Origin of the sequence: Pseudoalteromonas sp. 2CM37A (genome assembly GCF_023161885.1) — a bacterium.
In the GTDB taxonomy this organism is placed as follows: Bacteria; Pseudomonadota; Gammaproteobacteria; order Enterobacterales; family Alteromonadaceae; genus Pseudoalteromonas; species Pseudoalteromonas atlantica.
In genome coordinates this window covers 346,367-577,052 of sequence record NZ_JALNTJ010000002.1, presented here as the reverse complement: position 1 = coordinate 577,052, position 230,686 = coordinate 346,367, and the positions used below count along the sequence as shown (strand labels likewise).

The 230,686-nt window shown below is 40.3% G+C and carries 204 protein-coding genes and 2 pseudogenes (2 of these 206 cut by a window edge); 78 read left to right on the top strand and 128 right to left on the bottom strand.

Features of this window, described 5'->3' with window-relative positions; all coding sequences use genetic code 11:
• The 6 genes in view from glgC to MTF68_RS06225 are tightly spaced (at most 14 nt apart) and all read right to left on the bottom strand, a layout consistent with a single transcriptional unit that may run on beyond the window.
• A protein-coding gene (gene glgC, locus MTF68_RS06250; RefSeq protein WP_248462012.1) for a glucose-1-phosphate adenylyltransferase crosses the window boundary here: on the bottom strand, positions 1-817 show its 5' portion. It extends 485 nt beyond the left edge of the window; 817 of the gene's 1,302 nt are visible here — the first part of the coding sequence; its start codon is at positions 815-817; the stop codon falls past the left edge of the window.
• Between the two features lie 14 nt (positions 818-831).
• Positions 832-3,369, bottom strand: a complete 2,538-nt coding sequence (locus MTF68_RS06245; RefSeq protein WP_248462011.1) for a glycogen/starch/alpha-glucan phosphorylase — start codon at positions 3,367-3,369, stop codon at positions 832-834.
• The gene (gene glgX / locus MTF68_RS06240; RefSeq protein WP_248462010.1) at positions 3,362-5,425 is read right to left on the bottom strand and encodes a glycogen debranching protein GlgX; all 2,064 of its coding nucleotides are present in this window, start codon (positions 5,423-5,425) and stop codon (positions 3,362-3,364) included. The genes MTF68_RS06245 and glgX overlap by 8 nt, the downstream gene beginning before the upstream one ends.
• Complete coding sequence (glgB, locus tag MTF68_RS06235; RefSeq protein WP_248462009.1) at positions 5,418-7,637, bottom strand: 1,4-alpha-glucan branching protein GlgB; 2,220 nt, start codon at positions 7,635-7,637, stop codon at positions 5,418-5,420. The genes glgX and glgB overlap by 8 nt, the downstream gene beginning before the upstream one ends.
• Complete coding sequence (gene malQ, locus MTF68_RS06230; protein WP_248462008.1) at positions 7,630-9,627, bottom strand: 4-alpha-glucanotransferase; 1,998 nt, start codon at positions 9,625-9,627, stop codon at positions 7,630-7,632. Before malQ ends, glgB begins: the two co-directional genes overlap by 8 nt.
• Positions 9,628-9,636: 9 nt before the next feature.
• The gene (locus MTF68_RS06225; protein ID WP_004586437.1) at positions 9,637-9,939 is read right to left on the bottom strand and encodes an isoamylase early set domain-containing protein; all 303 of its coding nucleotides are present in this window, start codon (positions 9,937-9,939) and stop codon (positions 9,637-9,639) included.
• 372 nt (positions 9,940-10,311) lie between these two features.
• Between MTF68_RS06225 and MTF68_RS06220 the strand changes: the two genes are divergently transcribed.
• The gene (locus MTF68_RS06220; RefSeq protein ID WP_248462007.1) at positions 10,312-11,235 is read left to right on the top strand and encodes a hypothetical protein; all 924 of its coding nucleotides are present in this window, start codon (positions 10,312-10,314) and stop codon (positions 11,233-11,235) included.
• A gap of 72 nt (positions 11,236-11,307) precedes the next feature.
• On the opposite strand, the gene MTF68_RS06215 is transcribed toward MTF68_RS06220, so the two are convergent.
• Both MTF68_RS06215 and MTF68_RS06210 read right to left on the bottom strand, forming a co-directional pair.
• Positions 11,308-12,480 carry a cellulose-binding family II protein gene (locus MTF68_RS06215; RefSeq protein ID WP_248462006.1) on the bottom strand — a complete coding sequence of 391 codons (1,173 nt, stop codon included), beginning with the start codon at positions 12,478-12,480 and terminating at the stop codon, positions 11,308-11,310.
• A 128-nt stretch (positions 12,481-12,608) separates the two neighbouring features.
• Positions 12,609-13,037, bottom strand: coding sequence for an Lrp/AsnC family transcriptional regulator (locus MTF68_RS06210; protein ID WP_004586440.1), 429 nt, complete (start codon positions 13,035-13,037; stop codon positions 12,609-12,611).
• Positions 13,038-13,219: 182 nt separating this feature from the next.
• On the opposite strand from MTF68_RS06210, the gene MTF68_RS06205 reads away from it, so the two are divergent.
• The 6 genes from MTF68_RS06205 (at position 13,220) to MTF68_RS06180 (ending at position 20,238) form a co-directional block, all read left to right on the top strand.
• Positions 13,220-14,425 carry an aspartate aminotransferase family protein gene (locus tag MTF68_RS06205; protein ID WP_248462005.1) on the top strand — a complete coding sequence of 402 codons (1,206 nt, stop codon included), beginning with the start codon at positions 13,220-13,222 and terminating at the stop codon, positions 14,423-14,425.
• A gap of 45 nt (positions 14,426-14,470) precedes the next feature.
• Positions 14,471-15,505 (top strand): arginine N-succinyltransferase, encoded by a 1,035-nt coding sequence (gene astA / locus MTF68_RS06200; protein ID WP_024031782.1) that lies wholly within the window; start codon positions 14,471-14,473, stop codon positions 15,503-15,505.
• A 7-nt stretch (positions 15,506-15,512) separates the two neighbouring features.
• The gene (gene astD, locus MTF68_RS06195) at positions 15,513-16,979 is read left to right on the top strand and encodes a succinylglutamate-semialdehyde dehydrogenase (RefSeq protein ID WP_248462004.1); all 1,467 of its coding nucleotides are present in this window, start codon (positions 15,513-15,515) and stop codon (positions 16,977-16,979) included.
• A 27-nt stretch (positions 16,980-17,006) separates the two neighbouring features.
• Positions 17,007-17,810 (top strand): DUF1338 domain-containing protein, encoded by an 804-nt coding sequence (locus tag MTF68_RS06190; RefSeq protein ID WP_248462003.1) that lies wholly within the window; start codon positions 17,007-17,009, stop codon positions 17,808-17,810.
• Positions 17,811-17,866: 56 nt separating this feature from the next.
• Positions 17,867-18,721 (top strand): transporter substrate-binding domain-containing protein, encoded by an 855-nt coding sequence (locus MTF68_RS06185; RefSeq protein WP_121638485.1) that lies wholly within the window; start codon positions 17,867-17,869, stop codon positions 18,719-18,721.
• 293 nt (positions 18,722-19,014) lie between these two features.
• Entirely contained in the window at positions 19,015-20,238 is a 1,224-nt protein-coding gene (locus MTF68_RS06180) for a type III PLP-dependent enzyme (RefSeq protein ID WP_248462002.1), read from the top strand.
• A gap of 159 nt (positions 20,239-20,397) precedes the next feature.
• Here the strand turns inward: MTF68_RS06180 and MTF68_RS06175 are convergent, their stop codons facing one another.
• Entirely contained in the window at positions 20,398-21,678 is a 1,281-nt protein-coding gene (locus MTF68_RS06175; protein WP_248462001.1) for a flavohemoglobin expression-modulating QEGLA motif protein, read from the bottom strand.
• A gap of 146 nt (positions 21,679-21,824) precedes the next feature.
• Here MTF68_RS06175 and MTF68_RS06170 point away from each other — a divergent pair, with 146 nt between their 5' ends.
• From MTF68_RS06170 to MTF68_RS06140, 7 genes are all read left to right on the top strand, one after another.
• The gene (locus tag MTF68_RS06170) at positions 21,825-22,082 is read left to right on the top strand and encodes a DUF3081 domain-containing protein (RefSeq protein ID WP_024031788.1); all 258 of its coding nucleotides are present in this window, start codon (positions 21,825-21,827) and stop codon (positions 22,080-22,082) included.
• A complete protein-coding gene (locus MTF68_RS06165; protein ID WP_004586449.1) occupies positions 22,082-22,387 on the top strand; it encodes a hypothetical protein in 306 nt (101 codons plus the stop codon). Before MTF68_RS06170 ends, MTF68_RS06165 begins: the two co-directional genes overlap by 1 nt.
• A gap of 414 nt (positions 22,388-22,801) precedes the next feature.
• A complete protein-coding gene (gene betI, locus MTF68_RS06160; RefSeq protein WP_024031790.1) occupies positions 22,802-23,377 on the top strand; it encodes a transcriptional regulator BetI in 576 nt (191 codons plus the stop codon).
• Between the two features lies 1 nt (position 23,378).
• Positions 23,379-24,842, top strand: coding sequence for a betaine-aldehyde dehydrogenase (betB, locus tag MTF68_RS06155; RefSeq protein ID WP_248443520.1), 1,464 nt, complete (start codon positions 23,379-23,381; stop codon positions 24,840-24,842).
• Positions 24,843-24,852: 10 nt separating this feature from the next.
• Entirely contained in the window at positions 24,853-26,520 is a 1,668-nt protein-coding gene (gene betA / locus MTF68_RS06150) for a choline dehydrogenase (RefSeq protein WP_248462000.1), read from the top strand.
• A gap of 146 nt (positions 26,521-26,666) precedes the next feature.
• Entirely contained in the window at positions 26,667-27,884 is a 1,218-nt protein-coding gene (locus tag MTF68_RS06145; protein WP_004586453.1) for a BCCT family transporter, read from the top strand.
• A gap of 9 nt (positions 27,885-27,893) precedes the next feature.
• Positions 27,894-28,595, top strand: a complete 702-nt coding sequence (locus MTF68_RS06140; protein WP_248461999.1) for a TorF family putative porin — start codon at positions 27,894-27,896, stop codon at positions 28,593-28,595.
• 179 nt (positions 28,596-28,774) lie between these two features.
• Here the strand turns inward: MTF68_RS06140 and MTF68_RS06135 are convergent, their stop codons facing one another.
• From MTF68_RS06135 to fdxA, 3 genes are all read right to left on the bottom strand, one after another.
• On the bottom strand, positions 28,775-30,682 hold the full coding sequence (locus MTF68_RS06135; RefSeq protein WP_248443518.1) for a GGDEF domain-containing phosphodiesterase: 1,908 nt from the start codon (positions 30,680-30,682) through the stop codon (positions 28,775-28,777).
• A 223-nt stretch (positions 30,683-30,905) separates the two neighbouring features.
• Entirely contained in the window at positions 30,906-33,152 is a 2,247-nt protein-coding gene (locus MTF68_RS06130) for a DUF5916 domain-containing protein (protein ID WP_248461998.1), read from the bottom strand.
• A gap of 140 nt (positions 33,153-33,292) precedes the next feature.
• Positions 33,293-33,616, bottom strand: coding sequence for a ferredoxin FdxA (fdxA, locus tag MTF68_RS06125; RefSeq protein ID WP_024031795.1), 324 nt, complete (start codon positions 33,614-33,616; stop codon positions 33,293-33,295).
• A 191-nt stretch (positions 33,617-33,807) separates the two neighbouring features.
• On the opposite strand from fdxA, the gene MTF68_RS06120 reads away from it, so the two are divergent.
• Positions 33,808-35,415: an NAD(P)/FAD-dependent oxidoreductase gene (locus MTF68_RS06120; protein WP_248461997.1), complete on the top strand. Its 1,608-nt coding sequence runs from the start codon at positions 33,808-33,810 to the stop codon at positions 35,413-35,415.
• 125 nt (positions 35,416-35,540) lie between these two features.
• Here the strand turns inward: MTF68_RS06120 and MTF68_RS06115 are convergent, their stop codons facing one another.
• From MTF68_RS06115 to MTF68_RS05980, 28 genes are all read right to left on the bottom strand, one after another.
• Positions 35,541-36,842, bottom strand: coding sequence for a DEAD/DEAH box helicase (locus tag MTF68_RS06115; RefSeq protein WP_004586461.1), 1,302 nt, complete (start codon positions 36,840-36,842; stop codon positions 35,541-35,543).
• 68 nt (positions 36,843-36,910) lie between these two features.
• Positions 36,911-37,342, bottom strand: coding sequence for an excinuclease ABC subunit A (locus tag MTF68_RS06110; RefSeq protein WP_096042945.1), 432 nt, complete (start codon positions 37,340-37,342; stop codon positions 36,911-36,913).
• A gap of 1 nt (position 37,343) precedes the next feature.
• Positions 37,344-38,147, bottom strand: coding sequence for a MipA/OmpV family protein (locus tag MTF68_RS06105; RefSeq protein ID WP_082430525.1), 804 nt, complete (start codon positions 38,145-38,147; stop codon positions 37,344-37,346).
• Between the two features lies 1 nt (position 38,148).
• The gene (locus tag MTF68_RS06100) at positions 38,149-39,378 is read right to left on the bottom strand and encodes a beta-ketoacyl-ACP synthase (RefSeq protein WP_248461996.1); all 1,230 of its coding nucleotides are present in this window, start codon (positions 39,376-39,378) and stop codon (positions 38,149-38,151) included.
• Positions 39,378-40,103 carry a 3-oxoacyl-ACP reductase FabG gene (fabG, locus tag MTF68_RS06095; RefSeq protein WP_248461995.1) on the bottom strand — a complete coding sequence of 242 codons (726 nt, stop codon included), beginning with the start codon at positions 40,101-40,103 and terminating at the stop codon, positions 39,378-39,380. The genes MTF68_RS06100 and fabG overlap by 1 nt, the downstream gene beginning before the upstream one ends.
• On the bottom strand, positions 40,103-40,558 hold the full coding sequence (locus tag MTF68_RS06090; RefSeq protein ID WP_055019093.1) for a hypothetical protein: 456 nt from the start codon (positions 40,556-40,558) through the stop codon (positions 40,103-40,105). The genes fabG and MTF68_RS06090 overlap by 1 nt, the downstream gene beginning before the upstream one ends.
• A 3-nt stretch (positions 40,559-40,561) precedes the next feature.
• Positions 40,562-41,731 carry a beta-ketoacyl-[acyl-carrier-protein] synthase family protein gene (locus tag MTF68_RS06085; RefSeq protein ID WP_248461994.1) on the bottom strand — a complete coding sequence of 390 codons (1,170 nt, stop codon included), beginning with the start codon at positions 41,729-41,731 and terminating at the stop codon, positions 40,562-40,564.
• Between the two features lies 1 nt (position 41,732).
• Positions 41,733-42,221, bottom strand: a complete 489-nt coding sequence (locus MTF68_RS06080; RefSeq protein ID WP_248461993.1) for a DUF3261 domain-containing protein — start codon at positions 42,219-42,221, stop codon at positions 41,733-41,735.
• A 77-nt stretch (positions 42,222-42,298) separates the two neighbouring features.
• A complete protein-coding gene (locus tag MTF68_RS06075; protein WP_248450271.1) occupies positions 42,299-43,564 on the bottom strand; it encodes an NAD(P)/FAD-dependent oxidoreductase in 1,266 nt (421 codons plus the stop codon).
• Positions 43,564-45,900 (bottom strand): MMPL family transporter, encoded by a 2,337-nt coding sequence (locus MTF68_RS06070; protein ID WP_248461992.1) that lies wholly within the window; start codon positions 45,898-45,900, stop codon positions 43,564-43,566. Before MTF68_RS06070 ends, MTF68_RS06075 begins: the two co-directional genes overlap by 1 nt.
• Entirely contained in the window at positions 45,869-46,453 is a 585-nt protein-coding gene (locus MTF68_RS06065) for a hypothetical protein (protein WP_248461991.1), read from the bottom strand. The genes MTF68_RS06070 and MTF68_RS06065 overlap by 32 nt, the downstream gene beginning before the upstream one ends.
• Complete coding sequence (locus MTF68_RS06060; protein ID WP_248450276.1) at positions 46,443-46,871, bottom strand: acyl-CoA thioesterase; 429 nt, start codon at positions 46,869-46,871, stop codon at positions 46,443-46,445. The genes MTF68_RS06065 and MTF68_RS06060 overlap by 11 nt, the downstream gene beginning before the upstream one ends.
• A gap of 14 nt (positions 46,872-46,885) precedes the next feature.
• A complete protein-coding gene (locus MTF68_RS06055) occupies positions 46,886-48,436 on the bottom strand; it encodes an aromatic amino acid ammonia-lyase (protein WP_248450278.1) in 1,551 nt (516 codons plus the stop codon).
• 20 nt (positions 48,437-48,456) lie between these two features.
• Positions 48,457-49,446, bottom strand: coding sequence for a family 2 glycosyl transferase (locus MTF68_RS06050; protein ID WP_248461990.1), 990 nt, complete (start codon positions 49,444-49,446; stop codon positions 48,457-48,459).
• A 15-nt stretch (positions 49,447-49,461) separates the two neighbouring features.
• Positions 49,462-50,199 (bottom strand): glycosyltransferase family 2 protein, encoded by a 738-nt coding sequence (locus MTF68_RS06045; protein WP_248461989.1) that lies wholly within the window; start codon positions 50,197-50,199, stop codon positions 49,462-49,464.
• 12 nt (positions 50,200-50,211) lie between these two features.
• On the bottom strand, positions 50,212-50,568 hold the full coding sequence (locus tag MTF68_RS06040; RefSeq protein WP_248461988.1) for an acyl-CoA synthetase: 357 nt from the start codon (positions 50,566-50,568) through the stop codon (positions 50,212-50,214).
• Positions 50,561-51,901, bottom strand: a complete 1,341-nt coding sequence (locus tag MTF68_RS06035) for an AMP-binding protein (protein ID WP_248461987.1) — start codon at positions 51,899-51,901, stop codon at positions 50,561-50,563. The genes MTF68_RS06040 and MTF68_RS06035 overlap by 8 nt, the downstream gene beginning before the upstream one ends.
• On the bottom strand, positions 51,885-52,292 hold the full coding sequence (locus MTF68_RS06030) for a hypothetical protein (RefSeq protein WP_248461986.1): 408 nt from the start codon (positions 52,290-52,292) through the stop codon (positions 51,885-51,887). Before MTF68_RS06030 ends, MTF68_RS06035 begins: the two co-directional genes overlap by 17 nt.
• Positions 52,293-52,450: 158 nt before the next feature.
• Complete coding sequence (locus MTF68_RS06025; protein WP_055019171.1) at positions 52,451-52,705, bottom strand: acyl carrier protein; 255 nt, start codon at positions 52,703-52,705, stop codon at positions 52,451-52,453.
• Between the two features lie 51 nt (positions 52,706-52,756).
• Complete coding sequence (locus tag MTF68_RS06020) at positions 52,757-53,014, bottom strand: phosphopantetheine-binding protein (RefSeq protein ID WP_055019106.1); 258 nt, start codon at positions 53,012-53,014, stop codon at positions 52,757-52,759.
• Positions 53,007-53,801, bottom strand: coding sequence for a lysophospholipid acyltransferase family protein (locus tag MTF68_RS06015; RefSeq protein WP_248461985.1), 795 nt, complete (start codon positions 53,799-53,801; stop codon positions 53,007-53,009). Before MTF68_RS06015 ends, MTF68_RS06020 begins: the two co-directional genes overlap by 8 nt.
• Complete coding sequence (locus MTF68_RS06010; protein WP_248461984.1) at positions 53,780-54,511, bottom strand: beta-ketoacyl synthase chain length factor; 732 nt, start codon at positions 54,509-54,511, stop codon at positions 53,780-53,782. The genes MTF68_RS06015 and MTF68_RS06010 overlap by 22 nt, the downstream gene beginning before the upstream one ends.
• A gap of 82 nt (positions 54,512-54,593) precedes the next feature.
• Positions 54,594-55,118, bottom strand: coding sequence for a hypothetical protein (locus tag MTF68_RS06005; protein WP_248461983.1), 525 nt, complete (start codon positions 55,116-55,118; stop codon positions 54,594-54,596).
• A complete protein-coding gene (locus MTF68_RS06000) occupies positions 55,119-56,204 on the bottom strand; it encodes a beta-ketoacyl synthase N-terminal-like domain-containing protein (RefSeq protein WP_248461982.1) in 1,086 nt (361 codons plus the stop codon). It lies immediately after the preceding gene.
• Positions 56,204-56,476 (bottom strand): hypothetical protein, encoded by a 273-nt coding sequence (locus tag MTF68_RS05995; protein ID WP_055019111.1) that lies wholly within the window; start codon positions 56,474-56,476, stop codon positions 56,204-56,206. The genes MTF68_RS06000 and MTF68_RS05995 overlap by 1 nt, the downstream gene beginning before the upstream one ends.
• Positions 56,467-57,630 (bottom strand): ABC transporter permease, encoded by a 1,164-nt coding sequence (locus tag MTF68_RS05990; RefSeq protein ID WP_248461981.1) that lies wholly within the window; start codon positions 57,628-57,630, stop codon positions 56,467-56,469. Before MTF68_RS05990 ends, MTF68_RS05995 begins: the two co-directional genes overlap by 10 nt.
• Complete coding sequence (locus MTF68_RS05985; protein ID WP_248461980.1) at positions 57,624-58,547, bottom strand: ABC transporter ATP-binding protein; 924 nt, start codon at positions 58,545-58,547, stop codon at positions 57,624-57,626. Before MTF68_RS05985 ends, MTF68_RS05990 begins: the two co-directional genes overlap by 7 nt.
• A 43-nt stretch (positions 58,548-58,590) precedes the next feature.
• Complete coding sequence (locus tag MTF68_RS05980; RefSeq protein ID WP_248461979.1) at positions 58,591-60,624, bottom strand: NADPH-dependent 2,4-dienoyl-CoA reductase; 2,034 nt, start codon at positions 60,622-60,624, stop codon at positions 58,591-58,593.
• 240 nt (positions 60,625-60,864) lie between these two features.
• Between MTF68_RS05980 and MTF68_RS05975 the strand changes: the two genes are divergently transcribed.
• Positions 60,865-61,683 (top strand): HEAT repeat domain-containing protein, encoded by an 819-nt coding sequence (locus tag MTF68_RS05975; RefSeq protein WP_248461978.1) that lies wholly within the window; start codon positions 60,865-60,867, stop codon positions 61,681-61,683.
• A 54-nt stretch (positions 61,684-61,737) separates the two neighbouring features.
• On the opposite strand, the gene MTF68_RS05970 is transcribed toward MTF68_RS05975, so the two are convergent.
• A complete protein-coding gene (locus tag MTF68_RS05970; RefSeq protein ID WP_055019116.1) occupies positions 61,738-62,178 on the bottom strand; it encodes a DUF2141 domain-containing protein in 441 nt (146 codons plus the stop codon).
• A gap of 82 nt (positions 62,179-62,260) precedes the next feature.
• Between MTF68_RS05970 and MTF68_RS05965 the strand changes: the two genes are divergently transcribed.
• The 4 genes from MTF68_RS05965 to MTF68_RS05950 are packed head-to-tail and all read left to right on the top strand — an operon-like array spanning position 62,261 to position 65,772.
• Positions 62,261-63,181, top strand: a complete 921-nt coding sequence (locus MTF68_RS05965) for a dialkylrecorsinol condensing enzyme (RefSeq protein WP_248461977.1) — start codon at positions 62,261-62,263, stop codon at positions 63,179-63,181.
• A gap of 9 nt (positions 63,182-63,190) precedes the next feature.
• Entirely contained in the window at positions 63,191-64,345 is a 1,155-nt protein-coding gene (locus MTF68_RS05960; RefSeq protein WP_248461976.1) for a beta-ketoacyl-ACP synthase III, read from the top strand.
• 12 nt (positions 64,346-64,357) lie between these two features.
• The gene (locus MTF68_RS05955; RefSeq protein WP_055019119.1) at positions 64,358-64,759 is read left to right on the top strand and encodes a hypothetical protein; all 402 of its coding nucleotides are present in this window, start codon (positions 64,358-64,360) and stop codon (positions 64,757-64,759) included.
• An 8-nt stretch (positions 64,760-64,767) separates the two neighbouring features.
• Complete coding sequence (locus MTF68_RS05950) at positions 64,768-65,772, top strand: BtrH N-terminal domain-containing protein (RefSeq protein WP_248461975.1); 1,005 nt, start codon at positions 64,768-64,770, stop codon at positions 65,770-65,772.
• A 79-nt stretch (positions 65,773-65,851) separates the two neighbouring features.
• Here the strand turns inward: MTF68_RS05950 and dapA are convergent, their stop codons facing one another.
• Complete coding sequence (dapA, locus tag MTF68_RS05945; RefSeq protein WP_248450309.1) at positions 65,852-66,766, bottom strand: 4-hydroxy-tetrahydrodipicolinate synthase; 915 nt, start codon at positions 66,764-66,766, stop codon at positions 65,852-65,854.
• Between the two features lie 172 nt (positions 66,767-66,938).
• Between dapA and MTF68_RS05940 the strand changes: the two genes are divergently transcribed.
• Complete coding sequence (locus MTF68_RS05940) at positions 66,939-67,592, top strand: DUF6058 family natural product biosynthesis protein (protein WP_248461974.1); 654 nt, start codon at positions 66,939-66,941, stop codon at positions 67,590-67,592.
• 112 nt (positions 67,593-67,704) lie between these two features.
• On the opposite strand, the gene MTF68_RS05935 is transcribed toward MTF68_RS05940, so the two are convergent.
• From MTF68_RS05935 to MTF68_RS05925, 3 genes are all read right to left on the bottom strand, one after another.
• Entirely contained in the window at positions 67,705-67,992 is a 288-nt protein-coding gene (locus MTF68_RS05935) for a putative quinol monooxygenase (RefSeq protein ID WP_248461973.1), read from the bottom strand.
• 65 nt (positions 67,993-68,057) lie between these two features.
• Positions 68,058-68,873 (bottom strand): 2,5-didehydrogluconate reductase DkgB, encoded by an 816-nt coding sequence (gene dkgB, locus MTF68_RS05930; protein ID WP_004586484.1) that lies wholly within the window; start codon positions 68,871-68,873, stop codon positions 68,058-68,060.
• Between the two features lie 155 nt (positions 68,874-69,028).
• A complete protein-coding gene (locus MTF68_RS05925; protein WP_248461972.1) occupies positions 69,029-70,201 on the bottom strand; it encodes an MFS transporter in 1,173 nt (390 codons plus the stop codon).
• 114 nt (positions 70,202-70,315) lie between these two features.
• Between MTF68_RS05925 and MTF68_RS05920 the strand changes: the two genes are divergently transcribed.
• Together MTF68_RS05920 and MTF68_RS05915 are read left to right on the top strand one after the other, a co-directional pair.
• The gene (locus MTF68_RS05920) at positions 70,316-71,203 is read left to right on the top strand and encodes a LysR family transcriptional regulator (RefSeq protein ID WP_024031800.1); all 888 of its coding nucleotides are present in this window, start codon (positions 70,316-70,318) and stop codon (positions 71,201-71,203) included.
• A 265-nt stretch (positions 71,204-71,468) separates the two neighbouring features.
• Complete coding sequence (locus MTF68_RS05915; protein ID WP_248461971.1) at positions 71,469-72,512, top strand: metal-dependent hydrolase; 1,044 nt, start codon at positions 71,469-71,471, stop codon at positions 72,510-72,512.
• 189 nt (positions 72,513-72,701) lie between these two features.
• Here the strand turns inward: MTF68_RS05915 and MTF68_RS05910 are convergent, their stop codons facing one another.
• Positions 72,702-72,968: a hypothetical protein gene (locus MTF68_RS05910; protein ID WP_248461970.1), complete on the bottom strand. Its 267-nt coding sequence runs from the start codon at positions 72,966-72,968 to the stop codon at positions 72,702-72,704.
• A gap of 224 nt (positions 72,969-73,192) precedes the next feature.
• Here MTF68_RS05910 and MTF68_RS05905 point away from each other — a divergent pair, with 224 nt between their 5' ends.
• Together MTF68_RS05905 and ykgO are read left to right on the top strand one after the other, a co-directional pair.
• Positions 73,193-73,456: a type B 50S ribosomal protein L31 gene (locus tag MTF68_RS05905; protein WP_004586488.1), complete on the top strand. Its 264-nt coding sequence runs from the start codon at positions 73,193-73,195 to the stop codon at positions 73,454-73,456.
• Positions 73,456-73,590 (top strand): type B 50S ribosomal protein L36, encoded by a 135-nt coding sequence (gene ykgO / locus MTF68_RS05900; RefSeq protein ID WP_004586489.1) that lies wholly within the window; start codon positions 73,456-73,458, stop codon positions 73,588-73,590. Before MTF68_RS05905 ends, ykgO begins: the two co-directional genes overlap by 1 nt.
• 51 nt (positions 73,591-73,641) lie before the next feature.
• Here ykgO and MTF68_RS05895 read toward each other — a convergent pair whose 3' ends face one another.
• Positions 73,642-74,028 carry an OsmC family protein gene (locus tag MTF68_RS05895; RefSeq protein ID WP_248461969.1) on the bottom strand — a complete coding sequence of 129 codons (387 nt, stop codon included), beginning with the start codon at positions 74,026-74,028 and terminating at the stop codon, positions 73,642-73,644.
• A gap of 200 nt (positions 74,029-74,228) precedes the next feature.
• Complete coding sequence (locus tag MTF68_RS05890; protein WP_248461968.1) at positions 74,229-74,618, bottom strand: cytochrome b562; 390 nt, start codon at positions 74,616-74,618, stop codon at positions 74,229-74,231.
• 613 nt (positions 74,619-75,231) lie between these two features.
• On the opposite strand from MTF68_RS05890, the gene MTF68_RS05885 reads away from it, so the two are divergent.
• Positions 75,232-78,078, top strand: a complete 2,847-nt coding sequence (locus MTF68_RS05885; RefSeq protein ID WP_248461967.1) for a TonB-dependent receptor — start codon at positions 75,232-75,234, stop codon at positions 78,076-78,078.
• A gap of 105 nt (positions 78,079-78,183) precedes the next feature.
• Here the strand turns inward: MTF68_RS05885 and MTF68_RS05880 are convergent, their stop codons facing one another.
• From MTF68_RS05880 to MTF68_RS05850, 7 genes are all read right to left on the bottom strand, one after another.
• The gene (locus tag MTF68_RS05880; RefSeq protein WP_004586493.1) at positions 78,184-79,962 is read right to left on the bottom strand and encodes a sugar phosphorylase; all 1,779 of its coding nucleotides are present in this window, start codon (positions 79,960-79,962) and stop codon (positions 78,184-78,186) included.
• A 24-nt stretch (positions 79,963-79,986) separates the two neighbouring features.
• Entirely contained in the window at positions 79,987-81,210 is a 1,224-nt protein-coding gene (locus MTF68_RS05875; RefSeq protein WP_248461966.1) for a glycosyl transferase, read from the bottom strand.
• Positions 81,203-82,948, bottom strand: a complete 1,746-nt coding sequence (locus MTF68_RS05870; RefSeq protein WP_248461965.1) for an HAD-IIB family hydrolase — start codon at positions 82,946-82,948, stop codon at positions 81,203-81,205. Before MTF68_RS05870 ends, MTF68_RS05875 begins: the two co-directional genes overlap by 8 nt.
• A 136-nt stretch (positions 82,949-83,084) precedes the next feature.
• Positions 83,085-84,323 (bottom strand): uracil-xanthine permease family protein, encoded by a 1,239-nt coding sequence (locus MTF68_RS05865; RefSeq protein WP_248461964.1) that lies wholly within the window; start codon positions 84,321-84,323, stop codon positions 83,085-83,087.
• 9 nt (positions 84,324-84,332) lie between these two features.
• Positions 84,333-84,965 carry a uracil phosphoribosyltransferase gene (upp, locus tag MTF68_RS05860; RefSeq protein ID WP_004586497.1) on the bottom strand — a complete coding sequence of 211 codons (633 nt, stop codon included), beginning with the start codon at positions 84,963-84,965 and terminating at the stop codon, positions 84,333-84,335.
• Between the two features lie 144 nt (positions 84,966-85,109).
• Positions 85,110-86,069, bottom strand: a complete 960-nt coding sequence (locus MTF68_RS05855; protein WP_248461963.1) for an ecdysteroid 22-kinase family protein — start codon at positions 86,067-86,069, stop codon at positions 85,110-85,112.
• 277 nt (positions 86,070-86,346) lie between these two features.
• Complete coding sequence (locus MTF68_RS05850; protein ID WP_248461962.1) at positions 86,347-87,321, bottom strand: transposase; 975 nt, start codon at positions 87,319-87,321, stop codon at positions 86,347-86,349.
• 86 nt (positions 87,322-87,407) lie between these two features.
• Here MTF68_RS05850 and MTF68_RS05845 point away from each other — a divergent pair, with 86 nt between their 5' ends.
• On the top strand, positions 87,408-87,728 hold the full coding sequence (locus MTF68_RS05845; RefSeq protein WP_248461961.1) for an IS30 family transposase: 321 nt from the start codon (positions 87,408-87,410) through the stop codon (positions 87,726-87,728).
• Between the two features lie 46 nt (positions 87,729-87,774).
• Here MTF68_RS05845 and MTF68_RS05840 read toward each other — a convergent pair.
• The 3 genes and pseudogenes from MTF68_RS05840 to MTF68_RS05830 form a co-directional block, all read right to left on the bottom strand.
• Positions 87,775-88,155, bottom strand: a pseudogene (locus tag MTF68_RS05840) (transposase); the annotation flags it as partial.
• 200 nt (positions 88,156-88,355) lie between these two features.
• Positions 88,356-88,964: a hypothetical protein gene (locus MTF68_RS05835; protein ID WP_248461960.1), complete on the bottom strand. Its 609-nt coding sequence runs from the start codon at positions 88,962-88,964 to the stop codon at positions 88,356-88,358.
• Between the two features lie 106 nt (positions 88,965-89,070).
• Complete coding sequence (locus MTF68_RS05830; RefSeq protein WP_248461959.1) at positions 89,071-89,661, bottom strand: hypothetical protein; 591 nt, start codon at positions 89,659-89,661, stop codon at positions 89,071-89,073.
• A 263-nt stretch (positions 89,662-89,924) separates the two neighbouring features.
• Here MTF68_RS05830 and MTF68_RS05825 point away from each other — a divergent pair.
• A pseudogene (locus MTF68_RS05825) lies at positions 89,925-90,841 on the top strand (integron integrase).
• A 379-nt stretch (positions 90,842-91,220) separates the two neighbouring features.
• On the opposite strand, the gene MTF68_RS05820 reads toward MTF68_RS05825, so the two are convergent.
• The 5 genes from MTF68_RS05820 to MTF68_RS05800 form a co-directional block, all read right to left on the bottom strand.
• A complete protein-coding gene (locus MTF68_RS05820) occupies positions 91,221-93,476 on the bottom strand; it encodes an acyl-CoA dehydrogenase (RefSeq protein ID WP_029771965.1) in 2,256 nt (751 codons plus the stop codon).
• 265 nt (positions 93,477-93,741) lie between these two features.
• Positions 93,742-94,770, bottom strand: coding sequence for a zinc-binding dehydrogenase (locus MTF68_RS05815; protein WP_248461958.1), 1,029 nt, complete (start codon positions 94,768-94,770; stop codon positions 93,742-93,744).
• Between the two features lie 14 nt (positions 94,771-94,784).
• A complete protein-coding gene (locus MTF68_RS05810; RefSeq protein WP_248461957.1) occupies positions 94,785-96,194 on the bottom strand; it encodes a TolC family protein in 1,410 nt (469 codons plus the stop codon).
• Positions 96,187-99,339: a multidrug efflux RND transporter permease subunit gene (locus MTF68_RS05805; protein WP_248461956.1), complete on the bottom strand. Its 3,153-nt coding sequence runs from the start codon at positions 99,337-99,339 to the stop codon at positions 96,187-96,189. The genes MTF68_RS05810 and MTF68_RS05805 overlap by 8 nt, the downstream gene beginning before the upstream one ends.
• Positions 99,340-99,348: 9 nt before the next feature.
• A complete protein-coding gene (locus MTF68_RS05800) occupies positions 99,349-100,515 on the bottom strand; it encodes an efflux RND transporter periplasmic adaptor subunit (RefSeq protein WP_024032205.1) in 1,167 nt (388 codons plus the stop codon).
• A gap of 120 nt (positions 100,516-100,635) precedes the next feature.
• Here MTF68_RS05800 and MTF68_RS05795 point away from each other — a divergent pair, with 120 nt between their 5' ends.
• Positions 100,636-101,574, top strand: coding sequence for a LysR substrate-binding domain-containing protein (locus MTF68_RS05795; protein ID WP_004588705.1), 939 nt, complete (start codon positions 100,636-100,638; stop codon positions 101,572-101,574).
• 8 nt (positions 101,575-101,582) lie between these two features.
• Here the strand turns inward: MTF68_RS05795 and MTF68_RS05790 are convergent, their stop codons facing one another.
• From MTF68_RS05790 to MTF68_RS05760, 7 genes are all read right to left on the bottom strand, one after another.
• A complete protein-coding gene (locus MTF68_RS05790) occupies positions 101,583-102,620 on the bottom strand; it encodes a GGDEF domain-containing protein (protein WP_248461955.1) in 1,038 nt (345 codons plus the stop codon).
• Positions 102,621-102,763: 143 nt separating this feature from the next.
• The gene (gene moaA / locus MTF68_RS05785) at positions 102,764-103,735 is read right to left on the bottom strand and encodes a GTP 3',8-cyclase MoaA (RefSeq protein ID WP_248461954.1); all 972 of its coding nucleotides are present in this window, start codon (positions 103,733-103,735) and stop codon (positions 102,764-102,766) included.
• An 83-nt stretch (positions 103,736-103,818) separates the two neighbouring features.
• Positions 103,819-106,110, bottom strand: coding sequence for a molybdopterin cofactor-binding domain-containing protein (locus tag MTF68_RS05780; protein WP_248461953.1), 2,292 nt, complete (start codon positions 106,108-106,110; stop codon positions 103,819-103,821).
• A 12-nt stretch (positions 106,111-106,122) separates the two neighbouring features.
• A complete protein-coding gene (locus MTF68_RS05775) occupies positions 106,123-106,611 on the bottom strand; it encodes a (2Fe-2S)-binding protein (RefSeq protein ID WP_248461952.1) in 489 nt (162 codons plus the stop codon).
• Positions 106,612-106,805: 194 nt separating this feature from the next.
• Positions 106,806-107,414 (bottom strand): nucleotidyltransferase family protein, encoded by a 609-nt coding sequence (locus tag MTF68_RS05770; RefSeq protein WP_138579075.1) that lies wholly within the window; start codon positions 107,412-107,414, stop codon positions 106,806-106,808.
• Position 107,415: 1 nt separating this feature from the next.
• The gene (locus MTF68_RS05765) at positions 107,416-108,435 is read right to left on the bottom strand and encodes an XdhC/CoxI family protein (protein ID WP_248461951.1); all 1,020 of its coding nucleotides are present in this window, start codon (positions 108,433-108,435) and stop codon (positions 107,416-107,418) included.
• Between the two features lie 417 nt (positions 108,436-108,852).
• Positions 108,853-109,713, bottom strand: a complete 861-nt coding sequence (locus MTF68_RS05760) for a DUF6279 family lipoprotein (protein WP_248461950.1) — start codon at positions 109,711-109,713, stop codon at positions 108,853-108,855.
• A 596-nt stretch (positions 109,714-110,309) separates the two neighbouring features.
• On the opposite strand from MTF68_RS05760, the gene MTF68_RS05755 reads away from it, so the two are divergent.
• Positions 110,310-111,035 (top strand): tetratricopeptide repeat protein, encoded by a 726-nt coding sequence (locus MTF68_RS05755; protein ID WP_024032214.1) that lies wholly within the window; start codon positions 110,310-110,312, stop codon positions 111,033-111,035.
• Positions 111,036-111,106: 71 nt separating this feature from the next.
• On the opposite strand, the gene MTF68_RS05750 is transcribed toward MTF68_RS05755, so the two are convergent.
• The 9 genes from MTF68_RS05750 to dnaK form a co-directional block, all read right to left on the bottom strand.
• Positions 111,107-112,525: a coniferyl aldehyde dehydrogenase gene (locus MTF68_RS05750; RefSeq protein ID WP_248461949.1), complete on the bottom strand. Its 1,419-nt coding sequence runs from the start codon at positions 112,523-112,525 to the stop codon at positions 111,107-111,109.
• A gap of 154 nt (positions 112,526-112,679) precedes the next feature.
• Positions 112,680-114,404 (bottom strand): ATP-binding protein, encoded by a 1,725-nt coding sequence (locus MTF68_RS05745; protein WP_248461948.1) that lies wholly within the window; start codon positions 114,402-114,404, stop codon positions 112,680-112,682.
• A gap of 171 nt (positions 114,405-114,575) precedes the next feature.
• On the bottom strand, positions 114,576-114,842 hold the full coding sequence (locus tag MTF68_RS05740) for a hypothetical protein (RefSeq protein WP_004588716.1): 267 nt from the start codon (positions 114,840-114,842) through the stop codon (positions 114,576-114,578).
• A gap of 186 nt (positions 114,843-115,028) precedes the next feature.
• Positions 115,029-115,280, bottom strand: coding sequence for a hypothetical protein (locus MTF68_RS05735; protein ID WP_004588717.1), 252 nt, complete (start codon positions 115,278-115,280; stop codon positions 115,029-115,031).
• 156 nt (positions 115,281-115,436) lie between these two features.
• Positions 115,437-115,805 (bottom strand): response regulator, encoded by a 369-nt coding sequence (locus tag MTF68_RS05730; RefSeq protein WP_024031358.1) that lies wholly within the window; start codon positions 115,803-115,805, stop codon positions 115,437-115,439.
• A 57-nt stretch (positions 115,806-115,862) separates the two neighbouring features.
• On the bottom strand, positions 115,863-116,267 hold the full coding sequence (locus tag MTF68_RS05725; RefSeq protein WP_096042912.1) for a DUF1761 domain-containing protein: 405 nt from the start codon (positions 116,265-116,267) through the stop codon (positions 115,863-115,865).
• Between the two features lie 119 nt (positions 116,268-116,386).
• Positions 116,387-116,848, bottom strand: a complete 462-nt coding sequence (gene ybaK / locus MTF68_RS05720; protein ID WP_248461947.1) for a Cys-tRNA(Pro) deacylase — start codon at positions 116,846-116,848, stop codon at positions 116,387-116,389.
• A gap of 301 nt (positions 116,849-117,149) precedes the next feature.
• Positions 117,150-118,292, bottom strand: coding sequence for a molecular chaperone DnaJ (dnaJ, locus tag MTF68_RS05715; protein ID WP_024031901.1), 1,143 nt, complete (start codon positions 118,290-118,292; stop codon positions 117,150-117,152).
• Positions 118,293-118,493: 201 nt separating this feature from the next.
• Entirely contained in the window at positions 118,494-120,413 is a 1,920-nt protein-coding gene (gene dnaK, locus MTF68_RS05710; RefSeq protein WP_024031902.1) for a molecular chaperone DnaK, read from the bottom strand.
• Between the two features lie 241 nt (positions 120,414-120,654).
• On the opposite strand from dnaK, the gene MTF68_RS05705 reads away from it, so the two are divergent.
• Complete coding sequence (locus tag MTF68_RS05705; RefSeq protein ID WP_248443891.1) at positions 120,655-121,476, top strand: thioesterase family protein; 822 nt, start codon at positions 120,655-120,657, stop codon at positions 121,474-121,476.
• Positions 121,477-121,500: 24 nt separating this feature from the next.
• On the opposite strand, the gene MTF68_RS05700 is transcribed toward MTF68_RS05705, so the two are convergent.
• The gene (locus tag MTF68_RS05700) at positions 121,501-122,226 is read right to left on the bottom strand and encodes a transporter substrate-binding domain-containing protein (protein WP_096042910.1); all 726 of its coding nucleotides are present in this window, start codon (positions 122,224-122,226) and stop codon (positions 121,501-121,503) included.
• A gap of 167 nt (positions 122,227-122,393) precedes the next feature.
• Here MTF68_RS05700 and MTF68_RS05695 point away from each other — a divergent pair, with 167 nt between their 5' ends.
• The 3 genes from MTF68_RS05695 to MTF68_RS05685 are packed head-to-tail and all read left to right on the top strand — an operon-like array spanning position 122,394 to position 125,820.
• Positions 122,394-123,560: a paraquat-inducible protein A gene (locus MTF68_RS05695; protein WP_248443958.1), complete on the top strand. Its 1,167-nt coding sequence runs from the start codon at positions 122,394-122,396 to the stop codon at positions 123,558-123,560.
• Positions 123,557-125,212 carry an intermembrane transport protein PqiB gene (gene pqiB, locus MTF68_RS05690; RefSeq protein WP_029771939.1) on the top strand — a complete coding sequence of 552 codons (1,656 nt, stop codon included), beginning with the start codon at positions 123,557-123,559 and terminating at the stop codon, positions 125,210-125,212. Before MTF68_RS05695 ends, pqiB begins: the two co-directional genes overlap by 4 nt.
• Positions 125,212-125,820, top strand: coding sequence for a PqiC family protein (locus tag MTF68_RS05685; RefSeq protein WP_024031907.1), 609 nt, complete (start codon positions 125,212-125,214; stop codon positions 125,818-125,820). Before pqiB ends, MTF68_RS05685 begins: the two co-directional genes overlap by 1 nt.
• Here the strand turns inward: MTF68_RS05685 and MTF68_RS05680 are convergent.
• On the bottom strand, positions 125,817-126,317 hold the full coding sequence (locus MTF68_RS05680; protein WP_029771936.1) for a GNAT family N-acetyltransferase: 501 nt from the start codon (positions 126,315-126,317) through the stop codon (positions 125,817-125,819). The two genes, MTF68_RS05685 and MTF68_RS05680, sit on opposite strands and share 4 nt — an antisense overlap.
• 286 nt (positions 126,318-126,603) lie before the next feature.
• Here MTF68_RS05680 and MTF68_RS05675 point away from each other — a divergent pair, with 286 nt between their 5' ends.
• Positions 126,604-127,986, top strand: a complete 1,383-nt coding sequence (locus MTF68_RS05675; RefSeq protein WP_248461946.1) for a Na+/H+ antiporter NhaC family protein — start codon at positions 126,604-126,606, stop codon at positions 127,984-127,986.
• Between the two features lie 118 nt (positions 127,987-128,104).
• Here the strand turns inward: MTF68_RS05675 and MTF68_RS05670 are convergent, their stop codons facing one another.
• Entirely contained in the window at positions 128,105-130,996 is a 2,892-nt protein-coding gene (locus MTF68_RS05670; RefSeq protein WP_248461945.1) for an insulinase family protein, read from the bottom strand.
• 167 nt (positions 130,997-131,163) lie between these two features.
• Between MTF68_RS05670 and MTF68_RS05665 the strand changes: the two genes are divergently transcribed.
• Positions 131,164-131,583 (top strand): MAPEG family protein, encoded by a 420-nt coding sequence (locus tag MTF68_RS05665; protein ID WP_004588731.1) that lies wholly within the window; start codon positions 131,164-131,166, stop codon positions 131,581-131,583.
• A 48-nt stretch (positions 131,584-131,631) separates the two neighbouring features.
• Here the strand turns inward: MTF68_RS05665 and MTF68_RS05660 are convergent, their stop codons facing one another.
• Positions 131,632-132,390 (bottom strand): peptidylprolyl isomerase, encoded by a 759-nt coding sequence (locus MTF68_RS05660; RefSeq protein WP_248461944.1) that lies wholly within the window; start codon positions 132,388-132,390, stop codon positions 131,632-131,634.
• Positions 132,391-132,685: 295 nt separating this feature from the next.
• Between MTF68_RS05660 and ushA the strand changes: the two genes are divergently transcribed.
• Entirely contained in the window at positions 132,686-134,308 is a 1,623-nt protein-coding gene (gene ushA / locus MTF68_RS05655; protein ID WP_248461943.1) for a bifunctional UDP-sugar hydrolase/5'-nucleotidase UshA, read from the top strand.
• Between the two features lie 41 nt (positions 134,309-134,349).
• On the opposite strand, the gene MTF68_RS05650 is transcribed toward ushA, so the two are convergent.
• Positions 134,350-135,294 (bottom strand): hypothetical protein, encoded by a 945-nt coding sequence (locus MTF68_RS05650; protein ID WP_248461942.1) that lies wholly within the window; start codon positions 135,292-135,294, stop codon positions 134,350-134,352.
• Positions 135,287-136,168 (bottom strand): hypothetical protein, encoded by an 882-nt coding sequence (locus tag MTF68_RS05645; RefSeq protein WP_004588735.1) that lies wholly within the window; start codon positions 136,166-136,168, stop codon positions 135,287-135,289. Before MTF68_RS05645 ends, MTF68_RS05650 begins: the two co-directional genes overlap by 8 nt.
• A 233-nt stretch (positions 136,169-136,401) precedes the next feature.
• Between MTF68_RS05645 and MTF68_RS05640 the strand changes: the two genes are divergently transcribed.
• Both MTF68_RS05640 and MTF68_RS05635 read left to right on the top strand, forming a co-directional pair.
• Positions 136,402-137,247 carry a S1/P1 nuclease gene (locus MTF68_RS05640; protein ID WP_248461941.1) on the top strand — a complete coding sequence of 282 codons (846 nt, stop codon included), beginning with the start codon at positions 136,402-136,404 and terminating at the stop codon, positions 137,245-137,247.
• Positions 137,248-137,577: 330 nt separating this feature from the next.
• Positions 137,578-140,694: a TonB-dependent receptor gene (locus MTF68_RS05635; protein ID WP_248461940.1), complete on the top strand. Its 3,117-nt coding sequence runs from the start codon at positions 137,578-137,580 to the stop codon at positions 140,692-140,694.
• Positions 140,695-140,908: 214 nt separating this feature from the next.
• On the opposite strand, the gene MTF68_RS05630 is transcribed toward MTF68_RS05635, so the two are convergent.
• The gene (locus MTF68_RS05630; RefSeq protein WP_248461939.1) at positions 140,909-141,334 is read right to left on the bottom strand and encodes a MarR family transcriptional regulator; all 426 of its coding nucleotides are present in this window, start codon (positions 141,332-141,334) and stop codon (positions 140,909-140,911) included.
• Positions 141,335-141,749: 415 nt separating this feature from the next.
• Between MTF68_RS05630 and hmgA the strand changes: the two genes are divergently transcribed.
• Positions 141,750-143,048, top strand: a complete 1,299-nt coding sequence (gene hmgA / locus MTF68_RS05625; RefSeq protein WP_248462126.1) for a homogentisate 1,2-dioxygenase — start codon at positions 141,750-141,752, stop codon at positions 143,046-143,048.
• A 5-nt stretch (positions 143,049-143,053) separates the two neighbouring features.
• Positions 143,054-143,683, top strand: coding sequence for a maleylacetoacetate isomerase (maiA, locus tag MTF68_RS05620; protein ID WP_248461938.1), 630 nt, complete (start codon positions 143,054-143,056; stop codon positions 143,681-143,683).
• Here the strand turns inward: maiA and MTF68_RS05615 are convergent.
• Complete coding sequence (locus MTF68_RS05615) at positions 143,680-143,913, bottom strand: TIGR02647 family protein (protein ID WP_004588741.1); 234 nt, start codon at positions 143,911-143,913, stop codon at positions 143,680-143,682. The genes maiA and MTF68_RS05615 overlap by 4 nt on opposite strands.
• A 117-nt stretch (positions 143,914-144,030) precedes the next feature.
• Between MTF68_RS05615 and MTF68_RS05610 the strand changes: the two genes are divergently transcribed.
• Positions 144,031-144,333: a DUF1496 domain-containing protein gene (locus tag MTF68_RS05610; protein WP_004588742.1), complete on the top strand. Its 303-nt coding sequence runs from the start codon at positions 144,031-144,033 to the stop codon at positions 144,331-144,333.
• A 54-nt stretch (positions 144,334-144,387) separates the two neighbouring features.
• Entirely contained in the window at positions 144,388-144,696 is a 309-nt protein-coding gene (locus tag MTF68_RS05605) for a VF530 family protein (protein ID WP_004588743.1), read from the top strand.
• 38 nt (positions 144,697-144,734) lie between these two features.
• Here MTF68_RS05605 and MTF68_RS05600 read toward each other — a convergent pair whose 3' ends face one another.
• Positions 144,735-146,354, bottom strand: a complete 1,620-nt coding sequence (locus MTF68_RS05600) for a diacylglycerol kinase family protein (RefSeq protein ID WP_248461937.1) — start codon at positions 146,352-146,354, stop codon at positions 144,735-144,737.
• A gap of 455 nt (positions 146,355-146,809) precedes the next feature.
• Between MTF68_RS05600 and MTF68_RS05595 the strand changes: the two genes are divergently transcribed.
• From MTF68_RS05595 to MTF68_RS05570, 6 genes are all read left to right on the top strand, one after another.
• Positions 146,810-147,334 carry a sigma-70 family RNA polymerase sigma factor gene (locus tag MTF68_RS05595; protein WP_024031922.1) on the top strand — a complete coding sequence of 175 codons (525 nt, stop codon included), beginning with the start codon at positions 146,810-146,812 and terminating at the stop codon, positions 147,332-147,334.
• The gene (locus MTF68_RS05590) at positions 147,331-148,014 is read left to right on the top strand and encodes an anti-sigma factor (RefSeq protein ID WP_248461936.1); all 684 of its coding nucleotides are present in this window, start codon (positions 147,331-147,333) and stop codon (positions 148,012-148,014) included. Before MTF68_RS05595 ends, MTF68_RS05590 begins: the two co-directional genes overlap by 4 nt.
• A 389-nt stretch (positions 148,015-148,403) precedes the next feature.
• Entirely contained in the window at positions 148,404-149,996 is a 1,593-nt protein-coding gene (locus MTF68_RS05585; RefSeq protein ID WP_029771656.1) for a DUF4331 domain-containing protein, read from the top strand.
• Positions 149,997-150,006: 10 nt separating this feature from the next.
• On the top strand, positions 150,007-150,519 hold the full coding sequence (locus MTF68_RS05580) for an Ig-like domain-containing protein (RefSeq protein ID WP_138579117.1): 513 nt from the start codon (positions 150,007-150,009) through the stop codon (positions 150,517-150,519).
• A gap of 56 nt (positions 150,520-150,575) precedes the next feature.
• Positions 150,576-151,604: a tetratricopeptide repeat protein gene (locus MTF68_RS05575; protein ID WP_248461935.1), complete on the top strand. Its 1,029-nt coding sequence runs from the start codon at positions 150,576-150,578 to the stop codon at positions 151,602-151,604.
• On the top strand, positions 151,601-152,704 hold the full coding sequence (locus MTF68_RS05570) for a HupE/UreJ family protein (RefSeq protein ID WP_248461934.1): 1,104 nt from the start codon (positions 151,601-151,603) through the stop codon (positions 152,702-152,704). The genes MTF68_RS05575 and MTF68_RS05570 overlap by 4 nt, the downstream gene beginning before the upstream one ends.
• Positions 152,705-152,746: 42 nt before the next feature.
• Here the strand turns inward: MTF68_RS05570 and MTF68_RS05565 are convergent, their stop codons facing one another.
• From MTF68_RS05565 to MTF68_RS05535, 7 genes are all read right to left on the bottom strand, one after another.
• Positions 152,747-153,373: a TetR/AcrR family transcriptional regulator gene (locus MTF68_RS05565; protein WP_024031928.1), complete on the bottom strand. Its 627-nt coding sequence runs from the start codon at positions 153,371-153,373 to the stop codon at positions 152,747-152,749.
• A gap of 78 nt (positions 153,374-153,451) precedes the next feature.
• Entirely contained in the window at positions 153,452-154,867 is a 1,416-nt protein-coding gene (locus MTF68_RS05560; protein ID WP_248461933.1) for an efflux transporter outer membrane subunit, read from the bottom strand.
• Positions 154,864-157,998, bottom strand: a complete 3,135-nt coding sequence (locus tag MTF68_RS05555) for an efflux RND transporter permease subunit (protein WP_054981829.1) — start codon at positions 157,996-157,998, stop codon at positions 154,864-154,866. Before MTF68_RS05555 ends, MTF68_RS05560 begins: the two co-directional genes overlap by 4 nt.
• A gap of 12 nt (positions 157,999-158,010) precedes the next feature.
• Positions 158,011-159,180, bottom strand: coding sequence for an efflux RND transporter periplasmic adaptor subunit (locus tag MTF68_RS05550; protein WP_064386607.1), 1,170 nt, complete (start codon positions 159,178-159,180; stop codon positions 158,011-158,013).
• Positions 159,181-159,438: 258 nt separating this feature from the next.
• Entirely contained in the window at positions 159,439-160,719 is a 1,281-nt protein-coding gene (locus MTF68_RS05545) for a hemolysin family protein (protein ID WP_096042894.1), read from the bottom strand.
• A 115-nt stretch (positions 160,720-160,834) separates the two neighbouring features.
• A complete protein-coding gene (locus tag MTF68_RS05540; protein WP_121638431.1) occupies positions 160,835-161,545 on the bottom strand; it encodes a transporter substrate-binding domain-containing protein in 711 nt (236 codons plus the stop codon).
• 120 nt (positions 161,546-161,665) lie between these two features.
• Positions 161,666-162,775 (bottom strand): arginase family protein, encoded by a 1,110-nt coding sequence (locus tag MTF68_RS05535; protein WP_248461932.1) that lies wholly within the window; start codon positions 162,773-162,775, stop codon positions 161,666-161,668.
• A 434-nt stretch (positions 162,776-163,209) separates the two neighbouring features.
• Here MTF68_RS05535 and udp point away from each other — a divergent pair, with 434 nt between their 5' ends.
• Positions 163,210-163,965, top strand: a complete 756-nt coding sequence (udp, locus tag MTF68_RS05530) for a uridine phosphorylase (protein ID WP_004588758.1) — start codon at positions 163,210-163,212, stop codon at positions 163,963-163,965.
• An 81-nt stretch (positions 163,966-164,046) separates the two neighbouring features.
• Here udp and cdd read toward each other — a convergent pair whose 3' ends face one another.
• A complete protein-coding gene (gene cdd / locus MTF68_RS05525) occupies positions 164,047-164,973 on the bottom strand; it encodes a cytidine deaminase (RefSeq protein WP_121638428.1) in 927 nt (308 codons plus the stop codon).
• Between the two features lie 107 nt (positions 164,974-165,080).
• Positions 165,081-167,726 carry a phosphoenolpyruvate carboxylase gene (ppc, locus tag MTF68_RS05520; RefSeq protein ID WP_248461931.1) on the bottom strand — a complete coding sequence of 882 codons (2,646 nt, stop codon included), beginning with the start codon at positions 167,724-167,726 and terminating at the stop codon, positions 165,081-165,083.
• Between the two features lie 120 nt (positions 167,727-167,846).
• On the opposite strand from ppc, the gene MTF68_RS05515 reads away from it, so the two are divergent.
• The 6 genes from MTF68_RS05515 to MTF68_RS05490 all read left to right on the top strand — a co-directional run bounded on the left by MTF68_RS05515 (position 167,847) and on the right by MTF68_RS05490 (position 172,803).
• Positions 167,847-168,245: a DUF393 domain-containing protein gene (locus tag MTF68_RS05515; protein ID WP_248461930.1), complete on the top strand. Its 399-nt coding sequence runs from the start codon at positions 167,847-167,849 to the stop codon at positions 168,243-168,245.
• The gene (locus MTF68_RS05510) at positions 168,242-168,964 is read left to right on the top strand and encodes an SDR family NAD(P)-dependent oxidoreductase (protein ID WP_248461929.1); all 723 of its coding nucleotides are present in this window, start codon (positions 168,242-168,244) and stop codon (positions 168,962-168,964) included. Before MTF68_RS05515 ends, MTF68_RS05510 begins: the two co-directional genes overlap by 4 nt.
• 9 nt (positions 168,965-168,973) lie before the next feature.
• Positions 168,974-169,585 (top strand): flavin reductase, encoded by a 612-nt coding sequence (locus MTF68_RS05505; RefSeq protein WP_004588763.1) that lies wholly within the window; start codon positions 168,974-168,976, stop codon positions 169,583-169,585.
• A gap of 158 nt (positions 169,586-169,743) precedes the next feature.
• Positions 169,744-170,964: a Xaa-Pro peptidase family protein gene (locus MTF68_RS05500; RefSeq protein ID WP_248461928.1), complete on the top strand. Its 1,221-nt coding sequence runs from the start codon at positions 169,744-169,746 to the stop codon at positions 170,962-170,964.
• 110 nt (positions 170,965-171,074) lie between these two features.
• On the top strand, positions 171,075-171,734 hold the full coding sequence (locus MTF68_RS05495; RefSeq protein WP_248461927.1) for a DsbA family oxidoreductase: 660 nt from the start codon (positions 171,075-171,077) through the stop codon (positions 171,732-171,734).
• Between the two features lie 337 nt (positions 171,735-172,071).
• Positions 172,072-172,803, top strand: coding sequence for a MauE/DoxX family redox-associated membrane protein (locus MTF68_RS05490; protein ID WP_029771692.1), 732 nt, complete (start codon positions 172,072-172,074; stop codon positions 172,801-172,803).
• Between the two features lie 61 nt (positions 172,804-172,864).
• On the opposite strand, the gene MTF68_RS05485 is transcribed toward MTF68_RS05490, so the two are convergent.
• From MTF68_RS05485 to MTF68_RS05465, 5 genes are all read right to left on the bottom strand, one after another.
• Positions 172,865-173,143, bottom strand: coding sequence for a peptidylprolyl isomerase (locus tag MTF68_RS05485; protein WP_004588770.1), 279 nt, complete (start codon positions 173,141-173,143; stop codon positions 172,865-172,867).
• An 87-nt stretch (positions 173,144-173,230) separates the two neighbouring features.
• On the bottom strand, positions 173,231-173,653 hold the full coding sequence (locus tag MTF68_RS05480) for a DCC1-like thiol-disulfide oxidoreductase family protein (protein ID WP_248461926.1): 423 nt from the start codon (positions 173,651-173,653) through the stop codon (positions 173,231-173,233).
• Between the two features lie 18 nt (positions 173,654-173,671).
• Positions 173,672-174,199 (bottom strand): response regulator, encoded by a 528-nt coding sequence (locus MTF68_RS05475; protein ID WP_248461925.1) that lies wholly within the window; start codon positions 174,197-174,199, stop codon positions 173,672-173,674.
• Positions 174,196-175,437 (bottom strand): ATP-binding protein, encoded by a 1,242-nt coding sequence (locus MTF68_RS05470; RefSeq protein WP_248462125.1) that lies wholly within the window; start codon positions 175,435-175,437, stop codon positions 174,196-174,198. The genes MTF68_RS05475 and MTF68_RS05470 overlap by 4 nt, the downstream gene beginning before the upstream one ends.
• A 43-nt stretch (positions 175,438-175,480) precedes the next feature.
• Positions 175,481-175,885 carry a nuclear transport factor 2 family protein gene (locus MTF68_RS05465; RefSeq protein ID WP_248461924.1) on the bottom strand — a complete coding sequence of 135 codons (405 nt, stop codon included), beginning with the start codon at positions 175,883-175,885 and terminating at the stop codon, positions 175,481-175,483.
• Positions 175,886-176,253: 368 nt separating this feature from the next.
• Between MTF68_RS05465 and MTF68_RS05460 the strand changes: the two genes are divergently transcribed.
• Positions 176,254-177,333, top strand: a complete 1,080-nt coding sequence (locus MTF68_RS05460; protein ID WP_121638415.1) for a ketoacyl-ACP synthase III — start codon at positions 176,254-176,256, stop codon at positions 177,331-177,333.
• Positions 177,334-177,416: 83 nt separating this feature from the next.
• On the top strand, positions 177,417-177,803 hold the full coding sequence (locus tag MTF68_RS05455; protein WP_248461923.1) for a VOC family protein: 387 nt from the start codon (positions 177,417-177,419) through the stop codon (positions 177,801-177,803).
• Between the two features lie 17 nt (positions 177,804-177,820).
• On the opposite strand, the gene MTF68_RS05450 is transcribed toward MTF68_RS05455, so the two are convergent.
• Positions 177,821-179,182, bottom strand: a complete 1,362-nt coding sequence (locus tag MTF68_RS05450) for a leucyl aminopeptidase family protein (RefSeq protein WP_248461922.1) — start codon at positions 179,180-179,182, stop codon at positions 177,821-177,823.
• Between the two features lie 82 nt (positions 179,183-179,264).
• A complete protein-coding gene (locus MTF68_RS05445) occupies positions 179,265-179,687 on the bottom strand; it encodes a hypothetical protein (RefSeq protein ID WP_024031949.1) in 423 nt (140 codons plus the stop codon).
• 597 nt (positions 179,688-180,284) lie between these two features.
• Here MTF68_RS05445 and MTF68_RS05435 point away from each other — a divergent pair.
• Positions 180,285-182,864, top strand: coding sequence for a TonB-dependent receptor (locus MTF68_RS05435; protein WP_248461920.1), 2,580 nt, complete (start codon positions 180,285-180,287; stop codon positions 182,862-182,864).
• A gap of 86 nt (positions 182,865-182,950) precedes the next feature.
• Positions 182,951-184,378: a sulfotransferase gene (locus MTF68_RS05430; RefSeq protein WP_248461919.1), complete on the top strand. Its 1,428-nt coding sequence runs from the start codon at positions 182,951-182,953 to the stop codon at positions 184,376-184,378.
• Positions 184,379-184,388: 10 nt separating this feature from the next.
• On the opposite strand, the gene MTF68_RS05425 is transcribed toward MTF68_RS05430, so the two are convergent.
• Positions 184,389-185,291: an alpha/beta fold hydrolase gene (locus tag MTF68_RS05425; protein WP_248461918.1), complete on the bottom strand. Its 903-nt coding sequence runs from the start codon at positions 185,289-185,291 to the stop codon at positions 184,389-184,391.
• A 128-nt stretch (positions 185,292-185,419) separates the two neighbouring features.
• Here MTF68_RS05425 and rlmF point away from each other — a divergent pair, with 128 nt between their 5' ends.
• Together rlmF and ltaE are read left to right on the top strand one after the other, a co-directional pair.
• Positions 185,420-186,352, top strand: coding sequence for a 23S rRNA (adenine(1618)-N(6))-methyltransferase RlmF (gene rlmF, locus MTF68_RS05420; RefSeq protein ID WP_138579159.1), 933 nt, complete (start codon positions 185,420-185,422; stop codon positions 186,350-186,352).
• A gap of 49 nt (positions 186,353-186,401) precedes the next feature.
• Positions 186,402-187,406, top strand: coding sequence for a low-specificity L-threonine aldolase (gene ltaE, locus MTF68_RS05415; RefSeq protein ID WP_248461917.1), 1,005 nt, complete (start codon positions 186,402-186,404; stop codon positions 187,404-187,406).
• Here ltaE and MTF68_RS05410 read toward each other — a convergent pair.
• The 6 genes from MTF68_RS05410 to MTF68_RS05385 all read right to left on the bottom strand — a co-directional run bounded on the left by MTF68_RS05410 (position 187,389) and on the right by MTF68_RS05385 (position 196,141).
• Positions 187,389-187,973, bottom strand: a complete 585-nt coding sequence (locus MTF68_RS05410) for a thymidine kinase (RefSeq protein ID WP_004588785.1) — start codon at positions 187,971-187,973, stop codon at positions 187,389-187,391. The genes ltaE and MTF68_RS05410 overlap by 18 nt on opposite strands.
• A 101-nt stretch (positions 187,974-188,074) precedes the next feature.
• On the bottom strand, positions 188,075-188,869 hold the full coding sequence (locus MTF68_RS05405; RefSeq protein ID WP_248461916.1) for an amino acid ABC transporter substrate-binding protein: 795 nt from the start codon (positions 188,867-188,869) through the stop codon (positions 188,075-188,077).
• A gap of 67 nt (positions 188,870-188,936) precedes the next feature.
• Entirely contained in the window at positions 188,937-189,407 is a 471-nt protein-coding gene (locus MTF68_RS05400; RefSeq protein WP_248461915.1) for a methylated-DNA--[protein]-cysteine S-methyltransferase, read from the bottom strand.
• On the bottom strand, positions 189,404-190,759 hold the full coding sequence (locus tag MTF68_RS05395) for an AlkA N-terminal domain-containing protein (RefSeq protein ID WP_248461914.1): 1,356 nt from the start codon (positions 190,757-190,759) through the stop codon (positions 189,404-189,406). The genes MTF68_RS05400 and MTF68_RS05395 overlap by 4 nt, the downstream gene beginning before the upstream one ends.
• Positions 190,760-190,887: 128 nt before the next feature.
• Positions 190,888-191,373 (bottom strand): GNAT family N-acetyltransferase, encoded by a 486-nt coding sequence (locus MTF68_RS05390; protein WP_004588789.1) that lies wholly within the window; start codon positions 191,371-191,373, stop codon positions 190,888-190,890.
• Positions 191,374-191,383: 10 nt separating this feature from the next.
• Positions 191,384-196,141 carry a PAS domain-containing protein gene (locus tag MTF68_RS05385; RefSeq protein ID WP_248461913.1) on the bottom strand — a complete coding sequence of 1,586 codons (4,758 nt, stop codon included), beginning with the start codon at positions 196,139-196,141 and terminating at the stop codon, positions 191,384-191,386.
• Positions 196,142-196,563: 422 nt separating this feature from the next.
• On the opposite strand from MTF68_RS05385, the gene MTF68_RS05380 reads away from it, so the two are divergent.
• The 3 genes from MTF68_RS05380 (at position 196,564) to bfr (MTF68_RS05370) (ending at position 198,751) form a co-directional block, all read left to right on the top strand.
• A complete protein-coding gene (locus tag MTF68_RS05380; RefSeq protein WP_248461912.1) occupies positions 196,564-197,634 on the top strand; it encodes a PepSY-associated TM helix domain-containing protein in 1,071 nt (356 codons plus the stop codon).
• A gap of 166 nt (positions 197,635-197,800) precedes the next feature.
• The gene (gene bfr, locus MTF68_RS05375; RefSeq protein WP_024031963.1) at positions 197,801-198,274 is read left to right on the top strand and encodes a bacterioferritin; all 474 of its coding nucleotides are present in this window, start codon (positions 197,801-197,803) and stop codon (positions 198,272-198,274) included.
• A 12-nt stretch (positions 198,275-198,286) separates the two neighbouring features.
• A complete protein-coding gene (bfr, locus tag MTF68_RS05370) occupies positions 198,287-198,751 on the top strand; it encodes a bacterioferritin (RefSeq protein ID WP_004588793.1) in 465 nt (154 codons plus the stop codon).
• A gap of 72 nt (positions 198,752-198,823) precedes the next feature.
• Here bfr (MTF68_RS05370) and MTF68_RS05365 read toward each other — a convergent pair whose 3' ends face one another.
• Complete coding sequence (locus MTF68_RS05365; RefSeq protein ID WP_004588794.1) at positions 198,824-199,018, bottom strand: (2Fe-2S)-binding protein; 195 nt, start codon at positions 199,016-199,018, stop codon at positions 198,824-198,826.
• Between the two features lie 703 nt (positions 199,019-199,721).
• Here MTF68_RS05365 and MTF68_RS05360 point away from each other — a divergent pair.
• Both MTF68_RS05360 and MTF68_RS05355 read left to right on the top strand, forming a co-directional pair.
• Entirely contained in the window at positions 199,722-200,090 is a 369-nt protein-coding gene (locus MTF68_RS05360; protein ID WP_248461911.1) for a transposase, read from the top strand.
• Between the two features lie 16 nt (positions 200,091-200,106).
• Complete coding sequence (locus MTF68_RS05355; RefSeq protein ID WP_248461910.1) at positions 200,107-200,631, top strand: IS110 family transposase; 525 nt, start codon at positions 200,107-200,109, stop codon at positions 200,629-200,631.
• Between the two features lie 145 nt (positions 200,632-200,776).
• Here MTF68_RS05355 and MTF68_RS05350 read toward each other — a convergent pair whose 3' ends face one another.
• The 8 genes from MTF68_RS05350 to MTF68_RS05315 all read right to left on the bottom strand — a co-directional run bounded on the left by MTF68_RS05350 (position 200,777) and on the right by MTF68_RS05315 (position 209,284).
• Positions 200,777-202,201: a S41 family peptidase gene (locus MTF68_RS05350; protein ID WP_248461909.1), complete on the bottom strand. Its 1,425-nt coding sequence runs from the start codon at positions 202,199-202,201 to the stop codon at positions 200,777-200,779.
• 146 nt (positions 202,202-202,347) lie between these two features.
• A complete protein-coding gene (locus tag MTF68_RS05345) occupies positions 202,348-203,472 on the bottom strand; it encodes a helix-turn-helix domain-containing protein (protein ID WP_248461908.1) in 1,125 nt (374 codons plus the stop codon).
• A 591-nt stretch (positions 203,473-204,063) separates the two neighbouring features.
• Positions 204,064-204,861 (bottom strand): hypothetical protein, encoded by a 798-nt coding sequence (locus MTF68_RS05340; protein ID WP_248461907.1) that lies wholly within the window; start codon positions 204,859-204,861, stop codon positions 204,064-204,066.
• Between the two features lie 125 nt (positions 204,862-204,986).
• Complete coding sequence (locus MTF68_RS05335; protein ID WP_248461906.1) at positions 204,987-205,772, bottom strand: hypothetical protein; 786 nt, start codon at positions 205,770-205,772, stop codon at positions 204,987-204,989.
• Positions 205,773-205,893: 121 nt separating this feature from the next.
• Positions 205,894-206,046: a hypothetical protein gene (locus MTF68_RS05330; protein WP_248461905.1), complete on the bottom strand. Its 153-nt coding sequence runs from the start codon at positions 206,044-206,046 to the stop codon at positions 205,894-205,896.
• Positions 206,047-206,656: 610 nt separating this feature from the next.
• A complete protein-coding gene (locus MTF68_RS05325) occupies positions 206,657-207,175 on the bottom strand; it encodes a DUF6436 domain-containing protein (protein ID WP_248461904.1) in 519 nt (172 codons plus the stop codon).
• The gene (locus MTF68_RS05320; RefSeq protein ID WP_064387029.1) at positions 207,159-208,625 is read right to left on the bottom strand and encodes a methyl-accepting chemotaxis protein; all 1,467 of its coding nucleotides are present in this window, start codon (positions 208,623-208,625) and stop codon (positions 207,159-207,161) included. Before MTF68_RS05320 ends, MTF68_RS05325 begins: the two co-directional genes overlap by 17 nt.
• Positions 208,626-208,729: 104 nt before the next feature.
• Positions 208,730-209,284 carry a hydrolase gene (locus MTF68_RS05315; RefSeq protein ID WP_248461903.1) on the bottom strand — a complete coding sequence of 185 codons (555 nt, stop codon included), beginning with the start codon at positions 209,282-209,284 and terminating at the stop codon, positions 208,730-208,732.
• A gap of 133 nt (positions 209,285-209,417) precedes the next feature.
• Here MTF68_RS05315 and MTF68_RS05310 point away from each other — a divergent pair, with 133 nt between their 5' ends.
• The gene (locus tag MTF68_RS05310) at positions 209,418-213,953 is read left to right on the top strand and encodes an EAL domain-containing protein (RefSeq protein WP_348983611.1); all 4,536 of its coding nucleotides are present in this window, start codon (positions 209,418-209,420) and stop codon (positions 213,951-213,953) included.
• On the opposite strand, the gene MTF68_RS05305 is transcribed toward MTF68_RS05310, so the two are convergent.
• A complete protein-coding gene (locus MTF68_RS05305; protein ID WP_029774437.1) occupies positions 213,950-214,846 on the bottom strand; it encodes a cation diffusion facilitator family transporter in 897 nt (298 codons plus the stop codon). The two genes, MTF68_RS05310 and MTF68_RS05305, sit on opposite strands and share 4 nt — an antisense overlap.
• 198 nt (positions 214,847-215,044) lie before the next feature.
• Between MTF68_RS05305 and MTF68_RS05300 the strand changes: the two genes are divergently transcribed.
• The 3 genes from MTF68_RS05300 to MTF68_RS05290 all read left to right on the top strand — a co-directional run bounded on the left by MTF68_RS05300 (position 215,045) and on the right by MTF68_RS05290 (position 218,043).
• The gene (locus tag MTF68_RS05300) at positions 215,045-216,496 is read left to right on the top strand and encodes a diguanylate cyclase (protein WP_248461901.1); all 1,452 of its coding nucleotides are present in this window, start codon (positions 215,045-215,047) and stop codon (positions 216,494-216,496) included.
• Positions 216,497-216,602: 106 nt separating this feature from the next.
• Entirely contained in the window at positions 216,603-217,559 is a 957-nt protein-coding gene (locus tag MTF68_RS05295) for an SPFH domain-containing protein (protein ID WP_029774439.1), read from the top strand.
• Between the two features lie 28 nt (positions 217,560-217,587).
• On the top strand, positions 217,588-218,043 hold the full coding sequence (locus MTF68_RS05290; RefSeq protein ID WP_029774440.1) for an NfeD family protein: 456 nt from the start codon (positions 217,588-217,590) through the stop codon (positions 218,041-218,043).
• A 4-nt stretch (positions 218,044-218,047) separates the two neighbouring features.
• Here MTF68_RS05290 and MTF68_RS05285 read toward each other — a convergent pair whose 3' ends face one another.
• On the bottom strand, positions 218,048-218,920 hold the full coding sequence (locus MTF68_RS05285) for an SMP-30/gluconolactonase/LRE family protein (protein ID WP_248461900.1): 873 nt from the start codon (positions 218,918-218,920) through the stop codon (positions 218,048-218,050).
• Between the two features lie 355 nt (positions 218,921-219,275).
• Between MTF68_RS05285 and MTF68_RS05280 the strand changes: the two genes are divergently transcribed.
• On the top strand, positions 219,276-220,112 hold the full coding sequence (locus MTF68_RS05280; RefSeq protein ID WP_055253856.1) for a patatin family protein: 837 nt from the start codon (positions 219,276-219,278) through the stop codon (positions 220,110-220,112).
• On the opposite strand, the gene MTF68_RS05275 is transcribed toward MTF68_RS05280, so the two are convergent.
• From MTF68_RS05275 to MTF68_RS05265, 3 genes are read right to left on the bottom strand one after another with little or no spacing between them, the layout of a single operon-like run.
• Entirely contained in the window at positions 220,109-220,345 is a 237-nt protein-coding gene (locus tag MTF68_RS05275; protein ID WP_248461899.1) for a hypothetical protein, read from the bottom strand. The two genes, MTF68_RS05280 and MTF68_RS05275, sit on opposite strands and share 4 nt — an antisense overlap.
• Positions 220,342-221,937, bottom strand: coding sequence for a PepSY-associated TM helix domain-containing protein (locus tag MTF68_RS05270; RefSeq protein ID WP_248461898.1), 1,596 nt, complete (start codon positions 221,935-221,937; stop codon positions 220,342-220,344). Before MTF68_RS05270 ends, MTF68_RS05275 begins: the two co-directional genes overlap by 4 nt.
• Complete coding sequence (locus MTF68_RS05265; RefSeq protein ID WP_154944927.1) at positions 221,934-222,221, bottom strand: hypothetical protein; 288 nt, start codon at positions 222,219-222,221, stop codon at positions 221,934-221,936. Before MTF68_RS05265 ends, MTF68_RS05270 begins: the two co-directional genes overlap by 4 nt.
• Before the next feature lie 448 nt (positions 222,222-222,669).
• On the opposite strand from MTF68_RS05265, the gene MTF68_RS05260 reads away from it, so the two are divergent.
• The 3 genes from MTF68_RS05260 (at position 222,670) to MTF68_RS05250 (ending at position 225,365) form a co-directional block, all read left to right on the top strand.
• Positions 222,670-222,891: a hypothetical protein gene (locus MTF68_RS05260; RefSeq protein ID WP_024032720.1), complete on the top strand. Its 222-nt coding sequence runs from the start codon at positions 222,670-222,672 to the stop codon at positions 222,889-222,891.
• 180 nt (positions 222,892-223,071) lie between these two features.
• Positions 223,072-225,099, top strand: a complete 2,028-nt coding sequence (locus MTF68_RS05255) for an ATP-binding protein (RefSeq protein ID WP_248461897.1) — start codon at positions 223,072-223,074, stop codon at positions 225,097-225,099.
• Positions 225,100-225,116: 17 nt separating this feature from the next.
• Complete coding sequence (locus MTF68_RS05250) at positions 225,117-225,365, top strand: hypothetical protein (protein WP_248461896.1); 249 nt, start codon at positions 225,117-225,119, stop codon at positions 225,363-225,365.
• Between the two features lie 111 nt (positions 225,366-225,476).
• Here MTF68_RS05250 and ahpF read toward each other — a convergent pair whose 3' ends face one another.
• Complete coding sequence (gene ahpF, locus MTF68_RS05245) at positions 225,477-227,060, bottom strand: alkyl hydroperoxide reductase subunit F (protein ID WP_248461895.1); 1,584 nt, start codon at positions 227,058-227,060, stop codon at positions 225,477-225,479.
• Between the two features lie 156 nt (positions 227,061-227,216).
• Positions 227,217-227,786 carry an alkyl hydroperoxide reductase subunit C gene (gene ahpC / locus MTF68_RS05240; RefSeq protein ID WP_004587118.1) on the bottom strand — a complete coding sequence of 190 codons (570 nt, stop codon included), beginning with the start codon at positions 227,784-227,786 and terminating at the stop codon, positions 227,217-227,219.
• A 254-nt stretch (positions 227,787-228,040) separates the two neighbouring features.
• Here ahpC and MTF68_RS05235 point away from each other — a divergent pair, with 254 nt between their 5' ends.
• The 3 genes from MTF68_RS05235 to MTF68_RS05225 all read left to right on the top strand — a co-directional run bounded on the left by MTF68_RS05235 (position 228,041) and on the right by MTF68_RS05225 (position 229,754).
• A complete protein-coding gene (locus MTF68_RS05235; RefSeq protein ID WP_054981772.1) occupies positions 228,041-228,460 on the top strand; it encodes a DUF3429 domain-containing protein in 420 nt (139 codons plus the stop codon).
• A gap of 67 nt (positions 228,461-228,527) precedes the next feature.
• On the top strand, positions 228,528-228,926 hold the full coding sequence (locus MTF68_RS05230) for a hypothetical protein (RefSeq protein ID WP_029774450.1): 399 nt from the start codon (positions 228,528-228,530) through the stop codon (positions 228,924-228,926).
• A 3-nt stretch (positions 228,927-228,929) separates the two neighbouring features.
• On the top strand, positions 228,930-229,754 hold the full coding sequence (locus MTF68_RS05225; RefSeq protein ID WP_248461894.1) for a class I SAM-dependent methyltransferase: 825 nt from the start codon (positions 228,930-228,932) through the stop codon (positions 229,752-229,754).
• On the opposite strand, the gene MTF68_RS05220 is transcribed toward MTF68_RS05225, so the two are convergent.
• Positions 229,749-230,686 carry the 3' portion of a GMC family oxidoreductase N-terminal domain-containing protein gene (locus tag MTF68_RS05220; RefSeq protein WP_248461893.1) on the bottom strand. Its footprint extends 673 nt past the window's final position, so 938 of the gene's 1,611 nt are visible here — the last part of the coding sequence; the start codon falls outside the window, past its right edge — the gene reads right to left on this strand; its stop codon occupies positions 229,749-229,751. The two genes, MTF68_RS05225 and MTF68_RS05220, sit on opposite strands and share 6 nt — an antisense overlap.

The window sequence follows — 230,686 nt, the reverse complement described above, 5'->3', positions numbered from 1 at the left end:
CTAACGTTCCTACATCGCGCCAATAAGGTTGCCCTTCTTGCATGGGATCTCTAAACGGAAACGCATACACATTGTGCTCTTCTATAATTGCCGGAATAATATCGTGCCCAAAGTCGCGGCCAGAACCTTCATTTTCAGCATCTTTTTTTAGCTGCTCAAATAAAAACTCAGTATTAAACACATAGTTGCCCATAGAGGCTAAGCAGGTACCTGGCTTACCAGGGACAGAGCTGGGGATCGAAGGTTTCTCATCAAAGCGACATACCCGATTTTTTTCATCAACAGTCATTACCCCAAAGGTATCTGCAGCCTCTTCAACAGGTACTTCAAGGCAACATACTGTCATGTCGGCGCCTTTTTGCACATGCTCGGCTAATAAAGCGCCGTAATCCATTCGATAAACGTGATCGCCTGACAAAATCATCACATATTTTGGCAGTTCGTGGCGAATAATATCCATGTTTTGAAAAACCGCATCGGCAGTTCCACAATACCACTCATCACCATTACGCTGAGATGCGGGTAAAATTTCAACCGACTCCCCCAGCTCTTTTTTAAAATGGCCCCAGGCGCGATTAACATGGCGAATCAAAGAGTGCGATTTATACTGTGTGGCTATGCCTACACGCCTCACACCCGAATTGATACAATTTGATAATGGAAAATCGATAATACGGTGCTTACCGCCAAAATAAACAGCGGGCTTTGCGCGCCAATCTGTCAATTCGTGTAAGCGTGAGCCGCGTCCACCAGCCAGTATTAACGCGTACGTATCTCGGGTTAAGCTACTTATGTAACGATTTGCATAACTAGGCATAATACTCTCTCCGTTTAGTCTTTGCTCTTAGTGGCATGGCTCGTAGTTGCGTGTAAGTCTGTTTCACTAATAGTTAGGGGGGTTAGGTGCCAAATATCTTCACTGTATTGGCTTATGGTTCTATCGCTTGAAAATATGCCGCTTGCGGCCGTATTTAAAATACTCATTTGCGTCCAATGCGTTTGGTCTTGATACGCAGCCTCTACCTGCTTTTGCGCTGCCACATAGCTTTCAAAGTCATGTGCAACCAACCACGGATCGTGAGGGCTTTTAATAGCATTAATAATGTCGTCAAATAAATTAGGCTCAAACAGGTTAAATTGCCCGCTTTCGAGTAACTGCATTACATGGCTTAGGTCGCTGTTTTGCTCTATTAAATGAGAAGGGTTATATCGCGATTTAATATCATCAATTTGATGAGCCTGCGCACCAAACAAAAAGAAGTTATCAGCGCCAACAGCGTCTCTAATTTCAATATTCGCCCCATCTAACGTGCCAATAGTAAGCGCACCATTCATCATAAACTTCATGTTACCAGTGCCTGATGCTTCTTTACCTGCGGTCGATACTTGCTCTGATAAATCGGTTGCAGGGCAAATAGTTTCCATTGCGGTTACATTATAATTTGGCAAAAAGGCAACTCGTAAATAAGGCGCTGCAAGTGGGTCTTTATTAATAACCTCAGCTACGTTATTAATTAACTTAATTATTTTTTTAGCCATGTAATAACCAGGGGCGGCTTTACCCCCTAGCAGCACACAACGTGGTACTAAGTTTGTGGTATCGCCTCGGCGTATACGATCGTATAAATGAATAACATGAAGTACATTTAATAACTGGCGTTTGTATTCGTGAATACGTTTAACTTGTACGTCAAACATCATCTCTACATCAAAATCAACACCACAGCGCTCTTTCACTAAATCGACGAGACGTTGTTTATTTTCGCGTTTAACATTTTGCCATTGCTGATGAAACGCGGTGTCGTCGAAGTAGCGGCGTAATTGGCTTATATCTGCAAAATCGCTAACCCATTTTGAGCCAATTTTTTCTGTAATTAAATGACTCAAGGCCGGGTTGCAGTGTGCTAACCAACGCCTTGGGGTAACCCCGTTGGTTTTATTATTAAACTTGTTAGGCCAAAGCTCGTAAAAGGTTTTAAATAGCCCTTCTTTTAAAAGTTGGGTATGTAGTGCGGCCACACCATTTACCGAATAGCTACCCACAATCGCTAAATAAGCCATGCGTATTTGCGGCACGTCGCCTTCTTCAATTAACGAAAGCGCGCGCTGTTTACTTGCATCGCCAGGCCAATGCTGTGCCACTTGCGCTAAAAAGCGGGCGTTTATTTCATAAATAATTTCTAAAATTCGCGGCAATAGTTTCGCAAAAAGCGGCACTGACCATTTTTCTAATGCCTCTGGCAATAGCGTGTGGTTAGTGTAAGCCATTGTGCTGGTTGTAATTTCCCACGCGTTATCCCAATCAAGCTCGTAGTCATCAACTAAAATGCGCATTAACTCTGCCACGGCAATACTTGGGTGCGTATCGTTTAATTGAAATACATGATGTGCAGCAAAGTCACTAAAGTCTTCGCCGTATTGTTCAACCCATTGCGATACGATATCTTGAATACTCGCTGATGATAAAAAGTACTGTTGGCGCAATCTAAGCTCTTTACCATTTTCACTGCTGTCATTTGGGTAAAGCACCATTGTGATTTGTTCTGCTAGGTTTTTTTGCGCTACCGCTTCTGAATAACTCCCCGCATTAAACTCGGTTAAGTTAAATTCGTCGGTCGCTTCTGATTTCCATAGCCTTAGCGTATTAACAATGTCGTTTTTATAACCAGGAATAGGCACATCATATGGCACAGCTAATACGTCGTGACAACCAACCCATTGACGGTGTTCGCGCCCATGTTTGTCGGTATAACTTTGTACGTGCCCAAAAAACTTCACTCGTTGTGATTGCTCAGGCGCGGCAAGCTCCCACGGGTGCCCCTCACGAAGCCAGTTATCGGGTTGCTCAACTTGGTGGCCATTTTTTAATGATTGGTTAAACATGCCGTATTCGTAGCGAATACCGTAACCAACCACGGGAAGCGCAAGGCTTGCACAACTATCTAAAAAGCAGGCAGCTAAACGCCCAAGGCCACCATTACCTAGCCCTGCATCGTGCTCTGCCTGGGCTACGGTTTCAATTGTGGTGCAATACTCTTGCAGTGCACTGGAGACTTGTTCGTCTAAGTCGAGATTTAAAATTGCATTACCAAGTGCTCTACCCATTAAAAATTCTAGAGATAGGTAAGCTGTTTTACGGCGTTTTTCTTGCTTGATTTGTTGTTTGGTTTCTCTGCAACGTGCAACCAGCCGATCTCTGATTGTCAGCGCAAGCGCATGATATAAATACAGTTGCGACTCACCCACTTTGTCACGCCCTAAACTGTAATAAAAGTGCCGAGTTAAATCATCTTTTAAAGTGCTTTCATCAATTACAGGGCCTTCTTGCCACCCTTTTACCACACACACATTTTCGTCTTGCTTAGACATGACCATCGTCCTCTAAATTTGCACTAAAAACCCAGCTGCTTTGTGCTGAAATTTCGACTATTGCATCCTCTTTACTGCTTAGCGATGCGTTATGTACACTTGATAAAACCATGTCCCATTGCGCCGCGATAGGCGATGGGGGTAACTTACAAAAAACTGTTTTTTTACTCGCATTTAAAATGATTAATAAGGCGTATTTATTTTGCTTATCTAACAAGCTATACATTAAAAACTGGCGCTGCGGTTCGTGCCAATGCTCGTTGGTCATTTTTACGCCTTGCTCGGTAAACCATTTAACCGTAAAGCGCTCGTCAATATCTTCTGAGAACACACTGTGTTTAAACGCACTGTGACCACGCCTTATTTTTAGTGCATCGTCAATAAATCGGGTTAGTGAATGATTTAGCTGTGAGTCTTTCCATGCCAACCAACTGGTGCGGTTATTTTGACAATACGCATTATTATTGCCCCCTTGCGAGTGACCCATTTCACTGCCTGAGGCAATCATAGGCACCCCTTTTGAGAGTATTAGCGTAAGTAAAAAGTTCTTTTGTTGCTGCAGCCTCAGGGCAATAATTTTGGCATCATTAGTAAATCCTTCAACACCACAATTGGTGGAATGATTAGCGCTGTGGCCATCGCGATTTTGCTCGCCATTCGCTTCATTATGTTTATGCTCATAACTCACCAAATCGGCAAGCGTAAAACCATCATGGCTGGTAATAAAATTAATACTGTTTAGCGGCCCGCGCTGGCTGTGCTCAAAAATATCAAATGAGCCATGAATACGTTTTGCTACATTTGCAATAACGCCTTCTTCGCTTTGCCAAAATCGGCGTATTACATCTCTGTATTGGTCATTCCACTCTCGCCAAGGTGCAGCAAAAGCCCCCAGTTGATAACCTCCTGGCCCTATATCCCAGGGCTCACTAATAAGCTTTACACGGCTTAATACAGGGTCTTGTTCAATGGCTTGAAAAAACGCATGGGCGCTATTAAAACCATGGGCATTTCGGCCTAAAATGGTGGCTAAATCAAACCTAAATCCGTCTACTCCCATTACTTGCACCCAATAACGTAAGCTATCAAGTACCAGCTTTAAGGTTTTAGGATGATCAATATTAATGGTGTTACCACAGCCTGTATCGTTTATATACACCTGTGGCTTATCAGCCACCGTTCGGTAATAAGCTAGGTTATCTAGCCCTCTGAGAGATAAAATCGGCCCATCGGCGCCCGCTTCTGCGGTGTGGTTATAAACCACATCTAAAATAACCTCTATATCCGCTTTATGAAGCTCGCTAACCATGCGCTTAAATTCGTTAATGTCATCATCAACTAAATAATCTTTATGCGGGGTAAAAAAGTTAAGCGTGTTGTAGCCCCAATAATTTTGCAGCCCTTTTGCTGTTAAAAACTGCTCACTTATAAAAGCATGTACAGGGAGCAGCTCTAGTGCGGTAACCCCTAAATTATGCAAATGCTCAATAAAGCTAGGGTGGCTTAGACCTAAAAACTTGCCTTGCAAATTTTTAGGAATATTAGGGTGTCGGCACGTGGCGCCTTTTACATGGCACTCATAAATAACGGTATTAGACCAGCTATGGTTTGGCTTTTTATGTTTATAAGGCTGGCTATTAACAACCCGTGATTTAGGTATATCAATGGCATTATTAACGGTGCTTTTCGTGCCAATAGGCATTTGCCCATAGTGGCGCTCACTCCATGTAAATTCGCCAAATAAGTCTTTTGCATAAGGGTCAATCAGCAACTTGTGCTCGTTAAACAGCAGACCTTTTTCAGGACTGTACTCCCCTTCTACGCGATAACCATATAATGCGCCTTCGGCTAAGGGCGCTACATGGGCTGTCCATATACCGCCTTCGTTGATATGCATGGTTACTTTTAATATTTCTGAGTGCCCACTTTTATCAAATAAGCACACATAAGCTTGTGTTGCTTTAGGTGCGTACAAGCTAAAGTTAACGCCGCCACTGCTAATAGTTGCGCCAAGTGGATGCGGTTGCCCATGTGAAACCTCAAATCGATTACTCATCTTCAACCTTTTGTAAATAAATAGTCGTTAACCCGCCCATTGCAATTTTAATGCTATGCGAAAAGCCATGAGCGCTTGCCTTAACGCTACTAACCGTGGCGTTTTTGTTTGCTGTTACTTTAATACCTGAGCCAAAAAAAGCGTCATCATCGGTGTTTAAAATAACCTTATACTTACCCGCTGCGGGTACCCCAATTTCATACTCTTGATAAGAAACAGGCGTAAAGTTTGCTACTACTACAATAAAGTCGTGGGCATTTTTAGCATAACGTACAAAACTAAATATACTTTGCTCATTATTGTTGTTATCTATCCATTCAAAACCCGCAGGGCTTGAGTCGAGTTCATACAGTGCAGGCGACTTTTTATAAACAGTATTAAGCGCTTGTACAGTGTTTTGTATACCGCGGTGGCTTTTATGCTCTAGCAAATGCCAATCAATAGAATGATTGTGATCCCACTCTTTTCGCTGTGCTATTTCGCCGCCCATAAACAACAGTTTTTTACCGGGATGCGCCCACATAAAAGCGTAATACGCACGTAAATTGGCAAATTTTTGCCAATCATCACCGGGCATTTTTTCAATTAGCGAACCTTTACCATGTACAACTTCGTCATGACTTAGCGGTAAAATGTAATTTTCACTAAATGCGTACACCATAGAAAACGTCATTTCGTGATGATGATGCTGCCTATAAAGCGGGTCATGTTGCATGTAATGAAGGCTGTCGTTCATCCACCCCATATTCCACTTGTAGCCAAAGCCTAAGCCATTGTGATCAACACTTTGAGTGACTCCCGGCCACGCGGTCGACTCTTCAGCCACCATCATAATGCCCGGATTGTTTTTATAACTACGCAAATTTACCTGCTTTAAGCACTCAATAGCGCCTAGGTTTTCTCGCCCACCATAACAATTGGCAACCCATTCACCTTCTTTGCGGCTGTAATCTAAATAAAGCATTGAAGCCACCGCATCTACGCGCAGTCCATCAAGGCCAAATTGCTCTAGCCAATACATCGCATTAGAGATTAAAAAGCTTTTAACCTCCGGGCGGTCGTAATTATAAATATAGGTATTCCAATCAGGATGAAAGCCCTGTCGAATATCGGCATGTTCAAATAAATGCGTGCCGTCAAAGTGGTGTAAACCATGCGGATCACTAGGAAAATGCCCAGGCACCCAATCAAGTAGCACGCCTAAGTTTGCTTTGTGGCACTGCTGAACAAAGTATTTAAAACTGCTGTAATCACCAAAGCGACTAGTTGGTGCAAACAACCCTACTGGCTGGTAACCCCAAGAGCCATCAAACGGGTATTCACTTATTGGCATTAATTGAATATGCGTAAAGCCCATTTCAACCGTGTAATTAACCAGTTTGTCGGCAAGTTCGCTATAGCTTAAATAGCGGTTTTCTTCAGCCCTTTGCCATGACCCTAAGTGCACTTCGTAAATACTTACCGGCGCGTCTATATGGTTACGCTTTTGACGATTTTTAAGCTCGCTATCACTCAGCGAAATAGCAGCTGCTTGCTGTTGTAATACACTGGCCGTACCCGGAGCTTGCTGCATTTTAAAGGCAAACGGATCTGCTTTTTCAAGCACATCGCCTTGCTGTGTCACAATAGAAAATTTATAACAGGTATCGGGCTGAAGCCCTGCGATAAAAAGCTCCCACACACCACATGCAGGATGAAAGCGCATATAATGACGATTAGCTTGCCAAAGGTTAAATTCGCCAATAACAGATACACTGGCTGCATTTGGCGCCCACACACAAAAACGCACTCCATCAACCCCTTGTTGATTAATAAAGTGTGCGCCTAAATGTTTATATGCATGCTCTAAACTGCCTTCGTTAAATAAATACATTGCATCTGTATCTAGGCTGCTTGCAAAGCTATATTCATCGTAAAAACATAATGCTGAGTTTGCATATTCAACGTTACACTTATAAGGTTGCGTGGGCATTTCGTTGCTTGTTGCAATGAATAAATCGCTACTGTTATAACGCTTAGCAATAACTTTTTTATCATTAATAATAATATTTACATTTTTAGCTGCGGGTAAATACACGCGTATTTCGTAGCCATTTTTATAAGCATGCGCCCCTAAAAAACTAAAAGGGTCTTTAAATCTGCCGCCTTGAAGTGCAGTTACCTGTGCGTCGTAATGGGTCTGTAATGAATCCTTTGGTGCGGTACTACTCATATCCTTTCCTTATTGAATTAACTGCAGCCAAGGTACTGGCATTATTTTTAAAAATAGCGTTGCTTGAATGAGTTAAAACACGGCGCCAATTTGGGTATTCGGTATTAGTACCGGGTATATTCACCGGATACGTTTGTTTATCTAAATCATCAAGCTGAAGTGCAAATAAACGGGTCTCACTGTGTGCAAGTGCTTTGGCAAGTTCACCGTAAACGCACATAGCATCGCTAGTTTCGCTAAGTTGCTCTGCGCTATGTAACTGTATAAAACGCAGTAATCGTTGTTTTTCTTGTTGTCGTTCGTGCAATTGCTGTTGGTACTGCTGATCATCAATAAGCTGATACTGGCGTTTAATATCTAAATCATCTGTTTGCCACCAGCCGCAAAATGGCGGTACGTCATGATTCGCTATCATAATTAAACAATGCTTAGGTAATTCTTGTAACGGTAAAAACTCACCATCATGTTGTTTTTCAAAATAAAATAAGCTATTTGAATAAATACCACTCACAGCAAGTGCGTGTTTTACCTCGGGCGGGACTATGCCTAAGTCTTCACCTATTACTATGCACTGATTAAGGTGAGACTCTATTTTTAAAATAGCCAAGAAGTGCTCGAAAGGGTAATAAACATAACAGCCATCTTGTGTATGGTTATTTTCAAAGCACCACCATAAGCGCCTTAGTGCCATAACATGATCAATGCGCAAACCGCCAACGCCTTGCATGTTTGCGCTAATAAGTGAGCGATAAAAGGCAAAGTGATCATTTTTTAATTGTTGCGGGTTAAGCGCAGGCAGCCCCCAATTTTGCCCTGCTTGCGCCCAAGGGTCTGGCGGTGCGCCAACATTGGCATTATCACTAAAAAGTGATTGCTGAGATTGATACTCAACGCCATCTCCTGCACAACCAACAGCAAGGTCATTAATTAAACCTATTGCCATGCCTTTATTTAAACAGTGCTGCTGACAATGGCTTAATTGTAATTTAGCCTGCCATTGTAAGTAGTAATCAAAGGTAGGATTGGCTGAATTTAGCGTAGTTAGGGTCTGGGCGTTTTGTTTGCAAAACTGGGCAAACTCATCGCGTCGTGAAGCGCTGGCATGTGCTTCAAAATGACTAAATAGCGCTTTAAATAATGTATATTTAACTGCGCTTACTTTTTCATAATTTATAAACTGTTCATTGCTGTTAAAAAGCGCTTTTACCTCATCACTGTGTAACAAAGCATCTAATTGTGGATTGTTTTTAGCATCAGCTGATAGTTCAACACAAATGTACAAAGGATTTAATAACGCACGGCTATTAGGGCTATAGGGGCTGGCTCGCTCACTTTGCTGTGCAAACAGCAAATGTAATGGGTTGAGTAATATGTAGTCCATGTGCTGCTGCGCACATAAATCACATAGCTCTAGTAAATCATTAAAATCCCCTATACCTAGGCCTGCTTTGTTTTTAACTGTGTACAACTGCAGCGAAAGTCCAGTGCGCTTAGTATCATCTACTTGAAAAACTTTTTCTGGGGTGGCCCACAATTGAATTTCTTTGCTTTGCTCCCCTACACTAACCAGCGCCTGATGATAACCTACCGGAATAGCCCCTAAAGGCACTGCTACTTCAATATAACGCACGCCATGTACATAGTAATCGCCAGTGATGGCCAAATTATGTAAGTTAGCACGCTCATAGGTAACGTTTAACTGTGGCAACGTTATCGCAACAGGTAAATCACGTTGACGCTCATCTATGCGAATATAAAAAAGGTTATCAGTTAAATTCACTAAGCTGGTATCGGGTGCTAACTCTAACCAAGGCGCAACATCTAATTGATAATTAAGCTGTGCTATTTGGTGTTCATCTTCGGTATTTACACCACAACATTGTAAGGCACGTTTGCGCGTGTCTTCGCTAAATATAACCTGCTCGCCCGTGTATTTAGTAAACTCATAACCGATACCGTGCAGATAAAACAACTGCGAAAGTGCGTCCATTTACTCGCCTTAATTTATGCGTTGAGTGTTCACTATGCTATTTTCTGTGCCAAATGTATTAGGTAGGTAGTCATCTGCTTGGTGGTCGTTATCCCAAATATCACCATTAATTAAATAACGAAAATGAAACTGCTGATCAACTGGCAAGCGTTGCTTACATTTAAATACCCCTTCTTTTTTATTAAGCTTCATAGGCACCGGCTGCCAATCGGTAAATTCGCCAAGTAAACTTACTTGCTCTGCATCAGGGTGGGTAAACTCAAAGGTAACTTCAGCTTCATTTTTTGTTTTGAAAAAACGTTTATTCAACATAGTAGGCTCCAACTAAACCAAAAGGGTACTTAATCTTTGCCACAGGGCCGATACAACACTTTAAAGGGCGATGTGGGGTGCATTTAAACATCATTAAACGCGGGTAATTTAAACAAACTTTTATTTACGCATTATTACAGTGCAAAAAAGTTTTTAGCTGCACATATAAGGTGCGATTACGATAAAAATTTTCGCTTATTAATGACAAACTAATGTACAGCAAGTATTAAACCAACTTAATCATTTTTCATTATTAATATATTGAGCAAAAAATCGTATAAAGGTTCACACTAACCTATAAAATTCTTTCGTTATCAGTGTGCTTAAGTAATAATACACAGCATCTTACGTCTCTGAAATACCAAAAATTTCATGTTGAAAAAAAGCATTTTATTTACTACGGTAATTGTATTTATTGCACTTGCCTCCTTTGTAAGCCTTTCTGTATATACCCTTTATAGTAAAAAGCAATTATCAGTAGACCCTAAATTAAAAGAAATTTCAGGCATTGAGTTTGATAAAAAAAAGCGTTTGTGGGCGATTAATGATGGCGGTGACGACCCAAAACTTTATCGCCTGGGCGAAGATGGCGCTATTGAAAAAGAAATCCTTGTTACGAATGCTAAAAATATAGACTGGGAAGACATGACGCAAAATAAATTTGGTCATTTTTTCTTAGGTGATTTTGGCAATAATAAAAACGACAGAAAGTGGTTAACTATCTATAAAATAGAAAACCCAATAGATATAAAAACAGAGACCACCGAAGCCGAAATTATTAAGTTTACCTATCCTGAAATGGATGGCACTCCCATTACTCCTAACAAACGCAACTTTGATTTAGAAGCCTTTGTAGAATACAAACGCCATTTATATTTATTTACCAAAAATAGAACCGAACCTTTCGATGGCATAACCAATGTTTATAAAGTGGGCGATCATGCAGCCAATTTTGATGCTCAGTTAATTGATTCATTTAAAACATGCACAACTCTAGAAAAACTCTGTTGGATCACATCCGCTGCTCTTAGCCCTGACAGGACTAAACTTGTGTTACTTGATTCTACAAGCATTTGGCTGTTCGAAAACTTTAAAGGCGACAAGTTTTTTTCTGGTGATGTGTCTCGAATCGATTTAGGTATTGTTACGCAAAAAGAAGCGATCACCTTTTATGACGATAATACGCTTATTTTTACCGATGAAGAATTTAAAGGGCTGGTAGGAGGAAATGCTTACGTTATTAAATTAAACGAAGCACAAAAAACCGTTATCAGACAAGCGCCAAAGGCTCTGTAAATAAATAGCTATACAATATTTACACAAAATTTTGCTATACACGCGGGCTTTAATAAGACGCTGCACACGCTATTAATTTAATGCGTTGTTATTAAATGAGTGCAGCGCTTTTTCTACATCAACTCCCAAAATAATAACGCCAATATGATCGCCCTTGGCATTTTTTATCGGTAGACTTAATTGCACCTGAAAATGATGTGTTGAAGCATCATATTCAACACTGTCAAAGCGATACGCTAAAGACTGCTGGTATACGAGGCTAAATTTATTCTCATCCCCTTGCCAATAATCGCTGGTGATTTTGCTTATAGCCACATTTTTACCTTGCTTATCTGTCACTATAATTTCGGTAATTATGCCTTTGAACTGCCTTTGCCATTGTTTTAAATATAATGAAGCATCAGTAAATAGCATATTTTTAGCTAAATCATGTTGATGTGTTTTAACTTCTTTTATCCAAAGCTCGTCAGCGAGTTTAAGCGCTTTGTTTTTCAGCTTTATATGGTTACTTTGCGCCGCGGCATCGGTAATTATGGGCTGTGAAATTAACGCCTTTATTGGCTCTAACAACGTATTTAGTATTTGTACTTGTTCACCCTGTGATAAATAAAACGGTGCAGGGGCACATTGAGGAATCGTTTCGTTGAATTTTTCTAAAAAAGAAGGGTGCGAATTAATAAGCTTATTAGCAGCAAAAACACCTAAAGGCACATAACGATAAAATGAGCGCGGGTAGGAAGAAGCGCCAATACCTAAGTGATCGGCAGCATTATTAAAATCATCTAAATCAAGTAATACTTTGTCTACTCTATGATGGTGAAGTACGTTTACTATTTCTTCCAGCGAGTTTACTTCAAGCAGCGAGGTAATATTTTGCGTTTTAAACCAATTAGCTTGATAGCTGCCATGGACCACGCCATAACGTAATTTTTTCGGGTCTTTATTAACGCTATCGGGGTGAGTAAACCAGTACCAATTTTCTAGGTAAATAGGTGATGACAACTTACCATGCTGGCTCATTTCAGAAGTTAAATGCGTTGTAAAATACCCATCTAACCTATCCAGTTTTACCTCACGACGAGCCCTCAGCCAAGGTAACGATTGCAACTCAAATGGCATGTCCATATTGTGTAAAATGCATTGCACTTGGTTAACCGCATTATCTGGTGTTGTAAGCGATACATTGGTACCAAATTTTAAGGGTTCAGTTAAAGTTAAAAGTGCAAAAAATAACGTTGTGGGCATAATCCATTGCTAAATAATTGTGTTAATTACAATAAGTATAGTAAGGCTTTACCAAAATACCTAACTTCGATAAAATTAAATATTAAGTTAAATCAATAGGTAACCTTTCGCTTTAGTAACACTTAACTTTAACGCTTAAATTTTGTTTCTAAAATCACTGACGACGTTGTGCGCTCTACCCCATCTAAATTACCTATATCATCAAGTAAATGGCTTAGCTTTTCTAAGTTTTGCGCTTGCACTACAGCAATTAAATCAAACTCCCCACTTATGGCATAAAGCTGGGAAATAGCATCAATCTGTTTAAGTTCTAAATTGGTTTTAGTGGTGAGTTTTTGCATCACCTTTATAGATACATGAGCCGAGACCATACTGGTCAAATAGTCTTCACCGTAGTCTACGCTATAGCCTTTTATAACTCCTGTTTCTTCAAGTTTTAACATACGGCTTTGCACGGTAGATCGCGATAAATTAAGCATGCGTGCCAAGTCAGAAATACTGGCTCTTGCATTGGTTTTTAAAATTGAAAGTAGCTTTTCGTCTTGTGGAGTTATCATATTGCTTATTAATTTCGTTATTTTGACTTTTATTGTAATCATTTTTCACAAAATAGCACTGCAAATTTAACCTACAACCTTCGATAATAGTGCTTAATAAAAAAAATTACCTAGCTGAGAAAACGCTAACGTTTTTATTTTGCTAATCTTTATTCAATATTCACAATTTTTAGGTGTACATAATGCAAGTAACAAGAGACTTATTTAACGATGTAATGGTGCCAAACTACAATCCGTCGGCAGTTATTCCAGTGCGCGGCGAAGGCTCACGTGTGTGGGATCAAAATAACAATGAGTTTATTGATTTTGCAGGCGGTATTGCCGTTAATTGTTTAGGCCACTGTCACCCAGCGCTTGTATCTGCTTTAAAAGAGCAAGGCGAAAAAATTTGGCACTTATCAAATGTGATGACTAATGAGCCAGCCCTGCGTTTAGCACAAAAAATGGTTGAAGCGACATTTGCAGATAAAGTGTATTTTGCAAACTCAGGCGCAGAAGCCAACGAAGCGGCTCTTAAGCTTGCTCGTCGTTTTGCACTTGACGAACACGGCGAAGAAAAATCGCAAATTATTGCCTTTAATAAAGGGTTTCACGGCCGTACATTTTTTACTGTAACGGTGGGCGGACAAGCTGCTTACTCTGATGGCTTTGGCCCTAAACCTGGCGACATTATGCATTGTGATTATAACGATATTGCAGCATTTGAAGCACTTATTAGCGATAAAACATGTGCCGTAATGATGGAGCCACTACAAGGTGAAGGCGGCATTATTTCACCTACCGACGAATTTGCTAAAAAAGTACGCGAGTTATGTACTAAACACAATGCACTGCTAATTTTTGATGAAGTACAAACAGGCGTTGGCCGCACTGGCGATTTATACGCTTACGAAGGTTTAGGTGTAGTGCCCGATATTTTAACGACAGCTAAAGCTTTAGGCGGTGGTTTTCCTATTGGCGCTATGATCACTCGTACTCATATCGCAGAGCACTTAAAAGTTGGTACGCACGGCTCTACGTACGGTGGTAACCCACTAGCTTGTGCAGTAGCAGAAGCTGCATTTGACACCGTAAACACACCGGGTGTACTCAACGGCGTTAAAGAGCGTGAACAACTATTTCGCGATGGTTTAAATGCAATAAACGAAAAATACAACGTATTTAGTGAAGTACGTGGTAAAGGTTTACTTATTGGTGCGGTATTAAACGATAAATTTGAAGGCCGTGCACGTGACTTTTTAGTTGCCAGTGCTAACAATGGTTTAATGAACCTTGTTGCAGGCATGAATGTTATTCGTTTTACCCCTTCTTTAGTTATTCCATTTGAAGATATTAAAGAAGGCCTAGCACGCTTTGAAAAAGCAGTAAGCGACGTAGTAAACGGCTAATTTAATTAAGCGCGCCTTAGGGCGCGCTGTTGGAGCAAGTAATAAATGCAAGTATTACGTCCTATTACCACTGAAGACTTTGCTGCACTTAAGCAAATTGCGATTGAATCGGGCCATGGGTTTACCTCACTTCCGGTGGACGACCAGCTATTAAAAGACAAAATAGACCGCGCCGAAAAAAGCTTTGCTAAAAATATCAATCAGCCGTTAGATGAAAGCTACCTATTTGTTTTAGAAGACAGTGAAACAGGTGAGGTCATTGGCACAACCGCCATAGAAGCCGCTGTTGGTTTATCTGTGCCTTTGTACCATTACCATTTAGGTAAAACAGTACACCACTCGCCTACACTTAATGTTTATAACACCGTTGATATTTTAAGCATGTGTAACGATTACACCGGATGCTCTGAAATATGTACTTTGTTTTTGCGCGAAAACAGCCGTAAAGGCTTAACCGGGCGCTTTTTATCACGCTCACGCTTTTTATTTATGGCGCAGCACAGCGAACGCTTTGCCGATACCGTGATTGCTGAAATGCGCGGCGTAAGTGACGAAGATGGTCATTCACCGTTTTGGCAGTGGCTGCAAGAGCACTTTTTTAGTATTGAGTTTCCCAAGGCCGATCATTTAGTAGGGCTTGGCGATAAAGTGTTTATTAGTGAGTTAATGCCTAAATACCCTATTTACGTCAATCTACTAAGTAAAAAAGCCCAAGCAGTGATTGGCAACGTGCATGAAAAAACTAAACCGGCACTTAAACTGCTCGAAAAAGAAGGTTTTGAGCACCGTGGCTACGTTGATTTGTTTGATGCAGGCCCAACGGTAGAAGCCAAGCTTGGTAATATTCGCAGTATTCGTGAATCTCAAGTTTGCCCTATTACTATTGGCGAGCTGGAACATATTAGCCAGCACAGCTCAGATACTTTAGCCGTTTGCAATCAAGGTGTAAGTGGGTTTAGAGCAACCTTTACCCAGCACGCCCACTATAACCACGCTAAACACACATTAGTAATAAGCCAAGAAGTGGCTGATGCCCTTAATTTATCCCAAGGAGATGCAGCGCGTTTTTTCCGCCTGTAAAACAAATATGAACACACACCTTATAAATAACCAATGGCATTCAGGCCAAGGCCACGCTTTTAGCTCTGTTAATCCGAGTAACGGCAAAGTTGTATGGCAAGGTAATGGCGCAACAGCTGAGCAAGTAGATGCTGCAATCAATGCAGCTAGAGCCGCACAAGTACAATGGGCAGATACGCCTATTGAGTCGCGTATAACCATACTTGAAAACTTTGTAGCACAATTAAAAGAGCACAGCGAAGAATTTGCAGCCATTATAGCGCGCGAAACCGGCAAGCCTCTTTGGGAAACACGCACAGAAGTAGGCGCTATGACAGGTAAAGTGGCCATTTCGATTAAAGCGTACAACGAGCGTACCGGCACCACTGAAAACCCAATGCCGGGTGCTAAAGCCTTTATACGCCATAAACCACACGGCGTTGTGGCTATATTTGGCCCGTATAACTTTCCTGGGCATTTACCTAATGGCCATATTGTACCGGCTATTTTAGCGGGTAACACCGTGGTATTTAAACCGTCTGAGCTAACCCCTCACGTTGCTGAATTTACTTTATCACTTTGGTTAAAAGCAGGCTTACCAGCAGGTGTTATTAACCTAGTGCAAGGTGAAGTAGAAACAGGTAAAGCTCTTGCTTCGCATCAAAACATAGACGGCTTATTTTTTACCGGCAGCTCAAACACCGGCCATTTATTACATAAACAGTTTGCAGGCCACCCAGGTAAAATATTAGCGCTTGAAATGGGCGGTAATAACCCATTAATCGTTAAAAATGTAGCCGATGTAAGCGCTGCAGTGCACGATATTATTCAATCGGGCTTTATTACTTCTGGCCAGCGCTGTACCTGTGCACGCCGCGTGTTTATTGAAAAATCGCTCAATGGCGATGCTATTTTAGAAAAACTTGTTAGCGCAACTAAAAACATTGTTGTTGATGACAGCTTTGCAAGCGATCAACCATTTATGGGTGCCATGATCAGCGAAAAAGCCGCCTTAGGCATGGTTGCAGCGCAAAAAGAATTAGTTGCAAGTGGTGGCGAAATACTTGTTGAGCTTAAGCAGCTAAAAGCAGGCACTGGGTTTGTAAGCCCAGGTATTATTGATGTAACTAACATTACCAACATGGCCGATGAAGAACACTTTGGCCCGCTCATTAAAGTGTATCGCTACAACGACTTTGACAGCGCAATAGCAGAGGCTAATAACACCAGCTTTGGTTTATCTGCAGGCTTACTTGGCGATAACGAAGATGATTACAGCCACTTTTTAAAGCGCATTCGTGCCGGCATTGTCAACTGGAACCGCCCTATTACGGGTGCCTCTAGTGCAGCACCGTTTGGTGGCATAGGCGCAAGTGGTAACCACCGAGCCAGTGCGTATTATGCCGCTGATTATTGTGCCTACCCTGTAGCATCAGTTGAGGCCGATAAGGTAAACCTGCCACAAACTTTAGCGCCAGGCTTAGTAATTGAATAAGTGAATAACCCAATTTAAGGATTTAACATGCACACTAACGTAAATACATTATTTGAAAACCTATGGGATAACTATTTAGCCGTTACCCCCTCGGCAGATAAAATTCATGATTTATTAGGCTCAACGCAAAAAGATGACATTATTAACGACCATATTGCGCTGCGGACCTTTAATATTGAAAAAGTAGGCCTAGAAAAACTAGCCGCGCACTTTTTAGCACTTGGTTATACAGAGTGTGGTGAATACCACTTTGAAGCTAAAAAGCTCTATGCTAAACACTACGAGCATAGCGATCCTAAGCAACCTAAAGTATTTATTTCTGAGCTATTAGTTGAAAAGTGTTCACCAGAGTTACAAGCCATTGTGACAGATATGGTAGAGCAAATAGATGAAAACGCAGTAACTGCCGATAACTTTTTATACTCAGGTACCCATTGGCAAGTAAGTAGCGACACATACAAGCAGTTACTTGCTGAAAGTGAGTACGCAGCGTGGATGTCGGCATGGGGCTACCGTGCAAACCACTTTACTGTAAATATTAATATGCTTGCTAAGTTTGATAATATTCAGGATGTTAACCAAGCACTTAAAGACGCAGGCTTCGCCCTAAATACATCAGGCGGCGAAGTAAAAGGCTCACCAGAGGTATTATTAGAGCAATCATCAACCCTTGCAGATGAGTATGCTGTCACCTTTAGCGACGGCGAACTGCGCATCCCTAGCTGTTTTTATGAGTTTGCCATTAGATACCCTAAAGCCGATGGCGAGCTTTACACGGGGTTTGTTGCAGCCTCTGCTGATAAAATCTTTGAAAGCACTAACGCGCGTTAAAAATAAAACATGCCTTAATGTTTTAACTTAAAAAAAGCCCGTTTGGGCTTTTTTTTATGACAAAAATATTTAGAACATTTACACTAAGTTTTATGCCTGTATTTACTAAATTTTTGATTATCTTGCATGTACTGCTTATATCATCATTGAGCCATGCAAATGAACCACTTACATTACTCTCTAGAGCGAATGCGTCTACTGATGGCTTTTTAAACTCAGATAAAACGTTCGAAAGCCTGCTCAATCATACAATTAATACTAAATTGCAGTGGACCAACCAAGCACGTTTAATCAAGCGGCTTATGGGTAATGAAGCAGTATGCAGCTACGATATAATAAAAACACCCGAGCGTGAAAAACATATTTTGTTCTCAAATATACCAACAACTATTTACGAGCAACGAAAAATATACGCATTTAAACGCACCTTACAAAACTTTCCTGAACGAGTCTCTGTTGCTCAACTACTAGAAAAAGATTTTACCCTTGCCGTTGACTCAGGAACGAGTTACCAAAAACTTGAGCCTGTTTTAACAAAGTATAATGAGCAAATTGCAGCGATAAGCTCAGAAGATACCAGCTCTCAACTGCCTCAACTTCTCATCCATAATAGAATAGACATGATTGTTGATTACGAGGTTAACGTACTTGGTGCACTCACCAATGAGCAACTAAAACAAATAGATAGCCGTGAAATAGCTGAATTTCCAGAATTTGTTAATGGCTACTTTGCATGTAGTAAGTCAGAGCTTGGCGAAAAAGTAATAAAAACCATCAATATTTTAATGAACACCCCCGAAATTTACGACCGCTTACAAAAAAGTTTACAACAAGCCTATAGTGCTGATACATCTAGCGCTATGATGCTTGCTTACTCTCAAGAGCACGTATACTTAACCTCTGATGAGTAAAATCAATCGTCAAGATAAACACCACAAATCAACATAAGCCAATGATTTTAATAGCAAATAAATTATTTTAAATTTATTTAAAATTTTTATTGCGCTGGATAAAAACCTACATTATTATCTCGCCGCTTCTTGATGATAGCCAATCCGAGTACATTACAAACCCCGTTTGTAGCAAGGCGATAGAGCAACTATCCAAGAGTGAATTTGACTGTGCGTTTGCACTATTGATCTCACTCAACTGACTCGTGGATACACCATACCCGAGCAGTTGCTTAATTGACTCGGAAAATAAAATGGCTTTATCAACACAACGACAAGACACCGTAACTAAAGTACCTGCAGCAGCGGTTGCTGCAAATCAAGCAATTGATTACGCGCAACCGTGTATTGCCCACATTGAACAACTTGCTTCGCAATTTGGCGCACCTCTAATGGTGCTTGACTGCGACGCTATACGTCGTCAATACCGTGCACTTAAACATGCACTGCCTGGCGTTGTGTTACATTTTGCTTTAAAGCCTTTACCGCATGCTGCTGTCGTGCGCACTTTGTTAGATGAAGGCGCAAGCTTTGATTTAGCAACCAGTGGCGAAGTTGACTTAGTAGCAAGCCAAGGCGTACCAAGCGAGCGTACAATTCACACGCACCCAATAAAGCGCGACAGTGACATTCGCGACGCACTTGCCTACGGCTGTACAGTGTTTGTGGTGGATAACATTAACGAGCTTGAAAAGTTTATTGCCTATAAAGATCAAGCCGAAATTTTAGTGCGTTTAAGCTTTCGTAATAAAGATGCATTTGCTGATTTGTCTAAAAAGTTTGGCTGCAGCCCAGAGGCGGCAATCGACATTATTAGCCTTGCCCAGCAACTTGGTATTCGTATTAAAGGGTTATCGTTTCATGTTGGCTCGCAATCACCTAACCCAACTAAATACGTTGAAGCGATAAATGCATCTGCAAAAGTGATTAAACAGGTGGCTGAGTTAGGCTTACCAGCACTTAGTACGCTCGATATTGGTGGTGGGTTTCCTGTGCCGTACAGCGCAGATGTGCTACCAATTGATGTATTTTGTGCGCCTATTAATATCGCGTTGGCACAATTACCGGAAACAATGCAAATTATTGCTGAACCTGGCCGTTTTATTGTAGCAAGTAGTGTAACCAGTGTTGCCTCTGTAATGGGACAAGCCACGCGCGAAGGTAAAACATGGTACTACTTAGATGATGGCGTTTATGGCTCTTTTAGCGGTTTAATGTTTGATGAAGCAGCCTACCCTATCGATAGTGCAAAACAAGATGGGGAGCGTTTTGAGTCGGTACTTGCAGGCCCAACATGCGACAGTATAGATGTAATAAGTGATTCAATTATGCTGCCAAAACTAAACAATGGCGATTTAATTATTAGCCGTATGATGGGTGCCTACACACTTGCTACAGCAACCGACTTTAACTTTTTTAAACGTGCTGAGGTCGTTGTATTAAACGAGCAAATGCACAGCCAAGTATTAACAGGTTAAGAAAATAAGTTCCTCGCTATAGGTACGCTGGCTTGTACCTATACATTTCAACGCAGTTGCTCATTCCAACTGCGTTTTTTTTATTGCATTAAATAACTGGGGCTTTTTACCTTTTTGCTCAACAGAGCAGGCTCTAATAAAAGCAACCTGCGCTACTTATTACAAAAATAATGGTTTATAGTCGTTTTCTAACTGTTCAAACGATAAGTCACCTATAAATCTGCCAAAGCTTAGCCACGTTGCTAAACCTCGTAAATCTTTAAAATGTGGTGGTACAAATTTTGGACTGTCTATTACACCTAAACTATGTAATTGCGATATAAGTCTAAAATCATCAATAGATATTTTTCCGACCAACAATAATGGCAGCTGATCAATGCGCCCAAGCTGTATAGCAACACGAATTAAGTTATATACCAGCACAAATCCTTTAATGTAAGCAATATCCTTAGTAAAAGGTAAGCCTGTTGCCGTGCTGCCCCTAAAAACACGTTGTGCTAACGTATAGCTTTCATCTTTTGAAAGCCCTTGCGCTAAGTAGTCACGGTATATATCAACAAACTCTGCACCATCAATCACTTTAGTAACTGCTTGAATACGATTTACTAACTTTGATAAACGCCTAGGTGTTGATTTAAGGGTAATTATTTCGGTTAAAACAGCTAAGCCTTCTTGAGTCACTGTTGAACTTGGCGTCCCTTTACTTAAACAGGTTAAATAAGGCTGAGCTAGCCCGTTTTGCGTTGTACCTACGTGTATCCACCCTTCGTGCACTTCTAAAATATCGAGCTCACGCCGGGAGAATTTAACATCTTGATTTAGCTTAATGTTATTTGCACCTGCAGCAGCATCACTGACAATCCCATCGCTGAGCATAACCTCTACATTAATACCCGCCATACTGCTATTCACTTGCTCAGATAAAATACGCACGGCATCACTTGCATTAATATTTTTAGGATCATCAGGCAAAATATCGGCTATTAATAAGTTTTGCAGTGGTTTTTCTAGCATATTGGCAAGTTCTAACAGTGAAGGTTCACCTGCATGAAATAAATCTTTTGGGTGACCAAAAAGCTCTACCGACAAATCATGAAACTCAGGCGTTCCTCTATACTCAAGCATACTGAGCACCGTTTTATACTCGCTACACATTTTACCCATGTATTGAGAAATAGGATTTAGCTGACCTAACTGGTTAATAATATTGCGGTGCAAGTTAGAAAACGCTTGGCGTAATTCGCTGGGGACAAATCCTAAATCTCGTTGCTGGTAATAGGCGCTATCGATTAGCGGATTTTTTTGGCACTTTTGCCTAAAAAACGCCTCTTTGATTTGTTTATCCCAGTTAATGGCATCGAGTATTCTAATGGGTGTTTGTAAAGCAATTAATTGCTCTGACAGTTCGCGAGTTTTAAGCAGTAAAGCCTTGTCTATCATAGTGTAAGCTCAACAAAAAATGAGGCTTGAACATAAGGTAAAACCAGTTAATAGCAAGATTATTTTAGCGCTTTTTAGCCATTGTTTTTACGGTGATCGACCCTCATATATAAAACGTAATAGCTTTAAACAATAAAGGGTTAATGATGAAAAACGAACTCGATAACAAGCAGATCCTCTCTGTGTACGAACGTATTCAGCAGCGCGGTAAACAAAATGATATTGGTAAACATTATCAAGGTGTTACGGCTTACTCTGACATTGACGGCTACACTATTTACTTAGAAGGTAGCGGCGTATTGTTACGCTTTGGGTTTCATAATGCTTATCACCTAGATTATGAGCATGACAAACATAAAGACGACTTTTTAAAAAAACTATACAACATTGCTAATGAGGAATAATGCAGCCAAGACGCATTCGTAAACGCACCACAAACAAGCAAACCACCACGTTTATAAACCAGGTAATTACTGAGCTGCAAGCGCACCCAGAAAAGCTGGAGATAATCCGTCGAAACCTAAATGAATACCGCGAACAGACTCACCTTAAACGCGGTTTTTTGCTGGCTATTGAACGCTTTGACTGGGTGTTTGAGGCCAGTAACGATGTTAATTTTATATGCCAACAAATCTTAGCCGATGATTACATAGGCAATCGCCTTAGACGCTACCCACTATTATTTAAAGGCGTTATTAATAGCGCCTAATTTACACGCCTTTTTTAACCTTAACCCCTCCTCTTATAGCCATTACACACTGCTACTTTTTTAATTAGTACACTAATTAAACATGTAAAATGGTTACGTTTGCTTATTTAAAATACCCTTCGTACTCTAACTATTACCATTCTAACGAATATTTATCTTTTTTATTACTCATACCCCGTAAACAAATCCTTACTATTTTTACCATTTAAAAATTAAAACATAACTCATTGAATATAAGTAATTTTATTAATAAAGACCTGCATATGGCACTACTACAAATTAACCCGTTTTTATTAATAATCCATCTACATCTTGGTATCTGGTTGTTTACTTGCGCCTTGAATTGTTAGAGCTATTACATTAAGCTTATCTTTATTGAACGTTCAATTAATAAAAATTATGCCTAAAGTCGGAATGGAACCTGTCAGGCGTCAGCAGCTAATTGACGCGACCATTGAGTCAGTTGCACAGCGCGGTTTGCAAGGAACAACCATTAACACCATCAGTAAAAATGCAGGTTTATCATCTGGCATTATTAGCCATTACTTTGGTGGCAAGCAGGGGTTAATAGAGGCAACCGTTAGGTATTTGTTATCGAATTTAAAAAATGAATTAATTGAAAAAGTTGAGCCAACCACCAGCGCAATTGAGCGTTTGATGTTTATTGTTGAGGCCAACTTTGCACTTGTTCAACAGCGCAATGACACCACGCGTACGTGGTTAAGTTTTTGGGCGCAGTCAATGCACGATCAAGAACTGCACAGGCTGCAAAATGTAAACAGTAATCGCTTGCAAAGTAATTTAGCATTTTCTTTTAAGCAACTAATGCCCGTAAAGCAAGCAAAACAAGCTGCAGAACTTAGCGCCGCCATGATTGATGGCCTATGGTTAAGAGCAGTATTAAGTCAATCTGACGAAAACCAATTTAAACACAGTGAAACATTAGCAAAAAGCTATGTACATTCACTCATCAAGCAATATGGAGCCTAGCGTGACTACACCTGTCTATCAAAACTTTATAAACGGCCACTTCCTTGCAAACCAAAGTGGTGAAACTTTTGATGTAAAAAACCCAGCCACAGATGAAGTTATTTACTCGGTAGAAGTTGCCGACGAATTTATTCAAAACGCGGCTATCGAAAGTGCAAAACAAGGCTTTGCTCAATGGTCAAAAATGAGCCCAATAGAACGTAGCCGTATTTTATTAAAAGCGGTTGCTTTATTACGTGAGCGTAATGATGAGCTTGCCTTAGTTGAAGTGCTTGATACAGGTAAACCAATGCAAGAAGCTAACTGCGTTGATATAGAAACAGGCGCAGATGTAATTGAATACTTTGCAGGCCTAGCACCAGCGCAAGTTGGCCAGCAGCAAATGGTTGGCGAAGACTTTTACTATACCCGCAAAGAGCCACTAGGCATTTGTGCCGGTATTGGTGCGTGGAACTACCCGCTGCAAATTGCATGTTGGAAATCGGGCCCGGCCCTTGCCGCAGGTAATGCGTTTATTTTTAAACCTTCTGAAGAAACCCCTTTAGGTGCTATTAAACTTGCTGAAGTTTTTGTTGAAGCAGGCGTACCTGCCGGCGTATTTAACGTTGTGCAAGGTGCAGGTGATGTAGGTCAGTGGTTAACCTCTCACAGTGAAATAGACAAAGTGTCGTTTACTGGTGAAGTAGGCACAGGTAAAAAAGTAGTGGCAAGCGCTGCCGGTACATTAAAAGACGTAACAATGGAATTAGGTGGTAAATCACCTTTATTAGTGTTTGAAGATGCCAATATTGAGCAAGCAGTCAGTGCTGCCATGCTAGGTAACTTTTATACGCAAGGCGAAATTTGTACTAACTGTACCCGTATTTATGTTCATAAAAATGTATATCAACAATTTATTGATGAGCTTAAAACACGTACTGAACAAAATATTATTGCCGGCGACCCACAAGATTTAAATACTAACTTTGGTGCATTAATTTCTAAAAAGCATCAAGAATTGGTAATGAGCTACATAGAAAGTGGCTTAGCCGAAGGTGCAACACTACTTACTGGCGGTACAACTCTTTCTCCTGAATCCGCGCCTAATGGCTACTTTGTAGCACCTACGGTATTTACCGATTGCAACGATGACATGACTATTGTTAAAGAAGAAATTTTTGGCCCAGTTATGAGCGTGCTTGTTTTTGAAGACGAAGACGATGTTATCGCCCGTGCAAATGGTACACACCTTGGCTTAGCTGCAGGCGTATTTACTAGCGATATTAAACGTGCGCACCGTGTTATTCACCAATTAGAAGCCGGTATTTGTTGGATTAATGCTTACGGTAATTCACCTGCTGAAATGCCTGTTGGTGGTTACAAGCAATCAGGTATTGGCCGTGAAAATGGCATAGAAACGCTTGATCATTACACGCAAACTAAGTCTATTTATGTCGGCATGGCCGACATAGAAAGCCCGTTTTAAGGTGGCAACTATGAGTAACACTTACGACTATATTATTGTTGGCGCCGGTTCTGCAGGTTGTGTACTTGCAAATCGCTTATCTGAAGATACAAACAATAAAGTGCTATTGCTAGAAACCGGTGGTAGCGATAAAAGTATATTTATAAAAATGCCAACTGCGCTCTCTATTCCTATGAATACAGATAAATACGCATGGCAATTTCACACTCAGCCAGAGCCGTATTTAGATAACCGAGAAATGCACTGCCCACGCGGTAAAGTGTTAGGCGGTTCGTCATCAATTAATGGCATGGTATATGTTCGCGGCCACGCGAAAGATTTTGACGAGTGGCAGCAACACGGTGCTATCGGCTGGGATTATCAGTCGTGCTTACCTTACTTTAAAAAAGCAGAAAGCTTTTATTTAGGTGAAAATGCGCACCGTGGTGGCACAGGCCCGCTTGGCGTTAATAACGGTAACGAAATGCAAAACCCGCTTTACACCACCTTTATTAAAGCAGGTGTAGAAGCAGGGTATGCACACACAGACGACTACAACGCAGCTCAGCAAGAAGGCTTTGGCCCGATGCACATGACAGTTAAAGACGGTGTGCGCAGTTCGGCCTCGCGCGAGTATTTAGACCCAGTAAAATCACGCAGTAACCTAACAGTTATTACAGGTGCTTTAGCACAAAAAGTGATTTTAGAAGGCAAAAAAGCCACAGGCATTGAGTACACAGTAAATGGCACTCTTAAAACGGCGCATTCGACTAAAGACGTTGTATTAAGTGCAGGTCCAATTGGCTCACCCCATATTTTACAGCTTTCGGGTATTGGCGATAAAGCCATACTTGAAGAAGCCGGTGTTGAGGTAAAGCATCACTTACCAGGCGTTGGTCAAAACTTACAAGATCACCTTGAGTTTTACTTTCAGTATAAGTGTAAACAACCTATTACCTTAAACGGTAAATTAGGTCTTATTTCAAAAGGCTTAATTGGCGCTAAATGGCTGCTGACCCGAAAAGGCTTAGGTGCAACAAACCACTTTGAGTCGTGTGCGTTTATTCGCTCAAAACCAGACGTTGAATGGCCAGATATTCAGTACCACTTTTTGCCAGCGGCGATGCGCTACGATGGGCGCAGTGCATTTGCGGGTCATGGTTTTCAGGTGCATGTAGGTCATAACAAACCTAAAAGCCGTGGTAGTGTCACTATTCAATCAGCTAATCCTGAGCAACCGCCGAAAATTTTATTTAACTACTTGCAGCATAAAGACGATATTGAAGGCTTTAGAGCGTGTGTGCGCCTAACTCGCGACATTATTGAACAAAGCGCATTTGATGACTACCGCGATGAAGAAATTCAACCAGGGAAGCACATTCAAACCGACGAAGAAATAGATGCCTTTGTACGCCAAGCAGTAGAAAGTGCCTATCACCCGTCTTGTTCTTGCAAAATGGGCGAAGATGATATGGCCGTGGTTAATTCTAATACCCAAGTTCACGGTATTGAAGGGCTGCGTGTTGTTGACTCGTCAATCTTCCCAACGGTGCCAAATGGTAACTTAAATGCCCCTACAATTATGGTTGCAGAAAAAGCAGCTGATCTAATTTTAGGTAAAACCCCACTTACACAGGCATCGGTAAACGTTGCCATGAGCAGTAACTGGCAAACAACGCAACGTAATAGCGAGATTTAATTAAGCCATAACGTGCCTAACACTATGTAGGGCACGTTCAACTTGCAGTGGCTCACGGCGTAAATTGGTTACGCGGTGTTTGTGCAAGTAATAAAACAAAAACGGAGAACTTATGAGTTACTTTTATTCATTTTGGGAGGGCGATAATGACTATATGGCTTAGTGCTGGCATTATATTTACGCTACTTGCTGTTATTACTATTTTATTTAAATGGGGTAACGTACGCGTAGTAGGCGTAACACCAGTGAGAACGTTTACCTTTATCGCAATCTTATTTACCTCAGGCCTAGACGTTGGCCTAATCATGTTTCCATTAACCGAATTTGCAGGTTATGCAGACATAAAAGCAAGCCCAGAATACGCGTTTGCAAACCCACTGGCTATTGAGTTTGGCTATTGGGGATTCTTGATCTGGGGATTTTACTTTCTTACGTGCTTTTATTTCTGTGTAATAGAGCCCAAAGTTAAATTTTTCGAAATTTCATGGGTTAAGTTCATTAATAACGTAGTTATTATTGGCACATGTGCCTTTACAGCTTACCTACTGCTTTCTAACTTGCCGTGGTACTTACCAGAACTAGGCGATGGTTCGAGCGTTATACCTACCTTCTACTTTATTGTATTTGCAGCTATTTGCTTTGCTGTGTACTCAAGTACAGATATTAAATACGTGCGCTTTTTAAGTATTTCTACAACGTGGTTATTTATCGCATTAATTGCCTTTATGTGGGCTGGTGCCTTTGTCGTTGGTGATAGCGAAATGTCGGCATTTACCAATAACCTTGCTGAAATTGGTACTTACTTTGCCAATATAAATCAGTTTGTTTTACCGCTTAATGACTACCATGAATTTTATCTATTTTGGTGGTTTGCGTGGAGCATTATGATTGGCCAATTTACGTCTCGTTTTGTAGGCGGCCTTAAAACATACCAAGTATTAGGTGCAATGTTGATATTTCCATCTATTCCGATTGCGATTTGGTTTAGCGTACTTTATCACTACCACGAAATGGGTATTTCAACAGCGGGTATTAAAAACTTTGCCATGGTATTTGTTGGGATAGTGTTTGTTATTAATTCGCTTGATTCATTAATACGCTTATACACAGATAACCTTAACTTAACGGTTAAACGTTTAGGTAAAATGAACTATATGATACTCAATATTGTTGCCCTTTCGTTACTAACCCTATTGTTTAAGCTTGAGTTTTTACAAATTCAATGGGTTGGCGCGTTAGTAATTGCACTGTTTTTTGGTTGTGCTGCGTTTATTGGCTACAGCAAATTTAAAACGGTTAACAATATAGACAGTTCGCCAAAAGCAAATAAAATAGATTACACAAAAATAGAAACTGTACATTAGGGATCAACAATGAATAACAAACTAAAACAACTAGCAGTAGCGCTACCTTTCGCACTTTTATCAACTACGGTGTCAGCTAACTGGTCAACAACCATTACAGCAGCATCTGACTATACTTTTAACGGTGTAACACAAACTGATAACGACCCTGCAATTCAAGCAAGCCTTGATTACGCGTTCGACAGCGGTGTGTATGCAGGTGCATGGGCATCTAATGTAGATTTTGGTGATGACACTGATTTTGAACTTGATGCCTACTTAGGTAAATACGTGCAATTAACTGACAAGGTTAGCGCTGATTACGGTATTGCTTATTACACATACCAAGGTAATAACAGCGATGGTAACTACGCCGAAGCCTACACAAAATTTGGCTATGCAAGTGAGTATGGTCAAACAGAGCTAAACTTTTGGTATAGCTGGGATTACTTTGGTACAGGCGCTGGCCATGTTATTTCTATGATTGCCCACACCTTTGAAATTGCCCCAAATCATGCCATTCGTGCAAGCTTTGATATTTCTAATTCGCTTGATGGCGAAAAATGGGCATGGGATGTAAACCAAAAGAAATCATACAAACATTACCGCCTAGCGTACCAAACTAGCTACGAAGGCTTTGGCATTGAGATTGCTGCTGAAGACACAAGCCTAGATTACGATTACGCTGATGAGCGTATAGTACTTGCTATATCACGCACATTCGATTTATAAAAATTGTAGTTGTTAGATTCTACAAACAAAAATGCCACTTTTAAAAGTGGCATTTTTTTTACTAAATTTTAGGACTGTAGCCCTAAAGAACTTAGTTTTATTTAGGGGCAATTTAATACCATAGCCTTAGCCTAAAACCCTACATAAGCTATTAAATTACTTATAATAATATACAGGCTCTAACTTTCTATTTCCCACGCGCTGGTTCCCGCTGCAGATAAGTTAGCGGTATTTTTACGTAAAACTTTGTTACCCACATTGATAGAGGATTCTGGGCGACTAACCAAATAACCTTGTACAGAGCTTACACCCATGCGTTTTACAAGTTCAAACTGCTCAATTTCTTCTACGCCTTCAGCCACTATTTTAAGTCCTAACTTTTGACCTAATTCGCTAATAGTATTAAGGATATCATTGTACTTTGGACTTTTATCGGCTTGAGAGATAAACGAGCGATCTATTTTTATTACATCAATGGGCAAATCAGCCAATGTACTTAATGAACTAAAGCCGGTACCAAAATCGTCAATAGCAATTGTCACACCTTCTGCACGAAGCCGCTCAAGCTCTTCAATCATACTTTTACTGGCTTTAATAAACGTAGACTCTGTTATTTCTAGCATTAAAGAATGCGATGGCAGCCCTGTGTTTTTTAGGTTTTTCATTATCCAATCGTACACTGAGCGGTGCTTTAATTGCACACCCGATACATTAACCGAAATTTTTACTTTGCGCATACCGGCATTATGCCATGCCGCCATTTGCCTACACGACTCATGCATAATCCAATCGCCAAGCTCTAAAATAAGGTTAGACTCCTCGGCAATAGGTATAAACTCCGCCGGTGAAATCATCCCTTCTATAGGATGATCCCAGCGTGTAAGCGCTTCAAAATAATCTATCATGCAATCTTCTACATGCACGATAGGTTGAAACGATAAGTAAAAGTCTTTACACGCAACCGCTAAACGCAACTCTTCTAATAAATAGTGATAGCGGCGCATTTTATTACCCATCTCTGGGGAGTACACTTTAAAAATGCCTTTACCATCGCTTTTTGCACGGTACATTGCCACATCGGCCAATTGCAATAATGCTTGTGGTGTTGATGCGCTCTCTGGGTAGGCAGCTATACCAATACTGGCGCTAATTTTTATTATTTTATTACCTAGTACAAAGTCTTTTTCAAGTTCACTGAGTACGTGCTTAGCAATATCGACCACTTTATTATCGGTATCTACTGACTCAATAAAAATTGAAAATTCGTCACCGCCTAAACGTGATAAATTTTGCTCTAACTGATTCGCCTCGTTAATATTACTTAACTTATGATGGCGTAATACGTTAGCTAGGCGCGTAGCAACCTGCACCAAAATTTCATCACCAAAGCTGTGGCCAAACGAGTCATTTACCTGTTTAAAGCCATCTAGGTCAATAAACAATAAGGCGCATTTAAGCTGCTCTTCGTCAGTAAAATTTATTTGCCTATCTATATGCTCAATATAAGCATGGCGGTCAATGAGCAAAGTTAGCTTATCTTGGCAGATACTTGTTTGTGTTTGCTTTAAATAATTAGCAACATGGGTATTTAAATTGTTTATTGACTGGCTTAAATTGCCCAGCCCTGATGGGTTGTCGTGTTGGGGTTGTAGGTTAAAGGCAACAAGCAATTGATTAGCGTTGTTATTTAGCTGTGCAATTTGATGCTGATAAGAGATTTTTTTACGCTCTTTACGAATAATTGTAAAGCCAACAAACAATACCATACACACCAATATAAAGTTTATTGGCGACGTTAACGTCATTAAAATAAGCTTTGTTGCGTTTGCAGCGATAAATTCCGTGTCGGTAGTTTTAACTAACAAAAAATCGGCAGAAGGCTGGTGTATTAAATAGTGCCCATTGAGCATAGGGTTATACCAAGGCGCCATTTCGAGCGTTGTATCTACAATATCAAAGTGGCGCAAATCTATATCAGGATTGAATAAATTAATGCGGTTAATCTGGTTTGTTAGTTCGATGTTTAAACAAAAGCAAAACAAGATAAATACAAAAAAAATGCTGCCTAAGGGTTTAAATTTATTCATCAACAAAATCCATCTAAATTACTTATCCTATAAACCCGTTACTAAAAGACGATTATATCGCCTGTTTTTAGTACTAAGCAAGCCATAGCACAGTCCTTATTCATTAAAATTTTTAGAACTGTACTCAAAAAGAATAAATTAATGCTTAATAATTAACTAATTATAGAGTGTGATGAATAAAAATAAACCACTTTGTTAAAGTTACATATTTTGGCCTAACAACTTATAGCTGCCATGCATAACTCACTTTTGTAAAAAATGTGCGTTGATCTCTTTCAACGTGTTTTAGAAAATCGTCTTGATAGCTTTTATCTGAGTAGCCTAAATAAAATAATGTTTGAGCATTAATTTTGTACGAGTAAACTAATTGGCTGCCGTAGTCTTTATTAATGTGGCTAACTTGGTAGTAGTAGGCGTCTTTATTTCTATCAATGTCTTCAAATTGCAATATAAGCTTGAGCATAGCGCGCATGCTAAATTTATAATAAAGCCTAAAATCTAATAAGTTAGCAGTATAAACTCGCTCCCCTTGAGGGTTATCTAAAACGCTGTAGTTATGCGTAGCGTCTACTTGCCAATGATCGTTTATATCCCACGTAACTTGCGTTTGCGTTGCATACGAATCGCCAATTTGCTCATTGGCGTAATCAATGCGGCTGCCATACTCACCATAAAATGAAAGCCATATATTATTTTTAGGTTTAAAGCCCGTATAAACAAAGCCAATATTTTGGTTATAAAAAGCATCATTATAGTTTTCATAACGATGCAGTAAGCCAATTTCAAAAATAGACTGCTTTTGCCCTTTTAATGTTATAAACCCTTGGTATTCTTCTTCAAGTAGGTCGCCATTTTGCGCCCATGTTTTATCCCAATCAGCCTCATAAGACCATGACGTTAATAAGCCAGACTCATCTGCATACCAGGTTTGCCCGCCCCCAAAGCCTACGTTCTCATAATCTACTTTTTCTTGATAACCTAAGTCAGTACGATAGTCTTTACCTATGTTTTCATAGCTGGCAAACAAATTGTAATCACGTTTATCACGGGTAAACTCAATAGCGTACGCTTCATCAGATTGAGTTTTAGATAAGTTATAGTTACTTGTTAAAAAATCAGAGTTTTTAGAATCTGTTGTAGCTACCTGGTAGGTCAGTAGATCTGATTGATTAAACCAATAGCTGCCATCGACAGAAAGTACTGTATTGTAGTAATCATCGCTTTCGCGGTGAGTCGTACTTAGCCCTATAGTGCCTTGTTGGCCAATATCGTATTGATAACGCGCTGCTGCTGCATGGGTTTTATCCTCTAAAATTGCAAAACCAGAGCCTTGATTTGTAGGCAATAAAATATTGCTATTATTGTCATCGGCATACATAAATGCATAGCTATGTTGCCCTGTTTTACCTGTTAATTTCGCCCCTACTTCAGGCTCTGCAATAGTGCGGGTATACAATAGTTCAAATAAACTGCTTTTAAAGTAGGATGCGCCATCTAAAAAAAATGGTCGTTTTTCTGCATAATAAATTGAGTACGTGGTATTTACATCAAGGGCTAACGCATCACTTTCTATTTGCGAAAAATCTGGGTTTATAGTGGCATTAATTACCGCATCTTGTGTAACCCCCCAGCGTAAATCAAGGCCAGCTTCGGTGTCTATATCGCCATTATCCCACTGCCCTGGCAAGGTAGCTTTTGAATCATTTCTGAGCGCCGTAAGTGTAGGCGTTAGTTGCAGATTTTTACTGGCTTTTATATTTTTAAAACCATTTAATTTATCAAACTGACATAAACTGCATTTTATATCTCGGTCAAACCCCATATTTGAAAGCTGATACAGTACATCACGTTGGTAATTTCGCATAAGGGCAAAGCCCCATGTTAAATCTGTTTTATTTTCAGGAAATCTTAGCGCTTTAAAAGGTATACGCAGTTCAACCACAAACCCTTGGTCGGTAATTTGCCCTGCGCTATCCCATATTGCATCCCAAGACGGGTCTGATTGCCAGCCATCGGTGTCACTCATCCGCGTATCACCTTGCGCACCCAATGGATTTACATAAAATTCGTAAGCTGAACGCTCGTCGTTAAAAGTGTCAATAATTAAAATAACCGTATCATCTTGCCAAAGCGTATCTCTGTCGCGAAGAGAAGCTGTTATTTCGCTCGGCTGTGGATCTTCGGCTACAAATGCAACATATAAGTGGCTGCCATTTTCATACATGTAAGCATCAGTTTTAACCGGTGGGGCGCCCTTTTCGTTAGGCTCATCTTGAAATGCTATAGGAACTAAAGTGGCATTTTGCCAGTGGGGCTCATCAAGTACGCCATCTACAGTAATATCTGCATTTATATGTACAAGAGAATGCTGCTGTTTTTCACTGGCATAAAGGTGGTTAGAAAATAAAAGTGCTAATAAAAAGGGGAATAAAGCACTGCATTGTTTTTTTATAATTATTAAGTACTGCATAAACATCCATTTAGACGTGTTTACCCTTAAAAGGTAAACTTATTTATGCAGTGTAATTTAAGCCAGTACATTTGTTAATAGTTTGATACTAAAAACAATAGCTTTTTTAACTAATTAATATTAAAGGCTTAATTTAAAAGCTAGGTTTCAATTAATTTAAGCTTATTAGCCACACCATTCCAACTATCGGCATCATTAGGCGCTGGTTTTACCTCAACAATGCGTGGCCACACCAATGCAAGCTCAGCATTAAGCTCGGTAAACTCTTTTTGGTCTTCCGGCAGCTCGTCTTCTTGGTAAATTGCTTCAGCTGGGCACTCTGGTACGCATAATCCACAATCTATGCAATCAATAGGGCTTATTGCTAAAAAGTTAGGGCCTTCGTAAAAGGCATCTGCAGGGCACACCGCCACACAATCTGTGTATTTACACTTAATACAGTTTTCGGTGACCACAAACGCCATAATCGTTTAAACCTAGTAATTAATTATCTACAGCGCGATCATACCCAACCCCATTAAAAACACAATAAATATGTGCCATCTGCGGTCAATTTAACGTAATATATGCGCCCTTAATGTATAGCCATTACGTGCCCTACACTTCTTATTGTGAGCGGATACTATTACCGCTAAGACACCTAAAAGAGATAACAATGATACGTTTAACCGAAATAAAGCTGCCGCTTGATCATAACGAAGACGCTATAGGCCAAGCCATAGTTGATAAACTAAAAATACAGCCAGCGCAGCTACACAGCTACAATGTGTTTAAACGTGGGTACGATGCACGTAAAAAAACGGCTATTTTACTTATTTATACCCTCGATATTGAAGTAGATAACGAAGAAGCGCTGTTAAGCGCATTTGCTAAAGATCAGCACGTAAAACCTGCCCCTGATACCTCATACAAATTTGTTGTCCACGCCCCCGCTAACCTTACTGAGCGCCCTGTAGTAATTGGCTTTGGCCCGTGTGGATTATTTGCGGGCTTAGTGCTGGCTCAAATGGGTTTTAACCCTATTATTTTAGAGCGCGGTAAAGAAGTACGCGAACGTACCAAAGACACCTTTGGCTTTTGGCGTAAACGTACCCTTAATACAGAGTCTAATGTGCAGTTTGGCGAGGGTGGCGCAGGTACATTTTCAGACGGTAAACTATACAGCCAAGTAAAAGATCCAAAACATTACGGGCGTAAAGTTATCACCGAATTTGTAGAAGCCGGCGCACCAGATGAAATTTTATATGTAAGTAAGCCACACATTGGTACGTTTAAACTTGTTACCATGATTGAAAAAATGCGCGCACGTATTATTGAACTTGGTGGTGAAATCCGCTTTAGCACCCGCGTAGACGACATTCATATAGATGATGGACAAGTAACAGGCTTAACGCTTTCAAACGGTGAAAAGCTAAATACCCGCCATGTAGTACTTGCTGTGGGACATAGCGCCCGTGATACCTTTAAAATGATTCACGATAAAGGCATTTATGTAGAAGCTAAACCGTTTTCTGTGGGCTTTAGAATCGAGCACAAGCAATCGATGATTGATGAGTGTCGTTTTGGGCCTAACGCGGGTAACCCCATTTTAGGCTCTGCTGATTATAAACTCGTTCACCATTGTGATAATGGCCGCACGGTTTACAGTTTTTGTATGTGCCCAGGCGGGACTGTTGTAGCCGCCACCTCTGAAGAAGGCCGCGTAGTAACAAACGGTATGAGCCAATACTCTCGGAGTGAGCGCAATGCAAATAGTGCCATTGTAGTAGGTATTACACCTGAAAAAGACTTCCCTGGTCACCCGCTTGCCGGCATTGATTTGCAACGTAAACTAGAAGAGCAAGCCTATGCATTAGGCGGTAGCAACTACGATGCACCAGCACAGTTAATTGGCGACTTTTTAAAAGGAAAAGCATCGGGCGATTTAGGTGATGTACAACCGTCGTTTACACCAGGAATAAAACTCACCGATTTAGCAAATGTACTTCCGCAGTTTGCTATCGATGCAATACGCGAAGCTATTCCAGCCTTTAATAAGCAAATTCGTGGTTTTTCTACAAACGACGGTTTATTAACAGGGGTAGAAACCCGTACATCATCGCCGATTAGTATCAAGCGCGATAAAAGCTTCCAAAGCATAAATACTAAAGGTTTATACCCAGCGGGTGAAGGCGCCGGTTACGCAGGTGGTATTTTATCTGCAGGTATTGATGGTATTAAAGCGGCTGAAGCCGTTGCACTCTCAATGTTAGAAAACGCTTAACCCTTTTAAGTTATTAATCAAAAACCTCACTTAGTGAGGTTTTTTGTTTAAACCTTGAGCTAAATTGAGGCACAAAAAAACCCGAGTAAACCTCAGGTTTTTTAAAAGCGTTACACTTTGTAAGCTTACTTTTTAAGGGTAAGCTTGGCGCCTTTTAAGCTTTTACGCACATTTGAAATACGTGAGCGATTTACCGCACGTGCTTCGCCTGTTGCTTGGCCTGTTGGCTTATTCGTACGGCTACGACGTAAATGCGCTGGTTTTTTACCTATTTTATCAATAAGTACTTCACGGCTACTTACTTCATAACCCTCTAAGTAAACACGTTTGATTTTTTGGCCAATTAACGACTCTATTTCAAACAAGGTGTTTTCTTCTTCGCGGCTTACAAACGAAATTGCTTGGCCTTGATTACCAGCACGACCTGTACGGCCAATGCGATGTACGTAATCTTCTGCAAGCCATGGTAAATCAATATTAATTACTCGTGGTAGGCCTTCAATATCAATACCACGCGCAGCAACTTCGGTAGCCACTAAAACACGTACTTTGCCTTCTTTAAATTCACGAAGTGCGCGTCGGCGGTTACCTTGCGATTTATCACCATGACATACAGTGGCAGGAATACCATCAAGGTTAAGTTCTTTAACCAGCTCATCCGCCGTTTCTTTCATGTTTACAAACACAAGTACCTGTTGCCAGTTCTTTTTACCAATCAGCTCAGAAAGCAGCTCTTGTTTACGGCGCTCTTCAACTGGGTACACAACATGCTGTACCGTACTTGCAGTACTATTAGTTTGATCTACGCGAACAATTTCAGGCTGTTTTAATACTTTTGCTGCAAACTGCTTAATAGCCGCTGGAAAAGTGGCTGAGAAAAGTAAAATTTGGCGCTGCTCGTCACAACTTTTAATAACACTTTGCATATCTTCAATAAAGCCCATATCAAGCATACGGTCGGCTTCATCAAGTACTAAGTGTTTAACACTTGCTAGGCTTAAATTACCTAAACGAATATGATCAAGTAAACGCCCTGGAGTTGCAACTACAACATCTACGCCGTCTTTAAGTGCATTTGCTTGGCCTGCGGTATTAACACCGCCAAATAGGCTCACTACTTTTAAAGCGGTATGTTTTGCATAGGCTTTAAAGTTATTTGCTATTTGCTCTGCCAGCTCACGAGTTGGCGCAAGCACTAACGCGTGCGGAGCATTGCTTGTGCTTAGCTCAGATTCAGTTAATTTTTGGATGATAGGTAAAGCAAACGCAGCCGTTTTACCTGTGCCTGTTTGGGCACTTGCTAAAACGTCTTTACCTTTACGAACAGCCGGAATAGCTGAACGCTGAATGGGCGTAAGGGTGTGGTAATTAAGTTCGTCTAACGCCTGAATAAGTTCAGGGGAAAAACTAAAAGATTTAAAATTCATGCTGTATAACCTGCGGCCACATTTATCAAGGGTCGCAAATTATACAGCAAAAATGAGTCAACAGTTAGTTATAACTTAACTAAAGTGCCTTTTAATGCAACGCCAGCGATAATTGTACCAGCACCGCATTCATATTCCGTGCTACTTACAAACTTACGCTTTTTATAATATGATTGAATATTTACAACTGCGTTCATGCCTTCTTTTATGGCACGCTCTTGTAGTGCTTTTAAAGCACTAAGCATGACCCACTCGCACGCTTCACGATCACTTTTATTAAATGCGTTAGTTTTTTTATTAGTGATCACTTCACCGTATTTACTGCTCTCACTACCGTAGCTTTGATCAGCAAAGTAAAGAGGTACATCTAATAGCGCACTTTTGGCTTTACTGGTTTCTAGCAGTGATTGAATAGGATATTTACCTATATCATCACGTGCTTCAACCGCACTCACTGTTAACAAAGATGTAGCTAATAATAAACTTGTCATTAATTTCATTTTATATTCCTTCTTTTGTATAGAACTTCCATGCAACTCCAAAACCAAACGAGATATTACTATCGTGTTTCACTAAGGGACTACGTTGCTGTTTGCTTTGGGCTAAGTGGTGATATTTAATAAAGCCACCTAGCCAATATTTTTTACTATCTAAATTAAGCCCCAGCGAAATATCGGCGCCAGAATACCCCGACTGAGTATTAAACTTTGAACGTGAATCATGCGTATCTGATGCTGATATACTATAATAATAATTTAAGTAACGACCGTCGGCAAAATTGGCATTTGCTCTTACGCTAGTGGTAATTTCATAAGTTGGGGCAATAAACACCGGGCTTTCATAGTAGATGCTCGGCCCATAACGCCAACCGACGTTAGTCACTGAGCTAAAATCAGTTGCCATAGCTTTACGGGTGAATAAGCCAATATAAAATTGTTCTGCCGCTTGGGGATCACCTTTAAAGTAATAATTTAGCGAAGGTCCAAGTTCAAACACCCAATCTAAATCATCCATGCCTTCTCGAGCTTGGTTATCTGCGCTGTCAACGGCTATACTAACTCCAGCAGATATATCTAGGTGTACATTATCAAAATGCCATAAGTAACCAGTAAAGCTATTGCGGTCCACATCTAACTCATCACTTTGATAACGAACATAAGGCACAGGCATTATGTATTGCTCACTTTGATCTGATCCTAGATAGTGGGGGATATCAGCCACAAACACACCACCGCCTATTTCTAATTTAGATGTAGCAAAACTCAATGGGCTAAATAAACACAAAAATAACACTAACCAAGGCATATTACTCACCTTTAAAGCGTTTAAAAATCAATGAGGTATTAATGCCACCAAATGCAAAGTTATTACTCATTATATAATCGGTATCTATTTCACGGCCATGTTCTGTAATATAATCTAAAGGCGCACACTCATTGTCTACTTCTGTCAAATTAATTGTTGGGGCAAACCAATTATCAGTCATCATATTAATACTAGCCCACGCTTCTATCGCACCACAAGCACCTAAAGTATGACCAAGATAACTTTTTAGTGAACTAATTGGTTTAGCACCTAACGCGTTAAAGGTTGCATGTGTTTCTGCAATGTCACCACGATCTGTTGAAGTACCATGTGCATTAACATAACCAATTTGATCTGCCGATAAGTTTGCATCTTGCAATGCCATTTCAATCGCAACTTGCATCGTCGTTGATGTAGGTTGAGTAACATGTTGTCCATCAGAATTACAGCCAAAACCGACAACTTCAGCCAATATATTTGCCCCTCTAGCTTTAGCATGTTCATACTCTTCAAGTATTAGCGTACCGGCACCTTCTCCTATAACTAAGCCATCACGGTTTTTATCAAATGGCTTGGGAGTTAGCTCTGGATTATCATTTTGTGTACTCGTTGCATACAAAGTATCGAATACCGCAGCCTCTGTAACACACAGCTCTTCAGCTCCTCCAGCTACCATAATTTTTTGACGACCAAACTTAATTGCCTCAAAGGCGTACCCTATCCCTTGTGAACCTGAAGTACACGCAGAGCTTGTGGTAATGACTCGACCTTTAATACCAAAAAAAACACCCACATTTACTGGGGCTGTATGAGCCATCATTTGGATGTAGCTAGTTGCTGTCACTCCATTCATAGAGCCTGTATCCATCATACGACCAAATGGGACTAAAGGAGCCGTTGAGCCAATTGACGAACCATATGAGACACCTGTTGAACCATCGGTCAATGCTGGGTGTTCAAGTAGTTTCGCTTGCTCAAGCGCACGTTCAGTAGCATAAGTAGACATCAATGATACTCGTCCCATTGAACGTACTTTTTTACGAGAGTAATGAGATGGGCGATTAAAATCGATAACAGGAGCTGCGAGTTTAGTATTTAATCCATCTATATAATCCCACTCAGGCATACGCTTGACTGCATTTTTTCCCTGAATTAACGCAGATTTAAAATCCCTCCAGTTATCACCTAAAGCAGTAATCGATGACATCCCCGTTATTACAACTCGCTTCATTACGCCATACCACCATTTACTTGAAGCACTTGACGCGTAATATAGCTAGCCCCATCAGACATTAAAAACGAGACCGCCGCAGCTACCTCTTCAGGATCACCCATTCTATTAGCTGGGATCATTTTTGTCATTTCAGAAATCGGTAGATGGTCGGTCATTCCAGTATCAATCAAACCTGGAGCGACACAGTTAACAGTAATTTTTCGCTTTGCAAGCTCAACCGCAAGTGCTTTAGATGCCCCAATAACGCCTGCCTTTGAAGCACTGTAATTGACCTGACCGCGATTACCTGCCACTCCTGACACTGACGACATTGCAATAATGCGTCCTCCCTTTCGCGTTCTGACCATCGGCATAACAAGTGGATGCAACACATTATAAAAACCATCTAGGTTGGTGTGTACTACACTATCCCACTCTTCATCTGTCATCGCAGGGAATGCAGTGTCTGCAGTGATCCCAGCATTACAAACTACGCCATAAAAAGCACCATGGGTTTCAACGTATTGATCTAAAATTGCTTTTGAACTCGTTCTATCAGCTACATCAAATTGTAAAATATCCACATCTACACCTAACGCAGCAATTTCAGCTTTAACTTGCTCTGCTGCTTCACGACCTGAGCGGCAATGCAGGCTAATATTAAACCCATCTTTAGCTAATTGTAGAGCAACTGCTTTACCAATTCCTTTACTTGAACCAGTCACTAATACTCGTCTTGACATTACATTTGCTCCGCTAAAAATTGCTCTGGGTTTTCAGGTTGAAATACATTAATTTTTGCTTCTACTAACAGGGTATCCACTTGCTTAATACTACAGTCAAAAGCACTTAAGCCATTTGCTTCGCTGTATAATTTTTCTACTCTGATCGTTAATGTGCTATTTAAAGCAAAACGATTACAGTGCATCTTATACTTACGACTACTCACTAAAAAGCCAATTTCGACTTTTGCGCCATTATCAACTTGGTTAGCGTTGGCGTAAGCAGCGATGGCTTGCGCCATATACTCAATACCTACATGGCTTGCGACACTTTGGCTATCTGCATTATAAAAGTTACTCTGGGGTGTAATTGTGACTGAGCAAATTCCAGCTGTTTCATCATAGCTATCTAAACTATCGATCAAAATCATGGGCGCAGTATGAGGTAAAATAGTTTCAATTGGGTACACAGACATCTCTTATAATCCGATTAATACACTAACGTTATTGCCGCCAAAAGCAAATGAGTTGGACAGGCATGTTTTAATTTTTGTTTCGCTCTTCGCCCCTACTGGCACGAGATTAATTGTCGGCAATGCTGGATCCGCTTCGCCATCCCAAATATGCGGGGCAAACTCATCATCGCCAAGTAACAACCAACATAAGCCGATTTCAGTTGCTCCTGCTGCACCTAACGTATGCCCTATCATGCCTTTAGAAGAACTACAGGGTGTACCATTACCAAACACTTCAGCCACTGCAATGGCTTCCATCTCATCATTTTTAGGGGTAGCTGTACCATGCAAATTCACATAATCAACATCACTTGCTTGATAGCCAGCTCGAGTCAGTGCGGCTCGCATAGCCGTTACTGCACCTTCGCCTTGTGGGTGTGGGGCTGACATATGATGCGCATCGCTAGACTCTCCTACGCCGAGCAATTTGACAGTACCTTGTTTTTCAACTATGCATAATGCCGCTGCCTCACCTAAGTTGATACCATCACGGTTTTTACTAGAAGGATTGCTAATGCCAGTAGAAGTTGAGGCCAATGTGGCAAACCCATTAACTGTCATACCGCATAAGCTATCTACGCCACCGACAATTGCAACATCAGCAAGATCCGCTGCAATTAGCTCTTGTGCTGTGGCAAATGCTTTGGCACTCGAAGAACAAGCTGTAGATAATGTCATAGCGGGTCCTTTTACGTCTAAATACAAACTAATAAATTGAGATAAATTGTCCATCTCTTGCTGCTGGTAATGATAATTATGGACAAACTTTCCTTGCTCTAAGTATTGCGCCATGGCTTGTTCACCTTGCGCAATTCCTGAGGTACTAGTGCCTACAATTACTGCAATTCGGTGTTGTTCATATCTCTGTTTTAAATCGTTAACTGGGTTGATTAGCTGCTCTAGTGCTAAAGCGGCTAATTGGTTATTGCGGCTATGAAACTCACAAGGATATTGTACTAATGAAGGCAACACTGCTTGCACAGCACCAACATAAATTGGACCTTCATTAAGTAGTTCATTATTAACAACAATGCCTTCTTGATTTCCTGCTAACAAGTTACGTTTAATTGTTTTATTGTCACAGCCTAATGGGTTAACCATAGCATAATGGCTAATATATAGCGGTTGTTGCATATTAATATTCTTCTAATCTTTCTATTTTTAAGCGATAATTTTGTTCAAATTCTGTCAGTAGAGTGACAGCGCCATTATACGTGATTTCTCGAGCTAATAAGCCATTACGGTAAAACTGCCGTGTTCGAAGTAACATGTTATCAAACTCAATCACCTTACTATCATTACGCATGTTTTGCTCAAGCATCCCCAACGGCCAAAATGCACTTTGCATATCGTAAATAATTTTTTTTCCATCAAGCTCTAAACCTAACGTATTCTCGGTGGTAAGTTCATGAGTTTGAGTATCAAATTGCAGCTGTGTAACCGGCACCCCTTCAAAAGTGAGAGCAACAACTGTGATTGATAATTTTGAAAACTCGGTTGATACCAATATTGACTCATCAACAATGCCGGAAAACTGAAATCTTTCGAGCCAACCTTTTTCAATCAACGGTGTGGGGATTGGCATATAATTAAACATTGCTCTTGCCATATGATTTGCTGCCATTTGTTGACATCCAGCTATAAATAGCACACATAATGGCAACAGCGTTTTTCTATATAATCTCAACATCAGCAGCACCATTAAGCAACACTATCATTATTATCTGGCTCGCAAATTTGTTCTAAAATCTTTAATCCACGCTTGGTATTTTTTACAAATGGGTTACTTTTATCCCAAGCGTACCCCGCTAAGATTGAGCACACCATCTCTTTTACATCTGGTTGACCATCAGCAAAAAAGATCACTGATTGCAAACTCGTGTCGTACCATGAATTCACAAAGTATTTAAATACTTCGATCCCTTCCCTTAGTGGCTCTTCATACTGAACTTGCCAATCAATTGCTTCACCTTGAAGCTGTTTCACCACCAACTCGGACGCTTGAACAGCAGATTTTAACGCAATTGTGACACCAGATGAAAATATGGGGTCTAAAAACTCACCAGCATTACCTAATAATGCGAACTTATCACCGTGTAACGTTTTTACATTCGCTGAATAGCCACCAATCGTGCGAACAGGTGCAATAATTTTAGCATCTGTCAATAAAGCACTTAGATTGTCATCAGCACGAATAAAGTCTGAGAGTGTTTGTTCAAGTGTTTGATTTGGTCTTTCGATTTGTGCTGTTTCACCGACAACCCCTACACTAACTGTGCTATCACTAAAAGGAATCACCCAGTACCATACATCTGGAATCATAGGGTGAACGGTGATCAGTATCTTATTGCGGTCGAACTGTGTGCTATCAATATTATCTTTAAAATGTGTAAATACAGCCTTACGAGGAGTGAGTACACTCGGCTCTTCTAAATCCAATAAGCGCGGAAGTACACGGCCAAACCCGCTGCCATCTAAGGTAAATTTTGCAGAAATGATGCTTTCTTCTTTCGTTTTTAAATCAATTATATTTGTGTAAGTAGTCTTTTCATCACTTTTAAAGCCAGTTACCTGCTGTCCAAAGAGGATTGTAGCTCCTTGTTTAACTGCTTCTTGCGCTAATAAATTATCAAACGCAGCTCGTTTAACCTGATATGTTGTACTTGGCCCATCACTGAATTTTTCTTCAAAATTAAAGTTAGTATGGTGGCCATTACGATAAAATGCGGCGCCATTTTTGAATTGAAACCCAAGCTCATCAGCATTGTCTAGCAGTACATCAAGCATATTGGCTTTAGCTAAGAATTCCATTGTTTGCGGTAATAAACTTTCACCAATTGAAAAGCGAGGGAATTCATCCCGCTCAATGAGGCAGACACTTAAACCATGTTGCATTAACAAACACGCTGCGACTGTCCCCGAAGGGCCTGCCCCTATAATAGTTACATCATAATCTGTTGATATCATTAAATATTCCTTTTTGATACTAAAGCAAGGCGTGGCGCGAGCAAAAACACCACTGTTACACCAATAAATACTGTAAAACCAAATTGCCTAACTGCAGGCGTTGAACTAACGATTAATATTGCGAATACAAATAATGAACTTGCTGCTGATACAAAGGTGGTTAGTGTTATTTTTTTACTTAGGCCATGTTCGGCATAAAAAATACAATAATCTAGGCCTAGGGCTAAAATAAGGATCCCAGCAACATAATTAAATACGGTCAAACTTCCATAAAACCAAGTGCTTACTATAAGTGCAATTAGTATTGCAATTAGTGGGCGTGTCATTGCAATAAAAGCATTTAATAGCCCGTAGCGCAGCCAAAAAATTATCATCGCCGCAGCTAAGGAAAATGCATAGATTAAAACTAATTGCTGTCTAAATTGCTTTATTTGCTTGCTTACATCAGCTACTTTATCAATAAAAAAAACATTAGGATTACTGTTAGCTAAGGTTTTAAGCCTGCTGGAATTTTTTACCCTCTTTAACTTAATCACACTGTAATAACGGTCTAGCGATTGCAACCATTGATTGGTAAATAAAAGTCCCACTTGGCTATCTTGCCATGTGGCAAAGTCAAGCTGTTGATAATCATCAAATAGAATATCTGATGAATCATAGCCGAGCACTAAGTTTAACTGTGTAAAATCCCCGCGATTAACTGCTCGAGTTAGCAATTGTTGATTACTCTTTTGCATGGATATTGACGGTAGCCATTGGCTGATACTGGAATACGCTGCAATCTCTTTGTTTGCTTGTAATTGCTCAAGCTGTGGTAAAAGTTGCTCCATCTGCCTAAGCACCTGCTGCTCGCTGCCACTGGCTATCAACAGGTATGAACTGTCCCATTGCGCTGCTAATAAATCGCTGATTGTTTGTTGCTGAGTGATTAAATCATGAGGAACTTTGTAGAAATGTCGTGGATCATCATCATTATCTAAAAACATTAAGCCAAATAATGCGACTATGATGAATAGCACTTGCCAACGCATCGCCAGCTTATTAGTAAGCCACGTTTGCTGTAGGTTATGCAATCCAGTAATAACGTTCGGCACCTGCATAGCGCTTTTAGCTTTTAATAGCATTAAACTTGGGTAGAGTAGCAATACACATAATAAAGCCCCCAGCAGCCCTGCCATGGTGAAGACCGCAATTTGTTTAAATAATATTAATGGCGTAAACACCAGTATTAAATATCCGGCAGTAGTTGTCAGAAAACCTAATAACAATGAACTACGAATATTGTGCAATGGGTTTGCTATTTTAGCTTGAGAAAAACGCAATTCACTTAGGGCATGAAAACTATAATCGGCTGCTATACCAATTAACGTCACTGCAAACACTAACGTTAAAACATTGACCTCAGAAAACAATAATCGCAGTGCAGTGTAGCCATAAATCATACTGACTAAAACGACGAATAACGTGCAGAACACACTCAATACACTTCGGTAGATAACCATGATCAATAACAAGGTTGCGAGTACAGAAATCCCCCCAAAAAGGGCCATTTCACTTTGGGCGCTGGAGCTTGCACTCGCAGTAAAAAAAGCAGCCCCAGTGGCCAAGTAATCCACACCTGTATCTTGTGTTAATGCTTGCTGTTTAAGAGAAGCGACGTTTGCTGCAATCTTTTTCGCAACATTTAAATCTAAACCCGTGCCATTACTCATAAAGTTTACGAGTACATAATAGCGAACCTGCTCTACAGCCTCGCTTTTAGTCGCAATTAAAAAGCCATCATAGTTTTTAAGTTGCGCTGAAGGTAATCGTTGTTGATTAAAAAAGTCGGCTAGGGCTAAGGTTTTGTCGCTTTGCAAAGTAGCTGCAACCCAAGGCGACGCCACGTCATTAAGGAGGTTAAATTGGTAATTGAATAAGCGTTGACTATCGTTTGCTTGCAACAAGTATCGATATTGCTCACTGATAAAAGCATGCGGATAATTAAGGTAATCACGCACTATTGAGTCAAGTTTGGGTAAAGCATCAAACTTTACATTGACAGCAATACCCGTAATTTCATTTAACGACTTAGCCGCTCTCTGGGCATACTTAATTGCCGTGGCTTTATCTTGATGACCCACTAATAAAAGATGCTGACGTAATTGCTGTTGTTCTAATTGGTCGATAACGAGTTGTATTTCTGGATCTTGTTCTACGCTAAATATTTGATTGAGATCAGCAACAATCGTAAATGACTTAAATAGCCATAAATAAGTCAAACCCGCTAATATAACAGCAAACTGTATGCACCATACAACGAGCTTAGTGCGTGAGCTTAATGGCTTCCATGTCACCTTGACTAAGCTCCTTAGTGGTTATTTTCATAATAATATTGGTATGATTATTCTGTTGGTCGGTTATCACTATCTCACGTTGGCTATCACCTTCTCGGCACAGTTTTACTTGCTTAAACATCTTTGCTACTTCAATTAAAGTTGGCACTAATTGGTAACAACCAGTTTGATCTTCAGTGGTTATTTGCCAATCAGAGTTCTTGATCTGGCCACTTAATAAGTTAGCTAATAGCTGGTTTATTTGTTTATCTTGGGTCAGTACTTGATAATCTTGGTCAGTATCAGTACGCCGATAAATTCCACTAGTTAAAAGCAGTAGCTCACTTTTTACAGGCAAAAGTGTATGCCAATAAACTTGTCGCTCGAAAATAACAAACTCACCTTGTGACTTAATGGCCCGTTTTAAAAAGGTGAAATGCTTTGCTTGGCTAAACTCTCCTTTACCTTGCTTAACTTCAAACTCACTGAAATCACTTTGTGCAAAACAGTTAGTTGCCAAGCAAACGAATAACACCGCTACTAGCCATATAGTACAGCAAATGTTACTCAACATATGTACGTACTTTATCGATAAGTACAGCGGGAGATTCAAACTGTAATTCTTGGTTTTGTAAATCTAAGGCGACTTGAATTGTATGGGCTTTAGTCAACACCTTCTGGCTGTCTAAACATTCAATTTTATATTCGATTTTGAGCCGTGTTTCGTACTCAACCAAACTCGCATGAATGCGTATGTGCGAACCAAACACGGCCGATGCAACATACTTTAGACGCATATCAACAATCGGCCACATATAACCTGAGTGTTCCATCGCATTGTAATTATAGCCAATTTTGTCAAGTAATACGCACCGAGCATCTTCTATGTATTTAACATAGTTCCCATGCCAAACAATGCGCATAGGATCTAAATCATAAAATGGCACCACCATGTCAACATGGGCAGTTACTATTGCGTTGGATTTTTTCATCTTATACCTTCACTTTATTGGTAAAGCGACCAACGTTGAGTTTGAATATACTCAATGGTTTGACGCAATAACTTATCAGTTGGGCGATCTTCTTCTAATAAATCAAAAAAGCCGGCTACATCATCAATCATCGCTGTAATTTCAGGATTAAGTGCTGCGGCATCGATTTCATTATTTAAAATACGAATGCGCACACCTTGAACTGCCGCAAGTAAAGTCGCAGCTAATACTTGCTCTGTGAGTTGTAAAATCCGTAAGCAATCACGCGCAGCTATAGTTCCCATACTCACTTTATCTTGATTGTGACACTCAGTTGAACGAGAAAACACACTCGCTGGCATGGTTAGTTTTAATGCCTCAGCCGTCCAAGCAGAGCAGCCAATTTGAATTGCTTTAAAGCCATGATTAATAAAGCGACGTTCACTTGAAGCCGCACTTAAATTAGAGGGCAAACCATGGTTCATTTTCACATCAACTAGGGTGGCAATTTGGCGATCAGCCAAGTCTGCTAAGTTAGCCACACAGTTCTTCATTGAATCCATTGCCATGGCGATATGGCCGCCGTAAAAGTGACCGCCATGTAGCACATGCTCACCGACACCATCGATAATCGGATTATCATTAGCACTATTAAGTTCATTTTCAATCATGCTTCTCAGCCACGGTAGGCTGTCTTCTAACACACCAATAACGTGAGGAGCACAACGGATTGAATAACGATCTTGTAGGCGATGTGAATTACGTGGATGTTCTACATGATTTAAATCAGTTTGAATGCGCTTTGCCACATTTTGCTGACCCGGATGTGGTTTAACACTAAATAGAATATCATCAAAATGATTGCTGTTACCTTTAAGTGCAATACTTGCAAGCGCGGTAATACGGGTCATTAAACGACTTGCGTATTCACTACGATCATAAGCTTGACAAGCAAGCGCTGTCATCACCGCTGTGCCGTTCATTATTGCTAAGCCTTCTTTCGGACGTAAGGTAATAGGCTCGAGACCTTCTTCTTTAAAGGCCGCTAATGAGTTAACAACTTGATCCTTATAATAGGTGTCGCGCTCACCAATTAAACTTCCTGCCACATATGAAAGCGGCGTTAAGTCACCACTTGCACCCACTGATCCTTCTTGCGGGATAACAGGGATAATATCACGATTGATCATTTCAACGAGTAGTTTTAGTAAATCCCAGCTAACACCTGAATAGCCTTGTGATAATGAGGCTAAACGGCTAGCTAAAATCAATTTACCTTGTTCTGGCGTAAAAAAATCACCCAAGCCACAACCGTGGAAGCGTGTAAGGTGCATAGGTAACTCATTTACTAATGCTAACGGAATCTCTACCGTACACGAGTCACCATAGCCAGTGGTTACACCATAGATATGGCCTTCTTCAGCTAAAAGCTTATCTAAAAAAGCGACGGCTGAATCAATTTTTTCAGCAAACTGGCTATCACCAGATAGCGCTACGCTGCGGTCTTCTTTTACAACACTAATAATGTCTTCAATCGTTAAACGGCCTGCGCCAAATAAAAGGTGTGTTGATTTATTGTTTTCCATTTACTACTGTCTCCAGATATTTAGCTAGGCTTTGAATCTTTGTTGCTGGCTTTTTGCCAAAAGTTAAAAAAATTGTACCATTGATAAGGCGCTTTTTTACAATAAAACTCAAGACGCTCAGCAAACTTTGTTGCCATTGCTTGAAAATGCGCTTGGCGCTCTTTGCGTTTTACTTTAATGGGATCGGCAAACTTCTCAATATAAGTTCTATAGCGCCCGTGTTCATTAATGCAAAACATTAAAAACACTGGGCATTCCATAATGTTCGCCAGCGCGAATGGACCAACAGCAAAAGGGGCTTGTTCCCCTAAAAACGGCGCTTGATGCACACTTGTTGGGTTATTGACCGAGGTTCTATCAGCAAAGATAACCACTGCTTCACCATCATCAATTTTTTGTTTTAGTTTAATCGTGTCATCAGGACCGAAGTTATTAATATGAATAAAATTAATGGCCGCTTCTTGGTTTACTTTCTTTAAGAAATTATTGAATGACGGGGTATGCTCATTATAAGTGATCACATTAAGTGGACGCTTATTATCACCCATACTAAAAATTGCGCGGCATATTTCCATATTACCTAAATGAGCACTAAAGATAACCGCCCCTTTGGCTTGCACTAACTCTTGATAACCGTCAGGGGTCGCAATCTCAATATCTTTGATATTTACTTTACCAAGCCAAGCATCAAACTTATCGAGAATTGCCATACCAAATGAAAAATACAATTTAAAACCTTGCTTAAAGCGCGCTAAGCCGACCCGCTTTTGCCCACCCATGCTGGTGTTTAAATTGTCTAAGTAATGCCAAATCGCATGTCGTGATAAACGTCCCGTAATATAAAAGTAAAACATCACAGGCGTTAATACGACTTTAAATAACCATTTGCCAAATACTTTATAAATAAACACTAACACTTCAATACCAAACATCGAGCCACGCTCTTTTAATTGTGACCAATGAAAAGTACTGTCGCTGTGCGGTTGCTGTGGTTTGTTGTTATCTGACACAGTGTTTATTACTTCCTATTTAAATTTATTCGCGATGAGCCGAGGTAAACGCAGCAACATACCAAAAAATAAACGCGTATGCATTTTTGATATCAAAACATTATCTTCCCATACATTAAAGTGGGATACACCATTTTCTGGGTACAATACTTTGGTTTTAATGAACTCAACGGGTGTGCCCTGCCAATAAAGCTTTACCATGACCTCAATATCAAAATCCATCTTATTGCCTAAGCGCGTGTTATTTATTAACTGCACATAAGCAGCTAACGGATAAACCCGAAAGCCACACATAGTGTCTTTAATTTTGAAAGAAAGCGTTTCAATATAGACCCAAAAGTGAGTAATAAAACGACCGTAATAGCGCCCTTTAGATATTGACTCATCATAAACAGGCTGACCGCTGACCAATGCCGTGGGAGCAAACTTAGAGCGTGTGATTAGTTGCTCTACATCATTCAAGTCGTGCTGACCATCCGCATCAACTTGTATAGCATGGCTCCATCCTGCTTGGTGGGCATGAGCTAACCCTGTTTGTACAGCAGCACCTTTACCACCATTTTGCGTTCTACGAACAAGCGTGACCAGAGCAAACTCTCGCTCAACATCCTCTAACACTGTTTGAGTTTGTTGATTACTGCCATCATCGACCAAAATAATTGGTAAATTAAAACTCACTAAAGCTGCGATGGTATCGCGAATCACTAAATGATGATTGTAATTTGGGATCACAAATCCGTATTGGCTGCTCATGATCAGTTCGCCTTATTCATCTGCAAGTACCACTTTGCCAGAAGCATGCTGACCATGTGTGGAACTGTAGCTAAAGCTAAATTTATTTGCTTTGATTTTTTTCAAACGCAGATCAACCTCATAATTAGGCTGTACAATAATTTGAAATTTCAGGGCATCAATCGACACTGTTTTAGTGCAATCGACCGCCATAAATTCTGTTAAATAGTGCATCACCCAGTCAAGCTGTGCTACACCGGGTAAAATAGCCGCCTGCGGAAAATGGCCTTGGAAATAATAGAGATTTTCAGGAATTGTTAACTTTAGCAAAACGTGTTCATCACTTTGCTCAATCAGCTGACAATCCGGTTTATATACAAAATCAGTCAAACAACTTCTCCAACTGCGCTTTATTAAGTTTACCCTGCGAGTTATATGGTAACTCAGTTAAATAACGATACTTTCTAGGTATCACTAAGGGTTCGAAAAATGCTTTTAAATGTGTTTTTAATGCTTGAGAAAACTTAAATTTGCCAAGCTGCTCTAATGCCTGCTCACCAGCCTCTGTTAATACTAATACAGCGGCAATTTCATCTCGCTTGCCAGTACTTGTATCATGTTGCAGTAATAAAACATAACTATCTACAACCCAATCAGACTGGTTTACTCTGAGGCTTATTTCATCGAGTGAACAACGTTTTTCTTCTATTTTGACAATCCGGTCAGCGCGACCTAATAAATTAAACTGGTTATTTGTCAATAACTGCACCCGGTCATCCGTCTGATACCACTGCCCATTATCGACATAAGGAGATGAAATAATAAGTCGCTGACAATCATCGAGTTTAAGCTTAATTGTTGAAAAAGTCTGCCAATGACCCTGGCTGTTTTGTCTACGCCAAGCAATACCACCGGTTTCTGTACTTCCTAATACTTCTATTGGCGAATCACCGAGTTGACTCGCCAACTGCATAGCCGCGGCGGTTTTTAGTGGCCCACCTGATGAGAATAATCCACGTATTCTATGCTTTATAGCCACAAGCACATTATCTTGTACTAATCGATGATAATAAGCAGGGCTGCTGATCACAACAAAGTCATGATCATCATTTTGTTGATTTATAAAGTGCAGTAAATGCTCTGGGTAATCAAAGCTATTAAAACAGACATCGCGCCCACTATACAGTGGCCACAAAACCTTAAACAATAAACCATAAATGTGCTGATGCGACACCGTGGCAACCATCATGGTTTGTTGCATTTGATCAGCAAATTGCTGTTCCAACTCTTTAACTTCAATCAATAACTGGGAAAAGGTTTTATCAATTGCTTTTGGCGTCCCACTTGAGCCAGAGGTAAAAAATCTAATCGCGGCGTTTTCATCAACCTTAATGGCAGTATTTACCACATGCTCAACACTAATGTGTTTATTAAAAGCCACTTCTGCACAGGTGTTATCGGCTATGCCAGTGAATGCCTCAGCTTGTGCTAAGCACTGTGCAAGCTGCTCTGGTTGGCCATTTTGTGGCAATACAATGGACTTGTTTGCGGCTAATAACGCAAAAAACAAAACACTGAACTGGTAACTGTCAGCATCAAATAATAACCATGTTTGTTCATCACGTGCAGCAAATACACGTGCATGGGCATGTACTTGCTGTTGCCAAATGGCATAGCCATGATTTTGACAATAAAAGTAGGTCTTGTTAGTCGGCCATTTCATTTGATTTATTTTTTGCCTTTTGAAACTTTCTTATTATAAATTCTACGACCATTAATATCCCTATTAACAAATAGGAAATTAAACCATTATAGGTTAGCCAAACCACTGGTTCTGGATGAAAAATCGTTGCTGTCGCAATTAATCCATTAATGATAAAAAATCCACACCATACTTTTGTTACTTTACGGGTGTAACGCTTGCCGTGCTCGTCAAGCGTTTCAAATTTACTGGCAATCACTTCAATAAAACTAGGTGGGTTGTAAAGTGAATAGGCAAATACAGCTAAAAAGCAGCTACTTATTACCACTGGGTAAAACTTCAGTGCCAATTCAGAGTTAGCAAAAGTCGCAAAACTTAATACAGCTATACCACTGATAGTTATTATTTTCATGTGTGCAAAATTAACTATACTGCTTTTTGTTAACCAGTATCGCGCTAAAAGCACCACAATAAAGAGTGCAGCAATTAACGCAGGCTCGCTAAACTGCAAGCCAAAATACACGGCTAGTGGATATAGAAAAAGTAACCCAACTAGCACGGCTTTATTCATTAAGCGTCTGCTGTCATCAGTTTTTCAACTGCATCAATGACGTCTTGCACTGTACGGACTTGTTTAAAGTCATTTGGCTCGATTTTTTTACCGGTTTGCTCACGTAATTTAACGACCAAATCAACCGCATCAATGCTGTCTAAATCAAGGTCTTCGTATAGATTCGCGCTGTAGGTAATATCTTCTGCATCTATTTCAAAATCCTGCTCTAGGATTTCGCTTAGCATTGCAAAAATTTTATCGCCATTATTCATGTTTTCATTACTCATAGTTACTTCCAAACAATGCAGAGTGACTGCAGTTTATTATGCCCGTGTTGAGGCAATAAAATCACACAAGGTTTTAACCGAGTAAAAATGTTTTTTACTGTCATCGGTATTACCATCAATTTTTACGTCATAAGCTTTTTTAATCGCAACACCTAATTCAAGTGCATCAATTGAATCAAGGCCTAAACCATCGACGAATAACGCTTCATTATCATTAATATCTGATGCTTCTATATCTTCCAAATCAAGGGTTTCAATGATTAGTTGTTTTACTTCAGTGCTTAAATCACTCATGTTTTAATTTTTCCTCGTTAAAATAAGCTTGTAAATCGCGTGTTAGTTGTCTAACAGTGTTAGTTACATGATCACCTTTTAAATAAGGTTTTATCTCATAAATCGGTAGCACGCGCATTTTAAAGGTAAAGCGACGATCAGTCACTTGATACCACTTTTGCCCTTTGGTCAGCGTGACCGGTGACACATTTATCAAAATCGGCAACATATCGACTTCAGTGCGAAGCGCGATATTTGCTGCACCTCGTTTAAATTCCCATGGCTTTTCGGGAACACTTCGCGTACCTTCAGGGAATACAATCAAGTTATTACCACAGGCAAAACTTTGCTGACACTGATTTAAAAAACATTCAGGATCAGCATCATTGTTGATATAACCCGTAGCCTTTACAACACCTTTTAAAAATGGATTTTTCCAAAGGTCCGCTTTGACGACACAATCAGCATTTCTGACTATCGAAATTAGCACCACCACATCTATCAAAGAAGGATGATTGGCGATAATTAGCTGTCCTTTCGCATTTTTTATTGCATCTAATTTATCAAGATCGATTCGTAAAATACCAACTAGGCGCATATAACCGACAAAAAATTTAAACGAATAATGTACCGCGGTGCGAGCGGCTTGATTTCGTTGGTTTATATCCGAATAAAGTAAACGTTGAATTGAAAACACCAGAACCGATAAAACCAAGCCTCCGCCGCTAAATAAAGCAAACGCACTGCCTGTAGCTATTACGCGATATAGTTTAGTGAATGAAGCTTTCATATCTGACTTAACTGCCATTGATAGCGTTTTGAATCAAGCACTAACTGTTTATTATTTGAATAATAAAAACGCAAAAATGCCAATGCCTGTAATTGTGATGACTCAGTACCACTAGGCTGGTTATGACTGGTAAATTCCAAATTAATGCACGCTTGCGATGTGCTTTTCTCTATTAACAAAGCCACAGCAACGTTATCAGGACTTTGTTGCACATAAGGTTGATATTGCTCCGGTACGGCTAAATCACTATATACATATAAAATACGGTCATAATTGTAAGCATGTAATTTTGAGACCGCATCAACCAAGCCCATAAAAAAGCTATCTTCGCCAGCCGACACAGCAGACAAAGGCGCTTTATTACCGGTAAAGATGCTAAATAAACCACCTACAGCGTTATGAACAGATAAACCAAAATGGGTTGGAGATAATGCCTCTTTACTTGCTACATCAGCAATTAATTTGCTTGTTTTGTGTAAATCCCCATGGCGAGATGAAAATACGCTAGGTACTGTTTGTTCATAGGATTCACAGGCAGCAAGTGCACAATGCAGCGTTAATTTAGCAAACGGACTAAGACGCCTGCGCTGCATAGCTGGCATTTGTTTCAATTCAGGAAAAGTTAACGTTCGAGTGTTTAGACTTCTATTATTAGCAAACGCATACCAATCCTCGGTACTAGCCTTACCATCGCCCCAAGCAACACATTTTTTTACAACAAATTTCAACGTAACAATCCCTATTACAAAGGTGATGAGAAAAAGAGGCTAGATTCTACAGCCCTGCATGCTCGGATTCAAGTAGAAGACACTAATCTTTGCCACGTTCGCTGGAAAAACCAGCATTTTCCACTATTTTAACTGAACAATGACGTATTTTATCATCTTCATGCCACACTACTAAGATAGCAATATCAATGATCCCACTTTCCATGTCAGCTTGAGCTAATAGTTGATTCTTTTTCATTCCTGACTTATCTGAGCCGATAAATAAATTAGGGCCGTTAATAAAATAAGCACTAGCAAGGTAATAATTAGCGGCATTGCCCACACTCGCAACAAAGCTAAGCGGCTTAATGGCTTCACAGTTGTGCACGTCAAGCAACATAGATTGCATTAAATCACTAGAAAAATAATCAGCGCAACTGTACAAGCCAATCCGCGAGGTTAAATCAATGCCCTGCTTTGCCCTAAAAACGGCCAATAAGGCAATCAGTGTAAATGCATCCATTCTACGAACTGTTAAACCTGTCTCTTGTTTTATTTGCTGGCGCAGTGCTTTTATATTCAGTGATTTATCTAAACTAACTAATGAGTTTGCAAGTACGTTCATCATCTAAGCCTTATGCCTTTGCATCACTAACGCTGCGTTATTGCCACCAAAACCAAAGTAGTTAAGTAGCACAGTGTTTACCTGCGTAAAGTCTGGCTTTACATAAAACGGCCACATTAATTCTTTGCTATCGTGAGCATAACTTGCCACTACGTAATTTTGTTGTTGCTGACATTGCTGGTACAAGGCTATTTCAATAACACCACACGCTCCCAAGGTGTGACCTGTAAAAGGCTTGAAAGCGATTAAAGGTGGTTGGTGCTGGTTAAAAACCCTTGTTAATGCGTTGCACTCTGCTTCATCGTTACCAAGCGTTGCTGTGCCATGAACCTTAACAACATCAATCTCGCTAGCACTAATACCGGCATCGCTAAGCGCATCGCTGATCACTTGCGCAATATGACTGCCGTCTTCTTGCGTCATAGTTAAACTGTAAGTATCACAAGCAGAAGCACCACCTAACAACTTAAACTGACACTGCTCAGCTGCTTTTTCAGATAGGTACAATGCAGCAAGGCCTTCTCCTAACACCAGACCGGAGCGCCCTTTAGCAAATGCGGCTAAGCCAGATTGACTAATCAAATCTAGCGACTTAAACCCTTCGACTGTTAAAGGATTATAAAATTCACAGCCAATGACTAGCGCATTGTCTATTTTACCTTGGGCAATTAAGCGTTTTGCGTATAAACATGCATTAGCGCTAGCGGTACAGGCCGTACTAAAAGTAAATTCTAAGTCATTGAGCCCATAACGCTGAACTAAAGCCCGATTTATTTTGTTGGTTGTAGAGAGCCAAAGTTCATCACTGGCACCAATATCAACTGCACTGATATCTAATGATGTTGAACCTAAAAACAAAGATGTGGCTTTAAGATCCTCAGCAGTTAATGAAAGTTTTGCAAACAGCGGTAATAACAATTGATCAAAGTAAGCTAAAATGTCGCCAAATTGACAGTTGTCTATTTCATCTCTAAATGATTTAAACGCCACTACTTCACTTTCGTTAGTCTGTACTTTATTGCTTGTTTCAGTGCCTAGCGTTGCACACATCACTTCACTGGCATTTAAATAGACACTGCGTAAAGCCATTATTTTTCGCGCTCACTAACAATAAAATCAACAATAGTATCAATAGACTGCAAATGCTTACGGGTTTCTTTCGAGCCTTCAACTTTAATACCAAAATGCTGCTTTAGTACTAAAGATAATTGCAACGCGTCTAATGAGTCTAAATTTATGCGTGACTGACTACCAAATAAAGGCTCTGAGTCGATAATGTCTTCAGGGGCAAAATCATCTTCTTTGTCACACTCGGTAATAATCAGCTGCTTTAATTGTAGTTTTAGCTCGGCTAATTCCATGTCAAATTCCTCATTTTTTTATTAAATATCCATAGAGCGGCACTAAAGCATGACAATGAAAAACCCCAAAGTAATACGCTGTAATGCCAAAAACTGTGTGTCATTGTCTCGCCCATTATCAGCCTTAAAATTTGTGCTGACCAATACATAGGCGAACCATTTGCCAGTGCTGCAAGATTGCTTGGCATGATCTCAAGCGGCACCATAAAGCCACTCAATGCCGCTAGGATGATATTCACCCCTCCCCCAACAACAATAGCTTGTTCATAGCTTGATACTAAACTGGCTAAAAATAATGCAAAGGAAATAGCCGCAACACTCAAACTGATTAATGCAATCACAGACAAGCTCAAGCTGTTTAGAGATAGTAGCGGCAAGTCTAAACAATACGGGATCACCACGCAGCCTATTAACGCTAATAACACTGTTTGCACTAAGCTTACGAGTGTATAGGCACATGCTTTATTATAAAAGTAACGCGCCATGCTAATAGGGTAGGTTTTTAACCGCACTAAGGTGCCATTATTTCGCTCGTTTATAAAAGTTAAAGAGACTGGTAACACAATAAAATACACGCCAAACACCCACCATGCAGGAATACTATTTAATGCTGGGTTGTGTAGCGCTTTTGCTGGCGTATCAATAAGTAAATAATTGACATCAGATGCTGTGATTACTGCTTTTATTTGCTCATCAATAACGGCATCGGCGTCTAAATCACCAGTTTCGAGCATATATAAATAAAGTTTCAGTTGTGCCAAACACGCTTTCACTTTTTCTCGCAGTAATAAACGTGTTTGTGGGGCAAGATCATCACTTATAATAAGTTGTAACTGGCTTGTACCTTGGCGCATAAGGATTTGTTGATCAAACTGCGGATTGATAATCAACTGACTGACTTGCTCGGTTCTGCTTTTATTAGCGCTAATGGTAAACCCTTGTGCTTGCAGTAACTTAGTAATAACCAGGCTGTGTTGACTATTATTTTCACCCGCCACTGACAGTACCAAGTTCTGCTGTATACTTTGTTGTGACTGACTACTTGCCATGGTCATAATCACCATGAACACGATAGGCATAAGCAATAATACTGCTAAACTGTGCAAATCATTAGCAATTAAGCGCGCTTCTTTTTTCAGTGTGTGAATTAACATGCCTGCTCCGAGAACAACGCCCGATAAAGCCGCTCAATTTGGTTATCAGAAAAATTAACAGACTTTATTTCATCACTGAGCTGACTTAAAGCGCTAAAAAGGCTGCCAAGTAGCTTGGTGTCTGAAATAGTCAACTGATAGTGAGCCTCACTAATCACTGTTAATTGCTCTGTAAATAACGCTAACTGCATCTGAGATAAACGGTTTCTAGTGGTAAAGTTAAGCGTGAGTTGAGCACTGTTCATAGCTTGGTTAGCGACAACTTTACCGTCTTTTATAAACACTACATCGTCACATAATTGCGCCACTTCATACAATAAGTGCGAGGTGTAAATCAATGTTTTTCCTTGTTTTTTTAAATCCTGCAACAAACTAATAATGGCATCACGAGAAAACGGATCGATTCCCACAGTCGGCTCATCTAAAAATATAATATCAGGTTGTTTGCTCAGTGCGATTGCGATATTTAAACGCCGTTTATAGCCACCTGAAAGTGTACTAGCTCGTTTATTAGTAACCGCTTGTAAATTGCAGGCAGCAATTGCGGATTCAATATACTGAGCATGTAAACGGCGATTTTTTTCACTTATTGCAACAAAAAAAGCAAGATTATCATACACAGTTAGCTCTTCATAAAAGGCAAAATCTTGTGGTACTAAAGCCACTTTTTTTGCTATTGCCTGTTTTAGGCTTAACTGTTGATAATGCGGGTACTCTATCCGTCCTGCAGCAGGGGCTAACAAGCCAGTCATTAACGAAATTAATGTCGATTTACCTGCGCCATTTGGGCCTAAAATAGCGGTGCATGTCCCTTGTTTTAACTGCAGTGAGACAGCATCAACCGTCAACCGTTCAGCCCCTTTATAAGCAAAGCTAAGTTGTTGTAGTTCCAACATGATAGGAGCTATTTTTGCCATAAGGTATCCTGCGCCATGATTACTGTCCTTGTTGTTATTTTAATTATAAACGTTGCGCAAGGTTAAACGCCTCGCCAATAGCCCGTTGTAAATCTAGTTTTTCGGCTTTTAATGCACCACCAATATAGCTTACAGGAATAGATAGTTCATCTAGCTGCTGATGATTACAAGGTAATACGGGTTCTTGCCCACTACAAATCACAACATGGTCGACCGCCAAAATCCGCTCTCTTTTTCGTACGCTGATATGTAACCCTTGTTGATCAATTTTAGTGTAATTTACCGCAGCTAACATCTTAACACCTTGATGTTTTAAATGTTCACGGTGGATCCAACCTGTGGTTTTCCCCAAGTCAGCCCCATGCTTTCGTAATTTTCGCTGTAATAAGTACACTTTAGGTGCTGTATCAGCACTGTCTGCTTTCGGCTGTTTATTTATCACACCACCCGGTGAATTCACCGTTAAATCAATGCCCCATTGATTCGAAAAACCCTGCGCAGTTTGTTGCACACTGTGCCCAGATTGATTGCCAGTAATAAAACTTGCAACATCAAAACCTATGCCACCAGAGCCGACAATCGCCACATTGCCTTTAATTGGCACGCTACCATCTAACACTGCTTGATAGCCAACCACTTTCGGGTCATCAATTCCCACAATATCAGGTGTATAGCCCTTCACCCCAGTAGCAACAACACAATGATCAAACTGAGCCAAGGTTGCAGTATCCGCTTGTGTATTCATGCAAACTTTCACATTAAGGCTCGATAAACGATTTTTAAAATACCGTAATGTTTCTTTAAACTCTTCTTTACCCGGGATATTTGCCGCTAATAAAAGTTGCCCACCAAGCTGGTTGCTTTGTTCAAACAAGCTCACTTTATGGCCTCGCTCAGCAGCATAAATTGCGCAGGCCATGCCCGCAGCCCCACCCCCGATAATAGCTATCTGTTTACTTTGTGTAGCTTTAGCTGTCAGTATTAAGGTTTCATTACATGCGCGAGGATTAACAATGCATGAAGCGGGTAAATTAACAAAAATATTATCGAGGCAAGCCTGATTACACGCTATACAGGTATTGATCTGTGCACTTTGGTTGTTATGTGCTTTGGTAACAAATTGGCTGTCAGCTAAAAATGGTCGCGCCATGGAAATAAAGTCAGCGTGTTCGTCCGCTAATAATTGCTCTGCGACTTCCGGGGTGTTGATACGATTACTGGTGATCACCGGCACCGAAACCGCCGCCTTTAAACGTTGGCTCAATGACGTAAATAGCGCCCTAGGAACACTGGTTACAATAGTCGGCACGCGTGACTCATGCCAGCCTATGCCTGAGTTGAGCATATCGACTCCAGCATCCTCAAGCGCATGTGCAAGCTGTAATACCTCAGCAAAAGTGCTGCCATCTGCTACTAAATCCAGTAATGATAACCTAAATACTAATAAAAATTCAGGGCCTACGGCTTGGCGAACATGTTTTACAATTTCAATCGCAAAACGAATCCGATTTTCATAACACCCACCCCACTCATCAATGCGCTTATTGGTCGCTTTAACAATAAACTGGTTAATTAAATAACCTTCTGAGCCCATGATCTCAACGCCATCATAGCCTGCTTGTTTAGCAAGTTTTGCACATTGCGCAAAATCATTAATTTGTTTTTCTATTTCAGCGGTGGTTAATTCTTTTGGCATGTAAGGACTGATCGGTGCCTGAATGGCCGAAGGCGCGACTTGCTGAGGCTGATAGCCATAACGACCGGCGTGAAGTATTTGCATGCATATTTTAGTACCGTGTTGTTTTACGGCATCTGTTATGAGCTTATGCTGTGCCACCCCAGTTTGGCAATCAAGTACACTTCTATTCGGTGCCAGTATGCCTTCGGGGTTCGGAGAAATTCCCCCTGTGATTATTAAACCGACCCCACCCTGTGCACGTTCACCGTAAAAAGCAGCGAGACGAGTAAAGCCATCTGGTAGCTCTTCTAAATTTGTATGCATAGACCCCATTACCACGCGGTTTTTCAGCGTAGTAAAAGCTAAATGATAAGGGGCAAATAATCGACTGAATGACATACAAACTACACAACTGTGGTACAAAACCGCGCTAGAGTAGCAAGCTTTAATAATGACTGCAAAAATTACCCACTAATTTTCTTCGCAGCATATTAAACAGTACATTTTATAGTCAAAATTAAAAATAAGGGCTTGTTGAATACCTAAACCGGCATTATGATAAAACTCAATTAACAGATAAAAACGTTTGTACCCTCTGTTTTTATTAATTTTATTTTACTCTACGAACAAGGAATGGTTATGTTTTCATTCAAGCCTTTAATAATTGGCTTAACATTAGCAACCTTATCAAGCTCAGCATTTGCCCTGACAACAATAGAACAGCGCGATTATGATCGTTTAGTTTCTGGTGATTTAACCGAAGTAAAAAAAGCCGCACAATCAATAGTCGCTAATAATACCAACAATGCTCAGGTGTTAGATGTACTAGCCGAATTTGTCGCACAAAACTATTTACATGTACCGGATTATCAACTCGATACCATTGCATGGGCGTGTCGCGCACTAGGTGAAACAGGTAACCCACGTTACCGAGAGTTACTCACTAGCATTGTAAACAGTGATGCTCATAAAAAAGTTCGTAAATACGCGAAACGCTCACTCAAAAGCTTACCTTCTACTGATGCGAGCCAATACGTTGTTGGTAGTATTGATTTAAAGAGCATACAAAAAGCGCCTGATACAAACGGTTCATCATTAACTGGTGATGATAAAGCAATGTTTGATATTGCTTCAGGAAATTTAATTGAAATCAAAATGCTCGCGCAAAAATACACCACAAGTGGTATTCCTTCGCAACAAGTTGGCGACACCCTGGCTGAATATTTTGCCCAAAACTACAAAACGGGGCAACAACATCAATACGATACACTCGCATGGGTATGTAAAGGCTTAGCAACAGATAAAAACGGTCGCTATAAAGCCTTAATTGAAGATGCCGAAGAAAATAGTCCTATCCGCGCAGTGCGCAAGCATTGTCCTGACGAAATCGAAGGCAAAGGCCCTTACTATCAGGTAGGTACGGTTGACCTAATAGAAGTAGAAAAACAACTACAATAATACAGGGTCTGTAGACGTTATAAGGTCTACAAAACTTAATAACAACGCCGCATTTTAGCGGCGTTTTTTATTGTTCACTTTAATTTGAATCTCGCTATTTTGGCTAAACTCAAAGACAGCATCTTCAGGGGATGGCTGGCCAAACATCAAATTTGGGTTATTTGAAAAGCCAACAGGTTCTTTGGGTATCGAACTGGCGGCTAAGTCTAGCTCACCATTGCCATTTAAATCCTGAAAAAATCGAACACAATAGCTGCCTGCCTGCAGTGAAGTTGACTGCTCCAATGAGCTGGCTGAAACGACTACTTCTTGCGTGACTAGATTAGGTAACTCTTGCCAGCTTAAAGCCACATTACTGCAATCAAGAATTTGATAATGCACCGCGCCAGTGACCTGTTTAAATTTGGCAAACGAGAGCTTAAGTGTGTGTCGCTCCTTCGCGAAACTTTGGCTCATCATTAAGCTGATGGCTAATAATCCAATGAATTTTTTCATGCCTATACGCTCCTTTCTATGGCTTGAGTACCTATATCTAGGTATAATAACGGACTTTTAGGAAGTTACAAAAGGTTAAAGGATGCGTAAAGTTCTCGTTATTCACTACTCACAAACGGGTCAACTCACTCAAATAGCAGACTCTATCGTCTCGCCGATTCAAGGCAGTGAAGATATAATTGTCGACTATCTTAATTTAAAACCAAGTAAGCCTTATCCTTTCCCTTGGCCCTTTTTAACCTTTTTCCATATCTTTCCCGAATGCGTGAAAATGGTTCCGCAGCCAATGGACCTTATAGAGTCTGCCCATGATGACTACGACCTGGTTATTTTAACTTACCAAGTATGGTTTTTATCGCCTTCGTTACCTATATCTTCGTTTATGCAGTCTGAACAAGCGATTAAGCTACTCAACAACAAACCTGTTATTACTGTAATAGGTTGTCGTGGTATGTGGCTAAGCGCGCAAGAGAAAATGAAACAACTATTGAGTAATGTAAACGCTAAGCTCATTGATAATGTGGTACTAAGTGATGAATGCGGCACCGGTTTTAGCTTTTTAGCCACACCACTTTGGATGTTTTCTGGGAAAAAGAAATCAGTATCTTGGGTGCCAGCAGCGGGTGTCGCACAGCACGAAATAACCGCAGCAAGTCGTTTTGGTGTTGCTATCAAAAAAGCCTTATTAACCTTAGAGCCCGGGCACACATTAGATAAACCCGTGCTTAAAGGACTAGGCGCGGTCAAGGTGAACGAAAAGTTTATAGCTAGCGAACGTGTAGGCCAGCATAGCTTTAAAATATGGAGTAAAATTTTAGCTACACTTGGCCCGATGCATTCAACGCGCCGAAGTTGTGGGCTATTGATCTATGTGTTATTTTTGCTGACCTTAATCATTACTGTTGTGCCAATAACAGCACTCATAAAAAAATTAATTGCCCCCTTAACTAGAAAAAGAATAGCCAAGCAAAAAGCCTATTTTGCTGAGCCATCTGGAGAGTAACCGTCCGTTATGGAAAATGCTGTATATATAAATAACTTACACGCTGTCTTACCCAATAGTCCTGTAAGCAATAAAGAAATGGAAGTCGTTTTAGGTGAGGTTGGCGGACAACGCTCCCGCGCAAAACCCGTTATATTACGAAGCAACCAGATAAAAACCAGATACTACGCCATTGACCCCGAAACTGGTGAATACAACTACACCAATGCGTCATTGGCTGCGGATGCAGTGCGTGGTTTGTTTAATAAGCTAGGCACACAACTTGAACAACTTGATTGCTTAGTAGCAAGTACGTCAATGGCTGACCAAATCATGCCTAATCACGGTGTGATGGTTCATGGCGAGCTTAAAAACCCTAGCCTTGAGGTCATCTCAACCGCCGGTATTTGTTTATGCGGAATCACCGCACTTAAATACGCTTATTTAAATGTAAAAGCAGGCGAAAGCCAGCACAGTGCAGTGGTAGCCAGTGAGCTTGCTTCAAATGTCATGCATTCGCGTAATTTTAATGCTGAGAGCGAACATAAAGTTGCAATGCTAAACCAAAAGCCTGAAATCGCCTTTGAAAAAGATTTTTTACGTTGGATGCTTTCTGACGGTGCTGGTGCTGCATTATTAAGTAACAAAGCCAACGACCACGGCTTGTCTTTACGTATAGACTGGATTGATGTCACTTCGTATGCTGATCAACTCGAGGCATGCATGTACGCCGGTGCTGAAAAAGTTAACGGTAAGCTAAAAAGTTGGACACGTTTTGATTCACAAGAGCGCGAACAGCACTCTATTTTATCAGTAAAACAAGACGTAAAACTGTTAAATGAAAATATTGTAAAATACACCGTAGAAGACGCACTGAGCAAGATAGTTCAAAAGCGAGGCATTAAAGCCTGTGATTACGACTTTTTCCTGCCGCATTATTCTTCGGGTTACTTTCGTGAGCGATTATTCGATGGCCTTTGTAATATAGACTTCCAAATTCCGTACGATAAATGGTTCACAAATTTAACGAAAAAGGGCAATACTGGTTCTGCGTCTATCTTTATTATGCTTGATGAACTGTTTAAATCAGGTCAATTAACTGATGGACAAACACTATTGTGTTATGTGCCTGAAAGCGGCCGTTTTTCTAGTGCTTTTATGCAGTTAACCGTGATTAACAAATAATGTGAGTCGCCTGTGAAAAAACATGATGTGCCCCAAGACAACAGCAAAACCTATCAAGGTCAAAACAAACTTGTTTACGCCGTGGATGAGCGCGGCCATTACGAAGGCGTAAAATCATCGGGTTGGGAAGTGGAAAGTTTTGCCACCCAAATGGCTGTTGACGATTTAAACGAGCAAACCAACGAAGCCCTAGCACAAGCGCAACGCGGTGAAGTGTCGCCATTAGCTTATCATATGTTAGCTAGGCGCTTCGATATTCCCACACTCGCTGGCGCCAGCGGTTTTTTTCAATGGCAAATTAAACGTCATTTACGCCCAGCGGTGTTTGCAAAATTGTCTGATAAGAAACTTAATCGCTACTGCGACACCTTAAAAATTAGCCGCGAAGCATTGCTGACTTTGCCCTCACAATAGATACTTTCATGCCTGATATTATTTTACCAATAAACCACCAGCAATCTTCGCATTGCGAAACTGGCGTAGTTACTACGCTATTGCAGAGCAAAGGCATAGACATGAGTGAGCCTATGGCATTTGGGCTTGCATCGGCGCTTACTTTTGCTTATTTACCTTTTGTTAAAATTAGTGGTATGCCATTAATCGCCTACCGCATGCCACCAAAAACCATCATCAAAAAGGTATGTAAAAAGTTAAATATTGAATTAGAAAGCCGCAAGTTTTCAAGTCCAGAAGCTGGTATGCAAGCACTTGATAACGAGCTTGCAAAGGGCAATTTAGTGGGTCTGCAAAGCTCTGTTTATTGGTTACCCTACTTCCCTGGGGATATGCGCTTTCACTTTAATGCCCATAATTTGGTGGTCTATGGTAAAACAGAGCAAGGTGATTATTTGATCAGCGATCCGGTTTTTGAGAACCCTGTGACCTGCGCATACGATGATTTAAAAAATGCCCGCTTTGCCAAAGGTGCATTAGCTGCAAAAGGCTTAATGTATGTGATTCGCTCAGCGCCAAGCCAATGTGACTTAGCCCCAGTAATAAGGCCTGCAATTAAAAAAACCGCTAAGATGATGAATGGCTTAGTGCTACCTTACTTTGGCCTGAAAGGCATTCGCCACATGGCAAAGCAAATACGTATGCTTGATAAAAAGCCAGCTAAATTTGCACGGCTTTACTTAGCGCACATAGTACGGATGCAAGAAGAAATTGGCACTGGTGGTGCCGGTTTTAGGTTTATGTACGCCAGCTTTTTAGAGCAAGCCAGCGAGAAAACCAATACCCCAGCATTAAAGGAATGTGCAGAGCATACAACTGAACTTGGTGACTTATGGCGTGAGTTTGCAATGTTAGCAGTAAAATACTGCAAAAAGCGTAGCGATATCAACCTAAACGAGATAGCAAATAAGTTAGAGCAAGTCGCAGAGCAAGAGGCAAAATTAAGTAAATTGCTATTAAACGCTATTGCTTAAAAGTCTTTAAGTAAAAAGCCTTATCTTAAGAACGAAAAAAGTCACCCAAGGTGACTTTTTCATACTCACTGTTTATTCATTAGCCAATTATTGAATAGTCTTGCAGTAACGGTTTTGCTGTTTTTCCAACAAAGTCGCTGATTGATAAAGCATTGATAAGCTCTACTCCTTGTGCTTGTTGCTCATCGCTCAGTGGCACATACGGTAATCTAAATACGGGATTTACCGCGCCTGTCATCATCATTGCGGTGTTTATTGCAATCGGGTTTGGCTCGCAGAATAGCCAGTTCATTAAAGGTTGTAATGAGGTATTTAAGGCATCATTTTTAGTATCCATTAACTGGCGGAACAACCCAGGTATAAGATTAGATGTGACCGATATAACACCGTGTGCATTGTGTGTGTGGCGTGCATCGTGTGCTTCGTCATCGTTACCTGACCAACACGCAATGCCTTGCTGTTCGTAATGAGCAATACGCTCGTTACCACCACATTCTTTTACACCAATTAAATTAGGGTGTTTTGCTAATGGCTCAATAATATCAGGGGTTAAATCTTGCCCTGTGCGCCCTGCTACGTTGTAAATAAACGCAGGGCCTATATCGAGTACACGTTTAAAGTGCTCGTTAACACCAGCAATAGAAGTGCGGCCATAATATGGGTTAATTTGCAGCGCGGCATGCATACCACTTGCAAAGCCATACTTAGTGGCTTTAATAGCTTCGCGGGTATTATTGCTCCCCGTATTCCCTACAATCACCAGCTTATCGCCATATTTATTTGCACTGTGCGCGATAAGCATTAAATGCTCTTCCCAGTTCATTAGCTGGCCTTCGCCGGTTGTACCACCAACCACAATGCCATCTACACCCGCTGCAATTTGTATTTCAACGAGTTCATCGTACTTTGCTAAATCTATTTCACCATTCGCTAAGTATGGGGTTTTAATGGCGGTAATTAAGCTTGCTTGTTTAATTTGTTCTAGGGTGCGCATAAAAATTCATTATTTATAAAACTTGCGCTATTTGTAACATACTTGCACGCATTTTTGCAGGCCTAAGCGAATAATAAACGTAAAATGGCTTGTGTTATTTAGTTTGATAATACAAAATACAAATACTGTACATTTAAACAGTGTTTGTGTTTTTAACTTTAAGCGAGCCATTATGCGTTTATCTGACTACTTAGCCACTCATTTTTATAACACCGATGAGCTTTGCCATGCTTTAAATATTGATGCCGAGCAACTAGATACATGGCAGCAGCAAAGTATTTTTCCTAAACCAAGTTATTGTATAAAAAGCCAATTAAGTTGCAGCTCGTACTCTGGTTTGTATGAATGTGAAGAGTACGATGACTATTACCCGCGCGGCTGTGTAAATTGGGGGCAAGGGCTAATAAAACAAAAAATTGAATCCTCAAGCAATGCCTTTAATTACTTTGCGCAGCAGTACACGGCAAGCCTGAGTAAACTTGCCCAGCAAGGTTTTAGTTTTAATGAAGAATTATTTGGCTGCGAAATAGACGAGCATTTACAGCAAGTGTGGCAACAGTTTTTATGCAGCAAATACGGCGTACTGACACAAAACGGTTTAATTGACGAAATAGTATGTGTGGATATAGGCCGCTTGCTGGTAGACGATATTACTGAATTGCGCACTAAAGGGAGTTTAAACCAACAAGAGCGTACGCAGCTTCACCCCGCGTTGAAATTACTCAATAAAGCATTAGGCCACGGCGCCGATCACGAAAAACAACACACATTACGCGCCCGTTACATAGATGCACTTATTTTAAAGTACGATTTATCGATTAAATAAAAGGCGGAGGTTTTAATAAGAGGTGGGTATTTAAAAGACTAAGTAACGCAAATGGCGATGTAAGTTTACGCCGCCACTGTATTTTACTCATTAACTAATAAGAGTGCTTTTACTAGCCGATGGTGTTGTACACTGCAATATTACTGCTTGTTACAAGCCCGGTAACTTGGGTACCAAATGCTTTGTAGTGAGGCTCTTGTTTATGAGCTTCAAAGTGTTCTTGCGACGCCCACTGCTCACTTACAAGGTACTCGGTATTGTCTGAGTCTCGTTTAACCGACAACTCATAACGCAAACAACCCACTTCTTGACGTGAATACTTTTGCAGATTTTCGAGCGCAGTTAAAACAACCTCTGCGTCGATATTTTTGCTCGCTATAGTGGCAATTACCGTTAACATACGGAGTCCTTTTAAAAAAATAAAGGTGCAGCTTTGCTACACCTAATGTTGTTTTGCGTATTTTATTACTGATCCCACTGCGGCGCAAAATCAGGCGTTGCTTGGCGGTCGCCACAATCAAGTCCGTCAATACGAGCAATGTCTTCAGCGTCTAATTTAACATGGTCATTAAAGTTATCTTCTAAGTTTTTACGCTTAGTCGACGATGGAATGGTGGTCATGCCGTTGGCATTAATCCATGCAATAACTACTTGCGCTGGCGATGCCTCATGCTTATTAGCAATATCTATAATAGTTTGATCTTTAAGTACTTTACCAACTACAAATGGCATATACGCTGTAACGTGAATGTCGTGTTGGGCACAAAAAGCGCGTAGCTTAGTATTGGTTAAATACGGATGCACCTCAACTTGGTTAGTAAATATTTCACGCGAATCAAGTGTTTGCATTGCTTCGTTTAAGTTGGCAATAGTAAAATTAGATACGCCAATATGTTTTGTTAAACCAAGCTGCTTAGCTTTTAAAAGCTCCGTTAGGTACTCACTCATTGGCTCATCATTTGAAGGCGCAGGCCAATGAATAAGCAGTAGATCGACAGAGTCTACTTGTAATTTCTCAAGTGACTTTTCAACGCTGGCAATAAAGTCAGTTTTGTTAAGCTTGTTGTTCCACACTTTGGTGGTTAAAAATATTTCGCTGCGCGGAATGTTACTATCTTTTATGGCTTGGCCTACTTGCTCTTCGTTACCATAAATTTGCGCAGTATCAATATGACGAAACCCCACTTCTAACGCCATTTTTACTGAATTGTAGGCGGTATCGCCTTCTAAACGGAACGTTCCCATGCCTAAATCTGGCATTTCTATTACACGTTGTGTCATGGCTCTATCCTTATAAAATAATCGGTTAAAAATACAAACTGTTTAAAGTTTTACGAAATACACCTTTTACTTCTTTTGTGTTGTCACCTAAAAATTTATGACCTCAATACAGGTAATGAGGTCATAAATTTAAGTTTCAACCTTAGCAGAATACTTTATGCTTGTTTCACTTCTCGCTTATCAAGCATGCCACTGTAACGAGTTACTACTAATGCTAGAGCACAAATTGCTGCGCCAATCCAAGCGGTATCTTGAAGTGACATGCCCTCTAATACACTGCCACCAATAATTGAGCCCAGTGCGATACCAATATTAAACGCTGCTATGTTTAAGCCCGATGCGACATCTACCGCATTAGGAGTATGCTTTTGCGCCTGTTTTACGACATAAAGCTGTAAGCCTGGTACGTTACCAAACGCAAATGCACCCCAAACTAGAATAGTCAGTACGGCCGCTACTTTTGACTCCATCGTAAAAGTAAAAGCCAATAAAATAATTGTCAGCGCGCTAAATATAATACTCAGTGCGCTAATTGGGCCACGTTTATCAGCCAGTTTTCCGCCCCAAATATTACCAATGGCTACCGATACACCGTAAACCAGCATGATTAAACCAATCGCTGAAGGAGCAAAACCTGTTTCTTGCTCTAAAATAGGTGCTAAGTAAGTAAACGCAGTGAACGTGCCGCCGTAACCTAAAATTGTCATTAAATATACGAGTAATAAGCGCGGCTTAACAATAACCTGAAGCTGCTCTTTAAACGTTGCCGGAATAGACTGTTTTAAGTTTTTTGGTACTAAAATAGCGCTGCCAATTAAAGCGATTAAACCCAGTACCGACACCACTAAAAACGTTGCTCGCCAGCCAAAGTGTTGGCCAATCCAAGTGCCTAGTGGCACACCCGTCACTAGCGCTACAGTAAGTCCGGTAAACATAATAGCAATAGCACTGGCTTCTTTATCTTTACTTACTAAGCTTGTGGCAATCATTGAGCCAATTGAGAAAAACACCCCGTGAGCCAAGCCTGTTAAAATACGCGCTAGTATTAATGTTTCGTAACTAGGCGCTTGCCATGCAAGTAAGTTACCTAAAACAAATAAGCCCATTAAGCTTATTAGTACAATTTTACGGTTCCAACGCCCAGTTAGTGCGGTCAGTACTGGTGCACCAATGGCAACCCCTACTGCATATAAACTAACTAGCAAACCAGCTGAAGGTAGGCTTACGCCTAAATCGTTTGCAATAGTAGGCACTAATCCCACTATTACGAACTCGGTTGTTCCTATTGCAAATGCGCTTAAGGTGAGCGCCCACAAAGCCAATGGCATAATTAAATCCTCATTATTAGTTAAGACTTACAGTTTGACTAAAAATGTGTTTGCAAAAAATAGCATTAGTGACAAAATACTTTTGTAATTAATGCAAAAGTAAGGTGCTCACGTATGGCTCAGCATGCAAAAACCGAAGACTTAGAAATGTTTTTAACGGTAGTAGATAGCGGAAGTTTTTCAGCAGCAGCTAATTTGCTTGATCAGCAAGTAGCAAAAGTGTCGCGGGCCGTGTCTCGCCTTGAAAACACGTTACAATGTACATTACTAAATAGGACCACTCGCCGATTAGAACTAACCGAAGAGGGCCATACCTTTATTAAATATGCTCGCGATGGCTTAAACACTTTACAAACCGGCGAAGAAGCAATAAAGCTTTTAAAACAAGCCCCTAGTGGAAAATTACGTATTGATGCAGCCAGCCCCTTTGTACTACACCAATTGGTACCTTTAATTGCTGAATTTAATACGCAATACCCTCACATTACGCTCGATATTACCTCCCACGACAGCATTATTGACTTGCTCGAACATAAAACCGACTTAGCTATTCGTATAGGTGAGTTAAAAGACTCCAACCTACATGCAAAAAAGCTCGGCGTAAGTAAATTGCATTTAGTTGCAAGCCCTAGTTACCTTAAACATACACCGACTATTTCGCACACCAGCGACTTAAACCAGCATAAACTCATTGGTTTTACCGACTCGCCCAAACTTAATAACTGGCCGCTAAAATCGCCCACAGCTTTAAATTTTGGCTTAACCGCCAGTAGCGGCGAGACTGTACGCCAGCTATGCTTGGCAAACCAAGGGGTGGCGCTGCTTTCGCACTTTATGATTGGTGGTGATTTAAAATCAGGCAAGCTAATAGAAATACTGCCAGGGAGTATCAGCACGCCAAACAACCGCGAAATTGTGCAAGCGGTGTATTACAAAAACAGTGCTGTATCGTCGCGTATAATGGCTTTTTTAGATTTTATAAAACCACTGCTGAAATTGTAAGTGACGTTTTTATACCAAACGCTTAATTGAGCAATCTGTACTGAGGCTGGAAAAACGTGTTGATAGCTAGGCAAAAAATTGGCTATTTCGTTGTTCTCGGCAATTGCTACTGCATTGCTCTACCTTCTGCATCCATGCAGTCGTAAATGAAAATTTTCAACGCAGGTAGCGACACGTTTAGCCCCGCAATATGATTAAGTATTATTGTGGATTGGTTTTAAGCCCAAGGGCAGTATAACTAACACCCTAAATAAAAAGGAATAAAATGGACTCGTTAACGCAGGTAGTTTTGGGTAGCGCAGTAGGTTACGCCGTATTAGGTAATAAAATTGGCCGAAAAGCCGCTTTATGGGGTGCTGCTTTAGGTACTTTACCCGACTTAGATGTTTTTATTCCTTATGGCGGGCCAGTGGAGGCATTTACTTATCATCGCGGTTTTAGCCATTCGTTTATTGTGCACTTATTAATTAGTCCCCTTATTGTTTGGCTTATTTTAAAAATACACTCCGGTATGCAAATACATAAAGCCCGCTGGTTTTGGCTGGTATTTTTATGTTTATCGACCCATGCATTACTCGATAGCTTTACAGTATATGGTACGCAATTAATCTGGCCGCTTAGCGAGCACCCTTTTGCTATTTCAAATATATTTATAATCGACCCCCTGTACACCTTGCCGTTATTGTTGGCCTTTCTGTGCACTTTAATACCTAAAATACATACACCGCGCATTTATAAAATTAACGCCGCTATGCTTGTGCTCAGTAGCCTTTATTTAAGTAGCTCTCTTATTTTAAAAGTAATAATTAACAATAAAATAGACGCCGCGTTTGCACATAAACACATACACATTAATAACTATGTAAGCACCCCCGCCCCGCTTACAACCTTGCTATGGCGAGTTGTAGCGATGTCTGATGGGCAATATTACATAAGTTATGCCTCGGTATTTGACTCCCCTGAAGAGGTTACAATAAACCGCTATAACACAAGCCCCGCTTTGCTAAACGATATTAAAAATGAATGGGGCGTACAACGTTTGCAGTGGTTTACTAAAGGCTTTTATAGCGTGAAAGAGCAGCAAAATAAAATTGTTTTATCTGACTTACGTATGGGCATGGAGTGTTATTACGTATTTAATTTTGCAGTTGGTGAAAAAACCAACAAAGGAGTGCAGGTAAGCAACTTTGAAAAACTAAATCAGCGCTCAAATTTAAGTAGCCTAAGTAAAGTGTGGGATAGAATTTGGAACCCTGATGTCAGTTTAGCCCCGCCCTATGCAGACAAAAACTGTATGAAAACGCCTTAACACTCTGATTATAATTGCATTCATTAATCTGAGCTGGCGTTAAAATATTTAAGTTTGCTTTCGCTAGCTAAAAATTTTAAGTGAAAACAAAACAAATTAGCAGCTTGAGATAATTTTATTATCCAAAGCTCAGGTTGGTGGTTAATTAATAAGGCGCAGCTAAGTGAGCGTTTCACCTGCGCCTAAGTATTAATTTTGGTGCTCGTATTGGCCGCGGTATACCTCAAACACTTTTAAAACAGTGTGCTGTTCTTTATTTAGATTATCAAACCAATCGTCAAATAGTTCGTCGTTATCTTGCTCACTTAACGCCATATATTGTGCTAACAGCTCAATAATATCGTTGTGTGTACAGTCTATTGGATTAATTTGCTTAGATAAGACTGTGTGATCGCGCTCTCTAAGGGTTTCCATCACCCCTTGGTCTATTTGTTCTTGTTGTGCTGCGTCGCTCATAGCTTACCTCTAAACCGTAAAAATTTTCTTGTTAACACTTTTTATATAGTTATAACAGCCTAAAAACTAATAGCCAGTATTTTTGGTTTAAGTGGTTATTTTTTGAATTATTTGCGCAATTAGCCAGCAAAAATGTCAGTAAATGAGAGTAAAAATCATTTGCACGAATGCCGTAAACGCGATAACCTATAGTTATATTATCACATAACAACTTGAGGCGTATTATGAAACCTAATATCCATCCAGATTACAACGTGGTTGCTTTTCACGATACAGCTGCCGATAGCTACTTCATTATTGGCTCTACCATTAAAACAGACCGCACTATTGAGCTTGAAGGGAAAACGTATCCGTATGTGCCTATTGATGTGTCTAGCGACTCGCACCCGTTTTATACCGGTAAGCAAAAAACAGTGGCTAGTGACGGACGTGTCGCGCAGTTTAACCGTCGCTTTAAAAACTTATCTACAGCCAAAAAAGGTGAGTAATGAAAGTATTAAGCTCGCTTAAAAGCGCTAAGCAACGACCAGGATGTCAAATAGTGAAGCGAAAAGGACGTGTTTTTGTAATATGTAAAGACAATCCACGTTTTAAAGCAGTACAAGGAATGAAGAAAAAGTAACACTAATTCCGTGAAGTATACGGGTAAACGAACCATGTTTACCCGTATTTTTTATTTAACAACTACATAAAATTCAGGTTGGGCCTGAATCACTTTTTTAACAGTACACGTATTAACCGCAGCAATAAGTGCTTTTTTATATTTTTGAGGAAAGCCATCAGGTAAATTAATTTCGATAGAAAATAATTTTTTACCTTCTTCATCTACGTTTTCATTATTTTGCGTAAGCGTCATCCCTTGTGTAGAGATATCGCGTTGCTCACAAAATTTACGTGCATAAAACCCAGCACATAGCACCATGCTTACTAAAAAGTAGTCAAACGGTTCTGGGTGTTCGGCACCGCCACCAGCATTAATACTTTGATCGCTTATTACTTCGAGGTCGCCAAATTTTGCACTTTGTTTTTGCCCCTCTAACAATGACACTGAAATTTCCATTACTATTCCTTAATTAATCTGCACCCTAGATAAGAGCTTTACTAAAATATTGAAAAATGAGCGTTCAAACTTTTTAATTTGCAGCTATACATTTTATTAAAAAATCACAAATCTGCGCATCAATAATGCGCTACTGCGAAAAAGTTAACCTAGGTAGCGCTGAAATAACTGCTCGACATTAATTTACAAAAAAGCTGAGGTTAATTACCAAACAATAAGTCAAAAAAACCTGGAGGCTCGTGCAACTCATGATACTTCTTGCGTAAATCATCTATATTTTTAAGGGCTGGCTTTGCTGCATCAAGCCCGCGCTCATTCGCTAATTTTTTTGCCAACTTTGCTTGCGCAATAACTTTATCTAGCCCTTGCAGCGACATTTGTGCTTCTTTATGAAAGGTCGCTTTTTTACTGGTTTCAACCAAAGTAATAAACTTATCTATGGCGGTATTAAAGCCACCTATACCTACTGCTTGCACCGCATTTTTATAAGCAAGGCCTGTATTTTTCATATTAACTCCGAGATCAACTTCTTGCTCTGAAATGGCCGCAGTACTAAATACAAAAGTAAAAATTAAAACTAAAAACTTCATGGTAAAACCTATTTATAAAAAACAGTATAAGTGTATCAAGTTTACGTAATAAAGTAACTCAAGGCGCATAGGAAGCTGCATAACTGTAAAGGGGCTTTACAAAATTATGATACGGCAAGTTTTATAGTGAAAAATTTTCAAATTTAATTTTTATTCTTACTATTTCTCAAAAGTTAACTCATTTAACAAGTTAAATTAAACACATAAACCTTACAAATCCGCCTATAATTAGAGCACCCCATTTAAAGGTTAAAATACACTCAATGGTTATATTTAAGCCATTATCAAATCAAGACGCTCAAAATAAACTCTTTAATATTACCAATACAATTCCAGTGTAAATTAATTGACAGCAATTAATAAGCAAAGCGTAAACACCCATAAAACTTAAACTCCTAACATCACCTCGCTTTATTGTTAATTTAACAACAACTCACCTGTAACTTATTTCATGTTAGTGATTTAGGCTTATTTTAGTTGCTTTTAATAAAATAATACGCATGCAATAATCGCCGGCCCTATAACAAAAGTTATAGGGCTTAGGCTAAATGCACTGTGTATTTAGCTAAAAGATAATGTATTTAATTATTATAAAATCTCCTTTGGGAAACACATGAAACGTCATAATTTACTTTCTACTAGCATTAAATGTGCATTGATTACTGCTGCTGCAACAGCGAGTAATTCTGTGCTTGCACAAGATGAGCAAGCGACAAAAATTGAACGCGTTGAAGTAACGGGTTCGCGTATTTTACGTGAAGGCGCTATTGCACCGGCACCAGTAACAGTTATAAGCGGCGAGCAGCTAATTAATACTGGCGCTGTAAACATTGGTGAAGCGCTAAACAACTTACCAGCACTTGGCAATACATATTCAATGGCAAACTCAGGCCGCTTTATTGGTACTGCTGGTTTAAACATTCTTGATTTACGTAACATGGGTACCGACCGTACCTTAGTACTTGTAAACGGTAAACGCCACGTATCTAGCTCAGCGGGCTCTCAAGCTGTTGATACAAATACTATTCCGAGCGTCTGGGTTGAGCGAGTAGAAATCATTACTGGTGGTGCATCAGCTGTATACGGTGCTGATGCGGTTACAGGTGTTGTCAACTTTATTTTAAAAGACAACATTGAAGGTATGGATTTTAGCGTTACCCGTGGTTTTGCCGATTTAAACAGCTACAACAACGAAAAAGCAACGTTCTCGTACGGCTCTAATTTTGATAACGACCGTGGTAATGCCGCTTTTGCTATTGAGTACTCAGGCCAAGATTCATTAAATGCACTTGACCACCCTTGGACTAGCACATCTTTTAGCAGCTTACCTAACCAAGCCCAAACGGATGAGAACAAAAATAGTGCTGACTTTCCTGATAAAATTTTAACACCTAATGCGGGTTATTTCGCCATCAATGATGCAGGTGTTTATGCACTTGAAGATCCAAGCAAATTTATTAATAGCTTTAACCCGGATAGCAGTGCTCGTGACTTATACATAGGCAATAACGCAGATCCATATTCATGTGCAGAATGTGACTTTTTTAACCTAGGCCAATTTGAGGAAATACAACCTGAGTTTGAGCGTTACAACGTAAACTTTAAAGTTAACTACGATGTTACCGACGATTTAAACGTCTACTTTGATGCAAAATACGTAAACAGCCAAGGCGAAAGCATAGGTCAACCTGCGTTTTTCTTTTTTGACAGCGACAACAGCATTAAAATTAATAACCCTTACCTAGACCCAGATATCAAAGCGCGTATGCAAGAGGAAGGCGTTGATTCAATCATGATAAACCGCATGATGAGTGACCTTGGCCGCCGCGTTGAAAATAATACCCGTGAAACAACCCGTTTTGTTACAGGCTTAAAAGGGACTGTGTTTGAAGATTGGGAATTAGATACATCAGTTGTGTATGGTCAAACTGACTTAGAGCGCGAAAATGGCGCTAATATGATTTTAGCCAACTACTTTAATGCCCTTGATGCCGTTGAAGATGCAGATGGCAACATCGTATGTCGCAGCGCTGCTGCACAAGCTGATGGCTGTGTACCGGTTAACATTATGGGTTTTGGCGCACCATCTCAACAAGCGATTGATTACATAAATACGGTATCTGTAGGTACGTCAACTATTAAGCAAACCGTGGTTTCTGGTTCACTTGCCAATGGCGCTATTTTTGAATTACCAGCAGGTTACGTAGGTGTTGCGTTTGGTGCTGAATACCGTAAAGAAGAAAGCGAAACAAAAGAGCCAGATAACGCAGAAGGTACATTTTTTAACGCTTTAGGCGAAGATAAAGGCTCGTTTAATGTGCGTGAAGTATTTTTTGAAGCAACTATGCCTATTTTAACTGACTTACCGTTTATTCAAGATTTAGTATTTGATACCGCAGTACGTCATGCTGATTACAGCACAATTGGCGAAGCAACTAGCTGGAAACTAGGCCTTGATTGGACTGTTAACGATGAACTACGTGTGCGTGTAACGCAATCTGCAGCACTTCGTGCGCCTAACATAAGTGAAGTATTTGGTGCAGCAAGCCAAACTTTCTACAATGTAGAAGACCCGTGCCGCGCTGAAAACATAGCTAATTTATCAAATGCAGCAACACGCACTGCAAACTGTGCTGCATTAGGTGTTGCAAGTGACTTTAACTCAGGTTACGACTCAGCCTCTTTAGATGGCTTAACAAGCGGTAACCGTGATGTTAAAGGCGAAGAGTCTACAAGTACAACGGTAGGTATTGTTTATCAACCAGAGTTTTTAGAAAACGCTGTGCTTACTATAGATTACTGGGAAATTGATCTAGAAAATGCAATTGACACAATCGACGCGCAAGAAATTCTTGACCGCTGTGTTGATAGCACGACAGGTATAGACAATCAGTACTGTAATTTAATTACACGTAATGCCAGTGGTGAAATTTCGCTGATTCAAAACTCAGTGCTTAACGTAGCTGGTCAAAAGGCGTCTGGTGTTGATTTTGAACTAGGCTATGACTTTGATGCGCTTGAAGGTAGCTTTAAAACACGTTTAATTGGTACTTACCTTATTGAACGTAAAGATTACCCGTTCCAGGATGATCCTAGTTCATATATTGAGTACGCAGGTACAACCGGCGAAGCGAAATGGCAAACTAACCTATCGGTTAGCTATGCAATGGATAACTTTTATTCAACGGTTGAAACACGCTTTATCAGCGAAGTTGATTTATACACAAATGTAGAGCTTGCGAGTAACTCGAACCCAAGTAACCAAATGTCTTACGGTAAATACTTTATTACCGATATGACAGTGGGTTACAACTTCGATAGCGGCTTAGGCGTTAAAGTAGGTGTTGATAACCTATTTAATCGTAAACTTCCGTATGGTACACGCGGGACAGGCGAAAACAGCGCAAGTTACGATAACATTGGCCGCTTTGGCTACATTAACTTAAGCTACAGCTTATAATTAGTAACAACGTTTATTAATTAAGTTAAAGGCTCGCACTGCGAGCCTTTTTATACCAATGCGCTTAATTAAGTGATCTATTTTGCAAATTGGTATTACTGCACTTTATTTAATATTACTTAACCATACACTTTGATAAGGCTCTAGCTCTATAGTGAGTTGATCCTCGGTAATTGTTTCATTAGCCACTAAATCAAACCACTGCTGGGTGTTAATTAAGTTTAAATCTGCAAGGGTAAGTACTTGTGGTTTATCACTTATGTTATAAACGCAAAATATACTTTGGCGCCTGTCTATACTTTGCCGCCAAAAACCAAATAATCCCCCCGCTAAGTGCAGCGTAAATTGCGTGGCATTAGGATGAAATGCACTTTGTTTTTTTCGAATACCTAATAAATGCTTAATACCATTAAACACTTTGTGATGATGGCTATATTTATCACCTAAAGCCGATAATAGTTTTGACTCTTGCCAACGATGACGGTTAATTGCACGGTTATGCTGTGAGTTTTCAAAGCGTTCGTAATCGTTCGTTGTGCCAAGCAAGCTATGAATATAAAGCCCAGGGATCCCTTCAAGCGCAAACATAATGGCGTGTGCACACATAAATCGCTCAAGGCCAAACTTATCTTGTCCATTGTGCGTGCCTTGTAATGCATCAAAAAGTGCAATATTTAGTTCATACGGTGTGTGCGTACCATCGTTACTGGTGCGCATTGATACACGCCCACCAAATTGCATAGACGTACTCACCAATGACGCCACTTCGCTTGGTTGTAACAAGCCTTCTATTGGCCTAAGTCCAATGCCATCGTGCGAGGCAATAAAGTTAAAGTATGTGGTGCCGTTTTGCGCAGGCGGCATACTCATCATCCAATGCTTAATGGCTGTGCTATCTCCACTGAGTAATGTATGCAGTAATAAAGGCGGTAAAGCAAAGTTATAAATACTGTGGGCTTCGTTAGCGTTACCAAAGTAAGAGAGGTTTTCTTGGTTTGGTATGTTTGTTTCGGTAATTATGACAACGCTTGGCTCAGTATGCTCTATAAGGGTGCGAATAAGCCTAACAGCTTCATGCGTTTGCGGTAAATTAATGCAATTTGTATTGAGTTGTTTCCATAAAAATGCAACCGCATCTAGCCTGAACAAGCGTACGCCGTTATCTAAATAATGGCGAATAATACTTATAAACTCTTTTAAAACTTCCGGGTTACCAAAATCAAAATCAACTTGGTCGTGGCTAAACGTACACCATACATGTTTTTCGCCGCTTGGTGTGGTTACCGTATTTAATAGCGGTGACGTACGCGGGCGTACTACATTAGATAAATCATCGGTTAAACTTGCCGTTTTAAAGTAATCTTTGCCGGGGTCCAAATCGTTTAAAAAGTTTTCAAACCATACACTTCGGCTAGAGCAGTGATTAATCACTAAATCTGCCATTAGCTTTACATCTTTGGCGATATTTTTTATATCTTGCCAATCTCCTAGCGATTCATTTACTTGCACGTAGTTCATTACCGCAAAGCCTTCATCAGAGCTATACGGGTAAAATGGCAATATATGCAAAGCATTAAGCTGCATATCGCACTGCTCTTTTATAAACCGGTGCAAGGTTTTAAGCGGTGCTTCTACCGGTTTTGCAACAGCTTGATCTCCCTCATCGTGCTTAATAATAGAGTCGCCATAGGCTATTAATATAATATCTTGCTCGTCCCAGCGGTTAGTATGGGGTGTGGGGTCGCGCAGCGGGCTGTCGCCTAAAATTATAGTTATAAGCTGCTCAGCCAGCTCTGTAATACTTAAGGGCAGTTCAACATCTTTATAAATAATATGTAGATGTTGCTCTACCCGCTGTAAAAATAATTCACTTACTGTATTCACACGCGCCCCTTATTATTGTTTTATTTATTCACTAAATTCTTTATTATCAAGATCAACCGCTTCTCTTAAGCGCTCAAAAACATCTGGCATGGCCGATACAACACGGTTCCAACTTGGCACAAATGGCGCTTCCATTGGATTATCTAAAAAGTGCTGACCTGCTTCCATAACATTTTTGGCAAACATTTCTACGGCTTTTTCTTCTTGGTGCACATCTAAGGTTAAACCATTCATCAGTGCATCGTTATGATACGTTTCTATAAAGTCTAAACCAATACGGTAGTAAGTTGCTTTTAAAGAACGAATTGTTTCGCTGGTAAATGTAACCCCTTGAGTGGCTAATTTTCTAAATAGTGCCTTGGTTATATCTATCGACATTTTAGATAAACCGGCGTTTTGGTCATCAAGAGAAAGTTCCTGATGCTTATGATCGTAGTTATCAGCAATATCCACTTGGCATAAGCGATTATGCGAATAATTACGGTACATTTCACTTAGTACGCCAATTTCAAGACCCCAATCACTCGGAATACGAATATCGTTTAGCACATCACGTCTAAACGAAAACTCCCCTGCTAACGGGTATCTAAAGGTATCCATGTACTCAAGGTAGTCGGTATTGCCTAAAATAGTTTTGAACGAGCGTAATAACGGCGTTACTAATAAGCGCGATACTCGGCCATTAATTTTGCCGTTTGCAGTACGTGGGTAAAAGCCTTTACAGAATTCATAATTAAAACGCGGGTGTGCTACAGGGTAAATTAAGCGCGCTAACAAACCTCTGTCGTAAGTTAAAATATCGCAATCGTGCAGTGCTATCGACTCTACCTCTGAAGTGGCCAATTTATAACCCATGCAATACCACACGTTTCTGCCTTTACCAAGTTCACGCGGTGCAACGCCTAGCTCTTGTAATTCTTTATCAAGCGCTTGCAAACGAGGACCATCGTTCCAAAGCACTTTGTGATTTTGGTTAAGCTCTTTAAAAAAGCCTAAAGCATGGCGGTATTGTGATTCGTCTGCCATGTCTAAACCTATGGTAATTTGCGATAAATAAGGAACCTCTCTGAGTTCTTTTACAATGTTTTGCAGCGCTGGGCCTTCAAGCTCACTAAACAACGAAGGGAGTATTAATCCCATTGGACGTTGCTTACTAAAACTAATTAGCTCTTCTTCAAGCGCTTCTACCGGTCTATCGGCGATGTTATGTAAGGTTGTGATGATGCCATTTTGATAAAAATCAGCCATGTGATTTTCGCTCCTCAATAGTATTTAAAATGCTGCTAATACAAGGCAATGTGGTTATTTCTTCAATCCAACCCAGTGGAGCGGGCGATTGCGAATAACGCGCCTTGTTATGTGTTAACTTAACCGGCTTTTTACTGCTTGGGTTATGTATGATAATGGCGATATCAGCTTGCTCTAGCATCTGCTTATCGTTGTCACTATCACCTAGTGCAATTACCGTGAGAGGCTTTCTAAAATGTTGTGAAATTTGTTTAACTAACCACTGCTGTGCAGCGCTTTTATCGGTGTTTTTAGCAATATGTATAAACCGCCCGCCTATTTTTATGTCGTAGCCGAGAGCTTTAACATCGTTTACAAACGCATTAAGTAATTCATCGCTGCCGTGCCAATAAAGTGGGTCTGAAAAATCGCGTGTTTGAGCGCGCCTTGCATGCGCTTCATCAAGTCCGGTGAGAGATGATATTTGCTCGCTCGACAAATCACTAAATAACTTATAATGCGATTTATATTCGCTGCTTAAGGAGTCTAAATCACTAAGTAAGTTAGATAAGGGTGATGCAAATGCATAACACCAATACGCCCCTACTTGCGTGCAGCCAATGGGTTTAAGCTCAAAATAATCTACGGGTAAATAAGCCGCCGCGCCATTTTCAACAATAAAAGGCTGTTGAATATTAAGCTCGTTTTTAAGTTCAACCACTTCGCAAAATGTTTTACTCGTATTAAACACCACAGGAATGTGGGCTGCTTGTAAGTATTGCAGCAAGCTACTGATATTTTTAGTGTTGTAATCGGCGTGATCGAGTAACGTGCCATCTAAGTCGGTAAATATAATAGGTTGCAGCGTATCGTCGCTGGTTAAGTGCATAGCACTAATATCGCGATTACTATCAAGCTCTATAAGGGCATTAGCTTTAGCGCTTAGGGTGTTTAAGTTTTCGCGAGTAATACGCTCAAAATGAGAAATAAAGTGCACCAGTTGCTCATCACTCATGGTGCCATCGCCCTCGCCTTTAGCGGCAATAAGCTTTTGCTCTTGCTCTTGTCGCCACTTAAATACATCTTCAAAGCTCGGCGCTTTGAGCATCACCGTGTAATCTATTTTACTAAACACACTTTTGTATTCATTTGCTAGGCAACTGTTTACACAACGGCGCCACACGCCTTCTTTATCGTGCTGTGTTTCTAACTCGTTTATAGGCTCACTTAAAGAAAATAACGGTTGTGGCTCACTACCTACGCACCAACCTTCTAAAATAATAATATCAATGGGTTTATTGTTACATTGCCATGTTTGCTCGGGGCTGCAATCGTCGTGATGCTTGTCAAATTTAGGCAAAGGCACGCCAACCTCCTTTGCAAGTAACCGGCTTATGGTGGTATTCATTAACCCTACATCGTGGGTGCCAGGCACACCACGGGTGGCAAATAATGGGTGTACGTCTTTGGCAAGTCCTTGGCGGTGTGCTTTAGATAAGTAAAAATCGTCAATAGAAAGCGCGACACTGGTAAACGGCGTGTTGTTACTAAACCAAGTAACTAAAAAATCTGCGAGGGTTGTTTTTCCTGAACCTTGGCAACCATTTATGGCGACAAAAATAGGGGTGTTATTTTTTTTTGATTCTAGAATATCGTGTGCAAGCGGGATAAAAAATTGCTCACTAAGGTACTGATACTTTAAAGGCAATTGGTGCTTTGCTAAAAATGGGGTTATATCCACAATACTGGCCTCTGACATAGTAACTCCTTATATTATGAAGTAACAAATGCAGGTACTAGACCACTATTATTTTTATTTAATTATTAGTAACTTACAAAAATAGCGCAATTAGTATGCGCTATTTTGGTGCGTAAATTTTACATACAGTGCAAAATTAATCAGTTTCTGGCTCGGCTTTTGGTAATACTAAGTTAAGCACAATACCTAAAATGGCGCACAAGCTAACGCCTTCTAAGCTAAATTGGCTACCCCCAATGTGCATACCGCCAATACCGCATACTAATATAAGTGCCACAATACTTAAATTACGGGGTGCAGTTAAGTCATCCCCAGATTTAACCAACGTATTTAAGCCCACTACCGCAATTGAGCCAAATAACAAAATCATTATGCCGCCCATCACAGGTACAGGAATTGTTTGTAAACCAGCGCCCATTTTTGCCACAAAGGCCAGTACCACAGCAATTATGGCAGTCCACATCATTACTTTAGGGTTAAAGTTTTTGGTCAGCATCACTGCGCCAGTTACTTCAGAGTAAGTAGTGTTTGGCGGACCACCAAATAAAGAGGCAGCGGCAGTGGCTAAGCCATCACCAAATAAGGTGCGATGTAAGCCTGGTTTTTTTAAAAAGTCTTTATTGGTTACTTGGCTAATAGCCATCATATCGCCAATATGCTCAATAGCAGGTGCAATGGCAACAGGCACCATAAAGAGAATGGCTTGCCACTTAAATTCGGGCCATGTGAAGTTTGGTACAGCCAACCAGCTCGCTTCATTTACGCTACCAAATTCAACCACACCCATTACCAGTGATAAAACATAACCCGATATAACACCCGCTAATATAGGGATCAGCTTATATACACCTTTGCCCCACACAGCAAAAATAAGTGTTACAACAAGAGAAAACAGCGAAATAATAATGGCTTTATCGTAAGCAATAAGTTCAATACTGCCGTCGCCACTTTTACCCATTGCCATATTTACCGCAACCGGTGCAAGGGCTAAACCAATCACCATAATAACGGGGCCGACGACCACAGGCGGCAAAATTTTATGAAGTATTGCCACCCCTTTAAATTTAACCAATAGCGCTAACAGCATATAAGCACAGCCCGCTGCCATTAACCCCCCCATGGTGGCTGGTACGCCCCACATTTGTACTGAGGCAATAATAGGCGCAATAAACGCAAATGATGACGCTAAAAATATAGGCACCTTGCCTTTCGTCACTACCTGAAATAATAAAGTACCTATACCCGCTGTAAACAAAGCGACACTTGGGTCAAGCCCCGTTAATAAAGGCACTAACACTAACGCACCAAATGCTACAAACAACATTTGGGCGCCGGTTAAAATGGTTTTTATAGAAAATGTAGAATTATTTTGCACTGTTAAACCTTAGTAAACCGTACCGAAAATTTTGTCACCTGCATCGCCAAGCCCTGGGATAATGTAACCCTTTTCATTTAAATGGCTATCAACTGAGGCAGTAAAAATCTCAATATCAGGGTGAGCGGCTAATGTTTTTTCAACACCCTCAGGTGCAGCAACCAGTACAATTACTTTAATGTCTTTACAGCCGGCTTTTTTAAGCATATCGATAGTAGCAATCATAGAGCCGCCAGTTGCAAGCATTGGGTCTATAACTAAGCTTAAACGCTCATCAATATTGCCTACTAACTTTTCAAAGTAAGGTACTGGCTCAAGCGTTTCTTCGTTACGCTCAAGGCCCACTACACTTACCTTAGCCGCTGGGAGTAATGACATTACGCCATCCATCATGCCAAGGCCCGCGCGTAAAATAGGCACAACAGTAATTTTTTTGCCTTTAATGTGCTCTACTTTTAATTTGTTGCCGTCCCAGCCAGTAATTTCGTTATCTTCTAACTGTAGGTTTTTAGTTGCTTCGTAGGTTAATAAAGTACCTACCTCAGAGCATAATTCACGAAAGCTTTTAGTACTTATACCGTGAGCGCGCATTAAGCCTAATTTGTGTTGAACTAGAGGGTGTGAAATTACGTGAATTGACATGATAAAAACCTACTGATACAAGAATTGTCGGTATTTTATATTAAAAAAGGTCATTTGACCTGCAATTTTAAATAAGTTTTCATAGATCGTGCCAAAATGCATTGATTTGCTTGATATTTATGCAAGCGACACACTACTTTATGTTTATAAATTGTTATCTGATAACGTTAAATTTACTTGCGCCATCATGTAGCTATTTATTTTAAAATGAGTTGGGCTCCAGCCCGCTAAAAAACGATAAAAATCGGCCCAAGCTAATGGCCATAATGCATGCCACTTTGCAATCACGTCATCGGCATTTATTTGCGGTTGATACACTAAAAGCGCATTTTTTAATTGGCTAAAATAGTAACTTAAATACTCATCGGCGCAGGAATGTAACTGCTCGTCGCTTAAGCAGCTGGTCATAAAATACATTACATCGCAAATCCCTACCCCAGCCCCTACATACTGAAAGTCATAAGCGAGTATTTCACTTTGTTCGTTTGCAGCAAAATTGGCAAGCTTAGCATCGCCATGTATCAAGGTTTTGTAGGGTGATGCTTGCAGTGTTTTATCAATTTTATGAGCCGCATTTTTAATATCGGACTTTTCGTCAGCGCTTTGTTTTAACTTATTAAACTCATCTGGCCGTGTGCTCAAATGCCAATAGTTCCCTTGTTGCCATAAGCCCTTTGCGGGCTTATTTAAATTAAAGGCATGAAAAGATGCTAACCAGTTTAGTATTGCCTTTATATGCTGGGAGCTTGCTTGAGCAAAACCATATTGAGTAAAGTTTTTAAATACTAACGCATAATCGTCACCATCATTAATTGCATTAATATAGGTAATACTTTTAGCGCTTGTCGGTAAGTACGCGCTGTATAACCTATAAAAATTATATTCAACTTTATAAGACTGCTGCTTTCTCTTTAATGCAAATTCGCTTTGCTTAATTTTTGGATGGTTTATGTAGCGTGGTATTTTAATCGCTTTGATAACACATGGCTCGGCATCAAGCCTGCACTCGACAATACTGCCACACCCGCTCCAAAGCGAGGTTAGCGTATCGCCCATTTCAATGTGTTTAAAATGAGGCTGTAAAAGAGGAAGATAAAATGCCATAGCTATATTAAGTCATTAAGTTTTTTATAGTTTAACATTAGAAGGTATTTTTAATAAAACGATAGCATCCATAAGCCTCTTTCTTTTTAAAGTGACACCCACCTTAATTTCTACAAAGTGAATTACAAAAAGTTAAAGTTAACTAATGAATTTATGTTTTTTAACTGTCCAAAAATAATTTGAGTTTTAAAATAGAGGTATTACTAAATAAAGCTCAAATGCCAGCCACAAAAAAACCTACATTATGTAGTTGGAGTGCTCAAAAAGTGATTTGGCTCTAAGCGAATAACTTTGCGCAGTTACTGATATTAGCTCGCCGCTTTCGGTTTAAGTTTTCGCAATACCCTTCTTGTGAGGCTGGCCTGCCCACTGCACCATGAAATATGCGCGTAAATTGTGTGGTGAGTTTTAACCAGTTTTCTGATGATATATTAAGCCTTTCTAACAAAGGAAGGGTCATATTATCTATATACCCGTGCTTATCCTCTCGCATTACTCGCCCTGTTAGCTCAACAAGTTCAAGGTACGATTTAAGCTCAAACGGCAGCCCTTTAGACATAATTTGACGTGGCAAACCTGCAAAGCGAAGTAGTTGTTTCGGCTGCTTGCCTTCTTTTGCGCATATTAAGCGTACTTGAGCGCTGGTATGGTCTGACTCTTCTGGCGTGTTAGCCATCTTGGCTCTAATGGGGTTTAAATCTACATAGGCCATACACGCTGCAATTGCGGCTTCATCAAGTAAAGCTTGCGATTTGAACCTACCCTCCCAGAACCTCCCTGTGCAATTATCTTCTTTATTTGCTCTTCGCGCTATATCTTCATTTAACAGGCGCATAAACCAGCTAATACTTGCTAAACGTTCTCGGTATTGTTTTACCGTTTGATTGAAAAAGATGAGTTCAACTTTACTTAGCTTCTCGCCTTGTATGTATTTTTGCGTTAGCAATGTGCCTTTACAGAGTTTATGCCAGCGAATAACAATCGCTTTATCATTCAGCCTATTTGCTTTTTTATCATCTACATACAATACTAAATGGGTATGATTGCTCATTACGGCATAAGCGCACACATCAATACAAAATACCTTAGCTAATTCACCCAGCTTATCTTCAACCCATCCTCGTCGATGCTCGTAAGATTGACCAGTGAAACGGTCTTCGCCACATAAAAATGCACGACGAACACACCGTGAAATACAGTGATAGTATTTTGTATCAACCAAACTTACTTGTCGCTTTCTTGCAATTGCCATAAGACACTCTGCCTGTTTTTTGCACTAAACAAAAGCTAGCCTCTAATTGCGTTAAGTGCAAAATTTAAGATGGGTGTCTTGTTTATTTGTACCCACCAAGCTCTTGTTTATCGATAACTTATGACAATGGCTCTGAAAATACGGAGTTTAAAAAAGTAGAAGCCATTTTGAAAAATAAATCTTATTTTTGTGAGCCTTATCACAGTTGGGAAAAAGGTGCTGTAGAGCAAATAAATGGGTTAATTAGAAGGTATTATCCGAAGAAAACAAACTTTAGCAAAGTAAGCCATCAGCAATTAAAAAAGGTAGAGGAGCAACTAAATAATCGCCCTAGAAAATGTTTAGGATTTAAAACACCAAATGAAGTCTATAATGAACTAGGTGGTGCACTTCCAATTAGAATCTAGGTTTCGTTAAGTGCAAAATTTAAGATGGGTGTCTTGTTTATTTGTTTCTTACCGTTTGATTGAAAAAGATGAGTTTAACTTTACTTAGCTTCTCGCCTTGTATGTATTTTTGCGTTAACAATGTGCCTTTACAGAGTTTATGCCAGCGAATAACAATCGCTTTATCATTCAGCCTATTTGCTTTTTTATCATCTACATACAGTACTAAATGGGTATGATTGCTCATTACGGCATAAGCGCACACATCAATACAAAATACCTTAGCTAATTCACCCAGCTTATCTTCAACCCATCCTCGTCGATGCTCGTAAGATTGACCAGTGAAACGGTCTTCGCCACATAAAAATGCACGACGAACACACCGTGAAATACAGTGATAGTATTTTGTATCAACCAAACTTACTTGTCGCTTTCTTGCAATTGCCATAAGACACTATGCTTATTTTTTGCACTAAATAAAAGCTAGCCTTTAATTGCGTTAAGTGCAAAATTTAGGATGGGTGTCTTGTTTATTCTATTATTGCGTGTATACGAAAGCTGGTAGTGATCATACATTCTATGTTGAGGGATGGTGTCATGTGGGATCCTAAAATGGTTTAAATTAGGAATTGACACTATAGTCACTTGTTAAGTGTCTTTCCGACCGACAAAGCTACTTATTGCCATTCCCAAAACACTTAGTGCCATTGTAAACATAAGACCTAAAAACCACTTGTTTTGGTCATAGATCCTGTCAATTTCTGATTTTGTTTGGAGTAATTCTGTACGGAGGGACTCCTTAGCATTGTCTAAGTCTTTTCTTAGAATTGGTATTGCCAGTGCTTTTTCAGGGTTTAACGTTAATGCAGATTCAAGTGCTGCTAATTTCACGTCTATTTTTGATACACTCTCAGAGACTTTACTTACTTCTATTTTCCATTCACTACCTTCGGGAAGGCTTGTTAATGTATTGAGACTTATGTCGATTGTTTTAATATCAGATTTTAACTTAGTAAGTTGCTTGCTTTGAGCCTTAATGGTTTCTTCAGCTATAACTAATTTTTCCGATAGCTCTGCTCGTGTATAAGTTGTTTTTTGATCGAAAAAAATTCCAGATGATAAAGAGACTGTAACTCCTACAGCTACTGCTGAAATAACACCTGCAATAGTTGAAGTGAATTTTTGGACTTTTTCCGTCTTTTTACGCAAGTTTTCAATTTGTTCTTCACGCTCAGTATTCGCCATTCTTTCTTGCATCTGAATTCCTTATCATCGTGACACTTTACGCCCTAATAATGGGCAAAAAATTGTTTGCTAAAATGTTGAGGAACGAAAACAGCAAACTGTTTTTTGTCCTTATTTATTAGCTTGTTATGCTTTGGTACCAACCAAACGCTTCCATTTTCATTTTAACTTCCATTCCTTGAATATCTAAATTCATACACGCCAAAACCTCAGCTGCAGTAACCCAAATAGACATTTTGGGGTTGTTAGTAACAAGGTCGTGTCTTGTTACCTTCTTCCCTTTAAATTCTGTTTCATCTATTACACCATGGCCGGCCCATGCAACAAATGATTTTAATTGGTGTTTATCTAAATTTGAAATGTAGTCAGGAAAATTGAAATTCACATTTTCAATTTTATGGGCTAACTGATTTCGTAAACCTGCTAGTTTAGTTAAGAAGTTAGCCTGATCTTTGTATATAGCATCCATTTTTTCAAGGAGCACAATTTTCCCATTTCGGGGATTGGCTTGTTCTAAAAATGCTAATTCAGATTCAACTTCTGGAGCTCTAAACCTAACGGATAATAAATGTGTTGAGGCAGCTTCAAATAAAGCACTTATTTTAATAACAAATGACCAGTCATCTTCCTTTATTAACCCTTCGTAAAAACCGCTAGGTAAACCAAGTCGTGATTCAAAATCTGAAACATCTTTAAATATATCACTCAACTTTAACTATACTCCCACAGCTGAATTTTGAGAAAAGCCTAACAGTTTTATCAGAGGACACTTTCCTCTTTTTATGAGCAATGCCATGTCCCCTTAATTGTTTTTTCATATTAATAACAAATCATGTAACACATTGCCAGCTTTAAACTTTAAGTCAGGCTGCTCTTTTAATAATATGCAGAAAAGAGGAAAACTTCCTCATTTCTTGACTTAGGAGGAATAACGCTAACACTGTATGTAAATACAGTTAACTGAGGTTTAAAATGAAAACTAAATCCCCTTTTCTTAATAGTATTATCAACTATATGTATAGCCATCACTATGCTAAAAAATCTATTGAAACTTATGTATTTTGGATTACTGCCTATATCCATTTTCATAATAAGCGGCACCCTACCAGTATGGGCAATAATGAAGTTGAAATATTTTTAAATCACTTAACAGTCACTAAAAAGGTGGCAGAGAGAACACAAGCAACCGCTTTAAATGCACTTGCTTTTTATATAAACATATTATCAAGAATGAGCTTTCATTAGATTTAAATTTCGAAAAGTAACCGCCAACAGAAACTTCCTGTCGTACTTACACAAACTGAGGTATCACTATTTTTTAGAAATATAAATAAACGACATTATTTGATAGGCAAGCCTGCTATATGGAAGTGGTTTACGGCTGATGGAACTAGTAAAAATAAGAGTTCATGATATTGATTTCGACTATAAAAACATACGCATTTGGAACGGCAAGGGTAATAAAAATCGTATTGTGACACTTGCTGAAGAATTAATACCAATGCTAAGAAATCAAATAATTCAAGTTGATAAATATTTACAGTTAGATTTAAAAAATGATACGTACGCCGGTGTATGGATGCCTCATCGACTTAGTAAAAAATACCCAAGCGCTAATAACTCTTAACAATGGCAGTTTCTGTTCCCATCGCATAAATTAAGTACGGACCCTGAAACAGGAGTAATAAGACGTCAGCACTTAAATCATTCAGGGGTAAGAAAGGCAGTTAAACTGTCTTCGACAAAAGCACATATAAATAAACACGTTACCCCACATACTTTGCGCCACTCATTTGCTACAAAGCGGGGCTGATATACGCACAGTACAAACACAACTAGGTCACAGTGATTTACGTACAACACAAATAATACCCGCTGTATTGAATTAGTGAGCAATTATAGCGATAGATAAATAGCTCAATAACAAGGCAAAAACTTGGTTATATAGTTTATCTATATGAGAAGTTTTTAACGCCGTTAATGAGTTATTTAGACCGCTAAAATGTTCAACGTTTTAATTCAGTGGGTATCCTACCCATGTATTACAACAAGGTGCCAACGGAGTTATCAGCCCTTTTTCAAGATTATAAGTGTCTCTTTTAAACCTCTGCACATACATACTCGCTTACAAATCAATACCGCTATCTATCTCTACTTTATAAAACACATAAAAAAGCCCCGCTTGGTTTTAAACAAACGAGGCTCCACACTAATTTTTTAATCAAGAATAAAAGCGCCGATACAGCGGGCGCTTTGCATCATTGAATTTTATTGATTAACTACACTTTTAAGTGGGTTAACTGGTTGAGCGTTGTCATCAAGTAAGTTCATGTCAAAGTCGAACTCATCAACACGAATCGCTTTTTCACGCTTTTTGTTGTAATCAATTAGTTGCGCATGTTCATCCGCAGTAATTACATTTGCTGCTAATGCGTTATCTAGCGTAATGGCAAAACGTGTACCTGGTTTAATCTTTTTAGCGCGCAGCGCTTTTTTAACTTTGGCCAGTTCAACAAGTGATGCCATTTTAGCTTTATAAGCTTGCTCGTTAATGTGATGACCGTCACCTTCTACAGGCTTAACTAAATGCGTAATTTGCGCTTTAAATGCGGTATCAAGCTGTGCTTGTTTTGCTAATTCACGAATTAAGTCGTCGCTAATTTTTGGCATTTTAGTTGAGTAGTTCATTGTTACAAAACGAATAAACTTACGAGTACCACTTGCAGGGAAGTTATCTAAAAACTTATGCAGTGCTTCTTCAGCGCTTTGCAGTGCAAAACGTGTCGCGTAGTGGAAGTACGGCGCTGCTTGTTCGCGCTCGCTGCTTGCTACTTTTTGCTCGTAATACTTAATTGATGCCATTGCCGCGTATAAAAAGCTCATTACATCGCCTAAACGTGCTGATAGCATTTCAGCCTGCTTTAACTTACCGCCAAGTACGAGTAACGAGAAGTCGGCATACACCGCTAATTTTGCAGATAGTTTATGTACGGCTTTTTCGTATTCACGTACTTCTGGTAATGCAGAGTTTGCACTTGCAGTAAATGGTAAAACACCTAAACGGAACGCTCGTAAACTATTTGCTGTGCTGTAACCTATTGTTTTACGTAAAATGCCGTTAAACTCTTTATCTGCACCTTTATCTTCACTATGGATTGATTCAACCATAGATTGTAAATAAGGGTGACAACGCATAACACCTTGACCAAAAATCATCAGGTTACGTGTAAGAATGTTCGCGCCTTCTACTGTAATTGCAATAGGCTGTGCTACGTAACCGCTTGCAAGGGTATTTTGTGGGCCATTTTGAATCGCTTTACCCGCTTGAATATCCATTGCAGAATCTAATACGTCGCGGCCAAGCTCGGTCATGTGGTATTTAGCTATTGCTGTAACAACCGATGGTTTTAAGCCCATGCCTAGGCCTTCAGTTGTCAGTACGCGCATTGCTTCTTGAAGGTATGTTTTACCTGCAATGTCTGCTAGTTTTTCTTGAATACCTTCAAATTGACCAATTGCTAAACCAAACTGCTCACGCACTGCTGCGTATTCAGATGCTGATTTAAACGCCACTTGTGATGTACTTACACCTAGTGCAGGTAATGAAATACCACGTCCTGCGCCTAAACAGCTAACCAGCATTTGCCACCCACGACCGATGTTTTTCTGGCCGCCAATAATAAAGTCCATTGGTACAAATACTTTGTTACCACGTGTAGTACCGTTATAAAAACGAATACCCATTGGGTCATGGCGGTTCCCAAGCTCTACACCTGGGTGATCTTTAGGAATAAGCGCACAGGTAATACCTAAGTTTTCTTTGCCGCCTAGTAAACCTTCTGGATCCACTACCTTAAATGCTAAACCAAGTACCGTAGCGATTGGTGCCAGTGTGATGTAACGCTTATCCCATGTGATCTCAAGGCCAAGTACTTCTTCGCCGTTGTACATGCCCTTAGTTACAGTACCAATATCTGGAATGCCACCTGCATCAGAGCCCGCCTCTGGGCTTGTTAGCGCAAAACATGGAATATCTCTGCCGTTTGCTAAACGCGGTAAGTAATGCGCTTGCTGCTCTTGTGTACCAAAGTGCAGTAATAATTCACCTGGGCCTAAAGAGTTAGGAACCATAACAGTTACCGCTACTGCTGAGCTTTTTGTCGCAATAGTTGCCACAATAGTCGAGTTTGCATAAGGGCTAAACTCTAAACCGCCAAACGATTTAGGAATGATAAGCGAGAAGAAACGCTCTTTTTTCAAAAATTCTAATATGTCATCTGGTAAGTGAATACCGTTTTGAATAACTGAATCGTCAATCATGCCTAGTAGCTCTTGTACTGGGCCATCTAAGAATGCTTGCTCGTCTGCACTTAGGGTAGCAGCCGGCACATCGCGTAGTGCGCTAAAATCTGGCTTGCCTTGATAGATAGACCCTTCTAGCCACACATCACCCGCGTCTAGCGCTTCTTGTTCAGTGATTGAAATACTTGGTAATACTTTTTTTAATTTTGTACGTAAACTCATGATTGAACTCATCCGACCAGATAAATAATACCTACATTACGTCATAAAAATCAGTTTAGATCAATTACTCTATTCAATTAATTAACAGTTTTTTCAATTTATTTTCTTTACGGTGACGTAAACTGTTGAAACTAAAAGGCTTACACTTGTGCGCTGAAATACCTCTATTTGGCAACAATTAATCCCCATACTCATAAAAAGCTATTTTTTAGGCATAAAAAAACGCAGCCACTTGGGCTGCGTTTTTAAAATAAGGTGGGCAACGTTAACTACTTATTTGCACAACGTGTTTGCCTGTAAAGCCACCCGCTATTTGGTTATTTAAGGCAGCACTGACTGAGTCAGCAGTAAAGTCAACCGCAGTGATTGCCGGTGTTTTAATATCGCCCGATAGCGCGCCTTCAAGCAATAAATTACCCATAAAACTTAAGCGTTGCTGTGCACATAAACTATTGGCAAGCCACGCACCACCAATAGACACCACACTAATATTAGGCGCTCGGTGGTACATTAAATCTTGATCAAAATGAGGCAGCGAGTTTAAACACGCGATACGCCCGCAAAAGCGCATTAATTCAATATTTCTAAGCGTTGATTCACCGCCCATGGTATCAATTACAGCATCAAACCCTTGCGGGCCAAGCTCGCGGCGAATTTTGTCGCGTAACTTTTTGTCGTTATAATCAAATACCACATCGGCACCTAGCTGCTTTACCAGCTTGTGATTACGCTTTGAAGCGGTGGTAAATACATCGGCACCGCGTTGTTTAGCATATTGAATGGCAAACTGCCCTACCGCACCAGAGCCACCTTCGATTAGGATTTGGTCGCCCTCCGTAATGGCAATTTTATCTAAGCTAATAAGGGCGGCCATACCAGCGCACGGTAACGTAGCAGCCTTTGCAGGGCACAGCCCATCGGGCACAACCGATACAGCAAAGTTAGGCACCGTGGTGTATTCACTCAGTACCCCTTGCTCGCCAATATTGGCATGCCACATTACTCGTTCGCCAACCCCAGGAAACACACCTTTGTTAGCTTTAACTACCACACCAACGGCGTCTAGGCCTAAAATATGAGGGTATTGCCACTTACAAAATCCCGTTTTAGCAAAATAGGCATCAGCAGGATTAAGGCCTACATACTCAAGCTTTACCAACAATTCGTTGTCGGCGCACTCGGGTATATCAACCTCAACATCTTGCAAGCGTATTTGCTCATCTGGTTGTGATAAAACAATAGCGCGCATTGTTTGTAAGGGGCTGCCTTGATGTGATAATTCAGTATTGCTCATTCAATTAACTCTACCTATTTTGTACTGCTCAGTGCATAGCTCCATTGGCCATTAAATGCCTGATAAGCATTCACTTTAGCAAGCAATGTAGCAATAGTTGTGTCAACAGCGTTTTCTTGTGCCATTAAAACATCCTGGCGTGCATCTAACAACTCTAAGTACGGTATTTGGCCTTCTTCGTACATCGCCTGTGCTTGTAAAAATGCTTTATTTGCAAAGCCATAGCGCTGTTTAGCATAACGCTCTTGCTGTTGTTGATTGACCAACATTTGCAATGAAAGTTCACTTTGAGTCACCGCATTTAATACTATTTGCTGATAGTCGCTGTAGGCAGCTTCACTTAAAAACTGCTGTGCATCGCGCTGGGCAAGGAGTGCGGGGTAACTTAATATTGACCATTGCACTTGGGGGGCTACTTGCCATTGCTGATCAGTATTTTTTAAGCCCGTGCTGTCTATGCTCACTACGCCTGCAAAGGCTGATAAGCTAATATCAGGTAGTAAGGCTTTACTTGCCGCCACACTTAAGCTGTTGGCTTGGCTAAAATCATACAATGCACGGCTTATATCAGGGCGCAGGGCAATGGCGCTATTGGCATTTTTAAGCGCAACGCTAAAGCTTTGCTCCAGCAGGTTTTGCTCATTATCTATCGCAATGTCTTGCGCGAGCTTACCTGTAAGCACAGCTAAAGTTGATAAGTCGCTGTATTTAGCATACTCAATAGCGGGCATTAAGGCTTCTTGCTGCCTAAGCTGTGCCATCGTACGGTTTAGGTCAAGCTCGTTGGCAACGCCTTCATCTACACGTGCTTGAAGTACCTCAATGCTTTGCTCTAATGCGTTAATTTGCATGGCTATAATGTGTTGTTTTTCAACATTACCTTGATAGCTTACAAAACCTTTAACAACAGACGATACCACTTCAATTTGCAGTGAACGTACTTGCTCTGCTTGGCTCATGGCCGATGCATTTGCAGCATCAACCAAAGCAGTAATACGGCCAAATAAATCTAACTGCCAATCAAGTGCTATGTTAGCACTCGATTGACGGTCAAACACACTCGGTGCATCGCTTCGTGCTGCGCCAATACTTACCCCGCCTTGGGGTAAATATTGCGCTTTTTGCTCACCAAGTCGGGCAAGGGTACTTTTTAGCGTTAATTGGCTTGTTTGCAAATTGTAGTTATTGGCAAGTGCGCTATTAACCAAAGCATTTAGCTGCTTTGACTCTAACTTGTGCCACCAATTTGTTTCATCTGCTATGGCAACATTGCTGGCAATATTTGCTTGAGCTACAAAACCGTTAATAGCGTTTTGCTCGCTTTGTGTATCTATTTTGCTAGCGCAACCAGATAAAAAAGCAGCCACTAACACAGCACTTAACGTTAAGCACGTTTTGATAGGTTTAGCGATTAAATTAGTCATGCGATAACCCCTTTGCTCTTTGCTGCTTTTTCACAACTAACATGTAAAATACAGGTGTAAATAATAAGCCAAACACCGTTACCCCTATCATGCCTGCAAATACCGCGTTACCCATTGCGTGGCGCATTTCCGCGCCTGCACCGGTTGCAAGTACCAAAGGTACAACCCCAGCTGTAAAGGCAATTGAGGTCATTAATATTGGACGTAAACGCATACGACACGCCGCTAATATTGCCTCAAAGTGCGTTAACCCACCGCCGTGTTGGTCGCGGGCAAATTCTACCATTAATATGGCGTTTTTAGAGGCGAGTGCCACCAGTACAATTAATGCAATTTGAGTAAATATATTATTGTCTGAGCCTACAAACCACACACCTAATAGTGCTGAGAAAATAGTCATAGGTACAATTAATATTATGGCCAGTGGCAAACGTAAACTTTCGTACTGCGCAGCAAGCACCATAAATACAAGCAACACAACTAATGGGAATACATAAACCATGGTGTTACCTGCAAGTACTTGTTGGTACGTTACTTCTGTCCACTCGTACTCAATACCTGTTGGCAGGTTGTCGGCTAATATTGTTTCAATAGCAGTTTGTGCCTGATCAGAGCTATAACCGGGGGCTGGGCTGCCGTTTAGTTCTGCACTTGGGTAACCGTTGTAATGCATTACACGGTCAGGTCCTATTGTTGGTGTAACTGTAAGTACCGAGCCAAGCGGCACCATATTTCCTGCACTGTTACGTACTTTTAGGTTAAGGATTTGCTCAGGATCAAGACGAAAATCAGCATCAGCTTGCGCATTAACCTGATAAGTACGACCAAACATATTAAAGTCATTCACATATACTGAGCCTAGGTATATTTGCAATGCGTCAAATACTTCATCAAGAGGAATACCTTGAATAAGCGCTTGCTCGCGGTCTATATCAATATCCATTTGCGGTACTTGAATACGGAAACTTGAATATAAGCCCATTAACGCGGGGTCTTGCTGCGCCTTACCAATAATGGTTTGCAAACTATTAAATAGTGCATCAAAGCCTTTATTTGCTCTATCTTCAATTTGCAGTTTAAAGCCACCTGTTGTGCCTAAGCCTTGAATTGGTGGCGGCGGAAATACAGCCACAAATGCTTCATCAATAGCTGCAAAACGCTGGTTTAGCTGCGCAGCAATTGCCATCGCTGATTGACTAGGGTCGGTACGTTTATCAAAGCTCTCAAGTGGCGTAAATACAATGCCGCTATTTGGGCTGTTAGTAAAACCGTTTACTGATAAGCCTGGAAACGCCACGGTGTGTGCAACGCCTGGTACTTCTAATGCTATTTTTTGCATTTGCGAGAGCACATCTTCGGTACGGTCTAAACTGGCTGCATCTGGCAGTTGCGCAATCGCAACTAAATATTGCTTATCCTGCTGTGGAATAAAGCCACCTGGTACGGTATCAAACAATTTAATTGTACCGCCCACCAGCGCAACATAGGCCACCATAACAATAACGCTCATACGTATAAGCTTTTGTACCAGCTTTTCGTAGCCTTTAGCGCCACGGTCAAACACGCGGTTAAACGGTTTAAATAACCACGCACCAAACAGTTTATTAAGTAAACGTGTGAATGCATCTGGTTTTGCATCGTGCGATTTTAATAATAATGCCGATAGCGCAGGCGAAAGGGTTAACGAGTTAAACGCCGAAATAACAGTCGAAATAGTAATTGTTAGTGCAAATTGCTTATAAAACTGACCCGATAAACCGGTAATAAATGCAGTAGGAATAAATACCGCACACAGCACTAACGCTATCGCAATAATTGGCCCGGTGACTTCGCTCATAGCAACACGTGTTGCCTCTAAAGGCGAAAGCCCTTGTTCTATATTTCGCTCTACGTTTTCAACAACAACTATCGCATCATCAACTACAATACCAATTGCCAGTACCAAGCCAAACAGCGAAAGCGTATTAATAGACACGCCTAGCCATTGCATTACAGCAAACGTACCAATTAACGAAATTGGCACCGCAATCAATGGAATGATAGACGCGCGCCACGTTTGTAAAAATACAATAACCACAATTACAACTAATACAATGGCTTCAAGTAGCGTTGCTATAACCGCATCTATTGAACCACGTACAAACACAGTGGGATCGTAAACAATGTCGTACTCAACCCCTGCCGGAAAATCTTGTGATAAACGAGCCATGGTTTCGCGTACTTGATCAGAGAGCTCAATTGCATTTGAACCCGGGCGCTGAAACACTGGCATTGCAAGTGCTGGCTGGTTATCAAGCTCCGCACGAAGTGCATAGGTATCTTGGCCTAAATCAACGCGGGCTACATCAGACAAACGCGTTAATTGCCCCTGTTCGCCCACTTTAATAATGACCTTTTCAAACTCTTCAACACTGTTTAAACGCCCTTTTACATTTAACAAAATTTGAAATTGGCTGTCGTTAGAAATTGGCTGTGCACCTAAGCTACCCGCTGCAACTTGCTGATTTTGCGAGCGCAAAGCAGCCACAACATCGGTGGCTGTAAGCTCACGCGCTGCTAATGCATCTGGGTTTAACCACACACGCATAGAGTACTTACCACCACCAAATAAACGAATATCGCCTACACCTGGTAAACGGGCAATTTCATCTTTAATATGAATGTCGGCATAGTTAGATAAATACGCTGTGTCGTGGCTGTTTTCAGGCGAGTATAAATGCACCACCATGGTTAAATCGGGTGATGATTTTTCTGCTACTACACCTAAGCGCTGCACCTCTTCGGGCAAACGTGGTAATGCACTGTTTACACGGTTTTGTACTTGCACTTGTGCACGGTCTAGGTCGGTGCCTAATGCAAACGTTACCGTAAGTGTCATACGGCCATCGCTGGTGCCTTGAGAAAACATATAAAGCATGTTTTCGGTGCCGTTAATTTCTTGCTCGAGCGGCGTTGCCACAGTTTGCGCAATAACGGTTGGGTTAGCACCTGGGTAATTTGCTGTTACCACTACAGTAGGTGGCACAACCTCTGGGTATTCACTTACAGGAAGTTGAAACAGTGAAATACCACCAGCAATTAAAATAACCAACGACAGCATGGCTGCAAAAATTGGTCGCTGAATAAAAAAGTGTGAAAATTTCATCAATAAACCTTATTGCTTAGCCATTAGCTGCGCGTTGTCGTTTGACAGTGTAAAAGCCACGCCGCTTGTATCAATTGTCACTGTATTTGGCGAAATTGGCATACCTGGGCCTACACGTGCAGGGCCATTTACCGCAATAATATCGCCTTCGTTTAGGCCAGCAGTAACAGCGCGTAACGCACCATAGCGCTCGCCTACTTCTATTAATTTGTATTCAAGCACGTTGTTTTCGCCAACGGTTAATACAAAGCGATTTTTTAAATCGGTACCAATAGCACGCTCAGGAATAATTACTTTTTCGCTCACTTCGTTTGCTGCCAATTTAACGCGAGCAAAAGAACCTGCACGTAGTTGATTGTTGTCTTGTTCAAATACGGCACGTACACGTAAAGTACCCGTTGCTGAATTAATTTGGTTATCAATAAAGTTAATATAGCCTTGATAAGCAAACTCTTTTTGCCCTACCTTTTGCATAACAACTGTTTGGCGGCTTTGTGCGGTTACATCGTTAAAGGCGCTATTCCAAGTACGCTCGTCAACATCAAAGTAGGCATACATCGCTTTATTAGAAACAATTGACGTTAATACACTTTGGCCCGCTAATACGTTATTACCTTTGGTAATATTTGCGCGCGAGATAACACCATCAATCGGCGAAACTACTGATGTAAATTCTAAATCGAGCTTTGCAGAGGTAAGCTGTGCTTGCAGCGCTGCAAGTTGTGCTTCGCGCTGGCGAAGCGTTGAAGTACGTGCCTGTGCTTGTTCTGTTGAAATAGCTTTACGCTCTAATAAGCGTACTGCTCGTTTATCTTCACTTTTTGCTTGTTCAAGTGCAGCTTCTGCGCTGTGTATTTGCGCTTCTAGGCTTGCTACAACTGCTGCAAAAGGGCGTTCGTCAAGTTGAAACAACACATCGCCTTGCTTAACAACATCACCTTCTTTAAATTCAATGCTATCAATCACCCCAGATACACGCGGCATCAGCGCAACTTCTTGCGGCGATTCTAAACGCGTGGTGTAGGTATGCCAGCTTTGTACTGGTTTAATTAAAACTTGTGCTACATCGATAGGTTGTAATTGTTGTTGCTGCGCATTTGGTGCGCTCTCATCGGCACAGCCCGCTAAGGATAGAGTTGCCGCAGCTAATGCAGCAGCAATTAAATGTTTATTCATGAAGACGCTCCTTTATTTATTTACCTGGCATGTTACGGACTATACTTGCGGACAAAAACCATAGATTTATAAATTCATTAATGCCAAAATGGCATCAATAGCATTTATTAGGTGATCATAATGGATACAACAAGCCGGCTTTTAATGCTGCTTGAAGTGGTAGAACAAGGCTCTTTTGCCAAAGCTGCAGAAATAAGAAACATAGACCGCTCTGTTATATCTAAACAAATCAGCCGGTTAGAGGACGAGCTAGGCGTTAGGTTATTAAACCGCACCACCCGTTCGTTTTCGTTAACGGCGGCGGGCGCAGAAATGATTAAAAAAGCGTCAGAGCTAAGAGAGCTACTTGGTGAAACCGTACGTATGGCCGAAAACTACCACTTAGAGCCACGCGGTGTGTTAAAGGTTACCTCGTCGACATTAATTGGTCGGCGTTATTTACAACCTGTGCTTAACGACTTTCAAAAACGTTTTCCACAAGTAGAAGTAGAGCTACGTTTAGACGATAGGCTAGTTGATATTGTATCTGAAGGGTTTGATTTAGCATTTAGAATTGGTGAGCCTAAAGACTCCTCATTAATTGCCCGTAAAATTGCCCGTAACAGACTGCTTATTGTAGCCGCCCCTGAATTTATAAAAACCTATGGTATGCCACAAACCATTGAAGAGCTGGTGCAGTTACCCGCTGCAAGTTATGCAAGTAACGCTATGCGCGTAGAAACCATAGATTACTACGATAGTAAAGGTGAGCCGTGCGAGCTAAAAATAAAAAGCGTGTACAGAGCAAACGACGCTGAAGTACTGCTAATGAAAGCTATTTCAGGGACTACCTACTTTGTTGCGCCAGCATTTATTATCGATAAAGAAATTACACAAGGTCAATTAGTGCCCATTTTAACGGATGTTAAGTTAAAAGAGTTTAGCCATATGTATGCGGTGTACCCACACAGAGACTTACCAGTAAGAACACGTTTATTTTTTGATGCAGTAAGAGAATACCTAGGTAAAGACAAACCAATTTGGGAAAACAACATCCCAAATTTTGAGCAAATGTACTAGCCTCGTACTTAGGCTATTTGAGGCTTTTCAATCAGGTTGGCATTTGCTTGAAAGTACACTTTATTGCGGCCATATTCTTTTGCTTTATACAGTTGTTTATCTGCTTTAATTACAAACTTTTCAAGCGTGTCGCCTTGGCGATACTTAACAACGCCTATACTGGCAGTTACATTTATTTTTAGCCCATCAATCTCAAATGCCGTATTGTTGAGTTTTTCTCTTATGGTTTCGGCCATTGCCAATGCATCACTTTGAGACGCAAAAGAATGTAGTAAAGCAAACTCTTCCCCGCCTACTCTAAATACATACCCTTTTGCCAATACAACCCTTAATAAAGTGGCGACTTCAATCAGCACTTTATCCCCTACTGCGTGGCCATGGGTGTCGTTAACCTGTTTAAAAAAGTCTAGATCGAGTAAAAACAAATAAAGTTGCGACTTATCTTTAAGCTCTACTGCAAAATAATGGTTCATTGATAAACGGTTTGCAGCCCCGGTAAGTGGGTCTAACAAAGCAAGATTTTTTAACCGCTTAGATGATAAAGCACGGCTACCTTCAAAAACATGAGAAATAGCCCAAATACTGATATAAACAAAGGCAAGATTTAAACTGAAATTAAGCGTCGTTAGAGGAAGTTGCGATGATTTTGTTACTAATATGGCACCTTGAAGTACAAAGAGCAAAGCCGATAATACAATGCCATAACGCTTACCTAGCAACAGGTAATACAACACAGGTAACGCAAACGACCACACATACAAACCATTTATTGGCTTTGCTAAATAATTACCTAATACAATAACAAAGGTGACAAATATGCACATAACAACAGATTGCCATACTTCGAGTGCGTGTGTGTTTAATCGGTGGTAGGTGTAGGCACAAAATACAGTGAGCGCTATTTCTAAATAGCCTAATAACGCAAAGTTATTTAAAAAAATATTAAACGCAGCAAAAAACAATGAGACAAAACCAAAACACAAGCACATCCATTTCAGAACGTTTCTTCTTAATGATTTAGTACTACCAAGTGCTGCTATATCCATTCAAAAAACTTAAAATAATAAAAAATTCAGTGTAACCTTAAAATTAAATATAACAAGTAGCTAAATAGGTAAAAACAGTCATTTTATTAAACTGTGTAGCGAAAACAGTAAACTCAGTAGCGAATTACACTACATTTATGCCTTTACCCACCTAACATAGATAAGTTTGTAGTGACCCCGGTGTTACCTTGGTGCAATAAGTGCGTTGGTTTTTTTGTTTTTATGTAACGCGCTAACTGATCAATTAATGCCTGATTAGTGTTATCACTCATGTATTCTCTAAGTGATATACCCTGCTCAGAAAACAAACATAAATGCAGTTTCCCCAGTGATGAAATTCTTAGCCTGTTGCAGGTAGCACAAAAGTCATTACTGTAAGGCATTATTAACCCTATTTTGCCTAAATAATCAGGGTGGTAAAACTCTTGCGCAGGCCCCGCCGTTACATCGCGTATAATGGGCTGCCAACCAGCGCGAAGCAACTGCTCTTTTATGGATTGACCTGATATATGGTTAGCATCAAAAAATGCTTTATTGTCGTTTGTTTGCATTAACTCAATAAAGCGCATCGTTACGGGCCTGTGCTTTAAATAGGCTAAAAAAGGTTCAAGGGCACGACCATTGTACTGTTTCATTAGTACGCTATTTATTTTTACTGAATCTAAGCCGCTCTCTAGGGCCGTGTCTATGCCTTGCATAACCGTGGCAAACTTATCGTTGCCGGTAATGGTATTAAACATACGTGGGTCTAGGCTGTCGATGCTAACATTTATTGCATTGAGCCCTGCGTGTGCCCAATCTTTAACATGTTTATGCATTGAGTAACCATTTGTAGTGGCGGCTATTTTGGTAATACCTTGGGTGTCTTTTGCCGCACGAATTACATCTATAAAATCTTTTCTGAGGGTTGGCTCACCGCCAGTAATGCGTAACTTTGATATGCCATGATGAGCAAAGGCGTTTACGGTATTGCTAATTTCGTTAAGTGAAAGAAAGTCTCGGTCGTGATCGCATTGATAACCATCCGGTAAGCAATACACACACTTAAAATTACATACATCAGTAATAGATAAACGTAGATAACTAAATTTTCGCCCTGCTGGGTCGACTAGCATAAAAAAGCCTTTAACATTTAATAATTCATCGCTAAGTTCAAAGCGCGTAAAGCCTGTGCCCTACGCGCTTTGTTAGCACTTAACTAGGCCGAAAGACCTGCTTTAAGCTCATTGGGTTTCATGGGTAAATTACGTAACCGTACACCGACTGCATTAAATACCGCATTTCCAATAGCTGGCGCAACACCAATTACACCTGGCTCACCTAAGCCCATTGGAAACTCATCACTTTGTACAAACTCTATGTCCATATCGGGCACATCTTGCATTCTAAGTGGTAAGTAAGTGTTAAAGTTAGTGGCTGCTACTTGTCCGTTTTGGTAATTATTTGATTCATGTAACGCAAGGCTTGTACCCCACAATAACGAACCTTCAAGCTGGGCTAGTGCACCATCGGGGTGAACAATTAAACCTGCATCTACCACGGCATAAAGCTTCTTAAGCGTAATTTTGCCATCGCTTTTATTTACGTGCACATGAGCTGCTGTGGCAATCCACGCTGGCATATTACGCTCTTGGCCTGAACTTACTGAAAAACCAATGCCTTCATTTTCACCCAGCTTAACATTTGCGACCTTCGCTGACACTTTTTTAAGTACCGCATTTAAGCGCAGCGCTCCGCCCACGCTTTCAGGGGCTTTACCTGCTTGTTTACCTTTGCCATCGAGCATTGATAAACGAAACTCAACCGGATCAATCCTTTGTTTGTGCGCTATTTCGTCGATAAAAGACTCTAAGCTCCATGCTATCCAACCAGGGCCTACCGAGCGAAGCCAACCTGGGGTAAATGTGCTTTGCGCTAATTCGTTATTAATTGCGCGGGCACGGTGGTTATCCATGCTGTACCAGTGATCGGCTCCAGAGGCTGAAAATGCATCAAACTTACCATTGCCATCAACCCCTGGTGATAAAAAGCCTGGTGCCATTGCTTTTGTTGGCCAACCTGCTGCAAAAGCATGCTCCATTGCACTGAGCTCGCCATTTTCATTAAACGAAGCTGTTAATTTAGCTGTAGAGGCAGAGCGTGATTGATCAAATAAGCTATCATCTGCGCGCGTAAATACCAGTTTTACGGGTTTGCCAATCGCTTTCGCTGTTAATGCTGCAGGCACAGTCCAATCACCAAACAAGCGACGCCCAAATCCACCGCCTAAATAATAAGGACGAATGATAACGTTATTTTGTTCAACCTCTAACGCCTTGGCCAATGCAGGTAATGTTAAAGACTGCCACTGATTACCGGTATGGATAATCCACTTGTCTTGTTTAAACTCTGCCACCGCGTTAAGCGGCTCTAATTGATAATGGCTTGCTGTTGCCGTGGTGTACAGTGACTCAAGAGACTGCGTTGCCTCAGCCTGCATTTTAGCGGTATCACCTTCATTAACAAATAAGGTGCCAGCGTTGCTATCGTTACATAATTTTTCGCCGAGGGATTGAATATCGGCCTCTGTAACATTAGCTGTTTGCCCTTTTTTATAGGTTACTTTTAGCGCATCTACCGCTTTAATAGCACTGGGGTAATTGTCAGCTAAAACCACCACCCAGCCTTGTACGGTATTACTCGGGTCGTTTAAAATCTCAAACCCTTTATAGCCTTTTATTGCTTTTGCAGCGCTATCGTCCACCTGTGTCACTTCACTACCATAACGTGTTGGTGGGATCACAGGGCGCGCATACACCATGCCTTCAAGCTCTACATCTATACCGTATACGGCAGTACCATTTGTTTTTGCCGGAATATCAAGCGCTTTAAAGTCTTGTTTTAAACCCGTTAAGTGGCGTTTATTGGCAGGCTTTAACGGCAGTTTTGCAACTTCTTCACTGCTAAAGGTACGGTTAAACTCACCATTTTTAACAATATCGGCATAACTGAGCGATTTATCGCCTGCAATTATGCGCCCTTTACTTGCGTGGCACTGCTCAGGCTTAACCCCCAGCATACTAGCTCCAGCGTCTATAAGGGCTATACGCCCCGCAGCGCCAGCTTGTGAAAGCGGCTTAAAGCTTTGAAATACAGACCACGAGCCACCTGTAACCATGTAGCCCCACTTTTCGTGAGTATCTACATACGTGATTGATACTTTATCCCAGTCGCACTCAAGCTCATCTGCCACAATACGCGCTAAGGCGGTGCCTACGTGCTGGCCCATTTCAGCTTTGGCAATACTAACGACTACTTCACCTTGCTGGTTCATAGTCCACCAAATTGTGGGTGAAAACGATTGTTTTGCAATCGACTCTTTGGCGCTAAGTTCACCTGAAAATAAAGCCGGAGCAAATGCCATAACCAGGCCAGCAGTTGCTGTACTAATCATAAAAGAGCGACGGTTTAAGTCTACGGTTTCGGTATTTTTTTGAAATAGTTTTTTCATTGTCGGCTCCAGTTACACGTCTAGCTCTTTGGGGTTAAACATTTGTACTGCACTTTGCGATTCATCAGCTGCACGTTGTATAGCCGATTTAATACGCTTGTACGCCATACAGCGGCAGTAGTTGCCATTCATATGATTTACTATTTCTTGATCTGTTGGATTTGGATTGTCTGCTAATAACGTAGCAGCTTGCATAATTTGCCCCGATTGACAGTAACCACACTGAGGTACTTGCTCATCGACCCACGCTTTTTGCAGCGGGTGCGCGTTGTTAAGCCCTTCAATGGTGGTAATGTGTTTTCCTGCCACTGCGCCCACGGGTAATACACACGAGCGGGTTGCTTGCCCATCTAAATGCACGGTACATGCGCCGCACATAGCAATACCACAACCAAACTTAGTTCCTTTTAACCCAATTTCATCGCGAATAACCCACAGCAAAGGTGTATCTGCACTTGCTTGCGATTTAACCTCTTTGCCATTAACTGTAAACGTCACCATAGCTTGCCCCTTGATTAAGCCTAAATAAAATTAAAGTAACGCATGACCCATACACGTTACTTTTTATACCACCGTACGTTGAAACTATTACGCCTTGCATTGCAGCGCACATTTCAAATGCGCGCTGGCATAACTGTTAAAAATTTAATCTCGTTTTGAACGTTTAACCTAAAGTTTAGGCTATATTTTTTAGTTTATTCGCTTACAGTTAGGTTGTTGTTATTATTAATAAACTGCTTTAATTGCTGTTGAGTGTCGATATCTGTGCTTGCCTGCTTAAGTAAAATGGTATTAACGTCAACCTGTGTATCGCGCAGCAAATGTTGAGCGCCTTTATCACAATTTAGCGCTGCGAGTGTTTTAAAATCACAGGCAGGAAATACAGCAGGTACGCCAAGGCGCTCGCCATAATCAGCGCACCAGCGCGACGGGTTGTTGTTAAAATGAGTAATTAAAGTATTTATGTGTGTAGCACTAAGCTCAACCTGATCCGCCAGCATAAATAAAATCCCCTCTAATGAGTGCGCCTTACTTATAGTGTGTGTTGCCAGCGCAATGGATTTTCCTAAGCCTATTTGCCAGTGTGGGTTATGCAGTATTTCAACATTTTTATAGCCACGTAACGCGTGTTCAATTTGCGCATGCCAAGCACCGCTAATAACGTATATGGGTAATGTGTCATCACCTTGTAAGGTATCTACGGCGCGGCAAATCATTGGTTTATTACCTACATCGGCTATAAGCTTACAGCCGTTAAAGCGCGACGATTGCCCAGCGGCTAAAATAACCTTTGCTATGCGCACCTTAGTTGCCCCAATTACTTAACGATGTAGCATTTTTATTAGCAAATACCGCATGAATTTCGCTAATGAGCGACAAAGCTATGCTCTCTGGCGAGTCGCCTCCCAAATTAAGCCCAACAGGACCAAATACAGGCGCTACTACCTTATTTACCGTTGTATTTGCATGTTCAAACACTTGCGCTCGGCGATGTGCAGGCCCCAGTAATCCCATGTACTTTAGTTGGCTTTGCTCAAGTGCGGCTAACGCCTGTGAGTCAAGCTCTACACTGTGGGCCATTAAAACAGCGGCATCCACTTTGTGCTGTTCGCAAAATTGTTTAAGGTGCGCAGCTGGGCAACGCAAAATATTATCGGCCTGCTTAAAGTAGTCTCTTTTAGCATTTGCAGCTCGGCTATCCCATACACTTACCATCCACCCGAGTTGTTTAGCAAACGCGTATACCGGTATCGCATCAGCGCCACCGCCAACAATTAATAAATGTGCGCTGGGGTAAATAGCCACTTCTAAACGTTGGACTTTATCTTGCTCTAAAAGCGTTGCTTTGCGGTTTAAAGATAAGTTGTGCTGCTGCGCCACGGTTTTAAAAACGCCAGACCCCTTTGCCACCAAAGGTTTAATTTGCTGTGTGTAGTGCCCCGATTGCTTATTTTTAAGCGCATTAAACATGCTATCTAATTGTAAGTATTCGTTTTCACTATTAACGCTTTGCAAAATAATATGCACCACACCACCACAGCCAATTCCTAGCTGAAATGTTAAGTCGTCTTCATCGGTTGCATCGTAGGTAATAGTTTTAGAATGTAATGAGGTCATAACCTGTTTGGCGTGGCGCTGAATATCAGCCTCTAAACAGCCACCCGAAAGCATGCCTAAGCGTTGGCCAAGGCTCGAAATAAGCATCATCGCGCCCAATTTTCGATAGCTAGACCCTTCAATTTGGTACAAGGTTGCGAGCACCCATTGTTGTTCATCACGAAGCGGATACCACGTATTGAGCATTCCTTTTAAATCAGTAACCATAAACTGCAGCCATTACAAACCTTAATATGCGCGCGTTTTAATTATCACCATGGTGTCGCTTTGCTTCATTTGTTAGATATAACGAGGATAATCAAGCAACAAATAAGTGAGAAGCGTACGTGATATATTTTAAAATCGATCAGATAGGACGTTATTAAATATGAAATATTATCTTAGCATTTATCGAGGGCGAGGTGACCTGTGTGGATTGAAATTTTTCACTCTAGGTGCAATTAAATCGCCTTCAAAGGCTTTGCCCTGACTAAAAACCAAACGCCCTGTTGTAAATTCATCCACCGCAGTACGCCACGCCCTAACTTCCTTAATAAGCGTATAATTTATAAAATGTTACACATGCTTAATTAGCAAACAATACGTTAGCTTTTTGGCTAATGCGAGCCTTGGCTTAAATAAGCATTAATCTTCAATTAAATCGGTGAGCGTATTAATTAGCTCATCAAACTCATCATTTACACTCTCGCGTTGCTGCTCACTCAATGTGGTATTTAGTTCAATAAGTAGGTTTACATAGAGCGCTAAGTTTGCATCATTACTGGCTAATAGCTCTTCTCTCATATACGCTTCTCGCTGTGTAATTACATAGCTTAATTGTTTTACAAATTCAGCCTCACTGAGCGCTTTATTTAAAAGTACTTGCTGCGCTGCATTTAAACGCGTTTGCTTGTACTGATGCCAAAGTAATGAAGAGTCATAATGAGCATTGTTAGCTTGGGTAATAAGCTGCGTTTGCACAGGGGTTAACTTTCCTAGCCATTGTTTGTAGTAATCAAGCTGCCTTTCTAGGCGCTCGCTTTTGCGCTCCTGCGCTGTTAATTCAGTAAACTCTTCGTATTCTTCGTTAATTTGCGTTTGGATATTAGCAATAAGCTCTTCGCGCTGCGCATAAGAAAGCGTAAGCCCTAACTGCGCGAGCGGTATATGCGCATGTTCAAGAATGTTTTGAAAATGAGCTCTGGCCAATACCACTTGCGACTTTAGTTGCTGATAGTCTAACTGCTGATTAAATAACCCTTTTAAATTTAGGATATCTTGCTTGTAGGCGGGTAATTGCGTGGTGCGGTGCCACTGCTGGGTTGTGTTAATAATACTTTTGAGTTGCTTGTTTTGCTGCTTATTTAGGTCAATGTAGTCATCTACCCAAAACGACGAAAGCCACGTTAAGTTATTATAAGTAAACGAAGCCGAACAACTACACAAAAAGAGCAGACTGAGCGCAATGGCTACGCGCGAAACTTTTATATTTTTTATTTTAAACATGAAATCCTCAACTAACGCTTTCTCTCAAACTCTCACATAATACGCAAAGATGTTAATTTATTTTAATTGATAATAATTATTATTTACTGTTGACACGCCGTCAAATCTAAATAATAATTAATCGCATAAACAAAGTGTAACGACCTCAGTGCCCAAGGAAGAAATACAGCATGGATGCTGACATTTTGTTTTAAGCGCATGACTGCTTAATGGCTATTATTTACTCGACCCAAGTAATAGCATAAAAGTTCATCTCTACTTGCTACATTGCTCATATTAGTGACGGTTAATATGACATTAAAAGCGCAGGCCTTGGCTTGCGCTTTTTTACTGCTTTAAATTTTCTGTAATATCTGTATCTTACGCTTATAAACAACGCATTATTAGCAATATAATTGCTTATTTAAGCTATAATTACCACAACAGCTTGGCTAAGTGTTAAACGAGCATATAATCACCAAAGCGTTAGTATTTCATTTAACCCCAAGCACTTGCACCATTTTATACGTGGTTATTAAATAGTAAGTACAAAGTGTTGCAATAAAACAGGTTTTTATACATACACATTGCAACTATTACCTATTGGAGACATGGCTATGTCACAGTTTAATTTAAAAGCATTAATACTCACTGGCGTTTTGCTTTCAAGCCCATTTGCACATGCAACTCTTGAAGACGGTATAAGAGCTGCCAACGAAGGCGAGTTTGCGACGGCACTAAAAGAATTTGAATATTTAGCTGATAAAGGCTTTGCCCCTGGTATTTACGAACTAGGTAAACTTTACGAGGGCGGCTATGGTGTTACACGCGACTACTTTAAAGCGGCAGAGCTTTATAAAGAAGGCGTTAAAAAAAATCACGCTGACTCAATGTTTGCGCTAGCGGTTTTATACGATGAAGGCAAAGGCGTAAAGCTTGATAAGCAAATGGCGGTTACGTTATTTGAAAAAGCAGCGAAAAAAAACCTCCCCGCCGCACAATTTAATTTAGGTGTTATGTATGCAAATGGCGAGGGCGTAACGCGCGATTATAAACAAGCCAGAACGTGGTACGAAAAAGCCGCTGCTAATAACTACTCACTGGCGCAATTTAATCTGGCGCTCATGTATTTTGAAGGCCTAGGCATGCCAAAAGACTTAGAGAAGTCGTATGTGTGGAACACCATTGCAGAATACAACGGCAACATGCAAGCAAGCCATAGCCGTAAGCTAGATGAGCGTAAAATGCTACCTAAAGAAATAGAAGAAGCAAAAGAAAAAGCCGACAAAATCTACGAAAAAATACTCGCAGGCACGTACGCCGGTGAAGGTCGCTTATTTTAATTTGCGCCTAGCTAAACCTGAGCGTTACACAAGGGCAAATGCATCTCGCATTTGTCCTTTTTTATATCAATTTACTTAATATATAAAAATTTAAGCAACTTAATAATAAGGTTGCTCTGTTTGAGTAAAAGCGCGGTACGCGGGTTAAACGTGCTAGACACCAAGGTGTTTTTTGCATGACTAAAGGTTAAAAACCCTTCTTTACCATGATAGTGCCCCATTCCTGAATGCCCAACGCCACCAAATGGCACATCGTCTGCTGTCACCTGTACTAAGGCATCGTTTACAGCAACTGTACCACTTAATGTTTGCTCCATGATGTAATCTTGAGCGTGCTTATCTTGGCCTAAAATATATAGCGCTAAAGGGTGATTATGCGATTTTATGTAGCTAATTGCCTCATCGATCTTTTCGTAGGTTTTAATAGGCAAAATGGGGCCAAATAACTCATCTTGCATTAGCGTCATATCATCGCTAGGTGCGGTAACAATATGCAAACCCATTCTATGCTTTTGTTTGTCTTGCTGGTTTTGATCTAGCGGCTTAATAACTTGCGCACCTAACTGCTGTGCTTGTGCTAAATACCCTTCTAAGCGAGTGTAATGCGCATCGCTAATAATTGACGTTAAGTTTTTGCCTTCAACCCCGTCTTTAAAGTGCTTTTTATAAAGCTCGCACAATTGCTGCACCAGCTGATGCTCAAGGGCCTTAGGTACAAATACATAATCTGGGGCTACACAAATTTGCCCCGCATTGGCCATTTTACCAAACAATAATGTTTGCGCTGCTTTTTTAATATTAGCTTGCTCAGTAATGATCACCGGCGACTTACCACCAAGCTCCAAGGTAACAGGAGTTAAATTTTCACTGGCCGCTTTCATAACCAGCTTGCCCACTGACGTTGAGCCAGTAAACAGCAGATGTGCAAATGGCAGTGCAGAAAACTCACTCGCTACATCGCTTGCCCCTAACACCACTTTACAATGCGCTTGTAGCTCGTCTGCAAATATTTTTTCGATGACTGCATTAGTATGCGGGGTAAACTCGCTGAGCTTAAGCATAACTCTATTACCCGCAGCAATGGCGGTAATAACAGGCACTAATGCCAATTGTATGGGGTAATTCCATGGTGCAATCACGCCAACTACACCAAGTGGCTGGTAAGTCACACTCACTTTTGATGGCCACAAACTTAAGCTAGTTGAGCGCTTACTGGGTTTCGCCCATTTTGGCAATTTTTTAATAATGTGCGCTAAGCCCTGAACCGTTGGCAGAATATCGCCAAGTAACGTATCGAACGCGGTTCTGTAGCCAAAGTCTTTTGATGCTGCATCGATAAGCGCTTGTTCATTACTAACAATGCGTTTGTGCAACGTTTTTAATAATACGATACGCTTATCTATCGGGAGGTACGACTGGGCTAAAAAGCTATTTTGCAGCTCATTAAACGTATCGCTGAGTGACGGTGTGTGTGTGCTATCAGTATCCAAAGGTGCTACTCGTGTATCATTTTGCTACGACTATAACGCCGTTCTGATTTTCGAGCAATAACACTAACTATCTAAAAATTACCGTTTTTGTAGGAACAAATAGCCACAATTAATCACTACTCGCTCAATAATTTAGCCCTTAAATTACTTTTATTTAGCTCGTTAGCGGCTCACAAGGCAGCGTAATAATAAATTTAGCGCCGCCTTGCTCGCGGTTCTGTGCGCTTAGCGTGCCATTAAGCGCGCTAATAATTTGCTTAGAAATACACAACCCAAGCCCTAGCCCATCAACCGATTTAGTACTGTAAAAAGGCTCAAAAATAGTCTCTATATCGTGCACTTCTATGCCTGGACCGGTATCTTCAATACACAGTTGCACACTATTATTTAGATAATTGGCACTGATACTCAGCTCGCGAGTAATACACCCTTGCATTGCTTGGCTGGCATTCGATATTAAGTTAACTAACACTTCTTCAAAGGCCGCTTTATCTGCTAACACGTTTAATTGGCTGTCAATTTTAGGCGGTAAAACACTTATATTGTCCTGCTTTAGCTGGTTTTTATTAATCTCAAGTGCCTTGGCTACTGATTCACTTAATGGCACTTCGCTAATAATCGTTTTTGCAGAATCAGAAAAATAATTTAGCTGTGCAACTATCTTATGCACTCTTGCTACTAAGGATTCAATAAACTGTAAATTTTCGTTTAGGGCTTCAAACTTTCCTTTAGCTAGCAAGCGCTTAGCACTGGCTAAGTAAGTATTAATGGTATTAAGCGGGTGATTAATTTCGTGGTTAAAGCCCATGCTAAGCTGGCCAATTGTTGCAAGCTTAGTTGATTGTACAAGCGCATCTTGCTGTGCTTTAAAAGCATTGGTACGTGCACTAATTTCCTGACTGACACTGTGATGGGAATAAACCAGCTTTTTAACGCCAACAAAGCGCCTTAAAACAACATACCCTAGGGCAATAATAAGCGCATAAATTATCACAAAGCCAAATAACGCCGGTAATTGGGCAATATTAGCATTAGATACATTTACTAATACGGTAACCGATGCGTTCAAAAAGCGTAATTTTTGCTCTACCGATAAATAGTTATGCTCATCAATTGTGCTAAACAGTAACCTTTGTGATGTGTAATTTGAATGGGCAATCAGCTTAGGTTGATAATCTAAATACGCACGACGCTGAGCGATATCTCGACGATGAGTAATATCGAGTGTAGAAAACGTATTCAGGCGCCAGTTTTCCATATCTGAAATAGCAATTACGCTATCTTCTAGCTGCACATAAAAGTGGCTGCCTTTGGCGGTATTTAAAAGCTCACGGTCACTTTCAAATTTGTTCACATTAACTTTTAAAACAACAACACCTACCGCTTGATTATTGTTATAAATGGCTTGTGAAAAATAGATGCCTCGCTCTTTTGTACGCATACCTACGGCAAAATACGCTACTTTTTCACCTGCAAATGCGCGCTTAAAATACGGTCTAAACGACAGATCGCTGCCTAAAAAGTTATGATCGGCCTGCCAGTTACTGCTTGCAATCACAGCGCCTTGTTCATCAAGAATATAAATATCTGAGGCACCACTGGCTTGTTGTATATCAGCTAAGTAGTTATTAATCTTTTTTTCGTTATTTTGCGCCGCACCTAAAAAATCAATAACCTCATTGTTATAGGTAAGAAGCTGAGGAATTTTTGAAAAACGCGCAAGCTCAGCATCAATATAATGCTTTAACTGAGTTGCTTGCTGGGCTGCTTTTTGCTCGGCCTGATTATAATAATGAGTTCGGCCATAGCAAAACACGACCGACAATAGCACTATCAGTACAACAAAAGATAAAAGAAGTTTTTTAGAAAAGGAGAACATGCCCTAGCTCACAACAAAATAGCTATAAAATTTAAGGGCGCTAGTTTAACGGGTTATGGGCGCTAACAACAGAAACTTTGTGTTAACAAATACAATAAATCTTAATTTATTTATAAACTGCTGCAAGTCTGTACTGACTCGCAACAGTAAACATCATTAGCGGTACTAAAATTACGAGTTAGTGGCTAATTGAGGCTTATTTTTAGCGTACTTGTATAAGCCGATCAGTGAAGCTGCAATCCAGAAAATCTCAATTACAAAGCTTGCAAGGTTAAAGTTGTAACACAAACTGATTAACAGCAAAATTGCCCCTGTTAAATTCATTATGTTGTACAATAACCCCGTTGGGGATGCTTTATTAAGTTGTAATAAAAAGAATGCACCAACAACTAAGAAAGTACCCGCCATACCTACAATATCAAATAACAGTGCTATCACACGTTTATCCTTTGCTTAAAAAACCCAACTAACTGGCCCTATCCTTGGGGAGGGTGTTTTTCAATCATTGAAACAGCAAAACCGGGCGAGTATATCAGGCTTGTTTATTGGTACAAGGTCAATTGTCCGCCTTACTAATCATCAAATCTAAGCTTTTGTAGTTATTACATTTTTAAACGTATTGGGTTATTTAAAGGTAACCTTACCGCCAATTATTTTATAAGCTGGCGTACCGCGTATGATTGCTGGGCGCGCAAATGGGCGCTCGCATTGGGGGCAAATACACGGAGTAGTTGTGTAATCTTGGGTTATTCGCTCTATAAAACACTTTACTAAAGCGCCTTTGCCACCTTTCCTATATTTAAACAGCGCCGCTTTGCAAGCAGAGCAAAAAATATCGACTGTTTTAGTCGGCCCTTTTTTATTTGGCTTAGCCATACACTCCTTAACATACCTACGTTGATACAAAGCAGACATTTTAGCAGTTAATAAATAAAAACGTTACAGAAGCTAGGTAAACTGCCTAATAAGCGGTGGAGAAAACACGGGAGATTAAATAATAGGTACGATATAAAACGCCATAAAAGCGTTTCGCTAATCTCTAAAAAACAAACGGTTTAATTGCGCTGATAACACATTCATATTAAATGGTTTAATAATAAACCCCGACACTTTTGCTTTAATAACTTGTTTTACTGTATCAGCGTTATCTTCGCAGGTGACCATAATAACAGGTAAATCGACTAAGGCTTGGTCGTGGCGTATATTATCAAGCAAGTTTACACCGTCTACTTTAGGCATATGTAGGTCGGTTATTACTAAATCAAATTTTTGCTGACGCAGTATTTTTAATGCCTGTTGGCCGTCAGTTGCCTCTACAACATTTTTGTAATCAAGCTGCCTTAACATATTAATTAATACGTGGCGCATAAGTGGCATATCATCAACGACTAATATTTTCATAATTATCTTTATTGTATTTTAGCGCTTAGCTTAAAGGTGGCGCCTTATTTAGCTTGCTTAGGGCCATACACCTATAATAAAACCCATTAATGTAAATTGTAATGTGTAATACCCTGCATTAATTATAAATAACTTGATTGGCCGCTGCTCATAAATGTAACTGAGCCCCAGCGAGCTACCTACCCAAAACAAACCGATGGCAAAACCTGTAAAGGCGCCCTCTCCCATTCCGGCCTCTTTACCTAAAAATAATGAAAGCACCACCGCCGACAAAAGTGCAAGTACCATACTGCCGCCAAAAATTAACGCCGGTTTTGCTGTTTGTAAATCAAGCTCCGTAAGGCCTGTACACTCTAACCAGGCATTTTTAAAAAAAGCGTTTGAATACCAAATACCGCCAAGCATAAAAGAGGAAAGCGCCGCCACAAGCACGGCAAAAAAATTAACATCAGAAAAATTCATACATACTGCCATAATGCATAGTGTACAAGGGTATTTTGACTGTAGTTAAAAATACCCTAAGCAGCAAATTATCGCCTTTAAAATTGCGGTTTAGGGCGTGTTGGTTTTTGTGGAGGTTTTTAAAAATCGCCATAGGTGGCACGCGTTTGTGCCTTTAAATCGGTTGGCGAAAGCGCTACCTCAAGCCCTCGCTTACCTGCACTTACATACACTGTTTTAAAGGCCATAGCGCTTGAATGAATAAAAGTGGTTAGGCGCTTTTTTTGCCCAAGCGGGCTAACCCCTCCCAAGATATACCCTGTAGCGGCTTGTACCTTTGGCGCGCTTGACATTGCGACCTTTTTAGCGTGACTCAGTTTGGCCAATTGCTTTAAATTTACTTGCTGGGATACCGGTGTAATGGCAACAATTAACTGCCCTTCATTGGTTTCAAGCACGAGGGTTTTAAATACCTGCTCACTGTTAAGGTTTAATTTTTCAACGGCTTCTTGGCCATAACGCGTTGTATTAGCATCGTGTTGATAACTGAGTACATCGTGAGGCACATTTTGTTTTTTCAGTAATTCTATTGCCGGGGTCATACAATTTAGCCACATCATTTTAAGCGCATTATTAATCTACAATAAGGGTTAATCATTTTGAAGAGTAACTTAATAGCAGATACGTAAAAAGCCTTTTATTGACGAGGGTATAGGTACAAAGGGTAAAGCAATGTGGGTCAATTGCCTAAGGCAACAAAATAGCTCAGTGAATTAATCGATTGAGTATACGCACTTTATAATATTGCTAAGTCGTGCCCAGTAAAATGGTTAAATCACATGAATTTGAGCCAAAAAAAACGGTGCATCAAGCACCGTTTTTTTTAGTTTTTACGATAACTAATTACTTAGTTAAATCGTCAAAAAACTTTTTAACGCCGTCAAAAAAGCCTTGCTCTTTAGGACGGTTTTTTGAGCTATCTTTGCCCATGCTCTCGTCTAACTCTTTAAGTAACTCGCGTTGACGCTCGTTTAAGTTAACTGGCGTTTCAATCACTACTTTACAAATTAAGTCACCTTGAGCACCACTACGAACCGATTTAACACCTTTGCCACGCATACGGAACATTTTGCCCGTTTGTGTTTCAGACGGTATTTTAAGTTTTGCACGGCCATCAAGCGTAGGCACTTCAATTTCGCCACCTAAACCTGCGGTAGTAAAGCTAATTGGCACTTCGCAGTACAAGTTATTCGCATCGCGTACAAAAATTGGGTGTTCGCGTACAGATACTTGCACGTATAAGTCGCCAGCTGGCGCTCCGTGCATACCCGCTTCGCCTTCACCGGTTAAACGAATACGATCGCCTGTATCTACGCCTGCTGGAATTTTAACTGACAACGTTTTCGTTTTCTCAACACGCCCTTGTCCGTGACACTTATCACATGGGTCTGAAATAATCTGACCTTGTCCCTGACACGTAGGACACGTTTGTTGAACAGCAAAGAAACCTTGGCGCATCTGCACTTGGCCAGCACCATGACACGTAGTACATGTTTTAGGCTTAGAGCCCGCTTTTGCACCACTGCCATCACATGGCTTACAGCTAACCCACGTAGGTACTTTTATTTCTACTTCTTTACCACGAACCGCTTCTTCTAAGCTTAGGTCCATGTTGTAACGTAAATCTGATCCACGTTGTTGACGCGATTGACGACGGCCACCACCGCCACCAAAAATGTCACCGAACACATCACCAAAAATATCACCAAAATCGCCTTGACCACCACCGCCAAAGCCACCGTGACCGCCGCCACCGCCTTGTTCAAAGGCAGCATGGCCGTATTGGTCATACATTTGACGTTTTTGATCGTCGGTTAAAATCTCGTAAGCTTCTTTTACTTCTTTAAATTTAGTTTCGAGATCTTTATCACCGGCGGTACGATCTGGGTGATATTTCATCGCTAAGCGTTTATACGCTTTTTTTATGTCTCTCTCGCTTGCATCTTTGCTTACGCCGAGAACTTCGTAATAATCGCGTTTTGACATATCTATCACACTACTCTTTTCTATTTGCAGCTAGGCTGCGGGATAAACCGATAAATCACATCGATTTATCATGAAAATTTTAAACCTTAAATACATACAAAAGGCGCGACAAGCTGTAGCCTGCGCGCCTCAAAAGTTCATCCTACCCTAAAAACTTGAGCAAATCATGTTGTTTAGGCTAGTTAGAAGCTTAGCTGACAATTACTTGTCGTCTTTTACTTCTTCAAACTCAGCATCAACTACATCGTCGTCTTGCTTAGCAGACTGTTGTGGTTGCTCGCCTGCATCTGCGCCACCTTGTTGCGCTTTAGCTTGAGCGATTTCCATTAGCTTTTGAGACTTTTCAGCAAGTGCTTGCGTTTTAGCTTCAATTTCTGCTTTGTCATCGCTCTTAATAGCTGCTTCAAGGTCAACAACAGCTGCTTCAATTGCATCTTTGTCTTCACTTGGTAGTGCATCGCCAGCTTCTTCAATTTGCTTGCGAGTACCGTGTACCATTGCATCAGCTTGGTTACGAGTTGCTACTAGCTCTTCAAACTTTTTATCTTCTTCAGCGTTAGCTTCTGCATCACGAACCATTTTTTCTACTTCTTCATCGCTTAAGCCTGAAGACGCTTGAATCGTGATTTTTTGCTCTTTACCTGTATCTTTATCTTTCGCTGATACATGTAAGATACCATCCGCATCTACATCGAAAGTTACTTCGATTTGTGGAGTACCACGTTGTGCTGGACGAATACCTTCTAAGTTAAATTGACCTAGAGATTTGTTGTCGCTAGCACGCTTACGCTCACCTTGTAGTACGTGAATCGTAACGGCAGATTGGTTATCTTCTGCTGTAGAGAACGTTTGCGATTTCTTAGTAGGAATCGTTGTATTTTTCTCAATTAGCGCGGTCATTACTGAGCCCATTGTCTCAATACCTAGCGATAATGGAGACACGTCTAGTAATAGTACGTCTTTAACGTCACCTGCTAATACACCACCTTGAATTGCCGCGCCTACTGCTACAGCTTCATCAGGGTTGACATCTTTACGTGGCTCTTTACCAAAGAACTCAGCAACTGTTTTTTGTACTAGTGGCATACGTGTTTGACCACCTACTAAAATGATATCGTTAATATCATTTACAGATAAATCAGCATCCGCTAGAGCACGTTTAAGTGGCTCAATTGACTTAGTTACTAAGTCTTCAACTAATGACTCAAGTTTAGCACGCGTTAGTTTAACGTTCATGTGCTTAGGACCTGATGCATCGGCAGTCACGTACGGAAGGTTAACTTCTGTAGATTGTGCAGATGATAGTTCGATTTTCGCTTTTTCAGCCGCTTCTTTAACACGTTGCATAGCAAGCGGATCGTTTTGTAAATCGATACCTTGGTCTTTCTTGAACTCAGCTACTAAGTAGTTGATTACGCGGTTATCGAAATCTTCACCACCTAAGTGAGTGTCACCGTTTGTAGCAAGTACTTCAAATGTGTGCTCGCCTTCAACTTCATCAATTTCAATGATTGATAAATCGAAAGTACCACCACCTAAATCGTATACTGCAACAACGTTTTCACCTTTGTTTTTGTCCATGCCGTAAGCAAGGGCAGCAGCTGTTGGCTCATTGATGATACGTTTAACTTCAAGACCCGCAATACGACCAGCATCTTTTGTTGCTTGGCGTTGTGAATCGTTAAAGTATGCAGGTACTGTGATTACAGCTTCAGTTACTTCTTCACCTAAGAAGTCTTCTGCTGTTTTCTTCATTTTTTTAAGTACTTCTGCAGAAATTTGTGGTGCAGCGCGTTTTTCACCGCCCGCTTCAACCCATGCATCGCCGTTGTCAGCTTTGATGATTTTGAACGGCATAATACCGATATCGCGTTGTACTTCTTCGTCTTCAAAACGACGACCAATTAAACGCTTAATTGCAAATAACGTGTTAGTTGGGTTAGTAACCGCTTGACGCTTAGCAGGTTGACCTACTAGCGTCTCACCGTCTTGCGTGTAAGCAATAATAGACGGGGTTGTGCGATCGCCTTCCGCATTTTCAATAACACGTGCTTTATCACCATCAAGTACTGCAACACAAGAGTTTGTAGTACCTAAATCGATTCCAATAATTTTACCCATGAATCTTCTCCAACTTCAAATTCGTTAATACGTTCGATGACTAGTAAATAGGGATGCCACAAAGTTAATTCAACTGTAAAAATGAAAAAAAATTCATTTTTTGTAATTTATTTAACAAAAAACCTTAATAAAAGTAGGGTTTGATGTTTTTTACGCCAAATACACCTATTCAACACAACTAGTCTGACCAGTTGTTATGTGCTATATATGTCTGATAATGATAATTTCAAGGATATTAACGATGCATTTTGATGACTTATTAAAACAAGCCTCTGCTATTTCAAACTCTTCTTCCGCTTCGCTTGCCAATAACAGCAATACAATGGAGTTTCCTGCTAATTGGTGCCAAGGTAGAACCGCTTTTGGTGGCCTTTCTGCTGCACTACTTTATCAAGCAATCAGAAAACACATTGACCCAAGTAGACGATTACTGTCTTTAAGCACTAATTTTGTTGGGCCGCTGCTTGCCGACACGCCTTTTTCATTGTCAGTTGAAATTTTACGCCAAGGTAAAAGCAGTACTCAGGTATTAGCTAAAGTGATTCAGAGTGAACAAGTGTGCGTTATTGTCCAAGCGTGTTTTGCTATTGATAGGCAATCGGGTGTTAATGTACCGGTTAGTAAAGAAATGGGATTAAAGCCTGTGGATGCACGTCATACATTGCCGTTTATTGAAGGGCAAATGCCTGAGTTTTTTCAGCATGTTGATTTATGTCCGCAACAAGGCGCTATGCCTTTTAGCGCTGCAGAGACCTCGCATTTAGGCGGCTGGATGCGCTTTAAACATACCCCAGAGGCAATTACCGAAGCACATATAATAGCCCTTACCGATGCATGGCCTCCTACATTATTACAAATGTTTAAACAGCCGGCTCCAGCAAGTAGCATGTCGTGGTATTTAGAATTTGTGCAAGAGCCAACGCTTACACCCGGTGAATGGTTAGGCTTTGAAGCAATTACACATCATGCTAAAGGGGGTTATGGCTTAGAAGATGGCTGTATTTGGTCGCAATCGGGGGAGCTAATTGCTTTGACACGTCAAACCGTTGCTTTGTTTGATTAAGTACCGCTTAGCTTACTAATGAGCTTAGTGGTAACCACTCATTATTTGTTGATATTTTCCCTTTGCTTTTATAGTTAGCAGGCCTTTATCAAATGTTTTTTGCAGCACTGCGTTGTTAAAATAAGCAGGGCGTGGGGCTTTTGGAAAAATTGGGTGAATATTAACGGGTAATGAGTGCGTATAGTCATTGTTATAGTAATGAAATATGCGCTCATCGAGGATAATTACATCCACCCAGTCTTTCATTAGCCTATCGACTTGCGCACGCTGATTGACTACTTCTTCATAACTTGCAAACTGAGCAACCCCTTTTGCAAATGGGGGCGGTAAATAAGCTGTTGCATGTTGAAATCCTAATACACTTTTATTGTTTAGCTCTTTTATAGTCTCAATAGTAAAGTTGCGCTTTTTAAGTGATACCGCCACATTTTTATAACTCAATACTGGCTGACTAGGGTAAATACCTGCGCCGCGCTTTCCTGCGTAATTAAGCAGTATATCCACATTACCGCTATGTAGTTGCTGCTCGGCGCGCTTGTTAGACATGTAAATAACCACAATATTATCTAAGCCTTGCTCAATAAGTGCCGCTTTAATTATATTAAGTTGTATACCCGTATCTGTTTTTTCTATTACATAGGGAGGAATAGTCGCACTGGCAGCAATCACAATTGGCTGTTTTTGCCAAGCGGCAGACACTGGCGGGCTTATAAAAAAACAGCTAATAAAGCAAAGTAATAACAGCCTCACATCTATCCTTAACATATTGTTATTGCGCTTAATGATGAATCGCGTTGTATTAATAACTTAAATATAGCAAAATTGCGTAAACATTCTTCTTTGATGGTTATAACTTGCAAACAATTTGCCCGTGCTGCGACCTAATAATTGATATACCCGCAATAGCCGATAAGCAAATGGCAGTGTGCCCGCATTGTCACCATAAGTTGTGCGAAGGCGATGTAAACAACGACAGTAAAGTGGTTGCGCTAAGTATTGGCTCATTACTAATGCTATTAAGCAGCATGTTTTACCCGTTTATTTCTTTTAGTAGCAGCGGCATAACGCAAACCATCACCCTGCCCGATGCTGCCCGAATTTTATTTAATTACGACAGTGAGTTACTTGGCTTATTTATTGATTTAAGCATTATTGCGCTGCCAATGAGCTTACTTATCATCCTTATTCCTATGCATCTTGGGCTTTTGCAATCCTTGCCTGAGGCCATCGCTAGGCGATTGCTCAAGTTTACCTTGGCCCTTGAGCCGTGGATCATGTCTGAAATATTTTTAATTGGCGTGTTAGTAAGCATGGTTAAAATTATGTCGCTTGCCGACATTAGTTTTGGCACCAGCTTTTGGGCATATATTGGCTTTGTTATTATGTATATTGCGGCGCTTGCCCATTTAAATAAGCCGCGCTTATGGGCACATATTAAACCAGCAACAACACTTGAAGACGCAGCACATGCCAAGCGCGCTATTGATCAAAACATTAAAGCTTGCCACGTATGCCATCAACTGTGTAAAAGTAGTGTTTGCCCGCGTTGTCACACTCAAACCCATGTAAGAAACCCCAACAGTGTTCAAAAAGCAACGGCTTGGTTAGTGACCTCTGTGCTGTGTTACATACCTGCAAATCTATTACCAATAATGCACACCACCAGCCTGGGTGATGTGTCACCGTCAACCTTAATTGGCGGCGTACTGACACTTTGGAAAAGTGGCTCCTACCCCATTGCTGCCATTATATTTTTGGCCAGCGTAGTGGTGCCACTGGCCAAAGCCTTTGTGCTTAGCTTTTTATGCATTATGGTGGCAAAACCTGCTAACAAGCACACAAAAGGCTATACTAAAATTTATCAACTTACTGAATTTATTGGCAAATGGTCAATGATCGATGTATTTGTTGTTGCTATACTCGTTGCCTTAGTGCAACTAGGCAACTTAATGTCAATTACCCCAGGGCTAGGCATTGTATTTTTTACTGTTATGGTAATATGCCAAATGATGGCTGCACATGCGTTTGATCCGCGCTTGTTGTGGGATACACCAAAAAACAAACATTCAGAGAATAAAGCATGACCGAAACGGCTAATGTAACAACAAAACCAAAAATTTCTGCTATTTGGATTATTCCACTGATAGCCTTATTAGTTGGTATATGGATGTTGTATCAATACCAAGCAAATGTAGGCCCTACTATTTATATAAAAATGCCCCACGCAGAAGGCATTATTGCAGGTAAAACAGAAATAAAAGTGCGCAGTGTTAAAATTGGTCAAATTGATGCTATACGCCTTTCTGACTCGCAAGATAGCGTTATTGCCCGCGCACAAATAGACAAAAACTATAATGAGCTCCTCACCGACGATGCCAAAATTTGGGTTGTTAAACCTCGTATAGACGAAACTGGCATTAGTGGTATGAGTACGCTTTTGTCGGGTGTTTATTTAGAGTTTTCACCGGGGGAGAGTAAAAAACTAAAAGAGCGTTTTGTATTACAAGACGAGCCAGCCCTTATTGGTAAAGATGTAAAAGGTGGGCGTTTTCAGTTACTCAGCTACAACGCTGAAGTGCTAGAGGTCAGCACTGGGATATTTTTTAAAAACTACAAAATAGGCCAAATAGAAACCGCTACTTTTGACTGGAAAAACCAAGCAATGAAGTACGGTATTTTTATTAACGAGCCGTATCAAAACCTCATAACATTAAACTCTATATTTTGGGTTAATGCCGGCATTGAAATAGATTTGTCGGCCGATGGTATTAATATAAGTACCGGCTCATTAAGTAAACTCCTCAAAGGCGGTATTTCGGTTGGCTTACCAGAGCAACAAGCCCCAGGCGACTTAGCCCAAGACGGCCACAATTTTTCGCTAAGCCAAAGCTACAAAGAAGCACTAGAAGAGCGCTTTTACGACTTTGATTACTACATTATTGATTTTGAACAATCTATACGTGGCCTAAGACCCGGCGCGCCTGTGGAATATCGCGGCACCCGAATTGGTACCGTGGTAGAAGCCCCCGCTAACGTTATTGTTAATGGTAAACCTGCACATTTTAAAAACCATAATACGGCGGTGCCGGTACTGATTAAAATAGAGTATGGCCGTTTATATCACGATAGCGCAGCGGCCAAAGAGTTTTGGCAAAGTAGCCTAACCGGCTGGATAAAAAATGGTATGCGCGCTTCTTTAAAACCTGGCAACCTTTTAACTGGCGCAGTGTATGTAGATTTTGATATATACCCCGACGCACCAAAAGCGCATTTAGCAAAGCTTGCCCAGTATGATGTATTTCCGAGTATTTCTAGCGGCATTACGGTGCTTGCCGATCAGGTCTCGGATGTGCTTAACAAGGTAAACGATTTAAAAATTGAAGACAGCCTAGCGCAAATGCAGGCTACATTTAGCGACTACCAAGCGCTTGCTAACGAAATGCGTGCGTTATTAAGCCAAAAAGACACCCAAAACTTACCCGGCGACTTTAACCGTAACTTTGATAAAATGACCAAAAGTATGGAGCAGTTTGAAGTGACCATGCGTCAATTTGATAAAACCATGGCAAGTTATCAGGCCGGCTCTGAGTTTCATCATCAATTACAGCAAACCTTGCTTGAATTTAAACGCTTAAGTGAAGAAATTCAGCCGCTTACACGGGGTTTAAACGAACAACCTAATATGTTTATTTTTGATAAAGCACTCCCTGCTGATCCACAACCAAGGAAGCAATAATGAAACACTTATTTTTAGCCATAACCGTGTTAATTACCCTTGCAGGGTGCAGTGCGTCAATTCAAACCGCAACGCAGTATTATCAGTTTGAACAACCCATTGCTTCATCATCACGCCATGTAAAAGAAACTGATGCCCAATTAAGAGTGCAAACCGTGGCCCTTAGAGGCGCTTTAAATAATTTGGGCATAGCAATGAAAATTGATAGCAACCAAATTCATGCGGCAAATTACAACCTATGGGGTGAATCGCCCGATGTGATGCTCACCGCTACAGCGCAACAAACCCTTTTTAATGCAATGCCTAATTGGATGGTCATTAAGGGCTTACCGGTAATTACCGAGCTTGATCAGCAAACGTTTTACGAGCTTGAGTATGAAGTGCACCACTTTAATGGTGATATGCAAGGCAATGCTGATATTTCTGGTCTTTGGCGCTTATATTACACCCACCCAGAAACTGGCCGACGCCTGATTAGTGTGCATAATTTTTCGCATGTAGTTCCAATAGAAGATGATGGTTACGATGGCTTAGTGGCTACCCTTGAGCAAACTTGGCAAAACATAAACCTAAGCGTAGCAAAAGCCATAGAGCAAGCGCGACTTTAATAACCATATATAATTACGGCGGTTTTATCATTATTAATAACCGCCTTGCCTACCCTATTAAAACCTAACTTTAATAATACACACTGAGATGCGGTATTATTAGCTGCGCAGATAGCACTGACCTGCTTTATCCCAAGTGTGTGCCTATTTTGTAATAGCGCTTTGGCCGCTTCAAAAATATAACCGTTTTTCTCATAACGGGTTAGCAAGGCAAAACCTAAATCTGGCAGTTGCAGTACGTCGCGTTTATAAAAACCCACAACTCCTACTACTTCACCATTGTGTAAAGTAATAATATAAGGGCCAAACCCTTGGTGTTTATGGGATGCCCTAAACGATTGCTCAATGTAGCGCTTGGCATCGCTGTGCGTATAAATGGCTTTATCGCCAATATATTTTATAAAATTTGGCTGATTCACCAAAGTAAGTAACATGGCTGCATCGTGCTCATTTGCATAGCGCAATAATAAACGTTGGGTTTTAAATACGGCCTCCACGTTATCTCCTATAAAAAGTTATTTGGTACGTAAATTTTTATTGACTGAAATACAAAACCCGATTATTTTTGCGCCGATGTTTTTACAGGCACAACAATAGCGGCATGCTTCTCTTGCACCGTCTGGCGCCAAAGCCAACGCGTTTCCCTTTCGCTATTAATTTAACATAACAGCAAAGCACCCTACGCGGCAAAAGCAGTGACTTGGCACGTAATAACTATTACCTGCTTTGTTTTTGTTAAGCAATTTATTATTTAAATATGCTTTTAATTTTGTGAATCTTTAAATGCTTGAACCTTCTGCATTAAGTTTACTGCCACCAGCGGTGGTTGTGGTATTGGCTGTTGTTTTACGCCGCCCTATTTTATCTTTACTTATTGGCGCTTTAGTTGGCCTAGTAATAGCCGACCCAGCTCAGGTGCTTGCTAACTTTGCCAACACGTCACTTAAAGTAATGACCGACGAAACCATAGGTTGGTTAATACTCGTGTGCGGAAGCTTTGGCGCTTTAATCACTTTATTAGTGCGCACTGGCGGTGCGTCGGCGTTTGGCAAATTAGCGCTAAAATACACTAAAGGTAAACGCTCTTCTTTATTTATGACCTTTTGTTTAGGTGTGGTTATTTTTATTGATGACTATTTAAATGCGCTTACCGTTGGTGAAACAATGAAACGCATTACCGATAAATTTAAAGTAAGCCGAGAAATGCTAGCCTACGTTGTAGATTCAACAGCGGCACCTATTTGCGTACTTGTCCCTTTATCGACTTGGGCGGTATTTTTTGGTGGCTTGTTAGTCGATAACGGCATTGCCGAGGAAGGCAAAGGCATTGCGGTTTATATTCAAGCCATTCCTTATATGTTTTACGCCTGGTTTGCAGTATTGGTGGTTTTGTTAGTGGTACTGGGTGTTATACCTGCTATTGGGCCTATGAAAAAAGCCGAAAGGTTAGCGCAAGTTGAGCAAGCCACTGTAGACCCTGCGCAATTTAGTGATATTCAAACAGCCGACGAATACGCTGTAAAAGCAGTAGAAGAAAGCTTTGAAGATGCAGACCCTAAAGGAAAATTACACAACTTTTTACTGCCTATAATTTTACTAGTAGCCTTTACAGTTTACTTTGAAATAGATGTATATAAAGGCTTATTAGCAACTATGGCGGTAACGCTTCCTTTTTATGCACTACAAAAATTAATGAGCTTTAGCGAAATGATAGAGCGCATGCTTGATGGCTTTAAAAGCATGATACCGGCTATTGGCACTGTAATAGCCGCATTTATATTTAAAGATGTGTGCGACTTAATTGGCTTAGCGCAGTTTGTGATCGGTAGTTTGAGCCCGTACATGACTGCCCAATACTTACCGGCGGTGGTATTTATTGCTATGGCGGTGTTAGCGTTTGCTACAGGCTCTAGTTGGGGTATTTTTGCTGTGTCGATCCCAATAGTTATGCCACTGGCAACTGCCGTTGATGCAAATATTCCACTGGTTATTGGCGCGTTGTTATCGGCCTCATCATTTGGAAGCCAAGCCTGTTTTTACTCAGACTCTACCGTACTTGCAGCACAAGGCTCTGGCTGTAATTTAATGAGCCATGCAGTAACGCAACTGCCTTATACATTAGTTGCCGCGGCACTTGCCGTTGTCGGCTTTATTGTTATGGCATAAATTAAGTTAATATAAATAAAAAACCCCAATGTAGTACTACACTGGGGTGTTTTACCAATCCACAATAATACTTAATTAAGCGGATTGGTATTCTTTTAGCTGTATAAATATATATAGCTTATTTTTGTAATTTAATACCATTGTAATAGGTTTCAAGCGATTGAATTTTGGTTTGATTTGGTAAATCAGCAAAGTCGCTTTCTACAAACTTAGTACCACGTAACTGCACATTTAAACGTGCGGCTTGTGGGTTTAACATAGTTTGTTTGTAGTACTGCTTAATATCCTCAAGCGTTACTTTTTCAACTTCATCAATTAGCTTTTGCTTAGAGTCAAACTTAAAGTTTTCACGATACCAATCGGTAATAAGTGGCCCCATTTCATCGCTTAGGTTTTTAGGCTGCTCTTTTAGTGATACAAGCGTGGCATTTTTAAGTTGAGCAAAAGTATCTAAGCTCATATTATCAAGCTCTACCGCGTACTCTTTTTTGAATTGATCAAAACGTGCCTGTATTTCTTTTGGCCCTTTAACAGGTGTTTGAATAAACAAGCCAATTGCCGAGTAATCCTCTATTGGGCGAGCCAGCGCACCTACCGCGTATGCAAGCTGCTCTTCGGTACGCATTTTATCAAATGCAATGGTTCTAAAGTGGCTTTGTAACACCGCGGCTTGCGCTTTTTGTTTATACCCTGGCACTGGGTGAACAGTCATATCAACTACTGCCACATCGGCAACATCAATATCTTTTTGCAATACTCGCGTTTCGCCTGGCTGTGGTAACCATGCTTTACTGCGCGCAAACTCACTCGATGTATGATTGCTTGGTAAAGTGGCACTTAGCTCAGTGGCTATCGATTCTATATCTTGTTGATTGTAATTACCGTAGCTAAATACACGTAAATCGTTGGCGGCAAATGTGGCTGTTTTTAGCTTGTTTAAATCGGCAACGCTTAACGATTCTGCCGCTTTTATCAGTGCCTCTGTATCAAAACTGCCTGTGCGGATAAGTTTTGAGTAGGCGCCAAATGCTTGTGCATACGGAAATTGCTTTTGCTGATTTAACAAGCCACGTTTGTAGCGATCAATGGCTTGGGTAAATGCTTGTGCCGTTACGTCGGCTTTTAACCCGCTTAGTGCTTGTTTTAAAAGTACATCTTGCTTATCGGTAAAGCCACTCATTGATAAAACTAAACCATTACTTGGCGCAAGGTTTACACTCATGCCGGCAATGGCGGCTTCGGTGCTTAGTTGGCTTTGTTGAATGTTATATAAGTCGGCCCATACTGAGTAAAGTACTTCAGCATTAATATCATTTAAGCCTGGCTGGGTATTAATATATACCTCAACTAACCCCTTTGGCTGGGCAGCAAATTTTTGGCTTGCTTGGCGCCATACTTTTACGCCGTTTTTATCGTAAGCCAGTTCAGGGTGTTTTTGCTCTTTAAACTCAGCTGTTTTAATCGCGAAGCTTTCAGGTAGTAAGTTATTTACACTTGGTAAAGCAAGCTTAAACTCGCTTGATGTTTTCCAACTGGCAATTTCGGCATCGCTAATATCTTCTATGCGGTATTTACCATCATAAAAATGCAGTTGCGAGTCGGTTTCTTCTTGTTGCGAAATATACCAAACGCGCAGCGTATCGGCATTTAATTGTTTAAGTACCTCGTTTATCGCCTCTGCGTCAAATTTGGCATAATAGTAAGGCGCATCAATGGCATGATTTAATGGGTAATCTTGCATGCTACCAGTTAGCGAGCTGACATAGCTAAACTCATCGCCTTTTTCTAAAAACTTAAATTGATTGCTAAGTGATGTACGAATTTCATTAAAGTACTTAGCATCTACACCTTCTTTTTTAATCAGTTCAATGTATTGCATAATAGTTGCGACAATTGTTTCGCGGTTTTTCATGCCTTCATCGGTTAATTCTAGCGAAATTGTAAGCGCGCCGTAATTGCCGTACTGACTAGGAGAAGGAGACGCTGTTAATTGCGATACCCAGCCTTTGTCGCGTAGTAATTGTGCCGGGCTACCTGGCATTTCATTACTTAATAAATAACTGACATAACGGTTAGGTTTAACCGCAAAGTCGCGGCTGTTGTTATTAATAGTAAACTCAAGTTGCAGCTGTTTTACGTCTTCATTAGGTGAGTAATATACTTTTTTGCCACCGGCTTTATCAAAATCAAGCTCTGCGGTAACGGTTGGCTTTTCAATGTGTTTATTTTCGATATCGGCAAAATAAGTTTTTGCTTTTTGCTCCATTTGCTCAATTGGCAAGTTTGAAATAAGCGCTACTTTCATGATGTTAGATGAATAGTATTTATTGTAAAAGTCGACCGTTTCTTTGTGTAATTGGCTGCCTTCTTTGTCTCCTAGCGTTTCTAGGTTACCAATTAAAAAGCGATTTGCCGGGTGATCGCCCATCATTTTACGGGCAAGTTTAAACTGACCAAAAAAGTCCATTTCGCGGCGCATTGACCACTCGGCATTTACAGCGTTTTTTTCTTTATCTGCATATTCAGGGTACAGCTTGGGGGCTTTAAAAAAATCAGCAAAACGGTCTAGCGCTTCATCAAAGGCATCGTTATTAATTTTAAACATGTAGTTTGTAATATCGAGCCAGGTATACGCATTATTTACCCCGCCATTTTTGGTCATAAAGTCAGAGTAGCCTTTTGTATCGGGGTAGCGCTCTGTGCCTAAAAAAAGCATATGCTCTAAGTAATGTGCCATACCTTGCTGCATCATAGGGTCGTGTAGTAAGCCTACGCCTACACTTAGCGATGCTGCTGATTTTTCAGCGCTTGGATCAGAGACTAAAATGACTTCTATTTCGTTTTCGAGGGTAAGGGTTTTATATTCGCGCGTATCATTTGGGCTAACAACTAATGTGTCTGAGAGTAAGGAGCTTTGCGAAGAACTAGCAACCGATGAGGTAGATGATGTATTAGTACAGCCACTTAAAACTGCTAAAGCGATGACGCTAAAACCAAGAATTTTTTTCATTTTGTTTTTCCATTAAAATTGCGCTTAGGATGCGCTCAAAACAACGTAATAGAGCTAAATTAACACTAACAATTAAGGGTTTACCACAAAATAATACTAATTTATGTAACACATTGTGAAAAACACCTGCATACTTAAAGTCAGAAAATAATAACGAAGGAAATAGGATGGAAAAAATAATAATACTCGCCATGTTTGCACAAGTAACGTTATCGCTCGTTGTAATGTTAATTATGGGCAAGCGACGCTTTGCTGCTGCAAAAAACAAACAACTACAGTTGAGCGATTTTAAAACCATGCGCCTTGATAACGCAGGCGATACCGTACGCGTAGCAGATAGAAACTTTACAAATCAGTTTGAAATACCAGTGCTTTTTTATATCGGTTGTATTGTTGCATTGCAACTTAACAGCGCTAGCTACTTAATTACTGCGCTTGCGTGCTTATTTGTTATTTCGCGTATTGTGCATACGGTTGTTCATATTGGCAGTAATAATGTAAGAATGCGCTTTAATGTTTTTTTACTAGGCTGCGCCAGTGTGTTTGCTTTATGGCTCGCGATTGTTTGGCGAATTTTAGCATTTTAGTAAAAGCGGCTTAATTAGCCGCTTTTTTATTTACTGTTTAACACTTAATTAGTATTTAGCGCGTTTTAAGCGTTTACCCACACCAAGCAGTGCAATTAAGCAAAAACCAACACCCATACTCCCACCCGAACTGCTTGATGAGCCAGCCTCTGCTGATGAATCGTCCTGGCTTATTAATGTATTGGCTGTTGGGTTTAAGTTGGCAGATGAAAGCGGGTCGTCATCTAATACCACCACACTATTAATAGTTACAAAGTTAGCGCTGCTCAGAGCGACATCGCTACTTGAGCATTGTTCACTGGTTATATCAACCAATGGGATATCGCCGCAGTGTACCAATCCAGCAATATTATCGAGCGTAGCTTGGCTTTGCGCTGTAATTTGCCCAAATACGGTAAAACCGCCATTTTGGGTATCAAGCGCTTCGCTATTATCAACCATATTAAAAAACCACTGGCTCGTTGCGCTGTTTTCATCGTTGGCTAATTTAGCCATCGCGATTGTGCCCTTCACATTAGATAAAACAGGCTCATTAACAACAGTAGGCTTGGTGGTTATTGGCACTAATTCGTCGGTAAATGTAAAGCCACCGCCTTGTATTACAAAGTCGCTGACTGAGCGATGTATTACGGTTTGGTTGTATGCGTCATCTTCAATATAACTTAAAAAGTTAGCAACCGTATTGGGGGCTTGTTGATCAAACAAGTTAAGCTCTATCACCCCGTGCGAAGTTTGCATTTCAACAATAGTGGCTTGGCTAGTAAAGCACGCAAACGCAAGTAGTGAGCCAATCAGGCACTTTTCCATTATGAGTCCTTTTTGTTATTGTTATTTAAATTAAGTGTTAATTCTAATCCACACTATACGCCAAGGAAAAGCATTTAGAAGGCACAACTACAATTAACACACTTTTAGTTACACTTCATTACATATTCTTTTAAATAACACTCGCTGTATTCGCTTAGCGTAAAGCATTTAATAATTTAATATTACTTTTAAAACTCGAATATAAAAAAGTATAAAATAAGTACGTTATTTATCGCTAAATTAGTTTAAACTAACCGCCTAATAAATTAAGCACACCATAATAAATGGGTATTTCATGCGTATAATTATTTTATTTTCAGTTATTTTATCTGTTATAGGTTGTACAAACTCACCTTTAAACACCTCCACTGCCCCACAGTATATTACTGTATTACATACTAACGATAATCACGGGCGCTTTTGGCATAACGAAAAAGGTGAATATGGTATGGCAGCGCGTAAAACGTTAATTGACGCTTTACGTAACAAAGCTCAACAGCAAGGCCATGCAGTATTACTGCTTTCTGGCGGTGATATTAACACCGGTATACCTGAGTCAGACTTACAACACGCAGAGCCTGATTTTAAGGGAATGTCGTTACTCGGTTACGACGCCATGGCAATTGGTAACCATGAATTTGATAACCCACTGAGCGTTTTAGCTAAGCAGCAGCAATGGGCTACCTTTCCTTTACTGTCTGCAAATATTTTTGACAAAGCAACTGGGGAAAGCGCATTTCAAGGCTATAAAATTTTTGAAAAGGGGGGCTTAAAAATTGCGGTTATAGGACTTACCACAACAGACACCGCTAAAATAGCTAACCCACAATATATTGGCCATTTAGAATTTAAAGACCCTGTTGATGTGACGGCAGCTCTCGCTAAAAAAATTAATGAGCAATACAACCCCGATATCACTATTGCACTTACTCACATGGGTCATTATGTAGATGCAAACTTTGGGATTAATGCCCCGGGCGATGTCACACTTGCCCGCTCTTTACCCGCTAATACCTTAGATATGATTATTGGTGGTCACTCGCAAGAGCCGGTTTGTATGGCAGCAAAAAATAAAAATGACGATAACTTTAAACCCGGTCTTGCGTGTAAGCCCGATCAGCAAAACGGCACATGGATTATGCAAGCACATGAGTGGGGCAAGTATGTGGGTAAGGCAGAGTTTAAGCTAGAAAACGAAAAGCTCACCCTACTTGATTATAAATTGTTGCCAGTTAATTTATATGTTGATGAAATTCAAGCCGATGGGTCTAGTAAACAAGTATTAGCCAACGAATACATTAAACCCGATCCGACCCTAGAAGCTTTTTTAGCAAGTTACCAAATAAAAGGCGCAAAACAAATTGCAGGTAAAATTGGCAGTGTTGATGCGCGTTTAGAGGGCGATAGAAACAAGGTACGTTACCAACAAACTAATTTAGCGCGTTTGATTATACAGGCACAAATGAATGTAGTTGGCGCCGACTTTGGCCTTATTAGTGGTGGCGGAATAAGAAGCTCTATTGAAGCTGGCGATATTAGCTATAAAGATATTTTAAAAGTACATCCGTTTAAAAATCGCATTACTTACATGGACTGGCAAGGGCGTGATTTATGGAACTACTTAGAAACAGTGACCAGCTTCCCAGTGGATGCAGGTGCCTATTTGCAATATCACAAATTAGCGTTTACCCGTAAAAATGGCAAATTAGTCAGTGTACTCATTGATGGTAAGCCACTTGATGAAAATAAAACTTACCGTATGAGTTTAAATAGCTATAACGCATCAGGTGGTGATGGTTACCCTGCTATTAATAAACTCAAAGGGTTTGTTAGCACAGATGAAACCGATGCCCAGGCACTTAAAACCTTTGTATCGCAAAATAGTCCACTTAAAGCTGCGCAGTTTGCACCTAAATAACAAAACGTTATTAAAAGATAATGTTTAAGGAAAGTAGCTGACTACTTTCCTTTTATTTCTATGTTTCCCTTTGCAATATTTATTAAACCGTAACTGTGTAAACGTGAGCGAGAGCCCTCGCCATATGCTTTAGGCGGATAATAAATGTCTTTCATATCAGGGTGTTCGTTTAAGACTTCGTCTAGGGCTGCACGAATTTCACTGAGTGTTTTTTCTAAGCTGCTATTAAAATTTGGCCGCTTGCGTATAGTATGCCCAAGCTCAATCAACCTATAAAAGTACTTATTAGCAAGCTCTATAAGCTCATCTGGCACGTATTTATTTTGATTTAGCACAACATCTTTATTATCACGACAAAACTCTATTAATGCTAAATAAAAGCATAACGGTTTGTTAGCTAAACACACTGTAGCGTCAGGCATATAACTATTACTGAGTGTTTTAGTGTTTAAATCAATGATCAATGCCAGCTCTTTTGGTTTCCCTAAGTCAGTATCAGCGTTTAGTGATGGGCCTTTAGCATCTACACGCATACCTATAATAGACTTCAGCCATTTGCTAAATAAAATACTCAAAACTAAAAATAACAAGCAAATCAAAAACCTGTTTTCTGACCAAAAATGTGCGTTTTTCTCAAACACTAAAGAGACATGGGTAGTGCTCGACTTGAGTGTTCTTATAAACTGGTTTGGCTTTAAAGTTAAAGGTTTAGCAGATTTTGGCACAATTTTAACTAAGCGAAGGTTATTGTCTAAATAGCCGTTGAGCTTTAATAAGTAGTCTTGCACTGCATGTTGGTTACCCGAGTGCTTTAAAAGCTCATTAGAGAGCGCAATTAACGGTAAATCCAGCGCAACTTGTTTTTCGGTTTCAATAACCTGGCGTTTAATAGCGTCACTCTGCTCATTAATTACAGACACATAAAACACTAAACAGTTAATAATAAAAACAGCGCAGCCAAAAAAAACATATTTATACTTATCCATTTTTAACGCTCTCATCTTTAGCTGTTACCTGCTCTGAACTGCAATCCCAGTACGATTGCGCCTCTTTGTAATAACTCAGTGTCTGCTCCTTTGACATATCAAGAATATGACGCTGTACAGCACATAAAAGGTCTGTATTGTTTTGCTGCATTTTTAGATACCAGCGCGAACCTGAAATTTTATTACTTAAAGGGGTTATATAATTTTTTGAAAAACGAGCAGCATCACTTTCTTTCCAAAAAGACGCAATAATATCGACCTGCCCATTAGCTAATAAGTCACGAAGCTCGCTGTGCGAACTGGCGTAAGTAATATCTAAATTGGCTAAGTTAATATTTAAATCTTTAAACATTTTCTTTGGAAGTATATGGCCAGAGCGACTTGTAGGGTAATCTAATAAGCCTATACGCTTATCTAAAAAGTATTGTTTTGTTAAGCGTGGCTTTTCTTTTGAGGAGATAAAAAATGCGGTGTAATCAGAAAAGCCCACCACAGATTGATAGTTATAAGTTAGCTCTGCATTAAAGGCATCCATTATATTATTTTTTGCAAGTACGAGGTCTGCAATCCCTTTGCCGACAAAATCGAAGCTTTCCGTTGTACTGTCACCCCAGTAACCTTTAACTGAACCGTATTGTTTCGTTACCACGGTATCAAGGCATAGAGACTCTGTAAGCTTCTCTGCCACGCTTTGGGATGGCGTAAATACAATAAGCTGATTTTTGTTTTCACTGGCTGTTGTATAACATTGTGTTGACGTTTTTATTAGTTCTGGGAAATTTATTTCATCACTTTTAACGCTCACCTTTCCAACAGACCATGCAGCAACCATAACCAGAAACAAAAGTGTAACAAACGACAGTTTATGTAACATGACCTTTCCAAACCCCATCAATAAGATGTACCTAACAACCCTAAGGCTTTATTTGAACAATATTATTTACTTATTACAACAGGTAATTTTACCCATCAAAGGTAAGTTATTGATTTAATGCAATTATGAATAAGAAATAATGAATACTCTTGACTCCTTTCTATATTTAGCAAAAACAATCACAATGTTTACACCAGCTAATAGGTGAATAAAAATAAATGCAGGAAACATTAATGCGCATTAAAATTGCTACTCTCGTAGCAACAACGTTAATAATTGGTGCTGTTTTTACAACTTCTAAAGCGTATGCGTGGGGTCAAAATGGTCATCGAATTGTTGGGCATATTGCAGAGCAACATTTGAGTGACGAAACAGTGCAGAACCTGTTGCCACTATTAGAAGGACAATCCCTAGCTCAAATTGCTACTTGGGCAGATGAAATGCGATCTAGTCCTGAACTATTTTGGCGTAAAAAATCTTCACGCTGGCACTACATAAACCTTCCTAAAAATAAAACACTTTCTCTAAATCACGCACATACACACAGCAAAGACGATGTAACAAATATTCTAGAAGGTATTTATTTCTCTATTAATACACTTCAGTCATCTACCTCTTCCCTTAATGAAAAACAGTTTGCTTTAAAGTTTTTAGTTCACTTGGTTGGCGACAGCCATCAACCATTTCATGCTGGGCGAAGTGAAGATAGAGGCGGCAATTTAATTAAAGTTGATTTTTTTGACAACGAAACCAATTTGCATAGCCTTTGGGACACTGGATTAATAGAAAATGAAAACTTAGCTTACACTGAATACGCTAAGTTTATAGATACCGACGATGCAGCATTAATTAAAACATACTTAAACAGCAGCCCTACTACTTGGCTGATGGAATCTCACAAACTGGCCGAAGATATTTATACCTCAACCAGTGATGAAGTGAGCTATAGTTATGTTTTCAAATACAATCCGCTTGTAAAGCAGCGTTTGCAAAAAGCAGGCGTTAGGCTTGCGGGTGTATTGAACTATTTATTTGATTCGTCAGATGACAATAAAAAATTAAAAATAACGACAAAATAACAATCAACCTATAAATAAAAAACCTACACACGGGAATTAATTTATGTTTATACACTCTCTGGAGTATAGCTAAAATAATACAGCTAAAAATGTATTAATTACAAAATGTAAATAATTAATTGTAAAAGGAATTATAAAGTTTGCATTTCATAATACTGTCACATAACGGCGGTAACATAACAATAAGTAATTAATCCAAATTTAGTTAAGTATACAAGTATAAATTGTGCAAATTAATTTTGCATATTACAAGAGTATAAATTCAACAACACTGCTGACTTTATACTACTTAAAATAACAATTTAATTATAACTTTCACGGGAAATGAAAATGAAGACTAAACTTCAAAAAACAGCACTCTCACTTGCTATCGCTGCGTGTGTAAGTGTAAGTGGCGCTGCATTCGCCAACGAAACAACCTCTGCGATTAAGGGTCAAATTACCGGTCCAAACGGTAACCCAGCTCCAGGTACCAAAATAACAATTTTACACGTACCGTCTGGCTCAGTTAAAACAACAGAAGCAAACGATGCAGGTTACTTTACTGCTAAAGGCCTTCGTGTTGGTGGTCCTTACAAGGTAATCGTTGATTCTGATGTTTATGCTGATCAAGAATTTAATAACATTATCCTAAACATTGGTAACGATTACCCAGTAAATGCTTCACTTGAGCCACAATCAAGCATGGAGCAAATTGTAGTTACTGGCGCGCCTATCAGCTCTATGTCTGGTGGAACTGGTCCAGCATCTACATTTACATTAACTGATCTTGAAAACACGCCTGCTATTAACCGTGATTTAAAAGATATCATTCGTATTGACCCGCGTATCACAATTGATGATAGCCGCGGTTCAATCAACTGTGGTGGTGGTAACCCTCGTTACAACAGCTTAACGCTAGATGGCGTTCGTATGAACGATAACTTTGGTTTAAGCTCTAACGGTTACCCTACTATTCGTGCCCCTTTCTCGTTTGATTCAATTGAGCAAGTTTCAGCTGAGCTAGCACCATTTGACGTACAGTACGGTGGTTTTACCTCATGTAACATTAATGCGGTAACAAAATCTGGTGGTAATGAAGTTCACGGTGGCATCTTCTACGATTTCACAAGTGATTCATTCAAAGGCGACGAAATTGAAGGCGAAGACGTTGATAACGGTAACTACACCGAAAAACGTTACGGCTTTAACGTTGGCTTACCGTTAATCGAAGATAAACTATTTTTATTCACTTCATATGAAAAACTTGAAGGTGTGCAACAGTTTAACTACGACGGTTTAAGCAGCGGCAGTGTAACTGCAGATGATATTGCTCGTATTACAAGTGTAGCTCAATCTGTATATGGTTATGACGTAGGCGGTATGCCTTCAAGTATGCCTGTTGAAGATGAAAAAATCTTAGTTAAATTAGATTGGAACATCAACGAAGATCACCGTGCAAACTTAATCTATAACTACAACGATGGTAATACGGTTTCACAGTCTGATACTGGTTCTAGCCGTGTTTCATTATCTAACCATTTTTACGACCAAAGTGCAGAATTCACATCAATTATTGGTTCTGTTTACTCAGATTGGTCAGATGACTTTTCAACTGAAGTTCGTATTGGTAAATCAGAACTAGATGCAACGGTACAATCGCTTGATGCTGCTAGCAGCTTTGGCGAAATGCAAATTCGTACAGAAGATGGTGGTACGGTTTACATTGGTCCAGATGACTCTCGTCAATCAAATGATTTAGATTACGATACCACTACATTTAAAGTAGCGGGTACTTACTACCTTGACCAACACACAATTACTGCTGGTTATGAGTTTGAAGAGTTAGATGTATTTAACTTATTCGTACAGCATACTGAAGGTGAATATCGTTTCAATTCAATCGATGATTTTGAAGATGGCTTAGCTGACCGTGTTTACTACAATAATGCTGCAGCGACTAACAATCCAGACGATGCAGCTGCAAGCTTTTCATACGCTCAGCATACGTTTTATGTACAAGATGAATACGCATTTACAGACTTAGATGCAAACATCACGTTTGGTTTACGTTACGATAAATACACAAGTGATGACGTACCTAACTTCAACCAAAACTTTACTGACCGCTACGGCTTTAGTAACCAAAGCACGTTCGATGGTATTGATTTACTTCAACCACGTGTTGGCTTCCAGTGGTACGCAACAGACGAATTAGAAGTACGCGCCGGTGTTGGCTTATTCTCTGGTGGTAACCCAAATGTGTGGTTATCTAACTCTTACTCTAACGATGGTATTACTAACATCGGTACATTCCGCAACCCAGTTGATTTATTCAACACGCCAAACGTAAATGGCGGCGCGCCTGGTTTTGAAGTACCGCAAGAGATGTTTGATGAAGTTGCTAACACTGTTATCGGCTCGGGTGATTCAGCAACAAACGCTGTTGACCCAGATTTTGAAATTCCTTCAGAGTGGAAATACTCAATTGGTGCAACATACACAACCGAAAACGAGTATGTAATTTCACTTGATTACTTATACTCTAAGAAGAAAGATGCTGCCTTAATGCGTGACATCGCACTTCAGGATTCGGGCGAAACTACATTTGATGGTCGCCCTCTTTACGAGTCTATTGAAGGCCGCTCTGGTGAGTACCTTCTTACAAATGTAAGTGGCGATAGCGGTGATTCATCGGTTATTTCATTAGCAGTAAGCAAAATGTTTGATAATGGCGTAAGCGTTAATTTTGGTTACGCGTACACAGATTCAGACGATGTTAACCCAATGACAAGCTCTGTTGCTGGCTCAAACTACGGTAACATTGCGCTAACGGATCCGGGTAACCCTGGTGTTGCATCATCTGATTACGAAATTCCACATCGTTTTACTATGACGCTTGGCTACTCTCATGAATTTGTAGATGGTTTTGCTACTCGCTTTAACCTATACGGTGAAGCATACAAAGGCTTACCATACAGCTACACGTTTGATGGTAGCGATCGTAACTTCGGGGATAGCAACTGGAACGGTAGTCGTCAGTTACTTTACGTACCACTTGAAAACGATCCTAACGTTGTTTACGACATGAGCGCTGATGAAATTAACGCGTTTAACGACTTTATCGCGTCTAACGGTTTAGAGCGTGGTGAAATCACTGGCCGTAATGCTGAAAACTCAGATTGGTTTGTTAAATTTAACTTTAAAGTTACTCAAGAATTACCAGGCTTTATGGATGGCCATAAAGGTGAAGCGTTCTTCGTAATTGATAACTTAACTAACCTATTAAACGATGATTGGGGCGTACTTAAAAAAGGTCCTTTCGTTGGCGCTAGCATGATCAAAACCACGATTGATGAGCAAGGCCGTTACGTTTACTCAGGCTTTAATGAAAACAACGCAAATACATCAGTACAATCTGATGCGTCATTATGGCAAATGCGTGTAGGTGTTCGTTACACTTTCTAATCGCATTAGCGTAAAAAACTACTAATTAAAGCCCATCTTTTGATGGGCTTTTTTTTACCAACCAGCTTAATTAAATGATCTATTTTAATGATAGATAAATGTGTTATGAGCTAGGTAAAAAAATTGCTATTTAGCTTTCTAAATGAAAATTTTATAACGCAGATAGCGACACATTTATCCCCTCAAAATGATTAAGTATTATTGCGGATTGGTTTTATAAGGCCTCTTTAAGCTCTTTTAGTGAATTTAGCAATTGGACTTGTTGCTGCTTACTAAATTTTTCAGCTAATTGCCCTTCCCAATTTTGTGCATCACGTGCTATGAGCTTGTAAATTGCATTGCCCTGCTCATTTAACATAACCTGCGTTACTCGCTTATCTTGCTGATTTAGTTGTGCTTCTACATACCCTCTTTGCAGCAATGATTTTATAACTCGCGAAACCGTTGACTTATCCATATTGGCCTGTGTACATAAATCTTTTGCATTGCTTTTGCCATATTGTGCTAAGTTTGCCAACACCCGCCATTGAGGGATGGTTAAGTTGTATTTTTGCTGATAAACACGCGCAAAATCATCGCTTATAAGATTTGCCATTTGGTTCAACTGATAGGGCAAAAACTGCTCTAGATCTATTTCCATTATTACTTTCTCATCGCATTTACACACTGTGAAAACTGTGCATTTTTATTTACAGGCTAAAACATGCGCCCATTTGAAATTACTCTCACTTGAGAGTACTTTAAACTAATTAGGGCCTGTTGACCTTTCAGGATTGAAATTTGTTCAATCTAGGGGCCATTTAATCGCGGCGCGAGGTTTGTAACCTAGTGGGCTAAGTAAAAACCGAGCAACAAAGAGTAAATGGCCCCTAGGCAGAACCCTTCGGGCAGCGCCTGTTTGGCATTTATGCTACGTTATCGCCTATTTATGGGGAACAACCACACTGCATAGGCTCTGCCTTGCCTAATTCCCAAACAGACTGCTGCAAATTCAACTTCGAAAGATAAACAGGCCCTAGAAAGATAAAACAATGTCACTCTCACAGGATCTAAATATGGCCAGCGAAATAAACTACATGAGCGGTTTTGGCAATGAGTTTGAAACCGAAGCGCTACCCGGCGCACTGCCTGTTGGGCAATTTACCCCACAAAAGGTGAAGTACAATTTATACACCGAGCAATTTAGCAGCACGGCCTTTACCGCCCCGCGAGCCGCTAATCGTCGCACGTGGCTGTACCGCCTTCGCCCATCGGTGGTACAAGGTGAATACACCGCTATAGATAACGCACTAATAAGAACAGCGCCTATAACTGAAGCAATTACGCCCCCTACAATGATGCGCTGGAGCCCTATTGATATTCCCACACAGCCCACTGATTTTATTGATGGCTTAATTACAATGGCTGCAAATGGCAGTGCCAATGGACAAACCGGTATTGGTATTCATGTTTATGTTGCTAACAGTTCTATGCAAGAGCGTTATTTTTGTAATGCCGATGGTGAGCTGTTGGTTGTGCCTCAGCATGGCGAACTGTTATTACACACTGAATGCGGAAAGCTCACAGTAAAGCCGGGGGAAATTGCCGTCATTCCTCGCGGGATTAAATTCTCGGTTGATTTAATTGATGAAACCGCACGTGGCTACATTTGTGAAAACTATGGTCACGCATTTGAACTTGCCGAGCGCGGCCCCGTCGGGGCAAATGGCTACGCCAACGACAGAGACTTTAAATACCCTGTTGCTGCATTTGAAGATAAAGAAGGTAGCTTTGAATTAGTCACTAAATTTAACGGTCATTTATTTAGTTGCCCTATCACACACTCGCCTTTTGATGTAGTTGCTTGGACCGGTAACAGCGCACCGTACAAATACGACTTAGCACGTTTTAATGTTATTAATACCGTGAGTTTTGACCACCCAGATCCTTCTATATTTACTGTACTTACCTCCCCTTCAGCCACTGAAGGCATGGCAAATGTAGATTTTGTAATTTTTCCACCGCGCTGGATGGTGGCAGAGAATACATTTAGACCTCCTTACTATCATCGCAATATTATGAGTGAGTTTATGGGCTTAATAGAAGGGGTTTACGATGCAAAAGAGCACGGGTTTGTACCAGGAGGCGCTAGTTTGCATAATTGTATGTCGCCACATGGGCCTGAAGCCGAGGTATTCGAAAAAGCATCTAACGCTGAGCTTGCACCGCAAAAATACGAGAACACGTTGGCCTTTATGTTCGAGTCTCGTTACATAATATCGCCCACTAAATATGCCCTTGAAGGAAAAGAGCGCCAAACTAATTACACTCAGTGCTGGCGTAGTATCACAAAACATTTTACAGGCGAGGAATAATAACAATGAAACTATACAGCTACTTTCGCTCATCTGCCGCATACCGTGTACGCATAGCACTTAATTTAAAAGGCATTGAGCATGATATGCAATTCGTTAATTTACTTAAATCTGAACAGCTAGCGCAGCCTTACTTAGATAAAAATGTGCAAGGTTTACTTCCTGCTCTTGAAACGGACGAAGGCGTATTAGCGCAATCACTGGCTATTTTAGAGTGGTTAGATGAAAGCTATCCGCAAACGCCGTTAATTTATGGCACTGCATGGCAAAAAGCGCAAATTCGTAATATTAGCTATGCAGTGGCATGTGATATTCACCCAGTAAATAATTTACGAGTGCTGAAGTATTTAAGCAACGAATTGGAGGTAGACGAGCAAGCTAAAGCCGCCTGGTATAGGCATTGGGTAGAGCTTGGATTTGAAAAAATTGAATTGATGCTAAGTGAAAACGATGAGTTTTGCGTAGGCAATACACCCACTCTCGCTGATATATGCTTAGTGCCACAGGTATTTAATGCGTTGCGTTTTAATGTAGATATGGCTGCGTATCCAAAAATTGCAGCCATTTATGCACGTTGTAATGCATTACCCGCTTTTAGTGACGCCGCGCCGCAAAATCAGCGCGATGCAGTTTAACTTTTTAATGCGCAGTGAATAACACTCACGTGCTCTATTAAATCAAGGCCCAGTTCGGTTAAATAGCCGCCATCTGGGCTGTCTATCACGCCTTTATCAAACAACCTTTGTGCCGCGCTTAATAAATTTGGTTCAGCATCCGAATGTAACTTAATCCCTTGCATTTTGCTCTCACGTGGAAATTTAGCTAATAACGTAAATTCATCTATCATTGTTTGATTAAATTGCATGTGTTCACCTTTTTATAATTGTGTGTTTAAGTCAGTGTTGTTTAACGCTATTACTTACCCTAGCATGTTTTTTAATCGTGTGTACTATTTTTAAACTATCAAAATTCGAGGTCGCTCATGCGCCATATTATGGTTTTATTTATTTTTTTAATTGCGTTCACTTTAGCCCCTAGCAGTTATGCAAAAACAGTCAAAACGCATTCTATTATTGACGCTAATGAGATTATTAATAATGGTGATATTTGCTGGTACGACAACAAACGTTATAGTGAAGGCGCGCTGGTGCAAGTACATTCTTTTACCTTAGTGTGCGCTGCTAATAACCCGCAACATAATAACAGTGAGCTAATTTGGCTAAAATTAGATAAAAAAGGCAATATTGTTTATCCCACGAAGCCTAAAACCATTACGGTCAATTAGCGCTAAAACAGGATTTACGCTACAATGCGCACAGTTTAAATAAGTAGTATGGCTATGGATAATCAACCAAAAAATCCTCTTCATGGGGTAACGTTAGAACAAATTTTAGTAGAGCTTGAGCAGCGCTTAGGGTTTAAAGCCATGGGCGAACAAGTAAACATTAAATGTTTTACCGACTCACCGAGTATTAAATCAAGCTTAAAATTTTTACGTAAAACCCCTTGGGCTCGCGATAAAGTTGAAGCTCTCTACTTACATACGTTAAGTAACAAACCGCTGCGTAAACCCAAAAGCGCTCAGCGCCCTAAGCCTGCCAGCCAAAGCGATAGCAGTGGCTTTGTTTGGCCAAGCATTAAAAAGTAATACACAAAAATGCACGTTAAACACGTGCATTTTTTATTTTATAACTCCTTACTAATTACATTTAACGAGGCAGGGTCAACTGTAATAGTAAGTGTATCCGCTGTTTTTATTTCACCATCCAGTACATATTTAATTTCTTCGTCTGCGGTTATCGTTACTTTTATAGCGTTGGTATGATGCGAGCTAATTGCTAAATGCGTTTGTGTAATACTACTAAACATAAGTTCAGCAATGCTTAACACGCGGGTGGTGTTTTCATCACTAGGTAGCAGCCAATTAATGTCTAATAGGCCATCTTCGTGATCGGGCTGACCACCCCCTTGAGCTAATAACGTTGTAAATGGCGCAGCATTAGCCACAATAAAGCTATTTGTATTTACCTCCTGCGTTTGATTATCATCAAGGGTGACATAAAGGGTTTGCGCTTTTTGCTCACTAAATGCCTGAAAAAAACCACTTAAATAGGCAAGCTGACCCGATTCGTTTTTTGAGTCTCTATCTGCTTTTTCTACCATTGATTGCTCATAACCAATCCCAGCTAACAACAGCATTAGCTCGTCATTACAATAGGCCGTATCAATTGTTTGGGTTTGCCCATCAATAATAAGATCGCAGGCCTGCTCAACAGGAATGATTTTAGAGCTAATACCCATAAGCACATGCGCTAATGCATTGGCTGTGCCCATTGGAATAATACCCAGCTTGCACTGAGTGTTTACCAACACACTTGCTACTTCTGTCACGGTCCCATCGCCGCCACAGGCAATTATTATATCTGGCTTATCTTTAATGGCTTGTTTAGCAAGCTCAATACCGTCTATTTCTTTGGTGGTGGTTAATACTTCTAAATCATAATACGCCGACAACCTAGCCACTATTAAATGCTCTTTGTCTTGCCACATTTTGGTACCCGACACGGGGTTTGCAATAATAACGGCTTTGTTTTTAATAACTAGCTCGCCCTTTTTATGTCGCTTTGCTAAATGACGAAGCTGATGCTTATTAAGATTTGCGGTTTCGCGGGTTTCTTTTATTTGCGCGAGCACTTGGTGAACATCGGCGTTTTTATCTTGGCTCAGTAAATACGCTGCCATAACAAATACCGAACGCCCTCTGCCCAGTGCACAGTGAACTACCACGCGGCGGTCTTCTTTAATATGATGATGTATCCAGTTAATGGCTTGGTTTAATTGCGAATGGGTAGGCACACTATGATCAAGCACCGGAATATTTAAATAGCTAATATTTTCTTGTGTAGAGCTCCATTCTAAGCCATCAAACTCACACGTTACATCTAATATTGCCGTTATACCGTTTTCTTTTAACGTATCAATATCAGAGGGGAACAATCGGCATGCTAAAAATAAATGGTCGTTAATTTTTTGAATGGGAGGGACTTTATCGTGCTTGCGAGAATACGCATTGTAAATTTGAGCACCCAGTAAAAAAGGCACAAATGCCCAGCGAATATAAAATGGGATGACGCCATTTTCACGCTTTCTAAAAATTTTCGCCAAATTAAAAATATAAGCACCACTGACAAGAATTAACGACAATGCACTCCAGTAAAATACCACTGCAAAATATACCGAGTTAACCTCCCACCCTATAAATATAAAAATTAACGCTAAAATTAAATAACTCGTTGCAGCCCACATATTTTCTCCTTTATTTTTACTGTTTTGGCACATGTTTTACAGTTGTGTATAAGTGTAGTAGCAATTTACACGCCAACAAAAGTTGTTTTTCAGGAACAAAAACAACACTAAGTAACTGATATAAACAAATAAAAGTAGCTGGCTTTAGCTGTATTCGCATATTAGGCGCTTTTTACACAGTAATCGGTCATTTTTTCTCACTACTCAAAGGTAACTGTTTATATTTAAAACTTGTTTCAATGTGTACAGCAGCTAATATAAATGTCAGCTTAAAAGTTTTTGCATCCAATCACTCTTTTCACACGTTTATTGAGAGTGTGTTTATCTTTATTAGTTAAATTTATAACAGCCTGTTTAATCTCTATTTCAAAGCGATTAGGTTGCGCTTAAATAAAACAATTGTTAATTCACGAAGCTCAACACACCTCGGTAATAATAAAAACAACAGGAACCTTATGGAAAACGACAATTTACTTCCTCTTTTGTGTAAAACAGCACAGGGTAACAAAGCCGCGTTTGCTGATTTGTATCAGCAAACAAGCGCAAAGCTTTTTGCGATTAGTTTAAATATGCTGTCAAACCGCGCGCACGCAGAAGAAGTACTGCAAGAGGCATTTATAAAAATTTGGCATAACGCGTCAGAGTACAACTCATCTAAAGGCACAGTTATTAGCTGGATGATAAGCATTGTGAGATACCGCAGCTTAGATGCATTGCGTTATCACAAGGTAAGAAAAGAGCAGGCAATGGGTGACGATGAATACGATGAACAAGCTGTCGATGTTAGTTACGACGAACAAACCAAACTTGTTAATTGTATTGAGCAACTTGACCCCCAACAAAAACAAGCCATTCATTTAGCCTATTACAAAGGGCTAAGCCATGGTGAGTTAGTCAATCACATAGAAACGCCCTTAGGCACAGTTAAAAGCTGGATCAGGCGTGGTTTGCAGCAGTTGCAGAGGTGTTTAACATTATGAATTATAATAAACCAGAATTACTTGATGCTTTAGCAGGGCAGTATGTATTAGGTACTTTAAAAGGCCTGGCACGAAAACGCTTTCAACGCTTAATGCTCAGCTTACCGCAAGCCCGAGAAGCCACTATAATGTGGGAGCAAAATTTAAATGATTTAGCCAGTGCAATTACGCCTCAAACACCCAGCGCGCAAGTGTGGAAGAATATTTTAAATACATTAGAGCACACCAACCAACCCGTTAAAACGGTCATCAAACCAGCTACATCGCTATGGCGCAATTGGTCATTTGTAGCCACAGCTGCCTGTATTATCTTAGCATTTTTGGTTATTCAGCCCACAACTCAGCCCCAATACAGCCAACAAATTGCTTTAGTACAAAACCAAGATAAGCAATCACTGTGGTTTATTAACGTAGATGAGCAAACATTATCGGTTAAAGCCAGTGATAAACTCGTTGCGCAAACCGATAAAGACTACGAGCTGTGGATGATTTTAAAAGGGCAAGACACGCCAATTTCGTTGGGTCTACTGCCTAAAAACGGTGAAAAACAGTTACTCAAAGGCACGCGCTTTAAAGCGCAAGATATTGCCCTACTCGCTGTTAGCTTAGAGCCTTTAGGTGGCTCGCCAAACGGCCTACCAACACAAGTACTGTACACGACAGATTTAGTTATTTTATAACTAAATAAACGCGACTGGTTGGTCAAACTTTGTTTGGCCAACCTTTATATTTATCTTGGGGTCTAGCGCCCTTTACCTATTAATATTTGATTAAACTAAAGTAGGCTTAATCGCAGTGCGATGCTTATCATATTGTGTGCTCAATACCTGCTGCGTTATTTTAATTGCATACACCCCCTGTAATAAGTATAAAACCAAACCGCTTCAGCCTCTATATCACTCTCTTATCACTTCCTTATCGAAATGCAAAACAGCCTGCTGAAAATTTAATCTTGAACGTTAAACACCCCTTTATTAACAATAATAAAAAATATTTAACTTTTTTGCATCCATTGTGCTTTTTGCTTCGTTATTAGTTATGACTCCAATCAAAACTAAAGGAAAAAGTCATGAAAGCTTTAACTCCATCTATACTCGCAGTAGTAGTATGCAGTACCTTAGTAAGCACCTCTAGCGAGGCATCAAGTCATCGTGAAGCGCCGAACATTAGCCGCTTTCCAACCTTAGACTCTACCGACTTTTACGTATTTAATAGTTATGAAGCAGGCAGAGACGACTACGTTACATTTATTGCCAACTATATTCCTCTACAAGATGCCTACGGCGGCCCTAACTACTTTGCTATGGACCCAGATGCAACCTACAGTATTCATATTGATAACGACGGTGATGCAGTTGAGGATATTACCTTTGCTTTTAATTTTACCAGTATGCTGCCAAACGATAATCAAGGCGTTCAATTAACCGTTGGCCCAGAAGATAATCAGCGTACTGTATCTGTACCTCTTAAAAACGTTGGTGGTGTAGCAGCAGGTGATGATAGCGCCGCTAATTTTAGCGAGTCATACACACTCAGCATGATAAGCGGTCCACAACGTACGGGTACCAGTACAGCATTAAGTAATACCACCACCAGTTCAACCACGTTTAATAAACCGCTTGATTATATTGGTGACAAAACATTTGGTTCAATGGCTGATTACCAAACCTATGCAGATCAGTTTGTTTATCAAGTTTCGGTACCAGGCTGTGACAGTATGGCCAAAGTATTTGTTGGTCAGCGCAAAGACCCATTTGTCGTTAACTTAGGTAAAACATTCGATTTAGTAAATTACGTTCCCGTAGAAGGTGATAGTGCGCCAGGTGCTGGGGATGGCGGTGGTTTCCCTGGAGGGATTACACAAAGCAGTGAGAATGACGACCTGGTAGATAAAAACGTTACCTCAATTGCAGTTGAAATGCCTAAAAGCTGTATTGTAGGTGAAGGCAACGGCGTAATTGGTTCATGGACAACAGCGAGCCTACCTCAAGCACGCATTTTAAACCCTAACGCTAAATTTGCAGATAACGCGGTAAATGGCGGTGCATTAACGCAGGTTTCACGCTTAGGTAATCCATTAGTTAATGAGCTAGTTATTGGTATTAAAGACAAAGATACCTTCTCAACGGCTCATCCTAAAGACGATGCACAGTTTTTAGATTACGTTTCGCACCCGTCTTTACCAGAGCTGTTAAATATTTTATTTAAAGATGCAGTAAATACCACACTTGGCGCTAATTTAGAAACTCTTGCTCCAACTAACTTTCCACGTACTGATTTAATCACCGCATTTTTAACTGGTTTTGCAGGGGTAAACCAACAAGCCACCGTAACGCCATCAGAAATGCTACGTTTAAATACTGCAATTGCAGCGACAGCACAAACTGATCAGTCTGCATTTGGTGTAGCCGGTGATGATTTAGCAGGTTTTCCAAACGGGCGCCGTCCAGGTGACGATGTCGTTGATATTGCACTTCGCGTGGTAATGGGGCGTTTATGTCATCCTATTCCTGTAAATGGTGAAGACACCGACTTAGGTCTATGTACACCAGAGGATGCTGATGTAGGTACAGTGCCATTCACTGATGGTGCTCCAGTTGATGCAAGCATGATGGATGCCACTTTCCCATACTTAGCCACCCCACTTGCAGGCTCTAAATAAGGAGTAACGTATGCGTAATTTAAACCTTACCCATAGCAGTATATTGTTATGCGCTTTGGCACTAGGCGCGTGTAGCAGTGATGATGATAACAAACAACCCACACCGGTTGTAAATTCTGCGCCCAATGCTAGTGATGCAATGTTAACCACACAAACAGAAGTTGAAATTAACGACATGTTAGTGGCCACCGATGCTGATGGCGATACATTAACATACACATTAACTTCGCAGCCGACATTAGGTAACGCTGTAGTAAATAGCGATGGCAGCTTTACCTATACCCCAAACAAAGAAGCAACCGGTAGCGACAGCTTTATGTTTGGTGTATCAGACGGTGTTAACCAGCAAGTGACTGCAGCGGTAAATATAACCATTGAAGCACTGCAAGTGGACTTTGCACAATTTGCAAGCGATGCATTTAATCAAAGCCCCACTGCGCAACCGCTATCTACCAACGGACGTGTCTTTATCAATACAGACACAGACGTAAGCGGTATTTCATCGGGCGCTTCTGGTAACTAACTCAGTAAGTAAATTAAGCTGATGGCCATGGATGGCTTTTTTAAGAGGATAAAACAATGTGCAGTCATTATAAAAAAATGCTCTTTGTTTTTTGCGCTGCACTGTGTGTAAATAACGTGCTTGCAAAACCAATTACCCCAAAAGATAACGCAATTATTGCCTCAAGCAATGCAACATTAAGTGCTAATTTAACCCTTGAGCAACTCACTGCGCTGGTGCTAAATAGCCAATACATAGGCCAAACAGAGCGCTATCAAGGTGTATTAAAAAAACGCTTAAAAAACCTATATACCGCTTCTGCAACTGCACAAAGCGGTTATTTATATGCACGGGTACTTCAAAAGGAGCATGCGTTTTCGCGTGCCATAGACGTTGCTAATAACGTATTAAAAACCCAGCCAGATCATGTAAACACCCATTTATTACTCGCTAATATGTTGATGACACAAGGCAAATTTGAACAAGCTAAGCGCCATTGCGTGGCATTAATTGGTAACACCAGCCTATTAACGGCCAGCACGTGTGTGCTAGATGTACAAAGCCAACAGGGCAAACTGAGTGAAAGTTATCACGCGTTAGTTAAGCTTACGCAAAACAAAAACAGCAGCTTAACGACAAAACATGTGCTCAGCGAAATGGCGTTTAGACTCAATAAATTCACCCGTGCGCAGCAGCATATAAATAATATTGATTTAAACACAGCCCCGGTGAGCCTTATTGTGCTGTGGGCCGATATTCAACTGCAGCAAAACAACCCTGAAAAAGTGCTTAATACACTCGGTAAACTTGCCAATAGCCACTCATCGCTTGAAGACGCTATTTTGCTCAAGTTAGCCATAGCTGAAAAACGCAGTAATAAGCACACTAATACGGTGTGGCAACCGCTCATGCAACAGCGCGTAAAATTACGTGAACAACGCCAAGATACCTTCCATGCCAACGACTTAGCTAACTACTATATTCATGTACAAGCAAACCAAGCCAAGGCACAATACTGGGCAAATATAAATTGGCAGCAAGCAAAAATGAGTACAGATAAACACTTACTAAGCCAAGCAAATACGATGGTTAGGGATTCTTTATGAGTAAAATAAACGCGTTATTTGTTTTATTTATAGTTGCGCTATTTGCCAACTTTAGCGTGCAAGCACATCAGTTGAGCACAAGCTACATTTCGCTGGATAATACCGATAACGAAAAGCAATACACAGGCACATGGCAAATAAATATTAGCGATTTAGAACAAAAAGTTGCGCTTGATGTTAACCAAGACACCCAAATAAGCTGGGGCGAATTAAAATCACAAAAGACGGCTATTAATCGCTATGCCAAAAATACTCTATCGGTTTTACAAAATGAGCAAACTTGCCCATTAACAATCACCGATAACTACCAATTAGATAATCATTTTAATGAAGCATATTTAGTGTTACCGCTAGTTTTTAGCTGTAACACTGATGCAGATGTAACGTTAACGTACCGCGCTTTTTTTAACCAAGACGCAAACCACAAAGTTATTGTAAATGTAAATCAGGTTTCGCGGGTTTTCACTATAGATGAGCAACAACACACTTTTACCACTGAGCAATCGAGTTATTTAACGACCTTTAACCAATATGTTTATCAAGGCGTGTTACATATTTGGATTGGCATTGACCATATTTTATTTTTAATCGCACTACTTTTAACCTGCGTTTTAACACGCAATGATAGTCACTGGCAGGCAATAGCAAGTAAAAAGCACATTATTAAGCACACTGCGTGGATTGTGACTGCGTTTACCCTTGCGCATTCACTTACCCTTACTGCTACGGCTCTTAATCTTGTTTCGCCAAGTAGCCGCTGGGTAGAGCTAGGTATTGCAATCTCGGTATTATTTGCGGCTTTAAACAATGTATGGCCGGTTATATTACGCCTTGGCTGGCTTACTTTTGCGTTTGGTTTGTTACATGGAATGGGCTTTGCCAGTGTACTGGGTGAGCTTGGGCTCTCGAGCGATTATCAATTGCTCAGCATTTTAGCGTTTAACTTAGGTGTAGAGCTTGGGCAGCTGAGTATACTGTGTATTGCACTGCCGGTGTTACTAACCATGCACAATAAACCTATTTACATAAAATGGGTGATGCCAATTGGCTCTCTTGCAATCGCTGCAATGGCGCTATTGTGGTGCGTAGAGCGCATTTAGCATTAAAAAAGCGAGTCGTTTGACTCGCTTTTTAGTTTTCTATTACTTGGTTTTATCAAACGGCATTAGCAAGGTTTTCATCGCAGGCCTAAGCGCGATTAACACCGTTTCTTCGGTGAGCTCAGGGTAGAGCATCTTACGAAGCAGTAACCCCGCCATCATCGAAAAAATAACGTTAATGCGGCTTTCAAGTTCGTGTTCATCAGTGTCTTTAAGTGCACTACGTTCACTGGTGAGCAATTGACGCATACGTCCCCGTGCTTGAATATCCATATCTCGTAAAAGCGAGGCCACTTTACTATTGCGACCCGCTTCCGCCATCATGTCTAAATCAACCACACAGGCACCGGTATCCATATGCCTTTGTACACCAATGTTTAAGCCATCTATAAGCGCTTGCAGAACATCACCTGGGTGATCTTCAAACTCCTGAAAGATAGAAAACATTTCTTCCATGTCTTTAGCAATAATACTTTCAATTATTGCCTCTTTGCTTTCAAAGTAGTTATATATATGCCCAGCGCTCATGCCTGCCGTACGGGATATTTCGGCCATGCCTGCGCCATGATACCCCTTGCGTTTAAAACACTCTGAGGCAGCACTAAGCACTTGTTCTCGCCTAGCTTGTGCTAATGCTGGGTCTATATGCCTTTTAGCTTTCGTGCTCATAACCCTACTCCGGTATTAAGCGCATACTTAATACAGCGTAAGCTCATTGCATAGCTTAACTTAACAACACCTTTCATTTTACTGCTCTTGCACAGGTGTTTTAGCTATATTCCAGCCGCCACCTAATGCTTTATACAAATTAATTTGGCTGGCAAGGTAAGCCTGCTGACCTGTTATTAACTGCTGTTGAGCCGAGTACCACGTACGCTGTGCATCAAGTACCTGTAGGTAGCTATCAGCGCCTTTTTCGTAACGCATTTTTGATAAATCGTACGTTAGCTGACGCGAACTAATTAACATATCAAGGGCATCAAGTTGCTCTTTGTAGCCTTCTCTATCTGCTAATGCATCGGCAGTTTCACGAAACGCATTTTGAATTTTTTGCTGGTACGTCGCCACCGCAATTTCTTGATCGGCCTTTGCCACATCAAGGTTTGCCTGGTTACGTCCCATAGTAAAAATTGGTAAGTTGATTGACGGTACAAAGCTCCACGTCCCTGAGCCTGAATCAAACAAGCCACTTAAATCGCTAGACGTACTGCCCGCAGTCGCGGTTAAGCTAATGCTTGGGTAAAACGCCGCACGCGCTATACCAATATTCGCGTTAGCGGCTAATAAAGCGTGCTCAGCGGCTTTAATATCAGGGCGCTGCGTTAATAAATCAGAGGGTAAACCAACAGGTACTTCTGGTAAGTCCAGTAAATTAGTTAACGAGTTAGTCGGTAATAAATCACTCGATACAGGGCGCCCTACCAGTAAATCTAACGCGCTTTTATCACGTTTTAACAAGCGTTTATATGTTGCTATATCTACTTTTGCAGTGGCAACCGTACTTTTAAGCTGCTCAAGCGTAATTGCCGATGTAGCGCCTAAATCAAAGCTTTTTTGCGTAAGCGAGAGCGACTCCTGCTGCGAGCTTAATGTTTCTTTAGCAAGCTCTAATAGCTGTAAGTCAGTTGCGTAGTTTAACCAAGCATTGGCAAGCTCAGCAATGAGTGAAATTTGCGTGCTGTATTGCGTAAGCTCAGTGTTATAGAGGTTTTGCAGGGCTTGCTCAGACTGGTTACGTACCTTACCCCAAATATCTAATTCATAAGAGGTAATACCGACCGTTGCGCTGTACTGTGAGCTAATACCTGCTTCACCCGTACTGGTTAAATCAGCCGGTAAACGTTGGCGCGTAGCCCCACCATTAAAATCTAATGAAGGGTATAAACCCGAATCTTCAATTTGGTATAAACCGCGTACACGCTGCACATTTAATACTGCTATTTGCATATCTTTATTATGCTCAAGGCTTAAGCTAATCAAGGTTTGCAATTTTTCATCATTAAAAAATTGCTGCCAATGTAACTGTTGCGCTGCTGCTTGCTCAGTGTCAGATACATAAGTATCTGGCACTGGGAAAGCAAGCTCTTTTTGCTCAGGGGCTAGTTGGCAGCCACTTAAAACAACTAATGTAATTGCGCTTAAAGTGAAGCGTTTAATGCTCATTGTGCGCTCTCCTTTTTATCGTCGGTGTTTTTCATTGGAAATACACGACGAACTAAAACAAAGAATAACGGCACAAATACCACCACTAAAATAGAAGAGGCAAGCGTACCACCTATAATCGAAATACCCAGTGCATTTTGCGCACCTGAACCGGCACTTGAGGCAATAGCAAGCGGTATAACACCACAAATAAAGGCCATTGAGGTCATTAATATTGGACGTAAGCGTAAGCGTACTGCTGCAATAGCCGCATCGACTAACCCTAGGCCTTCTTGCATTTTATGAATCGCAAATTCTACGATTAATATTGCATTTTTAGAGGCTAATCCTATGGTGGTTAATAAACCTACCTGAAGGTAAATATCATTAGATAAACCTGCCATTACCGCGGCAACCGTAGCTCCAAATATACCTAATGGCACAATAAGCATAACCGCAAACGGTACAGACCAGCTTTCATAAAGCGCTGCTAAACATAAAAATACAAACAATAGCGATAAACCGTAAAGTAACGGGGCTTGGCCACTGCTAGAGCGCTCTTGAAACGAAATACCCGTCCACTCAGAGGCAATTCCGTTAGGAAGTTGTTTAACTAAGCGCTCCATTTCATCCATTGCTTGGCCAGTACTGTAACCTGGTGCAGCAGTACCTTGAATTTCCATTGCTGAAAAGCCGTTATAACGCTCAAGACGTGGTGAACCATAGGTCCAATACGAACTTGCAAAGGCTGAAAATGGCACCATATCGCCGCTGTCATTACGTACATACCACTTGTTTAAATCCTCTGGCACCATACGTCCTTGCGCTTCACCTTGAAGGTAGACCTTTTTAACGCGGCCACGGTCAATAAAGTCATTAACGTAACTACTACCCCACGCAGTTGATAGCGTGCTGTTAATATCAGCCTGAGACACACCCAGTGCTTGTGCTTTAGCAAGGTCAACATCAAGTTGCAGCTCGGGCATATCTTCTTGTCCGTTAGGGCGTACACCCGCCAAAATTGGGCTTTGACTCGCTAAACCAAGTAATTGATTACGCGCTGCTAATAAAGCATCGTGGCCAAGTCCAACCCTGTCTTGTAAGAAAATATTAAAACCATTTGCAGTACCTAGCTCAACAATGGCTGGCGGCGGGAAAGCAAACACAAACGCTTCTTTAATCGTTGAGAAGTAGCCCATTGCTTTACCTGCCACACCTTGCACAGATAAATCATCACGTTCGCGCTCATCCCAATGCTTAAAGTTTACAAACCCTATTGCTGAGTTTTGACCAGAACCTGCAAAGCTAAATCCGGTTACCGTAAAAATACCGTTAACAGCTTCAGATTGATCGTTTAAATAGTGGTTTTCTACTTTTTTAACCACTTCTAATGTTTCTTCGGTAGTTGAGCCTGCAGGCAGTGAAACCTGGTTAAACAAAATACCTTGGTCTTCATCAGGTAAAAACGCTGTAGGTAGGCTTGAAAAGATATACACCATGCCCGCAACAATAAGGCCATAACATAAAAGGTAGCGCTTAGATAAGCGGATCATACGGCTTACAAAACTTTGCGCGCCGGCATTTGTTTTATCAAACCCGCGGTTAAAACCACTGAAAAAACGGCCAAACATCGAGCTATTATCATGCACGTGGCTAGGCTTTAAAAGCGTGGCACACAATGCAGGTGTTAAAATAAGTGCTACTAATACCGAGAGCCCCATTGCTGATACCAGCGTAATAGAAAACTGACGATAAATAACACCGGTAGACCCACTAAAGAACGCCATCGGAATAAATACAGCCGACAGCACCATGGCAATACCTACTAGCGCGCCTTTAATTTCATCCATCGATTTACGTGTTGCTTCAAGCGCAGAGAGTTTTTCTTCACTCATTACACGCTCAACGTTTTCTACTACAACAATCGCATCATCAACCAGTAGACCTATGGCAAGTACCATCGCAAACATGGTTAATGTATTTATTGAATAGCCAAACGCGTACAAAATACCAAAAGTACCTAACAACACCACAGGTACAGCTATAGTTGGAATAAGCGTAGCGCGGAAGTTTTGTAAAAACAGATACATAACAACAAATACCAGCACAACCGCTTCTATTAATGTATGCACTACTTTTTCAATCGATAACGAAACAAACGGAGTAGTATCATAAGGAACAACAACATCTAAGCCTTCAGGAAAAAACGCTTTTAACTCTTCAATAGCAGCTTTTACACCTTCTGCGGTATCGAGTGCATTTGCCCCACTGGCAAGCTTAATACCTAAGCCCGATGCTGGTTGTCCATCGTAACGCGCTACAACACGATAGCTTTCACCACCAAGCTCTACACGGGCTACATCTTCAAGGCGTACAAACGAGCCATCGGCGTTTGCCTTAACTATAATGTCTTCAAACTCTTTTGCTGTTTGTAAACGGCTTTGTGCAGTAACGGTAGCATTAAGTTGCTGACCTTCAACCGCAGGCATGCCGCCTAATTGCCCAGCAGACACTTGGGCGTTTTGAGCACTGATTGATGCACTAATATCAGCAGGGGTTAACTTGTAGTTTTGCAGCTTAGCTGGGTCTAACCAAATACGCATAGCATACTGAGAACCAAACAGCTGAACCTCACCTACCCCTTCAACACGCGAAACAATATCTTGAACATTAGATGACACATAATCACCAATATCGATATTCGTCATGCTGCCATCTTTTGATACAAAACCCAGTACCATTAAAAAGTTACGTGCAGACTTAGCCACCGATACACCTTGCCTTTGCACTTCTTCAGGTAGCAAAGGGGTGGCTGTGGCTAACTTGTTTTGCACTTGTACCTGTGCAATATCCGGGTCAGTTTCGGCGCTAAATGAAAGCGTAAGGGTTGCTGAACCACTCGACTCAGAAGTCGATGACATATATAGCAAACCATCAAGGCCTTTCATTTTTTGCTCAATAACTTGGGTAACCGTATCCTCTAGGGTACGTGCTGATGCGCCCGGGTATGTTGCAGTAATACTAATAGCCGGCGGGGCAATTGACGGGTACTGAGCTATTGGTAAACTTTGAATAGCTAAAACACCTGCAAGCATAACCACGATAGCAAGTACCCATGCAAAGATGGGTCTGTCGATAAAAAATCGTGACATTAAAACTCTCCGTTATTGCGCTTTGTCAGCTGTTGCTGATGGTGAAACTTCAGTCGGTGTTACCGGCGCTCCAGGGCGAATTTTTTGTAACCCTTCAATAATCAGTTTATCGCCATCGCTTAGCCCGTCGGTTACTAACCAGTTTGAACCAATCGTTCTGTCTACTTTTAAAACGCGGCTTTCAACGGTGTTTTCTTTGCTAACAACCATGGCTGTTGGCTCGCCTTTTGTATTACGGCTAACCCCACGTTGCGGCACTAAAATAGCGTCTTGTTTTACGCCCTCAACTACAGAGGCACGTGCATACATACCCGGTAATAATAACTTATCAGGATTTGGGAATTTAGCGCGTAAGGTAACCGACCCTGTGCTTGGGTCTACTGTCACTTCAGAGAACTGTAACGTGCCTTTAAGTGGGTAAGTTGAGCCATCTTCCATTTGCAGTTCAACATCTGTTTGCGATTGTGAATCAACGCTCAATGAACCTGAAGAAATAGCTTTTTTAAGTTGAGTTAGCTCGTTGCTTGATTGGGTTAAATCAACATAAATAGGGTCAAGCTGGGTCACTGTTGCCAATGCTGTTGTTTGATTAGCGCTAACAAGCGCACCAACAGTAACGCTCGATTTACTAATTTGGCCACTGATTGGAGAAGATACATGGCTGTAGTCTAGGTTAATTTGCGCCGATTTAAGCTGTGCTTTTGCCGTTAATAGCTCTGCTTGTGCTTGCTTTTGCGCTGCATCTGCTTCGTCAAAGTCTTGCTGACTTACGGCTTTAATTTTTAAAAGCTCGCTATAACGCGACGCTTTTGATTTAGTGCTGGCAATACTTGCCTCAGCGCGGGCAACAGCTGCTTCGCTTGCTGCTAGGTCAGCTTCAAACGTAGCGGGGTCAATTTGATAAAGCGCTTGGCCTTGCTTAACTTGAGCACCTTCTTTAAATAAACGCGATTGCACAATGCCACTTACTTGCGGGCGGATTTCCGCAATTTGAAAAGCACTAATGCGACCGGGAAGCTCCTTTTTTAGTGTAAGCGCTTGGCTTTTTAATGTAATTACACCAACAGGTACTGCTTGTGGAGCTGAAGCTTGTTGCGAGTCAGCTGCTTGGTCGCAACCTGTTAAAGCAACAGATCCAACGAGGGCTGTTAATACAAATAAAGCGATGCGAGAACGCTGCATGTTAAATACCTTTTAGTCTATTTATGTCTAGAGTGAACGATCATTCTAAAGTAAATCTAAACGAGAATAAATTAAAACGGGTGCAAATTTACACTAACTTACAGTTGCAAAATTAAACTACGCCATAGGTTGTAGAAGGTGTTAATTTGATGAAAAATAAAATGGATAAGTATGAAAAATAAACTTTATTGCGGTGCGTTATTTATTAACGTGCAACAAAAAAGCCAAGCTAAGCTTGGCTTTAATGCAAATTTATAACTATTTATTTATACGAGACACCAATAATTGCTCAACCCTTATGCCCTCAACATCAACCACCTCAAATTTAAAGCCATTAAAGGTAAAGTGCTCAGCACGTTTAGGTATACGCTTCATTGTGTATATTAAAAAGCCCGCCACGGTTTCAAAGTGCATTTGATCGGGAAACTCTTCAATGTCTAATACTTTTGCTAAATCAGAAATCGGGGTTAAACCATCCACTAACCACGAGTGCTCATCGCGGGCAATAATAAGTTCATCGCCTTGGTGGGTAATTAAATCTCCCATAAACCCTTTCATTAAATCTTTTACGGTAACAATACCGACTAACAAGGCATATTCATTTACTACCACAGCAAACGGTTTTGCAGCACTTTTAAATGCATTTAGCGCCTCAGACAGGCTTAGGGTTTCAGGTAAATAAAACACGTCTGTTTCAATCAGCTCTTGCTTAATATTAGCTGGCTCACCTTTTAGTACTTGTCGTAGTATATCTTTTGATTCAACAGAGCCGCGTAATTTATCTAAATTACCCGAGACCACTAAAAAATGATTATGGGGGTTTTCAATAATTTTGGTGGCTATATCGTGGCTGCTTTCATTTAAGTCAAAATAAACTATTTGGTCGCGTGGGGTCATTACACTTGATAAAAAGCGTGCTTCTAGTTCAAACACATTGCCAATTAGCTCATACTCTTGTTGTTGTAAGCTGCCGTATTCTGCGCCCGCGTCCATCATCGCCACAATGTCTTCGGTGGTAACAATGTCTTCTCGCTCTGCGGGTACTTTAAATAAACGCAGTACAAAATTAGTTAAACCATTAAAAAACATCACTAATGGCGTAAGTGCAAAAGTAACCCATCGCATTATTGTTACCACACGCACAGCCACCGCTTCGGGCATGATCATCGCTAAACGCTTTGGCATTAAATCAGCAAATAATATAAACAGCGAGGTAATGGTAAAAAACGAAAATAAAAAACTAATTTTTTCAAGGTGTACACCTTGATAAAAAAGCACCAAGATACTTTGTACATAAGGCGATAGCGCTTGTTCGCCCACTATTCCGCCTAAAATAGCAATCGCGTTTAGGGCAATTTGGATCATCGCAAAAAACGCCCCAGGGTTTTCTTGCAGTTTTAATACCGCGGCCGCGTTATCACTGCCTTCATCGGCCATTACCCGCAGTTTAATTTTACGCGACGCTGCAATAGCAATTTCCGACATGGCAAACAACGCACTGATCAAGATCAATAAGCTAATCCCGATTAAATCACCCATTTAACGCTCCAAAAAGTTAGCGCTTTTTCAATAAAAAGCAGCTGATTATAGACGCTTTTTTAAACGCGGCAATTTATATTTATGCTTTTACAGGCTAAATTAATAAGCCATTGAATTAGCGTTGTTTATTTTGCTTTTTTGCTTCATCGAATGCCAGCGCAAGTCTATCTTGTAGGCTTTGCGGCATGTTTTTATTACAGGCAAAGTAAAGCGGGGAGTGTTGTGTATTGAGCGTAAATATAGGCTCTAATAATTTAAGCTTTGGCTCAAACTGTGCGCGGTAGTTAAATTGTTTTTTACTTAATATAACAAAGTCGAGAATATCGTGCCGTGTGCTTATTAATTTATCTATTTTGTCTAAGCTATCAATTATCAATAAGTTTTTAGCTTCAGTAAAGCCACGCTCTAGCAAATAATGGTGGCTAAAATTATCTCTAAGCACCGCTGTTTTATATTTTTTAGCATCGTTAAGCGTTTTTAAGCGAATGTTACGTGATTTAAGGGCATAAATAGCAGAGTCAAAACTTTCAAGCTCAGCCACCCAGCTAAACTTATCTTCTCGCTTAGGTAACCTTACAATAGAAAATATACAGGTATTCGTATCTCTTAATACTGCGTTATAAGACACAGCCCAACTGTGCGCTAACATAGTGTATTTAATATCTGTATTGGCGAGCGCGTTTCTCACTTTATCTACAGAGCGCCCTGCAAGTTGGTTGTTTTCGTCAATGTATTGAAAATCGGGGAATACTTCGGTCACTATTGTAATTTCAGCTGCATTGAGCCTTATGCATGCAAAACACAACAAAAATAAGTACAGCTTCATTTAGCTTCGCCTCAAAACTAAAACAGATATACACCAACTATAGCCGAGGGTAACCGAACCGCTAGTTTTTAACCTAGCCCTATACGCTGATAGGACTAGATTTTTTTAAAGACTAACCTGCTATCTATTCATTGCACTAATTAAGAACGCTGAAATTTTAGCGCCTTCACGTAATGTTGTTTCTGAACTTGCTTGGCCTACTAATGAGCTGTCGGTAAATGGCGCTATTTCCATCATGTCGGCGCCAGTAATTGGAAACTCATCGGCAATAGCTTGTAAAATATCCAGTGCATGTTGCGGGGTTAAGCCGTTATCTTCTGGTGTGCCCGTGGCTGAGGCAAATTCGGCATCGAGTGCATCTATGTCAAAGCTTACGTACACTTCATCTACGTTATCGGCTTTAAGCTGCGCAATGGTTTCATCCGCAACCGCTTTTGCACCACGCTCTATTATTTCATTAGCCCAATGTTGTTTTACACCAAAGGTGCTTTCCCAGTGCGATTTAGGTTTACCGCTTGAGCGAATACCAAACTGGATTAAATGATGCGGTGCAGGTAAAAACTCTAATATATGCGTACACCACGAGCCAAAGCATAAATCTATCCCTAAGCGCTCTACTAATAAATCGGTATGCGCATCAAAATGAATAATAGCGGTACGTTTGCCTTGCTCGCGCTTAGCTTTTAAATACGCTTTAGTTAGCGGGTAGCTAATTGAGTGATCGCCCCCAATACCAAATATGCCTTTATCTTTAAATGTGGCGTAAAAGCTGTCACACACATCTTCGGTAATAGAAAGCGGGCTTACGTAGTAATCATCGTTTTTATCGCCGTATAGGGCTTTTTGGCAGTTTGAAATTGTGGCGTCGTTTAAGTATTTATCATGTAATAAATGCGGTATAACACGCACATCACCTAAATCAAAAGAGCGGCACTGGGTTTGCTGATCAATCAAGGCTGAGCGTAAAAATAATGGCCCCCAGTTTGCGCCACGTAAAATACCGCCGCCACAATCTGAGCTAATACCTAACATAACCGCTTTGTGAGGAGATTCGGGTAATTGTGTTAAAGAATCGCGCCACAAAACATCAACATTTTCGCTTTGCCCATACAATTTATTACGTAATGCCGCTTTACGCTCTTTCGCGGTATTAACTGTAAATACACCATCGCCAGGTGCACATAAACAGTGCTCTACTTTACGTTTAAACGCGTCAAATTGTGTGCACATAATAAATCCTATACTTGTGTGTTTTATTCATGTGGTTTTGATTAGTTATGCAAAAACTAAAATTATCGGCCTATTTGCAAATAACGCGCAATGCGCTCACTTATTGCTCAAGCATTATTTATGCGCTTATATAAAAGCCGTTAAAAAAAGCTAAAATAAAACCGTAACCATTTGTTATTAAATAACTAAAAACGCTTTAAACCACGTATTGATAAATTTAAATTATCACCATAATCAATACATATAGACTCTCAATAAACAAGTCAACCACCCGCCTTTTAACGAACTTTAAGCCTTTGATTTAATATTCAATGTGAATGAATAAAGCCATCATTTATAAGTATTTTTCAACATCGGACATACGTCCTGTACTTAGTTTACATTTGCCGTAATGATGCTAGATTGACAACAAATTTTTATAAAAAGGCTTAGTTATGGAAAAGGTATTTCACTTAGGATTATGTATTGACGATTTAAAAGGGGCTGAACTTGCTATCGTCCCTGGTGACCCAGATCGTGCTGCACGCATTTCTCAATTCCTAGACAACCCAACCTGCCTTGCTCAAACACGTGAGTTTCATGTTTATTTAGGCCAGTTAAATGGTCACTCTGTGGTGATTTGTTCAACCGGTATTGGCGGCCCTTCAACCTCTATTGCTGTAGAGGAGCTGGCACAGCTTGGCGTACGTACTTTCTTACGTATTGGTACTACTGGGGCAATTCAGCCACATATTAATGAAGGTGATATTTTAGTAAGCCAAGCGTCTGTGCGTTTAGATGGCGCAAGCCAACACTTTGCACCACTTAGCTACCCTGCGGTATCTGACTTTTTTGCCACTCAAGCTATGGTGCAAGCGTGTAAAAACCTAGATATCGACTTCCACATTGGTATTACTGCCTCAAGCGATACATTCTACCCAGGGCAAGAGCGTTACGATACGCACTCGGGTTATGTACCTAAGTCATTACAAGGTAGCTGTGAAGAGTGGCAAAACCTAGGCGTGATGAACTACGAAATGGAGTCTGCTACCTTATTTACCATGTGTGCAGCGCTAGGCCTTAAAGCGGCGTGTGTTGCCGGTGTATTGGTTAACCGTACTCGCCAAGAAATTCCAAATGTTGATCACGGTGAAATTGAGAAAAAATCAGTGGCTGTGGTATTAGAAGCTGCAAAAGTACTATTAGGCTAATGCCTTTTTAGCGCTTTAATAAAACGCATAAAGCACAGCAATTGCTGTGCTTTATTGTTTTTAGCTTAACCTGAACTCTGGTTACCTTAGCTTTGCGCTAATCACTTCTATTTCTGGCAAATTGCTAAAGCTTGCAAGTACCGCACGTGCTACTCCCCCTTGGTTTTCATGGCCTTGGGTTTCTAACAGTGTAATTGCTTTAATCGTTTTATCGTTAAAGCTAAGACCCGCTAAAAACAATTGACTAAGCGCACTTTGTAGTGGCGAAAGGCTTGGGCTGTAAGCCGCGTTTTCTGCGTAACTGCCGTAAAAGTCACCATTGTTAAAGGTGCTTATTTTAACTGCGCTAAAGTTGTTACTGTAAGGTACGTAGGCCATTAGCGCCATGGCTGCTAGCTTTTCATCAAGAGCTGTATCTGCAAATGTGTGTTGCTGCTGTTTTGGGTTAAACAGGCTAAAATCGTTGCCTAAATCAGTGGGGCCAAATGAATGCGGTAATAAATCAGCTAATTTAAAATGTTGCTCTGGCAGTAAAATATCAAACTCTTTTGCATCAGCCAGTTCGTTCATAAACTGCCTGCAATAACCACATGGGGCATCGCTAATTGCTATTTTTAGTATTTTTTTTGCGCCATTTAACCACGCATTGTTAATCGCTGACTGCTCTGCATGCACGACTAAACTAAGCGCTTGGTGATCAAACTCGACATTCGCACCAAAATAAAAATTTATATCACCTTGCTCATCAAGTGCTTTAACAATAGCTCCCACATGAAAATGAGAAACAGGAGCCACGGAAAATTCAGACGCTAAAGGCACTAAACCTTGTAATAACGCGTCATCAGATACATTAAGTTGCGCGCATAATTGGCTAATATCGTTAGGATGTAAAATACCGCGCTGGGCTTTTAATTGGCTGCGTAATGCTTGAGTTTGCGTAACGCTTAGTGAGATATGTGAATTTGTGAGTGCTGTGTCTTGTTGCACAGTAAAAGTTGCTGATGCCATAACATATTATAATTATTTAATGGCTAAGTAGTTTAAAAGGTTAGGCGCCTAAATGCCAGCAAAAAAAGGGAGCACACTGTGCTCCCCTATTTTTTAGTTAAAGTAGACTAACCAGTATTGCGCATACCTGCGGCTATACCTGTCATAGTGATCATTAATGCATTATCAATATCACCTTCACTTACTTTATCGCTTGAGCGCGAGCGGCGCAGCAGCTCAACTTGCAGTACATTAAGCGGATCGGTGTACGGATTACGCAGCGCAATCGACTCTTTTATCCATGGTTGATCTGCCAATAAGCTATTTTGTGGGCTAAGCGATTGCACTAAGCTAATTGCTTCTTCTAGCTCTTTACGTAACGAAGTACCTAGTGGTTTGTACATATCTTCCACCAGCGCGTTATCGTAATGCTCACTTAACCAGCTATCGGCTTTACTAAATACCATTTCTAGCATTTCAAGACGTGCTCTGAAAAATGGCCATTGCAGGCTCATTTCGTGCAGTGTTTCTATGCCGTATTTATCGAGTGCCGCTTTTAAGCCTGTTAATGCGCCAAGCCATGCAGGTAACATTAAACGGTTTTGGCTCCATGCAAAAATCCATGGAATAGCACGTAAGCTCTCTACCCCACCATTTGGGTTACGTTTCGCAGGACGCGAGCCCAACGGTAATTTAGACAGCTCTAGCTCAGGCGTTGCCATTCTAAAGTAAGGAACAAAGTTTTCATCATGGCGAACCACATTACGGTAGTGATCGCACGACTGCTCGCTTATCAACTTCATCACTTCACGCCATTCTTGCTTAGGCTCTGGCGGTGGTAATAAGTTACTTTGCAGTACAGCACCCGCGTAAATATTTAAACTTTGCAGTGCTACATCGGGTAAACCAAACTTAAAGCGGATCATTTCGCCTTGCTCAGTTACTCGCAAGCCACCTTTTAATGAACCAGGCGGTTGTGAATGCAATGCTTGTGCAGCAGGTGCCCCACCGCGCCCTACCGTACCACCACGACCATGGAATAAAACAAGTTCAATGCCGCGCTTATCGGCAAGCTGCACTAGTTTATCCATTGCTTCGTACTGTGCCCAGCCCGCGGCCATCATGCCGGCGTCTTTAGCTGAATCAGAATAACCAATCATGACATTTTGGGTATTTTTAATATGCCCGCGGTACCATACATTATCAAGCAACGTGGTAATTACATCACTACCAGCGTTTAAATCGTCAAGCGTTTCAAACAAAGGCGCTACTGGTAAATCAAACTGACAGCCACTTTCTTTTAAAAGCAGTTGTACAGCTAAAATGTCAGAGGCGGTACGCGCCATTGAAATAATATACAAGCCAAATGTTTTTTCATCTTGCTTAGCTATTACATCAAAGGTGTCGAGCACTTCTTGCACCTCTGGACTAGGTTGCCAGTTTTTAGGAATAAGCGGACGGCGTGAGTTAAGCTCGGTAAGCAAAAATGCTTGCTTATCTTGCTCTTGCCATTGGTTGTAATCGCCTAAGCCTAGGTGGCGTGTAAGCTCAGAAAACACATCGCTGTGGCGGTCTGAATCTTGGCGTACATCAAGTTTTGCCAAACGCAGGCCAAAGCTATTTATACGGTGCAGTAAATCAAGTAATAAACCATCGGCGACAACTTTCATGTTGCACTTTAATAAAGAGCGATAGCACACCTCTACTGGGTGCTTGATTTGATTTATATCAGTGATTAAGTCTTCTGAATCGCTGCGCTTATTCTTGATTTTTGCACCTAAATGCACCACTGTTTCAGAGACTTGGTTTTTAAGCTTTTTAAGTACAGCGCGATAAGGTTCAAAGTCTTGTCCTGCCAGCTCAATTAGCTCATCGCTTGCATCTGACATGCTCAGCTCTGCGCTTAGCGTGTCAATATCACGGCTGTATAAATCAAGCGCCATCCAACGACCATGGTCAAGTACTTGCTGTGTTACCTGTGCGGTTACAAATGGGTTACCGTCACGGTCTCCGCCCATCCAAGAGGTAAACTCAATGGGGCTGTAATCAATTGGGAGCTCTAAACTTAAATGCTCTTTAACTTGATCTGAAAACTCACGTAAAAAGCGTGGCACAGCGTGCCATAAGCTGTTTTCAATAACAGCGTATCCCCATTTAGCTTCATCAACTGGGCTTGGGCGAGAACGACGAATATCATCGGTGTGCCATGCTTGACTGATAAGCTGAGCGATGCGATTTAAAATAGCTTCACGCTCTTGTGGTAAATTGTCTTTGCGCTCAAGCGAGGCTAAACAATCACTTAATTCTACGTGCTTATTAATAATTGTACGGCGCGTCACCTCGGTTGGGTGAGCGGTTAATACTAAGTTTATGTGGAGTTTTGAGAGTGTTTCGGCCAGATGATTACTATCTAATTGGCCTTCTTTTGCTTTTGCAGTTAACGTTTTTAATGTTTGAGTGAGAGGATTTAGTTGGCAAAAACCAACATCATTAAAACGCGAAACAGTGTGGAACTGCTCTGCTACATTAGCTAAATTTAAAAAATGATTAAATGAACGGGCAACCGGTAAAAGCTCTTCATCACTAAGCGCATGTAGTACCTCAATTAGCGCTTGTCTGTCGTCTTCGTTACCACTGCGAGATGACTTTGATAAAGCACGAATTTCCTCTACTTTATCTAAAATCGCTTGGCCTTGGGCATCTTTAATAGTTTGTCCTAGTAGCTGCCCAAGTAAATTAACATTACCTCGCAAGGCGGCATATTGTTCACTCATTTCTCAGTCTCCTTTGTTTCATGGAATGCTATTAATATCATCATGAGCGCAGATTTAATAGATCCATTTGCAATGGTGAATCGTAATTAGCTATATGTAAATTATTAGAAAACGGCTTTTATGATCATTTTTTACGACGCCAGCTGCCCGCTTTGCAATACCGAAATGCAGCACCTTAAAGATGCTGATACTAAACATAAAATTGTTTTAGAAGACCTTAATAGCCACGATTTTAGCGCACGTTATCCAAGTGTTAATAAAAACAAGGCCATGGCTATATTGCATGCACAGTTACCAACTGGCGAGATAATTTACGGCTTAGATGTTACCTATCAAGCGTGGAAAACAGTAGGAAAATACCGCTGGTTGAAAATTTTTCGCTTGCCAATAATTCGCTACTTCGCTGATGCCGCCTATATGTTTTTTGCAAAACATAGACAAAAAATTAGCCGTTTCCTCATGCCAAACGCCTCCTGTTTAAACGGCCAATGCACCGTTAATACAAAGGACAAACAATGAAAACAATTGTTTTATTTGGTGCCAGCAGCGCAATAGCACAAGCTTATATTGAGCACCTACAAATAAATGCACCCACAGTGCAAGTTATATGTGTTAGCTCAAAAAAGGCAGATACAAATAGTAATGTTGTTTACATAAAGAGCGATTACACAGCGCAAAGCTTAGCCAAGGTTACAACTTACTTAAAAGAGCAAAATGCCGATATTCAACAAGTCGTTATGTTTAATGGCACATTGCACAATAAAAACCACATGCCAGAAAAAAAGCTAGAAGAGCTAAACGCAGACTATTTTAACGAATTATTTAATTCCAACACACTCACTCCCTTACTGTGCTTGCAGAGCATTTTACCGCTGTTAACACATAAAACGCAGTGCACTATAACGGCGCTCAGTGCGCGTGTGGGCAGTATTAACGATAATAAATTAGGTGGTTGGTATACATACCGCGCATCTAAAGCGGCCTTAAACATGCTATTTAAAACCGCAGCGGTAGAACTGGCGCGCCGAGCTAAAAATACTAAACTGGTGTTATTTCATCCGGGCACTACCGATACTGCGCTTTCAAAACCATTTCAAAAAAACGTACCTGCGGATAAGCTTTTTAGCGCTGAATTTGTAGCTAAACAGCTTTTTACATTTACGTTTAATAACCCTCATTTAGAACTTAACGGTGAGCCCGCCTATTTAGATTGGCAAGGCGAAGCCATACCCTGGTAAGGACCTTTAATGCATTTTACTAAAGAGCGCATAAACGCACTTGAAAAACACACTCGTACTCATTTAATTAATTCACTTTCGGGTTTTAAAAGCGCCAACTTAATTGGCACGCAAGACAAGCAAGGCAATACAAATGTAGCTATTGTTAGCTCGGTTATTCATTTAGGGGCTCACCCGCCATTGGTTGGCATGATAATGCGCCCTAATAGCGTGCCTCGCCATACGTTTGAAAACATCATAGAAACCGGCTGTTACACCATTAACCAAGTTAATAAGGCCATATATAAGCAAGCTCATCAAACATCAGCTCGCTACGATAAAGGCGAGTCAGAATTTGACGCAACAGGTTTAACGCCAGAATACCTAAATGAATTTACAGCCCCTTTTGTGCAAGAGTCGCGATTAAAATACTCTGTGAAATACGTTGAGCACCAACACTTAGCCGTTAATGGCACCGAGCTGGTTATAGGTGAAATTACTGATGTGTATTTAGATGAAGCGGCGCTACAAAGTGATGGCTTTTTAGATTTACAAGCTATTGAGACTGTGGCTGTAACTGGGCTTGATAGTTACCACACTAGCAATAAATTATCGCGTTTACCTTACGCTAAAAAACCTTAGCATGCATGTTGTCGCATAATATTGAATTATGGTTTTACATTAAACACAATGCCTAACACCAATCTGCTTATTGGGGCTTTTTAACATTTTAGTGAAATTTAATTTGTTCAATTGCTCAAGTATTTATGCAGCTTGGTATTGAAACCAAGGAGACTTTTATGGCCACACTAGGCGTTGGTACACACACAAGCGAGCAAGCATTAGCGGGATTAAGCAATATGACCGCCAATGTAACCCCTATTCAAGCAGATGAATATTTACAGCGCATTGCAAAAGCACAAGCTTATATGCAAGCAAATAATATTGATGCAATTTATTTAAATGCAGGTACAAACCTCACTTACTTCACAGGTATGAAATGGTATGCAAGTGAGCGCATGGTTGGCGCCATTTTACCCGCTATAGGCGATGTACAATACATAGCCCCTTATTTTGAAATTGGCACCCTAAACGGCTTTAAAGTGATTGAAGGCCCCATTCATGGATGGCAAGAACACGAAAGTCCATATGCGTTATTTGTAAGTGTACTCAAGCAGCTCAACATTAATGACAATGCCACAATAGGCATTGATGAAAGTGCCCAATTTTTTATATTCGACGGTATTAACAAAGCGCAAAAAGGCCTAAATATAGTTAATGCACAGAGCGTTACTGCACATTGCCGCATGCATAAGTCGGTAAACGAATTAGCGCTCATGCAATGCGCAATGGATATGACTTTAGCTGTACATCAAGCAACTGCAAGCATGCTTTACGAAGGTATTACCACCACAGAGGCAGAAGCCTTCATTAAAAAAGCGCATCAAAAAGTAGGTGCCCCCGGTAACTATTTTTGTATTGTTTTATTTGGTGTGGCGACCTCATTTCCACATGGCGTTAAAGATGCGCAAGTGCTTAAAAAAGGCGATATGGTATTAATAGATACCGGTTGCAAAGTGCATGATTACCTTTCAGATATAACCCGCACCTATGTATTTGGTGAGCCAACAGTGCGCCAGCGCATGTTTTGGGATCATGAAAAAGCAGCGCAACTCGCCGCCTTTAGTGCTGCAAAAATTGGCGCTACGTGTGAAGCAGTTGATGCCGGCGCTCGTCACTATTTAGCGGCTCAAGGATTGGGGCCACAGTACCAAACACCGGGCTGCCCGCATCGTACGGGCCATGGTATTGGCTTAGATATTCACGAATGGCCTTATTTAGTCGGTGGAGACAAAACCCCACTTGCACCTGGCATGTGTTTTAGTAACGAGCCAATGCTAGTAATACCTGATGAATTTGGTGTACGTTTGGAGGATCACTTTTATATGACCGACAACGGCCCGCATTGGTTTACACAACCAAGTTATAGTATTGACGACCCGTTTGGGCTGAACGCTTAAACCCTTTATAAAGAGCAGCCATTAGCTGCTCTTTTTAGTTTGAGGATTGATAATGCATACTTCATCCCAATATCGTTTGTTATACCAAAGCAATCCGCAAAAGGATGAATATGAAAAACTTTAAAATTGATATCGTGTCAGACGTAATGTGCCCATGGTGCGTAATAGGTTACAAAAACCTAGAAACAGCGCTTGGCCAACTTAAAGACGAGATGAGTGCAGATATTACGTGGCATCCTTTTGAGCTAAATCCTGACATGCCGCTTGAAGGTCAAAATTTAAACGAGCACCTAATGCAAAAGTACAACCTAAGCGAAGAGCAAGGCGATGAAAATCGTAAAAACATGTTCGAAGCAGGTCAGCGTGCCGGGTTTACCTTTAATTTTGATGGTGAGCGCATCATGATCAACAGCTTTGATTTACACCGCCTACTTACCTGGGCGCGTGAAGAAGATAAGCAAACCGAATTAAAGCTTGCCATGTTTAAAGCACACTTCACCGATTTAAAATACTTAAATCAAGAAGAGGCACTGCTTGATTTAGTAGAAAGTGTTGGCCTTGATAAAGAACAGGCGCGTAGTATTTTACACTCAGATAAATACGTTCAAACAGTACGCCAAGAGCAAGACCGCTTTAAGCAACTCGGTATTACCTCAGTCCCTACATTTATTATCAACGATAAATACGCAATCAGTGGCGGACAACCAAGCGACTCGTTTATTCAAGCACTAAAACAAATTAGTGAAGAAGAAGCCAAGCAAGACGCTTAGCAAGTAAGCTGCTGTTTAACATATATAAGGCTGCGCAATGCAGTCTTATATGATTATTAAGGGTGCAGTGTAACTTAACTGTCTACGTGAGCCGATATTTCTATAAGCTTTTAACAAAAACCCTCTGCTACTCAAACCTTACGCTCTGCACTTTTATAAAAGTGCTGGCACTATACGTGCATTGTCTATTATGTGTTCTTAATGAGTGTGCTGCGCGCTATTTTATTTCAAATGCCACGTAAATATTACAAGGTGCTATTAACTTCTTTCATACCGCCATTCACTCTCACTATTACTTAAGGGCTAACGAGTAACCAATTACGCATAAGGGGCAAGCATGGCTAAGTCAGCAACATTATACAGAATGGTAACCAATGAGCATATTTGCCCATTTGGACTCAAATCAAAAGATTTACTTAAGCGAAAGGGCTATAAGGTAGATGATAAGCCGCTGACTTCGCGCGAAGAAACCGATGCATTTCAACAAAAGCACAATGTTGATACCACACCACAAACATTTATCGATAACGAACGCATTGGCGGGTATGACGACCTGCGCGCTTACTTTAATAAATCGGAGCCTGGTCAACAAGGTACTACTTATACTCCCGTAACGGCCATTTTTGCTGTTACCTTATTGCTTGCCTTTGCATTTAGCTACTCGACTGGCTTTGCACTTTTTTCAATGCATACAGTTATGCTGTTTGTCGCGTTAACAATGGGCGTACTGGCTATTCAAAAATTACGCGACTTATACAGCTTTAGTAATTCTTTTATAACCTATGATTTATTTGCGATGAAAGTAGTGAGATATGCTTATGTGTATCCATTTTTAGAAGCATTTGTAAGTATTGGCATGATTGCAGGGCTTTCAGCTTATATTGTTGCACCAATTTCTTTATTTATTGGGGGTGTTGGTGCCGTGTCGGTGATTAAGGCTGTTTACATAGACAAACGAGAGCTTAAATGTGCCTGTGTTGGCGGAGATAGTAATGTACCGCTGGGGTTTGTCTCTCTGACCGAAAACCTGTTTATGATTGCTGCGGGTATCTGGATGTTTATTAAATAAAAAAACTGAATACTAAACAGGCTGCAGTGTGCAGCCTTTTTACTATTTGTCAGCGAGCTTATTAAGTACGATAAAGCACTTTAATTACATGCCAGCCAAATTTAGTTTTAACTAAATGTGGCTCTAAAATAGCGCCATTAAAGGCTATTTTGTCAAACTGTGGAACCATTTGCCCGCGTCTAAATTCGCCAAGGTCACCGCCTTTTTTACCTGATGGGCACGACGAGTATTTTTTAGCTAAGGTTTGAAACTTGGCACCTTTACCTAATTGCTTAATAATGTCTTCTGCTATTTCTTTGTGTTTAACCAATATGTGGAGTGCGTGCGCTGTACTTGCCATTTCAAAGCCCTGATAATTTAAAACGCGGCGATTTTAGCACAGCCACCTAAACCTAGCATCTACTTATAGCTAAGTTAACTTAGCCAATTATAAATAATGTTTTGTATCCTCTGGGTTGGGTACTCTGCAATACTGATATTTGCCAAATAAGGTATACCGGTTTAAAGCAATTTTATCGTATAGCCAATTATTAAAGGTGTTGGGTAAAACACTAAATACAGTGGCTAGTTTGTAGGGGTAACCTAGCTGCTTAACCACTTCAAAAAAAGCATGGCTTTGCGTGTACGCTTTGCCGTTTTGTAGGTAAACCATTGAGGCGTATTGTGTGGTTGAAAAACCAAAGTGAGTTAATAACAGTGCACCTTTTGGGGATTGCACGCTGCACAGTTTAAAAATGGCAGTGGCATCGTTACTAATTATAAAATTACACCACGCACTACATAATTTGCACTGTGCATCGAATAATATAATTTTTTGATTACGCATTAATGTAGCCGCATCATCACTCATTTTATACCCCTTAAGCAGTTACTGCTGAACCGGCTTTTTTTGTAACTTACGCTGCAATGTGCGCCTATGCATATTGAGTTGCCGCGCAGTGGCCGACACATTACCGTTATTACTATGTAGCACTTGCTGAATATGCTCCCACTCTAAGCGCTCTGGTGACATAACTGGTGTGGCAAAATCACTAACATTTTGTGTATTTAAATCTGCGTTTAGGGCCTTTAATAGCGTGGCCATATCAACGGGTTTAGTAAGGTAGTCGTTAGCGCCTAAACGCATGGCCTCTACTGCGGTGGCAATGCTTGCAAACCCTGTTAATAATACAATATACGCCTGCGGTAATAAGCTGCGAAGTGGCTTAATTAAGCCAAGGCCGTTATCGTCACCTAGTTTCATATCGAGCAAAATAAAATCTGGTAAGTGTTTATGTGCACTGAGTAATGCATCACTTTGGTTATGCGTAACTTCACAACTAAAGCCTTGCTTTGTTAAACGCCGAGCAAGTGTACTGGCAAGGTTTATATCGTCTTCAATTATCAGTAATTTCATGTAAGTGATTGCTCATTATTTGCTATGGCTAATTTTACTTTAGCCACTGCCCCGCCACCAGCGTGATTATACAAAGTTAACGAGCCGTTTAGTCGCTCAAACGTTACATTAGAAAGTAAAACCGCAAGCCCCATACCTTGGCTGCTAGGCATAAGTTGCCCGCCAAGCTCTGCTAATTGTGAGTGGCTAAAACCGCTACCAAAATCACGAATTAGCAAATATATACTTTCACTGTGTTGATTATCTTGCTGCCAGCTTAGCTCTAACTGGGTTTGGTTATTTTTTTGATTAGCAATGCATGCATTTTGTAGCAAATTAAGTATGGCGGGCAATAGCATTGCATCACTTTTTAAGGTGGCTGCTATTGGCTCACTTAACCAATTAATGTGCTGATCAGGGTATTGCAGTAATAATGTATCGATGATCTGCGTTTGTAGCTGCTTTACTGTAATGTGCTCGGTGGTATTTTTATTACGAAGCTGAGCAGAGAGCTTTCTAAAGTCATTTAATTGCCTAGCACATTGCTTGAGCGGCGTTTGCATTTGCACCACGACAGGGTTATTTGGCTGATCTTCTAAAAGCTCTTCAAATAGTAATTGTAAGTTAGCGATAGGACTGGCTAGTTGATGGGTTATTTGCGCAGCTGCGCCATCTAGGGTTACCAGTTGCTCGTTGCGCAATTGCTGCTCGCGAGCTTTAGCTATTGTGCGCTCTCGCTCCTTTAATGCTCTACTCATAGCGCCAATAACCAAAGCGATAACGCTTGCACTTAAAACAAAATTCACCCACATGCCTATAAAATGCCCGCTCATATTCATTTGATGCATACTGTGATCGGGCATTCTAATTAATAAAAAGCTATAGGCGGCAATAGCAAGAACCGCTATATAAGCGAGTCCTTTTTCACGAAGGGTGACCGCTGCAATCATGATAGGTAGCAATAATAGCGATACAAACGCATTGGTTGCGCCGCCACTTAATGAGAGCAAAATAGTTAAAAACAGCACATCCGCAGTGAGCTGCATTAACATGCCAACTGGGCGAGCTTGGCTCACATTTCGATAGGCAAATACGCTCACTAATTGAAATATCGCCTCTATGGCTATTACCACTAATAAAGGGAGTAACGCTATTTGGTGTTCTAATAAAAAATACACGCTTAGTACAGCAATTAACTGCACAGCAATAGCACCACTTCGCAGCATTAAAAGGCGACTAATGGTCGGGTCGGTTTGCATAAACAAGGTGTGATGTACCTATAAAATTTAATACGTTAAAAAGTTAATCTTCATCCATTGATATAGTAAACAGCGCGCACGGGGGCCCTTGATGAAACACCATTTTCCATTGTTCATTACTTTTACGCCAAAGCGACATACGTAAGGAGTAATTAAACTCACTTCGGGCTGAGCGCCTATAAGCCGCTTGGTAACTAATTTGCGCGACATCATCGCTAAGCATTCGCCCTTTAAAGTGCTGATTATAAAACTGCGGAACAACCTCGGTAGGTAAACGTGTGAGTACGTGCTGCTTATCAAATACGGTGCCATTAGCTGCAATTTCAATAAATTCATCATCAAGTAAGGCATTTAATGCATGGCTTGATTGACGAACATCAGGGTCGAGCAACTGTCGTTCGGCCTCTATCAAGTGATTAAACAACGACACTTTTATTTTATTGCTCATGGGCTTCCTTATTATGTATGCAATTGCCACGTGTTTGTGTGTTTATATGTTAAACGGGCAGTAATTAATAATATCGGCTTACTTTAATTCACTCAAGCTAACAGCTTTAACGCAGTGCCATAAACGCAAGCCACTTACGTTTAAGTAAAGCCGCAAAATCATGCACTATTCAATTATATGCTGTTTAACACATCGCTACGTATAGTTTTAATACTTGCTTACTCTTTAAACAAGCTTTACGTTAAATTGCCCACAATTACTATTATTTACGAGACAAAACAGGTTAATAACTTCTCTTAAAGGGCAATTTTTGATATAACTCACCCATTAGCAATACACGTCAGACCACCTTTTTAAGAGAACACACTATGGCCTACGCACATATTACTGGTTGGGGTAAATGTATTCCACCAGCAAGCATTAGCAACGATGAAATTAGCGAAATAGTTGATACCAACGATGAGTGGATCACCACACGTACTGGTATTAAATCTCGTAGGGTTAGCCATGTTAGCACCGCAGAACTTGCAACCGTTGCCGCAAAGCACGCCATCGATTGTGCAGGGATTGACGCAAAAGATATCGATTTAGTTATTTTAGCAACGTGTACCCCTTCTACTGTAGTGGCCAATACCGCCTCTTTAGTACAGAAAAACATTGGTGCTACCGGCGCTGCAGCTATGGATACCAATGCTGCGTGTTCTGGTTTTTTATATGCCCTTCAGGCAGCTACCGCACAAATTCAGGCGGGTATGATCAAAAAAGCCGTGGTTATTGCTGCAGAGCGCATGACTTGGTATGTAAACTGGGCACGCCGTGACAGCGCTGTATTATTTGGTGATGGCGCAGGCGCAGTAGTATTAGAAGCCGCAGATACACCCGCAGGCCTGTTAGGTACTAAAACCGGTTGCGACAGCGAAGACAGAGACATTTTGCATATCACCAACTTTGGTAGTGATTTAAATAAATATGAGCCAATTGGCCCATCGGACTTACTGTTTGAAGGCCGTGAAATTTTCAAACGTGCCGTTAAAGGTATGAGCGAAGCGTGTGATGATGTATTAACGCAAGCCAACCTAAGCCTTGATGACATAAACGTATTAGTGCCACACCAAGCTAACTTACGTATTATTCAAGCAATTCAGCATCGTTTAAAAGTGCCAGATGAAAAAGTAATGGTAAACATTGCTGACTACGGTAATACCTCAGCCGCTACGATTGCTATTGCGTTATGTGAAGCCGTAGAGCAAGGCTTAATTAAGCCGCATTCAAATATTATGTCGGCAGCGTTTGGCGCAGGTTTAACGTGGGCAGCAAGCTATATAAAGTGGGGCGAGCGTGTTACGCCGATTAAAGTAAGTGATGCAACTTTGCCACCGTGTGAGCTAACCGGCCTTGAGCTTGTAGCCCCCGCAGTTAAAGCCTGCAAAGACGCTGAGCCGAGCTAAACGTTTTTAAAGCACATAAAAATTAAACGCACTTTTTAGTGCGTTTTTGTTTTTTAGGAGAACAAACTCATGGAGCTAACTACATGGAACTATTAGGCATTCATCATGCTGCTGTTATTTGCAGTGATTACGCCCACTCTAAGCACTTTTATAGTAACGTACTTAAACTTAAAGTTATTAACGAGCATTTTAGGGCCGCGCGTAATTCGTATAAATTAGATTTAGCGATGCCTGATGGCAGCCAAATAGAGTTATTTTCGTTTGATGGAGCACCTGCAAGACCAAGCTACCCAGAAGCGCAAGGCTTAAGGCATTTAGCATTTAAAGTTAAAAACGTTGCCCAAGCAAAGCAGTATTTAGAGTCACAAAATATAACTGTGGAAGAGATAAGAGTGGATGAAATAACCGGCAAAAAATTCACCTTTTTTGCCGATCCAGATAACTTACCGCTTGAGTTATACGAGGTATAACCCTCGTATAACAAGGTTTATTTAAAGCGGCTTTGCAAGTAATTAAATACCGCACGAATACCTAACGCTTCGCCGCCGGTTGGGCGCCCAGGTAAAGCACGTAAATTCCACGCCATTACATCAAAATGTACCCAGGGTGTGGTTGGCTCTACAAACTCTTTTAAATAAAGCGCCGCGGTAATTGCACCACCAAATGGTGTGCTGGCACAGTTTGCCATATCGGCTACATCGCTCTTTAAAAAGCTTTTGTACTGATCAAATAAAGGCAATTGCCATACAGGGTCGCTTACATCCATACCGGCATCAATAATACCATTTGCTACATCGCGCTCTGTTGAGAAAAAGCCCGGTAGCTCAGTACCTAAAGCAACACGACAAGCACCGGTAAGGGTCGCAAAGTCAATAATTAGCTCAGGGTTATCGTTTTGTGCCTCGCTAAGCGCATCACACAATACTAAACGCCCTTCTGCATCGGTATTGTCTATTTCAACCATAATGCCTTTACGCGTTTTAATTACATCACCTGGGCGAAATGCATTTCGCGATACCGCGTTTTCAACCGCAGGCACTAAAACACGCAGTCTAATTGGTAAATTAGCCGCCATAATTAGCTGCGCTAAAGCAATAACGTGCGCTGCCCCGCCCATGTCTTTTTTCATGTTACGCATGCCCGAGCTTGGTTTTAAATCAAGCCCGCCAGAGTCAAAACATACCCCTTTACCGACTAAGGTAATAAGTGGTGCGTTTTCATCGCCCCATTTTAAATCAAGTAATCGCGGTTTGTTTTCGCTGGCGCGCCCGACCATGTGTATTGTTGGGTAATTTTGCTCAAGTAGCTCATCGCCAATCCACTGGGTAAATTCGCCGTTGTAATTATTGGCTAAATCTTCCATTACTTGCGATAAATGCTGCGGCATCATATCTACCGCAGGTGTGTTTACTAAATCACGCGCTAAATAAATGGCATCAGCTTGTTGCTTAATACGCTGATACAGCGCTTCATCGGCAATGGCTAACTGTGCTTTTGCAGTTGGTTTTTCTTTATATTCACTAAATTCATAGCCGCCTAACACAAAACCAAGTGCGACTTGCTCTGTAAAGGCATCAGCGCCTTGAATTTGATACGTGCCCAGCGGTAATTTATTGGCAAGCTCGCCTGCGGCCCAAAAATCATTTTGGCTTTGTAATAAACAATAAACGTGGCTGAGCTCACCGGTTTGCGCGTCAGGCACAAGCGCTAAACCTTGCTTTTCAAAGCCGCTATTTGTTAACCATGTTTGGATAAAAGCCGGTTGTTGTGATTGCCAGTCAGTTAACTCGTTTTTAAGAATAAAAGATAAAGGAATACCAGAAGAAGTATGACGAAGTAATGCACTCATTGAAAAGCTCATATAATAAAAAATGGTAGCTCAAAGCATACCAATAAGACCGGCTAAAAGGTATAGCTAATTTTAGCCAGATTTATTCTTTATTAGGCGCTTTAGTGTGTTGTTTTAAATCCTCTTTAACTATTTCGGCGTCTAGCTCTTTAACTGGTTTATTAATGTTAAACGAGCTGGGCAATACATCTACACCTACCATTCTGCCTAGCTTTACAACCAATGGAATAGTAATAGGGGCAAACGGCAGTACGGCAAATACACCTAAGCCAAGCCCTTTTAAAATATCTACAAACTGCTCATTAGCACGCTTTAACTCTTCTTTGCTGGTTTGCCCTTGCGTGTAACGCCTATAAATGGTGAGCATTTCTATGGTTTCTTGCCTTTCTTGCGCAAGAGCAATTTTTAGCGCCACCATTGCACGACGAAAGCGAAGCTGTTGGCGCTTTTTACTAATTTTAACTACCCGCCAAGGCGCACGGTGAATAACTTTATATAATCGCATACCCTTTATTTTCACACATAAAGGGTTTTACACAAGAATAATTTACTTAATACGCCCTATACTTTACTCTTTTGCACCATAACAGTGCTCACAAGCTCATTTTTATGCAAAACAAACAAATAATAGTACTCCTCAAACCCCAAGAACCACAGCCTGATGAATGCTGCGGCGGAGGTAGCTGTAGCCCTTGTGTGTGGGACGAATACAGACAAAAATATCGTGACTGGCAAGCGCAAAACACACCACCTGCCTCACAAAAAGAAACAAGTTGATAACATCCACCCACCCACTTCGCGCATTAAATCTTCGAAAAAGCGATAAAACCGCACTTTATTAGTTCAAATTAGTTACATACTGCACCATTGTTGCAAATATATTTTATTTTGAACTTTTTGTTATTAAAGAGTTAATTATTAATTGCCCTGAAAGTTTTTTATGTATAGTCTGTACATAGGACTTCACATGAGGTGGGCTTTTAGCTTTAAGAAGTCGAGTAGGTTGACTCTTTATCCCCATGTGAATACGTCCAAAATTATAAATAAGTAATGTTAATTACTGCATTACGTACAAAATATATTCTAACTGGGGAAAATTAGAATGAAACTTAAAAGCAACGCGCTAAATCAAGCAATTAAATTTGCATTAGCAACAACAACCACCGCAGGTTTGTTTATTTCAGGTTCTGCTGTTGCAGCAGAAGAAAGTGAAACTAAAGTTAATAAAAACGTTGAAAAAATTGCCGTAGTGGGTACTCGCTCAGCGCCACGCTCTATTGGTGATTCACCGGTTCCTATTGATATTATTGGCGGTGAAGAGCTAGAAAAGTCTGGTAACACAGACATGCTAGAGCTACTTAAAGGCTCTGTTCCTTCTTTTAATGTTCACCAAAACCCAATCAGTGATGCTGCATCACTAGTACGCCCAGCTAACTTACGTGGCTTACCTTCAGACAGCACATTAATCCTTTTAAACGGTAAACGCCGTCACCGTGCTTCTGTTATTGCATTTTTAGGTGGTGGTATTAACGATGGTGCACAAGGCGCTGATATTTCAGTTATTCCTAGCATTGCACTTAAGCAAGTAGAAGTACTACGTGATGGTGCAGCAGCACAATACGGCTCAGATGCAATCGCAGGTGTAATGAACTTCCAACTTAAAGATGCCTCTGAAGGCGGTAAATTTGAAGTACGCCATGGTCAATACTACGAAGGCGACGGTGATACCACACAGATATCGGGTAACGTTGGCTTACCATTTACAGACAACGGTTTTGCTAACTTAAGTTTTCAATATAAAACAGCAGATGCAACAAGTCGCTCAGAGCAACGCCCTGATGCAGCCGCACTTTCTGCTGCAGGTGTACCAGAAGTGTCTTCGCTTGCGCAAGTTTGGGGTGCTCCAGAGGTTGATGACGACATTTCAATTTTTGGTAACTTTGGTTTAGAACTAACAAACGACTCAGAATTTTATATGTTTGGTAACTACTCTGAGCGTGATGTACGTGGTGGTTTTTACTACCGTAACCCGCACACTCGCCCAGGTGTATACTCAAACGATGGCGGTGAAACACTGCTTGTTGCCGATTTAACAGAAGACATGAGCGGTAACTGTCCAACTATCGCAATTGATGACAACGTACTAGATAACCCTGACTACATTAGCGGTGTTGCTAATAACCCTGATTGTTTTGCATTTAACGAAACCATTCCTGGCGGTTTTACACCTAACTTTGGTGGCAACATTACCGATACCTCTTTAACTATTGGTACAAAGGGTATGTTTACGGGTGGTTTCCTTAAAGATGCATTTTACGATTTAAGTGGTACGGTGGGTTTAAACGAATCTCGCTACTTTATTTACGACACGGTTAATGCGTCATTAGGTGCAGACAGCCCACGTGATTTTAGCCCAGGTAAATATGAGCAACTAGAGAAAAACTTTAACTTTGACCTTTCTAAAGGCTTTAATTTAGGCCTAGCGTACGATGTAAATATTGCCGGTGGTTTAGAATGGCACGAAGAAACATTTACTGTAATTTCGGGTGATGAAGCATCATTCACTGCAGGTCCTTTAACTGAGCAAGGTTTTGGTATTGGCTCTAATGGTTTCCCTGGTTTCAAACCTTCTGATGCAGGCGAATATACACGCCGTAACTACGCAGCTTATGTAGATATTGAAGCACCATTTACAGAAGAATTCTTAATGGGCCTTGCGGTACGTTTTGAAGATTACGACAGCTTTGGTACAACAACAAACTACAAAGTAATGGCGCAGTACCACGTAACTGAAGATCTAAATATTCGTGGCTCAGTAAGCACAGGTTTCCGTGCCCCTACTGTTGGCCAAGCTAACGTAAGTAACGTACAAACCAACTTAAGTGACGGTGTATTACAAGATTCAGCACTTTTACCACCAACAAACCCAATTGCAGTGCAATTAGGTGGTACAGAGCTTGAGCCAGAAGAATCGCAAAGCTACACATTAGGTGCGGTTTACACTATTGGCGATTTATTTGTAACACTTGATTACTACAACATTGAAGTTGATGACCGTATCAGCCAATCTGAAAAAATTGTACTTAGCCAAGATGATAAAGATACGTTAGAAGCAGCAGGCGTACCAAATGCGCAAAGCTATGCACAAGTGAGCTTTTTCACAAATGACTTTGATACAACAACACAAGGTATTGACTTAGTAGCAAACTACACAGCTGACATGCTAGGCGGAAGCTCTACATTTAGCCTGGCTTACAACTGGAATGAAACTGAGGTAACTAAGTTCAGCGACATTACTGGTGAGTTTAAAGTTAAGCGTTTAGAAGAAGATTTACCTAACCACCGTGCAACGCTTACTTGGGCACAGCAGTGGGAATCTTTTTCAATGTTTACCCGTGCTAATTACTACGGCGAATACCAAGGTGTTCACGTAGATTACGATGCAACAGCAAAAACAGCTGATGCAGCCGTGACCATTGACGCTGAAATAACGTACTTCTTAAATGAGTCTATTAGCTTCTCGGTAGGTGCACAAAACATCTTTGACCAAGACGCTGAAAAACTTGATTTTGAAGACCGTACGGGTATCCCTAACAATAACTGGGGTGGCCAATACTACGAAACGTCTCCATACGGTATTAACGGTGGCTTCTACTACGCGAAAGCAACCTATACTTTCTAATATTTTTTCATGATAAACCAAGGCGAAATGTTAAGACATTTCGCCTTTTTTATTTTATATTAATTAAAAAACAATAATGCCTCATCATGCTAATTAAAAAAGCCAATCAATTATTACAAGAAAATAAACTCAAAGAAGCCGAGTTTCATTTTAAAGCAATTTTAAATAGTAACCCGCAAAGCGGCGAAGCATTATTTGGTTTAGGCAGGATAGCACTTAGGTTAGAGCGCTTTGATGCAGCGGTATACTTATTACAAAAAGCATGCGAACGTTTACCCCATATGCTTGAGCCACTGCACGCCCTTGCCGATGCATTTAACGGTGTTAATTCCCCTAATGATGCGCTTAAAGTACTCGAATATGCTAAAAGCCTCGCAAGCCATAACCCAGAGCCTCATTATTATTTAGCTCAGCATTATTTAAGCTACGGCGAATTAGACAAAGCACACACCACATTTGCGCATGCACTAAGCATGGGGCTATACCCCGTAACTGCCTATATTTTATTTGAACTAGTACAATTAGGCCGTTTCAATAAAGAACATAATTATGTGAGCAACCTGCACCACTTTTTAACGCAAACGAATAACGTGCGTTTAAAAATGGTGTGTTACTACGCGTTAGGTAAAAGCTACGACAAACTAGAAGATACAGAGCAAGCATTTAACTACTATGTGCTTGCCAACAAACTTCAAAAAAAGCTTACTCACTTTAAAACCAGTGACTTAGTGCCTTTTTATGAAACAATTATAACGTATAATACACAACAGCTAATTGCATTTGCCGATCACACTTTTACCGGCACTATTACGCCCGTGTTTATTATTGGTATGCCCCGCAGCGGCTCAACCTTACTTGAGCAAATGATGGCCAGCCACTCACAGTTTGCTACATTAGGTGAAAACACCAGTATTGCTAACCAAGTGGTGGCATTTATAGAGCAGCAAACGCAAACCCCTTACCCGCAATGCTTAAGCGCACTTAGTAACGATTTAATCGCAAAAGCTCGCAATATTTATATTGAAGAGTTAAAAAAAGCACAGCCTATACGCCCTTTCATTATTAATAAGCTACCGAGTAACTATCAGTCTATTGGCTTAATTTACTTGCTGTTCCCTAATGCTAAATTTATTAATTTAAGTAGGGATTTTAACGCCACTGCTTTTTCGGTGTTCAGTAACTATTTTGCCGAAAATGAGCCGTACTTTTGTGATTTAAAAGAATTCAAACTTTACCATGCGTTGTATGCAAAATTAATGGATCATTGGCGCAGCCTGCCCTCATTACCGCTATACGATATTCATTATGAGCAAATAGTTGCCGAGCCTGAGTCGCAGCTAAGTGCTTTATTTTCGTTTTTAGGGTGTGAGTATGAACCGCAATGCTTAGCATTTTATAAGCGTAAGGCTGCTGTTAGCACATTAAGCAAACAAGCCATTAGGCAGCCAATTAATACACAGGCACTCGCGCATTGGGAGCGCTATAAAACACCGCTTTTAAAACAATTTGAATGAGCCTAATTGCCTAACTGTGCTCGTTAAACCAGCTTACAACATCTTTAAATTGCTCATCCCGTGCCTGAGGGTGAGTAAGCATATTAATATGATCGTAATCCACACTATGACCATGGCGCTTGCCATAAATTTTAAGGGTTTGTTTTCCAGGTCCGGACTCTGCCATAAACTTTTTAATATCAATAGGCTGCGCAAGAGCTTTATCGTTTACAGCGCCAATATGTAGTGTAGGAGGCACCTGCACTTTAGCTAAGGCTTTTGCATAGTCAAAACCATCATCGCTATCTATCCATGGCCTTTTTTTAGCCCACTGCATGCTTTGATAATGCGACTTTTGCGATTCGTTATCGCTGCCCCACTTATAGCCTTTTGCGTTTAAGTACCCCTGTTTTTTAGCCAATATGGGCGCCATAAAGTACCAAATTATATTTGCTTGTAGTAACTTTTTAGGGTGATTGTTAAACAAAGAGCGTTTAGAGCCAAAATAAGCACACGCTTTAACCTCTTTTAAATACTCAGGAAAACGTGCAAAAACGCTATTCATTAAAACGCCCCCCCAAGAGTGAGCAACCCAATAGTCTGGCTTTTTACCCTCAAATTGTTCAATGTAATTAATAAAGGCGGGGATATCTTCTACTATTGCCTCTGTTTGACCATATTTAGTCTGCTCCGAAATAAGCGGCTTGCTCTCTCCACGCCCGCGCAGGTCTGCTACATAACAGCAGTAGCCTTGCTCAGCCAAATAAGGGGCTAGCCCTTTATTGCTGTGAGTATAAAAAATTTTGCCATTTTCTACTGCGCCGTGCATAAAAAACACCACGGGGCCCGCTTGCTTGTCGTTTGCTATACGGCGTAAATGCAGCGTTTGCTGATTGCCTAGTTGAACAAAATGGGAGTGCTGTGTAATTGCCACAAATTTTCCTTTATTATTTTTAGCCACTCATCCTACCAGTACCACTGTTAATTCTAAAGTAAATGGTTGCACTTTTTAGTGGGGCATTTGATACAATTGCGCCATTATTTAATTGCTAAATTAATGCTATGAAATCAAAACAAGTCTCTAACAAGCTCCACCCACGCAACCAACATTTACATGGCTACGATTTAGACATGCTATGCGATAAGCATGATGCGTTAACCCCTTTCATCATCGTCACCCCTGCGGGGAGTAAGAGCATTGACTTTACCAATAACACAGCAGTAAAAACGCTTAATCAAGCGCTTTTAAAAGCGCATTATAAAATAGATTTTTGGGATATTCCTGAGCATAACCTATGCCCTCCTATTCCTGGTCGCGTTGATTACATTCATTACTTGGCAGACTTATTAAGCGACGACAACCAACAAAATATTCCAACTGGCAGGCAAATTAAGGTGCTCGATATTGGCACAGGGGCCAATTTGGTCTACCCGTTAACGGGTAATCATGAATACAACTGGCACTTTACTGGTAGCGACATCGATGCAAATTCTATAAAAATAGCGAAGCAAATCGCCCAATTTAATGGTTTAAAAATAACCCTTAAACACCAAAAAAACGCATCATCTATTTTTGAAAACATTATAAATCAAAAAGATTTATTTCATTTAACCCTGTGTAACCCCCCGTTTCACGCAAGCGCAGAAGAGGCCAATAAAGGGTCGCAGCGCAAATGGAAAAACTTAGGGAAATCACCTAAAAACACCCTTAATTTTGGCGGGCAAAATAATGAGCTATGGTGCGAGGGCGGCGAAGCACAGTTTATTAGCAATATGATTGCTCAAAGTGAGCAATTTGCAGAGCAAGTAATATGGTTTACCTCCTTGGTTTCAAAAAAAGAAACGCTTAAAGTGTTAGAAAATAAATTAAGCACCCTCCCTATTGCCGAATATAAAATTATAGACATGGCACAAGGACAAAAAGTAAGTCGCTTTATTGCCTGGAGTTATTTTGATAAAGCCACCCGCGAACAAATTTTTGAAGAGCTTGTTTAAACCCATAAAAACAATAAAGCCTGTAGTACTTAATAAAGGAATAACCACCATGATAGATTTTCGCTCAGACACGGTTACTAAACCTTCAAAAGCCATACGCGATGTAATGTATAGCGCGCCAGTAGGCGATGATGTGTACGGGGATGATCCTAGCATAAACCAATTAGAAGCCTATGCATGTGAGCGTTTTAGCTTTGAAGCCGCACTTTATTGTAGCTCTGGCACGCAAGCTAATTTACTTGCGCTTATGGCTCATTGCGAACGCGGAGATGAATATATTTGCGGGCAAAATGCCCATAACTATAAATTTGAAGGCGGTGGCGCTGCAGTATTAGGCTCTATTCAACCACAACCGATTGAGAATGAACCCGATGGCAGCCTCTGCTTTGATAAAATTGCCGCAGCAATAAAACCAGATGATAGCCATTTTGCTAACACCCGCTTACTTAGCCTTGAAAACACCATAGGCGGAAAAGTACTCCCCCTTAGCTACTTAGCCAAAGCACGTCATTTTGTAAATGAGCACTCGTTAGCTCTGCACTTAGATGGCGCACGTGCGTTTAATGCAGCGGTTGAATTAAACGTTGATATTACAGATATAACCCAGCACTTTGACTCTGTTTCAATTTGCTTATCAAAAGGGCTAGGTGCTCCCGTTGGCTCGCTATTACTAGGCACAAAGGCGCTTATCACAAAAGCACGGCGCTGGAGAAAAGTACTCGGTGGTGGCATGCGCCAAGCCGGAATGCTGGCAGCCGCGGGGCAATACGCACTTGAAAATAACGTTTCTCGCTTAAAAGGCGACCACGCTAATGCGCGTTATTTAGCAAGTAAGCTTAATGAGCTCGATGGGTTTAGCGTTGATATGAGTAACACCACTAACATGGTTTATGCGCGCTATTCAAGTGAGTTAAATATAGCGCATATTAGCGAGCAATTAGCACAACAAGGCATATTAATTAGCCCAAGCAAACAGCTTAGGCTAGTCACTCATCTTGATATAAACCAAGATGATATAGATACTTTTATACGAGCCTTAGCGGCCCATATTTAACTCAGCCTTATAATGCTTGCGGCACACCGACACATAACGGTCGTTGCCGCCAATTTCTACTTGGTTACCATCGGCAATAGCATTGCCGTTTTCATCTGTACGCAACACATGATTGGCTTTACGGCCGCAATGGCACACTGTTTTAAGTTCAACCAGTTTATCGGCCCATGCTAGCAAGTACTGAGAGCCAATAAATAACTCACCTCTAAAGTCGCTTCGCAGGCCATAACATAATACCGGAATACCAAGTTCATCAACCACATCGGTCAGCTGCATAACTTGCTCTTTAGATAAAAACTGGCATTCATCAACCAATACACAGTGGCGCTTTTTTTCGTTTTGCAGATTTTGGATCAGCTCAAAAACATTTTTTGACGCATCAAATATATGCGCATCAGCTTGCAGTCCGATACGAGACGATACTTTTCCTACACCAGAGCGGTTATCAATTGCAGCCGTTAAAATAACTGGCTCCATACCGCGTTCACGATAGTTAAACGCAGATTGTAATAAGGTGGTTGATTTACCCGCATTCATCGCAGAGTAGTAAAAGTATAATTGAGCCATTGCCGTGCCTTAAGATAAAAAGTGCGCTTATGCTACCTTAATATGCGATTAATACCAATTTCATATCGCTATTTTAGTTAATAAGCGCTTTGATTTTCTTACTACTCAACAGCTTGCAAGTATTTTATATAAATTTGTGCACTGTCAAAGCGCGCTAACCATTGCCATATTTCTTTACTAAGCTGGCTATTTTGCTGGTAAAACTGCTTTGAAAAAATTAAATAACCGTCGGTTGTTTCATAAGGTGGGTAAAGGGGTTTTACATCGCTCCCTTTATGTTGATAGCTCGACACTTTTAAGTGATCTACTTGGCATAAATCAACACTTGCCTGTACCACTCCTTTATCAAGTAATTCAAATGCTTTGTCTTTTGAAAAAGTATTATAAATATAAAAAGGCTCTTCTTTTAGCGCGCTGTTTAAGCCATAGCCATTAGGAATGGCGATAGTGAACGCTTTATTTTGAAATACTTCGCGCGTTTGCCATTGTTTATGAAAACGAGCCCGCCCTATTAAGCAGCTACTAAAACGACTCACTGCAAATTTTTCTAGCAACACCCCTTTTTCGTTTGTAGGGTACACAGCAAAACGTTCACGCCCATCACGATAGCTGGCAATAACGGCATTAACACGGTTAAGTTCTAAATCGTTTAGGCATCTGCGCCATGGTTTTCTAACAAATGAAATAGCCACATTGGGTATGTCGGCATCCAGTTGCTTTAAAATTTCAATTGAGGCGCCAGGGTTATCTATAGGTACCTCTTGCCCAATGCCCAAAAACATAGGTGCAACGTCTTTATCTTCGTAGCAAAATATAAGCGTTTGAGAGTTAGCAAACACCGCTGAAGAAAACATCAAACCAAATATAAATAAATAATTTAAGCTGCTGATACTCATAATAATTTTTATTAGTAAATAATGTAAATTGTAGCTTGTGATAACAAAGCTGCCAGTGCTGTAACAGTTAAATTATCCCTTCATGCTTTAGTAGCCAACTTTTTCTCTTAAGGCCACCAGCGTACCCAGTAAGCTTTGAGTTTGCACCAATAATTCGATGGCACGGCACAATAATACTAATGGGGTTTTTGCCATTTGCAGCCCCGACTGCTCTTACCGCCTTAGGGTTATTTAATTGTTTAGCTATATCGCCGTAGGTCATGGTTTTGCCAAAAGGGACGCTGAGCAACGCTTGCCACACACCATTTTGAAAAGGCGTACCTTGCGTATCTAATGGCACATTAAAGGTTTTGCGCTGACCATTAAAGTATTCGTTTAATTGCTTTACGCAGATTAAAACCGCTTCATTTGTTACTTGCTCAACGGGTGTATGGGTGTAGTGTGTTTTTGGGTAAAAACCAACATAGCTCACCCCGTTTTCAGTCGCTTGAATAATAACATCGTCAATCGGACTCGAAATTGCGGTCTGTATAATCATGAAAGTTGCTGCCATAGTTGAAACGTTAAGTACGAGCGAAATGGAGCGCTCAGCTCTGGGTTAAATTGCTTAGCATTAATCAGCGCCTTTTTTACTCCGAGATCGCCGGCTAATAGTATATCTGGGTTACTTTGCCCGCGCAGTTTAGCGTAGTTAACAGTCCACGGCCCTATGCCTTTTATATCGAGCCAATTATCCAAAACCCTGTTATCGGGGTTATCAGCGCAGTACTTAGATAAATTTTTTAATGCATTTTTGCGCGATTGCGGCATTTTAAAAAATTCAAAGTCGCATGTCGCTAAACCCTCAGGCTGTGGAAAATACACTTTATTTGCGTGTTTATCGCCTCGCTCTGCGACCAGCTTTGTTACTAAAGTGTGCGCTGCCCCCACGCTAACTTGTTGGCCCAATACAGCGCGGATCCCCGCTTCAAAGCTTGACCATATCCCAGGTAAGCGTAGCCCTTCACTTAATGTAAATGCCCCATTAATACTGCTTTTTAAGTGGCTTTCAATAGGGTTTATATCGGCATCTACATCAAGTACACGGCGTATATTGTTAATTACTTTTTGTAAGTGCTCGGTATTATTTATTACTATTTCAACTTTAAAATGGTTATTTTGCGCCTTAAAGTGCGCATTAAAATAACCTACCGCCCCTTTTAGCTTAAATGTTCGCCCGTAACTGGTTGGGGTTATCCACTCCATAGGCTCTATTAACCGCTTTGACAAAAAGCTGTGCAAAGCCTGCCAATTGTAAGGAGGTCTAAAAGGGAGAGTTAATACAATCACAGGGGTTGCCTCTTTTTTTGATTTTCTGAGCTTTGATGGCGCTATATTTAACTGTTGTAAAAAAGCATCGTTAAAACGTCGCACACTTTTAAACCCAGCGGCAAATGCAATATCGGTTATGGGTAATGTGGTTTCTTGAATGAGCTTTTTAGCAAACTGACATTGGTTAAATAACCGATACTGAGTAACAGACACACCAAAGTGCTGATTAAATATGCGTCGCAAATAACGACTGGTAATACCCAAACGAGTAGCTAGCATTTCGCAATTACAGCTATCACCTAAATCAATTAACTGCTTAGCTCTAAGCGCGGTCGTTTTTACCCCCTGCCAAGCAGCGCTGCCCGGAGCACTATCGGGCCTGCAGCGTATACACGGTCTAAAGCCTGCTTGCGCTGCGTTGTGCGCATATTGATAATACACCACATTTTTTTCTTGAGCGGTGGGCGCGGGGCAAATTGGCCGACAATATATACCGGTGCTTTTTACCGCAACGTAAAATAAGCCATCAAATCGTGCATCGCGGCTTTGCCGTGCTTTTTGCCAATACTGATTATTCATGTAGGGTCTTAATCAATAAAACGTACCTCAGCATAACAATTTTTAAAGCAAATACTGGCCGTTTTCGGCACTCATCTGCTTTTAAAAAAGTATTATACCAACCCACTTAATTAAGCGTTTTAGTATCACTATTGCTCTGCAAAATCGAGTAAGTCTTGGCCTGCTAGGCGGTAGATTATCCATTCGTTTTGGGCTTTTGCCCCAATGCTATTATAAAAATCTATAGCGGGTTTATTCCAATCCAGTACTACCCACTCAAAACGTCCACAGTCGTTTTTTATGGCTTTATTAGCAAGGTGTTTCATTATTAGTTTGCCCGCACCATTGCCACGGCTATCGGGGCTTACGTATAAATCTTCCAGATATAAGCCATTTTTACCCAGCCAGGTAGAGTAATTATAAAAATACACCGCAAAGCCAATAGGCTCATCACCTTCAAGGCAAATAACACTGTGTGCTGTTGCCCCTTCACTAAACAGCGTTTTTATAATTGCTTGCTCATCTGTTTTTACTGCATCGGGTTCTTTTTCGTAAATGGCCAGTTCGGTAATAAACTGTAAAATTGTTGGCGCATCGCTTTTTTTAGCATCGCGTATTTGTATTTGCTTACTCATGTTATTAATCCTAAAAGTACTGCTCTATTTTTTCTTTTAAAATATCAAGCTGAATGGGTTTAGTTAAGTAGTCGTCCATACCGGCATTAATACAACGTTCTTTATCTGAGTCCATTGCATTGGCGGTTAGGGCAATTATTTTTATTGCTTTGTGCTCATCCCCTGCCATACCGTCTCGTATATTAGCGGTGGCGTCAAAGCCATCCATTACCGGCATTTGGCAATCCATTAACACTAAATCAAAATACCCTTCGTTATGCTCACTTAAGGTATTTATGGCTTCTTGACCATTTTGCGCCAGTATTACTTCGCAATTTAGCTTTTTAAGCATCAGTGTAGAAACATGCTGATTAACGGGGTTATCCTCAACTAATAAAATTTTTGCAGGTGTGTCTGATTTTTCTTTTCTGAGTGACGAAATATACCCTGGGGTCACCAAAGGAAGGGGCTCGGTGCTGTCTGAACTTGTAATAACCGATAACGCAGAAATTAAATCGGCGGTTGTAACCGGCTTAGGAAAATAAGCCTGAAAACCAATTTTTGAGTAGCGCTGAGCGCCTTCCATACCTGCAATACTGGTCATCATTACTAATGGCATGGCTTTATAGTCATCATGTGCTTTAAGCACTTTACACAGCTCCATTCCATCCATTTCTGGCATTTGCATGTCTAGCACGGCAATATCAAACATAGGCTGATCATTTTCTATGCGCTGTGCACATAGTTCAAGCGCCTGTTTTGCACTACTAGCAAGCGTAACATTAGCCCCCCAATGCCCTAATTGCTGAGAGATAACTAAGCGGTTTGTCTCGTTATCATCAACCACTAGTACATTTAACGAACTCATATTGATATTAGGGATAGTACGTTCTTTTTCGATGCCTTCAGCCACTTGCATGGTTGCAGTAAATTCGCTGCCTTTGTCAGGTTCGCTCGCCAGTGAAATTTTACCATTCATTAGCTCACATAACTGTTTACATATAGCAAGCCCCAGCCCCGTGCCTCCGTATTCTCGCGTGGTTGATGCATCCACTTGCGAAAAAGGGGTAAATAATTGCTGTTGTTTTGCTTCGGTTATGCCTATTCCTGAGTCTTTTACTTTTATATTTAGCAGTAGGTCTTGGTCGGTTTTTTCTATAGATGCGCTCACCACCACTTCACCCTGACTGGTAAATTTAACCGCATTACTAATTAAGTTGGTTACCACTTGGCGTATGCGCCCGGGGTCGCCCATTAAATGTGAAGGCTCCAAGGAGACTAAATCTAAAATAATCTCAATGCCTTTTTCTTGTGCGGTAAAGGCCTGTGCCTCGGCTATTTCGCCAATTAAGTCGCGCGCATTAAAATGTATATGCTCAAGCTCAACTTTGCCTGCTTCCGCCTTAGAAAAATCTAAAATATCGTTAATAACGCCAAGTAAAGAATGAGCACTGCTTTTAGCAATAGCGACCTTTTTTTCTATTGGTTTACTTAATGGCTCTAACTCTACCAGCTCTAACATGCCTAATACGCCATTCATCGGTGTACGAATTTCGTGGCTCATAGTTGCCAAAAACTGGCTTTTTGCTATAGCAGCATCTTGTGCTTGCACTAAAGCAACCTTTAGCTTTTCAGCGGTTTCTTTACGCTTTTGCGAGACCAAGGTACTACCGACTAACGTAGCCAAAGAGCGCAAGTAGGTTTCTTCGCCTTGCGTCCAAATGTGTTTAACCCCTACAGTTTCTGCGCATAAAATACCTAAATTTCCATCGCCAGATGAAATAACCGCATCCAGCATTGACTGAATATTTAATGGTTGAGTATAACTTTGCGTAAATTCAATGGTTGCTTTATGCGTATATACATCTTCAATTGCCACTAGGTTTTGCTCAAAAACAGCCTCATAGTAACTTGGAAAATCAGCCTTTTTAAGAACGCCGTCAAAATCTACAAAACCATCTTGTCGAGTATATAAACCATGGCACGCCATTTCGTCGCACTGTTTGTTAAATATCCAAATAGAGGCACGCTCAACATTTAATACCTCTACCATCGACTTTATCGTCAGCTTTTTAACTTGCGCAACGTCGCTGTTTTGTACCTCAGGCGAAACCGTTAATGACGCTAAATTTTTGTTATAGGCGTTTGCTTTTTCGCTTTCTAACTCTAGGCGTTTATGTGCATCAATACTTTGGAACGAGCCAAAGACACGCACACATTTGCCGTCTTTAAACTCCGCCTGCCCCATCGACTTAACCCAGCGTTCTTTACCGGTATAAGTTAAAATTATCAGCTCTACACTCCAGCTTTCGCCTAAAGTCACCGCACATTCAAACAACGTGCTAATTTTATCGCGGTGCTCTCCTGGCTTATAAAAGTTAATGGCAGTATCAATGCTAGGCTCAAACCCGTCGGGAACTTCGTGTATTACTTTTACTTCGTCTGACCAATACATGGTTTGGTTTTCAAGGTTTATTTCCCATGCGCCAATTTGGCCTTGTTTACTCATTGCTTCAAGCAGGTTTTGTTGGCGGGTAATTTCTACTTGAGTATTATGGCGCTCAGTAATGTCTAAAATAAAGCCATCTAAATAAAGAACTTCGTTGTCTTCGCCATAAATTGCTTGGCCTTTTTCATGCACCCAACGAATACTGCCATCATTTCTTTTTACTCTGTATTCAATAGACCAAGGCAGTTTTTGTGCAATACAGGTACTTACTTGCAGCTCAACATCTTGATCGCCATCGTGAATAATAGCGGCAAAGCTTAGAGTTTTATTATTGATAAAGTCATCAGGCGTATAGCCTGTTATGTCTTTTACTTGGTCACTCATGTACAACATAGTCCAGGCTTTATCGAACTTACATCGATAAATAACCCCTGGAATATTTTCCACCAAAGAAGCAAAGCGATCGCGGCTATACTGTAGCTCAGACTCTATTTGCTTGCGCTCGGTAATATCTAAATGTGTTCCAATCATACGACGAGGCGACCCATCTAGGTTCCAGTCGACTACTTTTGCAGTATCGAGTACCCAAACCCAGTGGCCATCTTTGTGTTTCATTCGCGCTTCGCTGACATAGTAATCGGTGTCACCATTAAAGTGCGCTTTTAACTTTTGCTCTGAAATAACCAAATCATCGGGGTGTGCAAACTTATACCAAGTATTAATAGTGGTAGGTTCTAACTCGCTGAGTTTATAGCCTATTATTTCTGCCCAGCGATTATTAAAAGTCACTTTGCTGGTATCTATAAACCAATCCCATATTCCTACGGCAGTGGTATCTATGACTAACTGAAGTTGGGTTTTGTGCTGCTCAAGTTCAAGCTCTTGTAATTTTAATGGCGTGACATCAGTACGAATGGCTATATAGCTTTGCGGTTTACCGTGCTCATCAAAAAATGGTGCTATTGTGGTGTCTACCCAATAAAAGCCACCGTGTTTTGCTTTATTACATATTTGGCCGTTCCATACTTCACCCCGTTTAAGGGTTTTATACATGCCTTTAAAAAAGCCTTTGTCGTGCCTTCCTGAATTAAGTAAACGGTGATTTTGGCCTATAAGCTCATGTTCTTCGTAGCCGCTAATTTCACAAAACTTCTTATTTACAAAAGTGATAGTGCCCGCTAAATCTGTTACCGCAACAATGGCATGCTCATCGAGGGCACTTTTTTGCTCATCCAATTGTTTAAACGCAGTTTGCAAAGCAGAGCGCTGCTTTTGCAGTATGCTCTGCTGCTCTTCTTTAAATGCCACCATTTTTTGAAAATCTACTGATAACCTATTTAACTCGTGGCTATCAGTTAAAGTAGGCACCTTTACTTTCTCGCCATCGGTAATTCGGGCCATTACTGAGGTAAGCTGAATTAAAGGCTTAGATAAGCGCCGACTAAACCACCACGCTGCGCATAAAATGAGAAGTAAAGAAACTGCATTTGTAAAAATAGCCAGCTGCTTATAATAAGTAGAGTCTTTGAGCATAATATGCAAAGGTTTTGCTGCTAAAAGTTGCCACCCTTGCACACCTAAAAAATTTAAATCACTAATATATGCATGGTATGTCGTGCCGTTGGCACTGGCGTAATCAAACACTTGCTTACTGGTGAGTGCCGTTTGCGAAAAAACAGGCGCCTCATCTGCATTTGTTACTGAAGAGCGCTCTATTTTATTATTATGTAGTACAAAAAAACTCACTTCGTTGTGCATGTTGTGAATGGTGTTTAAGCTTTTTAAAAGGCCATTAATATTTACTTCTGTGAGAATTACACCCTCTAGTTGTTGCGCCGAATTAAGCAAAGGCATAGCCACAATATTAAACTGTTTGCCATTTAACATAACAGAGCCAAAAGCGGCTGGCGTTGAGGTATTAACCGAATTTATAAGCGTACTAAGCTCACCTTTGTTTATCTGCCCGTAAGGCGAGATAATGGGCTGCTTAAGTGCCGATGCAGCGATAATTTCTATACTGTTTACAAAGTCATATTGATTAACAAAATGATTTATTAATTTGCTTTGTTCAAGCGGGAAGTTAGAAAGCTGATTTTTAAAGGTATATAAATCAGTAAGGTGATCATCAAACCATAAATTAGCAAACTCTGAGGCGATAGAGCTTAATTCATGAAGCTCTGCATTTGCATTTTTTTGCAAGGTATTATTAACGTGCTGTAAGCTAAACCAGGTCAGCAAACAAAGTGGAACAATAGCAATAACTAAAAAAGTAATGATCAGCTTACTACGCACAGACTGAGCTGTGCCATTTAGCAGCCCATACTTTTTTCCTTCAACCATGCTATATATCCAATAACTGTAATTGTATTATTTATTACCTATAATAATGCACTAAAACCTAAAAGACGCAAGTTTTAGCCCGCAAAGCGTTTAAAATACATCACATAATTACAGTTTAAACATCAATAAGTTGCAATTAAAATTTACACGTAAAAATAAGCAAGAACGCAAACCGTGCATATTTTAATTTTTAGCTGGTATTTATTTCATTATTATAAAAATTAAAGCGCATTACTCATACGAACTTTTACTGACTTAAAGCCACTAAATTTTTAAACTTTATTTAAGGGTCTAAAGCTTAGCGTGTTGTTCGCGGTTTTATATACAGTAGTTTGCTTACACAAAGGGTCACATTTTATAAATTGATAAACACCTGTTCTATCACTTACAATCGCTGTAACTGCTTATTATAGAGATTACTTTTGAAAATCTGGTTACGTCGAATTCACTTATACCTTGCCTTACTAAGTGGCCTTTTTTTGTTAATACTCAGTATTAGCGGCGCCATTTTACTTTATGCAAATGACATACAATATTATATTCAGCCCGATAAATGGCAGGTAGAACCACAAACCAAAACGCTTAGCCACGCAGAGTTAATCCGCGCAGTACAGCAGCAAACAGATAAAAAAATCACCCGCTTTATGCCCCTTAGTAATCCTAATGCCAGCTGGCAATTTAGATTAGGTGATGGCAGTAACGCCAGTGTGAACCCGTATACAGGCAAAGTAATTTTTCAATACCAAACAAATGACACGCTGTATGGTTTTACCCTTGCTTTGCATCGCTGGCTATTATTTGAAACAGCCTCTGGTGAAAAGCCGCTAAAAAACGTGGTCTCTGTATGCGCCCTATTATTAATAATAAATGTGTTAGTGGGTTTTTATTTATGGGTTAAGCCTAAAAACCGCCTAAAACGACTGGCGATTAAACCTAAAGCTAAATTTAAAGTACTTATGTATCAGCTACACACCGTGCTTGGTGTTTATGTTTTATTACCGCTATTGCTTATAGCCTTTACAGGTATCACCTTTAATTGGAAAAGCGCGACCAAAACATTAGTAGAAACCGTGGCATTTTCTCAAGTACAAAATAGGCCTAAAGCGCCCACAGTGATAGCAAAATCAACAGCAAGTATTAACTACGACCAAGCAATAAATAAAGCCCTTGATGTATTTCCTGAGGGGATTTTGTATCGTATTTACTTACCTAAAAAACACAATGACCCAATCGCTTTACGCCTACAAAACCCAGGAGAAAGCCATGCTTATAGCTGGGTGTGGGTAAATCCATACAACGCTAAAGTGCTTAGCGCGTATGATGCCAGTAAAGCAAATGCAGTCACCCATATATGGAACTTTAAATATGTGTTTCATACTGGCGCATTTGCAGGGCCGATTGTAAAATTTGTATGGCTTTTAATATCACTGTCGTTAGCATTTTTTATACTCAGTGGTGTTTATTTATGGTGCAAACGACACAAGTGGGTATAGCATTACCCGTTAAATGAAAATGCAAAACTGTACATAAACCAAGCAATAACGCAAACTTAAATGAGAATCAAAACCACTTGTAAATTAATGATTTTTATAGAAAAACTTGCAAAATACGCAAATTTAACTACACTGTGCACAATTAAAATAGTTAAGGTGATTTATCATGAAAGGTAATCAAAAAGTAATCGATGCATTTAATACTTTGCTAGCCAATGAGTTAGCCGCAATTGACCAGTATTTTATTCATTCACGCATGTATGATGACTGGGGTTTAGATAAATTATATGTACGCCTTAACCATGAAATGGAAGAAGAAAAAGATCATGCTGATTGGCTAATCAAACGCATCTTGTTCTTAGAAGGCGTGCCTAACATGACTAAACGCCGTGACCTTTTAATTGGTAACGATGTTAAAAGCATGATGCAAAACGACTTAACACTAGAGCTTGAAGTAGTTGCATGTGTTAAAGAGGTAATTGCTATTTGTGAAGAGCAGCAAGATTATCAGTCTCGCGAAGTGTTAGAAAAGCTATTATTTGATACCGAAGAAGATCACGTTTATTGGTTAGAGCAACAACTTGGTCTAATTGATAAAATTGGTACGCAAAACTACCACCAAGCACAAATGGGCGAGTAAGGAGCATAAAGTATGAAAGGCGATAAAGACGTTATAGCAGCTTTAAATAAAGTACTCGCTAATGAGCTTGTGGGTATTAACCAATACTTTTTGCATGCCCGCATGTTTAAAGATTTTGGTTTTAGCCAGCTTGATAAAGCAGACTACAAAGTTTCAATTCAAAAAATGAAAAACGCCGATCGTTTAATCGAACGTATTTTATTTTTAGAAGGCTTACCTAACTTACAAGACCTAGGCCGTTTACGCATTGGCGAAAACAGCGAAGAAATGATTGCCGCAAATATGAGCTTTGAGCTTGATACAATTGATGATTTGCGCAGTGCAATTAAATTAGCTGAAAACAAAAAAGATTATATTAGCCGTGAAGCACTCGACAATATTTTGAACGAACAGGAAGAACAAATTGACTGGCTAGAAACCCAGCAATTACTTATTCAAAACACGGGGCTTGAAAATTACTTACAGTCTCAACTGTAAGGTAAATTTAGGTCATAAAAAAAAGCAGCTTTATAAGCTGCTTTTTTTGTATCTGAATTTTGTAATAACGAATTAAGCGACTTGATCGGTAATATCTGCAATCTCAATAAGTTTGCGATTTAGGATCTTTTTAGTACAACAACAACACTTACCGCATTGGCTGCCTACTTTAAGCTCTTTAGTTAATTCACGCATGGTAGTTGCACCATCGTCAATTGTTTGCTCAATTTTTTTATCGGTCACCCCGTGACAAAGACAAATATACATGAATACAAACTACTCTCAATTTCATTTAGTAGGTACATATTAATCTAAACAATAATGGTTATCAATTGTTTGTGGAATAAAAAGTAGTTATTTTTCAAAAACTAGATCAGTGCCACTTAAGTCGAGAATACACGGCGCGTTGAGAACTTATTGATTTATAATGAAATATGGCACTTAAATTGAGATTTATTAACTTAATTACACTCTAAAAATAATTATGTTTTTTATTAGGTAAATTTCTTAAACAACGAGAAATCGCTTGAAAACATCTATTACAGTAAGTGATTTGAATTGATAATTTGCCTATCTGTTATACGAAAGCTAATCGGGTTTACTTCGAGGTAGAGTTTATTTAGGCCGATGCTTTGCGGAGTATCGACAGCGCATCTTTATTTTTCATTACATAAAGAACTTCTATTCTTGGTCAGTTATAGCCGTGGATTGCATCACTCAATAATTACCGGCGGTCTGCTCTGTGCCATAAGCGGTCATTCACGATTTTTAATGTATGAAGTCAAGATTTGATACTCATATAGAAAGCTCCTCGAGTTTTACGATACAGTTTGTTGACCAAAACATATACTGAATCCGAGGAGCTTGGTATGAAACTATGTGGTGGAATTGACTTGCATTCAAATAAAGTGTTATCGCTATCATTAATGAACACGGTGAAACACTTACCGCTAAGCGTTTAAATAATGATATGTCTGTCATTTTATCTTTTTTAAGTCCTTACAAAGACAACTTAGAAGGGCTTGTTGTTGAATCGACCTTTAATTGGTATTGGTTAGTCGATGCTTTATTGGATGAAGGGTTTAAACTTCACTTAGCAAACCCCGCTGCAATTCAGCAATATTCAGGTTTAAAACATGCTGATGACCATAGTAATGCATGCTGGTTGGCTAAAATGCTACGTCTAAACATTTTGCCTGAGGGCTACATTTATCCTCGTGAACTCAGGGCTGTTTGCTACTTAATGCGTAAACGAATGGACATTGTTCAACAGTCCACTAAAAACTTATTATCAGTGCAAAGTTGTTACATGCGTCATCTTGGGTATAAGCCTCAGTAGCAACAAAATAAAACAAATGGCCGCTATCAGAAGAGGTGTGAATGTTGAGCAAGTACACATCGATTTCAGCTCAACGAATACAGCACTGTCAGTCATTTCTAACCTCTCATTAATACGCTGTGCTCAACAGCAAATCAATGCGATAGAGGGCGCTATTAATAAAACATCACTCTCCTCTGAGTTTATAAACCTAACCAGTATCGATGGGATTGGGAATACGTTAGTACTGACCATTATGTTAGAGACAGGCACTATTAAACGTTTTGATAGTCCAGGTAATTTCTCCTCCTATTGTCGCTGCGTGAAAGGTGCAAAATACAGCAATGGGAAGAAGAAAGGCGCTACAAATCAAAAGAATGGTAATCGTTACCTTGCGTGGGCGTTTACTGAAGCTGCTAACTTTGCTATTAGGTATAACCCGACAATTAGAAAAATTACCAACGCAAGCTGGGTAAAACCAACCAAATTATCGCGATTAAAACAGTTGCACATAAACTCGCAAGAGCGTGTTATCACATACTTAAGGACATGTCCCATTTGATGAACACAAGGCTTCTTCTTAACGACCATAAAACGAATTAGGTTAACGTGTTGAGTTAAAGACGGGGTTGGTAAACCATCAGATTTGATTGAGCCTGCACGTTAACCGCTCTTATTTAAATGTTGGGTAACCCGTCTATATTCGTCTACCTATTAGCGGTAATATATTTTGCTAAGTATTCCACTGCCTCATTCGAATTTATTACTTCGTTCGACACATAAACATCTGGTTCGATAGGTTGCTGACAATGCTCTTTTCCTGATGGGCGAGTAAAGATAAGTGTCGGCATGGTTAGTTCTAAATTAGAACCAGGCAATACATGAGTTTCTATACGCCCAGTAGTGCAAGACCTTACATTTGAATGACCCGCGATGACAGCCTGACGAGAGTCCTGTAGTGAGGTTAAAAACAAAGTAGTGGATGAATAACTGAGCGGCCCCATTAGTAAATATGCCCGTCCAGGTACCTTTAAACCTTTATGCGCGTCGACAGGCACTAATTGATTAAATGTGCCTTCAATAACCTCACCTTGATTACCTTTAATAGGTCCTAGTTTGATATTTCGTTCAGTCATACGAATTTTAAAGTTTGACAGAAATGGAAATGGCTTGCTCGCAATGTAAGGTGCAATACCTTGCTGCCAATAGTGATCGGTCCCCCCAGGGTTATGGCGAACGTCGATAATCACATCTTTGACGTTCGCATCTTTAAACGCCTGCCACGTTTCATCTAGAAATGTGAAAAAAGGTTGTTCTTGTTCTTGAGAATAAAAAAAGCGATCGATACGCAAATACCCTATGTCATTGTCTAGTATTCGACTTTGGACAAATTCCCTCACATCAGCATTGTGATTTTTCGGCTCATCAGTGACACCCGTTATAGAGAATTGCTTGCGCTTATTTTTATGCATAAACTCAATTTGATAATCTTTGCTACTACCAAACAGTAACCAGTACATTTTGTTAAATCGGCTGGCAGTAAAAGCAGCCCTAAACTCTAATGAGTCGCCATACATTCTTGCCAACATAGTTTCAATTATTTTTGATGCCCTAACTCCGTTGACTGAGGTAATCTCATCACCGATTTTAATATCTAAATGGCCCTCAAGAGTTTCCGCCACAAGCAAACGTTGGGATACATCTATTATTACGTCAAATGGAAATAGCCGACCACCGTTCTGAATGTGGCTCTTAAATTGACCATCAAGCTGTGGCGAAGCAATTAGCATGTGTCCATCTTTAAAGTAAGGATTCAGCTGAGAGAAGTATTTCCATGCTTCATAATGTGTCATGGGTGAAGTTATACTTTCTGACAAGGACTCTATCTGCGATTTAACTTCAGATACATCCATAGTAAAGCCCGGGTCTGGGTGGATCGTATCAAGGCGTTGACTTAGCTCAGTCAGGTTGCTTTTTAATACTTTAATGCTCACTATCTTGCCAGATGAAGGCAGGTTAGTATGAGTATTACTTTCTTGCGTTTTTGTGTTTTTTGTAATTGACTTTGGTTCATTCAAGCTAGTGCAGCCAACTACAAACGCAATAAAAAAAGTTAAAATTATAGTCTTCAATTTTTGTCCTCAATTCTATTTTCCACTAATTAAATCGTCTGATGAATATTGTTATCCACGGCGATTAGAAGTTGCATTAAAGAGCAGTCTAAGAGAAAAATCGTCTGATTTGGAAGAGTTGGACGTGCGATTCGGTCGATTCGCACTCATTCGCAATCGAGTTTCAGCTGTTTCCTGTACTGGCTTGGGGTCATTCCTTTGAATTGCTTGAAAACGGCATTAAAGGTACTTTTTGAGGAAAACCCAGCAGATAGAGCTAGATCAATAAGTCTCTCTTTTGGATTAGAAGAAATTTGAGAACAGACTGTTTTTATTCTGTATTCGTTAACAAATTGATAAAAGTTCTTATTTGCTTGCTGATTGAGGATTTCAGATAAGTGATGACTACTAAGGTTGGTATATCTTGCTAGCGCATCTAAGCTAAGCTCACTTTCTAGATAAGGTTGCTCTTCTTCCATATATTGAACAATGTTTTCTAATAATTTGGCTCTAGTATTAGAGTCGAAGCATTGTGCCTTGGTTGTCGAGTTGAGTGCTTCCGCTGGAGTTTCACTCAAGTTGTCAATGGTAAATAAGTTTGGCTCACGCCACTGAGCCATCGAAGCGCTGTATATCAAAGTAAAGGCAATGAGATCACTAGCAATAGCCAAAGTAGAATTTGCGCCGATTATTGTGCTGACAGCTTCTGTCAGCAACATTGCTGCGTACAAATTTAATACTACCCATAACCAGGTAAATATTTTGGGATTAAAGTTGGAAAGCGTGTCACGCGCATGGCGTCCACTTTTAGTTATCAGTTTGACACTCAATGCTAAATAAAAAAATGCCTGTACGAACATAATAATTTGAGTCAGCAGTTGGATATTTTCTTTGTGTAAAGCGTTATTAGCGATGTTGATTTTTTCAGTCGGGGTAGAAAACAAAAAATCTATATTTAAGAGAAGACAAAGTAATAACGGCGTAGCGTGAATACTATCCTTTAAATGGAATGACTTTTTAATTATCGCTGACCGAAAATATAAATATAAAAATGCACCAAAGCTGGCGGGGACAAAGTAGCCCCATCCAATTAGATTAGCAAAAACAGTATCCTCAGCATGCACTACAATCAATGGACAGCAGAAATAAAATGCTAGAAAAAGACACCAAACGCCCATTATGCGCCCAGTATTATTAACGCCAGCACTAAACAAAAGTATTGCTGCTAATAAAATGCCTTGGAATGTTCCGATGACATGAAGATATTGCATTGGCAAGGAAATAAACAGCATTGGGATAGTTGTAAATAGAAATCAGGTAGATGTTTAATGTTCCTAGATTAGCAGATTGCTAAACTTATTGTTAGCTGTGTCTGACATATTATTCAGTTTGAGCTGTAGAGGTGATTCCAGCGAACAGAGCAAACGTGGCTCACCCATTAGAAAGTTCCTGTCAAGCAGACATCTGTGTTTACTTGGTCATTCATTTAAAAAACCAAATGTTCTTACTTTTTGAACTGACTTTAAATATGGATATATATCTAGTAATGGCGTCGATTGGTGTGAATATGCACCAGTCACTCATATGAATTAAGGCCGTTTAATTAAGCATTATTTATGATTAATTAAGGCTAATGGCTTTCGCCTCAGTCATCGTTGAGTACCAATGTCAGTGCACTTTTTGCCTGAAAAGCCGAGGGTCAAATTTTGACTTGAGATATCAAAACTTTTGACTGACTGCAATTCGCTCTTTGCCGAATTTCGCCTGAGTGCCATGAAGGGACATTCATAACCCTTAATGTATGAAGTCAAGATTGGACCCCATTCACTGGTAACGAGTAAAATTTACTGGGTAAGCTTTCGGCTGGACAGGGGTTTACTCAGTTATAGTAATTTACGGGCATTTAGTTCAAGTAAAACCTCGTCAGAAAGTGCATCAATCCAATAAACTTCTTTAAGCTGCCTACATGTTAAACCAGCAATCTCTTCAAATACAAGCTCAGCAGTTTCTTTTTCTGCAAGTGTTGCTGTTTTAAATAAATGAAATGAAATCTCGACAAACATCATCCAAGTAAAGATATTTAATTTTGCAAACAAGGTAATTTCTAAAATATTTTTGTAATTTATGCTTTTTGTTTCTCGGACGAACAGTGCGATAGTTTTTACTTTTTCAATAAACTCAAAAGTTGGGTTAGAAAATATCAATTCTTTCATTGAGTCGTTATATCTATTTTTTTCAATAGGCTTACTGTGCGTAAATGTAAAATATAATTTTAAAAACGATTCTAATTTCATTTCATCTCTTTGTTCTTTACCTTGTTCATCAGGTAAAAATCGAGTATCAGAAACAGGGGAATTTACATTAGTCAATATCCATCCATTACTCCCCATACCCATTACAACATCCTTTTGAAGGCAAACCTTAACTTGATCAGCAATTTCAAAAACAGCATCTTTAATAACACTAAAGTTTTGAGTATCAGATTGCTCTGTTAAAGCTTTTTTTGTTTCAGCTAACTCTCTTCGGTTATCTTTCCAAACAAAGTATAAAAGAAATACTGAGATTGCAGAAATAAATGGAGTTGTAACGCCAGTGAAAATTGTTGCTGTTTGATACCAAACATCGAGACTTTTTGATGGCGAAAAACCCAAAAAAATGACCAAATACCCAGCAAACTCCAAGCATTGTACTTAAAAAAATTATAATTATAATTTTTAAAAAATCTCTTTCTTCTTTTTGCTGTTTTTCATGTTCAGTCATAAGATATCCATTTAAAACAATTAATTTAGTGGTGAAGATGTAATAATTAATCTAACAAATCATTATTTAATTTATCGTTCTTGAGAATTAAAATCTTTGCAATATCATTGTTAAAACCAAGTTTGAACTCTAATAGTGTATCCCTGTGCTCTCTTTTTTGATTAGATAATTGCATAAGCAAACTGTAGAAGTTTATTACCTCTGTTCGTTTTTTGTAATTGTCTATATAGTAAATAGATAGGGCATTTAAAATAATTTTTTTATAATTATTAATATTTCTATTGAATTTATCTTTGGTATAGCTCTTTGTATCTTTGTGAATTTTTTTGTTAACAGAAAAATTTCTACCATTTTTTAAAAGTTCAAGAAAAGATACTTGAAGGTTTGATATGTAATCATAAAGGTCATCAGGTTGTTCCTTTCTCGCTTGTTTATATTCATTGTTTATTTCAAAAATCAAACCAAGTTTGAAAATATCAATAACCCTATTTTTCCTAATGAAGGTATCATTTAATTTTTCAATTTGATCTATAAACAGAGCAAAGCTTTCTTTCTCTTTTTGATTTTTTAATTGTTCTGACAACATATATTGGTTAGTTTTAAGCTCCTTTTTACTAGTATGCCAAGTTAAAAAAATCAAGATTGAGGTTATGGCTAATAAAGGGGGAGTTAACACTCCATTAAAGTAACTTGCTGTATCAACCCAGTTTTTTATAGGGGCATTTAAATTAAAACCAAACCGCTTGAAAAAGAAAAGACCAACAAAACCAAAAATTGCACTAACTGCAATGACATACCAAAAAATTAGATTACCTAATAGTTTCTTAATCACAAACATTCCCTCGCTTTTTAAAGCTCCTTTTTACACCAATCTCAAACACTTAACAACTAAGCTGCACCTCGTACTGCTTTAATAATTGCATCATTACTTTGAATATTAGCTACCACAACACCTACAACTTGGCGGGCAATGTCTGACCAACGGCTTGCGATGTCTGCTCATTAGCACCACCTTGCACAATGATTTGGCTAGTTATATGTATATTTACAACACCAAAGCCGCCACCATCATTAGCCGCACCGCCTGCGTTATAGCGCCTTGCCATTTGGCTAATTTCAGTATTTTGTTCAGAAAAAAGCCGAGGGTCAAATCTTGACTTCAGATATCAAAACTTTTGAATGACGGGTTCTCGCTCAAATAAGACCCCGAAAAGTGGCTCGTATAGCTATCTAGGTTAACGCTTTCAAAAAACAGAAATATATTTCCGATAACTACCTTTGAAGTCCTAGAAACGGAAGTTTACTTCCGTTTTGTAAGTTTATAAGCTGGTGTCTAGTGAAAGCTGGGAAGTCCAGTGATAATTTTGCTAGTTGTCTAAACCCACGTGCTAATAGTTAAAGCATGAGCAAACATTGATACAGTTCAAATGCTATTTAGTAATTGAGCAGGACGCTTTCAAGAAAGCAGGCAAATAAGCGGCTAGAGTTAAATAAGCGTTATTATAGAAATAACTATATTTAAGTACTTTTAAATTTCACTTGCTGTGATTGAACTAACAGTAGGCTTCATCAAAGTTTGTTGTTTATAACCGTAATCTAAAGCCGTAAATGTAGCGCTTACTCGTATTTGACCCACAAACCTACCCGTCTAATATTCTTAATATTATGCAGGTGGCGTTTTTAATACCTATAAAAGGCTAATCAGTAATAGCGCTATCAAGCAGTGCAGTAACAACCACTGGTTTTATTAAGTAACAGTTCGCTGTTAAATCCAGCTACAAGATTATTTATAACCGTTTCAACAAAACCACTGCCCTGCGCGCAGCCAAGCCCTTGAGAAAGTGGGCCGGCATAAACAAAGTTACCTTTATCGTTAATCACCACGGCAGCTGGTGTAGCAGGGAGCAGTATTTGTAAAGAGGCTGTTTGCTCAATATTGATAAGCGTAATATTTTGCGCTTTAGAAAACGCAGCCAACTGTTTTAAATGAGGCTGGGCTTGCTTGGTGCAGCCACAGTCAGGGTCAGTAACGATAATCAACGAATTATGCTTTGCAGCTGTAAACCCTATGTGTTGTTTAAATTTAGTAAACCACCCTGGTTGTTCAAGCACGCCATAGCTGTCAAAAACGCGCAACTGATTATATTGATAATAAACTAAACCAGAAACCGTCAATACTAACCACAGAGCAATCACTGCACTCGTTTTAATGGATGAATTACTTAAATTTAGCAATGCTTTGCTCTAATACCGCAATACTTACGTCGATCATTTGTACTTTAGCGGTTAGTTTTTCTACCACTTTGGTATCTTGATATTGGCTTTGCTGCATTTGTTCTGTGCTTGAGGCTATTTGTTTTGTGTTTACAGCTTGCTCAGCAACAACTTGCGCTACAGAGTGAGTACTTTGGCTGACGGCTTTTATTTGCTCACTCATGGCGCTTATGTTTTCTTTCATGGTGGTGCTGATATGCGTTAAATCAACGACAAAATCGACACACTGGCTCATAGATTGGGTTGACGTTTTACTGTTTGTAACTAAATCTTTTAATGTTAAAGCAATTTTATCTGTCGTGGCTTTACTGCTTGTAGCAAGCGTTCTGACTTCATCGGCTACAACTGCAAACCCGCGGCCATGCTCACCCGCTCTTGCGGCTTCAATGGCTGCGTTAAGCGCAAGTAAGTTAGTTTGCTCTGCAATGCCTGATATTTCATTCAACAACCCTGATATTACATCGCCAGCGGCCACTAAATGATTTATTTGCTCTTCTGTATGATTAAGTAAATTAAGTAGCTCCGTGCTTTTAGTGTCTGTTTGCATAACGTCATTTAAGGCGCTATTTGCAGCTTGAGTAATGTTATCTACTTGCTGCTTTAACACTTCGCTTTCATGCTCAACTAAGCTAAAGCCCTGTGCAACTTGAGCACCAGAGTCAGCTATATCATTAGTTTGTTGCTTTCTTTGCTCTGCCCCGCTTGCTAGCTCATCGTGTACGTTTATTAATTGCTGTGAATTTTGCTGCAGTGAAAGAGACTGCGTTTGCACTTGCCTAATTACATCTGATAAATAACCCAATAAAGTATTAAAGCCCGCTACTGCATTGCTATTTTTATCATCGGCCCTAAGCGAAAGCTGTATATGCTCAGGGTCTTGCATAATGGCTTCGGTCGCTTTGGTTAAAGACACGCCAGCTCTGCGCTCTTGTTGTAGTGTTTTAGCAATATAGCCTGCTACAAACACTTCTACTATTGCATAGCCGGCATGTATAAGCACCGTAGTAAACGCCAGTCTGTCAGGGTCAAATACATAAAAACCGGTGTTTTGTGTTTGTAAAAAGTAAAAGCTTAAATGATGAACGGCCACAAAAATAATGGCCGTAATAAACACCTGCCACTGTACAAACATAATCAACATGGCCATTAAGATGAATATTTCGAAGTGTATTTCTATTAACCCAAAGGCTTGTTGTATGTGCAAAAAAGAAAACATCATAATTGCCGCAGCAACAACATGACCTGTGATTGGGTTATTTTTCTGAGTTTTAAGTAACCATATAGGCATTAAGCTTAAAGGTAGGCCGACTATAAATGCTTGTGTAAGTGTCCCAAAGTACAAGCCTAGGGCGATAGACTCTACAAACAAAAAAATGAATATTATGGTGAATAAACGACTTACACTATTCATAAATACCTTTAATTATTAAAATTTTTAAACAAAATCAGGGGTTGTACGTATTAACTCATAATTACGACCACATTTAATTATCAATATAGCCTAGCCTGCCAACTTTACTTAATAATTGATAAAACCGCTTTAAATTCAGGTAATGCTGCGTTTTTTGTCCACTGAAAAATGATACTTTCTACGCTTGTAATTATTGCCCCTGCCTGTTGTAACTGCTCTAGAGCTAGCGATTTATGCATCGTATTACGTGAGCCCACAGCATCTGCCGCTACATGCACCTCAAACCCTTGTGCTATTAAATCTAAGCAGGTTTGTAACACACATACATGCGCCTCCGTGCCTATTACTATAATTTGTGAACGCGTAAGCTTTGTAAGCACAGCATTAAATGCAGGCTCATTACACGCACTAAAATGTGTTTTTTCAACAGCCTGTGCGTTTATAAGGGTGTTTTTTAAAAGGCTGTTTGTACCACCAAGCCCTTGAGGATATTGCTCAGTCACTATGCTAGGAATTTTAAAAAGGCCGCTTACTTTGGCAATTTTTATTGCCCACCCTAGTAAATCAGTAAATTCGCTAATAGCGGGAGAAAGCTTATCTTGAATATCTATCACTAATAACACGCTGTTATCTGCAGATAAATTTTTGTGACTAACCATAACGCCCCGTTTTTAAGTAATTATAATTAGTAAGCGTAGCTTAAATGGTTATAAATAACTAAATTAGTGCTTTAATTTAGTTGTTATAAGTTGTAATCAACATTTTAAAAAATGTGCTATATTTAACTTTTATATGTATATCCCCTGCCCTAGAGCGAGTTTATTAGTGCGATTGAGTATTTTGTTTTTTCTCTTCACCACTGTATGTTTTCTTTGTATTACTAGCGTATCTGCCTCCACAAATTATGCTCAACAACTACAACGAATATCTACCGATGAAGGTTTATCCCAAAATTACGTAACTAAAATTTTGCAAGATGATTTAGGTTATATTTGGATAGCCACAGCGCAAGGGCTTAATCGATTTGATGGCTACACGGTAACCCCTTTTGATGGCGGATTTACCCTTAACGAAAACTTCATCACTACACTATTTAAAACGCATGCAGGCAATATAATTGTTTCTACTGAGCTTGCCGGTGCCTATTTAGTTAACCCAAAAACGTTAACTACTCGTAATATATTTTCGGGCAATCTTGCAGGTAATACAGCTAGTTTCGCTTCTATTGAAGCGATAGCCCAACACCAAGATACCTTTTACCTTGCCATTTTAAACAACGTGTATTCACTTAACTCTAAAACAAATTCACTTACTTTAGAGTTTACTATAGGCAATGAAAACAGCGTGGTGCGCGCATTAAAATATTACAAAAACACGCTATTTATAGGCACACAAACGGGTTTATTTAGCTACGACCTAAAAACAGAGTCATTAACCCCTCTTAATTTACATACTCCCGATAAACAAACAGTCGATAACAGTAATGTTAAGTTTTTATCTGTAGACCCCGCGCTAGGATTATTAGTAGGCACCGTTGAGGGCATGTACGCGTTAAGTTTAAATAGCTCAGCAGGAGCAGCTGCAGATAAAAGCACTAAAAGCGTGATTGCTGATTACAATATTTGGGATTACAGCAATACACCCTATGGCGAATTTATTGCCACAGAGCATGGCTTGTTCGAATTTAACCGAGAAAAGGGCACCACTGAGTTAATTATTAGCTTTGATCAAAGTAAATTTAATATTACCGAAAATACTATTAACGATTTAATGGTCGACTCAAGTGGCGTGTTTTGGCTGGCGTCGCGCACTCAAGGCGTGCTTACTTGGTCAATAAACACACGGCGTTTTAACAAAATCACCCTACCCGAAAACAACTATATAAACAGTATTTACCAAGACGATGATTTAACTATGTGGTACGGCACCGACAATGGCCTTGCTCATGTAAATGCTAAAAACAAAACAACCTACTACCTAACCTCGCAAGACCCTAAAGCGGTTTATGGCGAATACGCTATTTTTGCAATTAATAAAGCGCATTTAGATTCCACTTCGCGGTATTTATGGCTAACGGGGTACTACAGTTTAATTTTATTTGACAAAGAAACAGGCACAGCCGTTGCTAAAAAAGATTTAAATAACGCACTGTCTGAAGGTGCGGTTATTTATGGTTTGTCTGAGGTAGCCCCCGACACATTCGCTTTTTATAATGATCACAGTTTTTATGTTTATAATGGTAAAACAGGCTTAACGCGCGAAATTAACGGGTTAAAACAACATGTAAACCCTTTAGAGGCCTATACTTTTCATCGACCTTTTGATGATTACCCAAATGAATTTGTATTAAGTACAACTACCCACTTTTACCGGTTTAACGAGCAAACAAACACCCTTACCACTATTTATAAAACCAGTAAAAAAGACAGCCAAAATTACCACACAGTCGAAAACTGGTTAACCGATAAAAATAACATTTTATGGTTAGCAACAACCAGCGAAGGCCTAGTGGGTATTGATGCGCAGAGCTTTGAAAAAAAGCACCACTTTAACGTAAGTAACGCCTTAAAAACGCAGTCTATTTATTCACTTATTAGCGATGAGTATGGCTATTTATGGTTTAGCAGTAAAAATGGTTTGTACCGCTTAAATACCGATACGTTAAGGCTGCGAGTTTTTACGGTAAAAGATGGTTTATCGGTTAATTTATTTAGTACTTTAGGGGCAATTACGCTTAAAAATAACAATGTAATGTTTGGCAGCAGTTATGGTGCAATTTCGTTTAACCCCGCTGAGTTTTTACAGCAAAGCACGCAAACAACAACCTCAATAACCGATATAACTTTAATGTCGCGCGATTTAGACTATCAGCCAAATCAGTTTGCCACCTCTGCATTGCAATTAACACATGAAGATATGGGTTTGGAGGTCAGCTTTTCTAATTTTGATTTTCAAAATAGCGCGGAAACACGTTACAAAATTACGCTTCAAGGACCTACTTCGCTAGAGTATGATGATTTAAAAGCAAACAAAATATTTTTTACAAAGCTCCCACCGGGAAATTATCAATTAAAGGCAAGCGCGTATAACTTTAATAGTGCGACCGAATCAAAGCCGGCGCTGTTAAATTTTAATGTGGCATACGCGCCGTGGAAGTCTCCTTATGCGTATGCGGCTTATATTTTAATTATTATAACTGTGCTGTGTTTACTGTTTTGGCAATACAGAAGCAGACAGCTAGCCATAGCTAATGCGCAAAAAGCGACAATACACTCACAAAAACAAACCGAGCTTGCGCTTAGTAACAATAAAAGTGGCATTTGGGATTACCATTACAGCGACGATTCAGTAAATACAAACCGGGGAAGTGAGCTTGGGTATACTAATTTGCCAAACCGTATTCCATTAAAACATTATTTAGCTTTAATTCACCCTGAAGACAAACCGCGGGTTATTTCGCACTGGTTAAATTTTACCAAACAAAAAAAGCATGAGCATTGGCAAGCAACTTACCGGTTAAAGCATAAGCTTGGCCATTGGTTGTGGTATCAAGATTTAGGGCAAATTATTTATGACGAGCAAACAAATAAACCGGTATCTGTATCTGGCATATATACCAACATAACAGAGCAACGTGCCAATGAGCAGCAAGCCAACATTTTAGGTGAGGCGTTTGGGCAAATAAACGACTGGCTGCTTATTTTAGATAATAATTTGGTGCCGGTTTCTGCAAATAACAGTTTTATAAAAACCTTTTCGCAAACTCATAAACATCCGCTTAGCTTAAAAGTGTTTGTTAATGCGATAGGTAAAACGCAATGTAAAAGCTATGCCAGCACATTAAAAAGCTTAACAGCAAAACAAAATTGGCGAACTGATGCCGTTATTAAAACTGCAACTAACCCGCACCACCCCATACATATAAGTGCCACTGCAATCGCAAAAGATACACATAGCATAAGTTACTATGTGATTGTTATTTCGGATTTAACCGAGCAAAAAAAGGCAGAAGACGAGCTGCGTTATTTAGCCAATTTCGATCCCCTTACACAATTGCCTAACCGCAGTTTAATGCATCAAAAAATTGGTAAATCGATTAAAAAAGCTCACCAACAGCTCACTCAAAGCGCTTTACTATTTATAGATTTAGACAAATTTAAACCGGTAAACGATACATTTGGCCACGCAGTGGGAGATCAACTGCTGTGTAATATTACCCAAAGAGTAAGCGCTATGTTGCCAAGTAATGCCACGCTTGGCCGCCAAAGCGGTGACGAATTTTTAGTGCTTATTGATAACGTAGAAGACATAGCCGCACTAAATAACATAGTCAAAAGTATAAGCTCAGAACTTGCCAATAAGGTCATTATCGAAGATTTTTCTATTAATATATCAGCCAGTATTGGCGTGGCTTTATACCCATTTGATGCCAGCTCGACCGATTTACTGATCAGAAACGCCGATGTAGCCATGATGCATGCAAAGCAAGCTGGCCGAAACGGGTTTAAGTTTTTTAACGACTCGATGAACGAGCAAATAAAACAAAAGCTCATCCTCGAAAACGATTTAAAAGACGCCGCGAAAGATAATCTATTATTTAATCACTACCAACCCATAATAGACACGCACGCACAAACAATAAATGGGGTTGAATTACTTATGCGCTGGGAAAATAACGGCCAATTTGTCTCGCCGGCTTTATTTATCCCTATTGCTGAAGAAACAGGCCTGATAGAAGCATTAACTGAGCAAGCTTTAGAGCGCGCGCTAACTGAGCTAGCCCCTACATTGGCCAGCAACCCATTATTTTATATTTCACTTAACTTGTCGCCAAAGCACATTTTAAGGACGAATATAGCAACCAAGCTGACCAATATATTAAAACAGCATCAAATGAGCCCAGTACAACTGCGCCTAGAAATAACAGAAAACATACTGCTAGAAGACAAGCAAAAAGCCGCAAAGCAACTACAAAAGTTAAAATCGGCTGGTTTTAAGCTGTTACTCGATGATTTTGGCACCGGCTACTCATCACTTACTTATTTGAGCCAGTTCCCTATTGATGTCATCAAAATAGATCAAAGCTTTGTTAACAGCATTGGGATTGATAAAAGTGATGAGTCGATCATCAAAACCATTTACACTTTAGCTCAAAACTTGGAGCTTTATTGCATAGCCGAAGGCGTTGAAACTAAGCAACAAAAAGCCTTTTTAGAAGGGTTAGGTTGTCATGTTTTACAAGGTTATTATTTTGCAAAACCAATGCGTGCAGAGCAATTACAAAACCCCGAAACACATGAGCATATTCACACTTTAATAAAAAGTTAGCTATGAATATGCTGGCATTCGTGGCTTTCAATTTGCAGTACGCTGCTTTTAACATTAAAACGCGCAGCGAGGAGTTTTTCTATTTTTAAGCGGCAGGCTTCATCGTGCTTTTCAATTGTACAATGCTCTTTTAACACCACGTGAGCGCCGACAATAATATCGCTGTCTTTGCGCGACACCGTCACATTATGTACGTTATGCACATGCTCTAAATCGGTAATTGACTGCTCAATATCCTTCACTTTAGGCAACTTAGCGTTATTAAAGAACAGCCCTTTAATACAGCTCGTGATCACTTTACCGCCAGTAAATAACACAAACGAGGCAATTAGCATGCTCGATAAAATATCAATAATGCTCCAGCCAGTAAAATAAATAAGTACGCCAGCTATAAACGTAGAAATGGTCGATATAATGTCAAAAAACGAATGCAAAAATACAGCGTACACATTAATGCTTGCTTTGCGGCCTTTATAAAGTACCCACGCTGCAGCACCATGAAATAAAAACCCCACAGAGGCAATACTCGACATTAAAAAGCTGTTTATTGCTAAATCATGACCATCGTTATGATGGGAAATTCTCTCTACACCTTCATATAAAATAACGGAGCTTATCGCCAAATACAGTAAACCATTAATTAAACCACCAATGAGCTCAGCGCGTTGATAGCCATCGTTATAGGTTTTAGCAAAATGAATTGCTAAGCTTGAGGCAATAAGGGCAATAAATAGCGAGCTATTATGCACAAATAAGTGCCCTGCATCGGCAAGTACAGCAAGCGAATTAGCGTAATAAGCGCCAATTACCTGAATTACCATAAATGAACATGTTATCGCTAAAGCGATAAGTAACCGACGACGAGACGCCTGGTGTGTAGTGATTTCTGTCATGAAATGCTTGAAAAACCTATACTTAAAATGCAAATAAGCCGTCAGGTGGCTTAGAGTAGAAAAGGGTAATGATATACAGTAGCAATTGTAATACGAAGCCCTCTTAAACGCACTAAAAACTTAGCAAAATAGCTAAAGTTGTACTAAATAACATAGTAGGAACAATTAAATTGTATGTAAAATCAACGGGAGCAATGAGTGGGCTTAAAACCAATCGAAGATATGTGGAGTACTATAAAGCTTATTCCGTTTGCCGTTGTACTTTATGATGCTAAAACACAAGCCTATAAAGCAAACACTCAAGCGCAGAGTATATTTGATTTACCCTCACAGCCAACTTTAAAAGATGCAGACTTTAAGCACCTCACGTTAAGTAGTCCAGAAAGTAAAAAACAATTTACTGTTGCTCAATTGTTTGAAAAATACTTAGTTATAAATACTAACTGCCACGTATTTTTACAAAAACAAACGCACGGCCTATTACTAAACGCCAAACTTGCCTCGCTAAATAGTCACTTATACATTGCTACGTTTGAGATAATTGAACACAACGAAGATGCGCAATATAACTTTGATAAAATTATTTCAAAAATTTCTACCGACTTAATAGATATTCAAATTGACGATATTGATACTCATATAGAGTTTGCGCTTAAAGCCATTGGCACTGTATGCCATGCCGATAGGAGCTACTTATTTAAATTTTCTGACGATGGTAAGTCAATGCGTAACACCCATGAGTGGGTTAACCAAGGGATTCAGCCATTTAAAGATCAACTACAGCACATACCAAAAAACTCACTCCCCTACTTTGCTAATTTAATGGGCACCACACACTTATTTAAAGTAAATGATGTTGCCAGCCTCCCAGCAAAAGCGGCTAAAGAAAAACAAGAACTTGAGCGTGAAGGTATTCAATCGGTACTGTGTATTGGCCTTCGCTACGATAAGGAGCTAGTAGGCTTTATTGGTTGTGATTGTGTAAAGCAAAAACGTGAGTGGACAGACTTAGACTTAATTAGGTTAAAACTAGTAGGTGAAATAATCGCTAATGCGTTTAAAAACTTAAACTACAAGCAAGAGCTTCAGCATATTCAACAACTGCTGATTACCGCAAATCAAAAGCTTAACCACCTTGTTAATACCGACAGCCTCACCACAATTGCAAACAGGCGTTGTTTTGACAAAGCACTAGAGAGCGAAATTAAACGCTGCGCACGTGCAAAGCAACCCGTTAGCTTAATTATGTGCGATATAGATTTTTTTAAAAATTACAACGACAGCTACGGCCATCAACAAGGCGATGAAGCCTTAGTCAAGGTGGCAGCAGCGCTTAAGTCGCGATGCCGACGCGAAAGCGACTTAGCCGCGCGCTATGGCGGTGAAGAATTTGCCGTCATTTTACCGGCAACTAATGAGCAAGACTGCCAACAATTTACCCGCTTAATTCAACAAGCAATTAAAGCGGCAGACATAAAACACAATAATTCGATAGTAAGTGAGTACTTAACATTAAGTATCGGTTTTTATTCAGCCACACCTGATAAAAATAGCACGCCACAGTGCTTTATAAGTAAAGCCGATCAAGCACTCTATACCGCAAAAGAAACAGGCCGTAATAAGGTATGCCAATTTAAACCCACTCACTAAAAGCTTGTTTTTGTGGTGCATAAATTCAAGTAGTGATAATCTATACACGCTGAAATTATAAACAATACAACAACTCAGCAACTCCACTCTCATAAGGAATTTTTAAATGGATCCAATCAATCAAATACTAAATATGGTATTTACTGTTGAAGCATTTTTACTTGTTTTTGTAATTGTACTTCTAAAAAGTAGTGTTAAGTTTGTACCTCAAAACCGAGCATGGTTAATAGAGCGCTTTGGAAAATACCAATCAACTAAAGAAGCCGGCCTCAATTTTATTGTGCCATTTATAGACCGCATCGCTGCAGACCGTAGTTTGAAAGAACAAGCTCAAGATGTTCCCTCACAGTCAGCCATCACAAAAGATAATATCTCCCTAATTGTTGACGGTGTATTGTACTTTCGAGTACTTGACCCTTACAAAGCAACATACGGCGTGGATGACTATGTATTTGCTGTTACTCAATTATCGCAAACAACTATGCGTTCAGAGTTAGGTAAAATGGAACTAGATAAAACATTTGAAGAACGTGACTTATTAAATACCAACATTGTGGCAGCTATTAACCAAGCAGCTGAGCCATGGGGTATACAGGTTTTACGCTATGAAATAAAAGATATTGTGCCGCCTCAATCAGTTATGGAAGCAATGGAAGCACAAATGAAAGCTGAGCGTGTAAAACGCGCGCAAATATTAGAATCCGAAGGTGACAGACAAGCAAATATTAATGTTGCAGAGGGTAAAAAGCAGGCGCAGGTACTTGCCGCAGAAGCAGAAAAAGCAGAACAAATACTCAGAGCAGAAGGTGAAGCAAAAGCCATTATTGCGGTAGCTGAAGCACAAGCAGATGCTCTGCGTGAAGTAGGTGCAGCAGCAGATACAGAACAAGGACAAAAAGCTATCCAATTAGACCTTGCAACTAAGGCTATCGCTGCAAAAGAGGCCATAGCTAAAGAGTCATCGGTCGTTTTACTTCCCGATAACGCCACCGATGCTAGCTCGCTCGTAGCGCAAGGTATGTCTATTATCAATACATTAAATAAAACGCAAAAGCTGCAATAAAGCCTATTAGCTTAATTTAGGAGAATATATGGACCTAATTTCGCAAAACTTACCACAAGCTTTAATGGTTATAGGTATTATTGCATTAATAATAGAAGTCACCGTTTTAGGGCTATCTACTATTATTCTGCTTTTCTTGGGGTTGTCTTTGCTAACTTCTGGGCTGTTAATGGTTGCAGGAGTACTACCCGAAACTATTACAGCGGCGCTTTGGAGCAATACCATCATTACCGCTGTTTTGGCACTACTTTTATGGAAACCCATGAAACGTATGCAAGAAAATGTAGATTCTAAGCAAATAAATAGCGATTTCGCCGATCTTACTTTTGTATTAGCAAAAGATGTTTCAGATAAAGAAATAACAACACATCAATATTCAGGCATAAGCTGGCAACTCAAAAGTACACAACCCATTAGTGCTGGCACCAAAGTAATAGTGGTTAAAAAAGAGGTAGGTGTTATGTGGGTTGCCCCTGCCCCGTAACGTTTTATATTATTACGGGCGGCTCTAGCTGCCCGTTTTTTATACCTGATATTTTAAATACATTACCTTGTAATGACTGGTTAGTTTTTACATTACTGTCATCTGCAGAAGTTACAAATAGCCACTGTGCGTTATTGCCACCAAACGCAACGCTTGTAGGTTTTGTTGCAGCAAGTGGCAGTGTGTTTAAAACCTCCCCATTTGGCGATAAACACATAACGCAGCCCATATCCCATACCGCAAGCCATAAGTTGCCAAGGGCATCAATCACACAGCCATCTGGGTCTACTTGGGTATTTTTAAATTGATAAAAAACTTGGGCGGGTAATATAGGCTCGCCGCTGTCTGGGTTTACATTTAAAGTAAAAATACAGCTGGCTTTTGAGTCGCAGTAATAAGCACGTGAGCGCGCTTTATCAAAACATAACCCGTTGGGAATGGTTAAACCTTGCACCACGCAATTAAGCGAATTTTGATAAAAACGGTAAATCTTACCTTCGCCTGAGCGGGCGTTTGTATCCATAGTGCTTAGCCAAAAACCACCCCAAGGGTCTGCCCGACCATCGTTAGAGCGCCGTGTGGACTGGGTATTTTCTAAAAATGTGAGCGTTTGGCGCACCCCAGAAGCTATATGGTATTTATATATACCCGTACTGGTGCCAATAATAAGATGTGCTTTATCAAGCCACGCTAAAGCCGAAACCGTATCTTGCATTTCAACTTGTGTTAGTGAGTCAGGCTTTGTTAAACACTTACTTAGCAGCAGGTTTTTTTCTATATCTACCCAAAATAGCGTTTCAAGCAAAGGGTGCCAAAGCGGGCTTTCACCTAACTTATTTTGCACGTTACTAAATACGGTTACACTTGAGTCAGTCATAAATAACGATTCTTAAATATTAACAAAGCCTTGTATTAATAAATACTTTATCAGAAATCCCCAACACTTACGATTAAACAAAGCATATTAGCAGCTAAACGCTTTTTTCTAAGCCAAACAGTGCACTAATACCAAATAGCTTAATTAAGTGATTTAGTTTTAAATACTAAACCATATTGATTACAGGATAAAAGCTTCGTTATTGCTCTGTTTATATCAAAATTTTTAGCGCCGTTAGCGCCAAGTTTAATCCCTTAAGTGAATTAAGTAATGTGGCAAATGGGTATAATTATTTCAGCATTTTATCGCGCTTTACATGGTTAGTTGGTAATATCATCAAAAGGGAGGTAATAGTATGATTAATAATAACAATAAACATTCTTTAGTGGTTGAGGGAGGTGCAATGCGCGGTATTTTTGCCGCCGGCGTGTTGGATGAGTTTTTAGCGCAGCGCTATCAACCTTTTACTAATTACTTTGGGGTTTCTGCTGGCGCTACCAATATAGCCGCTTATTTATGCCAACAACCTAAACGAAACTACCATGTTATTACCGATTTTTCGTGTCGGCCTGAATTTATTAACTTAGCGCGCTTTATCAAAGGCGGCCACTTATTTGATTTAGATTGGCTGTGGCAAGCAACCATTAAAGAGATCCCCCTCAATACAGAAGCCTTTGCAAAGGCAGCTCACGAATTTTATATCGTCTCTACAGCTATCACCACAGGGCAGCCCCATTACCTTAAAGCAAGTAGTGATGCGATGGTAGAGCAACTTAAGGCATCGTGCGCGATTCCAATTGCGTATCGTAACTACCCTATAATTAATGATATTGCGATGACCGATGGCGGCGTAGCAGACTCTATTCCCGTAATAAAAGCATACGAAATGGGTGCTCAAGAAATAACCGTGGTGCTTTCTCAGCCACTAGGCTATAGAAAAAAGCCAAGTAAATCGCAGTGGTTAACCAAAAAACTTTATAAAAACTACCCTGCTTTAATAAATAGCTCGATTAACAGAGCGCATGTTTATAACAGCAGCATAGATTTTATTAATAACCCGCCTGAAGATTGCAAAATCAATATTATTGCTCCACCGCCCCAATTTAGAGTGGGCCGCACAACCAAAAATGTTAAACGCCTTAACGATGGGTACAAAATGGGAATTGATACAGCCAAAGCCTTTTTAAGCTAAGTGTGTTGTTTCCCTTTAGAAAGTGCAACCAGTATGCCCATTACAGTAAACGCTGCAATGGTGCATACAATCCCAGCTAGCACAGCGTAAACATGTATAAAGCACGCTAAGGCAATAGCTATTAAAGCACTACAATACAGCCATTTATAGGCTACTTTGTAGAGCTTACTTCTCATTAATAATAAAGCGGCCAGTAAACACGCTAGTGCAATAACTATCATAACAGTGTTCATGCTGCTTTTACCTCTGCAAGTGCTATGGCATCAGGTTTTGTTTTTAAGTATCCCCATAAAAACGCCAGTCCAACAATTAAAAAGCTAATATCTGTAAATGCCACTAGGGTACTGTTTGCGTTAATAATATTATTAACGCCCAATACACTATTAAGTGGTAAAACACTTATTAAGAATAAGGCGCAAAGCAACAAGGTTGCTCTAAAGTAGTTTTTATAGTTTTGCCAAAATGCTGCAATTACTAGCCATACTAACCACGCGTAAAAAAATACCGGCCCAAAGTAAGCATTGTGCTCAGCGCCAGCCACGGCATAGTTTAAAAGTACTTGCACAGGGAATAACACACAACAAGCAAGCACTAAACCACCGCAACTGCCTATAATAAAGCGGTTCCACCTTGCATACGCGCCAGCGCTAAGCGTTGGTGTGCTGCCTCTGGTACGCTTTGCTAACCACATCATCATGCCAGAAAGTGGCATTAAGGCACATGCTAAGCCAAGCATTACCCAAAGTAACTTCACCAATAAACCTGCAAAATTACCAAAATGGAGTGGGAAGAGTATTTCAATAATTTTAATTGATACCCCTGCAATATCGCCAAAGCTACTCATTGAAGTGATGTACTCCCCTTGCCCATTGTAATGCAATAACTGAGAAGCCACGGCTTCGCCTCCTAAAAGGCGTAAATACACTTGTGCGTTAGCATCGTTATGCGCCATTACCGTGGCATCTAAAATAACTGCATGTGGGTAGCGTTGTTGCGCATCACTTAAAATAGCGGTTATGTTAGTCGGCTGATTTACATGACTAATTATTGGCTCAGGAATAGCTGTAAAAGTTTCTATCAACTTATCTTGGTCTCCTCCAAAGCTAACAAAAGCTGCTGCAGGTAGTAAAATTACAGTTGCGAGCCCTAAAAATGCGCCACTAAAGCCAATTACAATATTAAAAATACTGCCCCAAATGCCCATTACTTTGTGGCCGTCACTTATGGTTACATCAAAGCCTTTAAGCCACCTAAAGGTGAACAGCTCTTTAATTAATTTACGATGTATAAATAAGCCAGTTACCGTACTTACTAATAATGTTAAACCTAAAAACCCAGTTAAAATAAGCCCTATAGGTCGCCCTAAATGTAAGTCAGCGTGAAACTCACCAATGTAGCTGGCTGCATCTGTTTTTTTATTGGCATAATATTGCTTACTGGGGCCATAGTAGGTATTTACCAACGCTAAGCTTGCTGGGTCAAATTCAAATGCCCGAAGTACTTCTTGCTGGTAATTTTCATCACCATGGTGCGATTCAAATACTAAAGCCAGTAAGTGAAAATTATGCCCTGTTGGCATAAACACATGAATGTTTTCACCAAACTCTTTGGGCACTTGAGCGTGGTATGTATTAACTAATGTGCTTATTTCGCTATTAGGAATATGTTGAGTTTGCTGCAGTGATTGGTTGGCCCAAATTTTTAGCTCAGGCCTTGCAAGTACTGCTAACGCGCCGGTAAATGCCACAACAAACAATAAAACGGCGGTTACTACGCCCACCCAACTATGTAATAAAAATAGCTTTTTTAAAGTAATTGATTTCATCCTTGCCCCTGCATTAATGCAAAATAACTTAAAATTCCATGCACTAAACACAAAGTGAGCATGAGTAAAAATGGCTGCCATGCTTTTTCGCTAATGTAGGCATATATAAAAAGCCCAACCCAAATAATTGGAAACAGTAAAATAGGCAGTAAAATTTGTTCACTCATTTGTAAGGGCAAATAGGTAGTCATCCCGGTGATCATCACCGTAGCGGTTACCAATGCCAATACGCACGCCATTAAATGGCGACGCTTTGTAGCGCTAAAGGTTTTTTTATTATTCATTTTTAGCTCATTTAATAAATAGCAGGCGCGCACACCTGCATATGCAAATAACAACTATTTGCATTATATTGCTCATTTGTAAATTTATGCAACATATTATCGTTACTTATTAGGCGAACAAGCTCCTTTTTATTCGCATAATCAATGCCTGTTTATTTATAAAATTATATTTTTTGAGCATACTTGGTATTTAGGTAGGCAAATATGATGAGCTAAAACTGTTTTTAAATAATCCCAAAAACAACTGCGTTATCATACTGATCAGTGATTAACTGCTTAACCCAATAAAATAACGACTAAACAGGCAAATTTTTAACTTTAACAGTCAACAAACTCTATAATTATTGTTATTTTGTTAGGGCGTATGCAAAAAGCTAATTGCCCCTAGGCAGGCTCTTTTAGCAGCTGTAAAACTAATCACTATACATTGATAAAATGAGAGAAATTTATGAGCGATAAAATCAATCCAGACGCGTTACACGCACTAAAAATTGCATTTACTTACATGCCGCAAGCAATTGAAGTAACAAAGTACGAATATGGCGAGCGCTATCAAACAGTGCTTGATCATATTGAAGCCGTGCGCGAAGTGTTGCTTATAAACGATGTAGACCCAGAAGAAGTAGGCGGCGACATAAACCCAGAATACACGCCTAATTCTACCTATTAATGAGAAAAGTTTGCTAATTGAGCAAAACAATTAAGTTCGCGTTTTGATAGCCTAACACCCATTACTCAATATATTGCTCAACGGTTTACGCCTGTTGGTATAAACTGTTAAAAACATATAAATAAATGTGCCTATCTGCCGATACGCATAACGATATAAAATACAATTAAGGTAATTGCGGTGAACTTTTTAAGGCGTTTTCACGATATAGTCTCAGACCAAACTCTGGATTTTAATTCTAAAATTAAAAACCTACTCGCGTTTGGCCTAGAAGTGTTCAGCCTTGATGTAGCAATAATTAGTAAAATTGATGCTAATACGTACACAGTATTACATGCTATAACACCCGATAACGCCTTATTACCCGGCACACAATTTGAGCTAGGTGGCACATACTGCGTCCACACATTAACAGCAGGCTCGGCGCTTTCGTTTCATAAAGCCTCACAAAGTACGATTGCCAATCACCCTTGTTACATAAATTTTCAACTTGAGTCCTACATTGGCGCACCTATAAAAGTAGCCGATAAAACCTTTGGCACTGTTAACTTTTCATCACCTAACGAGTCAACTGCATTTAGCGACGAAGCCTACGATTACATTGAGCTGTTTGCTCAGTGGTTAGGCTCTGAATTTGCAAAAATAGACACGAAAGAGCAACTTTTAAAAAATAGCTACACCCTTTCAAAGCTCGAAAACATCGCTAATATCGGCACTTGGGAGGTCGATTTAATCGAGAACAAAGTTTATTGGAGTAAGCAAACTAAACGCATTCATCAGGTAGCCGATGACTACCAGCCAATAGTTGATAACGCGATTGAATTTTACAAAGAGGGCCCCAGCAGAGAAGCCATAAATAAAGCGGTAGAAAACGCCATAAACAAAGGTGAAAAATGGGATTTAGAGCTTGAGGTTATCACTGCACAAAACCAAGAAATTTGGATTTCGACTTTTGGAGAAGCCGAGTTTCACGAAGGTAATTGCATAAGGCTATTTGGTACATTTCAAGACATTACCGAATCAATCTTGCTTAGAGAAGCGCTAAAAAAGAAAAAAGCCGAAGCAGAGCATATGTTAGAAGATAGAAGTATGCTATTTGCTAAAATTAGCCACGAGTTACGCACCCCGCTAAATGGCATAACCGGCATGCTCACCACCCTAATAGATGAAAAAGACACTGAAAAACGAGACGAAAAAATAAAAATAGCGCTTCGCAGCGCTGACATTTTACTTAATATTATCAACGAAGTACTCGATTTTTCTAAAATTAATCATGGTGAATTAAAACTAGAGCCAACCGATGTACTGCTTAAAACCATATTTAGTGATTTAGCCTCTTTATATACCCCGTTATTTAAAGAAACCCATGTTGAATTAATCATAGAAAATACAATTGATGATAGCTGCTGGGCCTTTTGCGACAGTACACGCCTGAGCCAAATTACCTCTAACTTATTAAGTAACGCGTTAAAATTTACCGAGCAAGGCCATGTAAAACTTAAAACACAGCTCATAAATAATAACGATGCACTATCTCTTGGTATCACTGTTTCTGACACTGGTCGCGGAATGACCCCCGCTTTTTTAGAGTCTTTATTTTCGCCGTTTACACAAGAGGTTGACGCTAAAAACAATAAAGGGGGCACAGGACTTGGCCTAGCAATTATAAAAGAGCTTGTAGAATACATGGGCGGCACAATAAAGGTGACAAGTGAGCTACAAAAAGGCTCAACGTTTAGTATTAATATTCCGCTAGAACTTGGTAAAGAGCAAATAATAGACGACATTCAATCAAAAATTGAGTTAAACAGCCATTCGCTCAGTGTACTTATTGTTGATGACAACGATATAAACCGCCGTGTGCTTGATGCCTCTCTTGATAAGTTAAACGTAAAAGCCGACTGCGCCATTGATGGCCAAGACGCTATTTTTAAGTGTAAGCAAAAGCATTACGACCTTATTTTTATGGATTGCATTATGCCAATCCTGGATGGTTTTGAAGCCACTAAAACGCTGAGAGCACAACGTATTTGCCCTAGCGAAAGCACCTACATTGTAGCGCTAACTGCTAATACATCGTCGCAAGATAAACTAGCTTGCCAGCAAGCAGGCATGGATATGTTTGTCTCTAAGCCGTTTAAGCTTCCGCACATAGAAAAAGCGCTTTCTAATGCCTTAGAACATACAGCTAAAGTAAATTCGCTTTAATTTAGTAAGGACATACTATGAGAAATATAATAAGAACATTACTTTTTACTGTACTGCTGTTAGCCATATTTAAAGGCATTTCCACTGAGCAATGGGGTTCATCAATAACCGTTGTTATTGTATCAAGCGTATTGCTATTAGTTACGTTTATCAGTGGTAAGGCATCACAAGGCCGTTCAGCTTATACAAGCACTGACTCTTCAATTTATGCTAGTAATACACACTCTAATAATGATTGCGGTGGGGATTCTGGTGGCTGTGATTAATAGAGATATTGTTATAAACATTAAAAAAGCCGCCTTTGGAGAGGGCGGCTTGGGTTAACAAACAGCTTTTGGGTGTACCTATTGCTGTTACATCAAGAGACGATTTGCCTATTAAGCTGCATTTTGGTCTTGGTTGCTTTGCTCGCTATGGCGAATTAAGTAATCAAACGCCCCTAAGCTTGCTGTTGCACCACTACCCATTGCAATAATGATTTGCTTAAACGGCGTATTTGTCGCGTCACCCGCACCGTAAACGCCCGGTAATGAGGTTGCGCCTTTAGCGTCAATTTCTATCTCGCCAAACTTGCTTAGTGTAAGCTCGCTCTCTTTTAACCATTCGGTATTAGGGATCAAACCTATTTGTACAAAAATACCTGCAAGTGCTAATGATTTTTCCTCACCTGTTACACGGTCAGTGTAATTAAGTCCGGTTACTTTTTTACCATCGCCTACTACTTCAGTGGTTTGCGCATTTTTAATAATAGTGATGTTGCTTAAGCTATTCGCTTTACGAATAAGGACTTCGTCAGCGCGCAGCGTGTCCGCAAACTCAAGTACCGTTACATGCTCTACAATGTTAGCTAAGTCGATAGCCGCCTCTATACCCGAGTTACCACCACCAATAACAGCAACAGGCTTACCCTTAAATAGCGGACCATCACAGTGTGGGCAGTAAGCTACGCCATGGCCGCGATATTCTTGCTCACCAGGTACGTTCATTTCACGCCAGCGTGCACCGGTTGCTAAAACAAGCGATTTAGCTTTTAAAGTAGCCCCGTTTTCAAGGGTTATTTCATAACCATTACTACCGCGACCAAGCCCTGCTGCGCGTTGGTTATGCATTACATCTACATCGTATTCTTTAACATGCTCTTCAAGCTGAGCAACAAGCTTTGGACCTTCAGTGGCTTTAATCGAAATAAAGTTTTCGATAGCCAACGTATCGGCAACTTGGCCACCAAATCTATCGGCAACTATACCGGTGTTTAACCCTTTACGAGCAGAGTAAATAGCGGCTGAGGCACCCGCAGGTCCGCCACCGACTACTAATACATCAAACTCGTCTTTTTCGCTTAGTGCTGCAGCTTGCTTAGCAGCGCCTTTAGTGTCTACTTTATTTAAAATGTCGGTCAGGCTTAATGCACCTTGGCTAAATGGTTCGCCATTTAAGTACACAGCTGGTACTGCTAAAATATTGCGCTCTTCTACTTCGTCTTGAAAGAGTGCGCCGTCAATCATTGTTGCTTTAATTTTGCTGTTTGTTGCTGCCATTGTATTTAGCGCCTGCACTACTTGCGGGCATGTTTGGCAACTTAAGCTTATGTATACTTCAAAATTAAGTTCTTGATTGAGTGATTCTATTTGTTCAATGTCTTCGCTTTTTGCTTTGCTTGCGTGTCCGCCAGTGTGTAAAAGCGCTAACACTAAACTTGTAAATTCGTGACCCATAGGTACGCCAGCAAACGTAATGTGGGTGTTTTTTTCAGGTGAATGCACAACCATAGATGGGCGACGTGCGCTCGAATCAGGGTTGCTCACTACCGTAAACTTATCGCTTAATGATGCTAAGTCGTTTGCTAAGCTTTCTACTTCTGCTGATTTTTTGCTGTCATCCAAGGCAATAAGCAGCTCAACAGGTTGAGTAAGCGATTCAAAATGGCTTTTTAATTGATTTTTAATGTTGTTATCTAACATGGCTTAACCCTTTTTAGGAAAATTTAAACAGCAAGCCTCCCATGCCAACTAATGCATGTGCTAATGAATCCGAGTTGAGATAGGAGGCACCAACAAACGAAATGATGTTGGTTTAAGGGCAGTTACCTGCCCTCATAAAAGTGGCTAAACCTGTATTTAGATTTTACCAACTAGGTCTAGTGAAGGAGCAAGTGTGTCTTCACCTGGCTGCCACGATGCAGGGCAAACTTCACCGTCGTGAGTTGCAATGTATTGTGCAGCTTGTACTTTACGTACTAACTCTTTAGCGCTACGGCCAATACCTAGGTCATGCGTTTCGATTACTTTGATTTCGCCCTCAGGGTTCATTACAAAAGTACCGCGAAGTGCAAGGCCGTCATCTTCAATCATAACGCCAAAGCTGCGAGTAATACGGCCAGTTGGGTCGCCAATCATTGGAAATTTAATTTTACCAATAGTGTCTGACGTGTCATGCCATGCTTTGTGCGTGAAGTGAGTATCAGTTGATACTGAGTAAACTTCTACACCCATTTCTTGTAGCTGCTCGTAGTAATCAGCAACATCGCCAAGCTCAGTAGGACATACAAACGTGAAATCTGCAGGGTAAAAGAAGAAGATTGACCACTTACCTAGTACGTCTTTTTCAGACACTTCTACAAAGTCACCATTGTGGTATGCAGTTGCGTTAAAAGGTTGAATTTTTGTGTTGATCAATGAAGTGCTCATAGTATTCCTCATTTATATTTAAAGTGTTTTAAAGTTACTCAACGCAGCCAAAATGTGTGGCCTTTCGCGTTGGCTTGATTAATACAATAAGCCCATTGGTAAACTAAATAAAATTGATTGTTTAGATTAAAACAATCGATTTTTAAGATTGAACTATCCAGCTCTTCTATTCGTAAACGATTTATTACCTTTAAGTGCTAAGAATACTGCTACAATAGCCGCGCTAAAAAACACACAACATAAGGCATGCTGTAATGGAAAAATTTGTTAATCATATTCAACTTGGCTATTTGGGGTTACTACCCTTTTTGGGCTGTGTAGCGTGGCCGCTTATGTTTGGCAGTAATAGCGTTAACTTGGAGTTTTTTACTTTTTACAGCATTGCTATACTGGCATTTATGGCGGGCAATTTATGGCGCGCTGGGATGCAAAGCTACAGCGATGCAATTAAAGCGGTTGTGCCTGTTATACCCGTACCATTTTTATCGTTTATCCCGCTGGAGTGGGCGCTTGCCTGGTTAGGGGCTAGTTTTTGGTTAGTTCTTATCTTTGAAAAAGCCACACCACAATGGCAAACCTACCATCGCGATTATCAAAAAATGCGCTTTATTCTTACCTCAGTGGTATTTGTCTGTCACATACTCACCATTGGTATGAGCCTTTACCCAAAATAACCTTGCGCTGCTTAACCTACTAGGCGTAATAGTGTAACATCCGCGCACTGCTATTTAAGGACGCACCATGATTGATACATTACGCCAGCAGCTTAACGAGCTTGGCGAAAACTACGTAGAAAAAAACGCCGCTTTTAAAATTAAAGTTATTCCGTTTTTTTGCGCTATTAGTATTAAAAAAGATCACAAAAATGAAGGCCGGCTCAGCTTTTACTCAAACCAATTAATAGAAATACTGTTAGTGGTGTTATTTATGTTGTTTGGGCTTACGCTTTATAACCCAGAGGCGGGTTTTACACATGGCCCTATTCATATTGTATTTGCTATTTTAATTACCTTTAATTTAATTTTAAAGCAAATAGCCATTGAAGGGCTTAAAACACGCCTTGCGTTTCATCGTTTGCATGGTGCTAATACAGCGCAAAATACTCAAAGTGCAGATCAAAACACTCACAAATCTAATTAAGTTATGTATTTAAATCCTAATTGGCGAATTCTCACCGTAGGCGATGGCGATCTATCGTTCTCTAATGCGGTGGTTAATCATATAAAACCGGCAAAGTTAGTCGCATCTACTTATGATAGCGCCGAAACCATAGAGCAAAAATACCAGCACAATGCGCTAAGTAGTTTAAAAAAGTGTCATGTTGAGGTTATTAATTGCTTTGATGTAACTGACCCTTTATGTTGGCAAAAATTAGCTGCCCACCAGCACAGCTTTGATGTAGTTATTTTTCAGTTTCCGCTTATTCCTGCCTTTGTCGGGCGCGAAGCATTTGAAAGCAACACCCAAAAAACCAGCATGAACGTGCTTAATCGCGCGTTACTACATCAATTTATTAAATACGCTAACAATTACGCGCTCGACAAGAGCGGCCCTATGCTTTGCTACATAACCTCAAAAGATGTAAAACCCTATCGCGAGTGGAATATTGAAGGCAGCTTAAGTAATGGCCTTGAGGCTAAATACGCGGGCCAAATGCCTTTTGATATTAACCAGTTTGATGGTTACAAAATAAGAAACGTAGACCGTGATAAACACGTAAAAGACACCAGTGGCATCACTTATGTGTTCACGCCTAAAGCAATCTCGGCGCAATCTGACGAACTAAGCGCTCACCTTACAAAGCCTGCGTATTTAGGTGAAAATCATTGCTCGCTTTGTCGGGTAGGCCCTTTTATTGCTACCGAAGATGAAAACAAACACTTTAACGCTAAAAAGCACCAACAAATGCTTAAGCTAGAAGATGACTGGCAGGCGTGGCTTACTGACTTTTACAACCGCACCTTATAACCCTGTTTTATAGCTCAATTTAATTAAATCAGCGGCCTTTTCAGCAATGGCAATAACAGGTGCGTTTGTGTTACCTGTTACTATGGTAGGCATAATTGAGGCATCAATAACCCTTAAGCTGCGTATCCCGTGTACTTGTAGTTTGCTATTAACCACCGCCATATTGTCGGTGCCCATTTTACAGGTGCCAACAGGGTGATATTCGGTATCGGCAGTTTGGCGAATAAACTCAATAAGCTGGGAATCGTTATTTACATCAAGCGGGTAAACAAAGTTACCACGAATTTTATCAAAGGCGGGGCTTTGCATAATACGCAGCGCTTTTTTAAGCCCTGCAAGCATAAGCAATAAATCATCAGGGTGGCTTAAATAATTAGGGTCGATAAGCGGCGCACTGCGTGGATCGCTATTGGCAAGCCTTATTGTCCCTCGGCTTTTGGGGCGCATAATACTACTGTGAACACTATAGCCATGGCCAAGGTGAACTTTGCGACTATGATCGTCCACCAACCCAATTACAAACTCAAGTTGAATATCCGGCGCAGGCGAATTATCCAACACATTAATAAACGCATGTGACTCAGCAAAATTACTGGTTAATATTCCGCTGCGTTTACTAAACCACTGCGCACACCCTTTAATAATACTTGCAGCGCCTTTTACACTTACCCCAAAGGTGCCTTTTGCAGTATTTGCTTTACACAAAGGCACCACGGTTAAGTGATCTTGTAAATTACCCCCTACTCCTTCCAGTGCATGTTCCAGTGGTATGTTATGCGCTGCTAAATGCGCTTTAGGGCCAATTCCTGAAAGCATTAACACGTGCGGAGAGTTAATTGCTCCGGCGCTTAAAAGCACCTCCTTTTTGGCCATTAATGTAATAATTTTACCGCCGCGCTCAAGCTCTACGCCGTGGGCGACCTTATTTTTTA

What these genes read in the sequence shown, in the direction of transcription:
- MTF68_RS05280 (WP_055253856.1), top strand. Translation starts at nt 219,276, where the DNA reads ATGATTAATAATAACAATAAACATTCTTTAGTGGTTGAGGGAGGTGCA.
- MTF68_RS05275 (WP_248461899.1), bottom strand. Translation starts at nt 220,345, where the DNA reads ATGAACACTGTTATGATAGTTATTGCACTAGCGTGTTTACTGGCCGCT.
- MTF68_RS05595 (WP_024031922.1), top strand. Translation starts at nt 146,810, where the DNA reads ATGGAAAACGACAATTTACTTCCTCTTTTGTGTAAAACAGCACAGGGT.
- MTF68_RS05725 (WP_096042912.1), bottom strand. Translation starts at nt 116,267, where the DNA reads ATGAATTTTTCTGATGTTAATTTTTTTGCCGTGCTTGTGGCGGCGCTT.
- MTF68_RS05795 (WP_004588705.1), top strand. Translation starts at nt 100,636, where the DNA reads ATGGATACAACAAGCCGGCTTTTAATGCTGCTTGAAGTGGTAGAACAA.
- MTF68_RS06205 (WP_248462005.1), top strand. Translation starts at nt 13,220, where the DNA reads ATGCAAGTAACAAGAGACTTATTTAACGATGTAATGGTGCCAAACTAC.
- MTF68_RS06245 (WP_248462011.1), bottom strand. Translation starts at nt 3,369, where the DNA reads ATGTCTAAGCAAGACGAAAATGTGTGTGTGGTAAAAGGGTGGCAAGAA.
- malQ (WP_248462008.1), bottom strand. Translation starts at nt 9,627, where the DNA reads ATGGACGCACTTTCGCAGTTGTTTTATCTGCACGGTATCGGTTATGAG.
- MTF68_RS05435 (WP_248461920.1), top strand. Translation starts at nt 180,285, where the DNA reads ATGAAACTTAAAAGCAACGCGCTAAATCAAGCAATTAAATTTGCATTA.
- MTF68_RS06020 (WP_055019106.1), bottom strand. Translation starts at nt 53,014, where the DNA reads ATGAGTGATTTAAGCACTGAAGTAAAACAACTAATCATTGAAACCCTT.
- MTF68_RS06060 (WP_248450276.1), bottom strand. Translation starts at nt 46,871, where the DNA reads ATGAAAAAATCCAACGCAATAGTAACTGCCCATGTTGACATGGTGGTG.
- MTF68_RS05430 (WP_248461919.1), top strand. Translation starts at nt 182,951, where the DNA reads ATGCTAATTAAAAAAGCCAATCAATTATTACAAGAAAATAAACTCAAA.
- MTF68_RS05855 (WP_248461963.1), bottom strand. Translation starts at nt 86,069, where the DNA reads ATGGCATTTTATCTTCCTCTTTTACAGCCTCATTTTAAACACATTGAA.
- MTF68_RS05635 (WP_248461940.1), top strand. Translation starts at nt 137,578, where the DNA reads ATGAAGACTAAACTTCAAAAAACAGCACTCTCACTTGCTATCGCTGCG.
- MTF68_RS05685 (WP_024031907.1), top strand. Translation starts at nt 125,212, where the DNA reads ATGAAACACTTATTTTTAGCCATAACCGTGTTAATTACCCTTGCAGGG.
- MTF68_RS05480 (WP_248461926.1), bottom strand. Translation starts at nt 173,653, where the DNA reads ATGAGTGATGATGCGGCTACATTAATGCGTAATCAAAAAATTATATTA.
- MTF68_RS06145 (WP_004586453.1), top strand. Translation starts at nt 26,667, where the DNA reads ATGACTATATGGCTTAGTGCTGGCATTATATTTACGCTACTTGCTGTT.
- MTF68_RS05260 (WP_024032720.1), top strand. Translation starts at nt 222,670, where the DNA reads ATGAGCGATAAAATCAATCCAGACGCGTTACACGCACTAAAAATTGCA.
- dapA (WP_248450309.1), bottom strand. Translation starts at nt 66,766, where the DNA reads ATGCGCACCCTAGAACAAATTAAACAAGCAAGCTTAATTACCGCCATT.
- fdxA (WP_024031795.1), bottom strand. Translation starts at nt 33,616, where the DNA reads ATGGCGTTTGTGGTCACCGAAAACTGTATTAAGTGTAAATACACAGAT.
- MTF68_RS05295 (WP_029774439.1), top strand. Translation starts at nt 216,603, where the DNA reads ATGGATCCAATCAATCAAATACTAAATATGGTATTTACTGTTGAAGCA.
- MTF68_RS05935 (WP_248461973.1), bottom strand. Translation starts at nt 67,992, where the DNA reads ATGTTAACGGTAATTGCCACTATAGCGAGCAAAAATATCGACGCAGAG.
- MTF68_RS05355 (WP_248461910.1), top strand. Translation starts at nt 200,107, where the DNA reads ATGGCCGCTATCAGAAGAGGTGTGAATGTTGAGCAAGTACACATCGAT.
- MTF68_RS05470 (WP_248462125.1), bottom strand. Translation starts at nt 175,437, where the DNA reads ATGCAAACCGACCCGACCATTAGTCGCCTTTTAATGCTGCGAAGTGGT.
- MTF68_RS05600 (WP_248461937.1), bottom strand. Translation starts at nt 146,354, where the DNA reads ATGTGGGCTGCAACGAGTTATTTAATTTTAGCGTTAATTTTTATATTT.
- MTF68_RS06085 (WP_248461994.1), bottom strand. Translation starts at nt 41,731, where the DNA reads ATGCAACAACCGCTATATATTAGCCATTATGCTATGGTTAACCCATTA.
- MTF68_RS05925 (WP_248461972.1), bottom strand. Translation starts at nt 70,201, where the DNA reads ATGCCATTGGCTTTGTGGGCGCTCACCTTAAGCGCATTTGCAATAGGA.
- MTF68_RS05650 (WP_248461942.1), bottom strand. Translation starts at nt 135,294, where the DNA reads ATGGATAAGTATAAATATGTTTTTTTTGGCTGCGCTGTTTTTATTATT.
- glgX (WP_248462010.1), bottom strand. Translation starts at nt 5,425, where the DNA reads ATGAGTAATCGATTTGAGGTTTCACATGGGCAACCGCATCCACTTGGC.
- MTF68_RS05815 (WP_248461958.1), bottom strand. Translation starts at nt 94,770, where the DNA reads ATGAGCAATACTGAATTATCACATCAAGGCAGCCCCTTACAAACAATG.
- ahpF (WP_248461895.1), bottom strand. Translation starts at nt 227,060, where the DNA reads ATGTTAGATAACAACATTAAAAATCAATTAAAAAGCCATTTTGAATCG.
- MTF68_RS05985 (WP_248461980.1), bottom strand. Translation starts at nt 58,547, where the DNA reads ATGGCAAAAATAGCTCCTATCATGTTGGAACTACAACAACTTAGCTTT.
- MTF68_RS05810 (WP_248461957.1), bottom strand. Translation starts at nt 96,194, where the DNA reads ATGACTAATTTAATCGCTAAACCTATCAAAACGTGCTTAACGTTAAGT.
- MTF68_RS05305 (WP_029774437.1), bottom strand. Translation starts at nt 214,846, where the DNA reads ATGACAGAAATCACTACACACCAGGCGTCTCGTCGTCGGTTACTTATC.
- MTF68_RS05780 (WP_248461953.1), bottom strand. Translation starts at nt 106,110, where the DNA reads ATGAAAAAACTATTTCAAAAAAATACCGAAACCGTAGACTTAAACCGT.
- MTF68_RS05270 (WP_248461898.1), bottom strand. Translation starts at nt 221,937, where the DNA reads ATGAAATCAATTACTTTAAAAAAGCTATTTTTATTACATAGTTGGGTG.
- MTF68_RS06015 (WP_248461985.1), bottom strand. Translation starts at nt 53,801, where the DNA reads ATGGCAGTTAAGTCAGATATGAAAGCTTCATTCACTAAACTATATCGC.
- MTF68_RS05975 (WP_248461978.1), top strand. Translation starts at nt 60,865, where the DNA reads ATGTTTTCATTCAAGCCTTTAATAATTGGCTTAACATTAGCAACCTTA.
- MTF68_RS06005 (WP_248461983.1), bottom strand. Translation starts at nt 55,118, where the DNA reads ATGATGAACGTACTTGCAAACTCATTAGTTAGTTTAGATAAATCACTG.
- MTF68_RS06220 (WP_248462007.1), top strand. Translation starts at nt 10,312, where the DNA reads ATGTTGAAAAAAAGCATTTTATTTACTACGGTAATTGTATTTATTGCA.
- MTF68_RS05450 (WP_248461922.1), bottom strand. Translation starts at nt 179,182, where the DNA reads ATGAGTGCATTACTTCGTCATACTTCTTCTGGTATTCCTTTATCTTTT.
- MTF68_RS05775 (WP_248461952.1), bottom strand. Translation starts at nt 106,611, where the DNA reads ATGGTGACGTTTACAGTTAATGGCAAAGAGGTTAAATCGCAAGCAAGT.
- MTF68_RS05950 (WP_248461975.1), top strand. Translation starts at nt 64,768, where the DNA reads ATGCCTGATATTATTTTACCAATAAACCACCAGCAATCTTCGCATTGC.
- MTF68_RS05995 (WP_055019111.1), bottom strand. Translation starts at nt 56,476, where the DNA reads ATGGAATTAGCCGAGCTAAAACTACAATTAAAGCAGCTGATTATTACC.
- MTF68_RS05790 (WP_248461955.1), bottom strand. Translation starts at nt 102,620, where the DNA reads ATGGATATAGCAGCACTTGGTAGTACTAAATCATTAAGAAGAAACGTT.
- astA (WP_024031782.1), top strand. Translation starts at nt 14,471, where the DNA reads ATGCAAGTATTACGTCCTATTACCACTGAAGACTTTGCTGCACTTAAG.
- MTF68_RS05895 (WP_248461969.1), bottom strand. Translation starts at nt 74,028, where the DNA reads ATGGAAATTTCAGTGTCATTGTTAGAGGGGCAAAAACAAAGTGCAAAA.
- MTF68_RS06035 (WP_248461987.1), bottom strand. Translation starts at nt 51,901, where the DNA reads ATGAAATGGCCGACTAACAAGACCTACTTTTATTGTCAAAATCATGGC.
- dkgB (WP_004586484.1), bottom strand. Translation starts at nt 68,873, where the DNA reads ATGACACAACGTGTAATAGAAATGCCAGATTTAGGCATGGGAACGTTC.
- ahpC (WP_004587118.1), bottom strand. Translation starts at nt 227,786, where the DNA reads ATGAGCACTTCATTGATCAACACAAAAATTCAACCTTTTAACGCAACT.
- bfr (WP_004588793.1), top strand. Translation starts at nt 198,287, where the DNA reads ATGAAAGGCGATAAAGACGTTATAGCAGCTTTAAATAAAGTACTCGCT.
- MTF68_RS05565 (WP_024031928.1), bottom strand. Translation starts at nt 153,373, where the DNA reads ATGAGCACGAAAGCTAAAAGGCATATAGACCCAGCATTAGCACAAGCT.
- MTF68_RS05765 (WP_248461951.1), bottom strand. Translation starts at nt 108,435, where the DNA reads ATGGTTACTGATTTAAAAGGAATGCTCAATACGTGGTATCCGCTTCGT.
- MTF68_RS05575 (WP_248461935.1), top strand. Translation starts at nt 150,576, where the DNA reads ATGTGCAGTCATTATAAAAAAATGCTCTTTGTTTTTTGCGCTGCACTG.
- dnaJ (WP_024031901.1), bottom strand. Translation starts at nt 118,292, where the DNA reads ATGTCAAAACGCGATTATTACGAAGTTCTCGGCGTAAGCAAAGATGCA.
- MTF68_RS05920 (WP_024031800.1), top strand. Translation starts at nt 70,316, where the DNA reads ATGGCTCAGCATGCAAAAACCGAAGACTTAGAAATGTTTTTAACGGTA.
- MTF68_RS05980 (WP_248461979.1), bottom strand. Translation starts at nt 60,624, where the DNA reads ATGTCATTCAGTCGATTATTTGCCCCTTATCATTTAGCTTTTACTACG.
- MTF68_RS05755 (WP_024032214.1), top strand. Translation starts at nt 110,310, where the DNA reads ATGTCACAGTTTAATTTAAAAGCATTAATACTCACTGGCGTTTTGCTT.
- MTF68_RS05660 (WP_248461944.1), bottom strand. Translation starts at nt 132,390, where the DNA reads ATGGAAAAGTGCCTGATTGGCTCACTACTTGCGTTTGCGTGCTTTACT.
- MTF68_RS05835 (WP_248461960.1), bottom strand. Translation starts at nt 88,964, where the DNA reads ATGCAAGAAAGAATGGCGAATACTGAGCGTGAAGAACAAATTGAAAAC.
- MTF68_RS05550 (WP_064386607.1), bottom strand. Translation starts at nt 159,180, where the DNA reads ATGCAGCGTTCTCGCATCGCTTTATTTGTATTAACAGCCCTCGTTGGA.
- dnaK (WP_024031902.1), bottom strand. Translation starts at nt 120,413, where the DNA reads ATGGGTAAAATTATTGGAATCGATTTAGGTACTACAAACTCTTGTGTT.
- MTF68_RS05730 (WP_024031358.1), bottom strand. Translation starts at nt 115,805, where the DNA reads ATGAAAATATTAGTCGTTGATGATATGCCACTTATGCGCCACGTATTA.
- MTF68_RS05800 (WP_024032205.1), bottom strand. Translation starts at nt 100,515, where the DNA reads ATGAATAAACATTTAATTGCTGCTGCATTAGCTGCGGCAACTCTATCC.
- betI (WP_024031790.1), top strand. Translation starts at nt 22,802, where the DNA reads ATGGAACCTGTCAGGCGTCAGCAGCTAATTGACGCGACCATTGAGTCA.
- MTF68_RS05890 (WP_248461968.1), bottom strand. Translation starts at nt 74,618, where the DNA reads ATGAAGTTTTTAGTTTTAATTTTTACTTTTGTATTTAGTACTGCGGCC.
- MTF68_RS06080 (WP_248461993.1), bottom strand. Translation starts at nt 42,221, where the DNA reads ATGGCAGCAAATCATATGGCAAGAGCAATGTTTAATTATATGCCAATC.
- MTF68_RS05320 (WP_064387029.1), bottom strand. Translation starts at nt 208,625, where the DNA reads ATGAATAGTGTAAGTCGTTTATTCACCATAATATTCATTTTTTTGTTT.
- MTF68_RS05760 (WP_248461950.1), bottom strand. Translation starts at nt 109,713, where the DNA reads ATGTTTAAAATAAAAAATATAAAAGTTTCGCGCGTAGCCATTGCGCTC.
- MTF68_RS05385 (WP_248461913.1), bottom strand. Translation starts at nt 196,141, where the DNA reads ATGGTTGAAGGAAAAAAGTATGGGCTGCTAAATGGCACAGCTCAGTCT.
- hmgA (WP_248462126.1), top strand. Translation starts at nt 141,750, where the DNA reads ATGGCCAGCGAAATAAACTACATGAGCGGTTTTGGCAATGAGTTTGAA.
- ltaE (WP_248461917.1), top strand. Translation starts at nt 186,402, where the DNA reads ATGATAGATTTTCGCTCAGACACGGTTACTAAACCTTCAAAAGCCATA.
- MTF68_RS05405 (WP_248461916.1), bottom strand. Translation starts at nt 188,869, where the DNA reads ATGAGTATCAGCAGCTTAAATTATTTATTTATATTTGGTTTGATGTTT.
- MTF68_RS05745 (WP_248461948.1), bottom strand. Translation starts at nt 114,404, where the DNA reads ATGTTCTCCTTTTCTAAAAAACTTCTTTTATCTTTTGTTGTACTGATA.
- MTF68_RS05610 (WP_004588742.1), top strand. Translation starts at nt 144,031, where the DNA reads ATGCGCCATATTATGGTTTTATTTATTTTTTTAATTGCGTTCACTTTA.
- MTF68_RS06170 (WP_024031788.1), top strand. Translation starts at nt 21,825, where the DNA reads ATGAAAAACGAACTCGATAACAAGCAGATCCTCTCTGTGTACGAACGT.
- MTF68_RS05970 (WP_055019116.1), bottom strand. Translation starts at nt 62,178, where the DNA reads ATGAAAAAATTCATTGGATTATTAGCCATCAGCTTAATGATGAGCCAA.
- upp (WP_004586497.1), bottom strand. Translation starts at nt 84,965, where the DNA reads ATGTCAATTCACGTAATTTCACACCCTCTAGTTCAACACAAATTAGGC.
- MTF68_RS05390 (WP_004588789.1), bottom strand. Translation starts at nt 191,373, where the DNA reads ATGAGTAAGCAAATACAAATACGCGATGCTAAAAAAAGCGATGCGCCA.
- MTF68_RS05230 (WP_029774450.1), top strand. Translation starts at nt 228,528, where the DNA reads ATGATTGATACATTACGCCAGCAGCTTAACGAGCTTGGCGAAAACTAC.
- MTF68_RS06225 (WP_004586437.1), bottom strand. Translation starts at nt 9,939, where the DNA reads ATGTTGAATAAACGTTTTTTCAAAACAAAAAATGAAGCTGAAGTTACC.
- MTF68_RS05570 (WP_248461934.1), top strand. Translation starts at nt 151,601, where the DNA reads ATGAGTAAAATAAACGCGTTATTTGTTTTATTTATAGTTGCGCTATTT.
- moaA (WP_248461954.1), bottom strand. Translation starts at nt 103,735, where the DNA reads ATGCTAGTCGACCCAGCAGGGCGAAAATTTAGTTATCTACGTTTATCT.
- MTF68_RS05500 (WP_248461928.1), top strand. Translation starts at nt 169,744, where the DNA reads ATGGCCACACTAGGCGTTGGTACACACACAAGCGAGCAAGCATTAGCG.
- MTF68_RS06030 (WP_248461986.1), bottom strand. Translation starts at nt 52,292, where the DNA reads ATGAAAATAATAACTATCAGTGGTATAGCTGTATTAAGTTTTGCGACT.
- MTF68_RS06165 (WP_004586449.1), top strand. Translation starts at nt 22,082, where the DNA reads ATGCAGCCAAGACGCATTCGTAAACGCACCACAAACAAGCAAACCACC.
- MTF68_RS05475 (WP_248461925.1), bottom strand. Translation starts at nt 174,199, where the DNA reads ATGAAATTACTGATAATTGAAGACGATATAAACCTTGCCAGTACACTT.
- MTF68_RS05910 (WP_248461970.1), bottom strand. Translation starts at nt 72,968, where the DNA reads ATGAGCGACGCAGCACAACAAGAACAAATAGACCAAGGGGTGATGGAA.
- MTF68_RS05805 (WP_248461956.1), bottom strand. Translation starts at nt 99,339, where the DNA reads ATGAAATTTTCACACTTTTTTATTCAGCGACCAATTTTTGCAGCCATG.
- MTF68_RS05870 (WP_248461965.1), bottom strand. Translation starts at nt 82,948, where the DNA reads ATGTCAGAGGCCAGTATTGTGGATATAACCCCATTTTTAGCAAAGCAC.
- MTF68_RS05250 (WP_248461896.1), top strand. Translation starts at nt 225,117, where the DNA reads ATGAGAAATATAATAAGAACATTACTTTTTACTGTACTGCTGTTAGCC.
- MTF68_RS05465 (WP_248461924.1), bottom strand. Translation starts at nt 175,885, where the DNA reads ATGAGCAATAAAATAAAAGTGTCGTTGTTTAATCACTTGATAGAGGCC.
- glgB (WP_248462009.1), bottom strand. Translation starts at nt 7,637, where the DNA reads ATGAGTAGTACCGCACCAAAGGATTCATTACAGACCCATTACGACGCA.
- MTF68_RS06055 (WP_248450278.1), bottom strand. Translation starts at nt 48,436, where the DNA reads ATGGAAAACAATAAATCAACACACCTTTTATTTGGCGCAGGCCGTTTA.
- MTF68_RS06120 (WP_248461997.1), top strand. Translation starts at nt 33,808, where the DNA reads ATGATACGTTTAACCGAAATAAAGCTGCCGCTTGATCATAACGAAGAC.
- MTF68_RS05360 (WP_248461911.1), top strand. Translation starts at nt 199,722, where the DNA reads ATGTCTGTCATTTTATCTTTTTTAAGTCCTTACAAAGACAACTTAGAA.
- MTF68_RS05585 (WP_029771656.1), top strand. Translation starts at nt 148,404, where the DNA reads ATGAAAGCTTTAACTCCATCTATACTCGCAGTAGTAGTATGCAGTACC.
- MTF68_RS06185 (WP_121638485.1), top strand. Translation starts at nt 17,867, where the DNA reads ATGACAAAAATATTTAGAACATTTACACTAAGTTTTATGCCTGTATTT.
- MTF68_RS05545 (WP_096042894.1), bottom strand. Translation starts at nt 160,719, where the DNA reads ATGGGTGATTTAATCGGGATTAGCTTATTGATCTTGATCAGTGCGTTG.
- MTF68_RS06180 (WP_248462002.1), top strand. Translation starts at nt 19,015, where the DNA reads ATGGCTTTATCAACACAACGACAAGACACCGTAACTAAAGTACCTGCA.
- MTF68_RS05460 (WP_121638415.1), top strand. Translation starts at nt 176,254, where the DNA reads ATGGCCTACGCACATATTACTGGTTGGGGTAAATGTATTCCACCAGCA.
- MTF68_RS05670 (WP_248461945.1), bottom strand. Translation starts at nt 130,996, where the DNA reads ATGAAAAAAATTCTTGGTTTTAGCGTCATCGCTTTAGCAGTTTTAAGT.
- MTF68_RS06175 (WP_248462001.1), bottom strand. Translation starts at nt 21,678, where the DNA reads ATGATAGACAAGGCTTTACTGCTTAAAACTCGCGAACTGTCAGAGCAA.
- MTF68_RS05915 (WP_248461971.1), top strand. Translation starts at nt 71,469, where the DNA reads ATGGACTCGTTAACGCAGGTAGTTTTGGGTAGCGCAGTAGGTTACGCC.
- MTF68_RS05665 (WP_004588731.1), top strand. Translation starts at nt 131,164, where the DNA reads ATGGAAAAAATAATAATACTCGCCATGTTTGCACAAGTAACGTTATCG.
- MTF68_RS05485 (WP_004588770.1), bottom strand. Translation starts at nt 173,143, where the DNA reads ATGGCAAGTACAGCGCACGCACTCCACATATTGGTTAAACACAAAGAA.
- MTF68_RS05455 (WP_248461923.1), top strand. Translation starts at nt 177,417, where the DNA reads ATGGAACTATTAGGCATTCATCATGCTGCTGTTATTTGCAGTGATTAC.
- MTF68_RS05285 (WP_248461900.1), bottom strand. Translation starts at nt 218,920, where the DNA reads ATGACTGACTCAAGTGTAACCGTATTTAGTAACGTGCAAAATAAGTTA.
- MTF68_RS05515 (WP_248461930.1), top strand. Translation starts at nt 167,847, where the DNA reads ATGATCATTTTTTACGACGCCAGCTGCCCGCTTTGCAATACCGAAATG.
- MTF68_RS05560 (WP_248461933.1), bottom strand. Translation starts at nt 154,867, where the DNA reads ATGAGCATTAAACGCTTCACTTTAAGCGCAATTACATTAGTTGTTTTA.
- MTF68_RS05630 (WP_248461939.1), bottom strand. Translation starts at nt 141,334, where the DNA reads ATGGAAATAGATCTAGAGCAGTTTTTGCCCTATCAGTTGAACCAAATG.
- MTF68_RS06000 (WP_248461982.1), bottom strand. Translation starts at nt 56,204, where the DNA reads ATGGCTTTACGCAGTGTCTATTTAAATGCCAGTGAAGTGATGTGTGCA.
- maiA (WP_248461938.1), top strand. Translation starts at nt 143,054, where the DNA reads ATGAAACTATACAGCTACTTTCGCTCATCTGCCGCATACCGTGTACGC.
- MTF68_RS05235 (WP_054981772.1), top strand. Translation starts at nt 228,041, where the DNA reads ATGGAAAAATTTGTTAATCATATTCAACTTGGCTATTTGGGGTTACTA.
- MTF68_RS05445 (WP_024031949.1), bottom strand. Translation starts at nt 179,687, where the DNA reads ATGCGATTATATAAAGTTATTCACCGTGCGCCTTGGCGGGTAGTTAAA.
- MTF68_RS05605 (WP_004588743.1), top strand. Translation starts at nt 144,388, where the DNA reads ATGGATAATCAACCAAAAAATCCTCTTCATGGGGTAACGTTAGAACAA.
- MTF68_RS05905 (WP_004586488.1), top strand. Translation starts at nt 73,193, where the DNA reads ATGAAACCTAATATCCATCCAGATTACAACGTGGTTGCTTTTCACGAT.
- MTF68_RS05330 (WP_248461905.1), bottom strand. Translation starts at nt 206,046, where the DNA reads ATGGCAAGGCGCTATAACGCAGGCGGTGCGGCTAATGATGGTGGCGGC.
- MTF68_RS05265 (WP_154944927.1), bottom strand. Translation starts at nt 222,221, where the DNA reads ATGAATAATAAAAAAACCTTTAGCGCTACAAAGCGTCGCCATTTAATG.
- MTF68_RS05540 (WP_121638431.1), bottom strand. Translation starts at nt 161,545, where the DNA reads ATGAAGCTGTACTTATTTTTGTTGTGTTTTGCATGCATAAGGCTCAAT.
- MTF68_RS05365 (WP_004588794.1), bottom strand. Translation starts at nt 199,018, where the DNA reads ATGTATATTTGTCTTTGTCACGGGGTGACCGATAAAAAAATTGAGCAA.
- MTF68_RS06025 (WP_055019171.1), bottom strand. Translation starts at nt 52,705, where the DNA reads ATGAATAATGGCGATAAAATTTTTGCAATGCTAAGCGAAATCCTAGAG.
- MTF68_RS05490 (WP_029771692.1), top strand. Translation starts at nt 172,072, where the DNA reads ATGGCTAAGTCAGCAACATTATACAGAATGGTAACCAATGAGCATATT.
- MTF68_RS05225 (WP_248461894.1), top strand. Translation starts at nt 228,930, where the DNA reads ATGTATTTAAATCCTAATTGGCGAATTCTCACCGTAGGCGATGGCGAT.
- MTF68_RS05820 (WP_029771965.1), bottom strand. Translation starts at nt 93,476, where the DNA reads ATGAGTTTACGTACAAAATTAAAAAAAGTATTACCAAGTATTTCAATC.
- MTF68_RS05345 (WP_248461908.1), bottom strand. Translation starts at nt 203,472, where the DNA reads ATGCTGTTTATTTCCTTGCCAATGCAATATCTTCATGTCATCGGAACA.
- MTF68_RS06215 (WP_248462006.1), bottom strand. Translation starts at nt 12,480, where the DNA reads ATGCCCACAACGTTATTTTTTGCACTTTTAACTTTAACTGAACCCTTA.
- MTF68_RS06110 (WP_096042945.1), bottom strand. Translation starts at nt 37,342, where the DNA reads ATGAAATTAATGACAAGTTTATTATTAGCTACATCTTTGTTAACAGTG.
- MTF68_RS06190 (WP_248462003.1), top strand. Translation starts at nt 17,007, where the DNA reads ATGCACACTAACGTAAATACATTATTTGAAAACCTATGGGATAACTAT.
- MTF68_RS05315 (WP_248461903.1), bottom strand. Translation starts at nt 209,284, where the DNA reads ATGGTTAGTCACAAAAATTTATCTGCAGATAACAGCGTGTTATTAGTG.
- MTF68_RS05590 (WP_248461936.1), top strand. Translation starts at nt 147,331, where the DNA reads ATGAATTATAATAAACCAGAATTACTTGATGCTTTAGCAGGGCAGTAT.
- MTF68_RS06090 (WP_055019093.1), bottom strand. Translation starts at nt 40,558, where the DNA reads ATGTCTGTGTACCCAATTGAAACTATTTTACCTCATACTGCGCCCATG.
- MTF68_RS06100 (WP_248461996.1), bottom strand. Translation starts at nt 39,378, where the DNA reads ATGAAGCGAGTTGTAATAACGGGGATGTCATCGATTACTGCTTTAGGT.
- MTF68_RS05960 (WP_248461976.1), top strand. Translation starts at nt 63,191, where the DNA reads ATGGAAAATGCTGTATATATAAATAACTTACACGCTGTCTTACCCAAT.
- ykgO (WP_004586489.1), top strand. Translation starts at nt 73,456, where the DNA reads ATGAAAGTATTAAGCTCGCTTAAAAGCGCTAAGCAACGACCAGGATGT.
- astD (WP_248462004.1), top strand. Translation starts at nt 15,513, where the DNA reads ATGAACACACACCTTATAAATAACCAATGGCATTCAGGCCAAGGCCAC.
- MTF68_RS05580 (WP_138579117.1), top strand. Translation starts at nt 150,007, where the DNA reads ATGCGTAATTTAAACCTTACCCATAGCAGTATATTGTTATGCGCTTTG.
- MTF68_RS05410 (WP_004588785.1), bottom strand. Translation starts at nt 187,973, where the DNA reads ATGGCTCAATTATACTTTTACTACTCTGCGATGAATGCGGGTAAATCA.
- pqiB (WP_029771939.1), top strand. Translation starts at nt 123,557, where the DNA reads ATGACCGAAACGGCTAATGTAACAACAAAACCAAAAATTTCTGCTATT.
- rlmF (WP_138579159.1), top strand. Translation starts at nt 185,420, where the DNA reads ATGAAATCAAAACAAGTCTCTAACAAGCTCCACCCACGCAACCAACAT.
- MTF68_RS05645 (WP_004588735.1), bottom strand. Translation starts at nt 136,168, where the DNA reads ATGTTACATAAACTGTCGTTTGTTACACTTTTGTTTCTGGTTATGGTT.
- MTF68_RS05290 (WP_029774440.1), top strand. Translation starts at nt 217,588, where the DNA reads ATGGACCTAATTTCGCAAAACTTACCACAAGCTTTAATGGTTATAGGT.
- MTF68_RS05535 (WP_248461932.1), bottom strand. Translation starts at nt 162,775, where the DNA reads ATGTGCACACAATTTGACGCGTTTAAACGTAAAGTAGAGCACTGTTTA.
- MTF68_RS06045 (WP_248461989.1), bottom strand. Translation starts at nt 50,199, where the DNA reads ATGAGCAGCCAATACGGATTTGTGATCCCAAATTACAATCATCATTTA.
- MTF68_RS05965 (WP_248461977.1), top strand. Translation starts at nt 62,261, where the DNA reads ATGCGTAAAGTTCTCGTTATTCACTACTCACAAACGGGTCAACTCACT.
- MTF68_RS05885 (WP_248461967.1), top strand. Translation starts at nt 75,232, where the DNA reads ATGAAACGTCATAATTTACTTTCTACTAGCATTAAATGTGCATTGATT.
- MTF68_RS05395 (WP_248461914.1), bottom strand. Translation starts at nt 190,759, where the DNA reads ATGAATAATCAGTATTGGCAAAAAGCACGGCAAAGCCGCGATGCACGA.
- MTF68_RS06130 (WP_248461998.1), bottom strand. Translation starts at nt 33,152, where the DNA reads ATGCAGTACTTAATAATTATAAAAAAACAATGCAGTGCTTTATTCCCC.
- MTF68_RS05505 (WP_004588763.1), top strand. Translation starts at nt 168,974, where the DNA reads ATGCATTTTACTAAAGAGCGCATAAACGCACTTGAAAAACACACTCGT.
- MTF68_RS06065 (WP_248461991.1), bottom strand. Translation starts at nt 46,453, where the DNA reads ATGTTGAGTAACATTTGCTGTACTATATGGCTAGTAGCGGTGTTATTC.
- MTF68_RS05510 (WP_248461929.1), top strand. Translation starts at nt 168,242, where the DNA reads ATGAAAACAATTGTTTTATTTGGTGCCAGCAGCGCAATAGCACAAGCT.
- MTF68_RS05940 (WP_248461974.1), top strand. Translation starts at nt 66,939, where the DNA reads ATGCGTTTATCTGACTACTTAGCCACTCATTTTTATAACACCGATGAG.
- ushA (WP_248461943.1), top strand. Translation starts at nt 132,686, where the DNA reads ATGCGTATAATTATTTTATTTTCAGTTATTTTATCTGTTATAGGTTGT.
- MTF68_RS05675 (WP_248461946.1), top strand. Translation starts at nt 126,604, where the DNA reads ATGCTTGAACCTTCTGCATTAAGTTTACTGCCACCAGCGGTGGTTGTG.
- MTF68_RS06115 (WP_004586461.1), bottom strand. Translation starts at nt 36,842, where the DNA reads ATGAATTTTAAATCTTTTAGTTTTTCCCCTGAACTTATTCAGGCGTTA.
- MTF68_RS05875 (WP_248461966.1), bottom strand. Translation starts at nt 81,210, where the DNA reads ATGGCTGATTTTTATCAAAATGGCATCATCACAACCTTACATAACATC.
- MTF68_RS05640 (WP_248461941.1), top strand. Translation starts at nt 136,402, where the DNA reads ATGCGCATTAAAATTGCTACTCTCGTAGCAACAACGTTAATAATTGGT.
- MTF68_RS06075 (WP_248450271.1), bottom strand. Translation starts at nt 43,564, where the DNA reads ATGATATCAACAGATTATGATGTAACTATTATAGGGGCAGGCCCTTCG.
- MTF68_RS05495 (WP_248461927.1), top strand. Translation starts at nt 171,075, where the DNA reads ATGAAAAACTTTAAAATTGATATCGTGTCAGACGTAATGTGCCCATGG.
- ybaK (WP_248461947.1), bottom strand. Translation starts at nt 116,848, where the DNA reads ATGACCCCGGCAATAGAATTACTGAAAAAACAAAATGTGCCTCACGAT.
- MTF68_RS05850 (WP_248461962.1), bottom strand. Translation starts at nt 87,321, where the DNA reads ATGGCAATTGCAAGAAAGCGACAAGTAAGTTTGGTTGATACAAAATAC.
- MTF68_RS05990 (WP_248461981.1), bottom strand. Translation starts at nt 57,630, where the DNA reads ATGTTAATTCACACACTGAAAAAAGAAGCGCGCTTAATTGCTAATGAT.
- udp (WP_004588758.1), top strand. Translation starts at nt 163,210, where the DNA reads ATGGAAAAGGTATTTCACTTAGGATTATGTATTGACGATTTAAAAGGG.
- cdd (WP_121638428.1), bottom strand. Translation starts at nt 164,973, where the DNA reads ATGGCATCAGCAACTTTTACTGTGCAACAAGACACAGCACTCACAAAT.
- MTF68_RS06210 (WP_004586440.1), bottom strand. Translation starts at nt 13,037, where the DNA reads ATGATAACTCCACAAGACGAAAAGCTACTTTCAATTTTAAAAACCAAT.
- MTF68_RS05695 (WP_248443958.1), top strand. Translation starts at nt 122,394, where the DNA reads ATGGCAGTGTGCCCGCATTGTCACCATAAGTTGTGCGAAGGCGATGTA.
- MTF68_RS05705 (WP_248443891.1), top strand. Translation starts at nt 120,655, where the DNA reads ATGCATTTTGATGACTTATTAAAACAAGCCTCTGCTATTTCAAACTCT.
- MTF68_RS06140 (WP_248461999.1), top strand. Translation starts at nt 27,894, where the DNA reads ATGAATAACAAACTAAAACAACTAGCAGTAGCGCTACCTTTCGCACTT.
- MTF68_RS05400 (WP_248461915.1), bottom strand. Translation starts at nt 189,407, where the DNA reads ATGATTATACAGACCGCAATTTCGAGTCCGATTGACGATGTTATTATT.
- MTF68_RS05735 (WP_004588717.1), bottom strand. Translation starts at nt 115,280, where the DNA reads ATGGCTAAGCCAAATAAAAAAGGGCCGACTAAAACAGTCGATATTTTT.
- bfr (WP_024031963.1), top strand. Translation starts at nt 197,801, where the DNA reads ATGAAAGGTAATCAAAAAGTAATCGATGCATTTAATACTTTGCTAGCC.
- MTF68_RS06105 (WP_082430525.1), bottom strand. Translation starts at nt 38,147, where the DNA reads ATGCCTTGGTTAGTGTTATTTTTGTGTTTATTTAGCCCATTGAGTTTT.
- ppc (WP_248461931.1), bottom strand. Translation starts at nt 167,726, where the DNA reads ATGAGTGAACAATATGCCGCCTTGCGAGGTAATGTTAATTTACTTGGG.
- MTF68_RS06135 (WP_248443518.1), bottom strand. Translation starts at nt 30,682, where the DNA reads ATGAATAAATTTAAACCCTTAGGCAGCATTTTTTTTGTATTTATCTTG.
- MTF68_RS05615 (WP_004588741.1), bottom strand. Translation starts at nt 143,913, where the DNA reads ATGCAATTTAATCAAACAATGATAGATGAATTTACGTTATTAGCTAAA.
- fabG (WP_248461995.1), bottom strand. Translation starts at nt 40,103, where the DNA reads ATGTCAAGACGAGTATTAGTGACTGGTTCAAGTAAAGGAATTGGTAAA.
- betA (WP_248462000.1), top strand. Translation starts at nt 24,853, where the DNA reads ATGAGTAACACTTACGACTATATTATTGTTGGCGCCGGTTCTGCAGGT.
- MTF68_RS05555 (WP_054981829.1), bottom strand. Translation starts at nt 157,998, where the DNA reads ATGTCACGATTTTTTATCGACAGACCCATCTTTGCATGGGTACTTGCT.
- MTF68_RS05310 (WP_348983611.1), top strand. Translation starts at nt 209,418, where the DNA reads ATGTATATCCCCTGCCCTAGAGCGAGTTTATTAGTGCGATTGAGTATT.